This window comes from Streptomyces sp. NPDC058284 (assembly GCF_042881135.1).
Classification (GTDB): domain Bacteria; phylum Actinomycetota; class Actinomycetes; order Streptomycetales; family Streptomycetaceae; genus Streptomyces.
This window is the reverse complement of the sequence record NZ_JBHVYE010000002.1, coordinates 413,207-575,948: the sequence shown is the minus strand read 5'-3', so window position 1 is coordinate 575,948 and position 162,742 is coordinate 413,207. Positions and strand designations below refer to the sequence as shown.

General features: G+C 71.3%; 122 protein-coding genes, 3 tRNA genes and 8 pseudogenes (1 of these 133 only partly in view). 72 read left to right on the top strand and 61 right to left on the bottom strand.

The features are described from left to right. Positions 1 to 77 precede the first annotated feature (77 nt). From ACFVYR_RS05720 to meaB, 16 genes and pseudogenes are all read left to right on the top strand, one after another. Positions 78 to 1,139 (top strand): annotated as a pseudogene (locus ACFVYR_RS05720) (acyl-CoA dehydrogenase family protein); the annotation flags it as partial. Further along, on the top strand, positions 1,136 to 1,537 hold the full coding sequence (locus ACFVYR_RS05715; protein WP_384257881.1) for a RidA family protein: 402 nt from the start codon (positions 1,136 to 1,138) through the stop codon (positions 1,535 to 1,537). The pseudogene ACFVYR_RS05720 and the gene ACFVYR_RS05715, both read left to right, overlap by 4 nt. A gap of 149 nt (positions 1,538 to 1,686) precedes the next feature. Continuing rightward, on the top strand, positions 1,687 to 2,439 hold the full coding sequence (locus ACFVYR_RS05710) for a hypothetical protein (protein WP_384257880.1): 753 nt from the start codon (positions 1,687 to 1,689) through the stop codon (positions 2,437 to 2,439). 656 nt (positions 2,440 to 3,095) lie between these two features. Then, complete coding sequence (locus tag ACFVYR_RS05705; RefSeq protein ID WP_384257878.1) at positions 3,096 to 3,317, top strand: MbtH family protein; 222 nt, start codon at positions 3,096 to 3,098, stop codon at positions 3,315 to 3,317. 20 nt (positions 3,318 to 3,337) lie between these two features. Next, complete coding sequence (locus tag ACFVYR_RS05700) at positions 3,338 to 4,630, top strand: lysine N(6)-hydroxylase/L-ornithine N(5)-oxygenase family protein (protein WP_384257875.1); 1,293 nt, start codon at positions 3,338 to 3,340, stop codon at positions 4,628 to 4,630. Between the two features lie 2 nt (positions 4,631 to 4,632). Further along, a complete protein-coding gene (locus ACFVYR_RS05695; RefSeq protein WP_384257873.1) occupies positions 4,633 to 5,289 on the top strand; it encodes an FMN-binding negative transcriptional regulator in 657 nt (218 codons plus the stop codon). A 71-nt stretch (positions 5,290 to 5,360) separates the two neighbouring features. Beyond that, positions 5,361 to 6,203 (top strand): dimethylargininase, encoded by an 843-nt coding sequence (ddaH, locus tag ACFVYR_RS05690; RefSeq protein ID WP_384257871.1) that lies wholly within the window; start codon positions 5,361 to 5,363, stop codon positions 6,201 to 6,203. Then, the gene (locus ACFVYR_RS05685) at positions 6,203 to 7,387 is read left to right on the top strand and encodes an NAD(P)/FAD-dependent oxidoreductase (protein WP_384257868.1); all 1,185 of its coding nucleotides are present in this window, start codon (positions 6,203 to 6,205) and stop codon (positions 7,385 to 7,387) included. The genes ddaH and ACFVYR_RS05685 overlap by 1 nt, the downstream gene beginning before the upstream one ends. A gap of 81 nt (positions 7,388 to 7,468) precedes the next feature. Then, positions 7,469 to 22,378 (top strand): amino acid adenylation domain-containing protein, encoded by a 14,910-nt coding sequence (locus ACFVYR_RS05680; RefSeq protein WP_384257866.1) that lies wholly within the window; start codon positions 7,469 to 7,471, stop codon positions 22,376 to 22,378. Beyond that, complete coding sequence (locus ACFVYR_RS05675; protein WP_384257864.1) at positions 22,362 to 23,813, top strand: methylmalonyl-CoA mutase family protein; 1,452 nt, start codon at positions 22,362 to 22,364, stop codon at positions 23,811 to 23,813. The genes ACFVYR_RS05680 and ACFVYR_RS05675 overlap by 17 nt, the downstream gene beginning before the upstream one ends. Before the next feature lie 100 nt (positions 23,814 to 23,913). After that, on the top strand, positions 23,914 to 24,174 hold the full coding sequence (locus ACFVYR_RS05670) for an acyl carrier protein (protein WP_384257861.1): 261 nt from the start codon (positions 23,914 to 23,916) through the stop codon (positions 24,172 to 24,174). Beyond that, positions 24,171 to 25,751, top strand: a complete 1,581-nt coding sequence (locus tag ACFVYR_RS05665; RefSeq protein ID WP_384257859.1) for an amino acid adenylation domain-containing protein — start codon at positions 24,171 to 24,173, stop codon at positions 25,749 to 25,751. The genes ACFVYR_RS05670 and ACFVYR_RS05665 overlap by 4 nt, the downstream gene beginning before the upstream one ends. Then, a complete protein-coding gene (locus ACFVYR_RS05660) occupies positions 25,748 to 27,625 on the top strand; it encodes a condensation domain-containing protein (RefSeq protein ID WP_384257856.1) in 1,878 nt (625 codons plus the stop codon). Before ACFVYR_RS05665 ends, ACFVYR_RS05660 begins: the two co-directional genes overlap by 4 nt. A gap of 2 nt (positions 27,626 to 27,627) precedes the next feature. Continuing rightward, the gene (gene ccrA, locus ACFVYR_RS05655; RefSeq protein WP_384257854.1) at positions 27,628 to 28,950 is read left to right on the top strand and encodes a crotonyl-CoA carboxylase/reductase; all 1,323 of its coding nucleotides are present in this window, start codon (positions 27,628 to 27,630) and stop codon (positions 28,948 to 28,950) included. A gap of 44 nt (positions 28,951 to 28,994) precedes the next feature. Then, positions 28,995 to 29,402: a cobalamin B12-binding domain-containing protein gene (locus ACFVYR_RS05650; RefSeq protein WP_384257851.1), complete on the top strand. Its 408-nt coding sequence runs from the start codon at positions 28,995 to 28,997 to the stop codon at positions 29,400 to 29,402. 2 nt (positions 29,403 to 29,404) lie between these two features. Then, on the top strand, positions 29,405 to 30,169 hold the full coding sequence (meaB, locus tag ACFVYR_RS05645) for a methylmalonyl Co-A mutase-associated GTPase MeaB (RefSeq protein WP_384257849.1): 765 nt from the start codon (positions 29,405 to 29,407) through the stop codon (positions 30,167 to 30,169). 123 nt (positions 30,170 to 30,292) lie between these two features. Here meaB and ACFVYR_RS05640 read toward each other — a convergent pair whose 3' ends face one another. Further along, positions 30,293 to 30,907 (bottom strand): helix-turn-helix domain-containing protein, encoded by a 615-nt coding sequence (locus ACFVYR_RS05640; RefSeq protein WP_384257846.1) that lies wholly within the window; start codon positions 30,905 to 30,907, stop codon positions 30,293 to 30,295. Between the two features lie 107 nt (positions 30,908 to 31,014). Here ACFVYR_RS05640 and def point away from each other — a divergent pair, with 107 nt between their 5' ends. Then, positions 31,015 to 31,674, top strand: a complete 660-nt coding sequence (gene def, locus ACFVYR_RS05635) for a peptide deformylase (RefSeq protein WP_384257844.1) — start codon at positions 31,015 to 31,017, stop codon at positions 31,672 to 31,674. A gap of 94 nt (positions 31,675 to 31,768) precedes the next feature. Next, positions 31,769 to 32,209 (top strand): methylmalonyl-CoA epimerase, encoded by a 441-nt coding sequence (gene mce, locus ACFVYR_RS05630; RefSeq protein WP_384257842.1) that lies wholly within the window; start codon positions 31,769 to 31,771, stop codon positions 32,207 to 32,209. Between the two features lie 31 nt (positions 32,210 to 32,240). Here the strand turns inward: mce and ACFVYR_RS05625 are convergent, their stop codons facing one another. Together ACFVYR_RS05625 and ACFVYR_RS05620 are read right to left on the bottom strand one after the other, a co-directional pair. Then, entirely contained in the window at positions 32,241 to 33,770 is a 1,530-nt protein-coding gene (locus ACFVYR_RS05625) for a helix-turn-helix domain-containing protein (protein ID WP_384257839.1), read from the bottom strand. Between the two features lie 75 nt (positions 33,771 to 33,845). Next, the gene (locus ACFVYR_RS05620) at positions 33,846 to 35,759 is read right to left on the bottom strand and encodes an amidohydrolase (RefSeq protein WP_384257837.1); all 1,914 of its coding nucleotides are present in this window, start codon (positions 35,757 to 35,759) and stop codon (positions 33,846 to 33,848) included. A 92-nt stretch (positions 35,760 to 35,851) separates the two neighbouring features. On the opposite strand from ACFVYR_RS05620, the gene ACFVYR_RS05615 reads away from it, so the two are divergent. Both ACFVYR_RS05615 and ACFVYR_RS05610 read left to right on the top strand, forming a co-directional pair. After that, positions 35,852 to 36,865, top strand: a complete 1,014-nt coding sequence (locus tag ACFVYR_RS05615) for a LacI family DNA-binding transcriptional regulator (protein ID WP_384257835.1) — start codon at positions 35,852 to 35,854, stop codon at positions 36,863 to 36,865. Positions 36,866 to 36,945: 80 nt separating this feature from the next. Continuing rightward, positions 36,946 to 37,674: a formylglycine-generating enzyme family protein gene (locus ACFVYR_RS05610; protein ID WP_384257832.1), complete on the top strand. Its 729-nt coding sequence runs from the start codon at positions 36,946 to 36,948 to the stop codon at positions 37,672 to 37,674. Between the two features lie 16 nt (positions 37,675 to 37,690). Here the strand turns inward: ACFVYR_RS05610 and ACFVYR_RS05605 are convergent, their stop codons facing one another. After that, positions 37,691 to 38,569 carry a sigma-70 family RNA polymerase sigma factor gene (locus ACFVYR_RS05605; RefSeq protein ID WP_384257830.1) on the bottom strand — a complete coding sequence of 293 codons (879 nt, stop codon included), beginning with the start codon at positions 38,567 to 38,569 and terminating at the stop codon, positions 37,691 to 37,693. Between the two features lie 82 nt (positions 38,570 to 38,651). Between ACFVYR_RS05605 and ACFVYR_RS05600 the strand changes: the two genes are divergently transcribed. Both ACFVYR_RS05600 and acnA read left to right on the top strand, forming a co-directional pair. After that, positions 38,652 to 39,101: a carboxymuconolactone decarboxylase family protein gene (locus tag ACFVYR_RS05600; RefSeq protein WP_384257827.1), complete on the top strand. Its 450-nt coding sequence runs from the start codon at positions 38,652 to 38,654 to the stop codon at positions 39,099 to 39,101. A 314-nt stretch (positions 39,102 to 39,415) separates the two neighbouring features. Then, entirely contained in the window at positions 39,416 to 42,130 is a 2,715-nt protein-coding gene (gene acnA / locus ACFVYR_RS05595) for an aconitate hydratase AcnA (RefSeq protein ID WP_384257825.1), read from the top strand. A 94-nt stretch (positions 42,131 to 42,224) separates the two neighbouring features. Here acnA and ACFVYR_RS05590 read toward each other — a convergent pair whose 3' ends face one another. Next, a complete protein-coding gene (locus tag ACFVYR_RS05590; RefSeq protein ID WP_384257822.1) occupies positions 42,225 to 42,470 on the bottom strand; it encodes a hypothetical protein in 246 nt (81 codons plus the stop codon). Then, complete coding sequence (locus ACFVYR_RS05585; RefSeq protein WP_384257820.1) at positions 42,455 to 42,847, bottom strand: VOC family protein; 393 nt, start codon at positions 42,845 to 42,847, stop codon at positions 42,455 to 42,457. Before ACFVYR_RS05585 ends, ACFVYR_RS05590 begins: the two co-directional genes overlap by 16 nt. Before the next feature lie 263 nt (positions 42,848 to 43,110). Between ACFVYR_RS05585 and ACFVYR_RS05580 the strand changes: the two are divergent. Continuing rightward, positions 43,111 to 43,284, top strand: a pseudogene (locus ACFVYR_RS05580) (S1 family peptidase); the annotation flags it as partial. 300 nt (positions 43,285 to 43,584) lie between these two features. Here the strand turns inward: ACFVYR_RS05580 and ACFVYR_RS05575 are convergent. From ACFVYR_RS05575 to ACFVYR_RS05565, 3 genes and pseudogenes are all read right to left on the bottom strand, one after another. Then, positions 43,585 to 44,718, bottom strand: coding sequence for a tetratricopeptide repeat protein (locus ACFVYR_RS05575; RefSeq protein ID WP_384257817.1), 1,134 nt, complete (start codon positions 44,716 to 44,718; stop codon positions 43,585 to 43,587). Further along, on the bottom strand, positions 44,715 to 46,013 hold the full coding sequence (locus tag ACFVYR_RS05570; protein WP_384257815.1) for a tetratricopeptide repeat protein: 1,299 nt from the start codon (positions 46,011 to 46,013) through the stop codon (positions 44,715 to 44,717). Before ACFVYR_RS05570 ends, ACFVYR_RS05575 begins: the two co-directional genes overlap by 4 nt. A 105-nt stretch (positions 46,014 to 46,118) precedes the next feature. Continuing rightward, positions 46,119 to 46,220, bottom strand: a pseudogene (locus tag ACFVYR_RS05565) (DNA-binding response regulator); the annotation flags it as partial. Between the two features lie 468 nt (positions 46,221 to 46,688). Here ACFVYR_RS05565 and ACFVYR_RS05560 point away from each other — a divergent pair. Further along, a complete protein-coding gene (locus ACFVYR_RS05560) occupies positions 46,689 to 47,843 on the top strand; it encodes a S1 family peptidase (RefSeq protein WP_384257813.1) in 1,155 nt (384 codons plus the stop codon). Positions 47,844 to 47,935: 92 nt separating this feature from the next. Here the strand turns inward: ACFVYR_RS05560 and ACFVYR_RS05555 are convergent, their stop codons facing one another. The 5 genes from ACFVYR_RS05555 to ACFVYR_RS05535 all read right to left on the bottom strand — a co-directional run bounded on the left by ACFVYR_RS05555 (position 47,936) and on the right by ACFVYR_RS05535 (position 50,544). Next, complete coding sequence (locus ACFVYR_RS05555) at positions 47,936 to 48,256, bottom strand: hypothetical protein (protein ID WP_384257811.1); 321 nt, start codon at positions 48,254 to 48,256, stop codon at positions 47,936 to 47,938. Positions 48,257 to 48,278: 22 nt separating this feature from the next. Next, the gene (locus ACFVYR_RS05550) at positions 48,279 to 48,842 is read right to left on the bottom strand and encodes a hypothetical protein (protein WP_384257808.1); all 564 of its coding nucleotides are present in this window, start codon (positions 48,840 to 48,842) and stop codon (positions 48,279 to 48,281) included. A 199-nt stretch (positions 48,843 to 49,041) separates the two neighbouring features. After that, positions 49,042 to 49,425, bottom strand: a complete 384-nt coding sequence (locus ACFVYR_RS05545; protein ID WP_384257806.1) for a VOC family protein — start codon at positions 49,423 to 49,425, stop codon at positions 49,042 to 49,044. Positions 49,426 to 49,513: 88 nt separating this feature from the next. Further along, positions 49,514 to 49,762, bottom strand: coding sequence for a DUF397 domain-containing protein (locus ACFVYR_RS05540; protein WP_384257803.1), 249 nt, complete (start codon positions 49,760 to 49,762; stop codon positions 49,514 to 49,516). Further along, positions 49,759 to 50,544 (bottom strand): Scr1 family TA system antitoxin-like transcriptional regulator, encoded by a 786-nt coding sequence (locus ACFVYR_RS05535; protein ID WP_384257801.1) that lies wholly within the window; start codon positions 50,542 to 50,544, stop codon positions 49,759 to 49,761. Before ACFVYR_RS05535 ends, ACFVYR_RS05540 begins: the two co-directional genes overlap by 4 nt. A 153-nt stretch (positions 50,545 to 50,697) precedes the next feature. Between ACFVYR_RS05535 and ACFVYR_RS05530 the strand changes: the two genes are divergently transcribed. Further along, positions 50,698 to 51,213 (top strand): ATP-binding protein, encoded by a 516-nt coding sequence (locus tag ACFVYR_RS05530; protein ID WP_384257799.1) that lies wholly within the window; start codon positions 50,698 to 50,700, stop codon positions 51,211 to 51,213. A gap of 116 nt (positions 51,214 to 51,329) precedes the next feature. On the opposite strand, the gene ACFVYR_RS05525 is transcribed toward ACFVYR_RS05530, so the two are convergent. Further along, positions 51,330 to 55,226 (bottom strand): GH92 family glycosyl hydrolase, encoded by a 3,897-nt coding sequence (locus ACFVYR_RS05525; protein WP_384257796.1) that lies wholly within the window; start codon positions 55,224 to 55,226, stop codon positions 51,330 to 51,332. Between the two features lie 439 nt (positions 55,227 to 55,665). Between ACFVYR_RS05525 and ngcE the strand changes: the two genes are divergently transcribed. The 8 genes from ngcE to ACFVYR_RS05485 all read left to right on the top strand — a co-directional run bounded on the left by ngcE (position 55,666) and on the right by ACFVYR_RS05485 (position 66,350). Then, a complete protein-coding gene (gene ngcE, locus ACFVYR_RS05520) occupies positions 55,666 to 57,099 on the top strand; it encodes an N-acetylglucosamine/diacetylchitobiose ABC transporter substrate-binding protein (RefSeq protein ID WP_384257794.1) in 1,434 nt (477 codons plus the stop codon). A gap of 158 nt (positions 57,100 to 57,257) precedes the next feature. Continuing rightward, entirely contained in the window at positions 57,258 to 58,172 is a 915-nt protein-coding gene (locus ACFVYR_RS05515; RefSeq protein ID WP_384257922.1) for a carbohydrate ABC transporter permease, read from the top strand. A 20-nt stretch (positions 58,173 to 58,192) separates the two neighbouring features. Continuing rightward, positions 58,193 to 59,089, top strand: a complete 897-nt coding sequence (locus ACFVYR_RS05510) for a carbohydrate ABC transporter permease (RefSeq protein ID WP_384257792.1) — start codon at positions 58,193 to 58,195, stop codon at positions 59,087 to 59,089. Between the two features lie 149 nt (positions 59,090 to 59,238). Then, entirely contained in the window at positions 59,239 to 60,501 is a 1,263-nt protein-coding gene (locus ACFVYR_RS05505) for an extracellular solute-binding protein (RefSeq protein ID WP_384257789.1), read from the top strand. Positions 60,502 to 60,562: 61 nt separating this feature from the next. Further along, positions 60,563 to 61,510, top strand: coding sequence for a carbohydrate ABC transporter permease (locus tag ACFVYR_RS05500; protein ID WP_384257786.1), 948 nt, complete (start codon positions 60,563 to 60,565; stop codon positions 61,508 to 61,510). Beyond that, a complete protein-coding gene (locus ACFVYR_RS05495; RefSeq protein WP_384257783.1) occupies positions 61,510 to 62,391 on the top strand; it encodes a carbohydrate ABC transporter permease in 882 nt (293 codons plus the stop codon). Before ACFVYR_RS05500 ends, ACFVYR_RS05495 begins: the two co-directional genes overlap by 1 nt. Before the next feature lie 41 nt (positions 62,392 to 62,432). Continuing rightward, positions 62,433 to 62,921: a hypothetical protein gene (locus ACFVYR_RS05490; protein ID WP_384257780.1), complete on the top strand. Its 489-nt coding sequence runs from the start codon at positions 62,433 to 62,435 to the stop codon at positions 62,919 to 62,921. Positions 62,922 to 62,951: 30 nt separating this feature from the next. Continuing rightward, positions 62,952 to 66,350, top strand: coding sequence for a CHAT domain-containing protein (locus tag ACFVYR_RS05485; RefSeq protein WP_384257778.1), 3,399 nt, complete (start codon positions 62,952 to 62,954; stop codon positions 66,348 to 66,350). Positions 66,351 to 66,569: 219 nt separating this feature from the next. Here the strand turns inward: ACFVYR_RS05485 and ACFVYR_RS05480 are convergent, their stop codons facing one another. Both ACFVYR_RS05480 and ACFVYR_RS05475 read right to left on the bottom strand, forming a co-directional pair. After that, the gene (locus ACFVYR_RS05480; RefSeq protein WP_384262478.1) at positions 66,570 to 67,406 is read right to left on the bottom strand and encodes a hypothetical protein; all 837 of its coding nucleotides are present in this window, start codon (positions 67,404 to 67,406) and stop codon (positions 66,570 to 66,572) included. Positions 67,407 to 67,569: 163 nt separating this feature from the next. Next, positions 67,570 to 68,121 (bottom strand): annotated as a pseudogene (locus tag ACFVYR_RS05475) (serine/threonine-protein kinase); the annotation flags it as partial. Positions 68,122 to 68,573: 452 nt separating this feature from the next. On the opposite strand from ACFVYR_RS05475, the gene ACFVYR_RS05470 reads away from it, so the two are divergent. From ACFVYR_RS05470 to ACFVYR_RS05440, 7 genes are all read left to right on the top strand, one after another. Continuing rightward, complete coding sequence (locus tag ACFVYR_RS05470; RefSeq protein ID WP_384262473.1) at positions 68,574 to 69,773, top strand: ROK family protein; 1,200 nt, start codon at positions 68,574 to 68,576, stop codon at positions 69,771 to 69,773. A 122-nt stretch (positions 69,774 to 69,895) separates the two neighbouring features. Further along, positions 69,896 to 70,993, top strand: coding sequence for a substrate-binding domain-containing protein (locus ACFVYR_RS05465; protein WP_384262471.1), 1,098 nt, complete (start codon positions 69,896 to 69,898; stop codon positions 70,991 to 70,993). A gap of 202 nt (positions 70,994 to 71,195) precedes the next feature. Further along, complete coding sequence (locus ACFVYR_RS05460; RefSeq protein ID WP_384262469.1) at positions 71,196 to 71,996, top strand: ATP-binding cassette domain-containing protein; 801 nt, start codon at positions 71,196 to 71,198, stop codon at positions 71,994 to 71,996. Continuing rightward, on the top strand, positions 71,993 to 73,321 hold the full coding sequence (locus tag ACFVYR_RS05455; RefSeq protein ID WP_384262467.1) for a sugar ABC transporter permease: 1,329 nt from the start codon (positions 71,993 to 71,995) through the stop codon (positions 73,319 to 73,321). The genes ACFVYR_RS05460 and ACFVYR_RS05455 overlap by 4 nt, the downstream gene beginning before the upstream one ends. A gap of 223 nt (positions 73,322 to 73,544) precedes the next feature. Next, a complete protein-coding gene (dxs, locus tag ACFVYR_RS05450; RefSeq protein WP_384262465.1) occupies positions 73,545 to 75,476 on the top strand; it encodes a 1-deoxy-D-xylulose-5-phosphate synthase in 1,932 nt (643 codons plus the stop codon). A gap of 127 nt (positions 75,477 to 75,603) precedes the next feature. After that, positions 75,604 to 77,130, top strand: coding sequence for an amino acid permease (locus ACFVYR_RS05445; protein WP_384262463.1), 1,527 nt, complete (start codon positions 75,604 to 75,606; stop codon positions 77,128 to 77,130). Between the two features lie 84 nt (positions 77,131 to 77,214). Further along, a complete protein-coding gene (locus ACFVYR_RS05440; protein ID WP_384262460.1) occupies positions 77,215 to 78,735 on the top strand; it encodes an ArnT family glycosyltransferase in 1,521 nt (506 codons plus the stop codon). Here ACFVYR_RS05440 and ACFVYR_RS05435 read toward each other — a convergent pair. Further along, complete coding sequence (locus ACFVYR_RS05435; RefSeq protein WP_384262458.1) at positions 78,707 to 79,696, bottom strand: hypothetical protein; 990 nt, start codon at positions 79,694 to 79,696, stop codon at positions 78,707 to 78,709. The two genes, ACFVYR_RS05440 and ACFVYR_RS05435, sit on opposite strands and share 29 nt — an antisense overlap. Positions 79,697 to 79,719: 23 nt before the next feature. On the opposite strand from ACFVYR_RS05435, the gene ACFVYR_RS05430 reads away from it, so the two are divergent. The 5 genes from ACFVYR_RS05430 to ACFVYR_RS05410 all read left to right on the top strand — a co-directional run bounded on the left by ACFVYR_RS05430 (position 79,720) and on the right by ACFVYR_RS05410 (position 86,659). Continuing rightward, on the top strand, positions 79,720 to 80,919 hold the full coding sequence (locus ACFVYR_RS05430; RefSeq protein ID WP_384262456.1) for a CapA family protein: 1,200 nt from the start codon (positions 79,720 to 79,722) through the stop codon (positions 80,917 to 80,919). Positions 80,920 to 81,202: 283 nt separating this feature from the next. Then, the gene (locus tag ACFVYR_RS05425) at positions 81,203 to 83,440 is read left to right on the top strand and encodes a HAMP domain-containing protein (RefSeq protein WP_384262475.1); all 2,238 of its coding nucleotides are present in this window, start codon (positions 81,203 to 81,205) and stop codon (positions 83,438 to 83,440) included. 6 nt (positions 83,441 to 83,446) lie between these two features. Beyond that, on the top strand, positions 83,447 to 85,093 hold the full coding sequence (gene pgsB, locus ACFVYR_RS05420; RefSeq protein WP_384262454.1) for a poly-gamma-glutamate synthase PgsB: 1,647 nt from the start codon (positions 83,447 to 83,449) through the stop codon (positions 85,091 to 85,093). Continuing rightward, positions 85,090 to 85,572 carry a poly-gamma-glutamate biosynthesis protein PgsC/CapC gene (locus ACFVYR_RS05415; protein ID WP_055564848.1) on the top strand — a complete coding sequence of 161 codons (483 nt, stop codon included), beginning with the start codon at positions 85,090 to 85,092 and terminating at the stop codon, positions 85,570 to 85,572. The genes pgsB and ACFVYR_RS05415 overlap by 4 nt, the downstream gene beginning before the upstream one ends. A 16-nt stretch (positions 85,573 to 85,588) precedes the next feature. Next, entirely contained in the window at positions 85,589 to 86,659 is a 1,071-nt protein-coding gene (locus tag ACFVYR_RS05410; protein WP_384262451.1) for a C40 family peptidase, read from the top strand. Between the two features lie 12 nt (positions 86,660 to 86,671). Here ACFVYR_RS05410 and ACFVYR_RS05405 read toward each other — a convergent pair whose 3' ends face one another. Continuing rightward, the gene (locus tag ACFVYR_RS05405; protein ID WP_384262449.1) at positions 86,672 to 87,040 is read right to left on the bottom strand and encodes an NTP pyrophosphohydrolase; all 369 of its coding nucleotides are present in this window, start codon (positions 87,038 to 87,040) and stop codon (positions 86,672 to 86,674) included. Between the two features lie 66 nt (positions 87,041 to 87,106). Here ACFVYR_RS05405 and ACFVYR_RS05400 point away from each other — a divergent pair, with 66 nt between their 5' ends. Beyond that, entirely contained in the window at positions 87,107 to 88,177 is a 1,071-nt protein-coding gene (locus ACFVYR_RS05400; protein WP_384262447.1) for a hypothetical protein, read from the top strand. A gap of 68 nt (positions 88,178 to 88,245) precedes the next feature. Here the strand turns inward: ACFVYR_RS05400 and ACFVYR_RS05395 are convergent, their stop codons facing one another. The 5 genes from ACFVYR_RS05395 to ACFVYR_RS05375 all read right to left on the bottom strand — a co-directional run bounded on the left by ACFVYR_RS05395 (position 88,246) and on the right by ACFVYR_RS05375 (position 94,961). Then, entirely contained in the window at positions 88,246 to 90,387 is a 2,142-nt protein-coding gene (locus ACFVYR_RS05395; protein WP_384262444.1) for a 3-hydroxyacyl-CoA dehydrogenase NAD-binding domain-containing protein, read from the bottom strand. Next, a complete protein-coding gene (locus ACFVYR_RS05390; RefSeq protein ID WP_384262442.1) occupies positions 90,384 to 91,610 on the bottom strand; it encodes a thiolase family protein in 1,227 nt (408 codons plus the stop codon). Before ACFVYR_RS05390 ends, ACFVYR_RS05395 begins: the two co-directional genes overlap by 4 nt. A gap of 360 nt (positions 91,611 to 91,970) precedes the next feature. After that, on the bottom strand, positions 91,971 to 93,248 hold the full coding sequence (locus ACFVYR_RS05385) for an HRDC domain-containing protein (RefSeq protein WP_384262440.1): 1,278 nt from the start codon (positions 93,246 to 93,248) through the stop codon (positions 91,971 to 91,973). 77 nt (positions 93,249 to 93,325) lie between these two features. After that, complete coding sequence (locus ACFVYR_RS05380; protein WP_030687574.1) at positions 93,326 to 93,988, bottom strand: response regulator transcription factor; 663 nt, start codon at positions 93,986 to 93,988, stop codon at positions 93,326 to 93,328. A gap of 313 nt (positions 93,989 to 94,301) precedes the next feature. Continuing rightward, positions 94,302 to 94,961 carry a DUF3000 domain-containing protein gene (locus tag ACFVYR_RS05375; RefSeq protein WP_384262436.1) on the bottom strand — a complete coding sequence of 220 codons (660 nt, stop codon included), beginning with the start codon at positions 94,959 to 94,961 and terminating at the stop codon, positions 94,302 to 94,304. Between the two features lie 85 nt (positions 94,962 to 95,046). Between ACFVYR_RS05375 and hemE the strand changes: the two genes are divergently transcribed. Next, complete coding sequence (gene hemE / locus ACFVYR_RS05370; protein ID WP_384262434.1) at positions 95,047 to 96,120, top strand: uroporphyrinogen decarboxylase; 1,074 nt, start codon at positions 95,047 to 95,049, stop codon at positions 96,118 to 96,120. A 96-nt stretch (positions 96,121 to 96,216) separates the two neighbouring features. Here hemE and ACFVYR_RS05365 read toward each other — a convergent pair whose 3' ends face one another. Beyond that, entirely contained in the window at positions 96,217 to 97,602 is a 1,386-nt protein-coding gene (locus ACFVYR_RS05365) for an FAD-dependent oxidoreductase (RefSeq protein ID WP_384262431.1), read from the bottom strand. A 9-nt stretch (positions 97,603 to 97,611) separates the two neighbouring features. Beyond that, positions 97,612 to 98,598 carry a DUF4349 domain-containing protein gene (locus tag ACFVYR_RS05360; RefSeq protein ID WP_384262428.1) on the bottom strand — a complete coding sequence of 329 codons (987 nt, stop codon included), beginning with the start codon at positions 98,596 to 98,598 and terminating at the stop codon, positions 97,612 to 97,614. A 150-nt stretch (positions 98,599 to 98,748) separates the two neighbouring features. On the opposite strand from ACFVYR_RS05360, the gene hemG reads away from it, so the two are divergent. Both hemG and hemQ read left to right on the top strand, forming a co-directional pair. Next, positions 98,749 to 100,206: a protoporphyrinogen oxidase gene (gene hemG / locus ACFVYR_RS05355; protein WP_384262426.1), complete on the top strand. Its 1,458-nt coding sequence runs from the start codon at positions 98,749 to 98,751 to the stop codon at positions 100,204 to 100,206. Positions 100,207 to 100,210: 4 nt separating this feature from the next. Next, on the top strand, positions 100,211 to 100,930 hold the full coding sequence (gene hemQ / locus ACFVYR_RS05350; RefSeq protein ID WP_384262423.1) for a hydrogen peroxide-dependent heme synthase: 720 nt from the start codon (positions 100,211 to 100,213) through the stop codon (positions 100,928 to 100,930). Between the two features lie 76 nt (positions 100,931 to 101,006). Here hemQ and ACFVYR_RS05345 read toward each other — a convergent pair whose 3' ends face one another. From ACFVYR_RS05345 to ACFVYR_RS05310, 8 genes and pseudogenes are all read right to left on the bottom strand, one after another. Next, positions 101,007 to 102,614 (bottom strand): alpha/beta hydrolase, encoded by a 1,608-nt coding sequence (locus ACFVYR_RS05345; RefSeq protein WP_384248655.1) that lies wholly within the window; start codon positions 102,612 to 102,614, stop codon positions 101,007 to 101,009. Between the two features lie 111 nt (positions 102,615 to 102,725). Beyond that, on the bottom strand, positions 102,726 to 103,499 hold the full coding sequence (locus ACFVYR_RS05340; protein WP_384248652.1) for a TIGR04222 domain-containing membrane protein: 774 nt from the start codon (positions 103,497 to 103,499) through the stop codon (positions 102,726 to 102,728). 86 nt (positions 103,500 to 103,585) lie between these two features. Next, a pseudogene (locus ACFVYR_RS05335) lies at positions 103,586 to 104,323 on the bottom strand (DUF4142 domain-containing protein); the annotation flags it as partial. Between the two features lie 142 nt (positions 104,324 to 104,465). Continuing rightward, on the bottom strand, positions 104,466 to 105,554 hold the full coding sequence (locus tag ACFVYR_RS05330; protein ID WP_384248649.1) for a TIGR04222 domain-containing membrane protein: 1,089 nt from the start codon (positions 105,552 to 105,554) through the stop codon (positions 104,466 to 104,468). 4 nt (positions 105,555 to 105,558) lie between these two features. Then, positions 105,559 to 106,899, bottom strand: a complete 1,341-nt coding sequence (locus ACFVYR_RS05325) for a DUF692 domain-containing protein (RefSeq protein ID WP_384248646.1) — start codon at positions 106,897 to 106,899, stop codon at positions 105,559 to 105,561. Positions 106,900 to 106,995: 96 nt separating this feature from the next. Next, on the bottom strand, positions 106,996 to 107,763 hold the full coding sequence (locus tag ACFVYR_RS05320; protein WP_384248644.1) for a DUF4142 domain-containing protein: 768 nt from the start codon (positions 107,761 to 107,763) through the stop codon (positions 106,996 to 106,998). Continuing rightward, positions 107,736 to 108,416: a TIGR03086 family metal-binding protein gene (locus tag ACFVYR_RS05315; protein ID WP_384248641.1), complete on the bottom strand. Its 681-nt coding sequence runs from the start codon at positions 108,414 to 108,416 to the stop codon at positions 107,736 to 107,738. Before ACFVYR_RS05315 ends, ACFVYR_RS05320 begins: the two co-directional genes overlap by 28 nt. 148 nt (positions 108,417 to 108,564) lie before the next feature. Next, positions 108,565 to 109,227 (bottom strand): TetR/AcrR family transcriptional regulator, encoded by a 663-nt coding sequence (locus tag ACFVYR_RS05310; protein WP_384248639.1) that lies wholly within the window; start codon positions 109,225 to 109,227, stop codon positions 108,565 to 108,567. Positions 109,228 to 109,473: 246 nt separating this feature from the next. Here ACFVYR_RS05310 and ACFVYR_RS05305 point away from each other — a divergent pair, with 246 nt between their 5' ends. Next, positions 109,474 to 110,370, top strand: coding sequence for an NAD(P)H-binding protein (locus ACFVYR_RS05305; RefSeq protein WP_384248636.1), 897 nt, complete (start codon positions 109,474 to 109,476; stop codon positions 110,368 to 110,370). Positions 110,371 to 110,486: 116 nt separating this feature from the next. Further along, positions 110,487 to 110,885, top strand: a complete 399-nt coding sequence (locus tag ACFVYR_RS05300) for a darcynin family protein (protein ID WP_384248634.1) — start codon at positions 110,487 to 110,489, stop codon at positions 110,883 to 110,885. A gap of 28 nt (positions 110,886 to 110,913) precedes the next feature. Here the strand turns inward: ACFVYR_RS05300 and ACFVYR_RS05295 are convergent, their stop codons facing one another. Beyond that, positions 110,914 to 111,672, bottom strand: coding sequence for a peptidyl-tRNA hydrolase (locus ACFVYR_RS05295; protein ID WP_384248631.1), 759 nt, complete (start codon positions 111,670 to 111,672; stop codon positions 110,914 to 110,916). A 90-nt stretch (positions 111,673 to 111,762) separates the two neighbouring features. Between ACFVYR_RS05295 and ACFVYR_RS05290 the strand changes: the two genes are divergently transcribed. Both ACFVYR_RS05290 and ACFVYR_RS05285 read left to right on the top strand, forming a co-directional pair. Continuing rightward, a complete protein-coding gene (locus tag ACFVYR_RS05290) occupies positions 111,763 to 112,710 on the top strand; it encodes an ATP-binding cassette domain-containing protein (protein ID WP_384248629.1) in 948 nt (315 codons plus the stop codon). Further along, on the top strand, positions 112,710 to 113,378 hold the full coding sequence (locus ACFVYR_RS05285; RefSeq protein WP_384248627.1) for an ABC transporter: 669 nt from the start codon (positions 112,710 to 112,712) through the stop codon (positions 113,376 to 113,378). Before ACFVYR_RS05290 ends, ACFVYR_RS05285 begins: the two co-directional genes overlap by 1 nt. A 57-nt stretch (positions 113,379 to 113,435) precedes the next feature. Here ACFVYR_RS05285 and ACFVYR_RS05280 read toward each other — a convergent pair whose 3' ends face one another. The 3 genes from ACFVYR_RS05280 to ACFVYR_RS05270 all read right to left on the bottom strand — a co-directional run bounded on the left by ACFVYR_RS05280 (position 113,436) and on the right by ACFVYR_RS05270 (position 115,414). After that, on the bottom strand, positions 113,436 to 113,642 hold the full coding sequence (locus tag ACFVYR_RS05280) for a hypothetical protein (protein WP_384248625.1): 207 nt from the start codon (positions 113,640 to 113,642) through the stop codon (positions 113,436 to 113,438). A 10-nt stretch (positions 113,643 to 113,652) separates the two neighbouring features. Continuing rightward, a complete protein-coding gene (locus ACFVYR_RS05275; protein ID WP_384248622.1) occupies positions 113,653 to 114,558 on the bottom strand; it encodes a polysaccharide deacetylase family protein in 906 nt (301 codons plus the stop codon). 163 nt (positions 114,559 to 114,721) lie between these two features. Beyond that, positions 114,722 to 115,414, bottom strand: coding sequence for an alpha/beta fold hydrolase (locus ACFVYR_RS05270; RefSeq protein ID WP_384248619.1), 693 nt, complete (start codon positions 115,412 to 115,414; stop codon positions 114,722 to 114,724). 53 nt (positions 115,415 to 115,467) lie between these two features. Here ACFVYR_RS05270 and ACFVYR_RS05265 point away from each other — a divergent pair, with 53 nt between their 5' ends. The 4 genes from ACFVYR_RS05265 to ACFVYR_RS05250 all read left to right on the top strand — a co-directional run bounded on the left by ACFVYR_RS05265 (position 115,468) and on the right by ACFVYR_RS05250 (position 119,157). Then, positions 115,468 to 115,830 (top strand): tryptorubin family RiPP precursor, encoded by a 363-nt coding sequence (locus ACFVYR_RS05265; RefSeq protein ID WP_384248617.1) that lies wholly within the window; start codon positions 115,468 to 115,470, stop codon positions 115,828 to 115,830. A 190-nt stretch (positions 115,831 to 116,020) separates the two neighbouring features. Continuing rightward, on the top strand, positions 116,021 to 117,082 hold the full coding sequence (locus tag ACFVYR_RS05260) for a cytochrome P450 (RefSeq protein WP_384248615.1): 1,062 nt from the start codon (positions 116,021 to 116,023) through the stop codon (positions 117,080 to 117,082). Between the two features lie 272 nt (positions 117,083 to 117,354). Further along, entirely contained in the window at positions 117,355 to 117,534 is a 180-nt protein-coding gene (locus tag ACFVYR_RS05255; RefSeq protein WP_384248612.1) for a hypothetical protein, read from the top strand. Between the two features lie 12 nt (positions 117,535 to 117,546). After that, a complete protein-coding gene (locus tag ACFVYR_RS05250) occupies positions 117,547 to 119,157 on the top strand; it encodes a recombinase family protein (RefSeq protein ID WP_384248610.1) in 1,611 nt (536 codons plus the stop codon). A gap of 413 nt (positions 119,158 to 119,570) precedes the next feature. Here the strand turns inward: ACFVYR_RS05250 and ACFVYR_RS05245 are convergent, their stop codons facing one another. Beyond that, positions 119,571 to 120,026: a hypothetical protein gene (locus ACFVYR_RS05245; RefSeq protein ID WP_384248607.1), complete on the bottom strand. Its 456-nt coding sequence runs from the start codon at positions 120,024 to 120,026 to the stop codon at positions 119,571 to 119,573. 155 nt (positions 120,027 to 120,181) lie between these two features. Here ACFVYR_RS05245 and ACFVYR_RS05240 point away from each other — a divergent pair. The 3 genes and pseudogenes from ACFVYR_RS05240 to ACFVYR_RS05230 all read left to right on the top strand — a co-directional run. Further along, a tRNA-Arg gene (locus ACFVYR_RS05240) sits at positions 120,182 to 120,258 on the top strand. A gap of 55 nt (positions 120,259 to 120,313) precedes the next feature. Further along, positions 120,314 to 120,387: transfer RNA gene (locus tag ACFVYR_RS05235), tRNA-Ser, on the top strand. 18 nt (positions 120,388 to 120,405) lie between these two features. After that, positions 120,406 to 120,810, top strand: a pseudogene (locus ACFVYR_RS05230) (hypothetical protein); the annotation flags it as partial. A gap of 9 nt (positions 120,811 to 120,819) precedes the next feature. Here ACFVYR_RS05230 and ACFVYR_RS05225 read toward each other — a convergent pair. The 6 genes and pseudogenes from ACFVYR_RS05225 to ACFVYR_RS05200 form a co-directional block, all read right to left on the bottom strand. Further along, the gene (locus ACFVYR_RS05225; RefSeq protein ID WP_384248606.1) at positions 120,820 to 121,623 is read right to left on the bottom strand and encodes a protein kinase; all 804 of its coding nucleotides are present in this window, start codon (positions 121,621 to 121,623) and stop codon (positions 120,820 to 120,822) included. Between the two features lie 20 nt (positions 121,624 to 121,643). Continuing rightward, positions 121,644 to 122,555 carry a radical SAM/SPASM domain-containing protein gene (locus ACFVYR_RS05220; protein WP_384248604.1) on the bottom strand — a complete coding sequence of 304 codons (912 nt, stop codon included), beginning with the start codon at positions 122,553 to 122,555 and terminating at the stop codon, positions 121,644 to 121,646. Between the two features lie 63 nt (positions 122,556 to 122,618). Further along, positions 122,619 to 122,706, bottom strand: a tRNA-OTHER gene (locus ACFVYR_RS05215). 66 nt (positions 122,707 to 122,772) lie between these two features. Then, positions 122,773 to 123,033 (bottom strand): hypothetical protein, encoded by a 261-nt coding sequence (locus tag ACFVYR_RS05210; RefSeq protein ID WP_384248603.1) that lies wholly within the window; start codon positions 123,031 to 123,033, stop codon positions 122,773 to 122,775. A 373-nt stretch (positions 123,034 to 123,406) separates the two neighbouring features. Next, positions 123,407 to 123,850, bottom strand: a complete 444-nt coding sequence (locus ACFVYR_RS05205) for a hypothetical protein (protein ID WP_384248601.1) — start codon at positions 123,848 to 123,850, stop codon at positions 123,407 to 123,409. A gap of 918 nt (positions 123,851 to 124,768) precedes the next feature. Continuing rightward, a pseudogene (locus ACFVYR_RS05200) lies at positions 124,769 to 124,963 on the bottom strand (hypothetical protein); the annotation flags it as partial. Positions 124,964 to 125,069: 106 nt separating this feature from the next. Here ACFVYR_RS05200 and ACFVYR_RS05195 point away from each other — a divergent pair. The 3 genes and pseudogenes from ACFVYR_RS05195 to sph all read left to right on the top strand — a co-directional run bounded on the left by ACFVYR_RS05195 (position 125,070) and on the right by sph (position 127,375). Beyond that, the gene (locus ACFVYR_RS05195) at positions 125,070 to 125,897 is read left to right on the top strand and encodes a helix-turn-helix transcriptional regulator (protein WP_384248599.1); all 828 of its coding nucleotides are present in this window, start codon (positions 125,070 to 125,072) and stop codon (positions 125,895 to 125,897) included. Then, the gene (locus ACFVYR_RS05190) at positions 125,894 to 126,103 is read left to right on the top strand and encodes a DUF397 domain-containing protein (protein WP_384248598.1); all 210 of its coding nucleotides are present in this window, start codon (positions 125,894 to 125,896) and stop codon (positions 126,101 to 126,103) included. The genes ACFVYR_RS05195 and ACFVYR_RS05190 overlap by 4 nt, the downstream gene beginning before the upstream one ends. A gap of 311 nt (positions 126,104 to 126,414) precedes the next feature. Further along, positions 126,415 to 127,375, top strand: a pseudogene (sph, locus tag ACFVYR_RS05185) (sphingomyelin phosphodiesterase). A 19-nt stretch (positions 127,376 to 127,394) separates the two neighbouring features. Here sph and ACFVYR_RS05180 read toward each other — a convergent pair. Together ACFVYR_RS05180 and zapE are read right to left on the bottom strand one after the other, a co-directional pair. Further along, positions 127,395 to 128,756 carry a PhoX family protein gene (locus ACFVYR_RS05180; protein WP_384248597.1) on the bottom strand — a complete coding sequence of 454 codons (1,362 nt, stop codon included), beginning with the start codon at positions 128,754 to 128,756 and terminating at the stop codon, positions 127,395 to 127,397. A 136-nt stretch (positions 128,757 to 128,892) separates the two neighbouring features. Continuing rightward, a complete protein-coding gene (gene zapE / locus ACFVYR_RS05175; RefSeq protein ID WP_384248595.1) occupies positions 128,893 to 129,984 on the bottom strand; it encodes a cell division protein ZapE in 1,092 nt (363 codons plus the stop codon). A gap of 105 nt (positions 129,985 to 130,089) precedes the next feature. On the opposite strand from zapE, the gene ACFVYR_RS05170 reads away from it, so the two are divergent. The 4 genes from ACFVYR_RS05170 (at position 130,090) to msrB (ending at position 133,455) form a co-directional block, all read left to right on the top strand. Beyond that, positions 130,090 to 130,911, top strand: coding sequence for a pyrimidine reductase family protein (locus tag ACFVYR_RS05170; RefSeq protein WP_384248593.1), 822 nt, complete (start codon positions 130,090 to 130,092; stop codon positions 130,909 to 130,911). Between the two features lie 152 nt (positions 130,912 to 131,063). Next, positions 131,064 to 131,528, top strand: a complete 465-nt coding sequence (locus tag ACFVYR_RS05165; RefSeq protein ID WP_384248727.1) for an indole-3-glycerol phosphate synthase — start codon at positions 131,064 to 131,066, stop codon at positions 131,526 to 131,528. Between the two features lie 91 nt (positions 131,529 to 131,619). After that, positions 131,620 to 133,026: a UDP-N-acetylmuramate--L-alanine ligase gene (murC, locus tag ACFVYR_RS05160; protein WP_384248591.1), complete on the top strand. Its 1,407-nt coding sequence runs from the start codon at positions 131,620 to 131,622 to the stop codon at positions 133,024 to 133,026. A gap of 24 nt (positions 133,027 to 133,050) precedes the next feature. Continuing rightward, entirely contained in the window at positions 133,051 to 133,455 is a 405-nt protein-coding gene (msrB, locus tag ACFVYR_RS05155) for a peptide-methionine (R)-S-oxide reductase MsrB (protein ID WP_384248589.1), read from the top strand. 403 nt (positions 133,456 to 133,858) lie between these two features. Here the strand turns inward: msrB and ACFVYR_RS05150 are convergent, their stop codons facing one another. Then, positions 133,859 to 136,906 (bottom strand): BTAD domain-containing putative transcriptional regulator, encoded by a 3,048-nt coding sequence (locus ACFVYR_RS05150; RefSeq protein WP_384248587.1) that lies wholly within the window; start codon positions 136,904 to 136,906, stop codon positions 133,859 to 133,861. Positions 136,907 to 137,132: 226 nt separating this feature from the next. On the opposite strand from ACFVYR_RS05150, the gene ACFVYR_RS05145 reads away from it, so the two are divergent. Further along, the gene (locus tag ACFVYR_RS05145) at positions 137,133 to 139,604 is read left to right on the top strand and encodes an ATP-binding protein (protein WP_384248585.1); all 2,472 of its coding nucleotides are present in this window, start codon (positions 137,133 to 137,135) and stop codon (positions 139,602 to 139,604) included. A gap of 247 nt (positions 139,605 to 139,851) precedes the next feature. On the opposite strand, the gene ACFVYR_RS05140 is transcribed toward ACFVYR_RS05145, so the two are convergent. The 9 genes from ACFVYR_RS05140 to ACFVYR_RS05100 all read right to left on the bottom strand — a co-directional run bounded on the left by ACFVYR_RS05140 (position 139,852) and on the right by ACFVYR_RS05100 (position 151,143). Beyond that, positions 139,852 to 141,129 carry a hypothetical protein gene (locus tag ACFVYR_RS05140; protein WP_384248583.1) on the bottom strand — a complete coding sequence of 426 codons (1,278 nt, stop codon included), beginning with the start codon at positions 141,127 to 141,129 and terminating at the stop codon, positions 139,852 to 139,854. Between the two features lie 124 nt (positions 141,130 to 141,253). Continuing rightward, on the bottom strand, positions 141,254 to 142,606 hold the full coding sequence (locus ACFVYR_RS05135) for a M28 family metallopeptidase (RefSeq protein ID WP_384248581.1): 1,353 nt from the start codon (positions 142,604 to 142,606) through the stop codon (positions 141,254 to 141,256). 197 nt (positions 142,607 to 142,803) lie between these two features. Next, complete coding sequence (gene rbsD, locus ACFVYR_RS05130) at positions 142,804 to 143,193, bottom strand: D-ribose pyranase (protein ID WP_384248579.1); 390 nt, start codon at positions 143,191 to 143,193, stop codon at positions 142,804 to 142,806. Then, the gene (locus ACFVYR_RS05125) at positions 143,190 to 144,113 is read right to left on the bottom strand and encodes a ribokinase (RefSeq protein ID WP_384248577.1); all 924 of its coding nucleotides are present in this window, start codon (positions 144,111 to 144,113) and stop codon (positions 143,190 to 143,192) included. Before ACFVYR_RS05125 ends, rbsD begins: the two co-directional genes overlap by 4 nt. 64 nt (positions 144,114 to 144,177) lie before the next feature. After that, positions 144,178 to 146,124 carry a substrate-binding domain-containing protein gene (locus tag ACFVYR_RS05120; RefSeq protein WP_384248575.1) on the bottom strand — a complete coding sequence of 649 codons (1,947 nt, stop codon included), beginning with the start codon at positions 146,122 to 146,124 and terminating at the stop codon, positions 144,178 to 144,180. Further along, positions 146,114 to 147,694: a sugar ABC transporter ATP-binding protein gene (locus tag ACFVYR_RS05115; RefSeq protein ID WP_384248573.1), complete on the bottom strand. Its 1,581-nt coding sequence runs from the start codon at positions 147,692 to 147,694 to the stop codon at positions 146,114 to 146,116. Before ACFVYR_RS05115 ends, ACFVYR_RS05120 begins: the two co-directional genes overlap by 11 nt. Further along, complete coding sequence (locus ACFVYR_RS05110) at positions 147,691 to 148,755, bottom strand: LacI family DNA-binding transcriptional regulator (protein ID WP_384248571.1); 1,065 nt, start codon at positions 148,753 to 148,755, stop codon at positions 147,691 to 147,693. Before ACFVYR_RS05110 ends, ACFVYR_RS05115 begins: the two co-directional genes overlap by 4 nt. A gap of 181 nt (positions 148,756 to 148,936) precedes the next feature. Then, positions 148,937 to 150,271 (bottom strand): cytochrome P450, encoded by a 1,335-nt coding sequence (locus ACFVYR_RS05105; protein ID WP_384248569.1) that lies wholly within the window; start codon positions 150,269 to 150,271, stop codon positions 148,937 to 148,939. Beyond that, positions 150,268 to 151,143, bottom strand: a complete 876-nt coding sequence (locus ACFVYR_RS05100) for an alpha/beta fold hydrolase (protein ID WP_384248567.1) — start codon at positions 151,141 to 151,143, stop codon at positions 150,268 to 150,270. Before ACFVYR_RS05100 ends, ACFVYR_RS05105 begins: the two co-directional genes overlap by 4 nt. Before the next feature lie 202 nt (positions 151,144 to 151,345). Here ACFVYR_RS05100 and ACFVYR_RS05095 point away from each other — a divergent pair, with 202 nt between their 5' ends. From ACFVYR_RS05095 to ACFVYR_RS05080, 4 genes are all read left to right on the top strand, one after another. Then, complete coding sequence (locus ACFVYR_RS05095) at positions 151,346 to 153,730, top strand: GTPase-associated protein 1-related protein (RefSeq protein WP_384248565.1); 2,385 nt, start codon at positions 151,346 to 151,348, stop codon at positions 153,728 to 153,730. Between the two features lie 137 nt (positions 153,731 to 153,867). Then, positions 153,868 to 154,527 (top strand): tellurium resistance protein, encoded by a 660-nt coding sequence (locus tag ACFVYR_RS05090; protein WP_384248724.1) that lies wholly within the window; start codon positions 153,868 to 153,870, stop codon positions 154,525 to 154,527. After that, positions 154,524 to 155,441, top strand: a complete 918-nt coding sequence (locus tag ACFVYR_RS05085; RefSeq protein WP_384248563.1) for a protein phosphatase 2C domain-containing protein — start codon at positions 154,524 to 154,526, stop codon at positions 155,439 to 155,441. Before ACFVYR_RS05090 ends, ACFVYR_RS05085 begins: the two co-directional genes overlap by 4 nt. After that, a complete protein-coding gene (locus ACFVYR_RS05080; RefSeq protein WP_384248562.1) occupies positions 155,435 to 156,784 on the top strand; it encodes a protein kinase in 1,350 nt (449 codons plus the stop codon). Before ACFVYR_RS05085 ends, ACFVYR_RS05080 begins: the two co-directional genes overlap by 7 nt. Here ACFVYR_RS05080 and ACFVYR_RS05075 read toward each other — a convergent pair. The 4 genes in view from ACFVYR_RS05075 to ACFVYR_RS05060 are tightly spaced (at most 54 nt apart) and all read right to left on the bottom strand, a layout consistent with a single transcriptional unit that may run on beyond the window. Then, positions 156,774 to 158,888 (bottom strand): hypothetical protein, encoded by a 2,115-nt coding sequence (locus ACFVYR_RS05075; RefSeq protein WP_384248560.1) that lies wholly within the window; start codon positions 158,886 to 158,888, stop codon positions 156,774 to 156,776. The genes ACFVYR_RS05080 and ACFVYR_RS05075 overlap by 11 nt on opposite strands. Positions 158,889 to 158,891: 3 nt before the next feature. After that, positions 158,892 to 159,386: a hypothetical protein gene (locus ACFVYR_RS05070; RefSeq protein ID WP_384248559.1), complete on the bottom strand. Its 495-nt coding sequence runs from the start codon at positions 159,384 to 159,386 to the stop codon at positions 158,892 to 158,894. Beyond that, a complete protein-coding gene (locus ACFVYR_RS05065; RefSeq protein WP_384248557.1) occupies positions 159,383 to 160,762 on the bottom strand; it encodes a hypothetical protein in 1,380 nt (459 codons plus the stop codon). The genes ACFVYR_RS05070 and ACFVYR_RS05065 overlap by 4 nt, the downstream gene beginning before the upstream one ends. Positions 160,763 to 160,816: 54 nt before the next feature. Further along, a protein-coding gene (locus ACFVYR_RS05060; RefSeq protein WP_384248556.1) for an Hsp70 family protein crosses the window boundary here: on the bottom strand, positions 160,817 to 162,742 show its 3' portion. The gene runs 75 nt beyond the window's last position; only the last 1,926 of its 2,001 coding nucleotides appear in the window; its start codon lies off the right edge, out of view — the gene reads right to left on this strand; it ends in the stop codon at positions 160,817 to 160,819.

The following is a 162,742-nucleotide window of genomic DNA, read 5'->3' as shown; positions in this document are numbered from 1 at the left end:
ACGCTCCAGGGGCGCGGGGAACTGCGCGACCGGCCACATCGGACCCGCACCCGCAACACCGCCCAACCGACGGAGGATCCCGCGCCATGGACCTCTGCCTCACCCGAGAGGCCCTCGCATACGCCTGCACGGAGGCAGAAACCGCCTTCGCCCTGCAAGGCCTGGGCGCCCACCCCGTCCACACCCACGGCACGCCCGCGCAGCGAAGCCACTGGCTCCCCCTCGTCCGCACAGGCCGGGCCATCGCCGCCTTCGCCCTCTCGGAGCCCCACGCGGGCTCGGATGCCGCGGCCCTGCGCCTCGCGGCACGACCGGACGGCCCCGACGGCTGGCGCCTCACCGGCGAGAAGTGCTGGATCTCCAACGCCCCCGAGGCCGACTTCTACACCGTCTTCGCCCGTACGACACCCGGCGCCGGCGCCCGCGGCGTCACCGCGTTCCTCGTCCCCGCCGATCGTCCGGGCCTCACCGGCACCGCCTTGGACATGCTCTCCCCGCACCCGATCGGCGCACTCGCCTTCGACGGCGTGCGGGTCGGGCGCGACGACGTGCTCGGCGAGGTGGACCGCGGCTTCCGGGTCGCGATGACCACGCTCAACCGGTTCCGGCCGAGCGTCGGCGCGTTCGCGGTCGGCATGGCGCAGGCCGCCCTGGACGCCACGCTGGCCCACACGGCGGAACGGGCCGCGTTCGGCGGTGCGTTGAAGGACCTCCAGTCCGTGGCCCACCAGGTCGCCGAGATGGCGACGCGCACGGAGGCGGCCCGCCTTATGGTGTACGCGGCGGCCGAGGCGTACGACCGCGAGGGCCCCCAGGGCCCCGGCATCGCCCGGCGCGCGGCGATGGCGAAGCTCATCGCCACGGAGACCGCGCAGTACGTGGTCGACGCGGCGGTCCAGTTGCACGGCGCCCGCGCCCTGCGCCGCGGCCACCTCCTGGAACACCTCTACCGCGAGGTACGCGCACCCCGCATCTACGAGGGAGCGAGCGAGGTCCAGCGCACGGTGATCGCCAAGGAGCTCTACAAGGACCTGGACCTTGCGCCGCACGAAGAGCTGGACATGGCCCCGGACACGAACCCGAGCGACAGGCTCACCCCCACTCCCACGCCACCTCCCGCCGAGGAGCCCTCCGCATGAGCAGCCTGCACCGCGTCAACCCCGCCGAACTCTCCCCGCCCACCGGCTTCTCGCACGCCGTCACCGCCACCGGTTCCCGCCTCGTCTTCCTCGCCGGGCAGACCGCGCTGGACAGCGAGGGCAAGGTCACCGGGGCCACGCTGCCCGAGCAGTTCGAGCGGGCGTTGACCAATCTCCTCACCGCCCTGCGTCACGCGGGCGGCACACCCGCGGATCTCGCCCGCGTCACCGTCTACGCCACGGACGTCGCCGACTACCGTGCCTGCGCCGCGGCACTGGGGCGAATCTGGCGGAGGTTGGCGGGCCGCGACTATCCCGCGATGGCAGTGGTCGGCGCGGTCCGCCTGTGGGACGACGCCGCGCTGGTGGAGCTCGACGGAGTGGCCGTACTCGACTGACCGGCCCGGCGAGGGGTGAGCGCCCGTGCCGCGATGCGGAGTCTCCGCTACCGGGTGAGGCCGGAGGGTCTCGGGGTACTTGGTCACGACCGCGGCCACCGGGGTCGCGGGGAACGGGACGTTCAAACGTTCTGCAGGAGGGTGACCACGTGCGTGCGAGCAAGGTTACGGGCGTCATCACAATGGTGGGACTCACGGCCGCCCTGTTGGCCGGCTGCGGCGACAGCGACGACGACGGAGGCGGCTCCGACAAACCGTTCGCCAAGGACAGCGCCGACCAGATCGCCGCGAAGGCGGTGGCGGCCACCAAGGGCGCCGACTCGATGCGCCTCAAGGGCGACATGAAGCAGGCCGACGGGAAGTCGGTGAGCCTGGACCTCGCGGTCGACCAGGAGAAGAACTGCGAAGGAACCGTCGAGACCGCGGGCGCCAAGGCCGACCTGCGGCACACGAACGGGACGCTGTACGTGCGCGGCAACGACCAGTACTGGAAGGGCGCGCTGAAGAACCGGCCGGGTTCGCAGAAGGTCATGGACAAGATCGCCGACAAGTGGGTCAAGATGCCCGCCGACGACGCCTCCACGTCCGGCATGTGCGACAAGCAGGGCCTGGTCGCGTCGATGGACGAGGACAAGTCCAGCCGCAAGGGCCTGAAGAAGGGTGACACGACGACCGTCGACGGCAAGGAGGCCATCGCGCTGACGAAGAAGGCCTCCGGCGGCGAGACGCACACCATGTATGTGGCCACGGAGGGCAAGCCGTACGTCCTGCGCAGCTCCGTCAAGGGCGGCGACAAGCCCAACGAGGCGACGTTCAGCGACTACAACAAGCCCGTGAGCCCGAAGGCACCGGACAAGGACGAGACGGTGGACCTGAAGGAACTGGCCGCGTCGGGCCGGTGATTGGCGCCGAGAAGTAAAACTCCCGCAAAAAACATATCCTGACGCGACGTCATTTGCACTGTTTGCCGCCCCTGTTGCCGGAGCCGCCGGAAGCAGGGGCGGCTTTCGTGTGCCCGTATGCGGGACGGTGAGCGGCCGTGCGGTGAACCCGCTGTGACGGCGCGGGTGTTCGCGCGTCCGGGATCCAGCCCGCATATACGATACCGCCCAGTATGGGAAGCGGTACTTCAAGTCAAGGTTGGCTTAGTCGGAGCGCATCAGGTAGGTTCACGAAAGATCTTGGCTTTGCCGGGCGGACGACGTCCGGAGGCCATTCCGGTTGCTTATGGGCGGCCGAGCGGCACATAGTGCGCCTATCGGGGGGTGGGGACTTGAGACCTTGCAGACAGACGTCTTCTGACACATCAGCGTGTATCCCTGCGGGCCCGGTGCGTGCAGGTTGAGCAGCTTAACTCCGCGGACCTGCCGCCCTGTTCGGCAGTGCACCGCCATGCTTCCCCGCTTTCCCGGGCGACGCCTCACCACTCTCTTTTCTGTGGTCGGCCGCCGCTCCGCCCCGCGCTGCCTCCATGTGACCGCCACGGTCTGAACACGCAGCCGAATCAGCGAAGTCGGGGTCAAGTCGTCATGCAATTTTCGGGAAGTCGAGGACAACCATGAGCAACCCGTTCGACAACGAGGACGGCAGGTTCTTCGTGCTCACCAACGAAGAGGGCCAGCACTCCCTCTGGCCGGCTTTCGCCGACGTACCGGCAGGCTGGACGGTGGTCTTCGGTGAGGCCGACCGGGCAGCGTGCCTGGAGTACGTCGACACGAACTGGACCGACCTGCGGCCGAGTTCACTCGTCGAGGCGACGGCAAACAGCGGTAAGCACTGAAGGGGAAAGTGGCCCAGTTCATGACGGCACAATCAGAATCCAGCATCGCGGATGTAGTGGGGATCGGTTTCGGCCCCTCCAATCTCGCACTGGCGATCGCTCTCGAAGACATCGCCAAGGCCGGAGCGGTGGCACCGGAATTCACCATGCGGTTCTTCGATCGGCAGCCCCGATTCGGCTGGCACCGCGGCATGTTGATGGAAGACGCGACGATGCAGGTCTCCTTCCTCAAGGACCTGGCGACCATGCGTGACGCGACGAGCCGGTACACGTTCGTCTCCTATCTCCAGGAGAAGGGCAGGGTCGCCGAATTCATCAACAGCAAGACCCTGTACCCGTTGCGTGTCGAGTTCCACGACTACCTGGAATGGGCGGCGCAGCAATTGGGGCCGTACGTGTCGTACGACTCCCGGATCACCGCCGTCCGACCGGTCGTCGAGGACGGCGTGGTGGAGTACGTCGACGTGGTGGCCCGCGCCGGGTCCGGCGGTCAGGAGACCGTCGTCCAGCGCGCACGCAATGTCGTGCTCGGCATGGGGCTGACGCCGCGACTGCCCGCGGGCGTCGAGGAATCCGCGCGCATCTGGCACAGCTCTCAACTGCTGCCCCGGGCGGCCGCTTTCACCGGCACCCCGCGCAATTTCGTCGTCGTGGGCTCCGGCCAGAGCGCCGCCGAGGCCGCCGACTACCTGCACCGCACGTTTTCCGGTGCCGATGTCCACACCGTGCTCTCGCGCTACGGCTACAGCGTCGCCGACGACAGCCCGTACGCGAACGGGATCTTCGACCCGGAAGCGGTCGACCAGTTCTACGCCGCCCCGGCCGACGAGAAGCAGCGGCTCCTCGACTACCACGCGAACACCAACTACTCGGTGGTCGACCTGGAGGTCTCGCAGGACCTGTACCGCAGGAGCTACCAGGAGAAGGTCCTCGGCAAGCAGCGGCTCCACATGCTCAACACCTCGCGCGTGACATCGGTCGAGGAACATGCGGACGGCGTGCGGGTCGTGGTCGAGTCGACGTCCTCCGGGTCGGTGCGGACCATCGACGCGGACGTGATCGTCTACGCCACCGGATACCGGCCGAGCGACCCCGAGCCGCTGCTCCAGGACCTGATACGCGAGTGCAAGCGGGACGAGCAGGGCCGGCTCGGCGTGGAGCGCGACTACCGCGTGATCACCTCCGACGCGGTGCGTTGCGGGATCTACGTCCACGGTGCCAGCACCGAACACTCCCACGGCCTGTCGGCCGGCCTCCTGTCCAACACCGCGGTCCGGTCCGGCGAGATCGCCCAGTCCATCCTCACGAGGTAACCATGTACGTTCCACCGATCTATCGGGCGGAAGACCGGGTGTGGCTTCGCCGCGTCGTCGAGCAGTACCCCCTCGCCACGCTGGTCACCAATGGTCCGCGGGTGCCGTACGCCACGCATCTGCCGGTGATCTTCAGCCCCGACGCCTCCCCGGGCGACGGTGGCCCCGAGGGCGTGACGCTGCTCGGCCACATGAACCGGGCCAACTCCCACTGGGACTCGCTGACCGACGGCGCGGACGCCCAGCTGATCTTCACCGGCCCGCACGGCTACGTCACCCCCGCGGTCTACGGGACGACACCGGCGGCGCCCACCTGGAACTTCGTCTCGGTGCACCTCCAGGGAAAGCTGCGGCCGATCCCCGGTTTCGAGGAGACGCTCGAAGTCGTCCAGCGGACCGTCCTGGCGTACGAGAAGGACTTCGGCGTCGGGTGGGAGATGGACAGCTCACTGGAGTACTTCCGGGGCATCGGCCCGGCCGTGGGGGCTTTCCGTTTCGAGGTGGAGTCGGCCGACGGCATGTTCAAGCTCAGCCAGGAGCAGGAACCGGAGATCCGGAAGCGGGTCGCCGACCACTTCGGCGCGGACGTCACCGGGCGCGGCGGTGAACTCGCCGCCTTCATCCGCGAGTTCGACCACTCCGGTATCGACAGCGCCTGAGGCGACCGACGCACCCCCGCGTGCCCCATCCAGCCCCGAAAGCCCTACGTCCCCCTCGGAGGAGACTGCCCGTGCCCCCCACCGAAGTGATCCCCGCCGCGAACCGCCGCCCCAGGGTGGCGACCCCGCGTCGCCTTCTGATGTGCCGCCCCAGCCATTTCGGCGTCGTCTACTCCATCAACCCGTGGATGAACCCGGAGAAGCCCTGCGACCGTGATCTGGCGCTCGCCCAGTGGGAGCAGCTGTACGAGCTCTACACGTCGCTCGGCCACCGCGTGGACGTGATCGACCCGATACCCGGACTGCCCGACATGGTGTTCGCCGCCAACGGTGCGACGGTGGTGGACGGGAAGGTGCTCGGGGCGCGTTTCCGGCACGCGGAGCGGACGGCCGAGGGGCCCGCCTACCTCTCCTGGTTCCAGGAGCAGGGATTCGACGCGTGCCTGTGGCCGGAGTTCATCAACGAGGGCGAGGGCGACTACCTGGTCGTCGGACGGCGCATTCTGGCGGGCACCGGATTCCGTACCGACCCGCGCTCGCACGCCGAGGCGCAGGAGTTCTTCGGACTCCCGGTGACCGGTCTGACATTGGTCAACCCGCGTCACTACCACCTCGACACCGCCCTTTCGGTGCTGTCCGAAGACGAGATCATGTATTACCCCGACGCCTTCTCGCCCGGCAGCCGTGCGGTTCTCGGGGAAATGTTCCCCGACGCGATCCTGGCGTCACCCGAGGACGCCGCGGTATTCGGTCTCAACGCGTTCAGCGACGGCTACAACGTCATCCTGCCCGAGGCGGCCACCGGTCTCGCGGCCCTGCTCGCGGAGCGCGGCTTCAATCCCATCGGCGTGAACCTCTCCGAACTGCTGAAGGCCGGCGGAAGCGCCAAATGCTGCACTCTGGAACTGCGGTAATGGATTACGACGTCGTCGTGGTGGGCGCGCGCTGCGCGGGTGCGTCGACCGCTCTGCTGCTGGCAAGGCAGGGGCGGCGGGTCCTCCTTGTCGACAAGGCGTCGTTCCCGGCGGACACCATGTCCACGCTCTACATCCACCAGCCGGGCGTCACACGACTCGCGCGATGGGGAGTGCTCGACGATGTCGTGGCCTCCGGCTGCCCGCCTCTGGACACCATCAGCCATGACATCGACGGTCTCCGGCTGACCGCGGCGCTGCCGTCCGTGGACGGAGTGTCCGCCGCGTACGCGCCCAGGCGGTACGTCCTCGACGACCTGCTCGTGCGGGCCGCCGTGTCGGCGGGCGCCGAATTCCTCGACCGGGCGCGGGTGCGGGAACTGATATGGCGCGACGGCCGGGTCGCCGGCGTCCGGATCAAGGTCGGCGACACCACGACGACCGTCTCGGCGGGACTGGTCGTCGGAGCCGACGGCATGCGCTCGACGATCGCCGGTCTGGTCGACGCGCCCGTCCTGCGGTCCGCCCCCCTGGCGAGTTGCGTGTACTACACGTTCTGGCGCGGTCTGCGCACCGGATTCGGATTCCACGAACGAGTGGGCCGCTGGATCGCCCGGATCCCGACCCACGACGACCTCACGATCGTGGCCGCCTACCTGCCGCAGGCCGAATTCCCGGTCGCGCGCCGCGATCCCGGCGAGGCGTACCTGGCTGCGGTCGGATCGACCGCGCCGGAACTGTACGAACAGCTGATGTCCGCCGAACGTGCCGACCGGTGGCGGGGGACGGGGGACCAGCGGAACTACTTCCGCAAGGCCCACGGCCCTGGCTGGGCGCTCGTCGGGGACGCCGCACACCATCTCGACACGATCAGCGCCCGCGGGATCACCAATGCGTTCATTCAGGCCGATCTGATCTCCGATTCCCTCTCCGGGGTGGAGATCGAGGACACGGCTGCCGTCGACGAGACGCTGTCGGGCTTCGAGAAGACGATGGCGGACACGCTTGAGGCTCCGTACCAGAGCACGCTCGAACTGGCGAATCTCCGCCCGACGAAGGCGAGGCTCCGAATGCTGCACGCGGTCGCCGGGTCGCCCGAACTCACCTCTCGCTATTTCGCCCTGGTCTCGGGCGTCATCGGAATGCGCGAATTCATGACCGCCGACGTCGTGGACTTGTTGTAGGTCGCCGTCGACCGCGAATCGACCCGCCCCCGTAGTTCGCCGGCAGTTTTTCCGCTGCCCGCCGGAAGTAAGGTTTGAGCATTGATCCCGTTGTCCTTCGCGCAGCGTCGGTTGTGGTTCATCCACCAGCTGGAAGGGTTGTCGTCGACGTACAACATTCCCCTGGTGCTGCGTCTGACCGGTGGGCTCGACACCCGGGCGCTCGGCGCGGCCGTCGCCGGGGTCGTGGAGCGGCACGAGAGCCTGCGGACGGTGTTCCCGGCCACGGACGGCGTGGCCGAACAGCGCGTGGTGAAGGCGGCGGAGGCCGACTTCGGGTGGGAGGTCGTGGACGCCTCGCAGTGGCCGGCGGGCGCCCTGGACGACGCGGTCGCGCGGACGGCGTGGTACGAGTTCGACCTGGGAGCCGAAATCCCGTTCCGTGCGCGCCTCTTCGCGCTGTCGGACGACGATCACCTGCTGGTGCTCGTCATGCACCACATCGCGTCGGACGGGCTGTCGCTCGCACCGCTTCTGCGGGACATCGAGCTGGCGTACGGCGCGCAGCTCGCCGGCGAGGCTCCCGGCTGGGCGCCGCTGCCCCTGAGCTACAGCGACCACACGCTGCGCCAGCGCGCCGCGCTCGGCGACGAGTCGGACCCCGACAGTGCGCTCAGCCGCCACCTGCGCTACTGGGAGGAGGCGCTCGCCGGCTTCGAAGGGCGGCTGGAGCTGCCCACGGACCGGCCCTACCCGGCGGTGGCCGATCACCGGGGCGACCGCATCGCCGTCGAGTGGCCCGCGTCGTTGCAGGAGCAGGTGCGGCGGGTGGCGCGGGAGAACCGGTCGACCGGCTTCATGGTCGTCTCGGCGGCTCTGGCGCTGCTGCTCTCCGAACTGAGCGGCAGTCCCGACGTCGCCTTCGCGGTCCCGACCACGGGCCGGCGCGACGCCGACCTCGCCGACCTGGTGGGCTTCTTCGCCAACACGCTGGTGCTCCGGGCGGACGTCTCCGCCGACCTGACGTGCCGTCAACTGCTGTCGCAGGTGCGGCGCCGGGTCCTGGACGCGTCGGCGCACCAGGACGCGCCGTTCGACGCCCTGGTCGACCTGGTCAACCCCGCCCGCTCGCAGACGCACCACCCGCTGGTGCAGGTCATGCTCGGCTGGCAGAACAACATCTCCGCGGAGCTGGAGCTGCCGGGTGTACGGGCCGACATCGTGCCCACGACATCCCGCGCGGCCCGCATGGACCTGACGTTCAGCCTGCGCGAGCGGTACACCGAGTCCGGCGATCCCGCGGGCATCGCCGGGGTGGTCGAGTACCGCACCGACGTGTACGACGCCACGACGGTCGAGCTGTTGGTGGCCCGGCTGGAGCGGATCGTCGCCGCCATGGTCGCCGACATGGACAAGCCGGTCCTCGCGATCGACGTGCTCGACGACGGCGAGCGCGCACACCTCGACGCCCTGGGCAACCGGCCGGTCCTCGCGGAGCCCGGCGACAGCGCGTCGATACCCGAGCTCTTCGCGGCCCAGGCGGCGCGGACGCCGCGGGCCACGGCGCTGGTGTTCCAGGGCCGCCCGTGGACGTACCGGCAGCTGGACGAGGCATCGGCGCGCCTTGCGCACCTGCTGGCAGGCCGCGGAGTGGGCGCGTCGGACACCGTCGCCCTCCTGCTCCCGCGCTCCGCCGAGACCGTGGTCGCGATCCTGGCCGTGCTGAAGCTGGGCGCGACCTACGTGCCGGTCGACGTCAAGCACCCCGACGAGCGGGTGGCGTTCATCCTCCGCGACGCGGCTCCGGCAGCCGTCGTGACCACCGCCCGGCTGGCCCACCGGGTCGACGGCTTCGGCCTCGACGTGGTGGACGTCGACGATCCCGGCCTGCCGGCGCAGCCGGTCACACCTCTCCCCCTGCCCGAAGCCGGCCGGATCGCCTACATCATCTACACGTCGGGCACCACCGGTGTGCCCAAGGGCGTCGCGGTCACCCACGCGAACGTCACGCGCCTGTTCACCTCGACGGCCCCGGGGTTCGTGCCGGGCCCCGGCCAGGTGTGGTCGCTCTTCCACTCGTACGCGTTCGACGTGTCGGTGTGGGAGATGTGGGGCGCGCTGCTGCACGGCGGGCGCCTGGTCGTCGTCCCCGAGGACGTGGCCCGGTCCGCCGCCGACTTCCACCGGCTGCTCGTCGAGGAGAAGGTCTGCGTCCTGAGCCAGACGCCGTCGGCGTTCTACGCGTTGCAGGCCGCAGACCTGCGGCAGCGGGACGGGGCCCGGCTCGACGCGCTTGAAGCCGTGGTCTTCGCGGGCGAGGCGCTCGAACCGTCCAAGCTGCGGGCGTGGCTCGACCGGCGGGAGACCTGGCCCCACCTGATCAACATGTACGGCACTACGGAGACGACCGTGCACGCGTCGTTCCGCAGCATCGTCGCCGCCGACCTGGACAGCCACGTGAGCCCCGTGGGCGTACCCCTCGCCGACCTGGCGTTCTTCGTCCTGGACGCGGGCCTGCGCCAGGTGCCGGTGGGCGTGCTCGGCGAGTTGTACGTGGCTGGCCCCGGTGTCGGCCTGGGCTACCTGGGCCGCGCGGGCCTGACGGCGTCGCGGTTCGTGGCGTGTCCGTTCGGCCCCGCGGGCTCCCGGATGTACCGCACGGGCGACGTGGTGCGGTGGAACCGCGAGGGAGAGCTCGAGTACGTCGGGCGCTCCGACGACCAGGTGAAGATCCGTGGCTTCCGGGTGGAGCTCGGTGAGGTCGAGGCCGCCCTCGCGGGCGTCGCCGGAGTGGAGCGGGCCGCGGTGGTGGTGCGGTCCTCCGATGCCGGTCAGCAGTTGGTGGGCTATGTGGTGCCGGCCGACGCCGCGGCGGGCGTGGACGGTGCGGTGGTGCGCGGCGAGGTGGCCGCGCACCTGCCGGAGTACATGGTTCCCGCGGTGGTGATGGTCGTCGGCGATCTGCGCCTGACGGTCAACGGCAAGCTGGACAAGCGGGCCCTGCCGGAGCCGGAGTTCGCCGGTGGGGTGTACCGGGCGCCGTCGTCGCCGGTGGAGGAGATCCTGGCGGGGATCTTCGCGCGGGTGCTTGGCCTGCCGCAGGTGGGGGTGGACGACTCCTTCTTCGACCTCGGCGGGAACTCGCTTTCGGCGATGCGGGTCATCGCCGCGGTGCAGGAGTCCTGCGACTCCGGGATCGGTGTGCGGGCGCTGTGGGAGGCGCCGTCGGTGTCGGGGCTCGCCCGGCTGGTGGGCGGGGTGGGCACCGACACCGGCGCGGCCCGGGTGCCGGTGGAGCGTCCGGAGCGGCTGCCGCTGTCGTTCGCGCAGCGCCGGCTGTGGTTCATCCATCAGCTGGAGGGACCGTCGTCCACGTACAACATTCCGCTGGTCTCGCGCCTGACCGGTGAACTGGACGTCCGGGCGCTCGGCACGGCGCTCGCCGATGTCGTCGCGCGCCACGAGAGCCTGCGGACACTCTTCCCGGCCGTGGACGGGGTGCCGGAGCAGCGTGTCCTCGCCGCGGCGGAGGCGGACTTCGGCTGGGACGTCGTCGACGCCACCGCGTGGACGCGGGACCGGCTCACCGACGCCGTCGGCGCCCGGGGCCGGTACGCCTTCGACCTGGCCGCCGAGATCCCCTTCCGCGCGACGCTCTTCACCGTCTCGCCCACGGAACACCGGCTGGTCCTCGCCATGCACCACATCGCCGTCGACGGGTGGTCACTGGCACCGCTGCTGAGGGACCTCTGGAGCGCGTACGAGGCGCGCACCGCCGCTCACGCACCCGCCTGGCCGCCGCTGCCCGCCCAGTACGCCGACTACACGCTGCGCCAGCACGCGCTGCTGGGTGACGAGGCGGACGCGAGCAGCGTGCTCGGCCGGCAGACGACGTACTGGGAGCGGGCGCTGGAGGGGCTGCCCGGCAGGCTGGAACTCCCCACCGACCGGCCGTATCCGGCCGAGGCCGACCAGCGCGGGGGCCGGATCGCCGTCGAGCTGTCCGCGGACTTCCACGAACTGGTGCAGCGGATCGCCCGGGAACGGGGTGCCACGACGTTCATGGTGATGTCGGCGGCGCTCTCGGTGCTGCTGTCCCGGCTGAGCGGCAGCGCGGACGTGGCGTTCGGTGTGCCGACCGCGGGCCGGGGGTGGACCGAGTTCGACGACGTGGTCGGCTTCTTCGTCAACACGCTGGTGCTGCGCACCCGGGTCTCGGACGAGCAGACTTTCGCCGAGCTGCTCGGGCAGGTACGGGAGCGGAGCGTGGACGCGTTCGCGAACCAGGACGTGCCCTTCGACGCGCTCGTGGAGCGGCTCAACCCGGTCCGCACCCAGGCCCATCACCCGCTGGTGCAGGTGCTGTTCGGCTGGCAGACCGACACGGTCCCCGACATCGCGGTGCCGGGCCTCGACGTGGAGACGGCCTCGGTCGACATCGGCGCCGCCCGCATGGACCTGGCGTTCAGCCTCCGTGAACGGTTCACGGACGGCGGCAGGCCCGGGGGCATCAGCGGCGTCGTCGAGTACCGCACGGACCTCTTCGACGCCGGGACCGTCGAGCGCATGACGGCGCGCTGGGAGCGGCTCCTCACCGCCATGGCGGGCGCCCCGGACCGCCCGCTGGCCTCGCTCGGCGTGCTGGACGAGGCGGAGCAGGCGCACCTGGACGCGGTGGGCAACCGGTCGGCGCTCTCGGAGCGGGCCGCCGCCGTGTCGGTGCCGGAGCTGTTCGCCCGGCAGGTGGCCAAGGCCCCGGACGCCGTGGCGATGGTGTTCCGGGACCGGTCGTGGACGTACCGGGAGCTGGACGAGGCGTCGTCGCGGCTGGCGCGTCTGCTGGCCGGGCGCGGGGTGGCCGCCGGGGACACGGTGGCGCTGCTGCTGCCGCGTTCGGAGCACACCGTCACGTCGGTGCTCGCGGTGCTGAAGCTGGGCGCGGCCTACCTGCCCATCGACGTGAACCACCCGGACGAGCGCGTGGCGTTCGTGATCGAGGACGCCGCGCCGGTGGCCGTGGTCACCACCGGGGAGTTCGCGGACCGGGTCGCCGGGGACCGGCTCACGGTCGTCGACGCGGAGGACCCGGCCCTCGCCAGGCAGTCCGCCGCGGCGCTGCCGTACCCCGACGTGGACCAGGCCGCCTACGTCATCTACACCTCGGGAACGACCGGCACTCCCAAGGGCGTCGCGGTCACCCACCGCGGCATCGCGGACCTGATCGTCACGCACGTCCGGCGGCTGGCCGCGTCCGACGGACCGGGCGCCGCTGCCCCGGCGCCGCACGACCAGGTGTGGACGCTGTTCCATTCCTACGCGTTCGACTTCGCGGTGTGGGAGATGTGCGGTGCGCTCCTGCACGGCGGGCGCCTGGTCGTGGTCCCCGAGGAGGTCGTGTACTCGCCCTTCGACTTCCGTGACCTGCTCGTCGCCGAACAGGTGACGGTACTGACCCAGACGCCGTCCGCCCTGGCCCGCCTGTCGCCGGAGGGGCTGACCTCGATCGCGGTGCTGCTGGTCGGGGGCGAGGCGTGCCCGGCCGAGCTGGTCGAGCGCTGGGCCCCCGGGCGGGCCATGATCAACGCCTACGGCCCGACGGAGTGCACCGTCTACGCGTCGATGAGCGCGCCGCTCGCCCCCGGCGGGCCGGTGCCGATCGGTGCCGCCGGTTCGGGCACCGCGCTGTTCGTGCTGGACGGCGGGTTGCGCCGGGTGCCGGTGGGCGTCGCCGGTGAGCTGTACGTCGCCGGACGCGGTGTCGCGCGCGGCTATGTGCGCAGGCCGGGCCTGACGGCTTCGCGGTTCGTGGCCAATCCGTTCGGGCCCGCGGGTTCGCGGATGTACCGCACCGGTGACCTGGTGCGGTGGAACCACGACGGCGAGCTCGAGTACGTCGGGCGCGCCGATGACCAGGTGAAGATCCGCGGGTACCGGGTCGAGACCGGCGAGATCGAGTCGGTACTGCGCGCGGCCCCCGGCGTGGACCAGGCCGCCGTCGTCGTCCGCGAGGACCGGCCGGGGCACAAGCGGCTGGTGGGCTACGTCGTCCCCGACGCCGGGGGAGCGGGCGAGCTCGACGGTGCCCGGCTGCGCCGCCTGACGGGCGAATGGCTGCCCGAGTACATGGTGCCGACGGCGGTCGTGGTGGTCGACGCACTGCCCATGACGGGCAACGGCAAGCTGGACAAGAGCGCGCTGCCGGAGCCCGGGCACGGGGACGCGGAGGGCTACCGGGCGCCGGTCACCGCGGTCGAGAAGAGTCTGGCGGCCATCTACGCGCGCGTCCTCGGCGTCGAACGCGTCGGTGCCGACGACTCGTTCTTCGATCTCGGCGGCGACAGCATCTCCTCCATGCAGGTGGTGTCCCAGGCCCGGGAGGCCGGCCTGCACTGCAAGCCCCGCGACATCCTGGTCGAGCAGACCGTGGCGCGCGTGGCCCGCGCACTGCGGCTCGCGGCTCCGGACGAAACGCGCCCCGGGCCGGACGACGACACCGGCCCGCTCACGCCGACGCCGATCATCCGGTGGCTGGACTCCCTCGGCGCGCCGACGGACCGGTTCAACCAGACCATGCTGTTCCAGGCGCCGCCCGAGGCCGGGCACCACGACGTGGTCGCCCTCCTCCAGGCACTGCTCGACCGGCACGCGATGCTCCGCCTCCACGTGGCCGACGCCGCAGAGGACGGGCCGGCGAGCCTCACGGTCCCGCCCGCGGGCTCGGTCGCCGCCGCCGACTGCGTCACCGTCGTCGAGGAGTTCACCGACGCCGCGTTCACCGCCGCGCTCGGGCGGCTCGACCCGCGCGGCGGAGCCGTGGTCCACGCCCTGTGGGCCGCCCCCGCCCGCCAACTGCTACTGACCGTTCACCACTTGGCGGTGGACGCCGTCTCCTGGGGCATCATCCAGCGGGACCTCGCGGCGGGCTGGCGGCACCTCACCGAGGGCCGGGACATCGAGCTGGACACCGGCGGCACCTCGTTCCGGCGCTGGGCCGCGACCTTGGCGGACCACGCCACCACCGCGGACGTCACCGACCGGCTCGCGAGCTGGCGGCGCATCGAGTCGGCCGCCGCCCTGCTGCCCACGCCGCGTCCGGACACCGACACCTGGCAGGACGTGGAGCAGCTCTCGGTCTCGGTCGACGCCGCGCTGACGGACGTGCTGGTGACCGAGGCGACCGCGGCCCTGCGCGTCAACGTCCAGGAGCTGCTGCTCATCGCGCTCGGCGCCGCCCTGGCCCAGCAGCACCAGCACTTCGGCTCCCCCTTCCGCATCGACGTGGAGGGCCACGGGCGCCGCGACGAGCTCGGCACGGGGACCGACCTGACCGGCACCGTCGGCTGGTTCACCGCGAAGTACCCGGTCGCGCTGACCGCGGCGCCCCTTGACCGGGAGACGGTCCTGGCCGGGGGCCCCGCCCTCGGCGCATGGCTCATGGACGCCAAGGAACAGCTGCGCGCCGTCCCGGACGGGATCACCTACGGCCTGCTCAAGTACCTCAACGACGGTGCGGACCTGCCCGGCGCCGACCCCGCGGTCGGCTTCAACTACCTCGGCCGCCGCGGCCTGCCGCCCACGGGCGAGAGCCCCGGCGACTGGCGGATCCTCGGGCCGCTCGAATCGCCCGACGCCCGGCGCTTCGGTTCCAGGACGATGCTCCTTGCGCACACGGTCGACATCAACGCGGCCGTGCTCGGCAACGGCGCGCGGTCGGAACTCCACGCCACCTGGAGCTGGGCCGGCACCCGGGTCGACCGCTCCTACATCACCGAGCTGCACGCGCGCTGGCACGACGTCCTCGCCGGAATCGCCGCGTACGTGCGCAGCGGCGGCGGCGCACTCACGCCCTCCGACGTCCTGCCCGCGGCCGTCACCCAGCAGCAGCTGGCCCGGCTCGCCCAGGTCGTGGAGCCCGCTGACATCCTCCCGCTGACCCCGCTCCAGACCGGTCTGCTCTTCCACCGCCGCTCCGACGGCGCCGAGCCCACCGAGCTGTACACCGTGCAGCTGGGCATCGAGATCACCGGCGCGCTGGACGTGGCGCGGCTGCGCGAGGCCGTGGACACCGTGGTCGCGCGCCACCCCAACCTGGCGGCCCGGTTCGTCTCCGAGCGGCTCACCGAGCCGGTACAGATCATCCCGAAGCGGCCGGACGTGCCGTGGACCGTGCTCGCCGACAGCGACAACGGCAGCGACAACGGCAGCGACAACGGCAATGGCAGCGGCAGCGGCAACAGCGACGGCGGCGACCAACAAGCGCTGCTCGACGCGGAACTCGCCGCCTGCAGCAACCTCACACAAGAGTCACCGCTGCGCTTCCTGATCCGCGAGACGGGACCCGACCGCCACGAACTGGTGCTCTCCGTGCACCACATCGTGGTGGACGGCTGGTCGATCCAGATCCTGCTCCGCGAGATCTTCGCGTGCTACCGGCGCGAGTCCCTGGCGCCCGCCCCCGCCTTCCGCGGCTACGTCGAGTGGCTGTCCGCACAGGACGCGAGCGCGGCGCGGGAGCACTGGCGGCAACTCCTCGCCGGCCTCGAAACCCCCACCCTCGTCGACCCGGTCAACCGCTCGGGCCCGGCCGCGCGGGCGGTGCTGCGCGCCGACCTCCCGGCCGACGTCACCCGCGCCGTGGAGCGCCTCGCCCGCGCGCGGAACACGACCGTGAACATCGTGCTGCAGGCGGCCTGGGCGCGCCTGCTCGGCGCGCTCACCGGCGGCCAGGACATCGTCTTCGGCACCACCGTCTCGGGCCGCCCGGCGGACCTGCCCGGCAGCGAGTCGGCCGTGGGCATGTTCATCAACACGGTCCCGGTACGCGCCCGGACGACCACCGCGACGACCGCCGCCGAGCTGATCGGCACGTTGCGCGACGCCTACCACAACGGCCTCGACCACCAGTTCATGGCGCTGTCCGACATCCAGCGCGCCGCGGGCCACCAGCAGCTCTTCGACACGGTCTTCGTGTACGAGAACTACCCGCTGAAGGCGTCGGGCGGGCAGCTCGACAGCGACGAGCTGGGCATCCGGATCACCTCGAGCCGCGAGTTCACGCACTATCCGATCGCCTTGCAGGCCTGGCCCGGACGGCGGTTGAGGCTCCGCCTGGAGTACCGCACCGACGTCGTCGACGAGCGGGCTGCCGAACGGATCCTGTCCCGGCTCGAGACGCTGGTCACCGCCATGGCCGCCGACGCCGACCGCCCGCTGGCGACGATCGACGTCCTGGACGACGACGAGCGGGCCCGGCTGGACGTACTGGGGAACCGGCGGGCACTGTCGGAGCGGGCCGCCGCGGTGTCGGTGCCCGCCCTCTTCGCCGAGCAGGTGCGGCAGCGGCCGGACGACGTGGCGCTGGTGTTCGAGGGCCGGTCGTGGACGTACCGGGAACTGGACGAGGCGTCGACGGGTCTTGCGCACCTGCTGGCCGGTCGCGGCGTGCGCGCCGGTGACGTCGTCGCGCTGCTGCTGCCGCGCTCGGAGCACACCGTGACGGCCGTCCTCGCGGTACTGAAGCTGGGCGCCGCCTACCTGCCCATCGATGTGAACACCCCCGACGAACGCCTTGCGTTCGTCCTCCGGGACGCCCGGCCGACGGCGGCCGTGACGACGGCGACGCTGTCGGAGCGGCTGCGCGGACACGACGTCACGGTGGTGGACGTCGCGGAACCGGCGGACGGTGACCGGTCGGCCAGTGACCGCTCGGACCTTGAGCGCTCGGACCTTGAGCGGTGGGCCGGTGCCCTCCCCGCCCCCGACGCCGACCGCATCGCCTACCTCATCTACACCTCCGGAACCACCGGCACCCCCAAGGGCGTCGCCGTCACCCACGCCAACGTGACGCAGCTGTTCACCGCGTCCACCCGGACGTCGGAGCTCGCGCCCGGACAGGTGTGGTCCCTGTTCCACTCCTATGTGTTCGACGTGTCGGTGTGGGAGATGTGGGGCGCCCTGCTGCACGGCGGCCGATTGGTCGTCGCCTCCGAGGACGCCGTACGCTCCGCCCCCGACTTCCACGACCTGCTCGTGAAGGAGCGCGTCACGGTCCTGACCCAGACGCCCTCCGCGCTGGGCAGGCTGTCGCCCCAGGGCCTCGACACGGTGCGGACGATCTTCGTGGGCGGCGAGGCGTGCCCGGCCGATCTGGTCGACCGCTGGGCCCCCGGCCGTCACATGGTCAACGCCTACGGCCCGACCGAGGGCACCGTCTACGCCGCGATGAGCGCACCCATGCGGCCCGGCAACGGCGCCCCCATCGGTTCCCCGGTACCGGGTGACGCGCTGTTCGTCCTCGACGCGGGGCTGCGCCGGGTGCCGGTGGGCGTCGTCGGCGAGCTGTACATCGCCGGGCGGGGCGTGGCCCGCGGCTACGTGCGCCGTCCCGGCCTGACGGCGTCGCGGTTCGTGGCGTGCCCGTTCGGTCCCGCGGGTTCGCGGATGTACCGCACCGGTGACCTGGTGCGCTGGAACGCCGACGGCGAGCTGGAGTACCTCGGGCGCTCGGACGACCAGGTCAAGATCCGCGGCTTCCGGGTCGAGCTCGGCGAGATCGAGGCCGCCCTCGCCGCCGTGGCCGGGGTGGAGCACGCCGTGGTGGTGGCGCGGGAGACCGACGCGGGCAAGCAGGTGGTGGGCTATGTCGTGCCCGACGGCACCACCGCGGGCGTGGACGGCGCGACGGTGCGGGCCGAGGTGGCCGCGCGGCTGCCGGAGTACATGGTGCCGGCCGTCGTGGTGGTGATTGACGAGCTGCCGCTCACCGTCAACGGCAAGCTGGATAAGCGCGCCCTGCCCGATCCCGAGTTCTCCGGCGGCGCGCACCGGGCACCCACCTCGCCGGTCGAGGAGATCCTCTGCGGCATCTTCGCGCGGGTCCTCGACCTGCCGCGGGTCGGCGTGGACGACTCCTTCTTCGACCTGGGCGGCAACTCGCTCTCCGCGATGCGGGTCGTGGCGGCCGTACGGGAGTCCTTCGACCGCGAGATCGGCGTGCGCGCGCTGCTGGACGCGTCGTCGGTGGCGGGCCTCGCCCGATTGGTGGGCGAGGCGTCGGGCAGCGGCCGGGCCTGGGAACCGGTCGTGCGCCCGGAGCGGCTGCCGCTGTCGTTCGCGCAGCGCCGACTGTGGTTCATCCACCAGCTTGAGGGGCTGTCGGCGACCTACAACATCCCGCTGGTGCTGCGGCTCACCGGCTCGCTCGACGCCGGGGCGCTGGCCGCGGCGGTCGCCGACGTCGTGGCCAGGCACGAGAGTCTGCGCACGGTGTTCCCGGCCGTGGACGGCGTGCCCGAGCAGCGCGTCCTCGACGTGTCCCGGGCGGACTTCGCCTGTGCCGTCAGCGATGCCACGGCCTGGACCGGGGAGCGGCTGGACGACGAGGTCGGCACGGTCACCCGCCACGCCTTCGACCTGGCCGCCGAGATCCCGTTCCGCGCCCGGCTCTTCAAGGTCTCCGCCACGGAACACCGCCTCGCCCTGGTGGTGCACCACATCGCGGGCGACGGATCGTCCCTCGCGCCGCTGGTCCGTGACCTGCTCACCGCGTACCGGGCCCGGAGCGCGGGGGCGGCGCCCGCCTGGGAACCGCTGCCCGTCCAGTACGCCGACTTCACGCTGTGGCAGCACCGGCTCCTCGGCGACGAAGCCGACCCCGACACCCGTCTCGGCCGCCAGACGGCCTTCTGGGAGCGGGAACTCGCCGGGTTCGAGGGCCTCCTGGAGCTGCCGACCGACCGGCCCTACCCGGCGGTCGCCGACCACCGGGGCGGTCAGGTCGTCGTCGAGTGGCCCGCGGAACTGCAGGAACTGCTCACGCGCACGGCGCGGGAGCACAACGCGACGACGTTCATGGTGATGTCGGCGGCGCTCTCGGTGCTGCTGTCCCGGCTGAGCGGCAGCGCGGACGTGGCGTTCGGCGTGCCGACGGCGGGCCGTGGGCGGACCGAGTTCGACGACATGGTCGGCTTCTTCGTCAACACCCTGGTGCTGCGCACCCAGGTCTCGGGCGGGATGAGCTTCGCCGACCTGCTCGGGCAGGTGCGGGAACGGAGCCTGGACGCCTTCGCCAACCAGGACGTGCCCTTCGACGCGCTGGTGGACCGCCTCAACCCGGTCCGCACCCAGGCCCACCACCCGCTGATCCAGGCGCTGTTCGCCTGGCAGAACGTCACCCTGCCCGACCTGTCCCTGCCCGGCCTCGACATCTCCCCGCTGCGCGCCGACACACTGACCGCCCGCATGGACCTGACCTTCAGCCTCCGTGAGCGGCTCGACGGCTCCGGCCGCCCCGCGGGCATCGGCGGCGTGGTCGAGTACCGCACCGACGTCTACGACGCGGCGACTGTCGAACGCCTCGTGGCCCGCTGGCAGCGGCTGCTCATGACGCTGCTCGCCGACACGGACCGCCCGGTCCTCTCGGTCGACCTCCTGGACGAGCGGGAGCTGGCGCGGCTCGACGTCCTGGGCCAGCGGTCGGTGCTTGACGAACCGGCCACCGATCCCTCGATTCCCGGGCTCTTCGCCGAGCAGGTGCGCAGGCGGCCCGGTGACGTGGCGCTGGTGTTCGAGGACAGGTCGTGGACGTACCGGGAACTGGACGAGGCGTCGACGAGGCTGGCGCACCTGCTGGCCGGTCGCGGCGTGCGGACCGGCGACGCCGTCGCGCTGCTGCTGCCACGCTCGGAACAGACGGTGACGGCGATCCTGGCGCTCCTGAAGCTGGGCGCCACGTACGTGCCGATCGACGTCAAACACCCCGACGAACGCGTCCGGTTCGTGCTCGGCGACGCCTCGCCGTCCGCGGTCCTGACCACGGCCCGCCTCGCCCACCGCGTCGAGGCGTGCGGTGTCCCGGTCGTGGACGTCGAGGACCCCGCGAGGGACGCGCAGCCGACCGAGGCGCTGCCGCTGCCGGACCCCGGGCTGCTCGCCTACATCACCTACACCTCCGGAACGACCGGCGTCCCCAAGGGCGTCGGCATCACCCAGGCCAACGTCACCCAGATGTACGCCCCCTCGGAGCGGGCCTACAAACCCGCGCCGGACGAGGTGTGGACACTGTTCCACTCCTACGTCTTCGACGTGTCGGTGTGGGAGATGTGGGGCGCCCTGCTGCACGGCGGCCGGCTGGTCGTCGTCCCCGAGCGGGCCGTGCACTCCGCCGACGACTTCCACCGGCTGCTCGTCGACGAGCGGGTCACCACGGTCAACCAGACCCCGTCCGCGCTCGAGATGCTCTCGCCCGAGGGCCTCGACCGGGTGCGCACCGTCTTCGTGGGCGGCGAGGCGTGCTCGGCCTCGCTGGTCGAGCGCTGGGCCCCCGGCCGGTCCATGATCAACGGCTACGGGGAGACGGAGACGTTCTACGCCTCCATGAGCGGACCCATGAAGCCGGGCACGGGAGCGGCCCCGATCGGTACGCCGGTACCGGGCGACGCGCTGTTCGTGCTCGACGCCGGGCTGCGGCGGACACCGGTCGGAGCCGTCGGCGAGCTGTACGTGGCGGGCCGCAGCGTCGGCCGCGGCTATGTCGGCCGTCCCGGTCTGACGGCGTCGCGGTTCGTGGCGTGCCCGTTCGGTCCGGCGGGTTCGCGGATGTACCGCACCGGTGACCTGGTGCGCTGGAACGCCGACGGCGAGCTGGAGTTCGTCGGGCGCTCGGACGACCAGGTCAAGATCCGGGGCTTCCGGGTGGAGCTGGGTGAGGTCGAGGCCGCGCTCGCGGCGGTGCCCGGGGTGGAGCGTGCGGTGGTGACCGTGCGCACCACCGACGCGGGCAAGCAACTCGTGGGCTACGTGGTGCCCGCCGGCCCGGCCGCGCGGGTCGACGGCGGCGCGGTGCGCGGCGAGGTCGCCGTGCGGCTGCCCGAGTACATGGTCCCGGCCGCCGTCATGGTCATCGACGAGCTGCCCCTGACCGTCAACGGCAAGCTGGACAAGCGGGCGCTGCCGGAGCCTGAATTCACCGGAGGCGTCTTCCGGGCGCCGTCGTCGCCGGTGGAGGAGATCCTCGCGGACGTCTTCGCCCGGGTCCTCGAGTTGCCGCGGGTCGGCGTCGACGACTCCTTCTTCGACCTGGGTGGCAACTCGCTGTCCGCGATGCGGGTCGTCGCGGCCGTACGGGAGTCCTTCGACTCCGAGATCGGCGTGCGGGCCCTCATGGAAGCGCCGACGGTACGGGGCCTCAGCAGGCAGCTCTACAGCTGGTCCACGTCGGACGAGATGCCCCAGGTCGTGAAGTTGCGCCAGGGCACGGGCCGCCCGCTGTTCTGCGTCCACCCCGGCGGCGGCGTCAGCTGGGCCTACCGGGCGCTCGGCAGCGCCGTGCGGCGGCCGATCATCGGCATCCAGCAGACCGTCGACGACGGCGGACGCCCGCGCACGGTGCGCGAGATGGCCGAGCAGTACGCCGACCTCGTGCAGTCCGCCCAGCCCGAGGGGCCCTACGACCTGCTCGGCTGGTCCTTCGGCGGTGTCGTCGCGCACCAGTTGGCCACGGTCCTTGAGCGCAGGGGAGCGCGGGTGCGGCGGCTGGTGCTCCTCGACGCGGCCCTGGTGGAATCGGGCACCACCCGCTCACCGGACGAGGAATTCGACGAGACCGATGTGCTGCGGTACTTCGTCTCCAAGAACGCCGACCTGCCCGCGCCGCCCGAAATGGCCTCGCAGGAACAGCTGGTGGAATGGATCGAAAGCCATTCCTCCCTCGGCGCGGCCATTCCGCCGGCCTGGATGATCAGCCACGTCGTGCACAACCTCCGGTACAACACGGAACTCTGGCACGGCCACACTCCGGACGTGTTCGGCGGCGCCGCCGTGGTGTTCCAGGCCGCGGGGGAGGAGCTCGACCCGGGCTACTCACGTGACTGGACGCGCCACGTCGCCGGTCCGGTCACCGAGATCACGGTGGAATGCGAACACAACGACATATTGAGCCCCGACGTGTTGAACACCTATGGCGACCGGCTGCACGCAGAACTGGAAGGCGGCGACGATGACCAAGCCCGGTGAGTTTCCCTACGAGGCCGGAATCCATCCCAAGGGATATACGTCCCGGCCGTGGACGATCAGGCAGTTGGCCGGTCTCGGCGACGGAATGGACACCAACAAGCGGTTCCACTACCTCCTCGACCGCGGCGAGACGGGGCTCTCCCTCGCCTTCGACCTGCCCACGCAGCTGGGTCTCGACCCGGACGACCCGACGGCCGTGGGCGAGGTCGGCCGTGCCGGCGTCTCGGTGGCCACTGTCGACGACCTGGCCGCGGTGTTCGAAGGAATCCCGCTCGACCAGGTGTCGGTCTCGTTCACCATCAACGCGACCGCACCGATGATCCTCGCCCTGTGGATCGTGGCCGCCGAGGAATCGGGCGTCGACCCCGCGCTGCTGCGCGGCACGCTGCAGAACGAGATGCTCAAGGAACACGCCGCCCGCAAGGCGTTCGTGTTCGACCTGGACGACAGCTTCCGCTTCTCCCTGGACGTCATCGAGTACTGCGTACGCCACCTGCCCAAGGTCAACCCCGTGTCGATCTCCGGCGGGCACGCCCGCGAGGCCGGTGCGAGCCGCTCGATGGAGGTGGCGCTCGGCATCGCCGACGCGGAGACGTACCTCCAGGGCATGCTGGAGCGCGGATTCACCGTCGACGAGGTCGCGCCGCGGCTCAGCTTCATCTTCGGCACCCATATGGAGGTCCTCGCCGAGGCGGCGAAGTTCCGGGTGCTGCGCAGGATGTACGCCACCCGCATGGTGGAGATCTTCGGCGCCGCCGAGGAGAAGTCGACCCGCATGCGCATCCAGGTCAACACCTTCGGTTCCGCCCTGGCCGCCAGCGAACCGCTCAACAACATCGCGCGCACCACCGTCCAGGCCATGGCGGCCGTCCTCGGCGGCGTCCAGTCGCTGCACGTGTGCGGCTTCGACGAGGCCGCGCAGACCCCGGGGCAGCTGTCGGCGCGCGTCGCGCTGCGGGTCCAGCAGATCCTCCTGAAGGAGACCGACCTGGCCCGGTACGTCGACCCGCTCGGCGGTTCCGAGGTGATAGCCCGGATCGCCGACGAGATCGAGGCGGAGGCCAAGGGCTGGCTCGACGACATCGAGGCCCGCGGCGGACTGCTGAGCTGCCTGCGCAGCGGCTGGCTGGAGTCGCGCATCGACGACATGGCCTACGCCGGGGGCGGCCCCACGGTCGGTGTCGCCGACGCCGAGGAGTCCGAGGAAGAGGACTGGCTCACCGAGCGGCAGCTGCGCTCCGGTGTCGTCCCCGGGCGCCGCCGCCCCTTCGAGCGCGGGAACTGCGACGCGGAGCTGCGCGCCCTGACCGAGGACGTCGCGGCAGGACGCAACGTCATGGAGTCGATGATCGCGGCGGCGCGGGCGCGGGCCAGCATCGGCCAGCTGCAACGCGCCGTCGCGGCGGGACTCGACACACCGTCGCCGCACGCCTGACCGGCGCGGCGGCACAAGATTTCCCTTCGGGCCCGTACACACCGCACACACCGCACGCGGACGTACCGGCGCCCGGCACCCGAGTGGATAGCGAAGAAACATGAACAAGCAGCAGCTGACCGACACCGTCATCGCCTTCTGGGAGCGGGCCACCGGCGAAGAGGGCCTCACCCCCGAGGACAACTTCTTCGACCTGGGCGGCGAGTCCCTGGTGGCCGCGAAGATCCTCGCCCTGATCGAGCGCGAGTACGGCCTCGAAGCGGAACTGCACCTGATATTCGACAACCCCACCATCGAGGAGTTCGTGGACGCCGTCGACGAGGAGCTGTCCGCCAAGGCACAGCAAGGGGCGGGCGCATGACCACGCGCGAGATGAAGTCGCTGTGGGGCGGCCCGGCGACGCCGGACTGCTTCCTGACGGCGTTCGTCCGCCGCGTCGCCGAACACCCGGACCGCGAGGCGGTGGTCGACGCCGGCCGCTCCTACACGTACGCGGAACTGGCGGCCTGGGCGCAGGCGGTCTCGGCCGATCTGGCGGCGGCCGGCGTGGGCGTCGGCGACCGGGTCGCGGTGTCCCGGCCGCGCGGCGCGGGCGCCGTCGCCGCGCTCTTCGCGGTGATGCTGCGCGGAGCCACCTACGTCCCGCTGGACCCCGAATACCCCGTCGAACGCCTCCAGTTCATGATCGACGACTGCGCGCCGCGCGCCGTCATCACCACCGAGCACACGCGCGTGCGCTACAGCGGCCCGATGGTGGACGTCGGCCGGGCGCCCGCCGTGCCCGAAGCCCTGGACCCGCGCCCGGTCGACTGCGATCCCGCGCTGGCCGCGTACGTCATCTACACCTCGGGCTCGACCGGCTGGCCCAAGGGCGTGGCCCTGAACCACCGCTGCATCGACGCGATGGTGGAGTGGCAGGCGTCCCACTCGCCGCGCCCCGACCTGCGCACCGCACAGTTCGCCCCGCTCAACTTCGACGTCTCGTTCCAGGAGATCCTGGGCACGCTGTGCGGCGGCGGCACGCTGGTGGTCATGCCGGAGGAGCTGCGCCGCGAACCGGCGCGGCTGCTGCGCTGGCTGGCCGAGCACCGGGTCGAGCGGCTGTTCCTGCCGTTCGTCGCCCTGCAGATGCTGGCCGTGACGGCGCGGGCCGACATCCTGGCCCAGCTGTCCCTGGTCGAGGTGAACACCGCCGGGGAGCAGGTCGTCTGCTCGGAGGACATCCGGGCGATGTTCGCCGCGCTGCCCGGCTGCCGCCTGGTCAACCACTACGGGCAGAGCGAGTCCGCGATGGTGACCTCGCACATCCTGGGCCCCGACCCGTACGCGTGGCCCCACCTGCCGCCGATCGGCGTCCCCCTGCCGGGGTGCGAGCTGCTCATCGACCCGGAGACTCCGCAGACGCCCCACATCGGCGAACTCCTCGTGGCCGGGCACCCGTTGTCGGACGGGTACCTGGGCCGGCCGGAGCTGACGGCCGAGCGCTACGTCACCATCGCGCCCTCGCCGGCCGGCCACACCCGGGCCTTCCGCACCGGCGACCTGGTGGAGCTCACCGACGACGGCGTGCGCTTCCTCTCCCGGGTGGACAGCCAGACCAAGATCCGCGGCATCCGCGTGGACCTCATGGAGGTCGACGCACAGCTGCTCGCCGACCCCGACATCGCGGCCGCCGCCACGGCCATGGTGACGACCGGGTCCGGCCACGCGAGCCTGCGCGCCGCGGTCGTCCTGCGCGAAGGGTGCGCCGGGCCGGTCGAGGCCACCGCGCTTGAGCGGCTGCGCAAGGTACTGCCGGAGGCCTCGGTCCCGGTCTCGGTGACGGAACTGCCCGAGCTGCCGAGGACACCGAGCGGGAAGATCGACCGTGACGCCGTCGTCGAGCTGATCAACGAGGACCGCGGCAGGCGCCGGCGGAACCGGAGCGGTCGCGCATGACCACGATCCTGCACGACAGGCCCGCGGACGCTGGCCAGTACGCGCTGTGGGCCGAGGCGACCATCGACCCGTCGATCAGCGGCGGCGGCTACTTCGTGGCTACCTTCCACGGCGCGGTCGACGCACGCCACCTGGAGGCCGCCGCACGGGCCGTGCTGCACCGGCACGAGCCGCTGCGGTCGGTACTGCGCCTCGTCGAGGGGCAGTTGCGCCAGTGCGTGCTGCCTGCCGAGGAGGCCTGCTCCTTCGAACGCGGCGACCTCCCTTGCGAGGACGGCGCCGAGCACGCGGCCGTCCGGGCCTGGCGCGAGCTGCCCGAACAGCACCGCCACTGGGACCTGGCCACCGAGGCGCCCATCCGCTTCCGGCTCCTCACCCACGCGCCCGACCGCTGCTCGGTCGTGTTCGAGGCCCATCACGCCGGGTTCGACGGGCGCAGCAAGTTCATCGTGGCCCGCGACTTCTCCGCCTTCCTGGCGGAGCTGAGAGCGGGCGGGGCGGTGAACCCGGCGCCGCTGGCCGCGCCCGACACACCCGTGGCCCCCCGCGAGGTGACCGAGGAGGCCGTCGAGTTCTGGCGCGCGGCCGTCGACAGGGCGACGCCGGTGGCGCTGCCCGAAGGCGGACGCCTGGGGCAGCGGACGGTCATCGCATCGCCGACGGTCGAACTGGACCCGGCCGCGGTCGCCACCCTTCGTACGACGGCGCAGACGCTGAAGGTGAGCACCTTCACCATGCTCCTGGCGGCGCTCACCCGGCAACTGGCGGTCTACGACAACACCGACCCGCTGCTCGCCCTGGCCTCCGACGTGAGCGACGAGCACACCGGCCACGTCGCCGGGCTCCAGATCAACGTGGTCCCGGTGGCCCTGCGGATCACCCGGGGCGCGTCGACCGAGGAGTCGGTGGCCACCGCGCGCCAGGCGCTGGCGCAACTGGCGCGCTACCGCCGCGTCCCCTTCGTCGACCTGGTCGCCGGTGTGCCCGGCAAGCCGATGGCGCGGCTCAGCACCGAACTCGGCCTGTCCTTCCCCCGGCCGCCCGCCGGGCTGGCCCTGGACATCCCGGGCCTGCGCTCCGCCTGGGACTTCTTCACACCGAACACCAACGCGGCCCTGGCGAGGACCCTGCAGATCCGGGCGGACTGGCCGCGGTGCCGGGTGCGCCTCGACTACCGGGGGGACCTCATGGGGGCGGCGGAGGCCGAGCAGCTCCTGACCGACTTCCGCACCGCCGTCCACGACCTCGCCGCCGGCCGCACGACGTCCTCGGTCCGTCCGGCGCGCGCGGACCGCCCGGATCCCGCCACCGGCGGAACCCCGTACCTGTGCGGAGACCTCCGCGCGGGGACCGTACGCGACGACGACGCTCCCCACCCGCCCGGCCTGGCGCCCACGGACGGGGCCGCGTTCACGGTGCACGGCCCGTCGGGGCAGGCGCTGCCGCGCTCCATCGCGGGTACGGTGCGGGCCCTGCTGCCCGACGGCCGCGAGGTCCTGACCGACGACTGCGGATATGTCGCCGCCGACGGCCGGGTGCGGCTCCTCGGTCCGCGGGACGGCCGGTGGATCCGCACCCGCAGCCTGATCGACGCCTCCGCCGTGGCCCGCGTCGCCCGCACCCACCCCTGGGTCCGCCAGGCGCAGGTGCGGCTGGAGAAGGCCCGGACGGAGACCGCGGTGCTCACCGTGACCGGGCCCGCGAAGGACGCCCCGAGCGCACGCGACATCCGCGCCCATCTGCGCACCTGGCTGCACGGCAGCGACTTGCCGGGCCGCATCAGAATCACCGTTTCCGACCCCGACATCAGCACCGACCCCGACATCAGCACCGACCCCGACATCAGCACCGCCGCTGACAGTGAAGAAGGATGACCATGGACGAGCTTTCGGCAGCAGTGATCGCGGGCGCCGCGCCCGACGTACTGGAACGCCTCCCGGTCCCCGGCGAGTACAACGCGGCCTACCTGCGCGCCGAGGACACCGGCATGTTCTCCGGTGTGGCGGACAAGGACGTCCGCAAATCGATCCACCTCGGCAAGGTCCCGATGCCGGAACTGGCCCCCGACGAGGTGCTGGTCGCCGTGATGGCGGCGGCGATGAACTACAACACGATCTGGTCCGCGACCTTCGAGCCGCTGCCCACCTTCAACTTCCTGCGCCACTACGGCAAGCAGGGCGGCTGGGCCGCCCGGCACGACCAGCCCTACCACGTGCTCGGCTCGGACGCCGCCGGAGTGATCGTGCGGGTCGGTGACGGCGTGCGCAACTGGAAGGTCGGCGACCACGTCGCGGTCGCGACGGCCCACGTCGACGACCAGGAACCGCTCACCCAGCACGACGGCATGCTCGGTGACGAGCAGCGCGCCTGGGGCTTCGAGACGAACTTCGGCGGCCTCGCCGACTACGCGGTCGTCCGGGCCAGCCAGCTGCTGCCCAAGGCGGCCCACCTCACCTGGGAGGAGGCGGCCAGCAACCCGCTGTGCGCCGGCACGGCCTACCGGATGCTCGTCAGCGAGCGCGGCGCCAACATGCGCCAGGGCGATGTGGTGCTCGTGTGGGGCGCGGCGGGCGGTCTCGGCGGCTACGCGGTGCAGTTCGTCCGCAACGGCGGCGGCATACCGATCGGCATCGTCAGTTCGGACCACAAGGCCGAGCTCGCCCGCAAGCTCGGCTGCGAGCTGGTCATCGACCGGCGCGAGATCGGTGAGATCTCCGCCGATCCGGATGTCACCGTGAAGGCGGGCAAGCGGCTCGGCAAGATCATCAGGCGTGAGATCGGCGAGGACCCGAACATCGTCTTCGAGCATGTCGGCCGCGAGACCTTCGGCCTCTCGGTGTTCGTCGCCAGGCGCGGCGGCACCATCGTCACCTGCGGGTCGAGCACGGGCTACCAGCACACCTTCGACAACCGCTACCTCTGGATGCGGCTGAAGAAGATCGTCGGCAGCCACGGGGCCAACCTGTACGAGCAGTGGCAGGCGAACCGCCTCATCCAGCGCGGCCGGGTGCTGCCGATGCTGTCCGAGGTGTACCCGTTCGAGGAGACGGGCGAGGCCGCACGCATGATCCAGCTGAACGAACACCTCGGCAAGGTCGGCGTCCTCTGCCTGGCGCCGTCCGGCGGCCTCGGCGTCACCGACCCCGGGCTGCGCTCGCAGATCGGCGAGGACCGGATCGCCCCGCTGAGGACGGCATGACGCCGCCGTCCCCGACCGCAGACACAGGAAAGGCGCAGGAACAGATGCAACGTGTCCGAGTGGTGGTCGCCAAGCCGGGCCTCGACGGCCACGACCGAGGTGCCAAGGTGGTGGCGCGGGCGCTGCGCGACGCCGGCATGGAGGTCATCTACACCGGGTTGCGCCAGAGCCCCGAGCACGTCGTCCGCACCGCGCTGGAGGAGGGCGCCGACGCCGTCGGCCTGTCCCTGCTGTCGGGCGCCCATATGGAACTGGTGCCGCGCGTACTGAAGTTGCTCGCCGAGAACGATGCGGCGGACCTGCCGGTCTTCTGCGGCGGCATCATCCCGCCGGAGGACGCGCGGCTGCTCACCGACATGGGCGTACGCCGGATCTTCACCTCCCGCGACTCCCTGCCCGAGATCGTCGACTGGGCACGCGCCAACCTGCGCCCGCTGGAGGTGGCCGAGTGAGCGTGCGGCCGCTTCGAGCGACGCTGGAATCCGCACGGCGGGGTGACGTCCGGGCGCTGGCCCGGCTCATGGGGCGCGCGGAGAACCACGCCCTCACGGAGGCCGACCTCAGTGCTCCGGAGATTCCGGAACCGGCCCCGGGGGCCTGCGCGGTGATCGGCCTGACCGGTCCGCCGGGAGTCGGCAAGTCGACGTTCACCTCCTGCCTCGTCGCGGAGTACCGGCGGCGCGGGAAGCGGGTGGCGGTGCTCTGCTTCGATCCGTCGTCGCCGTTGACCGGTGGCGCGCTGCTCGGGGACCGCATCCGCATGCAGGAGCACGCGGACGACGCCGGGGTGTACATCCGGTCGGTGTCCAGCCGCGGCCATCTCGGCGGGCTCTCGGCCACCGCCCGGCCCATGATCTCGGTCCTGGCCCGGGCCGGGTTCGACGTCGTCCTGATCGAGACGGTCGGGGCCGGGCAGTCGGAGGTCGAGATCGCGTCGGTCGCGGACCGGACCGTCGTCGTCCTCGCGCCCGGAGCGGGTGACGGCATCCAGCTGGCCAAGGCCGGTGTGCTGGAGATCGCCGACCTGTACGTCGTGAACAAGGCGGACCAGGACGGAGTCCACGCGATGGTCCGCGAACTGCGGGCCATGGTCGCGCTCGGCACGCGCGACATCTCGGTCGTGACCACCACGGCGAGCCGCGGCGAGGGCGCCGCCGAGGTCATCACGGCCCTCGGCGCCGAAGGACCGGCCGCCCCGGACGGCGGGCACCACGCCTGACACCACCCGCGTCCCGCCCTCGACCCGCTCCCGCGCACCGCGTACTTCCCCCCGCGCACCGCGTACTTCCCCCCGCGCACCGCGTACTTCCCCCCGAGGACCGCGCGACTCCCGGACGGCCGGTCACCGCTCTTCGGGGCGCCCGGCCTCCGGGGGGACGTCCGCGGGCGGTGACTGCGCGGCGACCTCGTTCAGGAGCGGGAACAGCCTGGTCACCGCGGCCACGGGCATGGTTCCCGGCACGGACCCGTGATCCCGCTCGCGGTATCCGGCAAGCAGGAGGCGTACGGAGGCGGCGAGTTCGGCCATCTCCGCCGGGGTGAGGTGGACGACGGCGCTGAAGGATTCGTCATGGCGCCACTCGGCCGGTGCCCCGTCCCGGTGGCTCAGCCAGTGCTGGTAGCTCTCGTCCTCCAACCCGCGTGCGAGGTCGTCGAACCGCTCCGGCGCCTCCTGCTCCGGCCGGTCCGAGGACTCCCACCGCAGCCGCCACGGCCGCGCCCGCCCGCCCTGGTGCGGCACCTCCTCGATGAGGCCGTGCCGGGCGAGTTGGCGCAGGTGGAAGGAGCAGAGGCCGGAGCTGTGGCCGAGGCGGGCGGCGGCCTGGGTGGACGTGACGGTGCCGACCTCGGCCAGCAGGTCAAGCAGGGCCACGCGCACGGGATGGTCCGGGAGTGACTGTCGGGCACGGCTCAACGGACGCTCCCTGGAGGCTGCTTGACGGTCTTTGTCGCTCACTTTGCAAAGGCTGCTACTTTGGAAAGCATTCGGTCAAGCTGGGCAACCGCCGACCGGGGATCGACTCCCCGGTCGGCGCGCGCATGTGCGGAAGGCGTTGAAACTCCATGGCTGTTCGGAACGGTGACATCTCACAGGACCGCCGGGTGCGGGTGCAGGGGGAACCGGTCGATTCCTACCCGCGGTTGGCCCCGGAGGTCGAGCGGGGTTCGGTGCGCCGCATCACCGTCGTGGGGGAGGAGATCCTGAGCCGGCGGTGCCGGGAGGTCACCGAGTTCGGCACGCCCGAGCTCTCGCAGCTGATCGACGACATGTTCGCCACCAACCAGGTCGCGGACGGCGCGGGCCTCGCGGCCAACCAGATCGGCGTGGATCTGCAGCTGTTCATGTGGGACATCGTGGACGACTGGGGCGTGCGCCATGTCGGGCACATCGCCAATCCGGTCCTCGACGAGATCGAGACCGACGAGCGCGTCCTGGTGGAGGAGACGGAGGGGTGCCTGTCCGTCCCGGGCCCCTACCGCATGGTGCCCCGCCTCGACCGTGCCGTCGTACGCGGCCAGGACAAGGACGGCAAGCCCCTGGTGATCGAGGGCAGGGGCTACTTCGCCCGGTGCCTCCAGCACGAGACGGACCACCTGCACGGCCACCTCTACCTGGACCGGCTCAGCAAGCGGGAACGAAAGTCCGCGCTGCGCGAGATGGAGGACTCCAAGGAGAAGATGTTCGCCCGGCGGGCCGCCAACGCCGAGAAGCTGGGCAAGTGACGCCGCGGGGCGCCGGGCGCCCCGCGCCGCGCACGGAAGCGGTGTGACCGTGCGCACGTTGCACGACCGCCCCCGCATACGGTGAGGTTGAGCCATGCTGACGCGAATCGATCACATCGGGATCGCCTGTTTCGACCTCGACGAGACCATCGAGTTCTACCGTGCGACGTACGGTTTCGAGGTCCTGCACATCGAGGCCAACGAGGAACAGGGCCTGCGTGAGGCGATGTTGCGGATCAACGGAACCGATGACGGGGGCGCCTCCTACCTCCAGCTCCTGGAGTCGACCCGGGAGGACTCCGTGGTGGGCAAGTGGCTGGCCAAGAACGGCGAGGGCGTGCACCACATCGCCTTCGGCACGGCGGACGTGGACGGCGACGCCGAGGCCATCCGGGGCAAGGGCGTGCGGGTGCTCTACGACGAGCCCCGCATCGGCTCCATGGGCTCCCGGATCACCTTCCTGCACCCCAAGGACTGCCACGGCGTCCTGACCGAACTCGTCACCGCCGCGCCGCAGGACCCGGCCGGGCACTGAACCGCCCGACTCCGGCGGCGCGGCGTCGCCGTCAGATGTCCCGGAACGTCTCGATCTGCGCCCCCACCGAGTTCAGCCGCTCCGCCAGGTCCTCGTAGCCGCGATTGATCACGTACACGTTCCGCAGGACAGACGTGCCCTCGGCCGCCATCATCGCGAGCAGTACGACCACGGCGGGGCGCAGCGCGGGCGGGCACATCATCTCGGCGGCCCGCCAGCGGGTCGGGCCCTCCACAAGCACCCGGTGCGGGTCGAGGAGCTGGAGGCGGCCGCCGAGGCGGTTCAGGTCGGTCAGGTAGATCGCGCGATTGTCGTAGACCCAGTCGTGGATCAGCGTCTTGCCCTGGGCCGCCGCCGCGATGGCCGCGAAGAAGGGGACGTTGTCGATGTTCAGGCCCGGGAACGGCATCGGGTGGATCTTGTCGATCGGCGCCTCCAGCTTGGAGGGGCGAACCGTGAGGTCGATCAGGCGCGTACGGCCGTTGTCGGCCGCGTACTCCGCGGTGCGGTCGTGGTCGAGGCCCATCTCGTCGAGGACCGCGAGCTCGATCTCCAGGAACTCGATCGGCACCCGGCGGACCGTCAACTCGGACTCCGTGACGACGGCGGCGGCGAGCAGGCTCATCGCCTCGACCGGGTCCTCGGAGGGGCAGTAGTCGACGTCGACGTCGATGGTGGGGACGCCGTGCACGGTCAGCGTGGTCGTGCCGATGCCGTCGACCCGTACGCCGAGCGCCTCCAGGAAGAAGCACAGGTCCTGGACCATGTAGTTCGACGACGCGTTGCGGATGACGGTCGTGCCCGCGCTGCGCGCCGCGGCCAGCAGCGCGTTCTCGGTGACCGTGTCCCCGCGCTCGGTGAGGACGATGGGGCGGTCGGGGGAGACGTCGCGCGCCACCTCCGCGTGGTACAGCCCCTCGGTCGCCGCGATCTCCAGGCCGAACCGGCGCAGCGCGATCATGTGTGGCTCGATCGTACGGGTGCCCAGGTCGCAGCCGCCCGCGTACGGCAGCTTGAAGTGGTCGAGGCGGTGCAGCAGCGGGCCGAGGAACATGATGATCGAGCGGGTGCGGCGCGCGGCCTCCGCGTCGATGGCGTCCAGGTCGAGGCGGGCCGGCGGCACGATCTCCAGGTCGACGCCCTCGTTGATCCAACGGGTGCGTACGCCGATGGAGTTGAGCACCTCCAGAAGGCGGTAGACCTCCTCGATGCGGGCGACGCGGCGCAGCACCGTGCGGCCCTTGTTCAGCAGGGACGCGCAGAGCAGCGCCACGCACGCGTTCTTGCTCGTCTTGACGTCGATGGAGCCGGAGAGCCGGCGGCCGCCGACCACCCGCAGGTGCATCGGCCCGGCATAGCCGAGCGACACGATCTCGCTGTCGAGCGCCTCGCCGATCCGGGCGATCATCTCAAGGCTGATGTTCTGGTTGCCGCGCTCGATGCGGTTCACGGCGCTCTGGCTGGTGGCGAGCGCCTCGGCGAGCTGCGTCTGTGTCCAGCCCCGATGCTGCCGGGCATCACGGATGAGCTTGCCGATGCGTACGAGGTAGTCGTCTGCCATGTGTCGCAGGCTATCTCAGATATGAGATGAAGTGCGCGCCGGGGTAAGCCATTCGGGGAGAGGCCGTCCGAGGGATCAGCCGCAGCCGCAGGAGGCGTGCCGCCCGCCGTGCACGGAGGCGTACGCAGTGGGCCGGGGGCCCGCCGCCGCCCGCGTCACCCGGGCGGCGGCCGCGCGCCCTGCCGACGACTGCGCGTCATGCACCACTGTGCCTCCGACGAGCGTGAGGCGCACCTCGGCAGAGCTGATATCGGCCACCGGACACCGCGTCACATCGCGGTCGAGCACTACGAGATCGGCTGCTTTTCCTCTCTCCACGGTCCCCGTGAGGTGCTCCGAGCGCAGCTGACGCGCGGTGCCCAAGGTGTGCATGAGCAGGGATGATGTTCGGCTGATCCCCTCCTGCGCGCGGTAGAGGTCGCCCTCGCCCTCCCTGCCCTCGCGGTCGATCGCCGTGCGGATCTGGTTCCAGACCTGTAGGGGGTCGACCGGCCAGTCCGAGCCACCCGCGAGCGCCGCGCGCCGCTCCCGCAGACTGCGCGCCGGGTACAGCCGCCGGTGGCGTTCCGCGCCGATGTAGGGCAGCAGGGACTCCATGGTCCAGATGTTGCGCGTGGCCCACTGGAGCTGCATGCACGCGACGACGCCGAGCGCGGCGAAGCGGGGCAGGTCGGTGGGGTCGACCAGCTGGAGATGGGCCGTGGTGTTGCGCAGATCGCGGCGGCCGGTCCTGCGCAGGGCGTACGCGTACCCGTCGAGCGAGGTGCGCACGGCGCGGTCGCCGATGGCGTGGGCGTGCATCTGCCAGCCCTCGGCGTTGAAGGCGGCGCTGAGCCGGCCGTAGTCGGCGGCGCCCACGTACAGGTCGCCGCGGTGGTCCGTCGGCCTGCCGTCCTCGTCCAGGTAGGGATCGAGCAGCGCGGCGGTCTGCGCCGGGTACTCGATGACGCCGTCGAGGAAGACCTTGACCGTGCCGAAGCGCAGTCCGCGTACGTCCGCGAACTCCGCGCGCAGCCCCTTCGCGTACGCGACCGCGGCGGCCGGGTCCTTCGCCAGGTCGGCGTCGATGCGCAGGGCGGGCACGATGCGCTGGGGCAGCCGCCCGGACCCGGCGAGCCGCTGATAGAGCTTCAGCTCGTCCTGGCCCACCACGGCTTCCATGAACGTGGTGATCCCGGACGCGGCGGCCTCGGCGAGGATCTTCGCGGCGGCGTCGGCCAGCATGGCACCGTCGGGCTCGGGGATGTGCCGGGAGACGAGCGGCTGGGCGTCGTCCTTGAGCACGCCGGTCGGCTCGCCGTCGGCACCCTTGACGATCTTGCCGCCGACCGGGTCGGGGGTACTCGCGGTGATCTTCGCGATGTCCAGGGCGCGCTGATTGGCCCACAGGTTGTGGCCGTCGCCGCCGCGCAGGGCGATGGGGCGCCGGGTCGGCAGGGCGTCGAGCAGGGAGTGGTGCGGGGCGGTGCCGTGCGGGAGCAGGCCGACCGGATTCCAGTCCTCCACCACCAGCCAGCCGTCGGGCTCCTGCTCGGCGGAGTCCTCCAGGAACCCGGTCAGCGTCTCGCGCAGCTCCTCGACGCTCTGCTCGGCGCCCGCGAGCGAGGGCCGCAGCGAGCGGTTCGCGGCGTCCATCGGGTGGGCGTGGCCGTCGTGGATTCCGCTCATCAGGGTGCCGCCCCGCGCGTCCACGACATCCGTGTCGCGCCCGGCGAAGCGCCGCACGGCGGCGTCCGTGCCGACGGCGAGTATCCGCCCGTCCCGCCCGACGGCCACCGCCTCGGGTTGCCGGCCGTGGTCCGAAGTGCCGGTGAAGACACGGGCGTTGTGCACGACGAGGGCGGCGGAGCGGCGGGGCGAGGAGGCCGCGGCGGGCCCCGCGGCGGTGGCGGTGAGGCCTACGGCTCCCGCGGCCGCGAGGACGCCTCGCCGGGAGAAGGAAGGACGAGGACGAGGCGCGGGCGGCGATACGGGCGGCTGCTGGGGCATGTCCACTCCAAGGTGTAGCGGCGACGAGTGGGAGGAACCCTCGACGAGTAACGCGTTAACCAGAACCCGCCCCGAACGACGGATTCCGTACGATGAGCCGCGTGCCAGGGCCGACTCTCGCCGACATAGCCCGCGCCGCGGAGGTTTCGACGGCGACGGTCTCGCACGCCCTCAACGGCACCGGCAGGATCGGCGGGGCCACCCGGCGCCGGGTCCGCGAGACCGCGACGCGGCTCGGCTACGGCGGCCCCGGCCTCCCGCGCGCACGCACCCTGGGCATCGCCGTCACCACGTTCCCCGGCGCCTGGAACTACACCGCCATCGCCTACTTCGCCCGCGTCGTCGCGGCGGCCACATCGGCGGCCCACGCGCGCGGCTACGCCCTCACCACGTTCCCCGCCGCCCGCGCCGCCGACGACTCCTGGCACAGCCTCGCCGTCGACGGCATGCTCATCGTGGACAGCCCGCGCGGCGACCCCATGGTCCGCGCCCTGCGCGCCCGCGGCGTCCCGCTCGTCTTCGACGGCGTCCCCGGCGACGCGCGCCCCGGCGACCACTGGGTCGACAACGACCACGACGCGACCACCCGCGAGGTCCTCGACCACCTCGCCGCCTCCGGCGCCCGCCGCACCGCGCTCCAGTCCGGCAGCGGCGACGAGCACTACGCCCGCGCGGTCACGAGGGCCTACGAACAGTGGTGCGCGGAGCGCGGCGCGCCCCCGCTGGTCGTGCCCTTCGACGAGGCCGACGACCAGGGCCACGCCTTCGACGCGCTGCTGGCGTGCCGCGACCGGGTCGACGCGGTCTACGCCGCGTACGACCCCGGAGGGCGCCAACTCCTCGCCGCCGCGGCCCGCCACGGCCTGCGCGTCCCCGCCGACCTGCGCATCGTGTGCGCGAGCGAGGACCCGTCCTACGCGACGACGGCCCCGCCCGTGACGACGGTGACCCTCAACCCCGAACGCACGGCCCACGCCGCCGTCGCCGTCCTTGTGACCCTGATCGAGAACGACGGCACGCCGCCGACGGGCGGGGGCTCGGTCGTCGTACCGGCCGGGCTGGTGGTTCGCGGGTCGTGCGGCGCGGGGACGGCGCAGGACCGGTGAAGCTGCGCCGCACGGTGGCGGGCGCCGCGGAGCGTTCGCAGGACGCCTGGGAGCCTGTCTCTGAGTAGGATCACCTGCCCATGGACACGAGCGCAGAGCCCGAGATGATCTCCGTGCCGCCCGGCCGGGTCACGCTGTCGGACCGCCGTACGCGGCGCAGTTGGCAGGTCGAGGTCGCGCCGTGCGAGATGGCCGCGTTCCCCGTCACCCAGGCGCTGTACGCGCAGGTCACGGGCGAGCGGCCCGGCGCCGCCGCCGACGAGGGACTCGGTACCGCCCCCGGCGAGGGACTCGGCACAGCGCGCGGCGACCGGCTCCCCGTCGAAGGCGTCTCCTGGCTCGACGCCGTCCGCTTCTGCAACGCGCTCTCCCTGCGCGACGGGCACACGCCCGCGTACCGCCTCGACGCGGAGGGCCACGGAGACGGCGTCGCGTGGGACCCGGCGGCCGACGGCTACCGGCTGCCGACCGAGGCCGAGTGGGAACACGCCTGCCGTGCCGGTACGACGGGCCCGCACTACGGCCCGCTCGACGAGATCGCCTGGTACCGCGGCAACTCGGGGGAGCGGCTCCACCAGGTGGGCGGCAAGCGGCCCAACGCGTGGGGCCTTTACGACATGCTCGGCAACGTCTGGGACTGGTGCTGGGACGTGTACGACGCCGAGGTGTACGGCACGTACCGGGTGCTGCGCGGCGGGGGATGGTTCGACGAGCACTGGAGCTGCCGGGCGTCCGCCCGCCGTCGCAGCCACCCGAGCTACCGGGTCGACGACGTGGGCTTCCGCCTCGCCCGTTCCGGACCGCGCTGAGCGGTCCGGCGACGGCTCACTCCGGGGCCGGCAGCTCCACGGCGGCGAGCTTGGCCGGGTCGGTCACGACCGAGATGCGGACGATCCGGCCGTCCTCGACGTCGAAGGAGACGACGGAGAGCGGAGAGCCGTCCTCGCGCCACGCCATGATTCCGGCGAGGCCGTTGACGAGCACCGCACGCCCGCGCGCCGCCGCGGCGGAGGACAGCTGGGCACCGGCGGCGATCCTGGTCGCGCCGAGCGTGACGAGGACGCCGTCGGGGGTGTCGACGGTCAGCTTCACCTCGGGGTCCAGTACGCGCAGCAGCCCTTCGAAGTCGCCTTGGCGAGCCGCCGCGAGGAAGGCATGGACCACTTCGCGCTGCTCCCGTCGCAGGGCCGCGGGCCGCTCCCTGTCCCGCACCTTCCTGCGGGCCCGGCTGGCCAGCATCTTGGCGGCGCCGGTGGACTTGCCGAGGACCTGGCCGATCTCCTCGAACGGCACCGCGAACAGGTCGTGCAGCACGAACGCGAGCCGCTCGCCGGGCCCGAGGGAGTCGAGGACGACGTGCAGCGCGAGCCCGACGGAGTCCGTGTGGGCCACGTCGTCCTCCGGCGCGCGGCCGTCGTCGACGGTGACCACGAGCTCGGACAGCTGATCACCGTAGGACGCCTCGGGGCGGGACTGTCGCGAGCGCAGGACGTCGAGGCTGATGCGGCCGACCACCGTGGTCAGCCACCCGGCGAGGTTGTCGATGGTGTCCGTGTCCTGGCGGGAGAGCCGCAGCCAGGCCTCTTGGACCACGTCCTCGGCGTCGGCGTGCGATCCGAGCATGCGGTGGGCGACCGCGCGCAGCCGGTCCCGCTGGGCCTCGAACGTCTCGGCCACCTGGACCGCCCGGGTGCTCTCGGACATGTTGTTACCTTCCTCGGGACTGCTCCGTCATGGGTGATGACGGGCTCGGGAGAGCACAGGTAACCGATGAAGGAGCAGACCGATGGAAGCACGCTTGAAGAACTCCGGGAACCCCGCGGTGATCACGGCGATACAGCAGCTCAACAAGGTGGTGCACGGCGGCGGCGTCGACCCGCGGGTCCTTGGGCTGACCCACCTGCGGGCCAGCCAGATCAACGGGTGCAGCCCGTGCGTGTTCGGCGGTGTCGCGGCGGCGAAGAAGAACGGTGAGAGCGAGGAGCGGCTGCACAACGTGGTCGCGTGGCGCGAGACGCCCTTCTTCACCGAGCCGGAGCGCGCGGCCCTCGAACTGACCGAGGCCGCCACCCGCCTCCAGGACGGCGCCCCGGGCGTGACCGACGAGATCTGGGACGCCGCCGCGGCCCACTTCGACGAGAAGCAGCTGTCCGCGATCGTCCTGAACATCGCGCTGACCAACTTCTACAACCGCATCAACCGCTCGACCAAGGAACAGGCGGGCAAGACCTGGTGAACGACGTGCGCGGCGCCCCGGCGCCGCGCAGCGCCCCCAGGGCCGACGGCTTGTCCGTCGGCCCTCTTTCGTTGTGTGGTTCCGGACGCGCCGAGCGCGGCACGGCTCGGTTCGAGGTCGACGGACGGCTGGCGTGCCTCGTCGTACCCGCGGCTCATGTACTAGAGTTATCTCGACATCGAGATATCTGCCGAGGCGCACCAGAAGCCGCCACTCGGTAAGGGTTACCTAACTAAGCCTTACCTTAGCGGATCGACGAGGAGTCGTGGCGGCAGGATGTGACGAAACGCGCGAAAAATCTGAAGGAGACTGTCGTGTCGGCGAACAGCTTCGACGCCCGCAGCACGCTGCGCGTGGGCGACGAGTCGTACGAGATCTTCAAGCTGGACAAGGTCGAGGGCTCCGCCCGCCTTCCCTACAGCCTGAAGGTGCTGCTGGAGAACCTGCTCCGTACCGAGGACGGCGCGAACATCACCGCCGACCACATCCGTGCCCTCGGTGACTGGGACTCGCAGGCCCAGCCCTCGCAGGAGATCCAGTTCACGCCGGCCCGCGTGATCATGCAGGACTTCACCGGCGTCCCGTGCGTGGTGGACCTGGCCACCATGCGTGAGGCCGTGAAGGAGCTCGGCGGCGACCCGGCGAAGATCAACCCGCTGGCCCCGGCCGAGCTGGTCATCGACCACTCCGTCATCGCCGACAAGTTCGGTACGGCGGACGCCTTCGGGCAGAACGTCGAGCTGGAGTACGGCCGCAACAAGGAGCGCTACCAGTTCCTGCGCTGGGGCCAGACCGCGTTCGACGAGTTCAAGGTCGTCCCCCCGGGCACCGGCATCGTCCACCAGGTCAACATCGAGAAGCTGGCCCGCACGGTCATGGTCCGCAACGGCCAGGCCTACCCCGACACCCTGGTCGGCACGGACTCGCACACCACGATGGTCAACGGCCTTGGCGTCCTCGGCTGGGGCGTCGGCGGCATCGAGGCCGAGGCCGCGATGCTCGGCCAGCCGGTCTCCATGCTCATCCCGCGCGTCGTCGGCTTCAAGCTGACCGGCGAGCTGCCCGCCGGCACCACCGCCACCGACCTGGTCCTCACGATCACCGAGATGCTGCGCAAGCACGGCGTCGTCGGCAAGTTCGTCGAGTTCTACGGCGAGGGCGTCGCGGCCACGAGCCTCGCCAACCGCGCCACCATCGGCAACATGTCGCCCGAGTTCGGCTCCACCGCCGCGATCTTCCCGATCGACGACGAGACGCTGAAGTACCTGCGCCTGACCGGCCGCGACGAGCAGCAGGTCGCGCTCGTCGAGGCGTACGCCAAGGAGCAGGGCCTCTGGCTGGACCCGGCCGCCGAGCCGGACTTCTCCGAGAAGCTGGAGCTCGACCTCTCCACGGTCGTGCCCTCCATCGCGGGCCCGAAGCGCCCCCAGGACCGCATCGTCCTCGCCAACGCCTCCGAGCAGTTCAAGATCGACGTGCGCAACTACGTCGACAGCGTGGACGAGGCCGGCAAGGAGTCCTTCCCGGCCTCCGACGCCCCGGCCACCACCAACGGCGTCCCGTCGAACCCGGTCCTGGTGACCGCCCCCGACGGCTCGACGTACGAGCTCGACCACGGCGCCGTCACCGTCGCCGCGATCACCTCCTGCACCAACACCTCGAACCCGTACGTGATGGTCGCCGCCGCGCTCGTCGCGAAGAAGGCCGTCGAGAAGGGCCTGACCCGCAAGCCGTGGGTCAAGACCACCCTCGCGCCGGGCTCGAAGGTCGTCACCGACTACTTCGACAAGTCGGGTCTCACCCCGTACCTCGACAAGGTCGGCTTCAACCTCGTCGGCTACGGCTGCACCACCTGCATCGGCAACTCGGGCCCGCTGCCCGAGGAGGTCTCGAAGGCCGTCAACGACCACGACCTGGCCGTGACGTCCGTCCTCTCCGGCAACCGGAACTTCGAGGGCCGCATCAACCCCGACGTCAAGATGAACTACCTGGCGTCCCCGCCGCTCGTCGTCGCCTACGCCCTGGCCGGCTCGATGAAGATCGACATCACGACCGAGGCGCTCGGCGCCGACCAGGACGGCAACCCGGTCTACCTCAAGGACATCTGGCCCTCCGAGGCCGAGGTGAACGACGTCGTCGCCAACTCCATCGGCGAGGACATGTTCAACAAGTCCTACCAGGACGTCTTCGCGGGTGACGCCCAGTGGCAGGCGCTCTCGATCCCGACCGGCAACACGTTCGAGTGGGACGCCGAGTCGACGTACGTCCGCAAGCCCCCGTACTTCGAGGGCATGACGATGGAGACCACCCCGGTCTCCGACATCACGGGCGCCCGCGTCCTGGCCAAGCTGGGCGACTCGGTCACCACCGACCACATCTCCCCGGCCGGTGCGATCAAGGCCGACACCCCGGCCGGCAAGTACCTCACCGAGCACGGCGTGCAGCGCCGCGACTTCAACAGCTACGGCTCGCGCCGCGGCAACCACGAGGTCATGATCCGCGGCACGTTCGCCAACATCCGCCTGCGCAACCAGATCGCGCCGGGCACCGAGGGCGGCTTCACGCGTGACTTCACGCAGGAGGACGCGCCGGTCTCGTACATCTACGACGCCTCGCGCAACTACATCGACCAGGGCATCCCGCTGGTCGTCCTCGCGGGCAAGGAGTACGGTTCCGGCTCGTCCCGCGACTGGGCCGCCAAGGGCACCGCGCTCCTCGGCGTCAAGGCCGTCATCGCCGAGTCGTACGAGCGCATCCACCGCTCGAACCTCATCGGCATGGGCGTCCTGCCGCTCCAGTACCCGGAGGGCCAGACCGCGTCCTCCCTCGGCCTGACCGGCGAGGAGACCTTCTCCTTCACCGGCGTGACCGAGCTGAACAACGGCTCGACCCCCCGCACGGTGAAGGTCACGACCGACACCGGCGTGGAGTTCGACGCGGTCGTCCGCATCGACACCCCCGGCGAGGCGGACTACTACCGCAACGGCGGCATCATGCAGTACGTGCTGCGCAGCCTGATCCGCAAGTAGGCGCACGGTACGCAGTAGTCGAGGGCCGCACCCCGTTTCGCACGGGGTGCGGCCCTCGCCGCATGCTCACATCGTGCTGCTCACATCGTGCTGCTCACACCGTGCTGCTCACGTCGTGATCAACACACCGCGCGGCCGCCACCCGGACTCCGACCTCGTCACCGTCGCCCGCGCCGCAGGCCGCCGTGGTGTCGGCGGTGGCGGAGTGCTTCGTGCCGGTGGAGTAGCGGCCGTCGCCGCTCGGCGTCACGACGGTGTTGAAGTGGTCGTCGAAGTTGGTCGCGTGGTACGCGCACTGGTGCAGGTTCAGACAGCCGGACGTACCTACGCCTGCGGCCACCCGCCGTACGGCACCGTGATGAGCTCCATCGCGTGCCCCGCCGGGTCCAGGAAGTACACGCCCCGGCCCCCGTCGTTGCGGTTGAACGCGCCCGGCTGCTTCTGGTGCGGGTCGGCCCAGTGCTCGATGCCGCGTGCGCCGATCTTCTCGTACGCCGCCTCGAACTCCGCCTCCGATACCAGGAAGGCGTAGTGCTGCGGGGTGATCGACTCGGCGGGAACGGTGGCGAAGTCGAGGGTGACGGAGTTGCTGAGGGCGACTGCGATGAACGGTCCCCACTCTTCGCCGATGTCGAGGCCCAACAGTTCCGCGAAGAACTCGGCGGACTCCCGGTTGTCCCGGGCGTGGACGATCGTGTGATTCAACTGAACGGACAAGGAATGCCTCCAGAAGGCATCTCCCGACACCTCCATGCCTCACCCGGCCGGTGACCGACACGCGATGTCGGCGTGGATCATAGGCACGACGCCTTCATGCTGTCGATCTCAGCCTGTCGATTCGTTTCGTCGCGCGAACCGGGCGCGAGCGGCCGCGGACCTGGCAGCCGTCGTCACGTCCGACCGGGAACCGCCGAGCACCCCCTCGCCTCCGAGGGCCTCCTCCAAGTGATGCGGCGCGACCTCGGACTGAGGCCCCCGAGGCGGGCGCGGGCGTGCGTGGCTGGGACGGGTCCAACATCGGTTCGTTCCAGGGCTCTTCGTTCCCCGACAACGACTACGCGTGGGTGTCCGTCGGCAACGGCTGGTGGACCGTGCCCGTCGTGCTCGGCTGGAACACCATCCCCGACCGGCTGGTCAAGGGGTCGGCGGAGGCGCGCGGCTGCGCACCGCGTGACCCGAGGTGCGCCCGGCGCGCGAGCAACCGCCGGGCGCACCGGCCCCGTTACCGTGTGCAGTCGTACCCCTTAGGGGTGGGCCTGTGGACGGGGCGGTTTTCGGTCAGAGCAGGGCATCCCTTCGCGCAACTGCGCCTGCACGAACCGCTTGAGCAGGTCCAGAACAGGAACATCACGGTGGTGGTGTTGGCCGCGGCACCGGCCAGGGCGAGCGCCGTGTACGGACGCAGGACGGACCCCGGCAAGGAGGTGTGGTGCGAGTTCGGGGCGCCGCTCGCGTCACCCCTTCTTGTTGCGGTCGAACCAGATCGTGGCGACGGTCGGGACGAGCCCCGCCCAGAACAGGGCCTGCGGCACGGTCCGTTCGGTCCACGGGATCTCCGCGATGAGCAGCGTGCAGAGCATGGTCCAGGCGGCCTGGGCGAGGACGACGCGGGGCCACTTGCGGCGGCGGATCAGGGAGCGGATGTTGATGCGGACACCGGCGCGCAGTCGGCGGTAGCGGAGCAGGGCGCCCACCGCCCAGAGCGCGGACATGGGGACCAGGAACCAGAGGCGCTGGCCGAGCGGTATCGGTAGGTCGCGGGGGGTCTCGCCGTCGGTGGGATAGAGGTCGAGGCCGGAGGCCGCGATGACGCCGAGGCAGAGCAGGGCCATCCACCGAATGCCCCGCAGCATGCGGTACGACGCGTCGTCGAGGCCGTCCCGCATGTCACGGGAGTCCGGCGCGGCCGCCAGTGCGTCCGCGTACAGCGCGGCGGCCTCGCGCGGCTTGACGCCGGGCACGGAGGCGGCTTTGCGGGTCTGGCGGGCGAGCGCGTACGGGTGGCTGGGGTCGAGGCGGAGGATCGCGTGGTCCAGCTGGTCGGCGACCGTGCTGTTGCTCGCCAGGTCGGCGATCTGCCAGGCGACTTCGTGCGCGTAGACCTCTTCGGGGCCGAGGCGCAGCGCCTCCATGGCGAGGTCGCCCGCCTCCCGCAGGGGGCCTTCCAGCTGTTCGGCGGTGATCGTGCTGGCGCCCGCCTGCGCGATGCGGACGAGGCGGATGCGCCAGACGACGTCGGCGAGGAGGGCGTACGCGTACCAGTAGTCGGGTGCGAGGCGTATCGCCTCGCGCAGCACGCCCTCGGACTCCTGCCAGCGGGTGCCGCCGATGCCGCGCAGCGCGTGCGAGCGCATGATCAGCCCGCCCACGTCCTCGGGGTCGAGCGCGAGGGCCCGGTCCGTCGCGTCGAGCGCCTTCTCGTGCTGCTCGGCCCGTACGCGGCACAGGGCGAGCTTGGTCCAGGCGCGTACGTCGTCGGGGTCCTCGGCGAGCCGCTGACCCAGCAGCGTCTCGGCCTCCTCGTACCGCTTGAGCTCGATGAGTCCGTCGGCCCGCTCCACGGCGGGGTGCACAGTGCCAGTGCTCACAGCTTCCGCTTCTTCTTGAGGTAGGTGACCAGGTCGTCGTACATGCCGCCCTCGTTGGCGAACATCGCCACGTTGCGGGCGGAGGCGAACCACGGGTCGCTGGAGGGCGCGATCGTGGCGGCCGCGTCCATCAGGTCCTTCATGCCGATCATGCGGACGGTCCCGGTGCGCGCGGAGTCGAGCAGCGCGCGCTCGGCGGCGGACTCGCAGAGGTGCGCGAGGTCGGCGCCGGAGAGGCCGTCGGTGGCCTTCGCGAGCTTGCGCAGGTCGACGCCTGCGACGGGGCGGTCGCGGAGGTGGTAGCGGAGGATGGCCTCGCGGGCGGGGGCGTCGGGCGGCAGGACGAGGATCGTGCGGTCGAGGCGGCCGGGGCGGCGCAGGGCGTTGTCCACGTCCCAGGGGACGTTGGTGGCGGCCAGTACGAACACGCCCTCGTTGGCGACCGCGTCGATGCCGTCGAGCTCGGTGAGGAGCTGGTTGACGGTGTTGCGCATGCCGCTGTGCGCGGTGCGGCTGCGCTTGGCGCCGAGCGCGTCCAGCTCGTCGAGGAAGAGGACGCAGGGCGCTTGGCGGCGGGCCGTCTCGAAGACCTCGTGCATGTTGCGCTCGGAGTTGCCCATCCACATGTCGAGGACGTCGTTGATGGATATGGACAGGAAGTTGGCGCCGAGCTCACCGGCGACGGCGCGGGCGATGAAGGTCTTGCCGCAGCCGGGCGGGCCGTAGAGCAGGAGGCCGCCGCGCAGACTCTTGCCGTACAGCTTGCGCAGTTCGGGGTTGCGCAGGGGGGCGAGGAACGCGGCCTCCAGGCGGTCCTTGACGTCCTGCATCCCGCCGACGTCGGCGAGGCGTACGCCGTCGGGTGCCTCCACCTCCCAGGCGGCGGCGTCGCCCGGGTCGCCGCTGCCGTCGGCGGTCCGGGGGGCCTCGGGTGTCGGAGGCGTCTCGACGAACCGGGGCGGCACGACATCGCCTACCTGGTCCTCGGCGGCCTTCCAGTTGAAGCCGGTGGGGGGTGCTTCAGGGGCTTGCGGGGCTTGTGGTGCTTGTGGGCCCTGCGGGGCTTGTGAGGGAGCCTGCGGCACCGGCGGTGCGCCCATGGCGCGGCCCATCAGCTCCCGGGCCTTCGCGTCGCCCGGCGCGTGCTGCAAGGCCACCGCGACCTCGGCGACCGCCTCGTCGTGGTGCCCGCTCTCCACGAGGAGTTCCGCCAGATGCAGACGCAGGTGCACGTCGTCGGGCGCGCCCGCGACGGCTGTGCGCAGGCTCTGGATCAAGGGGGAGTGATCGGGCATGGGACGAGGATACGGGGGCGTGTGCGAGCGGTGTTCGAGCGGTCGCGTTGTCCGACTTCGCCTGCTCAACCCTCCGACTTGCGGTGGGGCCGAGGCGCGTCAGGGGGACAGTAGTTTGGCGATGACGGCCGGGTCCATGGCGGTCCCGCCGGCGGCGACGCGTTCCAGGGCGTCGATGATCTGATCGGCGTCGAAGACGCTCTCTTTACTGCGCGCCGCCTACGACGGTCAGGCACCACGCCTGTTCGTTCTGCTGCTCGGGGCTGGCGGCGGGTGACCTTGCCTTCGCGGGCGTAGCGGTTGATCTCGCCCGGCTGCCGGTCGGGCGACATCGCCCTGTCGACCTACTTCTTTCGCGCGATGAGCACGAGGGGAATGGCGATGATGAGGAGAAGGCCGATGATGATCACCAGCTCGACGCCGCCCAGGTTGCCCATGACAGGTCCTCCCCTTCTCCAGGCGTACGGGGCCTTCGGAGGGTGCGGGTGCCCGCGGTTGGGGCTTCAACACCTCCGGCAGCGACGGCAGTTGACCAACCATGAGGCGGCGGCTCCGGTGGTAGGTCTGGACTTGTTCCTCCGGCGTCCCTACGCTCGGCCGCGGCGCCTGAGAGCGCTCTCACGCGCTCGACTCCGTTCCGCCACGCCCCCGTTGGTACGACGAGAGGACCCCCCGGTGAGACGCAAGACCCGTACCCGCCTCGGCCTGTCCGCCCTGCTGATGGCCGCCGCCTGCGTCGGCACCGGCTTCACGCCGGCCGCCGCCCGCCCCGCCGTCGATCCCCACGCCCAGGCCCCCGCCTCCACCGCCCTGTTGCAGGCCATGCGGCGCGATCTCAGCCTGAGTCCCGCCGCCGCGCGCGAGCGGCTCGCCGATGAGCGGCGGGCGGTCAGGACCGAGCGCGCGGCGCGCAAGGCGGCCGGCGCTGCCTACGGCGGGTCGTGGTTCGACGCCGGGCGGGGGCGGCTCACCGTCGCCGTGACCGAGCGAGGAGCCGCCCGAGGTGTACGAGGGGTCGGCGCCGACGTCCGCCTCGTCGAGCACAGTGCCGCGGCCCTCGACGCGGCGAAGAACCGCGTCGACCGGATCAAGGCCCCCAAGAACGTCGCCAGTTGGCGCGTGGACGCGCGGGCCAACCGCGTCGTGGTGGACGTCGTCGAAGGCCACCGTGCCGACAACGATGTCAAAACCTTCCTGCGCCGCGCCCGCGCCACCGCGCCCGTGCGGGTCGCCACGGTCCCCGAGGGCCCGCGCACCTTCGCCGCCGGAACCGTCGGCGGTGACCCGTACTACACCGGCAACGTCCGCTGCTCCATCGGCTTCTCCGTGTACGGCGGCTTCGTCACGGCCGGGCACTGCGGCGGGGCGGGCGCGGCGGTGCGCGGCTGGGACGGCTCGGCCATCGGCTCGTTCCAGGGCTCCTCGTTCCCCGACAACGACTACGCGTGGGTGTCCGTCGGAAACGGCTGGTGGACCGTGCCCGTCGTACTCGGCTGGGGCACCATCCCCGACCAGCTGGTGCGCGGCTCCGCGGAGGCGCCGGTCGGCGCGTCGATCTGCCGCTCCGGCTCCACCACGAAATGGCACTGCGGCAAGCTGCTCGCCAAGAACGAGACCGTCAACTACTCGGACGGCAGGACCGTCCACCAGCTGACCAAGACCAGCGTCTGCGCCGAGGGCGGCGACTCGGGCGGCTCGTTCATCAGCGGCGACCAGGCGCAGGGCGTGACGTCCGGCGGCTGGGGCAACTGCGGCAGCGGTGGCGAGACGTGGTTCCAGCCGGTCAACGAGATCCTGTCGCGGTACGGGCTGAGGCTCCACACGGCCTGATCCCTTCCGGCCTGCCCCAACAGGTGAGGGTGCGCTGCCCCATGGCAGCGCACCCTGTCGCTCGATCCACCGGCCGTCCGTGGGCCCACCCGCTACACCAGCGTCCGCGGGTCCACCCCGCCCGGGAGCAGCTTCACCTCTGCCACCCCGCGCGTGCCGAGACCCGCCTCTTCCAGTGCCCTGCGCGTCTCCGCGACGGCCAGGTCCACGGCCTCGCCCGGGGTCCGGGACTCGATCTGGAAGGCGCCGCCCGCCGCCGCGACCGCCTCGGCGGGGCCGCGGCTCGGGGTCGTGGCCGTCGCGGTGAACTCGTGGGCCCCGTCCATGATGTCCATGAGCCGGTCACACAACTGGGCCCCGTCCGGGGCGGGAGTGGTCAGCAGCAGCTCGACATGTACTTCCCACGCTTCCACGCGCACACCTTCTTCCCTGCGGTCACGGCACCTTCACGTACCGCTGCTTGCTGTCGGCCTTCGCGCTCGTGCCCTTGTGCGGGGCGACGATCTGGGCCGTCGAGTGTCCCCAGAAGTTCGCCGAGTACTTGACCTTCTTGCCATTCTCCACGGGCGTGTAGAACGTCTCCGTGTTCCCGAGCGTCCCCATCGTGCGGGTCTGCTTGGACGTCGCCGCGGTCTGCTCGTAGTGGCCGGAGTAGTACTTCAGGCTCCCCGTCACCTTCACCTGCACCTTGGGGATGTTGCCGAAACACTGCACCCGCGTCTTGTAGATGACGCTCTTCGCGCCCTTCGACCAGTGCGGCGTGTCGGCCGTGACCTTGCAGTACGCCTGCTTCACGTCACGTGTGCCCCGCTCGCCCGCCGGCGCGGGCAGGGTGACCCTCGTGACCGACGACTGCCCCGCGCGGTCGGCGGCGTGGACCTTTTCGCCCACGCCGTGCCCGGCCTCCACCGCACCGGCGGAGGAGGCGAAGAGAAGGCCGCCCACGAGCGAGGCGGACATCCCGACGCCGTAGCAGACGCGACGCACAGACAGATTCATGTAGATAACCCCCAGTTGGTGATGTCAACACAGAACCTCTGAGGTCAGAGGCGAGAACATCCTTCCCCAGCCGCGCGGCGAGCGGTGGCGCGCGGGACATGTGGATCATCACTCTGTGCGTAAGCAACCGGGGACGGCAGCAATGCGTCTGACAGGTGTTGACCTTGTTCCGGAACGCGCCCTATCACCGGGCGCACCGTCAGACGGGCTCGATGCGGCGGCGCAGAAGGCAGAACACGTTGCCTTCCGGGTCGGACAGCACGTGCCAGCTCTCCTCGCCGGTCTGGCCCACGTCGACGGGCTTGGCGCCGAGCGCGAGCAGCCGCTCCAGCTCGGCTTCCTGGTCGCGGTCGGTCGCGTTGACGTCGATGTGCAGGGGGAGTTTCCCGGCCCGCGGGTCGCTGCTGGGGCTGAGGACGAGGGTGGGCTGCGGGCCTCCGGACCCGGTGCCGGGCGGCCCGATCTCGATGCTTCCGTCGTCCTCGCGGTCGAGCTCCACGTAACCGAGTACGTCACACCAGAACGCGGCGAGCCGCTCGGCATCGGAGCAGTCGAGGACGAGTTCGCTGATGCGGCATGCCATGGCCGCAGTGTACGTATCCGGTAGCGCGGCGGCCGCTGGGCGCGGGTCGCCAGGCAGTGTCCGCCAGCGGCTAGGGGTAGGCGGGTCGCTAGGCGCGGGCCTGGGGGAGCGTCAGGAAGGCGGTCCAGGCGGCCGGGGCGACCGTGAAGTGGGGGCCGTCCGGGTTCTTGGAGTCGCGGATGTGGATGGCGGCGGGGTGAGCGGCGACTTCGAGGCATTGTCCGCCTTCGCTGCCGCTGTAGCTGGACTTGCGCCAGGCGTACGCGGCTTCGAGGCATTCCCCGCCTTCGCTGCCGCTGTAGCTCGATTTGAACCACTCAAGTGCGGTGCCGCTCATTGCTCTCCTAGCAGACGGTCCAGCAGATCGCTGGTGTCCTCAGTGTTCAAGGCCTGCGTCCGCAGCATCGCATACTTCTGCGTGAGGATCCCCACCTCGTCGGGATTGCTGATGAGTTGGCTGCCTCGCTGGGTCTCGGTGTACGCGAGCCGCTGGTGCTCAGGGGTCTCCAAGAGTACGAACGGGCCGTCGAGACCGGCGTGGGATGTGCGGCCGAGCGGCAGAATCTGTACGGCGAGGCCGGGGAGTTCGGTGTACGCACACAACTTTCGTACCTGCTCAGCGTGTACCTCCTTTCCGCCGAGGCGATCACGCACCGCTGCTTCCCAGATGACGAAACTGGTGGTCGGCGGGACCTTGCGGTGCAGGATTTCCTGCCGCTCGATGCGCGCCGCTACCAATTGCTCGATCTCGTCCTCGTCGTATACGGGAACTCGGCTCCGGAAGACTGCCTGGGCATAGCGCTCGGTCTGCAACTGGCCGGGCACGGCGAGGACGCCGTACACGGAAATCGCAATAGCCTCCCGCTCACAGTCCAAATACTCCTCGGCCCACCGAGGAACCAGATCCACCTCCGGCATGTTCTCGACGGCCGTCTCCAACGTCCGGTTCGTGCCGAGGAGCGTGTCCAGGCGGATCGCCAGATCCAGCTTCAACGGCCGCCGACCCTGCTCGATGGACGCGATGTGCTCCTCACCGATGCTGCACCGCTCGGCCAGCGACCGCTGGGTGTATCCGGCCGCTTCGCGGTGGACGGCGAGCAGCGCGCCCACCATCTTCATCGCCGAGGCGTTCCTTCGTGACCGTCGCTTTGGGCTGCTCATGCGGTGCAACTCCCCACCATAAGCCGTGTTTTCACACGGCAAACCCGTACAGCGTCGCTGTACGGCTTCACGTACTGCTTCATCATGGGTACGGAGCGTGACCCTCGTCCCGTGAACGACGAAACTCCACCCCTGCCTCAACGCGTCCGGCGCGTCCGGCGCGACCCGCACGATCCGCGCGAACGCTTCTACCGGCGTGAACGACGGTCCGTCCCCGCCGCCCGCGCCTTCACGGCCGCCGCCCTCGCGGACTGGGGCATCCGCGGCGAACGCGCGGACGACATCACGCTCTGTGTGAGCGAGTTGACGACGAACGCGCTGCTGCACGGCGTCCCGCCCGGACGCGGTTTCCGGCTGAGCCTGCGGCTGGACCGTGGCGGCGACGTACTGCGCGTAGAGGTGCACGACAGCGGCGGCGGGCGGCCCGAGCTGGATCTGAGGGAGGGCGGTGACGCCGAGTCGGGGCGTGGGCTGCTGCTCGTGGCGGCGCTGGCCGACCGGTGGGGGGTCGTGGCGCGCCAGCCCGGCAAGGTGGTGTGGTGCGAGTTCGTGACGGAGGAGGGGGAGGCGGCGGCGGAGAAGGCGGGGAAGGGCGTGCTGGGGGTCCGCGCCGGCGCCGGAAGGTGAGAGGGCCGTGCGGCGCCGGAAGGTGAGAGGGCCGTGCGGTGCCGGACAGATCACGGCACCGCACGGCCCTGGTCAGACCGGTCGAGCCCGCGAGGGGCTCGGCCCTACCGCTCGGCTCAGCTCAGGAGTTCCACCTCCGCCAGCGTCGCCGTACCGGTCGGCACGAGTCGATAGTGCGCGTACGAGCCGGGGCGGGCGACCGTGAAAACCCTGGTCTGCTGGTCCCAGGCGAAGGATTCGCCCGAGCGGCGGTCCAGGGTCTTCCACTTCTTGCCGTCCTTCGACCCCTGCAACGTCCAGCCGCGCGGCGCCTTCGCCTTGTCGGCGGGGGAGGTCAGCGTGTACTGCACGGCCTTGGTCCTCTTGTCGACCGGCAAGGTCACGGCGGAGTCCACACCGGCCTCGGTGGCCGAGGAGTCGTCGAAGAGCGCGCCCGCACCCTTGAGGGCGTCCTCGCGAGGCGACGGAACCTTGTCGTCCTTCGTGATCGACACGGGCTGGGCGTTCTTGCCGGAGCCCCAGGCCGAGGGCTTCGGGCCCATGTCGAATTCGAGGGTGCCGCCGCGCGCGACCACCTCGTGCGGCAGGGCGGTCGACATCCACTTCTTGCCGTTGACCTTGAGCCCCTGCACGTACACGTTCTTCGCGCTGTTCTTCGGCGCCTTGACGACCAGGTCGCGGCCATTGTCGAGGTGCACGGTCATCTTCGTGAACTGCGGCGATCCGATGGCGTACTCGCCGCTGCCCATGACCAGGGGGTAGAAGCCGAGCGAGGAGAAGAGGTACCAGCCGGACTGCTCGCCGTTGTCCTCGTCGCCGTGGTAGCCCTGGCCGATCTCGCTGCCCGTGTAGAGGCGGGAGAGGACCTCGCGGACCTTCTCCTGCGTCTTGTACGGCTGCCCGGCCGCGTCGTACATGTACGCGACGTGGTGGGCGACCTGGTTGGAGTGGCCGTACATGCCCATGCGGACATCGCGCGCCTCGGTCATCTCGTGGATGACGCCTCCGTAGGAGCCCGCGAACTCGGCGGAACCGGTCTCGGGGGTCGCGAAGTACGTGTCGAGCTTGTCGGCGAGGCCCTTGCGGCCCCCGTACAGGTTCGCCAGACCGCGCGAGTCCTGCGGCGCGGTGAAGGCGTAACCCCAGGCGTTGGTCTCCGTGTAGTCGTGGCCCCACACGCGTGGGTCGAACTTCTCCGAAGGCACCCGCCAGCCGCCCTTGGCGTCCTTGCCCTGGAAGAAGCCGGGCTTCGTGCCCGCGCCCGCCGCCTTGTCGTCGAACAGGTTCACGTAGTCGCGGGCGCGGTTGAGGAAGTACTCGGACTCGTCCTTGTAGCGCTTGACGCCCGTCTTCTTGAAGAGGGCGGCGCCCATGCGGGAGATGCCGTAGTCGTTGAGGTAGCCCTCAAGCGCCCACGACAGGCCCTCGTGCGTGTCGCTGCTCGTGTAGCCGAGGAACGGCGAGGTCTTCATGCCCTTGCGGCCGACGCCGGAGCTCGGCGGCACCACCGTCGCGTTCTTCAGCGCCGCCTCGTACGCGGCCTTCGCGTCGAACTTCACGCCCTTGACGTACGCGTCGGCGAAGGCGACGTCGGAGGATGTGCCGGTCATCAGGTCGGCGTAGCCCGGCGAGGACCACCGCGAGGTCCAGCCGCCGTCCTTGTACTGCTGCACGAAGCCGTCGACCAGCTCACCCGCCTTCTCGGGAGTGAGCAGGGAGTAGGCCGGCCACGTCGTGCGGTACGTGTCCCAGAAGCCGTTGTTGACGTACGGCTTGCCGTCGACGATCTTCGCGCCGGTGTGGGTCGGGGTGTCGGGGCCGGTCTGCGGGGAGAAGGGCGAGGCGTACTTGTACGTCGCCCTGCCGCCTGCCCCGCGCACCTTCTCGAAGCCCGAGTTGGGGTAGAGGTACAGGCGGTAGAGGGACGAGTAGAGCGTCGTGCGCTGTCCCTCGCTCGCGCCCTCGACCTCCACCTTGCCGAGGATGTCGTCCCACGCCCGCTGGGCGCGGTGCTTGACGCGGTCGAAGGACGTGCCGGACGGGATCTCCTGGGCGAGGTTGGCCTTCGCCTGGTCCAGGCTGATCAGGGACGTCGCGAGGCGCAGGCCGACCGTGCGGTCCTTGCCCGGCTGGAAGCGCAGGTAGCCGGTGACGTCGCCACCGCCGCCGCCCTCCAGCTTGCCGCCCGCCGTGACGGGCGTGTCGAAGACCCCGTACACGAAGAGACGCGTGGCGCCCGTCGACAGGCCGGACTTGACGTCCGAGAAGCCGGAGACGACGCCCTTGTCCTTGTCGAGGGTCAGGCCGCCCTTCTCCGAGACGTTGTCGAAGACGACGCTCGCGTCGTCACCCGGATAGGTGAAACGCATCATCGCGGCGTGGTCGGTCGGCGCCATCTCGGCCTTCAGGCCGTTCTCGAACGTCACGCCGTAGTAGTGCGGGCGCGCCGTCTCCTTCTCGTGCCGGAAGGGCAGCGCCCGCTTGGTGCGGGACGCGTCCGGGGTGTCCTTGGCGACCGAGGGCATCAGCTGGAACGTCTGGCGGTCGCCCATCCACGGGCTCGGCTCGTGGCTCGCGCCGAACGCCTGCATCGTCGGCAGATTCTCGTCGTTGTTGCCGCGCGCGTAGTCGTACAGCCAGCTCAACGAGCCGGCGTTGGTCACCGGCGTCCAGAAGTTGAAGCCGTGCGGGACGGCCGTCGCGGGGAAGTTGTTGCCGCGCGAGAAGCCGCCGCTGGAATTGGTGCCGCGCCGCGTGTCGGCGTAGTCGGAGGGGTGCGCCTTGGGCTTCGCGGGCGCCTTCTCCTTCAGGGACACGTCGTCGAGCCAGCCGCGGAACTTCGCCGGGCCCCTGGGCGCGTCGTACGCGACGAGGATGCGGTCCACCGTCCTGCCGCGGGCGACGTCACCGATGCGCGCGTCGACGTTGTTCCACTGGTTGACGTAGAGCGCCTTGGCCGCGCCCTGGCCCCGCGGGGTCAGCGGGAAGCCGTGCTGGTCGACGGCGCTGAGGTCACTCAGATAGGTGCCGTCGGTGAAGGCCAGGTCCACGGCCACGTTCGTGGCGGCGTAGTCCAGGTCGCCCTCGGCCATCGACGGGAAGATCCGGTAGCCCAGCTCGGTGTCCCTGCCCACCTTCACGTCGACGTCGAAGACCTTGTTGTACGAATAGCCGCGGCCGTCCGCCTTGTGGCTGCCCGCGTAGCGCAGCGCCTGCGTCCCGGTGAACCCGGCACGGGACTTGGCGGTGGGGGAGCCGCTGGGACCGCGGTCCACCAGGCTCAGCATGTCCTCGGGCGCCGGGGCCTCGGTCCCGCCCACCGACAACTGCACGTCGGCCAGCTGGAGGGCGTCGCTCGCGCCGTTGTTCGCGGTGACGTCGAGGCGGTAGTGCGCGTACGCCGAGGAATTCTCGAAGTCGTACTTCCTCGTCTTGTGGCGGCCGTCGAAGCGTTCCCCCGCGCGCTCGTCGAGGACCTTCCAGTCCTTGCCGTCGGTGGAACCCTTCAAGGTCCAGTCCTTCGGGTCGCGCTCGGCGTGGTCGTTGGCCGAGGTCAGCGCGTACGTCACGACCTTGGCGGGCTCGTCGAGGTCGAACTCCGCCCAGCCGTCCTTCGCGAACGTCAGCCATTTGCTGGTCGCCTCGCCGTCGACGAGGTTCGCCGCCACCTCACCCGATCCGGTGTTCTCGCCGCTGGCCCGCACCTCGGTGACGTGGTCGTTCACGCTGCCGGGCAGCCCGGAGCTGAACTCGCCGTTGACGCCCGAGGCCTTCTTCCCGCCGTCGGGGCTCGTCTCGACGGTGTTGCGCCAGTCGGGTTGTGTCTCCCCCTTCTCGAAGGACGAGAAGAACTCCCGCTCCGCGCGGGGCGATTGCTCCGGCCCGGCGGTGGCGGCTCCCTGCGCCGCCACGACGAGCGCGAGCGCCAGCGTCCCGGCGGCGACCGCCGAACGGGGGCCGGGACCGGGTGGACGGTTGAGTATGTAACGAGGTCTGCGAGCCGAGTGCGGCATCCCCGAGACCCTCCTTGGAAGTTGGACAACGTTGTCACGATCGCTGCGCAAGCTCTAGTAGGGAGTCAAGTGCCGATGGGTGTCAAGGTTGTTGACGGGGGTGGTGAGCCGTCCGGGCGCATGTGTGTCGCGTGGGTGTGCGGGGCGCGGGCGCGTACGGGTCGCGGCGGTGCGCGCCGTCCGGACGGCGGCGCGCTGTGGGAAAGTCCATGGAAACCGGCGCGAAAGTCCAGGGGTTCCGGCGATGATCTGCGAGAGGTTCTCAGCGGGGATCACCGCAGGTCTCAACTCGGCAAACGCCGCTGACCAAAGCTGTATTCGATCTTGCTCACCCGGCCGCGAGTGGACTATACCGGTCGGCGCCCAGCTTCACACCACCGCGGTGCCGGGGAGGGTCCGGTTCACCGCCTGAGTCCTACGAGAAGGCGAGGACTTGAGCATGGGATCCACCAGCGTCAACCGTCGTGATGTCATGAAGAGGGCGGCAGCCGCCGGTCTGCTCGCGGTGCCGGCCGTCGGGGCGCTGAGCTCCTGCGCAAGCGGTGGCGGCGACGGGAACAAGGCCGAGAAGGGCGAGAAGACCAAGAAGAACCCGCTCGGCGTCAAGGACGACGCGGGCCTGACGGTCTACATCTTCAACGGCGGGTACGGCGACAAGTACGCCCAGTTCGTCACGGACATGTACGACAAGAAGTATCCCAAGGCCGATCCGGAGCAGAAGCCCACCGAGAAGATCGCCACCCAGGTCCAGCCGAAGATCGTCCGCGGCAAGCCCACGGCGGACGTCGTCAACAACTCCGGCGCCGACCAGATGAACATCGGCAAGCTCGTCCACAACAAGCAGGTCGCCGACTTCAGCGAGATGCTCGCCGCGCCCTCGTGGGACGACCCGAAGGTCACCGTGCGCGAGACCCTGGTGCCCATCGTCGAGCAGATGGGCCGCTTCGGCGGCAAGGAGTGCTACCAGCTCAACATCGCGCTGACGGTGTACGGGAACTGGTACTCCAAGAAGCTCCTTGAGGACGGGCTCGACTCCGCGTACCCGAAGACCTGGGACGAGATGCTCGCGGTCTGCAAGAAGGCCAAGGCCAAGGGCATCCACGGCTGGAGCTACCCGGGCGGCCACCCGCGCTACATGTTCTTCAGCATGTACGCGATGTTCGCCCAGCGCGGCGGCCGTCAGGTCATCGAGGCGATGGACTACCTGGAGCCGGGCGCCTGGAAGAACGACGCGGTCAAGGACGTCTTCGAGGCCTGGGAGGAACTGGTCGCCAAGAAGTACGTGCTCACCGGCTTCGACGGCACCGAGGCCCACACCGAGATGCAGACGGCGTGGACGAAGGAGGGCAAGTGCGTCTTCGTGCCCAACGGCTCCTGGGTGGAGAACGAGGCCAAGGACACCACGCCCAAGGACTTCGCGATGACGGTGGGCGCGACCCCGTCCCTCGACTCGGGCGACAAGATGCCCTTCGGCACGCTCTACGCCCCCGCGGGTGAGCCCTTCATCGTCCCCGCCAAGGCCAAGAACGTGCAGGGCGGCCTGGAGTGGATGCGGATGATGTACAGCAAGGAGGCCTCCGTGAACCTCTTCAAGGAGGTCGGCTCGATGCCCGTCGTCAAGGGTGCCATCGACGGCCTGAAGCTCCCCTCCGGCACGGCGAGCGCCCAGGCGGCGATCAAGGCGGCCGGGGACAACATCGTCATCCCTCAGTTCATGGACTGGTACAACGAGCTGTTCCGCGAGGACTTCAACAACATGATCCACAAGTTCATGCAGGGCCAGATCGGGGCCAGGCAGGCGATGGACACCATGGAGAAGGCCGCGGACCGGATCAAGAACGACCCCGACATCACCAAGATCAAGAAGGCGTGACCGGACGGGCGGGGCTGAGCAGCGTGAAGACCGACACCAGGGTGGGCGGTTCCCCACCTCCCAAGAAGCAGGCGGACCCGGGGCCCGGACCGAGGCCGGTGAGCGGACTGCTGTTCGCCCTGGCGGTGGTGCTGCCGCCCCGCTTCACCCCCGAGCGGGTGCGCTACGACCGGCGCTACCGCACGCTCGACAAGTACCGCTTCATCGTGGGCTTCCTCGCCGTGCCGCTCGCGTTCTACGCGCTGTTCGTCGTCTCGCCCTTCCTCCAGGCGATCTACTACTCGTTCACCGACTGGTCCGGCGGCCCGGTCGCGAACTTCGTCGGCTTCGACAACTACCGCAAGATGTTCAACGACGAGCGCTTCTGGGACTCCCTGGAGGTGAGCGCCCTCCTGCTGCTCATCGCCCCCGCGATCACTCTGGTCCTCGGCATGTTCTTCGCCTACATGATCACCTCGGGCGGCCGGCACCGCAGGGGCCGGGCCATCGCGGGCGTCGCGGGCTCCTCGCTCTACAAGGTCGTCTACTTCTTCCCGCAGGTGCTCTCCGTCGCCATCATCGCCGTGGTGTGGGGGCGCGTCTTCAACACCAACAGCGGCCTCATCAACGGCGGCCTCGACAAGGCCGGCATCGAGGGGCCCGCCTGGCTCGGCGGCGACGAGACCCTCGGCATCATCTCGCTGCTCACCGTGATCAGCTGGAGCTTCATCGGCTTCTACGTCGTGCTGTTCTCCGCGGCGATGGGATCGGTGCCCAAGGAGATCTACGAGGCAGCGCTCCTCGACGGCGCGGGCCGCGCCCGCACCTTCTTCAACGTCACGCTCCCGCTGATCTGGGACACCGTGCGCACCGGCTGGATCTACATGGGCATCCAGGCGCTCGACACCTTCGCGATCTGCCTGGTCATGGTGCCCCCGCACGTCCTGAAGGTGACCCCGGTCTTCCTCTACGAGCGGTTCAGGGACGGCCAGTACGGCTACGCCACCTCCATCGGCGTCGTCCTTCTCGTCCTCAGCATGGCGTTCTCCCTGATCGTCATGCGGCTCGGGAACCGCGACCGGATCGAATACTGAGACCGCGGGAGCCACGCATCATGACCACGACCACCACCTCCGCGCCGCGTCCCGAGACCGTCGCCGCGCCCCGCGGTACGAAGGAGACGGGCGGCGCCACCCTCAACGTCTTCTCGCACGCCTTCCTCGTCCTGTGGGTCGTCCTCGCCGCCGGGCCGCTGATCTGGGTCGCGCTCACCGCGTTCCGCCCCTCGGCCGAGATCCTCAGCGACCCGATGGGCTGGCCCGCCTCCTTCCACTGGGAGAACTTCTCCAACGCCTGGAGCAAGGCGAGCATCGGGCGGTACACCCTCAACTCACTGATCATCCTCGCCGGTTCGCTGACCGGCACCATGCTGCTCGGCTCGATGGCGGCCTACGTCATCGCCCGCTTCACCTTCCCCGGCAACCGCCTCGTCTTCATGCTGTTCGCGGGCGGCATGATGTTCCCGGTCATCCTCGCCCTGGTGCCGCTCTTCGCGGTCATGGAGAACTTCGGCCTCCTCGACACCCGGCCGGGGCTGATGATCGCGTACATCGCGTACTCCCTGCCGTTCACCACCTTCTTCCTGACCTCCTTCTTCCGCACGCTGCCGACCGGCGTGCAGGAGGCGGCGATGGTCGACGGGGCCTCGCACACCCGCACCTTCTTCCAGATCATGCTGCCGATGGCCAAGCCCGGCCTGGTCAGCATCGGCATCTTCAACTTCCTCGGCCAGTGGAACCAGTACCTGCTGCCGCTGCTGCTCAACAGCGAGGACGAGAAAGCCTACGTACTGCCGCAGGGGCTCGCCTCCCTGGCCGTCTCGCAGGGCTACCGGGGCGACTGGGGCGCGCTCTTCGCGGGCCTGACGATCGCGATGCTCCCGGTGCTCGTCGTCTACGCGGTCTTCCAGCGACAGGTACAGGCCGGTCTGACCGCAGGAGCCGTCAAGTGACCTGGTGAGGCAGGTGATTTCAGGTTGGCCACGAAAGTGGTCTAGGCCTGTCGAGGCGAATCGGGCCGTGAGTAGTCTCTGCGCCACGGCGCCGCGGGGGGCGACCGGACGCGCGCAAGTCGACACCGATGTCGAAGGGTTGAACCATCATGAGGAATCGAATAATCGCCACCGGTGCGGCAACGGTCGCCATGGCCCTTGGCCTCACCGCCTGCGGCGGTGACAGCGACAGCGGCGACAGCAAGACGATCAAGCTCGTCGCCGCCGACTACGGCGACAAGGCCTCCAACGCCTCCAAGGTGTACTGGGCCGAGGTCAAGAAGGAATTCGAGAAGGCCAACAAGGGCTACAAGGTCGACGTCCAGGTCATCAACTGGAACGAGATCGACAAGTCCGTCAAGAACATGATCCAGGCGGGCAACGAGCCGGACCTGCTCCAGACCGGCGGCTACGCCGACAAGGTCGCCGACGACCTGCTCTACAAGGCGGACGAGGTGATGTCCGCCAAGACGCGCGAGAACCTCATCCCCACCTTCGCCAAGGCCGGCGAGGTCGACGGCACCCAGTACGGCATCCCGTGGGTCTCCTCCAGCCGCGTGATGTTCTACAACAAGGCCGTCTTCAAGAAGGCCGGCATCAAGAGCCCGCCGAAGACGTGGGACGAACTGGCCGCCGACGCCAAGAAGATCAAGGCCAAGAAGGCCGCCGACACCCCCTACGCCCTGCCGCTCGGCCCCGAGGAGACCCAGGGCGAGTCGATGCTGTGGGAGCTCGGCAACGGCGGCGGGTACACCGACGCGGACGGCAAGTACACCATCGACAGCCCGCAGAACGTCGAGACCTTCAACTGGCTGAAGGCCAACCTGGTCAAGCCGGGCCTGACGTACGCCAACCCCGCCTCCACCGACCGCAAGACGGCCTTCGCGGACTTCGCGGCGGGCAAGGTCGGCATGCTCAACGGCCACCCGAGCCTCATCCAGATGGCCAAGGGGGGCAAGGTCGACTACGGCGTCGCCCCCGTCCCCGGCAAGCAGGGCCCGCTGGACGGCACCCTCGGCGTTGCCGACTGGATGATGGCGTTCAAGGACGGCGGCGCGAAGAAGGAGGGCGTGAAGAAGTTCCTGGACTTCACGTACTCCAAGAAGATGCTGGCGTTCGACGAGATGTACAACCTCATGCCGGTCACCCAGGACGCCCTCAAGACCATGCAGAGCAACGGCAAGCACAAGGACCTCGAGCCGTTCTTCGCGGTGCTCCCGAAGGCGAAGTTCTACCCGCTGGGCGACACCTCGTGGGACGTCGTCTCCGCCGAGATGAAGAAGACCGGCGGCAAGGCGGTCTCCGACGACCCGAAGCAGGTCCTCGGCGACCTGCAGAAGAAGGCGGAGACGGCGGCGAGCGAGGCCAAGTAGCCGCACGGGCACGGCCGTTCGCTCACCTCACCACCCCACACCCCGTTCGCTAGGAGTCCTTGTGTCCCTGAAGGCCCCTCCGTCCCCGGCCGACTCCGGCCGGGGACGGGGCGGGCGCGCACCCGGGCCGGTGAGCCGCCGCAGCGGCATCGCCCGGCTTGGCCCGCTGCCCTGGATAGCGCCCGTCATCCTGCTGATCCTCGCCGTGGTCGTCTGGCCCGTCGTCGAGCTGATCCGCACCTCGTTCCTCAACATCTCCATCGCCGGCAAGGTGCGCGGCAGCGCCGGGACCGACAAGTTCAAGAAGCTCTTCGAGGAGAGCGACCTCGGGGCCGTGCTGCTCTGGACGGTGGTGTGGACGGTCGTCGTCGTCACCGTGACGATGCTGCTCTCGCTGGCCCTCGCCCAGCTGTTCAACCAGAAGTTCCCCGGCCGCCGCGTCACCCGCTGGGCGCTCATCGCCCCCTGGGCCGCCTCCGTCCTGATGACCGCCATCGGCTTCAAGTGGATGCTCAACCAGACGGCGGGCGTGCTCAACACGCTGATGCTCGACCTCGGCCTGATCGACGACTCCAAGGACTGGCTCGGCAAGCCGGAGACCGCGTGGCCGTGGATGATGGCCGTCGCCGTCTTCGTCTCCCTCCCCTTCACCACGTACACCCTCCTGGCCGGTCTCCAGACCATCCCGCAGGAGGTCTACGAGGCGTCGAGGATCGACGGCGCGGGACCCTGGCAGACGTACCGCCACATCACCCTGCCGATGCTGCGGCCCGCCTTCCTCGTCGGCGTCGTCATCAACCTCATCAACGTCTTCAACTCCTTCCCGATCATCTGGGCCATGACCCAGGGCGGACCGGGCTACGACACCTCCACGTCGATGGTGTTCATGTACAAGCTGAAGGAGACCGACATCGGTGAGTCCGCGGCCATGTCGGTCGTCAACTTCCTGATGGTCGTGGTGCTCGTGCTGATCTTCCTGAAGGTCAGCCGGTGGAACGAGGAGGACTGATGGCCACCGCGACGGCGACCCGCCCCGCGCCCCGGAAGGACGGCGGACCGAACAGGCCCCGGCGCACCTTCCGGCCCCGCACCCTGGTCATCACGGCCTGCGCCTGGCTCCTCGCCGCGGTCTTCCTCGCGCCGTACCTGGAGATGATCGTCACCGCGCTCCGCCCCAAGGAGGAGCTGCGCGACCGCACCTACCTGCCCAAGAACCTGGAGTGGGGCAACTTCATCGACGTCTGGAAGGAGTCCGAGCTCGGCCAGAACCTCCAGGTCACGCTGCTCGTCGCGGGCGGCGCGACCCTCCTGGTCCTGCTCGTCTCGCTGCCCGCCGCCTACTACACGGCGCGCATGCGCTACCGCGGCCGGAAGATCTTCCTGCTCCTCGTCCTCGTCACCCAGATGTTCCAGCCCACCGCCCTCCTCGTCGGCCTCTACCGCGAGTTCCACGAGCTGGACATGCTCAACTCGGTCTGGACCCTGATCCTCACCAACGCGGCGTTCAACCTCGCCTTCGCGGTGTGGATCCTGACGGCCTACATCAGCTCCATCCCGCCGGAGCTGGAGGAAGCCGCCATGGTCGACGGCACCAGCCGCTTCGGGGCCATGATCAAGGTGACGCTGCCGCTCGCCCTGCCGGGCGTCGTCACAGCCGTGATCTTCACCTTCATCACGTCCTGGAACGAGTTCGTGATGGGCCTGACCCTGACGACCGAGCCGGAGAAGCAGCCGCTGACCGTCGGCATCAACAACTTCATCGGCAACTACACGGTGCAGTGGAACTACCTCTTCGCCGCCTCCGTGGTCGCGATCATCCCGGTCATCGTGCTGTTCGCCTTCATCGAGAAGCACGTCGTGAGCGGACTTACGGCGGGCTCGGTGAAGTAAACCGCCCCCGAAAGGACCGGCATGCCGCCAGAATTGGGGGCATGGCGAGTCGAGTGCAGTTGGAGCGGGAGATCCGGGCGCTCCCCGAGGAGACGGCCGTCCGGGCCCTCGCCGTCGTGGTGGAGGAGCGGGGGCTCCTCGCCGAGGCGGGCCGGTGCCCCTGGGGCGACGCCGAGCTGACGGAGGCGGCGACCGCCGGGGACCTGGCAGCGTACCTGCCGCCGGGCCGCCCGGAGGTGACCGAGGGCGAACTCGCGCGCGCCACCCTGGAGTACGTGGCGTCGCGGGACGAGGACATGGCACGCACGGTCGGCGAGGCCGTCGACTACGCGCGCTCGCCCATGGAGCGCTTCGAACCCGTGGCGCTCTCGGGCACCGTCCTGGTCGTCGTGCTCCTCCAGACCGAGGTCGCCGTGAAGCGGGACACCCGGGGCAGGTGGAGCTTCACCCTCCACAAGCGGGCCATGAAGGACGCCGCCCTGGGCCGGGTCTTCACGGCCCTGCTCACGCGGCTCACCGGCGGGAAGTAGCCGGCGGTCGGCCGGGGGAGCGGGGGCGCCGTGGCGGTGTCGAAGCGGGCGGCGTACGCCTGGCGGTGCGAGAAGTGCGGCCGGGGGTGCGAGGCCCCGGTGTGGCGCGTCGTCGACGCCCGCGAACGGGCCGACGTCCTGGCGGCGCCGGACGCGGGGCTGGCGTGGGTGGAGTGTCCCGGGTGCGGGGAGAGAGCGGAGATCGCCGCCCCGCTGCTCGTACTGCGCCCCGGGGAGACGGCGCCGATGCTGCTCGGCCTCTCCATCGAGGAGCTGCGGGGGGATCCGTCCCAGTGGTCCGGGGTCGCCCTGCTCGAAGAGGCCGGGCGGGGCGGGGCCTTCCACGGACACGTCTTCACCGGCAACGCGATCCCGCTGCCCCGCGGACTCGTCCCCGTCGTCCTGTCCCGGGACCTGGAACGCGACCTGACCGAACCCGACTCCGCCTGCGCGGAGTTGGCCCCCCAGGGGCAGCCGACCGTCGACAACTACGGGACCTTCCTGCACTACCTCGCGGAGAGCCATGAGGAGATCCGGATCGAGCGGCTGCTGTACGCCGTAGTGGCGAGCCCGCCCGACGAACTCGCCGAACTGGTGCGCACGGAACCGGAGCTGACCGAAGGCACCAAGCTGCGCGACGCCGGACGCGAGGAGCTGCGTGCGGCCACCGGCACCCCACTCGAATCGGCGCTGCGGCGGCGGCAGGACCTCCTTGACGAGCTCTGCGACGGCCGGACCCCGCCCGACGAGGCCATGCGGCGCTACTTCGACTCGCTCGGCCGGTTCGGCGGCGATCTGCGCGCCCGTCTCGACGAACTGTACGAGAGCGCCTTTCGCGGCGAGGGGCCCGAGGGCATCGCGCGGGCCCGCGAGGCCCTGCGACTCGCGGCCGACCTCGGCGAGGAGGACCTGGAGACCGAGCTGGCCGACCTGCTCGGCGAACGCCTCGTCACCACCGGGGCGACGGCCGACCTCGCCGAAGGGATCCGGCTCCTCGAACACGCCCTGTCCCGACGGCCCGAAGGCACCCTGGACTGGGTGCGGACGGCCAACAACCTCGCCAGCGCCCACTACGCACGCGACGACGGCGACCGCCTCGAGGTCTGGGAGACCGCCCGTGACCTGCTGGCCCGCGCGAGCACGCTCGACCGCCGCGAACACCCCGAGTACTGGGCCAGAATCCAGACCAACTACGGACTGCACCTCTCCGAGCGGCCCGGCGGGGGACCCTCGGACCTCGCCCTCGGCATCGAGCACATCAGGGCGGGTCTGGCGGAGCGCTCCCCGGAGCGTTCGGTGGTCAACTGGGCCTACTCCCAGGTCAATCTGGGCCTGCTCCTCGCCCGCAGGGCCGAGCCCGAAGACCTCCGGCAGGCCGAGGAGTGCTACCGCGACACACTGCGCCACCTGCGGCCCGACGACGCCCCCGCACTGTGGTCGGTGGCGCAGGGCAACCTCGCCGACCTGCTGCTCAACCGCGAGTCCCCGGACGCCCACGGAGCCCGCACCGCCGCCACCGCGGCGCTCGACCTGGCGGCGGCGCGCCCCGGCCTGATCGACGAGGCCCGCGTCACCTGGCTCCTTGCGCGGGCCACCGATCTGATCGACGGGCACGACAGCCCCGGGAGCGTCCGGCTGCGACAGGCGGCCCTGACGGCCGCGCCTCCCGCCATCGCGCCCTCCCTGCATCTCAGGATCGCCAAGGAGCTGATGGACTCCCATGCGGCCACCGGGCGTTGGACGGAAGCGGCCGACGTCGCCGAGGACATGCTCACCGCCGTCAGCGCGCTCTACGACGCCCAGGTCACCGTGGAGAGCCGCCGCGGGGTCCTCCTCCAAGTGGACCGGCTCGCCCGCTGGACCGCCTACCTGCTGGCGCGGGCGGGCCGCCCCGAGCGCGCGGTCGAGGCGCTGGAGCGCGGCCTCGCCTGCGAGCTCTCGGCGGTGGCGGGACGCGGAGCGGCGGAGCTGACGCGACTCGAACGCGTCGACCCCCTCCTGGCCGAGCGCTACACCCGGGCGCGGGCCCGGTACAGCTCCTCGGTCACGGAACCCGCGGCGGCGGCCGAAGGCCCGCTCACCCCCGGGACCCGCGGGCAGGCCGACGCCGAACGCGCCCTGCGCACGGTGGTCGAGGAGGTCCGGGCGATCCCCGGCTTCGAGGAATTCCTGCGCACCACGCAGGTGCGGGACATCGCCAGGGCCGCGGGCGGGGTGCCGCTCGCCTATCTGGTGAACGCGCCGTGGGGGAGCTACGTGCTCATCGTCTCCAGCGACGGCGACGGCGACGGCGACGGCGACGGCGACGGCGATGGCGGCCACGGTGGTGGCGGTGGTGGCAGGGCGGGCGGCGGCGGTGGGCCGACCGTACGGGCCGTGCACGTCCCCGAGATCAGCAGCGTCACCCTCCTCCACCTGCTCGTGATCGACCCGGAGGACGAGAGAGCGGGCCTGTGGCTCGTGCAGCAGGGGACGCGGCTGACGCGCCGCCGGGAACTCCCGGCGACCCTCGGCCGCCTCGGTGTCCTGGAACCACTCGTGCGCCCGCTCGCCGACCTCCTCGGACAGGACGCACGACATGAGGCCGTCGTCGTACCGACCGGCCTGCTGGGCCTCGTGCCCCTGCACGCCGTGCCGCTGGGCCCCGGTGGTGCCGACGGAGCGCTGCAAGTCCTCGACGACGTGGGGACGTTGGCCCTCGCCCCCTCCGCGGCCGTCCATGCCGCGTCCCGGGCACGGGCCGAGCGGCCCCGGGAAGCCGTGCCGCGCCTCGTGACCGTCACGGACCCGGACGGCTCGCTGCCCGGCAGCCGCGGTGAACGCGCCGAGATCGCCGCGCTGTTCGCGGCCAGGGGCGAGGTCAGCAGCGCGGTGGGGGACGAGGCGACGGTGGGCTGGGTGCTCGCTCACCTCGCCGAGGCGTCGTACCTGCACCTGAGCTGTCACGGGAGGGCCGGCCCCGAGGGGCGGGGCGGTTCGCTGGTGCTCGCCGACGGCCACCTCGACATGGACACCCTCGTACGGCACCAACTCCCTTCGTGCAGGCTGGCGGTGGCCAGCGCCTGCCAGTCCGGGCACTACGACATCATCGAGGCCCCCGACCAGTTCCTCGGGCTACCCGCCGGGTTCCTCCAGGCGGGCGCCGCCTGCGCCGTGACGAGCCTGTGGCAGGTGGACGACCTGGCGACCGCCTTCCTGATGACCCGCTTCCACGAACTCCTCGCCCTCGGCCACGCCCCCGTACCCGCGCTGCGGCGCTCGCGCGGCTGGCTGCGCAGGCTCACCCGGGACGAGCTGACGCGGTACACGCGGGCGCACCCGCATCTCGCGGAGCCGGCCGGGCGGTACGCGGGGCAGGCGAGCCCGGCGGACGAGCGACCCTTCGCTTCGGCCGTGCACTGGGGGGCGTTCACGGCGTGGGGGACATGACACAGGCGTCTGAGAGCCTGTGTCATATCCCCGGCCGGGTGGTCGTCGTCTGGCACGCACGCTCGCCGCGTTGCCGAAAAGCCCTAGTAGCTCCGCTACGAGGGCTTCCCGGCGCCTTGCGATCGCACGCACCAGACGACGCCCACTGATCCGACCGGGGATATGACACAGGCTCTGATGTTGAAAGACAAGCTGAGAGCCTGCCTGTGAGGCGGTCCGTCAGCCTCTCCTCGTCGGGCCGTACGGGCCGAGGCTGTAGTCGGCGGAGCCGCCAGGAGCCTGCGGGGCGTCGACCCGTATGACGGTGTAGCGCCCCGCGGCAAGGCCCGAGACGGTCACCGTCACCGGGTAGCGGGCCTCACGGCCCTCCGCGCAGCTCGGGGTGCAGACCCGTTCGCGCCCCTGGCCGGTGGCGCGGGCGGTGGGCGTGCCCCAGCCCGTCCACGTCAGGGCGTCGAGCCCGGACCCGCCGTCGCCGCAGGCGAGCAGCAGCGAGGCGGGCCGGTCCAGGGCCTGCCCGCCGCAGTCGGCGATCGCCGCGGGGCGGGTGCTCGGGCGCGTCCGGACCTTCGTCGGGGCCTGCCGCGAGGGCTCGGGGTCAGGTGAGGGTCCGGTCTCGGGGGTGGCCGGCGCTTCGACCGGGTCCTCCGTCGGCAGCCGAGGCGCCTCGGTGGCCCGTTCCGCTGCCGTGTCCGGGGTTTGGTCCGAGGTCGCCCGCGCCGCGGTCGGGGTGGCCCGAGGACGGGTCCCGGTGGTGTGCTCGCTCTCGCGTCCGGAGGTCGTCAGGGTGTGGACGGCCGTGGCGGTCAGCGCGCCGACGGCCACGGCCGCCACCGCGGCGACGGCGAGCGTGCGCCGGGACGGCCGCCGCGGCGGCTCCGCGGGCGGGGCCTCGATGACGACGGTCCGTTCGGCGGTCCGTTCGGTGGCCCGGTCGTCCACGCGGCTCGCCAACTCGGCCCGCAGCCGGGCGATCTCGGCCTGCTGGGCGGCGATCAGCTCGTGCACCTCGGTCGGCCAGGGGCGTGCCGACGGCGCGATCCGGCCGATGTCCACGAGGAGTTGAGCGGGCGTCGGCCGCTCCCGCGGGTCCTTGGCGAGGCAGCGGGCGACGAGGGGCCGGAGCGTCGCCGGGCAGCCCGGAGAGGTCGGGTTCGGTGTGCACGATGTTGTACAGGGTCTGGGGCACGCCGGGTCCGGTGAACGGGCCCTTGCCCGTACATGCCATGACCAGCACCGATCCCAGGGAGAACACGTCGGCGGCCGGACCCGGTGGCTGCCCCTCGGCCTGTTCCGGGGACATGAAGCCGGGGGAGCCGACCAGCAGGCCCGAGCCGGTCGGCTCGGTACCGTCCTCGCTGTCGGCCGCCCGCGCGATGCCGAAGTCGATCACCCGGGGGCCGTCGTCGGCGAGCAGGACGTTGGACGGTTTCAGGTCACGGTGCACCAGTCCCGCCCGGTGGATGTCCACCAGGGCGGAGGCCAGTCCGGCCGCCATGCGCAGCACCGCCTCCTCCGGCAGCGCGCCGACCGACGCGACCGCTTCCTGCAGTGAGGGGCCCGGCACGAACTCCGAGGTCAGCCATGGTTCGGCCGCGTCCGAGTCGGCGTCGGTCACCGCGGGGGTGTGCACGCCCGACACCTTGCGGGAGGCGGCCACTTCGCGGCGGAACCGCGCCCTGAAGCCGTCGTCCGTGACGAACTGCTCGTGCACCTGCTTCAGCGCGACCAGGCGGCCGTCCGGGGCGCTGCTCAGCAGGACCCGCCCCATGCCGCCCCGGCCGAGCTCCGCGATCGTGCGGTACCGCCCGACCTCGGTCGGATCGCCCGCCGTCAGCCGTTCCATCGCGCCCCCGTCCCACCCTGTCCGCTACATCTGACGGTCCGTCCAACAACGTAGGGAACGAAGGAAGCAGGTGTCCCCGGTATGCGCGAGGTCGGCCGATTCCGACACCTCTTACACACATCAGGGCCTCACGCGACACGGCGGACGGCGGCCGTGTCACGGTCGGCGGCGTGGCCGTGCGGAGCTGGTCCGTCCGGTGAGCGGCCCAGGAGGGAGAAGCTCACCCGGGCCGGATCCCCGTCAAGGACTTGACTGCGGCATCTCCTACAGCTGAGTTTGGAGTTCACAACTTGTACATGGCCCGGCACCCGCTCAGGGGGCCGGTGTCACGGGGGGCTCCAGAGCCGTCCGAAAGAGGGCAAAGGGTGGATGAGTCAATGGAGACTCCGGGGTCGCAGTCGTCTCTGCACCGGGCCAATCTCGAGCGGGTCGTACGCGCCGTACGCCTCGCCGGATCGCTCACGCAGGCGGAGATCGCGAGGACGACGGGCCTGTCGGCCGCGACGGTCTCCAACATCGTCCGGGAGCTGAAGGACGGCGGCACGGTCGAGGTCACGCCCACCTCCGCGGGCGGCAGGCGGGCCCGCAGCGTCTCGCTCAGCGGGGACGCGGGCATTGTCATCGGCGTCGACTTCGGCCACACCCACCTGCGCGTGGCGATCGGCAACCTCGCCCACCAGGTGCTCGCAGAGGAGTCCGAGCCGCTGGACGTGGACGCGTCCGCCGCGCAGGGCTTCGACCGGGCCGAGCAGCTGGTCAGCAGGTTGATCGCGGCCACCGGAGTGGACCGTACGAAGATCGCGGGCGTGGGGCTCGGCGTGCCGGGACCCATCGACGTGGAGTCCGGCACCCTCGGCTCGACGTCGATCCTGCCGGGCTGGACCGGCACCAAGCCCGCCGAGGAGCTGGGCGGCCGGCTCGGCGTGCCCGTGCACGTCGACAACGACGCCAACCTCGGCGCGCTCGGCGAGCTGGTCTGGGGGAGCGGCCGGGGCGTCAAGGACCTCGCCTACATCAAGGTCGCCAGCGGTGTGGGCGCCGGGCTCGTGATCAGCGGGCGGATCTACCGGGGGCCCGGCGGCACCGCGGGCGAGATCGGGCACATCACGCTCGACGAGTCGGGCCCGGTCTGCCGCTGCGGCAACCGCGGCTGCCTGGAGACCTTCACCGCCGCCCGCTACGTGCTGCCGCTGCTCCAGTCCAGCCACGGCACGGACCTGACCATGGAGCGGGTGGTCGGCCTCGCGCGCGACGGCGACCCGGGGTGCCGACGGGTGATCGCGGACGTCGGGCGGCACATCGGCAGCGGCGTCGCGAACCTCTGCAACCTCCTCAACCCCTCCAGGGTCGTGCTCGGCGGCGATCTCGCGGAGGCCGGTGAGCTGGTGCTCGGGCCCATCAGGGAGTCGGTCGGGCGGTACGCGATCCCGAGCGCGGCGCGTCAGCTGTCCGTCCTGCCCGGGGCGCTCGGCGGGCGGGCCGAAGTACTCGGCGCGCTGGCCCTCGCGCTCAGCGAGATGGGCGATTCAACCCTTTTGGATGGAACGCTGCCTGCGGGCACACCTGCCTTCACTTAGATAACGCATGGCACCGTTGTCATCTCGTTAAGGATTTACTCCTTGACGCTGGTGTGGCGGCCGAGTTGACTTCGAGCCACCTCGGCCGCAACGACGCGGCCTCGTCAGGGAGGCACCCCACCATGAACGCAATGACGCGTCGCGTCGTCATAGGCACGGCCGCGGTTTCGATGGCACTGGCCATGACCGCGTGCGGCAAGGCCGGCGACGACGACGACAAGAGCAGCGGCGGCGACGGCAAGACCATCGGCCTGCTGCTCCCCGAGAACAAGACCACGCGCTACGAGACCTTCGACCGCCCCATCATGGAGGCGAAGATCAAGGAACTCTGCTCGGACTGCAAGGTCAAGTACAACAACGCCGCTCAGGACATCGAGACGCAGAAGAAGCAGTTCGACGCCCTCGTCACGCAGGGCATCAAGGTCATCATCCTGGACGCGGTCGACTACAAGTCGACGAAGTCGTGGGTCAAGCAGGCCGAGAAGCAGGGCGTGAAGGTCGTCGCGTACGACCGGCTCGCCGAGGGCCCGATCTCCGCGTACGTGAGTTACGACAACGAGAAGATCGGCCGCCTGCAGGGCGGGGCCCTGGTCAAGGCCCTCGGCTCGAAGGCCAAGGACGCCAACGTCGTCATGATCAACGGCTCTCCGACCGACCCGAACGCCCCCTTCTTCAAGAAGGGCGCCCACTCGGTGCTCGACAAGAAGGTCAAGAAGATCGCGTACGAGCAGGACATCCCCGACTGGTCGCCGGACGAGGCGAGCCGCAAGATGTCCTCCGCGATCGACAAGCTCGGCAAGGACGGCATCCAGGGCGTCTACGCCGCCAACGACAGCATGGCGGGCGCCGCCATCACCGCCCTCAAGGGCCGCGGCATCAAGGTCCCCGTCGGCGGCCAGGACGCCGAACTCGCCGGTATCCAGCGCCTGTTGAACGGCACGCAGGACTACACGATCTACAAGCAGATCAAGCCGGAGGCCGAGACCACCGCCGAGATCGCGGTGCGTCTGCTCCAGGACAAGAAGATCGACGCCATCACCGACCGCGAGGTCGACTCGCTCAGCGGCGACGTCAAGGGCATCCCCGCCAAGCTGTACGACGCGCAGGCGATCACCAAGGACGAGGTCGCCGACACGATCGTCAAGGACAAGGTCTACAAGGTCAGCGAGATCTGCACGGCCCAGTACAAGAAGGCCTGCGACGCCGCGGGTGTCAAGTAACGCCCGCTTGCGGTAAGCCCGTTCGTACGGGATGAGCCCCGGGGGCGCGTGAGAGCGCTCCCGGGCGCCCGTACGGGACGGACTCGGGTACCGGTCCGGTGCTCCGCCCCGACACACCGCCCCGCAACCGGGGGGCGGGGCGCCGGATTCGCCTCGACTGTCCTTCTGCACCACCATCCCCGCCGGTCAGGCGGCGAAGGAGATGATTCACGTGTCCGCTACGCCCGTGCTGGCGTTGCGCGGGGTCTCCAAGCGGTTCGGCGCCGTCCAGGCGCTCACGGACGTAGACCTCGAAATCCATGCCGGTGAGGTGGTCGCCCTCGTGGGTGACAACGGCGCCGGCAAATCCACGCTCGTCAAGACGATCTCGGGCGTCCACCCGATCGACGACGGCACCATCGAGTGGGAGGGCAAGGGGGTCCGCATCGGACGCCCGCACGACGCCCAGAACCTCGGCGTCGCCACCGTCTACCAGGACCTCGCGCTCTGCGACAACCTCGACGTGGTGGCCAACCTGTTCCTGGGCAGTGAGCTGAAGACCGCCACCGTCCTCGACGAGATCAAGATGGAGAAGCGGGCCAAGCAGCTCCTCGACACCCTCTCCATCCGCATCCCCAGCGTCCGCATCCCGGTCGCCGCCCTCTCCGGCGGCCAGCGCCAGGTCGTCGCCATCGCCCGCGCGCTGGTCGGCGACCCCAAGATCGTCATCCTCGACGAGCCCACCGCGGCCCTCGGCGTCGAGCAGACCGCCCAGGTACTCGACTTGGTCGAGCGGCTGCGCGAGCGCGGCCACGGCGTGATCCTCATCAGCCACAACATGGCCGACGTGAAGGCCGTCGCGGACCGCGTCGCGGTGCTGCGGCTCGGCCGCAACAACGGCACCTTCTCCGTTGCCGACACCACCAACGAAGAGATCATCGCCGCCATCACCGGCGCCACGGACAACGCCGTGACCCGCCGCAAGGCGCGCTCGGCCCCGGTCACGAAGGAGGACGCGAAGTGAGCGACCTCGCCAAGAACCCGAAGCCCGCGCCCGAAGCCCCCGGCAAGGACACCGCCCCGGGCACCCCGGGCGCCGTGGACACGTCGGCCGCGCCGGTCCCCGCCGTCGACCCGCGCCTGCTCGTCCGCGAGGAGGGCCTGGCCGGCTACTGGACCGAGTTCAAGCGCAAGATGCGCGGCGGTGAGCTCGGCTCGCTGCCCGTCGTCGTGGGCCTGATCCTCATCGCGATCATCTTCCAGCTGAAGAACGAGCACTTCCTGGACGCGAGCAGCCTCGCGAACATCGCGGTCTTCACCTCCGGTCTCGGCATCATGGCCGTCGGCATCGTCTTCGTCCTGCTGCTCGGCGAGATCGACCTCTCGGTCGGTTCCGTGGCCGGCATGGGCGCGGCGGTGTGGGCCGTGCTGAACGTCACACATGAGATGAACGACTGGCTCTCGGTCCTCATCGCCGTACTGACCGGCATGGTCATCGGTGCTCTGCACGGCTTCTTCTTCGCCAAAATCGGCGTGCCCGCCTTCGTGGTCACCCTCGCCGGCTTCCTCGGCTGGAGCGGTGTGCAGATCTGGCTGATGGGCGGCGAGGGCAGCATCAACACGCCCGAGGGCAGCGTCGTCGAGGACCTCACCGGGCACTTCTTCGCGGAGAAGGGCGCCGCGTACGGTCTGGCGGCCGTCGCGATCATCGCGTACGCCGGTTCGCTGCTGCTCGACAGCAAGCGCCGCAGGGCCGCCGCGCTGCCGTCCCGGCCGGTCAGCGAGATCGTGCTGCGCACGGTCGTCGTCGCCGTCCTCGCGGGCGGCGCGGCGTACGAGCTGAACGAGCCCGAGGGCGCCCGCGGCCTGCCGCTGGCCCTGGTGCTCTTCCTCGCCGTCCTGGTGATCGCGGACTTCGTGGCGCGCCGCACCACCTTCGGCCGCCAGGTCTTCGCGGTCGGCGGCAACGCGGAGGCGGCGCGCCGGGCCGGTATCAACGTCGACAGGATCCGCATCACCGTCTTCGCCATCTCCGGCATGCTCGCCGCCTTCGGCGGCCTCTTCATCGCCAGCCTCTCCGGCGGCGCGACGAAGAGCCTCGGCGGCGGCAACACGCTGATGATGGTCATCGCGGCGGCGGTCATCGGCGGCACGAGCCTCTTCGGCGGGCGCGGCAAGGTGTGGTCCGCGCTGCTCGGCATGCTGGTGATCCAGTCCATCCAGCAGGGCCTGAACATGCTCGGCATGGCGAGCGAGATCCAGTTCATGATCACGGGTGCGGTGCTGCTCGCGGCGGTGGTCATCGACTCCGTTTCGCGGCGCACCCAGAAGTCGGCGGGGCGCGCGTAGCGTTCCCCCCGGGTTGATCGCTGCCGGGTCGTGGTGCGTTTTCGGCCGCGGGACGGCGCAGGCTGAGCGCGCGGTTCCCCGCGCCCCTGGTAAGGGGCGCGGGGTCTTCCGTTTGGCGGGTGATGTGGCTCCCGGACGCAAATTGTCGGTGGCGGAACATTAGACTCGACAGACCCGGCAACGCTCGAACAGCACATCTCAGCTCTACTGCAAGGAGGCACGGGTGCCGCTGCTGACCCGCATCACGGGACCGCGCGATCTTGACCGGCTCAGCCCCGAGGAGCTGAACCAGCTGGCGGAAGAGATCCGCGGCTTCCTCGTCGATGCCGTCTCCAAGACCGGTGGCCACCTCGGCCCCAACCTCGGCGTGGTAGAGCTCACGATCGCCCTGCACCGCGTCTTCGAGTCCCCCAAGGACAAGGTCCTCTTCGACACCGGCCACCAGAGCTATGTGCACAAGCTGCTCACCGGCCGCCAGGACTTCGCCAGGCTGCGCAGCAAGGGCGGCCTCTCCGGCTACCCCTCGCGCGCCGAGTCCGAGCACGACGTGATCGAGAACAGCCACGCCTCGACGGTCCTCGGCTGGGCCGACGGCCTGGCCAAGGCCAACCAGGTGCGCGCCAAGGACGACCACGTCGTCGCCGTCATCGGTGACGGCGCGCTGACCGGCGGCATGGCCTGGGAGGCGCTGAACAACATCGCGGCCGCCAAGGACCGCCCCCTCGTGATCGTGGTCAACGACAACGAGCGTTCGTACGCGCCGACCATCGGCGGCCTCGCCGACCACCTCGCCACCCTGCGCACGACCGACGGGTACGAGCGTTTCCTGGCCCGCGGGAAGGATCTCCTCGGGCGCACGCCGGTCGTCGGCAAGCCGCTCTACGAGACGCTGCACGGCGCGAAGAAGGGCCTGAAGGACTTCATCGCCCCGCAGGGCATGTTCGAGGACCTCGGTCTGAAGTACGTGGGCCCCATCGACGGCCACGACATCGAGGCCCTGGAGTCCGCCCTGCAGCGCGCCAAGCGCTTCAACGGCCCCGTCATCGTGCACTGCCTCACCGAGAAGGGCCGCGGGTACCAGCCGGCCGAGGAGGACGAGGCCGACCACTTCCACGGCATCGGCCCGATCCACCCCGACACCGGCCTGCCCGTCGCGGCGGGCGGCATGGACTGGACCTCCGTCTTCGGCGAGGAGATGGTCGAGCTCGGCCGGGAGCGCGACGACATCGTCGCGATCACCGCGGCCATGCTGCAGCCGGTCGGCCTGAAGAGGTTCGCCGAGGAGTTCCCCGACCGCGTCTACGACGTGGGCATCGCCGAGCAGCACGCCGCCGTCTCCGCGGCGGGCCTCGCCACCGGCGGCCTGCACCCCGTCTTCGCCGTCTACGCGACCTTCCTCAACCGCGCCTTCGACCAGCTCCTGATGGACGTGGCGCTGCACAAGTGCGGTGTCACCTTCGTCCTGGACCGCGCGGGCGTCACCGGCACGGACGGCGCCTCGCACAACGGCATGTGGGACATGTCGATCCTCCAGTGCGTGCCGACCCTGCGGATCGCCGCCCCGCGCGACGCCGACCAGGTCCGCCTGCAGCTGCGCGAGGCCGTCGAGGTCGACGACGCGCCGACCGTCGTGCGCTACTCCAAGGGCGCGGTCGGCCCGGCGGTCAAGGCCGTCGCCACGGTCGGCTCCATGGACGTGCTGCGCGAGGCGGGCGCCGACAAGCCGGACGTGCTGCTCGTCTCCGTCGGCGCGCTCGCGCCGATGTGCCTGGAGATCGCCGGTCTGCTCGACAAGCAGGGCATCACCACCACCGTCGTCGACCCGCGCTGGGTCAAGCCGGTCGACGAGGCCATGGCGCCGCTCGCGGAGAAGCACCGCGTCGTCGTCACCGTGGAGGACAACTCCCGTGCGGGCGGCGTCGGTTCGGCCATCGCCCAGGCCCTGCGCGACGCCGGGGTCGACGTGCCGCTGCGCGACTTCGGCATCCCGCCGCGCTTCCTCGACCACGCCTCCCGCAAGGAGATCCTCGCGGAGATCGGCCTGACGGCCCCGGACATCGCCCGGCAGGTCACGGGTCTGGTGGCGAAGCTGGACGGCCGGTTCGAGCGGAACACCGCCGCGGCCGTGGACTCGGTGGAGCCCGCCCGCGACTGAGGTTCGGACGCCACGTCAACACGCACCGCCGACGGGCCGGTTTCAGCACCCTGTACGGGTGGTGGGACCGGCCCATTCGCGTGAATAGGCCCGCGCCGGGGCTTTCGGGGTACTCGCCCTCTCGATCATGTCGGGGACGACAAGCGTGGGAGGTACGCCCGTGAGCAGCACCCTCTTCAGGACGAAGAGCGTCGAGCAGTCCATCAAGGACACCGAGGAACCGGAGCACGCGCTCAAGAAGTCGCTGTCCGCCCTCGACCTCACGGTCTTCGGCGTCGGAGTCATCATCGGCACGGGCATCTTCGTGCTGACCGGAAAGATCGCCAAGGAGACGGCGGGCCCGTCGGTGGCCCTGGCCTTCGTGGCCGCGGGACTCGTGTGCGCGCTCGCGGCGCTCTGCTACGCCGAGTTCGCCTCCACCGTGCCGGTCGCCGGGTCCGCGTACACCTTCTCGTACGCCTCGCTCGGTGAGTTCCCCGCCTGGATCATCGGCTGGGACCTGATCCTGGAGCTCGCGCTCGGCTGCGCGGTGGTCGCGGTCGGCTGGTCGGGCTACCTCCGCTCGCTCCTGGACACCGCAGGGGTGCATCTGCCGCAGGCGCTGAGCGGCACGCACGGGGGGAAGTTCGGCTTCGACCTGCTGGCCTGCGTGCTCGTGCTGATCCTGACCGCCATCCTCGTCGCGGGGATGAAGCTGTCCTCGCGGGTCACCAACGTCATCGTCGCCGTCAAGGTCACCGTGGTCGTCCTGGTCATCATCGTGGGCGCCTTCTTCATCACGGGCGCCAACTACGACCCGTTCGTGCCGCCGAGCGAGCACCCGGAGGGCGGCGGCGGCATCACCGCGCCGCTGGTCCAGCTGATCTTCGGCTTCACCCCGTCGAACTTCGGTGTGATGGGCGTCTTCACCGCGGCGGCCGTCGTCTTCTTCGCGTTCATCGGCTTCGACATCGTCGCCACCGCCGCCGAGGAGACCCGCAACCCGCAGCGCGACGTGCCCCGCGGCATCCTCGGCTCGCTCCTCATCTGCACGATCCTGTACGTCGCCGTCTCCGTGGTCGTCACCGGCATGCAGAAGTACACCGAGCTGTCCACGGACGCCCCGCTCGCGGACGCCTTCAAGGCCGTCGGACACCCCTTCTGGGCGGGCGTGATCAGCTTCGGCGCGGCCGTCGGCCTCACCTCCGTCTGCATGATCCTGCTGCTCGGCCAGACCCGGGTGTTCTTCGCGATGAGCCGCGACGGGCTGCTGCCCCTGTCGTTCTCCAAGGTCCACCCCAAGTTCGGCACGCCGTACCGCTCGACGGTCCTGCTCGGCGGCGTCGTGGCGGTCGTCGCGGGCTTCACCTCCATCGACGCGCTGGCCGAACTGGTCAACATCGGCACGCTCTTCGCGTTCGTCGTGGTGGCCCTCGGCGTCATCCTGCTCCGCAGGCAGCGCCCCGACCTGCCGCGCGCCTTCCGTACCCCGCTGGTCCCGTTCGTACCGGTCCTCTCGGTCCTCGCCTCGCTCTGGCTGATGCTGAACCTGCCTGCGGAGACCTGGCTGCGGTTCGGCGTCTGGATGGTGCTCGGCGTCGTCATCTACTTCGTGTACGGGCGTTCGCACAGCCGCCTGCACCTCCGCGACCGGCACGCTCGCGACGCACGGTAGTCACGCGCCGTTCGTCAGGCATTCCTCTCCGGCCCCGTATGTCCCGATCCGTCGGGGAGTGCGGGGCCGGATAGCGTGCACCGTATGCCCGCGCCGTCCGCCACGTCACTACGCTCCGTACCCGGCCTCCGGGTGCCGGGCCCGCGCAAGGAGCACGTCCCCGACCGGGGTGCCGGGCCGTACTGGTCCCGGCTGCTCCCGCTGCTCGCCGCCCTGGCGTGCGCGACCCGGCTGCCCTCCTTCCGGTGGCCGCTGTGGAATCCGGACGAGGGCTATCTCGCCGTCCAGGCACGGATGTTGGCGGACGGCGGCGCGCTCTACGAGACGGTCGTCGACCGCAAACCGCCGCTCGTCCCCTGGCTGTACGCGGGCGCCTTCGCGCTCTTCGGTGACGGCTCCCTGCTCCCGCTGAAGGTCATGGCGGTGGCCGCACAGCTCCTGACGGCGGTGTTCCTGGTCTCGCTGGCCCGGCGCCGCTGGGGAGGGGGCGCGGGCCGCACGGCGGGCGTCCTGTACCTGCTGATCTCCATCGGCCTGAACCCCGAGGACGCGCAGGCGGCCACCTTCGAGATCTTCATGCTGCCGTGCACGGCGGCTGCCATGTGGTGCGCGGACCGGCGCGGATGGGGTTCCGCCGGGACCGCCGTGGCCTGCGCCTTCCTCGCCAAGCAGACCGGCGGTGCGGTGCTGCTGCCGGTCTGCTGGCTGCTGTGGCGGGCCGGGACGCCCCGCGGGGGCGCCGGGCGTCTCGCGGCCGGGCTCGGCCTCCCCGTCCTGGCCGCCGCCCTGCTGACGACGCCCACGGGCTTCGTCTTCTGGACGGTGACGGGCTCGGGCGCCTACGCCTCCTTCACCGGATCCGAACTCCACGTACTCCTACGGGGTTCGGTGAACGCGACGGTCCTCGCGGCGGCCTGCGCGGGCATCCTCCCGCCGGTCGTACGCGTCCTGCGCATCGCCCGCACCGGCGCGGCCGAGCTGTGGCTCTGGCTCGCCTCATCGACCGCCGCGGTCCTGCTCGGCTTCCACTTCTTCGGCCACTACTACCTCCAACTCATGCCACCGCTCGCCCTGTTGGGGACGGCGGCGCTGCAGATCCTGCCGCGCGAACGGACGGCGCGCGCGATCGTCACCTCCGGCTGCGCGTGCGCGCTCTTCCTGGCCTGGGGGCTGCTCGCGCCACGCCCCGAACTGGTCCACGCCACCCGCATCGCCGAGGCCGTCAGGGCGCACACCGGGCCGCGGGACCGCGTGCTGCTCTGGGGGATGCACCCCGAGACGTACTGGCTGGCCGCCCGCGCCCCCGCGAGCCGGTATCTCACGGCCGGTCTCCTCACCAACTACAGCGGCGGCAGGAACGGCCCCCAGGTGGGCGAGAAGTACGCGGTCGACGGCGCCTGGCCGGTCTTCCGCGCGGAGCTGCGCAGCCACCCGCCGACGGTCGTGGTCGACGACTCCCGGGGCAAGCCGTTCGCCCCCGACCGGGTGCCGTCGCTGCGCCGCTTCCTCACGGTCGGGTACGAGCCGGTGACGCGGGTGGGGGGAGCGGTGGTGTACGTACGGGTGGGGCGGGGCCCTACGAGCGCCGCTGCCAGCCGCGCGTGACGTCCGCCAGTGCCCCGGCGACCGCTCCCCAGTGGTCGCCGCCCTCCCGGATGCGGGGGCCGAACTCGACGTGCAGGAACGGCACGTCGTGTGCGGCGGCGGCCCGCCCCTGCATGTTGGAGCGGCCCGCGAGCGGGCAGGACCTGGCCCAGGCGCGGCAGACGTCGTAGCCCCGCCCGCGCAGGGCGTCGGCGAGGGCGCGGCCCTCGGTGAGGGCCTGCCTGCCCTTGCCCGTGGAGGCGACGATGTCGTGGTCGGGGGCCGACTCGTCGGCCATGCCGTGCAGTTGCAGACCGGGCAGCCCGCGCCGGACCAGTTCGTCGCAGACGGCGTGGAACACGGTGTCCCTGCGGTGCGCGACGTCAGCCTCGTCCCCGCGCCCCGCGTCGCGGTGCGCTCCGGCGAGGACGAGGACGCCGCCGGGGGAGCGGCGCATCAGCTCAGCGCCGAGCCGCTCGGTGTTCCGGTCGGCCACCGGGTGCGGGATCTGCACGGACCAGCGGACCGGATGGTCGAGGTCGATGTAGACGCGGCCCCAGCCGCGCGGCGCCGTGCCGCCCTCGGAGCGGTCGGCGATCTCCGCGTACCGCCGCCCCGCGGACTTGTCGGTGACCGTGCGCACCGCCATGTCCACGTCGGACAGGCGCCGCTCGGCCTGCGGGCGGCGGTGGTCGAGGAGCAGGGCGACGCCCGCGGCGACGGTCTCGCGGTCGGTGCGCGAAGGACGGCGGTACCCGCTGTCCTCGTCGAATCCGGCGGTGTATCCGCTGATCAGCTCGGTGAGCGCGTCGCCGTCCGCGCCGCTCCCGCCGCCGGGTGCCGTACTGGGGCGGCTGTCGTCCGAGCCGGATCCGCCGGTCTCCCCCGAGCACTGCGCGAGGGCGAGAATGGCGGCGGCGACGAGGCCGAGCACCCCGGCCTTCCTGATGATCGTCTTCGACCGGGTGCGGAAATTCTTCATGGTTGTATAAAGATAGCCCTGTGATGACACGCCCCCTCCGCAGGCTTTCCGTGACCTGTGCAGCCTCCTCGCTCCTGCTGGCCGGCACCGCCTGCGGCCCTTTCGGCAGCGACGACAAGCCCGCCGCCGACGGCCCCTCGTTCACCGTCGCCGCAGCGGGCGACATCCTCATCCACCCGCAGCTGACCGAGCAGGCGCGCAAGGACGCCAAGGTCACGGGCAAGGGCGAGAAGGGTCTCGACTTCCGTCCGATGATGGCGGGCATCAAGCCGGTCATCAGCAAGGCCGACCTCGGCATCTGCCACTTCGAGCCGGTGGTCGGCAAGCCCGGCGGCCCCTTCCGCAGCTACCCCGACTTCCTCGTGCCGCCGCAGATCGCCACGGCGGTCAAGGACGTCGGCTACGACCAGTGCTCGTCCGTCTCCAACCACACCCTCGACCACGGCCCGGCCGGAGTCACCCGCACCCTGAACACGCTCGACAAGGCGGGCCTGCGCCACACGGGATCCGCGCGCAGCGCGGCCGAGGCGGCCAAACCGCTCATCACCGAGGTGAAGGGCGTGAAGGTCGCGCAGATAGCCTTCGCCTTCGGGTTCAACGGCCGCGAGGTTCCCAAGGACAAGCCGTGGATCGTCAACCAGAACGACTTCGACGCGATCGCCGCCGCCGAGAAGAAGGCGCGCAAGGCGGGCGCCGAGGTCGTGATCCTCAGCATCCACTGGGGCCGCGAGAACCAGCCCAACGCCAGCGGCCCGCAGCTGAACCTCGCCCGCAGGATCGCGCGGGAGACCGGGATCAACCTCGTCATCGGCCACCACGCGCACGTCGTGCAGCCGATGGAGAAGATCGACGGCACCTGGATCGCGTACGGCCTGGGCAACCAGATCGCCCGGCACGACGTGCCCAACGGGCTGACCGAGGAGGGCGTCGTCGGCTGGTTCGAGTTCGTCAAGCGGGACGGGAAGTGGGACGTCGACGCCAAGTACGTGCCCACCTTCGTGGAGATCCCGCCGGACCCGGACGGGACCGGCGCCCTGCCCAAGGGCGCGGTCAAGGATCACCGGCTCGTGGACGTCGCCGCCGCCCTGCGTGACGGCAAGAACCTCAGTGAGCAGCAGCGTTCCCGCTACCGCCTCGCCTTCGAGCGCACCCAGGGCACGCTGCTCAACCGCGGCGCGAGCAAGGACGGGCTCGAACCGCTGGAGGAGCTGCCCTCCGACTGACGCGGCGGCCGGCCGGAGGGGGACGGTTCACGGTCGGCCGGGGAGCGGCGGCGAGGTGTCCGGCAGGGGTCGACGAGGTGAACGGGATTTGGCTCAAACACCGGGTTGACGCGATCTAGCTCACATTTTATTCGCTCCGTACATCCCTCACCCGGGTACGCACGTCTGACTTCTCCGGAACGCATCACTGTGCGTTCCCGCACCCCGCGTCACTCCAGGAGAGGAGCCCCCCTTGGCCGCTTCGCGCTCGAAGCGGCGGCACAAGGTCCGCCGAAGGACCGACATGTCCCTGTTGGGCGGCATTCGTCCGCCCATCGCCGTACTGTCGGTCCTGCTCCTCGCCCTCGCGGGCATCACCGCCCTGACTCTCGGCAGGGCGGGCCAGGAAGCCGTCCCCAAAGCCGTCAAATCGTCCCAGCAGCACTTCGCCGAGGACGGCGCCATCGCGCTGCGCGCCTCCATCGACGAGTCCGTCACCGACCTCACCCGGACCGCCGAGCTCTTCAGCGCGGGCGACCCGGTGCCCGCCGACGCCGTCCTGGACAAGACCGGCAGCGTCTACCAGAAGTGGATGGGCACGGCGATCGTCGAGATCGCCTCGGGCAAGCTCCTCGCCGCCCGCGGCGAGAACCTCCCGCTGACCGCCATCGACCGCGGCGAGCTGGCCGGCAAGGACGGCCTGGCCCCGCGCATGGTGCGCTTGGAGAACGGCGAGACCCGGCTGCTCTCCTTCGCCCTGCTCACCTGGAAGGGACAGCCGCAGCAGCTCCTGATCGCCTCCAGCAGCCTGCGCTTCCCCGGCATCAGCCTCGGCAAGTTCCGCTCCATCGCCGTCGTCGACCAGGACGGCCACGTCCTGAGCACCGACGGTATCCCCGAGCCCGAGCAGGTCCTCACCGATCTGCAGCGCGACGAGGTCAAGCAGTCCAACAAGCAGCTCAAGTCGTTCGCGGAGACGGCCGCCAAGAAGGGCAAGCGGCACCCGCTCATGTCCAAGGAGCCGGGCTCCGGCGGCTTCCTCGGCGTCAGCGGCCACCTCACCGGCGAGCGCTACCTCGGCGAGCGCGCCGTCGCCGGCTACGCGACCCTCGCGGGCCCGGAGGCGGGCGAGTCGACCGTCGCCACCCGGCTCGGGCTCACCGTCGTCGCCATGGTCCCGGTCGCCGAGGACCCGACGGCCAAGAGCGACTCCGCCTTCGGCCTGATCGCCGCCGGCGCCCTGCTGCTCATCGGCGGGCTCACCATCTACCTGCTCCTGCGGACCGTGCAGCGGCCGCTGATCCAGCTCTTCCTGGAGGGCCGCCGCCTCACCCGCGGCGACGTCGACCGGCCCGTCTCCGTACCGCGGTACGGCGAGGCCGCCCGCATCGGCACCGCCCTGGAACGGCTGCGCCGCCAGCTCACCGGCGAACCCGCCGCCCGGCAGGACAAGCCCGCCCGCCGCCGCAGGTTCGGCACCCGCACCCTGATCGCCGTCTGCGCCGTCCTGCTGCTCGCCTGGTCCGCGCCGCTCATGCTGCTGCTCAACCGCGCGGGCGACACCGTCTCCGTACCGCAGCAGATGGTCAACGACCAGCGCGAGCGCACCGACACCCTCACCGACCGGGTCCGCCGCGCCCTCAACGAGGGCCACGCCGACCTCACCTCGGTCGCCTCCCTCATGGGCGACCGCACCGAGTCGTCGGACATGTCCAAGGTGCTCGAAAGCACCATGAACCAGCACGGCCGCTACCAGTCCCTGTACGTGCTCGACGCCGCGGGCAAGGTCCTCGCCAAGGCGGGCCACGACCCCCGCAGCCCGTCCGGCAAGGGACCCTCCAACAAGCCCATCCGGGTCATCGACGAGGGCGGCAAGGAGCCGGTGATCATCGGTACGGCCGAGGTGCCGGGCCGCGAGGGGGCCGCCGTCGTCGGCGAGTTCCGCATCGACTTCCTCAACTCGCTGCTCAAGCGCCCCGGCCTCGGCCAGGTCCGCGTCGTCGACGAAGAGCGCAGGGTGATCGGCGCCAACTCCGGCTACCGCGAATTCGAGGACCTGCCGGGCGGCAGGCTCAACGCGCTCGCCGAGGGCACCGGTCAGAAGGTCGGCCTCAGCCCGCGTCCCAGCGGAGTCCTCTACCGCGACGGCGACGACATCCAGATCGCGGCCGCGGCCCCGTTCGTCGGCGGCGGCGCGGCGAGCTCGCTCGGCTGGACCGTGGTCAGCTGGCAGCCCGCCTCCGCCCTCGCCATCCCCGAGTACAGCTACCAGAACCGCACGGTCCTCGCGGGCCTGCTCGGCATCACCGCGGCCGCGGCCTGCCTCGGCTGGCTGCACATCGTCGTCGTACGGCCGCTGCGGCACCTCGCGGACCAGGCCGAGGCCCTGGCCGACGGGGACCGCCGCACCGTCCTCTACCCGCGCCACCACGACGAGGTCGGCGCCGTCACCCGCAGCCTCGAACTCATCAGGCAGCAGCTGCCGACGGCCACGCAGCGCAAGCGGGACGGCGTCACGGCCGGCCTCGCCGGAAGGAACTGAACCCCCGTGCTCTTCCTCTACACCGTTCTCGTGGTGTGCTGCGCCATCCTGCTCGCGGCCGGCGTCGTCGAACAGCGGCGGCACTTCGCCAGCCTGGAGCACATACCCACCCGGGTCCTGGTCAACGGCATCCGCGGCAAGTCCTCCATCACCCGCCTGTGCGCGGGGGCGCTGCGCGGCGGCGGACTCACCACGGTCGCCAAGACCACCGGCACCGCGGCCCGGTTCATCCACCCCGACGCCACCGAGGAGCCGGTCTACCGCAAGTTCGGCATCGCCAACGTCGTCGAGCAGATCGGCATCGTGCGGCGCGCCGCCGCCTACGACCCGGACGCCCTGGTCATCGAGTGTATGGCGGTCATGCCCGCGCTCCAGGAGATCAACCAGTCCAAGCTGATCCGCTCCACCATCGGCGTGCTCTGCAACGTCCGCGAGGACCACCTCGCCGAGATGGGCCCCACCCTCGACGACGTGGCGCGCTCCCTCTCCCGCTCCATGCCGGAGGGCGGCATCTGCGTCACCGCCGAGAAGGACCGCTACGACATCCTCAAGGAGGAGGCCGACGCGCGGAACTGCGAGCTCATCTACGCCGACCCCGAGACGGTCACTGACGACGAGCTGCGCGGCTTCAGCTGGTTCACCTTCAAGGAGAACGTGGCGATCGCGCTGAAGGTCGCCGAGCTCGTCGGCGTGGGCCGCGAGGTCGCCCTCCAGGGCATGTACGACGCGCCGCCGGACCCGGGCGTCCTCTCCGTCGAGCGGTACGCCACCGAGGACGGCAAGAAGCTCCGCTTCGCCAACGTCTTCGCGGCCAACGACCCCGAGTCGACGCTGATGAACATCAACCAGCTGCTCGACCTCGGCGCCATCCACCGGCCGCTGCACGTCGTCATCAACTGCCGCCCCGACCGCGTCGAGCGCAACGGCCAGATGGGCGAGATCGTCCCCGACCTCCAGCCGGAGAAGGTCTTCGTCATCGGCCACCCCGCCAAGTCCGCCATCGACGCCATCCCGGCCGACTGGCGCTCGCGCGCCGTCGACCTCGGCGGCGACCGGCGCGACCCGGAGGAGTTCATGCGCGACATGCTCGCGCAGCTCGGCCCCGACTCCTCGCTCGTCGCCATCGGCAACATCCACGGCCAGGGCGAACTGCTCCTGGAGCACCTCGCCGAACTGCCGCCCGACGAGAGCGAGGAGCAGGCCCCCGAGGAGCCCGCGCCGTTCTACGAGCCGCACGTCGACCCGTACCAGCACTACCCGGAGGCGTACGAAACGCGGTACGCCCCGGTCCAGACCCAGCCGATCCCCGTCGTCCAGCAGATCCCGCCGGGTGTCCACGTACCCGTGCAGCGCATCCCGGACCAGCCGTACGAGAGCTACGCACCGCAAGAGCACCACCAGCAGCATCAGCAGCAGTACCACCAACCCCAGCACCCCCAGCAGCAGTACCAGCAGCCTCAGCAACACCACCAGCAGCAGTACGAGCAGCAGTACGAGCAGCACCAGAGCTACGTGCCCGAGGCCTACGCGCCCCAGGAACCCCGCCCCCAGCTGCCCCCCGCGCCCCGCGGCCTCTTCGAGCCGCGGGTGCCGCCCGCACCGCCCGCCCATGACGACGACCAGCAGTGGCACAGCCCAGGAGAGCCCCGTTGATTCCCTCCGTCCTCACCCCCGAGATCGCCGCGGTCGGCATCGCGCTCGGGCTGCTCTTCTCCCTGGTCTGCTATCTGACGACCAACCTCTCGCCCGGCGGCATGATCACCCCGGGCTGGCTCGCGCTGACCCTCGTCGAGGACCTGCAGCGCGCCGCGATGGTGGTCGGCGTCACCGTCCTGACCTACGTCTGCACGCTCCTCATGCAGCGCTTCGTGATCCTCTACGGCAAGCGCCTGTTCGCCGCGGTCGTGCTGACCGGCGTGGTGCTCCAGGCCACCGTGATGATCGTGCTCTCGCTCGAGTTCCCGCTCATGTACAGCAACCAGACCCTCGGCTTCATCGTGCCGGGCCTGATCGCCTACCAGCTGGTCCGCCAGCCCAAGGGCCCCACCCTGCTCGCCACGGGCTCGGTGACGCTCATGGCCTACGTCGTCCTCACCGCCGGGATCCTCCTCGGCTTCATGCCGTCCGCCTGATTCCCAGGAGTCATTCATGCCGCCCAAGAAGAAGCGTCCCGTCGTGCACGCGGCGACCGTGCTCGCCCTGCTGGCGGGCAGCACCTACCTGACCGTGGAACTGCGCAAGGACGAAGCGGCCAAGGCGCCGAAGGTGCAGGCCGTCACCGACACCCCCGGGCTGCACAGCAGCACCGGCCAGGAGAGCGGGAAGCTGAAGTGGGAGCGGTTGAAGGGCCCCGACCGCTCCGTCCTGCGCACCGAGAACGGCAAGGTCCTCGCCACCTTCACGGACGGCGCCCGCACCGCGACGCTGACCGGACCGAGCCGCACCTTCACCGAGCCCGCCAACACCAAGTCCCGGGTCGTGACCAACGACTGGGTGCGGCTGATGCCGGAGATCTGGCGCGAGGGCGCGGAGAAGGAGAAGTGGTTCAAGGACTGGTACAAGGAGTTCTCCGGCAGCGAGGAGGACGACATCTTCGCGATGGCCTTCCAGTACGTGGAGGGCGCCCCCGTCAAGAAGGACGACGAGGGCATCGCGTACGCCGGTGACGCCAACTTCGGGCCGCTGAACCCGGAAGGCAGCTCGGGCAACGACCTGCGCCTGGAGCAGTCCGACTTCTTCGACTACCTCGGCATCCCGTACACCTTCCGCAACGGCACCACCGAGCAGCCGGAGAAGCTGCGGGCCCGCTCCATGGACTGCTCCGGATTCGTCCGCACGGTCTTCGGCTACCGCGCCCGCTACCCCCTGATGGCCAACGACCAGGCGGGCGACGGCCTGCCCCGCACCGCCAACGGCATGGCGCGCGGCAAGGCGGGCACGGACGTGATCAAGCTCAAGGGTGTCGGCCCGGCCGACCGCCCCAAGTCGATCGACGTGGTGCAACCCGGCGACCTGGTCTTCTTCAAGCTCGACGCCCGCACCAAGCAGCGCCTGGACCACGTCGGCATCTTCCTCGGCCACGACGCCGACGGCCACAAGATCTTCATCTCCAGCCGCGAGGAGGTCAACGGCCCGACCATCGGCGACAAGGGCGGCACGTCGCGCCTCGACGGCAACGGCTACTACGCGTCCACCCTGCGCAGCGCGAAGCGGCTCTGAAGGGCCGCGGGGTCAGGGGCGCACGGTACGGGGGCCCGCGCACTCGGCCCCCACCTCGCTCACTCTGCGGCGCAGTTCGCGGTCGGCCGTGATCACCAGACACGGCCGGCCCGCCGCTTCGGCGGCCAGCTCCACGATGCGGTCGTCGCCGCTGCCGGGCGCGGACTCCACGCGTACGCCCGGCACGGACGCGACGCCCCGCGCCGCGCCCTCCACGACGAGCACGACGTCCAGCGGCCCCGGATGCCCGGGCAGGCCGTCCGCCGCGCGGCGCACCAGCGAGTCCCGCAGCCGCTCGGCGGCCCCGCGGCGGTCCTTCCACCATCCGTCGGGCACGGAACCGACGACGTTCGCGGCATCGACGACGACGAGAGTTGTCATGCGGCAAACGTAAACTAATAGGCAAAACCCTGTGCGTCCGTGATCGTGGAAAGGTGGCGCCGAGTCATGCCGTCGAGGTCCACCAGCACCGGTGCCCCGGACACTGCCCGTTGGCTGCTGCGCGGCCGGGACGGCCGGCTCACCGCGTACGCCCGTGCCGATGGCGGACTCCTGCGGTGGACCGAGACGGCGCCGGGCGGTCCCGACTGGAGCGGTCCCGACTTCTTCGAGGCGCCCGGCCTGACCTACCTCACCCTCGCCCAGGGCAGCGACGGCTACGTGCACTTCCTGGGCCGCAGGGAGCGGCGCGAGGCAGCGGGGGAGGCCGTCGTCGACATCGTGCACGCCATCCAGTACCAGTCGGGGCGCCCGCTCATGGACTGGCGCTCGCTCGGCAACCCGCACACCAAGCGCGTCGACCGCGCCCCGTCCCTGGGCGCGCCCGCCGCCGCGGTGGACGCCGCGGGCACCGTCCACGTCTTCGTGCGGGACGCGGTGGGCAGCGTTCGGATGCGCCGCGAGGGCAAGGGCGGCAAGTGGGAGGGGTGGCAGGACTTCCAGGTCCGCGACACCCTGGACGGCATCGCCGCCCTCGCCACGTCGGCCGGCCGCGTCGAGGTCTTCGCCCCCGGCACCAAGGCCACCCTGCACTGGGCCCAGGAGAAGCAGGGCGGCGAACTGCTGCGCGCCGACGACCTCGCGCCGGCCTCCGCGCCCGGCTCGGGCACGGCCCTGGAGACCGCCCCCGACCGCCTCACGTACTACGCGGCCGACGCCCTCGGCGCCGGAGTCCTCGCGCACCGCCCGGCCGACGGCACGGCCGCGGCCCCGCTCGGCGGCGCGCCGGGACCGGGCCCCACGGCGGCCGTCCGCGCCACCGTCGAGGGGCACGACTGCACCGTCCTCGCGCACCGCACGAGCGGCGGGCGCCCGGGGCTCGCCGCGTTCCCCACGGAGGACGAGGGGGCGGGCCTGTGGTGGACCGAGACCGGCGAACCGTGCCTGGGCGCCCCCTCGTTGGCTCTCGACGCGCGCGGCCGTGTGGTCATGGCGGCGATCGGTCTCGACGGCACGCTGCGGCTCGCCCGGCAGAAGGCGGAGCCTGGCCTCGCCCTCGCCGCCTGGTCCAGGGTGTGACTGTGGCGTAACGCCGGTGGGCCGTACGGGAGTTGTCCCGTACGGCCCACCGGTTCTCGCTGTGCGTGTTACGCCGGGACGCTCGCCACGCCCTGCGCGAGGAACCGCTTGCCGTTCACCCGCTCGCTGACACCCTCACGGTCCAGGTACGGCGTGATGCCGCCCAGGTGGAAGGGCCAGCCCGCGCCGGTGATCAGGCAGAGGTCGATGTCCTGCGCCTCGGCGACGACGCCCTCGTCGAGCATGAGCCCGATCTCCTGGGCCACCGCGTCGAGCACGCGGTCGCGGACCTGCTCCTCGGTCAGGACGGAGTCGCCCTGCTTCAGGAGCGCGGCGACCTCGGGGTCGAGCTCCGGCTTGAAGCCGTTCTCGGCGGAGTACACGTAGAACCCGCGCTTGCCCGCCTTGACGACGGCCGCGAGGTTCGGCGAGACGGTGAAGCGCTCCGGGAAGGCGCGGTTCAGGGTCTCGGAGACGTGCAGACCGATGGCCGGGCCGACCAGCTCGAGGAGGACCAGCGGCGACATCGGCAGGCCGAGCGGCTCGACGGCCTTCTCGGCGACGGCGACCGGGGTGCCCTCGTCGATGACGTTCTGGATCTCGCCCATGAAGCGGGTCAGGATGCGGTTCACGACGAACGCCGGGGCGTCCTTCACGAGCACCGCGGTCTTCTTCAGCTTCTTGGCGACACCGAAGGCCGTGGCCAGCGACGCGTCGTCGGTCTGCTCGCCGCGCACGATCTCCAGGAGCGGCAGGATCGCGACCGGGTTGAAGAAGTGGAAGCCGACGACCCGCTCGGGGTGCTTCAGCTTCGACGCCATCTCGGAGACCGAGAGCGAGGAGGTGTTGGTGGCGAGGATCGCGTGCGCCGGGGCGACCGCCTCGACCTCCGCGAACACCTGCTGCTTGACGCCGATCTCCTCGAAGACGGCCTCAATGACGAAGTCGGCGTCGGAGAAGCCCTCGGCCTTGTCCAGGACGCCGGAGACCAGTGCCTTGAGGCGGTTGGCCTTGTCCTGGTTGATCCGGCCCTTGAGGAGGAGCTTGTCGATCTCCTCGTGGACGTAGCCCACACCCTTGTCGACACGCGCCTGGTCGATGTCGGTCAGCACGACCGGCACCTCAAGGCGGCGCAGGAAGAGCAGCGCGAGCTGCGAGGCCATCAGACCGGCGCCGACGACGCCGACCTTGGTGACCGGGCGCGCCAGGTTCTTGTCCGGGGCGCCCGCGGGGCGCTTGGCGCGCTTCTGCACGAGGTTGAACGAGTAGATGCCCGCGCGCAGTTCACCGCCCATCATGAGGTCGGCGAGCGCGACGTCCTCGGCGTCGAAGCCCTTCTGGAGGTCGCCGTCCTTGGCGGCCTCGATGATCTCCAGGGCGCGGTAGGCGGCCGGGGCGGCGCCGTGCACCTTGGAGTCGGCGATGGCACGGCCGCGCGCGACGGCGGCGTCCCAGGCCTCGCCGCGGTCGATCTCCGGGCGGACGACCTCGACGGAGCCGGTCAGGACGGAGGCCGTCCAGATCAGCGACTGCTCCACGAAGTCCGCGCCCTCGAAGAGCGCGTCGGCGATGCCGAGCTCGAAGACCTGCTTGCCCTTGAGCTGACGGTTCTGGTTGAGCGAGTTCTCGATGATGACCGAGACGGCGTTGTCGGCGCCGATCAGGTTCGGGAGCAGCGCGCAGCCGCCCCAGCCCGGAACCAGGCCGAGGAAGACCTCGGGCAGCGAGAAGGCGGGCAGCGCCTTGGAGACGGTGCGGTAGGAGCAGTGCAGACCGACCTCGACGCCACCGCCCATCGCGGCGCCGTTGTAGTACGCGAAGGTCGGCACGGCGAGGCCGGAGAGCCGCTTGAAGACCTCGTGGCCGCCCTTGCCGATGGCCAGCGCGTCCTCGTGGCGCTTCAGCAGCTCCACGCCCTTGAGGTCGGCGCCGACGGCGAAGATGAACGGCTTGCCGGTGATGCCGACGCCGACGATGGAGCCGTCGGCCGCCTCCTTCTCGACCTGGTCGATCGCCGTGTTCAGGTTGGCGAGGGACTGCGGGCCGAAGGTGGTCGGCTTGGTGTGGTCGAAGCCGTTGTCGAGGGTGATCAGCGCGAAGCGCCCGGCACCGTGGGGGAGGTCGAGGTGGCGCACGTGCGCCTGCGTGACGACCTCGTCGGGGAACAGCTCGGCCGCGCCCTTCAGGAGCTCGGTGGTCGTGGTGCTCACTTGTCGCCTCCGGCGTCCTTGTGGTTCGGGTTCTCCCAGATGACCGTGGCGCCCATGCCGAAGCCGACGCACATGGTCGTGAGGCCGTAACGGACCTCGGGCTGCTCCTCGAACTGCCGCGCCAGCTGCGTCATCAGGCGTACGCCCGAGGAGGCGAGCGGGTGGCCGAACGCGATGGCGCCGCCGTACTGGTTGACGCGCGCGTCGTCGTCCGCGATGCCGTAGTGCTCGAGGAAGGCGAGCACCTGCACGGCGAACGCCTCGTTGATCTCGAAGAGGCCGATGTCGGAGATGGAGAGGCCCGACTTGGCGAGCGCCTTCTCCGTCGCCGGGATCGGGCCGTAGCCCATGACCTCCGGCTCGACGCCCGCGAAGGCGTACGAGACGAGGCGCATCTTCACCGGCAGGTTGTTCGCCCGCGCGAACTCCTCGGAGGCGATGAGGGAGGCGGTGGCGCCGTCGTTGAGGCCCGCGGCGTTGCCCGCCGTGACGCGGCCGTGCGTACGGAACGGCGTCTTCAGGCCCGCGAGGTTCTCCAGCGTCGTCCCCGGGCGCATCGGCTCGTCGGCGGTGGCGAGGCCCCAGCCGGTCTCACCGGCCTCCTCGTTGGTCCGCCGTACGGAGATCGGCACCAGGTCGGCCTGGATCTTGCCGTCGGCGTACGCCTTGGCGGCCTTCTCCTGCGAGCGCACCGCGTATTCGTCGGCGCGCCGCTTGGTGATGCTCGGGTAGCGGTCGTGCAGGTTCTCGGCGGTCATGCCCATGAACAGGGCGGACTCGTCGACCAGCTTCTCGCTCACGAAGCGGGGGTTCGGGTCGACGCCCTCGCCCATGGGGTGGCGGCCCATGTGCTCGACACCACCGGCGACGGCGATGTCGTACGCGCCGAAGGCGACGCTGCCCGCGACCGAGGTCACGGCGGTCAGGGCGCCGGCGCACATGCGGTCGATGGAGTAGCCGGGCACGGACTGCGGCAGCCCGGCGAGGATGCCGGCGGTGCGGCCGATCGTCAGGCCCTGGTCGCCGATCTGCGTGGTCGCGGCGATGGCGACCTCGTCGATCGTGGCGGGGTCGAGGCCGGGGTTGCGGCGCAGCAGCTCCCGGATGGCCTTCACGACGAGGTCATCGGCACGGGTCTCGTGGTAGATGCCCTTCGGGCCCGCCTTGCCGAACGGGGTGCGGACGCCATCAACGAAGACGACGTCCCTGACGGTACGAGGCACGATGGCTCTCCTCCAGGGTGCGGGGCGCCTGCGCGGCGCGTTTCCTCCTCCACCCTACTTGCCGGTAACTACGCGGCCAAGGGGCCTCTCCGGGAGGCGAACGTCACACTTGGGCGCGGGCTTCGGTGGCGGGTTCCTGTGCCACCGCTGCGCGGTGGGGCGCGTGCTTCCGGGTGGCCGTGGGGTCTTCGTCCGCGGGTGTGTCCCGGCGGGCCTGGCCCGCCGCTTCGCGGCGGATCGATCCAGCCCGCCCACCCGTTTCCCTGCACCTGCGCGTGCCGTAGGGGCGCCGCCCACGCATGGCAACGCCCACCCGTCCGGACTCGGCGGGTGGGCGTGGGAGAGGGCGGGGCCCCATGGTCAGGACAGGGCCGTCACCAGGGCCGGGGTCACCAGGGTGATCTGCCACTGGCGGGCGCCGTGCGCGGCGAGGGCCGTGGCCACGGAGTCCTCGGTCAGCGGGGCCGGCGGCTCCCAGCAGACGCGGCGGACCGTGTCCGGGGTGATCAGGTTCTCCTGCGGCATGTTCAGCTGCTCGGCGAGCGCCGAGACGGCCGCCCGGGCCGCGGAGAGCCGGGCCGCGGCGGCGGGGTCCCGGTCGGCCCAGGAGCGCGGCGGGGGCGGTCCTGTCAGGGTCTGGCCCGGCTGCGGCAGCTCCGCGTCCGGCAGCGCCTTGGCGCGGTCGACGGCCGTCTGCCACTGTTCGAGCTGGCGCCGTCCCATGCGGTGCCCGAAGCCCGCGAGGCCGGCGAGCGCGTGCACGTTGGGCGGCAGCGCGAGCGCGGCCTCGACGATCGCGCCGTCGCTGAGCACCTTGCCCGGCGAGACGTCGCGGCGCTGGGCCACCTTGTCGCGCGCGTTCCACAGCTCCCGTACGACCGCCATCTGGCGGCGCCTGCGCACCTTGTGCATGCCCGACGTGCGGCGCCAGGGCTCCTTGCGGGGCGGCGCGGGCGGCGCCGAGGCGATGGCGTCGAACTCCTCGCGGGCCCACTCCAGCTTGCCCTGGCGGTCGAGCTCCTTCTCCAGGGCGTCGCGCAGGTCGACGAGGAGCTCGACGTCGAGTGCGGCATACCGCAGCCAGGGCTCGGGCAGCGGCCGTGTCGACCAGTCGACGGCGGAGTGCCCCTTCTCCAGTACGTAGCCGAGGACGCTCTCGACCATCGCGCCGAGGCCCACCCGGGGGAACCCGGCGAGCCGGCCCGCGAGCTCCGTGTCGAAGATCCGCGCCGGAACCATGCCTATCTCCCGCAGGCACGGCAGGTCCTGGGTGGCCGCGTGCAGCACCCACTCGGTGTCGCCGATGGCCGCGTCGAGGCCGGAGAGGTCGGGGCAGGCGACGGGGTCGATCAGTGCCGTGCCCGCGCCCTCGCGGCGGAGCTGGACGAGATAGGCGCGCTGTCCGTACCGGTAGCCGGAGGCGCGCTCGGCGTCGACGGCGACGGGGCCGGAGCCGGCGGCGAAGGCGGCGACCGTCGCGGCGAGGGCCTCCTCGTCGGCGATCACCGGCGGGATGCCGTCACGCGGCTCCAGCAGGGGGATCGGCAGCCCTTCGTCAGCGAGTCCGTCGTCGTCCGGAGGGCCGCCTCCGGTGGTTCGCAGTGAGCTGTCTGCTGCGGTCTCTTGGGCGTCGGTCACCTGTCAAGGGTATCTGTGTATGTACAGCGCCCGTCGACGGAACGTTCCGTCGACGGGCGTGAAAGGGATGTAATGAGTCAGTGAATGATGCCGGTGCGCAGCGCGACCGCCACCATCCCGGCCCTGTCGCCCGTGCCGAGCTTGCGCGCGATCCGGGCGAGGTGGCTCTTCACGGTCAGGGCGGACAGGCCCATCGAGACGCCGATGGCCTTGTTGGACTGGCCCTCCGCGACCAGGCGAAGCACCTCGACCTCGCGGCCCGAGAGCTCGCGGTAGCCGCCGGGGTGGCTCGGGGCGCCCGGAGGACGGCGGTGCATACGGGCGGCGGCCGAGCCGATCGGGGCCGCGCCGGGGCGGGTGGGGAGTCCGACGTTCGTACGGGTGCCGGTGACGACGTAGCCCTTGACGCCGCCCGCGAGGGCGTTGCGCACGGCGCCGATGTCGTCGGCGGCGGAGAGGGCGAGACCGTTCGGCCAGCCCGCGGCACGGGTTTCGGAGAGGAGCGTCAGGCCGGAGCCGTCGGGGAGGTGGACGTCTGCGACGCAGATGTCCCGGGGGTTGCCGATGCGGGGACGAGCCTCCGCGATCGACGAGGCCTCGATGACGTCGCGTACACCGAGCGCCCACAGGTGGCGGGTGACGGTGGAACGGACGCGGGGGTCGGCCACGACGACCATGGCGGTCGGCTTGTTCGGGCGGTAGGCGACCAGGCTTGCGGGCTGCTCGAGGAGAACGGACACCAGGCCTCCTGGGGTGCGGGACGCGAACCGGCTCGGGGATGAAGCCGGGACGAACCGTGCTTTCAAGGTCACAAACCTCTTCGGCACCAATCGCATCCGCCTTTAGGGAATGATCACGATTTGGTGAGAGGGAATTGGGGCAATTCGGACATGCGCTCGATCATCCGAAGATCGAACCGAACATGCCCTCTTCCGGGTGACCCCGTGCGTACAAACCCCGCGACCCCCGCGACATCGCGCCGCGGGGCAGGAGGCGGCCAGTGGTTCAGCCGATGGTTCGGCCGGTGGTGCAGCCAGTGGTTCAGCCAGTGGTTCAGGGCGAGAGCGGGCCCCGCCGCTGGGGGAGCGAGACCACGGAACCGTCCCCGGGACCCGCGGGCGGCAGCCCCGCGATCTGGCAGAGCAGATCGCACCACGCGGCCAGATGCGCCCCCGTGTCCGGCACCCCGCCGGACCCCTCGCGCGGGGTCCACGAGGCCCGGATCTCGATCTGCGAGGCGGGTGGCCGTTCCGCGAGGCCGCCGAAGTAGTGCGAGCCCGCCCGGGTCACCGTGCCGCTCGCCTCACCCGCGGCGAGGCCCCGCGCCTGCAGCGCCCCGGTCAGCCACGACCAGCACACCTCCGGCAGCAGCGGATCGGCCGCCATCTCCGGTTCAAGCTCCGCCCGCACGAGCGTGACGAGGCGGAAAGTGCCCTGCCAGGCGTCGTGCCCGGACGGATCGTGGAGCAGGACGAGCCGCCCGTCCGCGAGGTCCTCCTCGCCGTCGACGACCGCCGCCTCCAACGCGTACGCGTACGGCGCGAGCCGCTGCGGCGGCCGCGTCGGATCGATCTCGATCTCCGGCCGCAGCCGTGCCCCCCGCAGCGCCTCGACCGCCGCGCGGAAGGGCACCGGAGCCGAATCCGCCACCTTCCCCTCCGAACTCTCCATCTCGCCAGCGCCGTCCGACCGTTGTCCCTGAGCCGCAGCCATGCGGGGAAGGTTAAGGGGAACGGCGCCTTCGCGCAGGGAGAGACACCCGTGAGGACGCTCCCGGTCGACGTGCGAGACTTTCCGCGTGAGTGCCAATGACAGCCGTGGCCCCGAGGGCCGGCAGAACGCAGCGACGTACGACTCCCCCTTCATGAAGGCGTGCAGGCGCGAGGCCGTGCCGCACACGCCGGTCTGGTTCATGCGGCAGGCGGGGCGCTCACTCCCGGAGTACCGCAAGGTCCGCGAGGGCACCGCCATGCTGGAGTCCTGCATGCGGCCCGACCTCGTCACGGAGATCACGCTGCAGCCGGTGCGCCGCCACAACGTCGACGCCGCGATCTACTTCAGCGACATCGTCGTCCCGCTCAAGGCGATCGGCGTCGACCTCGACATCAAGCCGGGCGTCGGACCCGTCGTCGAGAACCCGATCCGCTCGCGCGCCGACCTCGCGCAGCTGCGGGACCTCACGCCCGAGGACGTCCACTACGTCACCGAGGCGATGGGGATGCTGACCGCCGAGCTCGGTTCGACGCCGCTCATCGGCTTCGCGGGCGCGCCTTTCACCCTCGCGAGCTACCTCGTCGAGGGCGGCCCGAGCCGCAACCACGAGCACACCAAGGCCCTGATGTACGGCGACCCGCAGCTCTGGGCCGACCTGCTCGACCGGCTCGCGGAGATCACCGGCGCCTTCCTGAAGGTCCAGATCGAGGCGGGCGCGAGCGCCGTGCAGCTCTTCGACTCGTGGGTGGGCGCCCTGTCGCCCGCCGACTACCGCCGCTCGGTGATGCCCGCATCGGCCAAGGTCTTCGACGCCGTCGCCTCCTACGGCGTGCCGCGCATCCACTTCGGCGTCGGCACGGGCGAACTGCTCGGACTGATGGGCGAGGCCGGCGCCGACGTCGTGGGCGCCGACTGGCGGGTGCCGCTGGACGAGGCGGCGCGGCGCGTCGGACCCGGCAAGGCGATCCAGGGCAACCTCGACCCGGCCGTCCTCTTCTCCACCCGCGAGGCCGTCGAGACCAGGACGGACGAGGTGCTGGCCGCCGCGAAGGGCCTGGAAGGCCACATCTTCAACCTCGGGCACGGCGTCCTGCCGACCACGGACCCGGAGGCGCTGACCCGCCTCGTGGAGTACGTGCACACGCGCACGGCTGTCTGAAAAAAGTCCGAAAATGGTCCCTGCCCGGTCGGGCGGGGACCATTTTCGCTGGGTGCTCGGCTCGGCTCGGCTCAGGTCATTCCAGGTCGGCTCAGCTCAGTCCCGGTCCGCCCGCACCGCCGACCCCGCCTTGCGGGCCGCCACCAGGACCGGGTCCCACACCGGGGAGAACGGCGGCGCGTACCCCAGGTCGAGCGCCGTCATCTGCTCCACCGTCAGCCGTGCCGTGAGCGCGACCGCCGCCACGTCGACGCGCTTGCCCGCGCCCTCGCGCCCGACGATCTGCACGCCGAGGAGGCGCCCCGTGCGCCGCTCGGCGAGCATCTTCACCTTCATCGGGGCCGCGCCCGGGTAGTAACCGGCCCTGCTCGTCGACTCGATGGTGGCCGTCACGAACCGGAGCCCGGCGGCCCGCGCGTCCTTCTCCCGCAGCCCGGTACGGGCGATCTCCAGGTCGCACACCTTGCTGACGGCCGTGCCGACGACGCCCGGGAACGTCGCGTAGCCGCCGCCCGCGTTCGAGCCGATGACCTGCCCGTGCTTGTTGGCGTGGGTGCCGAGCGCGATGTGCCGCTCGCGTCCGGAGACCAGGTCGAGGACCTCCACGCAGTCGCCGCCCGCCCAGACCTCCTCGTAGCCGCGCACCCGCATCGCGAGGTCGGTCAGGAGCCCCCCGTGCTCGCCGAGCGGCAGTCCCGCCTCGCGGGCGAGCGCCGTCTCGGGACGTACGCCGATACCGAGCACCACCACGTCCGCCGGGTACTCGGCGTCCTCCGTGGCCACCGCCCGGACCCGCCCGTCGTCACCGGTGAGGATCTTGGTGACCTCGGCGCCGTTCACCATCTCGATGCCCATGCCGGTCATCGCGTCGTGGACGAGGCAGCCCATGTCCGGATCCAGCGTCGACATGGGCTCCTTGCCGCGGTTGACGACCGTCACCGCGTAGCCGCGGTTGACCAGCGCCTCCGCCATCTCGACGCCGATGTACCCGGCGCCGATCACCACGGCCCTGCGCCCCGGCGTCCGCGCCAGGGTGTCGAGCAGGGCCTGGCCGTCGTCGAGGGTCTGCACGCCGTGCACGCCGGGCGCGTCGATGCCGGGCAGCGCCGGACGGATCGGCCGGGCGCCGGTCGCGATGACGAGCTTGTCGTACGACGTCCAGTACTCCTCGCCCCCTTCGAGACCGCGGGCGAGCACCCGGCGCCCCGCGATGTCGAGCCGCACCACCTCGGTGCGCATCCGCAGATCGATCGCCCGCTCGCGGTGCTGCTCGGGCGTCCGCGCGATCAGCCGGTCCCGCTCATCGACGTCGCCGCCCACCCAGTAGGGGATCCCGCAGGCGGAGTACGAGGTGAAGTGGCCCCGCTCGAACGCCACGATCTCCAACTCGTCGGGGCCCTTCTGCCTGCGCGCCTGCGACGCGGCCGACATGCCTGCCGCGTCGCCCCCGATGACCACCAGTCGTTCTCGTGTGCTGCTCATACGGACACGCTACGCACCGCCGTCGTCGCCCCGCCCGCCCTCGGCGTTCCCGGCGTTCCCGGCGCTCCCGCGCGACAGCCGGGGCCGGATGCCGCGCAGCCAGAGCACCAGCAGCAGCGCGGCCACCGCCGCGAACGGCAGTACCGCGGCGAGGACGACCGCGATCCAGCGCAGCGCGGTGACGAAGGCATCCCAGCCGCCCGTGAGCGCGTCCACGAACGACGGGTCGTCGTCCGCCGTCCTCGCCTCCGGCTTCCCGGGACCCTCGGTGAGCGAGAGCGTGATCGTCGCCAGGCTCGTACGGTCCTTCAGCGAGGCCCGCTGGGCGAGGAGCGCCTCCAGGTCGGACTGACGGGTGCTCAACTCCCCTTCAAGGGCGACCACATCGCTCAGCTTCGTCGCCTGGTCCATCAGCTCCCGCACCCGCGCCACGCTCGCCCGCTGCGACTTGACGCGGCTCTCCACGTCGACGACCTGCTCGGTGACGTCCCGCGCCTTGGCCTCGCGCTCGATCAGCCTGCCGGTGCCTTCGAGCGAGGAGAGGACGTCCGCGTACGCGGCCTGCGGGACGCGCAGGACGATCCGGGAGCGCTCGCGCCCCTCGTCGTCGCGGGAGGTGTTCTCGTCGCCCACGAGGCCGCCGGCGTCCTGGGCGGCCGTGCGGGCCTCGTCGAGCGCCTTGGGCACGTCCTTGACGCGGACGGTCAGGCTCGCGGTGCGGATGATGTGGGCGCCGGCGGGACCCGGCGGCTTGCGTCGCGCGGTACCGCCGCCGGCCGATGTGCCGGCCTGCCCGCCGCCCGCGCCCTTCTGGTCCTTCCCGGCGGAAAGGCCCGCGGCCTTGTCGCGGTCGCCGCCGCCGTCACCGCCGGCGCCGCTGTCCTGGCTCGCGCTGCACCCCGCGAGCGCCAGCGAGGCCGCCAGGAGGACACCGGACACCGCCCGCACCGTGCGGTGGCGGGACGTGCGGTGGGTGGAGCTGCTGTACGCGCGCATCGGCGTACCCCCGAAAAGTCGTGGTGGCTGTTGCTTCTTGGACGGCGGAGCGGGGCGAAACGGTGGTTGCCGACCGGTCCCGATGCGGTCACGGTCGGGACTCGCAGGTCCGGGGGAGGGGTCGGCGGCGGGCTCTGAGAGAGTGGGGGCATGCACGAAACGGACACTTGTACGGGGATGGGCCACGTCGTCGTCATCGGGGGCGGGATCGCCGGCCTCGCCGCCGCGCACCGACTGCTCGCCGCCGGTGCCCGCGTGACCGTCCTGGAGGCCTCCGGCAGGCTCGGCGGCAAGCTGCTCCCCGGTGAGATCGAGGGCGTGACCGTCGACCTCGGCGCCGAGTCGATGCTCGCCCGCCGCCCCGAGGCCGTCGCCCTCGCCCGCGAGGTCGGCCTCGCTGAGCGACTTCAGCCGCCCGCCACGGCGACCGCGGCGATCTGGACCCGAGGCGCCCTGCGCCCCATGCCCAAGGGCCACGTCATGGGCGTACCCGGTGACGCGTCCGCGCTGGCCGGTGTCCTCTCCGAAGAAGGCCTGCGCCGCATCGCGCAGGACCCTGAACTGCCGCCCACCGAGGTCGGCGACGACATCGCGGTCGGCGAGTACGTCGCCGCGCGCCTCGGCCGCGAGGTCGTCGACCGCCTCGTGGAACCGCTGCTCGGCGGCGTGTACGCGGGTGACGCCTACCGCATCTCGATGCGCTCGGCCGTCCCGCAGCTCTTCGAGGCGGCCCGCACGCACGCCTCCCTCACCGAGGGCGTCCGCGCCATCCAGGCGCGCGCCGCGAGGAACCAGCGGACCGGCCCCGTCTTCATGGGCATCGACGGCGGTGTCGGCCTGCTGCCGCTCGCCGTCGCGGAGTCGGTACGCGCGCGTGGCGCCGAGATCATGACGGACACGCCGGTCACGGAGGTGCGGCGCCGCGGCGACGGCTGGCACGTCGGCACCGGAAGCGGCAGCCACGAAGCGGACGCCGTCGTCGTCGCGCTCCCCGCGCCCGCCGCCGCGAAGCTCCTGGACGCCGAGTCACCCGCCGCGGCAGCCGAGCTGCGCGCCGTCGAGTACGCCTCCATGGCCCTCACCACTCTCGTGTACCGCCGCGCCGAAACCGACCTCCCCGAGGGCAGCGGTTTCCTCGTGCCGCCCGTCGACGGGCACACGATCAAGGCGTCCACCTTCGCGAGCCGCAAGTGGGGCTGGATCGACCGGCAGGACCCGGACCTGCTGGTCCTGCGCACCTCGGTGGGCCGGTACCGCGATACGGAGATCCTGGAGCGCGACGACGCCGAGCTCGTCGCCCTCTCCCGGCACGACCTGCGCGAGGCCACCGGCCTGACCGCCACGCCTGTCGCGACCCGCGTCACCCGTTGGAACGACGGCCTCCCGCAGTACCCGGTGGGCCACCACGCGCGCGTGGCCCGCATCCGCGCCCATGTCGCGCGGTTGCCCGGTCTCGCGGTCTGCGGGGCGGCCTACGACGGGGTGGGCATCCCGGCGTGCATCGCGAGCGCGTACGCCGCCGTCGACCAGCTGGGCGGTGACCTGACCGGTGTGCAGGAGCTCACCGCCAACCCGGTGCAGAGCCTGCACGGCGGCGGAGGAGAATAGGGCCATGAGTGACGACGCCCCCGCCAAGAGCCCGAACGCGGGCAAGAAGGCCAAGGACCTCAACGAGGTCATCCGCTACACGCTGTGGTCCGTCTTCAAGCTGCGCGACGTGCTGCCCGAGGACCGTGCCGGATACGCCGACGAGGTCCAGGACCTGTTCGACCAGCTCGCCGCCAAGGACATCACCGTCCGCGGCACCTACGACGTCTCGGGCCTGCGTGCCGACGCCGACCTGTTGATCTGGTGGCACGCCGAGACCGCCGACGAGCTGCAGGAGGCCTACAACCTCTTCCGCCGCACCAAGCTGGGCCGCGCCCTTGAGCCGGTCTGGTCGAACATGGCGCTGCACCGCCCCGCCGAGTTCAACAAGTCGCACATCCCGGCGTTCCTCGCCGACGAGACGCCGCGCAACTACGTCAGCGTCTACCCCTTCGTGCGCTCCTACGACTGGTACCTGCTGCCCGACGAGGACCGCCGCCGCATGCTCGCCGACCACGGCAAGATGGCCCGCGGCTACCCCGACGTGCGCGCCAACACGGTCGCCTCGTTCTCCCTCGGCGACTACGAGTGGCTCCTGGCCTTCGAGGCCGACGAGCTGTACCGCATCGTCGACCTCATGCGTCACCTGCGCGCCTCCGAGGCCCGCATGCACGTACGCGAAGAGGTGCCGTTCTACACCGGCCGCCGCAAGTCCGTCGCGGAGCTGGTGGCGGGCCTGGCGTAACCGCCCCGTTCCACGCACCGGGCGGGCGCGGCGACCGGATTACGGTCGCCGCGCCCGCCCGGCGCGCTGTGACGGACTAGCGCTCTCTCGGCAGTTCCGCCGTCCGTACGCCGGACGTCGGCTCCGGCTCCTTGTGCGGTGCGCATGCCGCGCGCCGGACGGGGAGCCGGCCCTCCAGGAGGTATGCGTCCAGGTGGCCGTTGACGCACTTGTTGGGGCCGCCCGCGATGCCGTGCGTGCCCGCGGCCTGCTCGGTCACCAGGACCGAGTCCGCCAGCCTGCGGTGCAGTTCCTTCGCCCCCCGGTACGGCGTCGCCGCGTCGCGCTCGGCGGCGAGGATCAGTGTCGGGGGCAGTACGCCCTCGGCGGTGCCCACGTCGACGGGCCGCTGCCGGGGCGCCTTCCAGTAGGCGCACGGCAGGTTCATCCAGGCGTTGTCCCAGGTCTCGAAGGGTGCCAGGCGCGCGAGGTGCGTGTTGTCGCGGTCCCAGGTGGCGAAGTCGGTGGGCCAGGGCGCGTCGTTGCACTCGACCGCGGTGTAGACGGCGGTCCCGTTCTCCGACTCGGCGGCCCCCCTCGGCTCGGGAGAGGCCATCTCGATCAACGGCTTGGGGTTGCCCTTCAGGTACGCGGAGAGCGCCGCGGCGCGCGTCGGCCAGTAGTCGTCGTAGTACCCGGCCTGGAGGTAGGCGGACTGCAGCTGCCCGGGGCCGACCTTGCCGCCCGCGGGCTTGTGGGCCAGTTCGGCGCGCACCCTCTCGTAGCTGCGGAGCACCTGCTCGGGCGATTTCCCCAGGTGGTACGTGCGGTCGTGCTTGGCCACCCAGGTGCGGAAGTCCGCCCACCGCCGCTCGAAGGCCAGGGACTGTTCGAGGTTGTTGCCGTACCAGACCTGCTCGGGGTCGGGGTTGACCGCCGAGTCGAAGACCATGCGGCGCACGTGCGAGGGGAAGAGCGTCGCGTAGACGGCCCCGAAGTACGTGCCGTACGACGCTCCCATGAACGTCAGCTTCTTCTCGCCGAGCGCCGCCCGCAGCACGTCCAGGTCGCGCGCGTTGTTCAGTGACGTGTAGTGGCGCAGCCCGGGGTTGCGGGCCGCGCAGCCGCGCGCGTACGCCTTCGCCCGAGCGACGCGCTCCCGCTTGTACGCGGCGTCGGGGTGGACCGGCGACTGTGTGGGCGCCTTGATGTGCTTCGTCGGATGCTGGCAGGACAGCGGCGCCGAGCGGCCGACCCCGCGCGGGGCGTAGCCGACCAGGTCGTACGCCGCGGCGATGCGCTTCCACTCGGGGATGGCGCCGACCAGCGGGAAGTACATGCCGGATGCGCCGGGCCCGCCGGGGTTGAAGACCAGCGCGCCCTGTCGGCCGACCTTCTTGCCCGCGGCCCGCCGGGTGGCCTGGGTGCGGCTGACGGTCAGTTTGATCTGCTTGCCGTCGGGGCGGGCGTAGTCGAGGGGGACGGTGACGGTGCCGCACCGCAGCGAGGGCGGGAGGCCCTCGGCCTTGGCGCAGGCGCCCCAGCGGATGCCGGCGGCCTCGGCGCGCTGGGCCGCGACGGCGGTGCCGCGTGTCTCGGGGGCGGGGGCGGGGGTGGGGCCGCTCGCGCTTCCCGCGGGGGCGGCGACGAGGGCGGTCAGGACCAGGGATCCGGCGGTTCCATAGCGGACGGCTGCTGCTCTCATCGCGCGTGTCTTCCCCTTTTTGTTCGGCTGAGCGTTCCGGAAGGTGCTCGAACAAAAGGGATGATTCGTGTGGTAATTGGTGAAGTAAAGCACCGCCCTGCCGGTGTCGGCTCAATGCCCCCGTTGAGCCGCTTCCCGGGGCGGCCGGTGCGAGAAGGCCGCCCGCAGCCCGGGGTCGCCCGAGGCGCGGACCCCGCGCACGGCCACGGCCGTGAGCCCCTCGCCGCGCGCGGGCAGGGCGCCCAGGAGCCGCTGGCCCGCCGGTGACGCCCAGCGGGTGTACGGATGGACCTCGACGCGGGCGATGAGCAGGCAGGCCGTGCACACCAGCAGCGGCAGCGCGAACCAGGCCGCGACGGGCACCTGCCCGGCGGCGCCCCCCTCCTGCCCCGGCATCAGCACCGCGACGGCGCCGAGCGCGAGAACCGCGACTGTCGCGGCGCGCACCTGGCGGACCGCGGCCGCGACGCCCGAGCCCGCGTCGTCAGGGACGGCGAGGCCCGCCGTGACGAGCCGGTCCGCGAGGGCCCGCACCGGATCGGCGGCGGCCACGCCCCGCCGCACCCTCGCTATCGGCGACTGCCCGGCGGGCCCGATGGCACCCAGCACCGAACGCTCCATCTCGTCACGGCCCACCGGGTCGACGACGGTCGCCCAGCCGGTGTGCGCGATCAGCAGCCGCCGGGCTCCGGCCATCGCGACGAGCGTCACGTCGGCGACGCGGGCGGGGCCGCCGGACAGGAACGCCGCCTCGTAGAGGGTGAGTTCGTGCCCGCGTGCGGCGGCCTTCTCCTGTGCGGCGGCGCGGCTCGCGGCGAGGCAGAGCCGGCCGCAGGACAGGCCGGCCGCGGCCCAGGCGAGGAGGAACAGAGGGACCCAGAACATGGCGGCTTTCTATGCGACGACGCCGCGTCGCGCCATGGTCTATTCACCATGCGGACAATCGGTGACAGGTAGGTAACGTTCCGCTTTGGGCGGGAGGCCGCCGGAGGCAGCGGGAAGGTGGGCGACGGAGTGACCGGGGCGGCCGGGCCGGGGGTGTCCGTCGGGCCCGGTGGGGGCGGCGTACTGGTCGCAGGGGGCGCCGGTCCTGAGGTCGCCGCGTCCCGGGCGAGGGCGTCGAAGTCGACGAGGCCGGTGGCCTCAAGCACCTTCATGTGGTCGAGGACCGTCGTGTTCGCGTCGTCGGCCAGCGCGCGCACCAGGGAGTTACGGGTGTTCGCCCGCACCTCGGCCACCAGCGCGAAGACCTTGCCGTGGGCGCGGCGCAGGATGTTCGCGAACTTCCCGTCGTACGTCTCGTCATGGGCGGCGCTCAACTCCCCGAGCCAGCCGCGCTGTCGGGGGTTCGGCTGGCTGGGCAGTTCGAGGCCGAGCCGGGTCGCCACCTCGCGTACGCGCGCGTCGAGGAACGTGTGGCCCTCGACGAGGTGCTCGCCCGCGGCGCGCACGGCCCCGGTGGTGCCGCGCTCCTCGGCCTGCTGTCCGGCGGGCAGCTCCCACAGGCCCGCGAGCCGCACCTTGGTGATGAAGTCCCGGTCCAGGGCGGACAGCGGCCCGAAGTCGGTCGCCACGGCCTCGGCGTCGAGCCGGGCGAGACCGGTGCCCGAGCGGTCCTCGTAGGACCAGAGGGGGAAGAGCAGCGCGGCCAGGGTCGCGAGGAGCCCCGCGACGATGAGGCCGGTGCCGTTGACGGTTCGGGATCGCATGACGCCTCCTGTTGCGCCACCGCACGCTAGTGCGTGCCCGGTGGGGCGCGGCCCGATACGGCCGGGAGTACGTCAACTGCCATAGGGCGGACGCCGGTTGCCGGGCTCGGCGTGCGCCCTCAGAAGAAGTAGGGCGAGCTGCTCAACCTGACCCGCCGCCCCCGCCCCCGCCCCCGCATGAGGAGCCACCCCCGCCGCCCCCACAGGACGAGCCACCCCCTCCGCCGCACGAGGACCCGCCCCCGCAGGAGGACCCGCTCCCTCCGCCGCACGTCGAACCGCCGCCCCCGCAGGACGACCCGCCCCCGCCGGAACAGGAGGAACCGCCGCCCGCCCCGCACCACACGGCCGTCCCGCCTCCCGCGCTCCCCGCACCCGTACCCGGGCTCCGGTAGGGCGCGATGTACGGGCCCGCAGGAGCCGTTGGCTGCACGCGGGTCCTGGCGGCAGCGATCAGCTGGGACCGCAGCTCCGGGTGGGCCGCCGCGAGGCCGCGGGTCGCCACCAGGTGGGCCGCGCCCGTCAGGTGGCCCGACGAGGCGACGTACTCGCGCAGGGCGGACCGCCCGGCGACGGTGAGCTGTTTCGACGTGACCGACAGGCAGATCAGGCCGGTCGCGACGCCGAAGACGAGGGCGGGCAGCAGCGCGAGGACGGAGTCGAGCGCGGCGTCGGGCTCCCCCGACGCGGGGTACGCGTCCAGTTTGAGGAACAGGGTCAGCATGGCCGCGACCATGAATCCGAAGAGGCTCAGGAGTGCCAGCAGCCCGGCCCGTACCCGCCACTTGCGCTGCCGCCCCGGCCGCACCACGAGGCCGCGCCGCGCGAGCGCATCCCCTGTCTCCTGCACCGGCGCGCTGCGCATCACCGCCGCCCGCAGCCAGTGCAGCGCGCCGCTGGGTGCCGCGGCGTGCGCGTCGATGACCGCCTGCTCGCCGGAGTTCCGCGCGGCGGGCCGGGCGATGCCGACGACGCCGGGCCCGGCGACGACCAACCTGCCGTCCTCGTGCAGCCCCGCGATCAGCGCGTCGGCGGCGCGGGCGGGCCCGCCGGAGAGGAACGCCGCCTCAAGGGTGCCCCGGACGAAGGCGCCGTGCTCGGCGTCGGGCGGGGGGCCGGCCCGATGGGGGGACCTGGTGCGGCGGGCGGCCACCACACCCCTGATCAGCTCCGCGGCGGCGAGTGAGACGACGACCGTGTACCCGGCGCCCATCATGTCCACGGTGTTCACAAGGTCACCGCCTCAGCAGGACCCGGCGGGTGGCGTGCAGCAGTCTCGCTGCGGGCCGCCGCGACAGCGGCGCCGGGCCGGACCGTTCGAGCCACCAGTCGCTCAGCCGCCGCCCGGCCTCCGCGTCGTCCGGCCGCCCCGCGAGCAGCAGATGCTCGGCGAAGTGCAGCGCGTCGTGGCGGTAGCCGCCCGTCATGGGCCGGGAGCGCGCGTACGCGAGGAACTCCGCGCGGTACGCCGCTCCCAGGATCTCCGGCAGCTCGGGCGCGACCTTCGCCACGACGTCGGCCCGCTTGGCGGCCAGTGCGTGGCTCTGCACCCTCAGCCGCACGTGGTCGAAGCCCTCGGGCGCCGGGGTGCCCGCGACGAGAGCGGAGAGCAGGGCGGTCTGCGCGAGTGCGGTGCGCTGCCGGGCGGCGGGGGCCGCGGGCGGCACCTCGCGCCGGACGCCCGCACTCTCCGACGGCAGCTCTCCGGATGCCTTCACGGTGGCCCGAATGGCGTCCAACTCCCGCTCCAACTCCGCCGGTTCGGGGAAGTTCTCGTCCCGCTCCAGGAGGACACCCGGCGGGGAGACGCGCGACGCGAGGTCGGCGAGGATCGCGAGGACGGGCTCCGGCACCGGGTGCGCGTGACTGTCGTGCCAGACGCCGTCCCGCTCGAAGCCGCCCGCCACATGGACGTACGCGATGGCCTCGACCGGCAGTTCGTCCAGCGCCTTTGCCGGGTCCTCGCCCCGGTTGACGTGGTTGGTGTGGAGGTTGGCGACGTCGATGAGCAGCCGTACGCCCGTACGCTCCACGAGCTCGTACAGGAACTGCCCCTCCGTCATCTCCTCGCCGGGCCAGGCGATCAGCGCCGCGATGTTCTCCACGGCGAGCGGGACGGGCAGCGCGTCCTGGGCGACGCGGATGTTCTCGCAGAGCACGTCGAGCGCGTCGCGGGTGCGCGGCACCGGCAGCAGGTGCCCGGCCTCCAGGGGCTGGGTGGCGGTGAGGGCGCCACCGGCGCGTACGAACGCGATGTGCTCGGTGACGAGCGGCGAGCCGAGGGCCTCGGCCCGCTCGGCGAGCGCGGTCAGGCGCCCCTCGTCGGGGCGGTCCGCGCCGCCGAGTCCCAGCGAGACGCCGTGCGGCACGACGGTCACCCCGCGCTCGCGCAGCCGCAGCAGGGACTCGGGCAGATGCCCCGGGCAGAGGTTCTCCGCGACGGCCTCGACCCAGTCGATGCCGGGCATCGCCTCCACGGCCGCCGCGATCTCAGGCCGCCACCCGATGCCGGTCCCGAGCCGCGACGCGGAACTCCGCCCCACGCCCGGGCCCCGCCTCATCTCCGGACTGAGCATGTCGCTCCCCCTTCGTCCCCCGGACCCCCCGGTCCTCCGCTCCCAGACCATGGCCCGGGCGGGCGGCGGTGAACCCTCGGTCGGAGACGTTCAGAGCTACATTTGAGGTTCCGGCCGGGCGGTGTTGATCCGTCCGGCCGGCGCGGGTGAGGGGCGGGACGTGGTGGAGATGTCGCCGCTCGGCCCGGCGGGCGCCGGCGCCGGGGGAGTGGCACCGGACGGCGGCGGGGGCCCGGTGGGGCTGGCCGTCGCGGTCGACGCGGCGCCGTTCGCGATCCCGTCGAAGTCGACGAGCCCGGTGGCCTCCAGCATCGTGATGTGGTCGAGGACGGTCTGGTTGGCGTCGGTGGCGAGCTGCCGGACGAGCGAGTTGCGGGTGCTGTCGCGGACCTGGGCGATCATGCCGAAGACCTTACCGTGCGAGGCGCGCAGCAGGTTGGCGAACTTGCGCTGGTACGTCTCGCCGCTCGCCGCGGTCAGCTCCGCGAGCCAGCCCTGCTGCTGCTCGGTGGGCTGGTTGGGCAGCTCCACGCCGAGTTGCGCGGCGGCCGTACGGGTGCGCTGGTCGAGGTCGGTGTGGCCGACGATGAGGTGGTCCCCGGCCGCCTTGATGGCCTCGGTCGGCGCCCGTTCGACGGCCTGCTGCCCCGCGGGTATCTCCCACAGTCCCGCGAGGCGCACCTTCACCAGCAGGTCCCGGTCGGCCGCGGAGAGCGGACCCCACCGGGTGGCGACGGACCCGGCGGCCAGATTGGCGGGCCCGGTCCCGGAGCGGTCGGCGTACGACCACACCGGGAACGCGATCGCGCCCAGCGTGGCGACAAGTGCCGCGATGATCAGAGCCGTGCCGTTGACGCGCCGCAAGGTGCCTCCCGTGGTGCTCCCGTGTCGCCGGTGATACCAGGAGGTACGGAAGATGCGGGCGGGGCGTTCAACGGCGCGCGTCCCAATCGGGTGAGCATCTCGGCGAGGGGTGAGGCGTCGGCCGGTACGGGCAGCGGCGGGGCGAACGCGGCCCCGGGAACCCGCCGTTCGGGGCCCGCGGGCACGCGCCGCGCGACCGCGAGCGCCGCGGCGAGAACTTCGTCGGGGAAGGTGACGGGGACGCCGAGCGTGGCCGCGACGTCCCACGCGTGCACCACGTAGTCGAGAAGGTGGAACCCGACGGCGACCCGCCCGGGAAAGCTTCCGCCGATCTCGGGCAGCGTGAACCGCTGTTCCGTGGCTGCTGCCGCGTACTCGGCGAAGGCGGCGACGACGTGCCGCACGGATTCCTCGTAACGGGCCAACGGGTCGCTGCCGAGGTTGAGTTCGAGCCAGAACGTACGGTCGTCACCCGCCCCTCGCGCCGCTGCCGCGAAGCCGTGGTGCTGGGCGGTCATGTGCGTCACGAGGCGGCGCAGGTCCCAGCCCGCGCACGGGGTGGGGCACTCCCAGTCCGACGCGTCGCGGACGTGGGACAGGACCTGGAGCGAGGTGTGGACGGCGGTGCGGTCGAGGGTGACGAGACCGGTCATGGCGTACCTGCTTCCTCGGTGGGGGCGGGGCGCGTGATCCGTGGCGGCATGACGTCAGCATAAAACTAAACGAACGATCGTGCTGACTTTTTCCGGAGAAACTTCGGGGGCACCTCCGCTGATGCGTACCGCCCTGCGAGGCGTCAGGTCACGGGAGTCGGGGGACCAGCGCCGCATCCGTCGCCGCCGCGCGCAGCCGCGTCGTGATGCCCGTGCCCGCCCGCCGGTACGCGTCCGGCGCGCCGTGCAGGACCGAGTGCGCGTTGGCCGTCTCCATGAGGGCGACGAGTTCGAAGGCGAGCTGGGCGACATCCGTGTCCGCCCGCAGCTCGCCGGTGTCGCGCGCCTCGCCAAGGCACCGCTCCACCTGCGCGGTCCAGCCGCGGTCGGCGTCGGCCAGCGCGTCGTGCACGGCCCCTTCGCGGGCGTCGTACTCGGCGATCGCCCCGTAGAAGAAGCAGCCGCCGGGGAAGACGCGCCGCTCCGAGTACTCCAGCCAGGCCGCGCAGAGCCGCCACGCCCGTCCGATGCCGGGCGGCTCCTGGCGGGCGGGCTCGACCACCGCGTCGAGGAAGATGCGCCCCGCCGCCCTGATGGTCGCCAGCTGCAGTTCCTCCTTCGACCCGAAGAGCGCGAACACCCCGCTCTTGCTGAGGTTCAGCTCGGTGGCGATGCGCCCGAGCGACAGCGCTCCGAGCCCTTCGACGGAGGCGATGTCGACGGTGCGGCGCAGCACGAGGCGGCGGGTCTGGTTGCCGCGCTCGACCCGGCCGTCGAGCCGTCCCCCGGCCGAGGACGCCCCGCCGGTCACGGTCGACCCCGGCGTGCGCCCGGTGCCTTGCGTTCCGCTCTCACCCGCGTGTTCCCCTGTCCGATCCTGACCGATGTCCGAGTCCTGGCCGCACCCTAACGCCGTGGTGGTCGGCGGCGTAACTCCAGCTCAAGCAGCAATTCCACTTCGGGCAACAATGCCGTGCCGAAGTTCCCATTGTGGCAATGCCGGACTCCTCCGCAGGATGAGTGACGTACCGAACCACCACCACCTGCGAGGTTTCACTTGATCGTCATCACCGCCCCCACCGGCAACATCGGCAGCCACCTGCTCCCCCTCCTGCTGGACTCCGCTCCCGTCCGTGGCGAAGAGCTGCGCGTCGTGGTCCGCGATCCCGCCCGGCTGCCCGACGCGGTGCGCGAGCGGGTCGAGGTGATCACCGGTTCGCACGGTGACGCCGAGGTCGTCGACCGGGCCTTCGACGGTGCGGACGCCGTGTTCTGGCTCGTTCCGCCGGACTCCTCACTGACGCCGGACGCGGCCTACCGCGGCTTCACGGGACCCGCCGCGAAGGCCCTCGCCACGCACGGCGTCGGCCATGTGGTCGGCGTCTCCGCGCTGGGCCGCGGCACCCCGCTCGCCGACCGCGCCGGACTCGTCACGGCCTCCCTCGCCATGGACGACCTCATCGCGGGGACCGGCGTCGCCTACCGGGCCCTGGCCAATCCGTCCTTCTACGAGAACGTCCTCGAGGAGGCCGAATCGATCCGGGACAAGGGCGTCTTCACCGACAACACCGACCCCGACCGCAAGGCGCCCATGGTCGCCGTCGCCGACATCGCGGCCGTCGCCGCCCGTCTCCTCCTCGACCGCTCGTGGACCGGCACCGACGACGTCCCGGTCCTCGGACCGCGGGACCTGTCCCCGAACGACCTGGCCCGCATCATCACCGAGCAGCTGGGCCGCCCCGTCCGATACGAACGCCAGTCGCTCGGCGAGATGTACCCCACCCTCGTCGGCTACGGCCTCAACGAGGCCTTCGTCCAGGGCATTTGCGACATGAAGCGGGCCAAGGACGCGGGCCTCGACGCGGGCGTCACCCGTACCGGGGGCACCGCGACGCCCACCACTTTCGAGCAGTGGTGCGCCGACACCCTCATGCCCGCCGTCCGCGGCGACTGACTACCCGTCACCCGCGTACGGCCGCACCACCAGAGCCCACCGCACCAGAGTCCACCGCACCAGAGTCCACCGCACCAGAACCCAGAACACCGACCGCCGCTTCGGAGGCACATCCCATGACCACCCAGGAAACCGCAACCGCAACCGCACCCGCGACGCAGGCCGCACAGCCGCCCGTCACCGCGTTCATGCTCGTCAAGACCACACCCGAATGGCTCGCCATGACGCCCCAGAAGAGGGTGGACGCCTTCGTGACCGAGGTCATCCCCGCCATCAAGGCCAAGACCACCGGTGTCCGGTCGCGCTTCTACGACACGGAGTTCTACTCCACCCGCGTCACCGACGTCTGGGTCTGGGAGGCCGACGACCACAACGCCTACCAGCTCCTCATCGACGCACTGCGCGAAACCCCGTTCTGGGACCGCTACTTCGAGGTCGTCGACCTCCTCGTCGGCACCGAGAACGGCTACGCCCGCACGTACGGCGTCGAGGCCGTCACCACCATTAGCACCTGACACCAGGGCTCATGCGCGACACCAGGGCTCATGCACGCGGGAGCGATCCGACGCGGCTCACCCCTTCGACCGCGACGGTCTTCCCCGGGGCGATCTCCGTGAAGCCCGCGTCGCGGACCACCGGGTTGCCGCCCGCGGTGACCTCGCGCCAGCGGTCCGCGTCGGCGGTGCGGACGGAGAGCGGGAAACCGGCGTCGCGCCAGGCCGCGCGCTCCTCGTCCGACAGCTCCCACCAGGCCAGCTGGGCGCCGTGGCCCGCCTGGGCCATCGCCTTGCCCGCCGTCATGCCGACGTGGGGATTCATCCAGAGGACGGGGTGCGTCGGGTCGGCGCCGGGCGGCGGCTCCGGGTCGTCGAGTTCGGTGCCGGACACCTGGAGCCGGGCCAGCTCCTTGGGCCAGCCGTCAAGCGGCACCGGCGGGAAGACGCGGACCTCGGCCGACTTGCCGGTGACCGTGATGCCGGGCAGCGCCTCGGCCCTGCGCCACTCGGCGCCGCGCGCCCGCCGCACCACCTTGCGGATGCGGGCGTCCTCCCAGTCGCGCATGGCCCGCGCCCACTCGCCGTCGCCGAGCGAACGCTCGTCGCTCAGCATCACCAGGACGGCGCGGGCCGCCGTCTCCAGGGCGTCCGTGCGGGCCGGGGGCGCGGCGCGTTCGATGCGCGCGACCAGCGGCAGCACGAACTGCGGGGCCTCGTCGCGCCAGGTGCTCGCATGGCGGAACGGGGTGTCCTCGGCGGCCGCGGCGGCCGGCTCTGCGGGGGTGGTCGTCTCGTCGCTGCTCACACCCGCCAGTCTGCCAGCCTCCCGGCCGGGAGATCGGCCCTGCCCCGTGCTCCGTGCGGTGCTCGTGGGGCGTACGCGAGGATGACCCGCATGGAACGTGATCTCGCTGTGCGGCTCGACGGGGTGGGCCGCCGCTACGGCATGCGTGGCGCATGGGTGCTGCGCGGAGTCGACCTCGGCATACCGGCGGGCGCCCTGGTACGGGTCGAAGGCGGCAACGGTACAGGAAAATCGACGTTGTTGAGGCTGCTCGCCGGAATCGACGCGCCCTGTGAGGGCCGGGTGTCGGGGCGTCCGCGCACGGCGTTCGTGCCCGAACGCTTCCCGGCCGCAATGCCGTTCACGGCGCTCGGCTACCTCACGCACATGGGCCGCGTCCACGGGCTCGCGCACGGGGCCGCCCGGCGGAGCGCGGCGCAGTGGCTGGAGCGCTTCGGCGCCGGCGGGTACGCGCGCACCCCGCTGTCCGAGCTCTCCAAGGGCAGCAGTCAGAAGGTCGCCGTGGCGCAGGCCCTGCTCGCCGAACCCGAGCTGCTCATCCTCGACGAGGCGTGGACCGGCCTGGACTCCGCCGCCCGCGCCGAACTCGACCGCGCGGTGGGTGAGCGCACGGCGGCGGGCGGCTCGGTGGTCTTCGTCGACCACGACCCGCGCCGCCTCCAGGGGGTGGCGGAGGAGACGTACGTACTGGCGGGCGCGGCGCTCAACCGCCGCACTGTACAGGCGACTTCACAGTGTTGGCAGGGGCCGACGGTTCTCATCGAGACCCAGGGCCCACCGGGCGCCGGACTCCCGGCCGCGGTGACGGCGGCGGCCGTGACGGTGTCGGCCATGACGGGTTCGGCCGTGGCGGCGGGCCCGGACGCGTCCGCCGGGCCCACGCGTCTCACCGTTCCCGCACCTCACTCGGACCGGGTCCTGCGGGAACTCCTGACGGCGCGACCGCCGTGGCACGTGGCGAAGGTGATGAGGGTGACGGAAGCGGTGGAGGCGGGCGCGGTGGAGGCGATGGAAACGGCGGACGGGGAGGTGCTGTGATGCGCGCCCTGCTGCGCTATCGCACCGCCCTGCTCGTGCGGTCCCAGCGGTGGCTTCCGCCCGTCATCCTGTACGCCGTGTTCCTCGGCATCGGCGTGCAGGGCGGGCAGCCCATCCTGGACTCACTCGCGTACGCCGCCGGGGGCTTGCTCCCCGTGACCGCCTGGCTGGTCCGGATCTGCGTGACCAATGAGCCGCCCGCTGCCCGCGGTTGCGTCGCCGCGGCCGCCGGGCCGGGGCGGGCCCACCTCGCCTCGCTGCTCGCCGCGCTCCTTGCGGCGTCCGCACTCGGCGGGGCGGCCGTCCTCGTAGTGACGGCCATCAGCGACGCGTCGAGCACGAACGCGCGGGTGCCGGTGCCGCGCCTGTCCGCGGGCGCGGCCGGTCTGCTCGCGATGCTGGTCAGCGCGCTGCTCGGCACCGCGCTCGGGGCGCTCGCCAACTGGCCCCTGCTGCGTTCCGCGGGGCGCGCCGTCCCCGCGTCGCTGCTCGGCGCGCTGTTCCTGCTCGTCACCACGGGCTCCCCGGCGAAGTCGGTCCTCACCGATCTGACCACGGGGTCTAGGGACGGCGTGGTGCCGGCGTCGCCGGGCGCACTGGCGGCTGCGGCGGCCGTCGCGGCGGCGGCGATGTGGGCGGCGTGCGTGCTCAGCTCGCGGCGCGGGTGACGCTGGAGGAGGGCGTACGGAACGGGAGGGGGCGAAGTGCCGGTTCCCTGCCCTGCCTCACCCCGAGCAGGCCGAGCGCTGCGCCTCCTGCCACGTGCAGACCGGGCAGAGCGTGACGCCCTTGTGGGACTCCGGGTACTCGGTGGGCGCGCGGCACAGGACGCACTCGGCGAAGGGCTCGCCCGATGCGGCCGGGGCCGGGTCCGGGGTCGGTGCGGGTGCCGATGCCGGAGCGCAGTAGTCGTCGTCCGCCGTTTCCGCCATGTCCGCCAGCCTACGACCTGGGCCGGGAGTCCCGGCCCTCCCGGCCGCCCCGGGTGCCCGCCGCTCCCACCGACCGGATCTGCTCCGACACCCGGACGAACCGGTACCCGCGCTCGCGCAGCTCGGGGACGATCGTGCGCAGTGCGCGCTCCGTCGTGGGCGCCGCGCTGCGCGTGCAGTGCATGACGACGACCGAGCCGGGCCGCACCCCGTCGAGCACCTGCCGGGCCACCGCGCCGGAGTCGGTCGCGAAGGCGTCGCCGCTGACCACGTCCCACTGCACGGCGGTGACGCCGCCGGGCGCGAGCGCGCGCAGGGCCTGCCGGTCGTAGCAGCCGCCGGGGAAGCGGAAGTACGGCACCGGGTGCTCGACGCCCGCCCCGCGCAGGGCGGCGAAGGCGCGCTCCATGTCGGCGCGCATACCGGCGGCGGGCACGGTCGGCAGGCCGTAGCAGCTGCCGGTGAAGGCGTGGTGACTGTACGAGTGGTTGGCGACCTCGAAGAGCGGGTCGCGGCCGATGGCCTTGGCCTGCGCCGGGTACTCCTCGGCCCACCGCCCCGTCATGAAGAACGTGGCGGGCACCTTCAGCCGCCGCAACGTGGCGACCAGGGCCGGATGATCGAACCGCTCACCGGCAGCCGCGCGCGGCCCCTGGTCCGCGGTCATGTCGGCGTCGAAGGTGAGGGCGACGGTGCGGCCGTGCTTCCGCGACCCGTTCGTGAACACCGGGGTCAGGCCGGAGGGGCCTGGCGCGAGGGTGGGCGGCGCGGACGACGAGGGGGCGGCGGTGGCCCCCGCGGGCCGGTCGTGACCGGGCGTGGCGGTGTCGCCCGCGCATCCGGCGAGGGTGACGAGGGCGGCGGTCAGGGCGCCGAGGGCGCAGAGCGCGGCGGGTCTCCGTACGAGAGTGATCACCCGGTGAAGATATAGGCATTAATACGTCAAATAGGACAACATGCCGTGCCGCCTCACTCCACCGGCGCCCATCGACGCGACTGACACCCATCGACGCGACTGACACCCATCGACGCCACCGATGCCCATCGACGCCACTGACACCCTCTGGCGCCCGCCCGCCTCACACCCAGCCGTCGAGCGAGCCCATGAACGCGTCGAAGTCGTCGCGGTGGATGGTGTGCCCCGCGCCCCGCACCGTCCGCACCTCGAAGCCGCGCCGCGCCAGCTCCTCCTTGAGCGCGCCGTCCACGACGATGCTGGGGTCCGAGACCTGCACCAGTGACGGCACGACGGGGGCGGCCGGGGTGTGGTCGACGGCGTTCGTGCCGGAGATCGACAGTGCGGTGTCCGGGTCCCAGGCGGCGAGCGTGGCGGCCTCGATGTCCACGTCGGCCGCCTCCCAGCGCGGGTTGAACTTCGCTATCAGGGCGCGGGGGACCCGCTGGAACTCCACGAACACCGCCGGGTCGACCGCGCCTTCCGCGCCGAGCGCCCAGGCCGGGTCGGAGTAGACGGCGCGCGCCGGGGCGAGCCGCTCGACGGCGAGGGCCAGGGCGAGGCCGCCGAGCGAGTGCCCGAGGGCGAGTTCGGCGCCGGCCGGCAGGGTGTCGACGAGGTCGTCCGCGAAGACCTTCGCCCCGTACTCGCCGCGCCCGCTCGCCCCGTGCCCCCGCAGGTCGACGCCGATCACGCGGTAGCCCCTGTCGGCGAGAGCGGGCCCCACGCGCCGCCAGGTGCGGTGGTCCGACATGATCCCGTGGACCAGGACGGCGACGCGGTCGCCGGTTCCCCACTCGTGGGTGTGCAGCTTCATGGTGGTGCCTCTCTCGTACGCGCCCTGCTGGTCCGCCGGACCGGACGGAGGGCATGCCCGAATCCTGCCCGCAGGCCGGAACGCCCGGCCGCCCGGACCCCTCTTCCCAGGTGCTCAGCCGCACACGCCGCCGCACGGACGCCTCGCGCCGCACCCACCTCTCGCGCCGCGCTGACGTCCCGCTCACGCACTCCGTCCGCGGCACTCATCACCGCACTCCGGATATGCCCGGCATAGCACATCACCTGGCCGTTTATCGGTTGTTGATCGGCTGCGGAGATTCTCCGCAGGTCCGTGTCCGGCACGGGCGAACGGAAACGACCGGAGGTATGCACATGAAGGTTGTCCGCTCCCTCAAGAAGAAGATCACCGGCGAGAAGAGCCTCAAGGCCTACGCCTGGTACCACTGGTACTAGGCCGACGAGGCAGTCGCCGCGCGCATCCCGCGCGGATGCGCATCCCACGGGGACCGATGTGACGACCCGTCACGTGCCCTGGGGACGTGACAGGACGTCCCCGTGGGGACGTAACGCGCCGTCGAGGCTCGTGCCCGGTGTGCCGTGACCCGGCCGCCGGGCGCGGGCCTCCCGCTTCTGGAGACTCCCGATGTCCATACCCGGTACCGCCAGGATCGCGCGGGCCACCGTCTTCACGCCGCGACTCCACGCCCTGCTGCGCGACCACCGCGGCCAGGACGTGTTCCGCCTGGACCACGACACGGTCGGCGTCGCCGGCGCCGCGCTGACCGACCGGATCCTCGCCGCGCGGCCCGCCACCGAGCGCGAACGCCCCACCTTCAAACCGCTGCACGGACGCTCCATCCCGCGCACCGAGGCGTCCACCGTCATGCAGGCCATCGGACGGGACGTACGGACGGCGCTGAAGAAGCCGGTGCCGGGCGGCATCGACCTCTCCGGCGAGTGGCCCCACGTCGGCCACGTGTACCTGCGCGACCTGATCCTCGGCGCCGACCCGTACCGGCTGCGCATCCTCATGGACCGCACCCTGGAGCTGACGCCCAAACTGACCTGGACGGTCATCGCCACCGGCGCCGCCCTGCCGGGCAGGCTCCGGCCCGGCGCGCCCGTCACCAGCATCGCGGGCCTGACCGCGAACGCCACGACGTACAGCGACCGGCGCTACGCCATGGGCCTGTACCGCAGGGCCGCCGCCCCGGTCTGCTTCACCGTCTCGACGCTCGTCGCCAACGCGTACTGGCTCGGGGCGCCGTTCGACGACGAGACGCCGAACGAGCACATCCTGTACGAGTCGATGCGGCTGCTGCCACCATCCTGGAACATCCTGCGGAACGCGTCCCCCGAGTACCCCGCCCTCGACGACCGCATCGGCGCGGGCGACGACGTCCTGCTGCTCCCGCTGCTCAGCCACCGCGACCCCGCCCTCTGGGACGACCCCGACACGTTCAGGGCCGGACGCTGGGCCGACCTCGACCCCGACGACCACCCCGGCTACCTCCCCTTCGGCCACGTCTCCGAACGCTGCTGGGGCCGGCACATGGTGATGCCGCTGGCCGGGATGCTGCTCGACATCCTGCGGTCCGACGGCGTGGGCGTCGACCCTCGGCAGGCCACCGCGAAGGTGCCGCTCGCGGGCCTGCTCGGCGTGGACAAGGTGCGGCTGGTGCGGCAGGGAAGCGGCGTGCGCTAGCGAGCGGCCGGCAGGGCGGCGGAACACCGGATGCCGCGCTCGTACGCCTGGACGCGGTGGCCCCGTACCTCGGTGTCCGCGCAGCGCGTGAAGTGCGTACAGGCGCAGTTCAGCCGGAAGTCATGTGTGTGTCGGTGCGGGTGGCGGGAGTTCACGCGAAACACCCCCAGAAGTAATCGCGGCTGGTTGGATGACCGGGCGTTCGGACAACGGCCGCCGCTTCGTCAGCGGCCGGAACCGCCGCGACCAGCCCCCCACCCTCAGGAGTTTCCGTGCCGCACACCGCGCTGCGCAGGACCCACGCGGCGACCGTCACCGCCGTCCTCGCCGCCGCCACGTTCGCCGCCGTCGCCCCGTCCGCGACCGCCGCCGACGCGTCCGCCGCCGCTCCTCCCTCGCTCAAAGTGCTCACGTACAACACCTTCCTGTTCAGTAGGGTGGGTCAACTCTAGTAGGGGGTTGGGGTGGGCGAAGATATCGAGCGACCTTATGACGGCTGCGGAAAGTGCCTGGTAGGGGTACGTCGGCTGTCGCGGAAGACAGACGCCACGTGGTCGCCGGAGCGGCAACGGGAGAACGTCCTGTCGGCCGTGCGCAGCGTGGATGGCCACGTCATTGCGTGGGCTGATGACTGGGAAATCTCAGGCGCCACAAATCCTATGGCGCGCCCCAAGTTGGGACCCTGGCTGCGCAGTGAGCGCGGCCCGTATGACGGTATCGCGGGTGCTGCCGTCGACCGAATCGGACGTAGCCTCGTCGATTGTCTCAATACGGGCTACAAGATGCGTGATGAGGGGAAGCTCCTCGTCACCTATGGTCACGACGGCCCGTGGGACCTGGACGACCCAGTCGACGAGAACCGGTTCACTATGGAGGCGTGGGGCGCGCAGATGGAATTGCGCGCCACGCAGCACCGAAACCGCGACGAGACGGTGAAGGCGCGGACTCAAGGCCGTAAGCGGGGCAAGCATTCTTACGGGTACCGGTATGTCCGGCTGCATGCGAAGGCCAACATCGATCACGTGGCGTTGGATCGCGGAGAAGATATGCCGCCTGAAGTCCAGGATCGGGAGCGAGCCGTCGACATCCTCCGGGGCGTAGCTAACCGGATCCTCGCGGATGAGACGGGTGACGTAACGGAGTACAGCGAAGCTGCGCGGCTCACACGGGAGAAGGTCTATTCGCCAGCGGACCACGAACGTGTCATGGCCGGTAAGGAGCCCCGTGGGACGCCGTGGGACGGTGGCGCGTTGGCCAAGATGCTGATGTCGGAGGCCGCGCTCGGGTACCTCATGCACAAGGGACGCCCGGTGCTCGACAGTGACACCGGAAACCCCGTTCGCTTGGCGCCTCAGCTCTGGAACAGGGCTACGCACGTCGCACTCGTCGCGAAACTCGGACCGAAGAAGAGGGATTCGAAGCGGGCGCCTAGCGGCGAACATCTTCTGTCCGACCGGGCCCGTTGCGGCGTCTGCGGATACCGCCAGTACCGCACGGGAAATCCCGTCGCGATGACCTGTAAATCGCGCTCGAAGGGTCTCAGCGACTGCAAGCCGTCCCCGACTATCTACGTCAGTTACCTGGAGGAGTCCCTCACCGGTTGGTTTCTGGAGACATACGGCCACCATCAGTACATGGAGACGGTCTACGACCCTGGGAATGGTGTCGAAGAGGCCCTCAGTGAGGTTCTGAACGACAGGAACCGACTGCGAGACGACCGCGCGGCAGGGCTGTACGAAGACGAGGACGACGCCCAGTGGTACCGCGCGCGTTACACCGAACTGACTGGGGAGGCTGAACGGCTTCGTGCCGAACCCATCCGCCCGGCGGGCATGGTGACGCGGCCAACCGGAGAGACCGTCAGGTCCAGGTGGGAAGGTGCAGCCCACGACGGGGAGCGCCGGGCAATCCTGGCTGAGTTTGACGTCACTGTGAGGGTGTGGCCGTACGGGCACACGCCACGGTGGCAACCGTTCGTTGGAGACGTCGACCCTGACGCGGACATTGCCTCCTCCGTCCAGGCTCTTCGGGAGCGATCGGCAGGAGACGTGCCCCTCAAGGTCACGTCGAGGTAAGTCTGGCCAATTCGCCAACGTCGACGAGCGTCCTCATTATCCACAGGGGGCTGTGGGTAACTCCAATGGGTGACTATGGCGCCGTGAACTGTTGCGCTGTGTAGCCGACTTGGCCACTTCAGGGGCCAAAGTGCCAAACCCAACCCCTTATTTCTATCTCTCTCTAACGCGTCAAGGAGAGAAGTGAAAACAGGGGTTAGTTGGGCGGTTTGTGCGCGGGAGCTGACGGGGGAGGACGACGAGCAAGATCACTCCCGCGTCACACGCGCCCCATTACATAGGTAGGAGGGAACGCGCGGCCGTTGCGAATGGCGAGCGGTCCGACCCTCCTTCGACGGCCGGCGCCGCTCCTGCGCTCCCCGTACTCTCCTCCGGGTTGAAGCGCGGTCGTAGCGACGTCGGCCCGTCAGCCTTTACGGAGGAGGTGAGGGCGGGTTCCTCCTTGACTCATCCTCAGCGCGTAGTTGGGACACCCGGCGGGCGACCGTCAGCGCGTCTCCTGCGATACGGATGATGTAACCCGCACCGACCACACTGAGAAGCTGCCCTACGACGGATAGCGCGATGTTGACACTGTCCGCTGCTGGATCCGGGTTCACCCAGATCGCTAAGGTGCCGACGCTGAACATGATCCCAGCCAGTAGGCCGATCAGCGATCCAATCAGGGTGGTCTGGAGGATTACTTCGACGAGGTAGTCCCGCAGCGCGCCGCGATCTTGGCGCAGCTGACGGGCGAGGTTCTCCGTGCGGGTCACCGTACGGTGTTCCAGCCTGCGGTCCAGGAGCCGGTCCAGCGGACGCTTCCAGAGGTCGACGCCGACGCCAAATACAGCCCCAAGAACGAGACCTCCCCAAAAGAGCTGGTCCATCTCCGGATGGTCGTGGCGGTGCCCCTGCTTGGCAAGCCACGGTTCAGCAATAGTAGTTGAGCCACACGCAGCCCCGCGGCGGAGGAGAGATCCCGTGAGCGGGGCTGAAGCGTGGGCGGCTGTACTTCGTGGGAGTGGACGAACTCTGCTCCCAATGACTCGTAGCTCAGTTGGACAGAGCGCGCGACTACGAATCGCGAGGCCGCAGGTTCAAGCCCTGCCGAGTCAACCATGCGGGTAGCTCCCGCAGGCTCCGCGTTACGGCTGCTCCCCGGAAGCGTGTAGCGGTGTCCGTAGTTCAGCGGCCTAGAACTCTCCCGTGAAGGGGGCGACGCGGGTTCAAATCCCGCCGGACACACCAACTCACCTAGGAGCGCATATGAGCCTCGCTATCTGCTCCCTGAAGTGGGACGCCAGCGTCGCAGGGAAGCAGAAGATCCAGTACGACAAGGACGGCTATCACCTCGTCCGCTTCCCTTACACGACGGCTGGCGAGTCTTAGGACCCGTGGAAGATGCACGATGCGTCACGGGGAGGCTCCAAGGCATCGAAGTACCCCGACGCCCGCTCCGGGCTCATCTGGCCGTCACACGACGGGTGGGGCGTCCTGTCCGCCATGGTGTTCTGGGCGCCAGATGCGAAGGCGCTGGAGTACCGGGCGCGCTTCGTGCGCGACCCGCTGAACTCGTCGACGGGCTATGACGCTACGGCGACGAGTGACAGCACGCCGACGAGGGGCGGTCAGTACCGCTCCTACACGTGGCAGATGTTCGTACGGCGCGGCCGAAGAGCCCTAGGCGCGTCCCTGCCTGTAGTCGACCCATGATTGAGCAGTTGCTTCCATGGCGCCGAGCCACGCCTGATCAGGAAAACGCTTGGCTTGTGTGCGGTACATCCGAAGGTTGGCCCTGGCGAAGGCATCGATTGCGGCAGGATCGGACTTCGACCACACAGCGCACTGGGATACCCGCGACTCTGCACTCTCTACTGTGTGACCGGCCGCAATAAGTTGCAGGGCGAGGCAGGCCGGATCGATGAACGCTGCTCCTCGGGTGGGCCAAGACCAGTCCACCACCCACACATCCCGTTCCCCAATAATGATGTTGCTGGGGTTGATGTCGGTGTGCAGAAGCATGTCCCCCTGGAACAGTTCTGCCTCTTTTGCGTCCGCAGCGAAGTCGTTCCATCGCGTCTCAGGCCAGTCCCGCGCAACAGGGGGAAGCGGAACACCCGCAATGCGGTTGAGGGCGCCGACAATGATCGGGAGGTCGGGGGAGTCCGGTTCGAAGCGAGACGACCGTCCGTCAACGGCACTGAACCCGAGGATGATCCATCCGTCCTCGTCGCCGTCAATGCTCCACAGCAGTCGCGGAGACAGTGGCTGCACGTACGGGTTGATCGCCCGTTCCCGGAGGATAGAGTCCTTCCGCCCTCCGGGAACGTTGAACATGGCCTTGACGAAGAACTGGCCCTGCTCGCTGTCGATGATGGCGGCGAAGTCGGAGCTGAATCCACGATCCGGGACCCGTACGTGAGTGACCTTGCCCGTGAAGGGGTGGATCAGCTCCCTGAAGTGAGCGTCGGGCAGGTCATCCACGCTGGGTCTCCTCGGTTACATCAGTTCTTCGGCTTGCACTCACTAGGCGGCGTACCCGGCCGGCACCCCGAGGAGTTCGGTTCACAGCGGGGGTCACACGGGTTGTTCGGAACGCAGTCAGGGCGGCATGCCTTCGCCTGACCGTCGATTGCGCCATGGATGGAGGCCACGGCCTCGGACAGAGCGGGGCCGCCCAGGATAGAGGCCAACGCGTCGTCGCGGACGTCACCGACACCCATCCAGGTGGAGAAGACGCAAGGCGAAACCTTGCCCGTGGGGTCTATCGAGGCCCTGCCATCACCACATCCCCCGCACAGGTTGGCCGCTTCCGGCTCCTGCCCCTCAGAGGCCCGTCCGAACTCCCGGATGCGGTCCACGCCGATCTTGCTGACGCCCATCGCCTTCAGGTCGAGCTTCGCCGCCTCGATGCGCTGCTCATCGTCTCCGACGATGCCCACTCGGATTGGGACGCCGGCCTTCATAGCCTTGGCGATGTTGGCGCGAGTCCTGGCGTGGCTCGGGCGCCGGGTGACCCTGTTGTGTTCCTCGGCTTTGTCCGAGTAGTACGACGTGGCGAGCGACATGCCCTCGCGCTGGAGGAGGTCCCACCACACGTTGGGTACGTGCACCAAGTTGCTGTAGACCTCTACCTCGATGCCGAGATTCAGCGCGTGTTCCGCTACCTCGACTGCGTGGGGGTGCAGGGTCGGCTCTCCGCCGATGAGAGTGACGCTTCGGAGTCCCAGCTCATGCGCCTGATTCAGAGCGTTGAGCCAGTCGTCACGGGTCATTGCGCCATGGGTGCCATCAGGGCCAGACGAGTTGTAGCAGTGCGTACATGCGAGCTGGCACTTCCGCGTCAGGTCCAGCCACAGGAACTTGATGGCCTGCGGAGGGGTTGATCGGGGAGTCTCGACTACCGATGCAGTCATGCGCTCTCCTTCGAAGTGGGGGTGGAGACCTCTCCCCAGCCGCCGACGGCTGGGGAGAGGCAGATCCCTTGCCCGGACTCGAACCGGGGCCCCGCGCGCGAAGGGGAAACCCTCGCGGTGTATGCGCGCTCTGCCACTGAGCTACAAGGGAAGATCCGCCCATGGAGCCCACTGCACAGGTCCTGAGCGGCGTCTATCGAACTCTGTTATCAGTCGATCAGTATTTCTTGGGCTTCCCGTTCAGGAGCACATTATTGAACATATCGACCCACCAGAAAACCGGCCCGACAAGAGCCCATGAGGTCAGAGCGAGTGCCTTTACTGTTATGCCGGGGGTGTAAGAGTCATCTCCCGTGCTTTGGCGCACTATCCGGTAAAGTTTGTCGAGGGCACGCCGGGGAGTGTTTCCGCTGTACGAAAACCAAGCGTGGCCGAGAAAGTAGTAGATCGTGATTGCCAGCAGCGTTTCGTTGCCCACGAAGGCCTGTATCCTCGTATCGGTTGGATGGTGCACAACGCGCCTGACGGCGCGGAATTGTGGATGCGAAATGTCACGCCGCCCCGAGTGGGCAGAGGGTTCCGTTTTACAGATGGACAGAGCTCTACCTGTGCGCCACAGAGCGGGGCTGGTGAGGGCAGTTGGGATCGTCTCCGCAGATCGGGCACCTTGGTTTCAAGATCTCTCCCTAGGTATGGAGGTCAGGCGTGATGCTGGGCGCCGCTATCGGTGAGTGCCGGCCGTAGGGGGGTACCGGAACTCTCAGGGGAAGCCCCTCCCTGCCGATAGCGGCGCGTGGCCCGCCCCTGCCAGGATTACGCGCCGACAGGGACGGGAGTCTTGAGGTGAACGCTTAGGCCAGCGCGTGGCTGCTCTCGTTCAATTTCCATTCAGTCATGAAGTCGCGCACCATTGGGCGCGCTGACAGCGTGAAGTAGATGTCAACGTCGTAAAGATCAAGGATTCTGTCCGGCCCGCCAGCTTGCACGGTAAACGGCTCACCGGTCCTGAGCGCCGCCATCTGCCTTTCCTGAACCCTCAGGTCTCGCGACCACTCACGGAATACATGTCCGGGGTTCGGGTTACCTGGGTCGGTCGCCCGTAGGGCTCCCCCCGGGAACGGGCAGGTTTCGGGGATGGGGTCGAGGGCGTTGGCCAGACGGATCGCATGCATGCGAAGCCAGCGCACGGCTAAACGGGGCGAACCAGCCTGATAGCCGCCAAGGAACCATTCGCCAGCTGCTTCGGGGCAGCGCGCGACTACTTCGCACCAATAGCCGTCCACGGGTCGGTTCATGACCACTCCCCCGGCACGACGCGGTATGGGGCACTGGACATGAGCCGGTACGTGAGGTGCTCACGGTTGGCGTTCCGGTGGTCGGCAGTCCAAACGGCTGCCGTCTTCGCCGCTTCGCACTCCGCCTTCGTCTGAGCGTCCGGGCTCGCTTCCTTCTCAGCGCCCACCGTGGGCCCAGAGTCGCCGCACACGGCGCATTGCATTGCGTATGTTCGGGGCTCCGCGTCGGGTTCGGTGTCCGCCTCAACGTGGAAGCGCCGGAAGCCGTACCGCTCTCCCATTACAGCCGCCTCAGCGTCTCAAGGTGTTGTTCGATCTCTGCCCCCAACCTCGCCACCCGGTCAGCCAACAATTCATCTGTCGTCGGCGCGTGGTCCTGGTCGTTGTCGGCGTCCGGTTTGGGACCGGGCGGGAAGTGGGGCCCGCCAGACTTCACGTCCAACACTCCTCCGTACCATTCCGTGGGGCTGATCTCGTACGGGCCCAAGGTGGGCTTCTCGGGCGTTGCCGCGCCCACAACAGTCACCCCAACGAGCCGAACGTGCGCCGCCGTTCGATGCCAGCGCGAGCCTGTTCGCGTAGCTCAAGCAGAGCCTTGCTCGCCGCCCCCGCAAGGTCACGCTGCCCGGATGGCGGGTATGTCAGCTGGCAATTGGGGTCGGAGCAGGTACAGGGGCCGGGGTCTGCCGACGGTATCCGGGCCGGGTCGGCGCTCACTCGTCCGTCTCCCCTTTGCGGGGGAGGCAACTGCGGCTGTAGTCCTGACTCAACGTCGCGAGGCGCGTCGCGGGTTGGATCGACATGGCCCGTTCGCGGAGGCCATGCAGGGGCTAGTCGCCAGAATCCGCCTGCCTGCACAAGGGCGACCAGTTCCGCCACAACGCAGGCTGCGGGAGGGAGTTTTGGGGCGTGGCCCCCCTCTGCGACGTCCACCGGACGTACCTGCTCGGGGACTGCGTCCCACTCAATTCCGCCGCAGACAGGGCGCAGTGCCCAGTACGGGCCGGCGACTCCGCGGAACTCTCCAACTCGGTCTCGGCTGGTGTCCACCATGAGCGTGCCGACGTCGGGAACGCGGTCGGTCTTGTTTGTGGGAACGTTCTGCGCAGACATCGCCGCTCCTCTCCGTAGTGCTTCCGCTACTCGGATGCTTCAGCGTGGCCTACAGTCAGACGGTCTTCAACTTGCGTGATTTGAACGAAGAGTTGGGCGGGAGCCATTGAACCGAAAAGAGCTGGACGCGAGCGCGTCACCCGTAGCGGCGTTCGGAGAGCGTCTGCGCAGGTTGCGGGACGAACGGGGTTGGACGCAGGACGAGCTAGGCGCACGCATGGGCTTCTCGGGGACACACATTTCCGCCGTTGAAACTGGCCGCCGCTCCCCAACTCCGCGCTTCTCAGCAAGTGCTGACAAGGCGTTTGGCACAGGCGACCGGTTCGAGCGACAGGGGCGGGCCGTACGGGACACCGCGCTACTAGAGGGGTTCCCTGAGTACATCGGCTACGAGCGACATGCGGCAGAGATTCGGCTGTACGAAGTAGGCGTGATCCCTGGCCTGCTACAGACACCGGACTACGCCGAGACCCTTGCCACCAGCGCAGTCAAACGAGGGGCGATCACTGACGACCAGGCGCACGAGCGGGTCTCGCTCATTGCAGAGCGACAGGATGCGCTCACCAGGACACCGCCGCCGCTGATTTTGGTTGTGCTCGACGAAAGCTGTCTCCGTCGCCCCATCGGAGACTCCGCGACCATGGCCGCACAGTTGGCGGGACTGGTGGAGTTCGCCGAGCTGCCGCACACCGTGCTACAGGTCGCGCCGTTCGCCATGGGGGCACGGCGTCCATTCGATCTCCCGATCACCGTGCTGACGCTGCCTGACCGCTCCCTCATGTCCTACGCAGAGTCCGCCCAACGGGGCCACCTGGAACGGGAAAGCACATTCGTGCTGCCGACGCTTACGGCCTACCATCAGTTGCAGGCCGAAGCGCTCTCGCAGGCGGCTTCCGTGGCCATGATCGAACAGCTTCGAAAGGGCACCTCGTGACGACCGACAACCCGCAGTGGTTCACGTCCTCGTACAGCAACAACGGCGGCCAGTGCATCGAGGTCGCCACGAACCTTGTCGCTTCTCGCGGCATGGTTCCCGTCCGTGACTCCAAGAACCCGACCGGCCCGGTACTGGACTTCCCCGCCGATACGTTCGCTTCCTTCGTGATGAGCGTTAAGAGTGGAGAGTTCGGGACCATCTGAGTAGAGCGCAGAGTTCAAGGCAGCCCCATCATGCTCAGGCATGGTGGGGCTTCGCTGCGCCATCGCACGCCACGGAGGAGGCCTCCGCCACGAATAAGAGGCCCGGACACTTTCTCTGTCCGGGCCTCTCTCGCGCCTAGCCGAGGGAGAGCGCGAGTCTCTCCTCAAGGCGGCGCCGGGGGGGCTTTCTCAACCGGCTTCGGCTTGGGGCGCCTTCGTGGCCGACGCGCAGCGCTAAGACTGCCCGGGCCCTGCACAGAGGGCACGGGCCGCGGGCCCCCGGCACTGCCGGGGGCTTTGTCTTGCCGGTGATGTTCAGCGCCACCAGTAGGGGTCTTGTCGTCCCTGCGTGTGAAGCCCCGTCCGCCCTTCAAGCTCTGGGAACGGAAGAGGCTCTTGCCCGCCTGTACGTACTACACTTAACCTGTCTTCCTGTTCAGCAAGACGCTCTATCCGAACTGGGGCCAGGACCACCGCGCCCGGGCGATCCCGGCCGCCGGATTCTTCCAGGGGCAGGACGTCGTGGTGCTCCAGGAGGCGTTCGACAACTCCTCGTCCGACGCGCTGAAGGCCGCCGCGGCGGACCGCTACCCGCACCAGACGCCCGTGATGGGCCGCGGCAAGGACGGCTGGGACGCCACCGGCGGCGCGTACTCCTCGGCGACGCCCGAGGACGGCGGCGTGACGGTCCTGAGCAAGTGGCCGATCGTGCGCAAGGAGCAGTACGTCTACAAGGACGCGTGCGGCTCCGACTCGTACTCCAACAAGGGCTTCGTCTATGCCGTGTTGGACGTGAACGGCACCAGGACGCACGTCGTCGGCACGCACACCCAGTCCACCGACTCCGGGTGCGGCACCGGCGAGGCCGCGGCCACCCGCGCCCGGCAGTTCAAGGAGATGGACGCCTTCCTGGACGCCAAGAACATCCCGGCGGGCGAACAGGTCATCGTGGCGGGGGACTTCAACGTCGACTCGCACAGCTCCGAGTACGCCTCGATGCTCGCCGACGGGGGCCTCGCCCCCGCCGACGCCCGCACCGGCCACCCGTACTCCTTCGACACGAAGGACAACTCGATCGCCGCCGAGCGCTACCCGGACGACCCCCGCGAGGACCTCGACTTCGTCCTCCACCGCAAGGGCCACGCCCGCCCCGCCACCTGGCGGAACGACGTGGTCAAGGAGCGGAGCGCGCCCTGGACGGTCTCCAGCTGGGGCAAGAAGTACACGTACACGAACCTGTCGGACCACTACCCGGTGGTGGCCGGGAACTGACCGGGAGCGGCCGGGCGCGCTACTTGTGCCAGGGTCCCGTCACCGCGAACGTCGTGCCGGGCGTGTAGCAGTTCACGTACATCGTGTCGTGGTCCGGCGAGAAGGTGACGCCCGCGAACTCGCCCCACTCGGGCTGCTCCGGGGTGCCGATGTTCTGCCGGCCGCGGGCCATCGCGTAGACCTCGCCCTGGCGAGTGAGGCCGAACACGTACTGGGCGCCGCCGCCGTCCTCGCAGACCATCAGGCCGCCGGTGGGCGCGAGGCAGATGTTGTCGGGTGACTCGCCGGGCAGCTGGATGTCGGTGCTCGGGCCGAAGACGATCACGAGGGTGAGGCGGCGCCGGGACGGGTCGTACCGCCAGATCTGGCCGTAGTGATCGCCCGCGGAGCCGGCCGCGCTGTGGGCGAAGGACGACACGAAGTAGACGGACGAGCCGCCCCAGTAGCAGCCCTCCAGCTTCTGCGCGTGCGTGATGCCCTTCTTGCCGAAGTCCTGGAAGCGGATGGCGGTCCGGGCGGCGAGCGGGTCCGGCACGTCGACCCACTCGATGCCGTCGAAGTGCGCGCCCGTCTCGGTGACGGCCGACAGGTCGGGCACGCCGGGCACCCGCATCGCCTGCAGCGTGCCGCCCGCGCGCAGCGAACCGCGGCCGCCCAGGGGCTTCTTGGGCAGGAAGCGGTAGAAGAGGCCGAAGGGCTTGTCGAAGGCGTCCTCGGTCTCGTAGACGATGCCGCGCCGGGGGTCGACGGCGATCGCCTCGTGCTGGAAGCGGCCCATCGCGGTCAGCGGCACCGCGCCGGTGCGGTGCGGATCCACCGGGTCGACCTCGAAGATGAAGCCGTGGTCCTTGGTGTAGCCGTTCGTGCCTGCCTTGTCCTCGGTCTCCTCGCAGGTCAGCCAGGTGCCCCAAGGGGTGGGCCCGCCCGCGCAGTTGACGGCGGTCCCGGCGATCGCGACGCGCTCGGCGCGGACGTTGTTCCGCCGGTCGAGGGACAGCGCCGTACAGCCGCCCTTGCCCATCGGGTCGTACGTGAGCCCCTTGACGGTCGGTACGGCGATCTTGCCGGTGACGCGGTTCTCGTGGTTGCGCACGAGGTGGACGCCGCCGTCCTTGCCCGGGAAGGCGGCCATGCCGTCGTGGTTGCTCGGCACCTTGCCCTCACCCGAACGGAGGTCGTCGCCCTCCCGTGAGAGCACCCGGTAGCGGAAACCTTTCGGCAGATCGAGCAGACCCTTGGGGTCGGGTACGAGAGGGCCGTAGCCGGCCTTCCCGTGCGCGGCGGCGGTGCCCGCGAAGAGTTCCGACAGAGCGCCGGTGAAGGCGATCCCCGCGCCCAGCGCACCGGTGCGGGCGAGAACCTGACGTCGAGTGGCAGACATGATGGGCGACCTCCTGCTGGCGGACAGGAATGTGACCGGATGTGTGTACCACGCGCCTTGGTGCACGGGAACCACGCGCGTAGCTTCCGTTTCGTGCGTCGCGTCGCGGCCCCACTGAGCGGTCGGGGGCCACGGGCTACTCGCCCACGAGCCCCTTGGCGTCCCGTGCGAGCGCCGTGAGCCGCGAAATGGCGCGGAAGTACTTCTTCCGGTATCCGCCGTTCAGCATGTCCTCGCTGAAGAGCCGGTCGAAGGGCACGCCGGAGGCGAGCACCGGTACCTCTCGGTCGTACAGCCGGTCGGCGAGCACCACAAGACGCAGCGCGGTCGACTGGTCGGGCACGGGCGTCACATCGGTGAGGCAGACGGCGGTGAGCTCGTCGGTCAGCGCGCCGTACCGGCTCGGGTGGACCTTGGCCAGATGGGTGAGCAGGTGCGGGAAGTCGTCGAGCGAGGCGCCCTCGGTCGCGTACGCCGCCTTGGTGACCTGCTCCTCCGAATACGGAGCCGGAGCCTCCGGAAGACCGCGGTGGCGGTAGTCCTCGCCGTCGATCCGCAACGCCTTGAAGTGGGACGACAGGCCCTGGATCTCGCGCATGAAGTCCGTGGCCGCGAACCGGCCCTCACCGAGCTTGCCGGGCAGCGTGTTCGAGGTCGCGGCGAGCGCCACGCCCTGCTCGACGAGCTTGCTGAGCAGGGACGACACCAGCACCGTGTCGCCCGGGTCGTCCAGTTCGAATTCGTCGATGCAGAGCAGCCGGTGGTCGCCGAGGGTGCGCACGGTCTGCTGGAAGCCGAGCGCGCCGACCAGGTTCGTGAGCTCGACGAAGGTGCCGAACGCCTTCTGCCCGGGCGCGGCGGGCGCCGCGTGCCAGAGGGAGGCGAGGAGGTGGGTCTTGCCGACGCCGTAGCCGCCGTCGAGGTAGATGCCGCGCGGGCCCGCCGGGGCGGCGGCCTTCTTCTTAAACCACCGCTTCTTGCCCGACCCGGAGGCGTGCGCCCCGCCGAGCCCCGCCGCGAAGGCGCCGAGGACGCGGACGGCCTCGGTCTGGCTCGGCTGGTTCGGGTCCGGAATGTACGTGTCGAAGCGCACCGAGTCGAAGCGCGGCGGCGGCACCATCTCGGCGACCAGGCGGTCGGCGGGGACATGGGGCTCACGGGCGCACAGGGAGAGCGGGGCCACTTCGGCTATGTGGCCGTGCTGGGGCGCGGAGGTGGAGGACGACACGGTTACCCAGCTTAGAGCCTGTGTCATGTCCCCGGGCGTGCCGGGCGGCGCCCACCCGGCCGGAGATGCGACACAGGCTCTTGAGGGGCATGCGAGACTGCGGATATGCGACGCCTGTTCCCTGTGACCGACCAGACAGCCGACGTCACCGACCGGGCGGCCGACGTCACCGACCGGGCGGCCCACGGGCCGGACATCCGCGCGGCCGACCGCGAGTGGAGCCTCGACGAGCTGGCGGACGCCTACCGCTACCCCGCGGGGGAGGCCACCTGGCTGCGCGCCAACATGGTCTCCACGCTCGACGGCGCCGCCCACCACGACGGCCGCTCCCACCCGATCTCTGGCGACACCGACATGCGGATCTTCGGCACGCTGCGGGCCCTCGCCGACGCCGTGATCGTGGGCGCCGAGACGGTCCGCAAGGAGGGCTACCGCCCCGCGAAGGCGCGTACGGCGTTCGAGCGGCACAGGGCCGCGGCCGGACAGTCACCGGCGCCCGCCATCGTGGTCGTCAGCGCGGGCCTCGACCTGGACTTCTCGCTCCCGCTCTTCACCGCGCCCCTGACGCCCACGCTCCTGGTCACCGGGGCCGCCGCGCCCGCCGACCGCATCGACGCGGCGGAGAAGGCGGGCGCCGTCGTGGTGCTCGCCGGGGAGGGCGCGACGGTGGAGCCGGAGCGGGTGGCCCCGGCCCTCGCCGAGCGGGGGCTGACCCGGCTGCTCACGGAGGGCGGGCCCCGGCTCCTGGGCCAGTTCGTGGCCGCCGGGGCGCTGGACGAGCTCTGCCTGACGGTGTCGCCGATGCTCACGGCGGGGGACGCGCAGCGGATCGCGGGCGGGTCCGCGCTCGCGGTACCGGAGCGGTTCGTCCTGACATCCGTCCTGGAAGAGGCCGGGTTTCTCTTCACTCGGTACCGCCGCCCCTGACAAAAAGCGGAGTCGGCCGTTCCGTTTGTCTTCGGCCGGGCACACTAGATCTCGCAGTCCCCGTGCGGTCACGGGGCAGGATGGTTTCCGCACGGGCCTTTCAGCACGGCCCACGGATGAGAAGGGCGCCTGGCGTGTTCACAAGCGTATTGATGATCGAGAAGGCCCTGACGTCCGCCGACGTTGAATTCGTCACCACTTTGCACGGGGACGAGCCGGTCGCCTTCCACGTGCTGCTCCAGCCCAGGGGCGACCAGGCGGACCGCCTCCTGCGGGCCATCGACGACGTCGCCCTGGGCGAGCTGGACGAGGCGGCGCGCGAGGGCGAGACCCCTGAGGGGGCGGAAGCGGCGGGCCCCGGCGAGCGGGCGCTGCAGGTCTCCCTCACGGCACTGCGCGCGGCGGGCTGCGCGGCACAGGGGCGGCTCATCGAGAATCACCCACTGGACGCACTCAAGACGCTGGTCGGCGAGGCCGACGCCGACGAGGTGATCGTCCTGACCGACCCGCACTACGTGGAGGAGTTCTTCCACCGGGACTGGGCCTCGCGGGCGCGCCACAAGGTGGGCGTGCCGGTCCTGAAGCTGTTCTCGCACAGCCTGGCGGACGAGGCGTAGGCACGGCGCCGGGTGCCTCGGGCCTCGCGCGTCGCGGGAGGCAATAGGCTGGGGCCCGCTCACTCGTCGTAACACCAGGGGAGACACACGCATGGCACCCGGCCTGCCCCAGTCCATGGCCGACATGGACCGACCGCACTTCATCGGCATCGGCGGCGCCGGCATGTCGGGCATCGCGAAGATCCTGGCCCAGCGCGGTGCCAAGGTCGCGGGCAGCGACGCCCGGGAGTCCGCCACGGCCCAGGCGCTGCGCGCGCTCGGCGCCACGGTCCACATCGGCCACGACGCCGCGCACCTCGCCACCGACGCGACCTGCGTCGTCGTCTCCTCGGCGATCCGCGCCGACAACCCCGAGCTGGCCCGCGCCACCGAACTCGGCATCCCCGTCGTGCACCGCTCGGACGCCCTGGCCGCCCTGATGGAGGGGCTGCGTCCGATCGCGGTCGCGGGTACGCACGGCAAGACGACCACGACGTCGATGCTGGCCGTCACCCTCTCCACCCTCGGCCTCGGCCCGTCGTACGCGATCGGCGGCGACCTGGACGCGCCCGGCACGAACGCGCTGCACGGCGAGGGCGACATCTTCGTCGCCGAGGCCGACGAAAGCGACCGCAGCTTCCACAAGTACACGCCCGAGGTCGCCATCGTCCTCAACGTCGAGCTCGACCACCACGCCAACTACGCGTCGATGGACGAGATCTACGAATCCTTCGAGATCTTCGCGGGCAAGGTCGTGCCCGGCGGCACGCTGGTCATCTCCGCCGACCAGCCGGGCGCCGTGGAGCTGACGAGGCGCCTGCGGGACCTGGGCGAGCTGAAGATCGTCACGTACGGCGAGGCCGAAGGCGCCGACCTGCGCATCCACAAGATCACGGCACGCGGCCTGACCAGCGAGGTCACGGTCGTCCTCGACGGCAAGTTCCTCACCTTCCAGGTCTCGGTGCCCGGCCGCCACTACGCGAACAACGCGGTCGCCGCCCTCGCCGCGGGCATCGCGCTCGGCATCCCCTCCCGGAACCTGGCCGGCGCCCTGAAGTCGTACACCGGCGTCAAGCGCCGCCTCCAGCTCAAGGGCGAGGCGGCCGGTGTCCAGGTCATCGACTCCTACGCGCACCACCCGACCGAGATGACGGCCGACCTGGAGGCGATGCGCTCCGCCGCGGGCGACGCGCGCATCCTGGTCCTCTTCCAGCCGCACCTCTTCTCGCGCACCCAGGAGCTCGGCACCGAGATGGGCCAGGCGCTGGCCCTCGCCGACTCCTCCGTGGTCCTGGACATCTACCCGGCCCGCGAGGACCCGATCCCCGGCATCACCAGCACCCTGATCATCGACGCCGCCCGCGAGGCAGGCGCCGCGGTGACGGCGGCGCCCGACAAGGCGGCGGCGGTGCGCGAGATCGCGGGAATGGCCCGGACCGGTGATCTCGTTCTCACCATGGGAGCGGGCGACGTCACGGACCTCGGCCCGCAGATCCTGGCCGAGCTGTCGAAGCAGTAGACCGAAGTTGAGGGGATTCCACCCATGTCGTACGACGTCGAGAAGCCGGACGAGCAGTGGCGGGCCGAACTGACCCCTTCGGAGTACGCGGTGCTGCGCCAGGCCGGCACGGAGCCGGCCTTCGTGGGTGAGTACACGGACACCAAGACCAAGGGCGTCTACTCCTGCCGCGCCTGCGGCGCGGAGCTGTTCACCTCGCAGGAGAAGTTCGAGTCCCACTGCGGCTGGCCGAGCTTCTACGACCCCAAGGACACGGACGCGGTCGAACTGATCCAGGACACCTCGCACGGCATGGTCCGCACCGAGGTGCGCTGCGCCCGCTGCGGCTCGCACCTGGGCCACGTCTTCGAGGGCGAGGGCTACCCGACGCCAACGGACCAGCGGTACTGCATCAACAGCATTTCGTTGCGGTTGGCGGCGGAGGACTGAGCCTCCGGCGGGCGGCCTACGTGGGCACGGCGGCGGGGTCGCCGTCGCCGTGCCGAATCGCCGTCAAGCGCGGATGGTTCCCTGGTGGGGAGCCGAGGCCTGAGTGGTGTTCTTCGGGGTCATCTTCCCCGTGCCGGAGCCGACCAGGCTCGGCATGCAAATCAATATCCCCACGGCAATGGCTGCGTGCATGACGGTGGAGAGTGACGGGACGTTCTTTCTGGGTCCCGGTACCTTCTTGCTCGGCATCTGTGCTGTTTCTCCAAAAAGTGCAAGGCGGTCGGACGAAGTGGTTCCACGTCCCGTCGGGATATTGGCCCAGCGGTAAAGGGCGGCGCAAGCCCGCGGAAGAACTTCTTGATCCGCCCCCTGAGGGGCGCCTGATCTGGTAGAGCGAGAGCCTTTACGGAAGCCGTTCCCGGCCAGCATCCGGAACAGTAGATTCCGACTTGACCTCGGCGAGGCTCATCCGCGCTCGAACCGCCTCGTCCGCAGCTCCCGACCGCTCCGCCGAGGCCACCGCCGCGGTGAGGTGGGCGGCCGCGGAGGCCGATTGCCCCAACTGGTGCTCGGCCGCCCCAAGGCCGTGCAGGGCCTGGGCCTCTTCGTGCGTGGCGCCGATGCTCCTGGCCAGCTCCAGGGCGCGCGTGTGATGCTCGGCCGCTTCGCGGAAGCGGGCCGCCGTGTACAGGGCGCTCCCCATTCCGTGGAGAGTGATCGAGGCATTTCTGCGGTCGCCGAGGCGGTGGAACGAAGTGAGTGAATCCCGGTAAATGTCGAGCATGTCATCGAGTTCCGTCGACGCATTCATCGTGTTGGCCAAATTGACCTGAGCCATGGCGTGCTCCGCCGCGGTGCCGGATACCGCGAGTAACTTCCGGGCTTCCTGCAGTAGATTTCGCGCCTGTTCTCTCTCTTCGGTGTGCAGGTGAAGGTCCGCGAGATTGTTGAGCACATGCGCTTCTTCGTGAGTGTCGCCCACCGCGCGGAATCTCGTGAGTGCGGATCGAAAGTGCTCGTGGGCGACTTTGAAGTTCCCGAGATAGAGGTGCGTGATCCCCAGGTTGTTCTCGGATCGTGCGATCTGCCAGGAATCACCTGCGCGCGTGCGCAGCGCCAGGGTGTCCTCCTGGTCGGCGCGCGCCTTTGCCAGCCTGCCGAGGTTCCACCGCAGCACGCCCCGCGCGTGCAGTACTTCGGCCACCGTCGTGTCGTCGATGGTCCGGGCCGTCCGCAGTGCTTGCCCGAGTGTGGACAGGGCTTGGTCGTGGTGGCCGCTGCGGGACAGCGCGGTGCTCTGTTCGATCAGCGCGTACACCTCGGCCTCCGGGTCGCCCTGGGCCCGCCAGTGCGCCGCGGCCGCGAGGTGCATGCCCTGGGTGTGGGCCGAGTACCTCTCCTCGTGGAGGAAGCCCGCCAGCGAACCGGCGAGGAGCGCCGCCTCGTGCGGCCGCCCGTGGGTCCGGCAGTGGCGCTCCGCCGCGATGAGCCCGGAGCACTCGGCGGCCAACCAGCGCCGGGCGTCGGCCGGGCTGTTCCATGCGGGCATCCGGTGCGCGGAAAGGCGGCGGGAATGGATCGCTCTCGGGCGGCGAGGGGCGATCAACCGGTCCGCCGCGTCGGATGCCTGTACGTAGAAATCGATCAACCGGTGGAGTGCTTGATTCCGTTCGACGGATTCCAGTTCGGAGGACGCCAGCATGCGCGAATATTCACCGAGGAGATCATGAGTGGTGTACCGCTCGGGCTCCGGTTCCTGGATGAGGTGGGCGTCCAGGAGGCCTTCTAGGACACGTTCGGTACGGTCGAGCGGCAGATCCACAAGAGCGGCCGTCGTGAATGCGTCATAATCAGGGCCGAGTTGCAGGCCGAGGATGCGGAATACCGCTCTCTCCTCGACGCTGAGAGTGCGGTAGGAGACCTCGAATGCCCGGGCTATCTCCTGGGTGCCGTCCCTGATCTCCCGTAGTCTGCCGTGTCCGTGAGTGAGCCGGCGCAGGAGATGGCCGGCCGTCCAGGAGGGACGGGACCCCAGGCGCCGGGCAGCGATTTCGACCGCCAGGGGCAGTCGGCCGCAGAGCTGGACGATCGCCGTGACCTCGTGGCTCCGTGCGCGGCAGGGCTCGCCGACCAGGTCCAGGAAGAGGGCGACGGCATCTTCCTGGGGGAGCACATCGAGCAGGACCGGTCGGACACCGGGTAGCCCGGAGAGCCGACGGCGGCTGGTGACGATCATCAGGGAAGGGGAGGGGCCGGGCAGGAGCGGACGCAGGTGGTCGGGATCGGCCACATCGTCCAGGACGATGACGGCACGACGGTGGCTGAGCAGCGTGCGCCAGAGACCGACGAGGTCGTCGAGCTCGTCGGGCAGGTCCCCCGGCGGCACTCCGAGCATCCGCAGCAACGAGGTCAGGGCGGCCCGGGTGGTGAGGGGCGCCCGGCCGGGTGAGTGGGCGCGCAGGTCCAGGTGGAGCTGACCATCGGGGAAATGCGGTCCCAGGCTGCGGGCCGCGTGCAGGGCCAGCAGCGTCTTGCCGACCCCGGCCATCCCGGAGATGGCCTGCAGTGCGATCACGGTGCCGGTCGACCGGCCGGCGGCCCGCGTTATTGCGGCCAACTCGTCCTGGCGGCCCACGAGGTCGGCGTGCCGGGGCAAAGTGTGGGGAGCGGCGGCCTGCGGGGTGCGGTGGGGCAGTAGTTCCCTCAGAGGCGCACCGTTCAGAATGAGGCGGTGCAGGCGTGTGAGGGGCTCGCCCGGGTCGGTGCCGAGGTGTTCGCCGAGGTGGCGGCGGACGGTTTCGTACACGCGAAGGGCCTCGGCCTGTCGTCCGCAGCCGTACGTCGCGGTCATGAGCTGTGCGGCCAGCGTCTCGTCGCCGGGGTACTGGTCGAACAGCGCGGCCACCTCCGGCACGAGTTCGGCGAAGTGCCTTCTGCGGAGTTCGATCCGGAACCGGGTCAGGTGCGCCGCCAGCTGCTTCTGCGACAGGGTCGCCCGGATGCTTTCCACCCACAGGCCGCTCAGCCCGGCCAGTGGCTCGCCGCGCCACAGGGCGGCCGCTTCCCGCAAGAGGTCCAGGGCTGCACCGTCGTCGGAGCGGTCGGAGAGGGAGCGGGCGCGTGCGGTCAGTTGGTCGAACCGATGGCAGTCCACTTGTTCCGGACCGACGTCGAGCAGATACGTGTGGGCCCGCTGGATGAGCAGATCGCTGCTGCCGGCCGTCCGCAGGCGGCGGCGGAGCCGGGCCGCGTACGTATGCAGGCCCGCGCGCGGTTTGGCGGGCGGGGCCTCCTCCCACAGGCGGTGGATCAGGGTGTCCAGGGAGACGGGACGGCCCGCGTCGAGGGAGAGGGCCGCGAGCAGGAGGCGCTCCTTTGCGGAACCGAGGAGATCGATATGCCCGTCACGTTCCAGCGCAACGGTTCCCAGGACACGAATTCCGATCTCCACCAGTGCCCCCGTCCGCCGGTCGGCCCGTGTTGTGAATAGGCGTCAAAGAATCGCATGAGGTCAATATCGTTCAAATAGTGGCGCTAGATGGTTCATGTCATTGGCTTGTTTTGGCGTAACTGGTCTCCATGTCGAGCTATTCGGTCTGACGGGAACAGCGGGAGGGTAGGACCCAGTCACTCGCGACACGTGGCGTGAGCCGTGGGACTCGGGAAAGGACGGCGCGATGGACCAGGTGACGGCCCTGGAGCTGCAGGCCGCCCTGGTGCTGGCGGCCGCTCGCCCGAGAGCGGCACGCGCCCTCCTGGTCACCGTGCACGCCTGGGGGGACGCGGTGGCGGCCGAACTGGTCGATGCATGGGCGACGCCGCAGCCGGACGCCGACAGCGCAGAGCTGATCGGACGCCTCGCCGTCGCCCTGGCCGAACAGGCGGCAACCCGGCCGCGGCTGGCCCGGGAGCTGAGGTACTGGCTCGACGGAACACCGTCCCGTACTCCGGCCGAGGCCGCCAATTCCATCGGCGGCACCGCGCAGGTGCAGGGCTCCGTCGTCCAGGCACACGGCATCCACGGCGGGGTGCACATCCACTCCACGCCACGGGCGCGCGTCGTACCCCGCCAATTGCCGCCCGTGCCCGCCCACTTCACCAACCGCGAACGGGAGCTGGCCGCGCTCGATCACACGTTGCGGGTCTCGCCGGGAGAACCGGTGATCGCGGTCATCAGCGGCGCCGCCGGTGTCGGCAAGACCACACTGGCGCGCCGTTGGCTGCTCGGGCTGGTCGACGACTTCCCCGACGGACAGCTGTACGCCGATCTACGAGGGCACTCCGACCGTTCCCCCGCGCGTCCCGGCGAGCTGCTCGGGCAGTTCTTGCGGGCCATCGGAGAGGAACGGGTTCCCGCGGACCTCGGGGAACAGGCCGCCCTGTGGCGATCGGCCACGGCCGGCGGGCGGATCGCTCTGTTGCTGGACAACGCGCTCAGCGCGGCCCAGGTCCGCCCGCTGCTGCCCGGTAGCGCCAGGGCGCTGACAGCGGTGACGAGCCGAGGGCGCCTGAGCGGTCTGGGTATGGACGGCGCGACCTTTCACCCGCTGGGGGTCCTCGCCACTCACGACGCGGTGGAACTGATCCGCAGGCGGATCGGCCGGGACCGGGTCTCCCGTGAACCCGAGGCCGCGCTGAAGGTCGCACGGGCCTGCGCGGGGCTGCCTCTCGCGGTGTGCGTCGCCGCGGCCCATGTGGCGGCGCGGCCCCGGCAACCGCTGGCGGCGATGGCGGGAGCGCTGGGCGGCAGGGGCCGCGGTGCCCTGGACGCGCTGCGGGTGGAAGGAGAGTACGCCGTACGCGGCGCCCTCGACACGTCGTACCGCCTGCTCCCGACCGAACAGGCACGCGGCTACCGCAGGCTTGGCCTCGCCCCGGTTGCCCTGCTCGGTGCCGAGACCGCGGCGGAGGCCTGCTCGCTGCGAAGGGAGGATGCGGACCGGCTCCTCGACGAGCTGGCCGAGGTCAATCTCCTGGAGGACCTGGGTCCCGACCCACGCACCGGTACCGGACGGTTCCGCTTCCACGACCTGGTGCGGGCCCATGCGGCACAGCTCGCCGTCGAGCGGGACGGGCCCGCCGACGCCGAGGCGGCGGTACGGCGCGTGATCGACTACTACCTGTCCGCCGCGACCGAGGCCGAGACTCTGCTGACGCCGAGCCACCGCATCCTGGCCCGGCGCTACGCCCATCCCCCCACCCAGCGCCCGCCGTTCCAGGACGCACCCGGCGCGCTCCACTGGCTCGACACCGAAAGGGACCATCTGATGGCCGCGTTGCGTGCCGCGGTGGAGCACGGATGGGACGACACGGCGTGGATGCTCGCCGATGCGATGTTCCCGCTCTTCCTTCGCCTGCGCCCGTACGACCTGTGGATCGAGGCACATGAGACAGGTCTCGAAGCGGCTCGTCGCACAGGTGACAAAGAAGCCGAGGGGCAGATGCTGACCTCAGGTGGCGCCGGGCTGCGCAACGCGGGGCGGCACGACGAGGCGATCGGCTGGTTCGGCCGGGCGCTGGACGTGGCACGGGAGCGGGTGGCCTCGCTGGAGAGCGGTGGCGCCACCCCTGTGGCAGGCCCCGTGGACCGGCAGGCGCTGTCCGCCGCCCGCCGTGCCGAGGCGCAGGCCCTGCACGGCCTGGGGCAGTCACATCGGCTGGCCGGACGGCTGGCAGAGGCCACCGGCTACTTCCGGCTGGCCCTGCCGCTCCGCGAAGCGATCGGTTACCGGCGCGGCGCCGCCCTGACCAGGATCTGCCTGGGAGACGTGGCGCTGGCCGACGGGCGCCCGCACGAGGCACTGCCCCACCTGACCGCGGCCCGGGCGGACCTCCTGGCCGAGGACGACCCCTACGACGCCGCCCGCGCCCTGGCCTTCCTCGGGCAGGCCGCCCTTCGCTGCGCCGGCGACGACGCGTCCGCCGTGGTGGCCGCGGAGACCCAACTGACGGAAGCCCTGGCGGAGTTCGAGGCCACCGGCTCCCTGCACTGGCAGGCCCGCGTCCTGGAGTTCCTCGGTGAGGCGGCCGAGGAGCGGCGCGAGCCGGAGCGGGCCAGGAGCTGGTATGCCCGGTCCCTGGCCCTTTACCGGGCCGCCGGAGCACCGGACGCGCGGCGGCTCGAGGAGCGGCTGAGGGGCACGGGATGAGGCCGTGAGCGGGCGCGGTACCACCAGCCGCCCTCTGCCCGGCGCACCACGACCAAGACGCATCCCGGATAACGCTGCAGGGCCCGAACGGCCAGCGACGCCGCTGCTCGGCGCGGGCGCGGGAGGTCCGCGTACAGCACGTCGGCGCACTGCCGCCATGTCTCGCCGGTTCGCCGTCCGGTGGCCGGGCAGGGCCGCAGGCAGTCGAGGCAGACGATCACCGGTCCGTCGGAAAGAATGAGCGCGCTCATGCCGGAACCTCCTCACCGGCGGACGCCGCGCCAGGCAGGCCCACCGGAACCGGCAGCGACGGCAACGACGCTTCGTAGGCGGGCTCGCCGAGACCGAGCAACCGGTACATCAACTTTCGCGCGTTGCGAGCGAACCGGCCCGGCTCGGATGAGATGCGTCGCCCGATCCGCTCGTATTCCTCGGTGGGACACTCCGTACGCGCATAGGCGAGCTGCTCGGCCAACGGGTGCACGGGCGACAGGGAGGGCGCGGTCCTGGCCAGCTCGGCCGCGGGTGAATCGGGGTTGATGTCCGTGACCGGGAAACGGGCCAGCAAGAGGGTCGCGGGAGTGAGCGTGGCGTACAGCGTGACCGAACCGTGGTCGCCGATCACCCAGTCCGCGGCGATCAGCGGCACGCGCCAGTCGGTGTCCGGCGGCAGCACGACGATGCCCCGCCGCTGGGCGACGGCAAGCCAGGACCGCACCTGCCAGTCCCCGTGGCCGGACCAGACGTTGGGGTGCACCAGGATCGCCACCAGGTGGCGGGCGGGGTCGAGTTCGGTCAGGAGGCGGGGCAGGAGGGCGTCCAGGCCGTTGAACGACGAGCCGGGGCCCCAGGTCGAGGAGACGAGGACCAGGCGTTGCCCGGGGCGCAGGCCCAGCGCCGTGCGGTAGCGCCCGCGCAGCGGCAGGCTCGCCACGAGCCGGTCGTGACAGGCGTCCCCGACCACCTCGCTGACGGGCAGGGCCTCCGGGCAGGTGCGGGCCAGGGTGGCCAGCTCCTCGCGGTGGGCGAGTGCCAGGGCTTTCGGCACCACCTTCCCGTGCCGGGTCAGGTACTGCCGCCCCAGTTCGCCGACGGTGCGGGGTGCTCCCGGGTCACGGTGGTCCGCGAGTCGGGACAGCTTGATGTGTCCTGCGCCGTGCGGAATGCGCAGCAACGGCCCGCGCAGCCGGTGGACGCCCTGGGAGCCGGCCGCGAGGACGAGGTCGAACTCCATGCGCAGCGCGGCCTCCCACGGCAGCACCGTGTTGCCCAGTGTGCGCAGGACGCGCTCCACCCCGGCGTTGAAGGCGTGCGGGGCGACGGTGAAGTGGGTCTGGATGCGTAGGTCCGACTCCAGCAGCGGGAGCAGCTCCCGCAGCCGGCTGCCGTACACCTCGGTGTGCACGACGACGAGAACGCGCTTGCAGTGGGGCAGGGTCCGCCACTGCGAGGCGTCCCCGGATCCGGAGCCGACTCCGGATCCGGGTAACGCCGCTGTCGCGACGCTTCTGTTGTGAACCGCCATTGTTCCCCCCGGTGTTGTGGTCTCCTGTCGGGTGACGTGCTTCGGGTCGGGGGTGCCCCGGAGCACGGGCGGAAAGCTTGCGGGATCCTTGCAGGAGCGGTCTGCGCCGGACGGGTTCAGCGCGTCAGAACGTCAGCTTCCAGCTGTTGATGTAGCCCGAGTCCTGCGCCGCCACATCCTGCACTCGCAGCTGCCAGGCGCCGTTCGCCGGCTCGCTGGAGGCGTTGACCGTGTACGTCGCGACGACGTTGTCCGCCGAGTCGTTGCCGCTCGAGTTCTTCAGGCGGTACGCGGTGCCGTCGGGGGCCAGCAGGTCGATGACCACGTCGCCGCGCCAGGTGTGGCGGATGTCGACGTCGACCTTGAGGGTCGCGGGGGCGTTGCCGGTGCGGCCAGTGACGTTGACCGTCGAGGTCACCGCGGGGCCGTTGTCCGGGATGGCGACGTCCGTGGTGTTCTCGTACGTGTCGCCGGGCGGGACGGGCGTGTCCCCCGCGAGGTTCCAGATCGCGTAGGCGATGGCGTCGCTGTTGCGGTCCAGGGCCGTGTCGTTGATGTTCGACGACGTGTCGCAGGACGAGTGGTAGCAGCGGTCGAAGGCCTGGCCCGCCGTGCCGCCCCACTTCTGGGCCTGCGCACTGGACTTGGTGCGCTCGGCGCCGCTGAAGAGCCCGCCGACCGGGATGCCCGCGCTGTCGAACGGGGCGTGGTCGGAGCGCCCGTCGCCCTCGGTCTCGATCTCGGTCGGGACGTTCAGGCCCGCGTAGTAGTCCTTGAACGTCTTCTCGATCGTGGGGTCGTCGTCGTAGACGAAGTAGCCCGGGTTCGGGGAGGCGATCATGTCGAAGTTCAGATAGCCGTTGATCTTCGAACGGTCGGTGGACGGCAGGTTGTTGACGTAGTAGCGCGAGCCGACCATGCCCAGCTCCTCGGCGCCCCACCAGGCGAACCGCAGGTGCTTCGTGGGCTTCAGCTGGGCGCGGGAGACGGCGAGCGCGGTCTCCAGGATGCCTGCCGAACCCGAGCCGTTGTCGTTGATGCCGGGGCCGGCGGAGACGCTGTCGAGGTGGGCGCCCGACATCAAAACCTTGGTCTCGTCGCCGCCCGGCCAGTCCGCTATCAGGTTGTAGCCGGTGGCGCCGCTGGACGTGAACTGCTGGATGCGGGTGGTGAATCCGGCCGCGTCCAGCTTGCCCTTCACATAGTCGAGGGAGGCCTTGTAGCCGGGGCGACCGTGGGCGCGGTTGCCGCCGTTGGCCGAGGCTATGGACTGCAACTGGGAGAGGTGCGCCTTGACGTTGGCGAGGGGGATGTCGGGCGCCGCCAGGGTGGGCGAAGGGCGGGCGGCGGAGGAGGAGGCGGGGGAGGCTAGGGCCGTGGGCGCGGTCGTGGCGAGGAGGCCGGCCGCGGCGAGCACGGCCACGCCGGCGCCGGCCCGTCTGAGGGTGCGGGGCAGGGCGGGTCTGGAGAGATTCATGTGGGGCTCCGGATTCCGGACAGTGGGAGGTTCGGAACGTGCGAGGCGCCCTGCGACGCGGGTGCCGCGGGGCGCCTTTGGAGCTGTGCGTTGCCTGATGTTGAGGGCGGGACGACCCGCCGTCAAGAGGGGGAACCGGTCCCCTTGCGGTCCACCGCGTCCGGATAGCGGACGACCCGCCCGCGCCCCCGGCCGCGTCAGAAGAAGACCCCGCACCTCAGAAGCACATTCGCGTACGGCCGGGCCTCGCCGGTGCGGACCACCAGGCGGGATTCCTTCGAGCGCCGCTTGAGCTCCTCGTGCGGCACGAGGCCGAGCAGGGGCAGGCTCTCCCGCAGCAGCCGCGCCGCCGCCGGGTTGGCCTCCCGCACCTCGTGCGCCGCCGTGCCGCCCTCCACCACGAGCTCGTCGAGCAGGCCGTCGAGGACCTCCGCGAACGAGGGGACCCCGGCGCGGAACGCCAGGTCGACCACGCGCGGCCCGGCCGGTACGGGCATGCCGGCATCGCAGACGAGCACCGTGTCACCGTGCCCCAACTCGGCGAGCGCGCCCGCCAGATGACGGTTGAGGATGCCCGACTTCTTCACGGCGCCGGAACCTCGGGGACGGTCGCCGCGAGCTCCGAGGCCGTTGGGTACGAGTCCTGCGCCCCCTTACGGGTGACCGCGGCCGAACCGACCCGCACCGCGTACGCCGCCGCCGTCGCCAGGTCCTCACCGAGACCCAGGCGCCAGCCGAGCGCCGCGGTGAAGGCGTCGCCCGCCCCGGTCGTGTCCACCGCGTCGACCTTCGGGCTCGGGACCCGTACGACATCGGTGCCGTCCGCCGTGAGCGCCCCCTGCGCGCCAAGCGTGATCACCACGGAACGCGGGCCGAGCGCGAGCAGTCCGCGCGCCCACTCCTCGGGGGCGTCGCCCGCGTCCTCGCCGAGGACGACGTGCGCCTCGTGCTCGTTCACCACCAGCGGGTCGCACGAGGCGAGGACCTCGGCGGGCAGCGGGGCCGGCGGCGAGGGGTTCAGGACGAAGCGGCTTCCCGGCCGCAGCGTGCGGACGACCTCGGCGACCGTGTCCAGGGGGATCTCCAACTGGCTGGAGACCACCCGGGCCGCCGCGAGCAGGCTGCCCGCCGCCCGGATGTCCTGGGGGGTCAGGCGCGCGTTGGCGCCGGGCGAGACGACGATGCTGTTGTCGCCGGACGGGTCGACCGTGATCAGCGCGACGCCGGTGGGCGCGCCGCCCACCAGGACGCCGACGGTGTCCACACCCGCGGCGCGCTGCGCGTCCAGGAGGAGCCTGCCGTGGGCGTCGTCGCCGACCCGGGCGAGGAGCGCGGTGCGGGCGCCGAGGCGGGCGGCGGCGACGGCCTGGTTCCCGCCCTTGCCGCCGGGGTGGACGGCCAGGTCGGAGCCGAGGACCGTCTCGCCGGGCGCGGGGCGGCGCTCCACGCCGACCACCAGATCGGCGTTGGCGGAGCCCACGACCAGCAGCTCGTAGTCGTCGTTCATGGGTGCTTGTTCCTGCTTTCGTACGATGAGGTGCCGATGTGACGGTACCCGGAGCGGCCGTCGGTCAGGAGAAGTCCTGCACGTTCTTCGCCGTGACCACCTTCACCGGCACCTTCACCGTCCCCGGCACCTTCTTGCCCTGCGCCGACCGCACCGCGTTGCGGACCGCGATCTTCCCCAGCTCCGCAGGCTGCTGCGCCACGGACGCGTACAGCGTGCCCGCCCCGACCGCCTTGAGACCGTCGGGGGTGCCGTCGAAGCCGACCACCGGGACGGAGCTGCCCGCCTTGTCGCCGAGCGCCTTGACCGCGCCGAGCGCCATCTCGTCGTTCTCGGCGAAGACGCCGGTCACGCCCTTGTGCGACTGGAGGAGGTTCGTCATGACGTCCAGGCCCTTGGTGCGGTCGAAGTCCGCCGGCTGCTTGGCGACGACGTCGATGCCGGGGTACGCCTTGATGCCCTCGGCGAAGCCCTGCCCGCGCTCGCGGCTCGCGGAGGTGCCGGGCGTGCCCTGGAGGACGACGACCTTGCCCTTGCCACCGAGCTTCTCGGCGAGCGTCTTCGCCGCCAGCCTGCCGCCCGCGACGTTGTCGGAGGCGACCAGCGTCGCGGTCTCCGCCTTGTTCACCCCGCGGTCGGCGGCGACGACCGGGATGTCCTGCTTGTTGGCGCCGCGCACGGCGGGGCCCGCCGCGTCGGAGTCCACCGGGTTGACGATGATCGACTTCACGCCCTCGCCGGTGAAGTTCTGCAGTTGGTTGGACTGCTGCGAGGCGTCGTTCTGGGCGTCGGTGACGGTCAGGTCGATGCCCGACTTCTCGGCCTCGGCCTGCGCGCCCTCCTTCATCTGGACGAAGAAGGGGTTGTTGAGGGTGGAGAGCGACATGCCGATCTTCGTGCTCGTGCCGGACGAGCCCGAGTCGAAGAAGGAGACCGCGCCGATCACCGCCGCCACGACCACGGCGGCGACCGCGTACTTCAGCGCTTGCGGCCCCTTGCCCCGCACGCCGCCGGAGGTGCCCGACGAGGCGCCGGGCGTCGCGCCCGCCTTGCGCCGCAGCGTGTCCAGGAGGACCGCGAGCGCGATGACGACACCGATCACGACCTGCTGCCAGAAGGCCGACACGGAGAGGAGGTTGAGGCCGTTGCGCAGCACCGCGAGGATCAGCGCGCCGATCAGCGTGCCGGACGCCTTGCCGACGCCGCCCGCCAGGCTCGCGCCACCGATGACGACCGCGGCGATCGCGTCCAGCTCGTACCCCTGGGCGGCCTGCGGCTGCGCGGAGACCAGACGGGAGGCGAGCACGATGCCCGCGACGGCCGCGAAGAGACCGGAGAGCGCGTAGATCACGATCTTCTGGCGCTTGACGCGCAGCCCGGACAGGCGCGCCGCCTCCTCGTTGCCGCCGATCGCGTACATGGAGCGGCCGATGAACGTACGCCCGAGGACGACCGCCGTCACCAGGCCCATCGCGACCATCACGACCACCGGGACGGGCAGCCACCCGCCGAGGGTGTCCCCGAGGTGCGAGACCGAGTCGGGGAACGCGATCGGGCTGCCCTGCGAGATCACCAGGGAGAGGCCGCGGGCCACCGACAGCATCGCGAGCGTCGCGATGAACGGCGGGAGCTTCCCGTACGAGACGAGCATGCCGTTGACGAATCCACAGGCGATGCCGGTGGCGACGGAGAGGACGACCGCGAGCCATACCGGCAGCCCCTGCGAAGTCGCCGTCCAGGCCAGGACGGTGGCCGAAAGCGCGGCCACCGAGCCGACCGACAGGTCGATGCCCGCCGAGACGATCACGAAGGTGACACCGAACGCCAGGATCGCGGTCACCGCGGCCTGTACGCCGACGTTGAGCAGGTTCTGAGTGGTGAGGAAGTCGCCGGAGAGCAGCGACATCGCCACGACCAGGACTATCAGGGCGCTGAGCGCGCCGTTGTCGAGCAGGACGCGGCGGAGCGTCGGTGCGCCACCCGCGTCGCGCTTCAGGGTTTCAGTGGCCACGGGTGCCCTCCGCCTCTTCCTTGTTCCGTACCGCTTCTTCGTTCCGTACCGCCGAGGTGGTGACGGCGAGCGCCATCACCGCGTCCTGGCTCGCCTCCTCGGCCGTGAGTTCGCCCGCGATCCGGCCCTGGGCCATGACAAGGACCCGGTCGCTCATGCCGAGCACCTCGGGCAGGTCACTGGAGATCATCAGGACCGCGTGCCCGGCGGCCGTCAGCTCGTTGATCAGCTGGTAGATCTCGACCTTCGCGCCGACGTCGATGCCGCGCGTCGGTTCGTCGAGAATGAGGACCCGGACGTCGGCGAGCAGCCATTTGCCGATGACGACCTTCTGCTGGTTGCCGCCGGAGAGGGTGCGCACGTGCTGGCCGAGCCCGGCCATGCGCACCCCCAGCTGCTCGGCGATCCGGGCCGCCGCGCGCTGCTGCCCCTTCAGGTCCACGAGCCCGGCGCGCGTCGCCGAACGCAGCGTCACCAGGCCGAGGTTCTCCTCTACGGACGCGTCCAGGAGCAGCCCCTGGCCCTTGCGGTCCTCGGGCACCAGGCCGACGCCCGCGCCCATCGCCGCGTTCACGTCGTGCCGGGGCAGCCGCTCGCCGTGCACGGCCACGCTGCCCGTGTCGTAGGGATCGGCGCCGAAGACGGCGCGCGCCACCTCGGTGCGGCCCGCGCCGACCAGACCCGCGAGGCCCACGACCTCGCCGGCCCGCACCTCGAAGCTGACGTCGTGGAAGACGCCGTCGCGGGTGAGACCGTCGACGCGGAGCAACGGGGGCCCGGGGGAGGGGCGTTCGGGACCGGGGCCTTCGGGGTCCGGGCGTTCGCGCGGATACTGCTGCTCGATGCTGCGCCCCACCATCAGGCGTACGAGTTCGTCCTCGTCCGTCGAGGCGGGCACCTGGGCGACGCTGCGGCCGTCGCGCAGGACGGTGACGCGGTCGCCGAGCGCGGCGATCTCTTCGAGGTGGTGGGTGATGAACACGATGCCGACGCCGTCCTCGCGCAGCGTGCGTACGATCCGGAAGAGCTTGTCGACCTCTTCGGAGGTGAGGACGGCGGTGGGCTCGTCCATGATGAGCACGCGCGCGTCCAGGCTCAGCGCCTTGGCGATCTCGACCATCTGGAGGCGGGCGATGCCCAGTTCGCGCACCTTGGCGCGCGGCGACACGTGTACGCCGACCCGCTGGAGCAGCTCCGCCGCGTCGGCCTCCATCCTCTTCCGGTCGACGAGACCGAAGCGGCGCGGCTGGCGGCCCAGGAAGATGTTCTCGGCGACGGTCAGGTCGGGGACGAGGTTGAACTCCTGGTAGATGGTGGCGATGCCGAGCCGTTCGGCGTCCTGCGCGCCGTGGATGCGCACCTCGCGGCCCTCGGCGAGGACGCGTCCGCTGTCGGGGCGGTAGGCGCCGGAGAGCATCTTGATGAGGGTGCTCTTGCCCGCGCCGTTCTCGCCGAGCAGGACGTGCACCTCGCCGCGGCGCAGATCGAAGTCGACGGAGTCGAGCGCGACGACGCCGGGGAACGTCTTGCGGATGCCTTCGATGCGCAGCAACTCGCTCTGGCTGCTCACGGGTTGCTCCTTCGTCGGGAGGGTGTCTCGTCGGGTGCGTGCGGCGGGGGCGGGGTGTCCTCCTCGCCGCAGGAACGCCGGACGACGAGGCGGGCGGGCAGGGTCACGGACTGCGGGCGCCTGCCCTCGATCCGGTCGACGAGCGCCCGCACGGCGGCCCGGCCGAGGTCGGCGGTCGGCTGGGCGATCGCGGTGACGGGCGGATCGGTGTGCACGAACCAGGGGATGTCGTCGAAGGCCGCGAGCCCGATGTCGTGCGGGACGCGCAGGCCGTGCGCGCGGATGGCGTCAAGCGCGCCGAGCGCCATCAGGTTGTCGGCGGCGAAGACGACGTCGGGCGGCTCGGGCAGGGCGAGGAAGCGCGTCGTGGCGCGCCGCCCGCTGTCGGCCTGGAAGTCGCCCTGCCCGATGTACGCGTCGGGCAGCGCGGTGCCGTGTTCGCGCAGCGCCTCACGGAAGGCCTCGACGCGCTCGCTGCCGGTGGTGGTGGCGGCCGGGCCCGCGATGATGGCGAGCCTGCGGTGGCCGAGACCGTGCAGGTGGGCGACGAGGTCGCGGACGGCCCCGCGTCCGTCGGAGCGGACGACGGGGACGTCGACGCCGGGGATCCACCGGTCGACGAAGACCATCGGGGTGCCGGCGCGGACCGTGTCGAGCATGAGCGGTGAGCCGCCGTCGGCGGGGGAGACGAGCAGCCCGTCGATCCGCCGGTCGAGCAGGGTCCGTACGTGGTGGTCCTGCAGCTCGGGCCGCTCGTCGGCGTTGCCGATGATCACGCTGTAGCCGAGCGCGCGGGCCGCCTCCTCGACGGACCGGGCCAGCTCCGTGAAGTACGGATTGAGTACGTCGCTGATGACGAGCCCGAGGGTCCGGGTCTGGTCGGTGCGCAGGGACCGGGCGACGGCGTTGGGCCGGTAGCCGAGCGCCTCGACGGCGGCGAGCACGCGGGCGCGGGACGCCGGGCTGACGGAGGGGTGGCTGTTCAGCACGCGTGACACGGTGGCGACGGACACACCGGCCTCGGCCGCGACGTCCTTGATGCCCGCCGAACCCTGGGCCATCTCGGTCCACCTCCTCGTGGAATCGATTACACGGAGGATTGGAAACGATTACACGCGGGTGTGGCAAGGGGTGGGAGAGGCGCGGGGAGTGAGTGAGATCTGATCGTGATGTGCGGGCGGGATGCGGCGGAGCGGCGCGCGACCCCGCTCGGGGTGGGCGGACGACGCGGGCGCCGACCCCTCAGCCGCCCGCCTCCACCCGCAGCGACTTCACCCCGTTGATGAAGTGCGAGACGAGTCGGCGGGGCGGTTCCGTGATGTGCAGGGTCGGCAGCGTGCGGGCCAGCTCCTCGTAGAAGACACGTAGCTGGAGGCGGGCGAAGTGGGCGCCCAGGCAGACGTGCGGGCCGTCGCCGAACGCCACGTGGGGGTTGGGGGAGCGGGACAGGTCCAGGCGGTGCGGGTCGGTGAAGACGCGCTCGTCGTGGTGGGCCGAGGCGTGGAAGACGACGACCTTGTCACCGGCCGCGATACGCGTACCGGCCAGCTCCGTGTCGCGGGTCGCCGTGCGCCGGAAACTGAGGACCGGCGGATGCCATCGCAGGAGCTCCTCCACGGCGGAGGCGGCGGGGGCCGCCCCGGCGCGCAGCCGCTCGTACTCGCGCGGGTTCCGCGCGAGCGCGAGGAGGCCGCCGGGCGCGGCAGCGCGCACGGTGTCGTTGCCCGCGACGGTGAGCAGGAAGAAGAACATCTCCAGTTCGGGGCCGGTGAGCTCGGGGTCGGCTGCGAGTGTCGTCAGGACGTCGTCGCCCGGGTGCTCGCGCTTGTGCGCCGCCAGCGTCCGCGCGTACGCGAACATGTCGCGCAGCATCGCGGGCGAGCGCGGGTTCAGCGGCTCGCCGTCGGGGCCGGGCACGGGTGCCGCCGCCTCGTCCGGGTCCTGGTAGCCGATGACCCGGCGCGTCCAGTGCAGGAGCAGGCCGCGGTCGGCCGCCGGGACGCCGAGCAGGTCGGCGAGGTTGAGCAGGGCGTACTCGTCGGTGACGGCGCTGACGACGTCGAAGGTGCCGTCGCCCCTCCGGGCCTCCTCGACGGCGGAGTCAAGGAGCGTCCTGGCCCGTTCGCGCAGCCCCGCCTCGAGGCGCGCGGTCCGCCGGGGCGTGAAAGCGCGGCTGACCAGACGGCGCAGCCTGCCGTGGTCGGTGGCGCCCGCTCCGCCCGAGGGGCAGCGGGAGACCGCGGCAGGGTCCTGGTTGAGCATCATGCGGCGGATGAACGGCAGGTCGTCCGGCGCGGGATCGCGGATCTGGGTGGCGCCCAGGTACGAGGAGTACGTCGCCGGGTCCTTCAGGACGCGCACCACGTCCGCGTGCCGGGTGACCGCCCAGAAGCCGGGGCCCGCGGGCCAGCCGAGCACCGCCGGTTCCTCCTGCCGGGCCACGGGGTGGTGGTCGCGCAGCACGCGGTAGCGGTCGTACGGGACGCCGTCCGCGTACAGCCGGGGATCGAAGACGTCGGGGACGGGCGGTGTGCCCGTCGGTATGTCGCGGTCGCCTTCGCGGTCGCGCAGGGTCATGCGGCGCCGCCCGGGGAGGCGTCGGGAGCGCGCCCCTCGTCGAGCGAGCCCCCACCGGCCGCGTCCGAGCCCCCACCGACGGCGTCCGGGCCCCCGCCCGCACCCTCGTCGGCGCGCAGGAAGTCCTCCACCGTGCGGATCAGTTCCAGCGGTGCCTCGTCCATCGCGTAGTGGCCCGCCCCCGGCAGCTCCGCCAGCTCGCCCCGCGGGTAGTGGCGCAGCCACGTGCCGCGCATGAGGTCCGCGGAGAGCGCGGGGTCCAGCGCCCCGGTGACGGCGAGTGCCGCGACCGGCGACCCCGCGACCTCGGCGTGGAAGTCGTCGCACGCCCAGGAGTCCAGCCAGGCGCGGAACGCCTTGGCGTCGCTGACCGCGAGGGAGCGGCGCACCATCCGGTCCAGCCAGGCCCGGGGGCGTACGCCACCCGTGGTGATGTCCATGATGGTGCGGCGGTTCTCCGGGGTGTGCGCGGCGCCCGCGAACAACTCCCATTGGTCGGGCGGCAGTTGGAGGCCGGTTGCCGGTACCGGTGATACCCCGACGAGGCGGCGCACCCGCTGCGGCGCCGCGGCCAGGACGCGCTGCACGACGCCGGCGCCCATGGAGTGCCCGACGAGCGAGAACCGCTCCCAGCCGAGCCGTCCTGCCAGCCCGAGCACGTCCGCTGCGCCCTCGCTCGTCGTGTACGCGCCGGGGGCGTCCTTGGCCTCGCCGTACCCGCGCAGATCCACCACCGCGTACTGGAACGCACCGCCGTCGAGATCCGCGAGCACCGGCCCGTACGCCGTCCGGTCGGCGAACCAGCCGTGCACCGCGATCACCTTGTGCGGGCCCTCGCCGAGCAGGGTGTGGGGGAGCGGGAAGGGGGTCACTGTGGCTCCGATCGCCGACGGGGCGGGGCGGGCCCCGGCCGGGTGCGGGACCGTGACCACGGTGTCCCCAACCCCGGCGGCGCGCAAGGGTGCCCGTGGTTCGGCAGGGCGTTCGACTTCGGGGGCGACGGGTGCGCGCCGGTGCGGGGGTGAACTTGGCGGACGGCCTGCGGGCGGGTGCCGCGGGTGGTCAGAATGTGGCATGGCCATCCGTCGCCTCAGTTACCGGTTCGAGCAGGAGCCGGACGACATCGGAGCCCCCCGCCTGATCCTCGCGGATCCGGCCGGCTCCGGGCAGCAACCGTGCGAGGAAACACAGGCGTTGGGAGCGGCCGTCGAGCGTGTCATGGGCGCGGGCGGCGAACTGAGCTACAGCCTCCTCCCGGACGGCGGACGGCTCCTGTGCACCGGCCTTCCGGAACAGCGCGTGGAAGTGCTGCACCTGAGCGCCGACACCCCGGGCCCCGGGCCCGCGTGGCCGATCGACACCTGGCGCGCCGACGGCTGGGAGCGGAGCGGCGACGACACGCTGGGCGCCGGATTCGTCGAGTCCGGGCTGCCCGTGCGCCAGGCGCACTTCGACCCGGGGCTCCTCGTGGAGTTCGCCAGGGCGCGCGCCGACCGCGTCGCGCCCTTCCTCACCGATGTGCGCCGGCTCTTCGAGGACCCGGCGGGGCGGCAGATCGTCCTCGTGGAGGAGGACGCGGAGACCGTGGCCCGCTGGGTCGCGCTCGCCTGCGCCTCACTGCCCGAGGCGTACGTCCCCGCGTTGACGTTCACGACGTGGACCACCGACCCGCGCCGCGCCCCGCAGCAGATCGTCGGCATCGGCCCGGACGTGGTGTTCGACCGCTCCGACGACGCGACCGTCGAGTACCTGTACCGCGTGCACGACAGCACGGGCGGGCCGGAGAGCCCGCCGCCCGCCGAGCCCGACGCCTGGGCCCGGCTGACGGCCGAGCGGTGGCTCGCGGGGAACCCGCCGCGCCCGGTGCCCGGCGCGACGGCACGGCCCGACGACCCCTTCGCGCTCCTGCCGCTCCTCCTGGGCGCGTACGAGGGCGAGCCGGGCACCGGCGGAACGGGCGCCCCTTCCGGCGCAGAACTCGCGGGCCTGAGCGGTGCGTCCCTGGCCGCCGTCTTCGACGCCTTCGCCCGGTCCGTGCGCAGGGGCGAGAGCGACCCGCACACGCTCGACGAACTCGACCGCCTCTGCCGCGGCCTCGACGGCGACCACGCCCTCGCGGCGCGCCCCCTCGCCCTCGCCCTCGTCAGACACCGGCTCGACGCGTCCCGCGGCCGGGACGACCTGCCCGACCTGGCCGGCTTCGAAGGCCTGCCGCTCGGCCAGGAGGCGTGGCGGGAGCTGCGCGAGGAGTACGGGAGCCGTGCCGACGACGCCCTGCGCGCCCGGCTCCGCGGCCCCGTCACCACCTGGACCGAGCCGCTCCGGCTCGCCCTCGCCGTGGGGGCCGACGGCGGGCCCGGCCTCGCCGAGGCCATGGACCGGCTCGCGGACGCCCTGCTCCACCCCGAGGGGCGCGACTGCGCGCAGGCCGTCGAGGTCCTGACCGCACTCGGCCATGTCGCCTTCACCCGCCGGGTGTTCCGGCTCCTCCTGGTGGACTTCACCGAACGCAAGCTGGACCGCCTGTTCGCGCTCGCCGACTCCCCCCAGGGCGACTGGCTGCGGAGCAACATCGAGGACGCGCCGCTCACCATCCGCCTCGCCGCGGCCGCCGCGCACTGGAGCGGCCCCCCGGACCACCTGCGGGGCGCCGAACTCTTCGAACGGCTCACCGAGTTCCTCGCCGGGCACCGGGTCGAGGACGTCGCGACGCTGCGGCTGCTGTGGCGCATCGTGTGGCGCAACGGCTCGCCGGACCGCGCCGACCAGCCCTGGGTGGCCCGCACCTGCACGCCCCGCCTGATCATCGAGGCCGACCTCGGCCGCCGCGTCATGGGCTGGCTCAAGGAGCCGGACGACTGCGACGTCGAACTGGTCGAGTTCGCCCGGAAGATGCGGCACGACTCCAAGCTGGGCGCCCAGGACCGCGACACCGCCGAACTGCTCGTGACCGCCCAGGACCTCCTCGACGGCCGGCTGCCCCTGAACGGTACGTCCGCCGAACGCCTCGGAAAGCTGCGCCGCAAAGTGTCACCGCTCGGTACGGTGCTGCGCCGGGGCGTCGACGAACGGGTGGGCCGCGCCCTCGCCCGGGCCAACCCGCTCGACGCGTGCCCGCACGGACTGCCGATCCTCCTCGTCGCGGGCCCCGACCTGCTGGAGGCCTACCGCGCGGAGGCACTGGACGCCGAGCGGTGCGCGCGCATGACCCGCGAACTCCCTGGCAGACCGGCCGAATTGGCGGCGTACTACTACCTGTGGCGGCCCCGCAGGCGGCACGGCGTCACCGCGGAGTGGCGCGCGGTCGCCGAAGAGCTCCTCGACCGGGCCCTCGCACCCGTCCTCGGACACCTCGACGAGCACCACCTCGGACAGGTGGCCACCGTCCTCCAGCGGGAGGAGCAGGACGTCCAGGAGTGGACCGCGTGGCGCCACCGGGTGGCCCAGGAGCGGAACTGACCGTGCACCACCCCGCGGCGAGCGCGGACCGGCCGCCCGCGGCGGCCCCGCCGCCCCACCAATCCCTCTCACTCCACGAAAGGACCAGCGTGAGCGACACCAGCGAGACCGTCGTCGACAACTTCCCCGGCGGCAGTATGGCGAGCCGCCCCGTGCACTTCATCTGGATGCTCGACTGCTCGGGGTCCATGGGCGTCAACGGCAAGATCGGCGAACTCAACTTCGCCATCCGCGAGGCCATCCCCGAAATGCAGCAGGCCGCCCAGTCCAACCCCGCCGCCTCCCTCCTCGTGCGCGCCATCACCTTCGCCAGCGGTGCCAGCTGGCACGTCGGCGCGCCCACCCCGGTGGACCAGTTCTCCTGGGAGGACGTGCACATCTACGGCGGCACGGACATGGGCGCCGCCTTCAAGCTCGCGGCGGGCGCCCTGCAGACCCCGCCGATGCCGCAGCGCGCCCTGCCCCCGGTGCTCGCCCTCGCCTCCGACGGGCAGCCCACCGACGACTGGCGGGCGGGGCTGCGCGCCATCGACAACACGCCGTGGGGCAAGCGCGCCGTGCGCGTCGCGGTGGCCATCGGCGACGACGCGGACAAGAGCATGCTCAAGGAGTTCCTCGGCAACCCCGAACTGGAGCCCCTCCAGGCGAAGAACCCCCGCCAGCTCGCCGCCGCCATCCGCTGGATGTCCACCGCGGTCGTCACCAACGCCTCCACCCCGAAGCTCGACGACGGCACCAAGCCCACGACGCCGATCGACGTCCCGTCGCTGACCAAGGGCGAAGACGACATCTGGTGACCGGCCTTGAGGAGACGACCGGACCGGGCCCGGCGCCGGCCGCGCCGTGGGCGCTGCTCGACGGCGCGGTCAAGGGCGTGGCGAAGAGGTACAGCCAGGACCGCAGCGCGGCGCTGCCCGCCGCCGGGGGCCACGCGGTCGTCCTCGCGGTCGCCGACGGGCACGGCAGCGCCGCGCACTTCCGCAGCGACCTCGGGGCGCAGTGGGCGGTCGAGGAGTTCACGGCGTGCGCGCGGGCGTTCGCCCACGAGGCGGCGCGCGTCGGGGACGACGCCGCGGGATGGCCCGTGCTGCGCGAGGAGGCGCGCCGCCTGCCGCAGCAGGTGGGCCACAGCTGGCACGAACGCGCCCGGTGGTACGACGCCAGCTCGCCCGCGCACGGCGCCCGCGCACTGCTCCGGGCGGCACACTCCGGGGTCCCGGAACGCCCGCGGCCCGACCTCGCCGCCTACGGCAGCACCCTCATCGGCGCCGTACTCACCGAACACATGCTGTTCTGCTGGCAGTTGGGCGACGGCGACCTCGTGCTCGTGGACGGCGGCGGTACCCCGCACACCCCGCTCTCCACCGGACCCGACATGGGTGACGAGACCGACTCGCTCTGCGAGCCCGAACCCTGGCGCAAGATGCGCCTGCACTGGCAGCCCTTCACCGGCGGCGCGCCACCGTGCGTACTGCTGTCCACCGACGGCCTCTCCAAGAGCTTCGCCGACCACCAGGGCTTCCTGGACTTCGCCACCGGCCTCGGCAGCCGCGCCGCCGGACAGGGTGTGGCGGCGGTACAGGCGCAGCTCCCGGACTGGCTGCGGCGGGCCGCCAAGTTCTCCGGGGACGACACCACCCTCGTGGGCGCCATAACGGTGTCCTCAAAACGCAGCGACGAACGTCAAGGGCAGAGAGGAACAGAATGGTGAACGGCATGCTCGCCGCCGGAAAGACCCTGGTGGCCGAGTCGGGGGAGACGCTGAAGGTCGCGGAGCTCTTCGGCTCCGGCGGCCAGGGCGAGGTCTACCGGGTCCAGACCCCCACCGGCGACCGGGCGGTGAAGTGGTACTACCCCCAGCTCGCCGACGCCCGCCAGCGGGAGATCCTCGAAGGCCTCATCGCCAAGGGCTGGGACGACCCCCGCTTCCTGTGGCCCACCGCCATCGTGATGGACCCCGAGGGCGAGCAGCCCGGCTTCGGCTACCTCATGGACGTACGCCCCGCACGCTTCCGCGATCTGCCCGCGCTGTTCCGCCGCGACCCCTCCGTGGCCTCCGCGACGATGCGCACCCTGGTGACCGTGGCGCTGCACACCGTCGAGGCCTACCGCGCCCTGCACTCCCGCGGCATCGCCTACCGCGACATCAACTGGGGCAACATCTTCTTCGACCCGGGCGACGGCTCCGTCCTCGTCTGCGACAACGACAACGCGGTCGTCGAGGGTGCCGAGGCCGCCGTCGCGGGCACCATGGACTTCATGGCGCCGGAGCTGGTCCGGGGCGACAAGGGCACACAGCCCGGCACCCAGAGCGACCTGCACTCCCTGGCCGTGCTGCTCTTCCTGCTCCTGATGAACGACCACCCGTTCAACGGCGCCCTCGCGCTCAACATCCGCTGCATGGACGAGGCCGCCAAACGCCGCCTGTACGGCACCGACCCGGTCTTCGTCTACGATCCGGCCGACACCCGCAACCGTCCGGTGCCCGGCGAGCAGCCGACGGTCGAGGCGACCTGGGGCGCGCTGCCGCAGATCCTGCGCGACCTGTTCATCCGGACGTTCACGGACGGCCTGCGCAGCCCCAAGCTGCGGGTGCGCGAGTCGCAGTGGCGCGACGCGCTCAGCCAGGTCCTCGACGCCATCACCCAGTGCGCCGTGTGCGGCAAGCAGAACCTGACACAGCCCGACGGCGCGCCTCCGCCCTGCTGGAAGTGCCGCACCGTCCTGACGCTGCCGCCCCGCCTGGAACTGGTCACCGGCACCGGCACGCTCCGCACCAGGCGCGGCATCCGGCTCGCCCCGAGCGCCCGCGTCTACGCCCACCACCTGCGCGAGGACCCCGACCGGCACGACTTCTCCGCCGTGGTCGGCGAGGTGACCGAACACCCGCAGCAGCGCGGCAGGTTCGGCCTCACCAACCGCACCGGGTCCGTGTGGACGGCGCGCAAGGACGACGGGACGGTGCGCGACGTCGACCCGGGCAAGACGATCGCGCTGCGGTCGGGTCTGCTGATCGAGTTCGGCGGCGGGACGGAGGCCGTGGTCAAGGAGTAGGGGCGGGGAAGGGGCGTCGGCGGCTGCGTCGGCGCCGCCACCACGCCCGCCACCACGCCGGCGCGGGCGGCGGCGGTGGCAAAGGCGCCGCGGGCAGGACCGCGCGGGCCGGTTCCGTGCCGATCGCCACGGCGTCGGGGCGGGGCAGCGGCGTCACGGTGACGACGCACTCCCCGGCGGACACCGGGAGAACGACGACGCGTTCCGCGCGGTGCGCGCTGCGGGCCACCCGCCGTTCGCCGCCGCGCTGCCCGTCGGTCCACGCCGCGCGCACCAGGACGGCGGGCTCCGGCCAGTCGAAGTACAGCTCGGCCCGATCGTCGGCAACCCGACGTACCGTCAGACGGCCGATGGCCGCCGGGTGTTCGATGACGACGCTCGGTCCGGAGACGGCCCGCTCGCCGAGGACGCTCACCGCCGTCACCCGGACCCGCTGCCGGGGCGGCGGCAGCAGCTCGGCGCACGCTTCGGTGCCCGACGCGGTCGCCGGGATCCGGTCCGCCCGGCCGACGAGCCCGGAGACGTCCGTGCCCGGTGCGACCGGGCTCCCGGTCCACGGCAGGAGCAGGCCGTCGCCGAGCCGCGGGGGCCGCCACGCGATGGTGACCCGCCCGCCGTCCGCGTGCCGGCGCACGGTGAGCTCCTCCACCGGCGAGGGCCACCGCTCGGCGCGGGCGGCGACCGTCACCCCGCGGGACCACACCAGGTCGCCGTCCGGGTCGCGGTAGCCGCAGCGCACCTCGTACGTGTACGTTCCCGGCGCCAGCGGCACGTCGAGCAGCCGGTCGAGCTCGCAGTCCACCCGTACGAGCGAGGACCCGCCCCAGCCGTCGGTGTCCTCCCGGGTGCCCGACCGGGTCACCCGCACCTCGGCCGCCGCAGGATCGGGCCGCCAGCTCAGCCGCACCCCGCCGGGCACGACGGTGCCGCGCAGTTCCGTGACGACCGGGGTGAGCAGCACGGGGGCACTGACGCGCGGGACGCCGGCGACGCGGCCCCGGCGCAGCGGGACGACGGCGTACCGGAGGGGGCGGCCGACGGGCGCGTCCGCGTCGACGGCGCCGAGGTCGCCCCCTGCCGCGACCGTCTCGGCCGCCAGGTGCGGGGCGCCGTCGGGGAAGCGCAGGACGCGGTACGAGACGCCGTCCGCGCGGCGCGGCGGCGCGCACCAGGCCAGGCGTACGGCACGCTCCTCGGCCACGGCCGCCACCGCCGAACCCGGCGGGGCCTGGGAGCTGTCGGCGAGCAGGGTGGCCGCCCGCAGCAGGCCCGTCCGGGCGTCCGGGTCGTCCGCGGCCAGGCGGAGCGCGGCGAGCCAGGCGCCGGTGGCGGTGCGCGGCGCGCCGGTGGCCTCGGCCGCGGCGCCCTCCGCGGTGAGCCGGGTGACCTCGGCGGACCGCGCGCGGACGGCGTCGACGAGTGCGGCGAGGCGGTGGTCGTCCGGCCCGTCCGGGTACTCCGAGGCGCGCGGCAGCCGGGCCATGGTCCGCTCGGCCTCGCGCAGCCGCACCCCGGGCCAGATGTCGTTGAGGGTCTCGGCGGCGTGCCGGGCCGGGCCGTTCACGGGGAAGCCCGCGGCGACGGCGGCGGCGAGCGGGCCCGCGTCGGCGCGGTGCACGCCGAGGGCGGTGGCCTCGGCCTCGCCGGGCCGTTCGCCGCCGTCCCTGAGCAGACAGCAGAGCTCCCACAGGACCAGGCGCCGCAGCCCCATCGCGTCGTCCCGCACCAGGGTCTCCAGCGTGTCCACCAGGGCCGCCGCCGTGTCGGCGCGCGGGTCCGACGAGGACAGCCACTGACCGCGCGCCCGCCGGACGAACGCGAGGTCGACGCGGTGCCAGATGCCGCCGCGGCCCGGGAACCAGAGCCCGTCGAGGATCCGGAAGCCGTCGTCCGTGGTGGCCCTCGGCAGCGTCCCGAAGACGGAGTCGTGGGCGGGGGCGGGGGCCGGCGCGCGCAGCACGTCCGCCGCGTGTCGGAAGCGCAACTGCCGCAGCGCTTCGTGGAGTTGGGTGTACCCGCGCATGCCGGGGCAGCGGGGCAGGACGGGCGGCGGCACGTGGGCGCCGCGCGTTCCCGGGTCTTCGCCGGGGCGCAGGACCGCCATGGCTCAGTCGCCCGGGGCCGTGTAGAAGTACACACGGACCACGGCGGTCTCCGCGGGCCTGCCGAGGCTGTGGTAGTCGTCAGTGGCCGTCTTCCTGGTGAACATCTCGGGGCGGGCCCTGCCGAGCAGGCCGTTGACGCGGTGGGCGTAGGCGTTGCCGTTCGGGCTGCCACCGAAGGTGAGGACGAGCGCCGCCTCGCGGCCCGGCCACTTGCGGGTGTCCTTCGAGATCTGCTCGACGATGTCGCCCTTGTCGTCGCCCGCCACCTCGAACTCCTGCGGGTGGCGGTCCACGGAGCGCGGCCCGACCGGGGTGGGGGTGGGCGGACCGCTCTTCGACGGCGTGGGCTTGTCGTGGCGGTCGTCGGCCCTCGGGTCCGGGCGGTCGCCCATCGACACCAGTGCGAGCACGAGCAGCAGATCGGCGAAGAGCCACCCCGCGAGCACGACGATCCCGAGCCGTCCGCCGCGCCGCCGCAGACGCCGGCCTCGGCTCACGCGGCGCCCCCGCCCCTCGGAGCGGGTGGCGGCAGCCGGGTCGTCGGCGGATCGAGCGGGGTATCGAGCGGGGTGTCGGGTGCGGGATCCACCGGCGGGTCGACGGGGCGGCTCGGCCCGGGGACGGAACCCCCCTCGTTCGGGCCCCCGTTGGCGGCCCTGCCATCGGCAAGGCGGCTGCTGTACGCGTACCCGTGCGTACCGCCGTTCGTCCCGTAGGCCCCGTTCCCGTTCGGGGCGAGCGCGCCCGTCAGCGCGTCCATGCGGGCGTCGAGACGGGCCGCGGCGTCCTGCCAGTGGGCCGCGGCCGCGTCCCACCGCTCCGTGGCCTCGCGCATGCCCTCCACCGCCTCGCCGGTGCGGCCGGTGCTCGACACCAGGGCCTGCGACGCCAGTTCGGTCGCCCTCGCCACCGACTCGGACTTCACGACGAGCGACTGCTGGGCCGCGATGAGGGCCTTGAGCGAGGCCTCGACGGTGTTGCCCGCCGACTTGACGTGATCGGCGATCCCGCGGGCCGCGTCCGCGTTGGCCCGGCCCGCCTTGACGGTCTCCGTCGTGCCGACGCGCAGGGAGGTGTCGATGCGGTGCGCCGCGTCACCGAGCTTCGGCACCTCCGTCGTGAGGGCCCGCGTCGCCTGGCTGAGCGCGTTGACGGCCTGACCCACGCAGGTCGTGGCGTCGTTGAGCGCCTTGTGGCTCTGCTCCGCCTTGTGGGTCACCAGCTGCATCGTCTGCGCGGCCTTCGTGAGCTGCGCGGTGAACTGCTGCGGGGAGGCGGCGCGGTGCGGGGCGAGCAGCATCTGGGTGCGGGTGAGCACCGACGCGAGCTCCGCGAGGAGCCGGTCCTCGTCCGCGTCCTGTGTCTCCTCGTGGCGTTCGGTGCGTACCCGTACGCGCCCGTGCCACACGGACAGCGCGACGAGCAGGGCGATCAGGACGACCGCCATCAGCGCGACGTTCTCGAAGCGCCCGAACGCCGACAGATGCCCTCCGAAACCCGACTGCCACAGTTGCAGGAAGGGGCGCGTCGATTCCTTGGGATCGTCCTTGGCGAGCTCCCCGTACGCGTGCACGGCCTCCCGCAGGCCGAACCAGGTGATCAGGAGCGGCACGAAGACCAGCACCCCGAGAGCCGCCTCGAGGAGCCGGTCGTGCCGTCCCGGCGCCCGGCCGGTGGCCGCCCGGACGCTCTCGGGGCGTACGTAGGCCCGGACGAGGTCGATCTCCGCCCACCGGTCGAGCTGGTTGGACCCGGCGAGGTCCTGGTGGAGGACGGTCAGTTCGGCGGAGCGCGGTGCCAGCGCGGGCAGGCCCGCGAGGCGCCGCAGCTCCTTGACGATCAGGGCCTTGTCGAGCAGTTGTGCGGGCGTCAAGCGGTTCCCTCCCTGGCTTTGCGGGACGCGTCCCCGGGCTTTGTCGCGGGGTGCCTACGGGGGCGGATCGAGGGGCCTCTGCCCGAGGACGTCCCCCCTGCCACGGCGGTTCCTGCCGTCGCGGTTCAGTCGCCGCAACAGCGTTTGTGCGTCGGCGTGTTCAGGGTCCCATGTCAGGCACTTCCGCAAGGTCTCAATCGCCTCATCCCGCTCCCCGCGCCGGTCGAGTTCCACGGCATGCCGGAAGGTGCGCTCGGCGAGGAGGCCGCGCACTCGAACGTTCGTCGGATCGTGGTTGTACGCGCAGTTGAGCCACCGCTCGGCGTCGGCGAAGTGCTCGGGCGCCATGTCGGCCATCGCGGCCGCACAGTGCACGTCGATCATCGCGTCCAGCATGTCGGCCCCCGTCGGCCGCGTCGCCGCATCCTGCCAGGCGCGGTGCGCGGCCTGCACGGCGTGCTCGTACCGGCCGAGGGAGAGCAGGGTCTGCGCGCGGGCGAGCCGGTGCAGCGAGGCGGGGTCGAGGGCCGGTGCGGTGGCGGGACCGTCCTGCTGGGGCGGGATGGTTCCCGTCGTCAGGGGGCCGGGCGGGGCGTGGCCGGACGGTGGGTGGTCGGGCGGGGGCGCGGGGCGGTCCAGGGCGTCGAGGAGTTCCGTGGCCTCGGCGATGACCTCGCGCAGAAGCGTCGCGGCCTCCCCCTGCCGCCCCTCCCGGACGAGCCACCGCGCCCGCTCCACGTCGCGGACCCCGGCGCCGTCGTGCGCGACCCGTGGGTCCCGTACGGGACTCGTGCCGGCGTCGACACGCGGATCACGCGCGGCGCCCCCCTCCCGTACCCCCGTCTCCACCCGGTCCCCGCCCCGTACGCCCCCCGGCTCCCGCTCCTCCCCGACCACCAGCGTCGCCGTGAGCGGCGGGGCGTCGGAGAGGGTGTCGTGGGCCGACGCGTCCGGCTCCAGCGGGCCCTCCTCCAGGGCGGCGGGACCGGAGGAGGCCGCGCCGCCCGCCAGCCGCACCGCGTGTTTCAGCGCGCCGAGCGCGAGCAGCTCGGGCGGCGCCTGCACGCTCTGCCTGCCGAGCCCGGCAAGACGCGAACGGACCTGCTCCATCAGGGTGTTGCCCCCCACGAGCAGCAGCGTGTCGACGTCCGACGACGTCATGCCCGACTGGTCGAGCAGCGCCTGCGCCCGGTCCAGGGTGCGGCCCACATGGCGCTCCAGATACGTGTCGAGATCGGGCCGCGCGAACCGCACCCACAGCGCGGGTCCGCCGCCGAGCTCCAGGTCGAGCACCGCCGCCGAGGGGCCGCCCGGCGCCCCGAGCGCCTCCCGCGCCTCCTGCCCCCGCGCGCGCAAGTCCTGCCACACCGACGCGTCCACCCCGGTGACCGAGCCCGCGCCCCGGTTCCTGCGCAGCAGCCGGACCGCCGACGACAGCGTCTCCGCGTCGAACGCGCGCCCCCCCGACGTCGCCCCGCCCTCGTAGCCGAGCGAGCGGAAGTGCCCGCGCACACTGCGGATCAGGCCCAGCTCGAACCCCTCGTACCCCATGCCGTAGACCAGGCACGTGCCGCTGTCCCGCTCCGTCATGTGGCCGATCACCGCGGCCATGGAGTCGCTGATCAGCCGCGTGGGTTCGAGGCCCGCCCCGTGCGCCGCGTCCCGCAGCGCCGCCCGCTGCGCCGAACCGAAGTGCGCGGGCACGCTGATCACCGTCTGGGTCACGCGCCCCGGCGCGGCCGCCTCCACGCGCTCCCGCACCGACCGCAGCAGGCGCGCCACGATCCGGTCCGCGTCGACCGGCTTTCCGCCGAGGTGCACAGGACGCCCGCTGCCGAGACGGCTCTTGAGGCTCGGGAACGTCACCGGCAGTTCGCCCACCTCGGCCGGCTCGCACAGCAGCCACGGCCCGTCGCCCCACTCCGGCGCCAGGCGCCGCCCCGGCCGGTCCGGCAGCGCGTGGAGCGCGCGGATGCCCGT

Excerpts from the sequence above, each read along its gene's own strand:
- ACFVYR_RS05715 (WP_384257881.1), top strand. The coding sequence starts at position 1,136 with ATGAGCAGCCTGCACCGCGTCAACCCCGCCGAACTCTCCCCGCCCACC.
- ACFVYR_RS05705 (WP_384257878.1), top strand. The coding sequence starts at position 3,096 with ATGAGCAACCCGTTCGACAACGAGGACGGCAGGTTCTTCGTGCTCACC.
- ACFVYR_RS05700 (WP_384257875.1), top strand. The coding sequence starts at position 3,338 with ATGACGGCACAATCAGAATCCAGCATCGCGGATGTAGTGGGGATCGGT.
- ACFVYR_RS05695 (WP_384257873.1), top strand. The coding sequence starts at position 4,633 with ATGTACGTTCCACCGATCTATCGGGCGGAAGACCGGGTGTGGCTTCGC.
- ACFVYR_RS05685 (WP_384257868.1), top strand. The coding sequence starts at position 6,203 with ATGGATTACGACGTCGTCGTGGTGGGCGCGCGCTGCGCGGGTGCGTCG.
- ACFVYR_RS05675 (WP_384257864.1), top strand. The coding sequence starts at position 22,362 with ATGACCAAGCCCGGTGAGTTTCCCTACGAGGCCGGAATCCATCCCAAG.
- ACFVYR_RS05670 (WP_384257861.1), top strand. The coding sequence starts at position 23,914 with ATGAACAAGCAGCAGCTGACCGACACCGTCATCGCCTTCTGGGAGCGG.
- ACFVYR_RS05665 (WP_384257859.1), top strand. The coding sequence starts at position 24,171 with ATGACCACGCGCGAGATGAAGTCGCTGTGGGGCGGCCCGGCGACGCCG.
- ACFVYR_RS05660 (WP_384257856.1), top strand. The coding sequence starts at position 25,748 with ATGACCACGATCCTGCACGACAGGCCCGCGGACGCTGGCCAGTACGCG.
- ccrA (WP_384257854.1), top strand. The coding sequence starts at position 27,628 with ATGGACGAGCTTTCGGCAGCAGTGATCGCGGGCGCCGCGCCCGACGTA.
- ACFVYR_RS05650 (WP_384257851.1), top strand. The coding sequence starts at position 28,995 with ATGCAACGTGTCCGAGTGGTGGTCGCCAAGCCGGGCCTCGACGGCCAC.
- def (WP_384257844.1), top strand. The coding sequence starts at position 31,015 with ATGGCTGTTCGGAACGGTGACATCTCACAGGACCGCCGGGTGCGGGTG.
- mce (WP_384257842.1), top strand. The coding sequence starts at position 31,769 with ATGCTGACGCGAATCGATCACATCGGGATCGCCTGTTTCGACCTCGAC.
- ACFVYR_RS05625 (WP_384257839.1), bottom strand. The coding sequence starts at position 33,770 with ATGGCAGACGACTACCTCGTACGCATCGGCAAGCTCATCCGTGATGCC.
- ACFVYR_RS05620 (WP_384257837.1), bottom strand. The coding sequence starts at position 35,759 with ATGCCCCAGCAGCCGCCCGTATCGCCGCCCGCGCCTCGTCCTCGTCCT.
- ACFVYR_RS05615 (WP_384257835.1), top strand. The coding sequence starts at position 35,852 with ATGAGCCGCGTGCCAGGGCCGACTCTCGCCGACATAGCCCGCGCCGCG.
- ACFVYR_RS05610 (WP_384257832.1), top strand. The coding sequence starts at position 36,946 with ATGGACACGAGCGCAGAGCCCGAGATGATCTCCGTGCCGCCCGGCCGG.
- ACFVYR_RS05605 (WP_384257830.1), bottom strand. The coding sequence starts at position 38,569 with ATGTCCGAGAGCACCCGGGCGGTCCAGGTGGCCGAGACGTTCGAGGCC.
- ACFVYR_RS05600 (WP_384257827.1), top strand. The coding sequence starts at position 38,652 with ATGGAAGCACGCTTGAAGAACTCCGGGAACCCCGCGGTGATCACGGCG.
- ACFVYR_RS05570 (WP_384257815.1), bottom strand. The coding sequence starts at position 46,013 with ATGCCCGATCACTCCCCCTTGATCCAGAGCCTGCGCACAGCCGTCGCG.
- ACFVYR_RS05550 (WP_384257808.1), bottom strand. The coding sequence starts at position 48,842 with ATGAATCTGTCTGTGCGTCGCGTCTGCTACGGCGTCGGGATGTCCGCC.
- ACFVYR_RS05545 (WP_384257806.1), bottom strand. The coding sequence starts at position 49,425 with ATGGCATGCCGCATCAGCGAACTCGTCCTCGACTGCTCCGATGCCGAG.
- ACFVYR_RS05540 (WP_384257803.1), bottom strand. The coding sequence starts at position 49,762 with ATGAGCGGCACCGCACTTGAGTGGTTCAAATCGAGCTACAGCGGCAGC.
- ACFVYR_RS05535 (WP_384257801.1), bottom strand. The coding sequence starts at position 50,544 with ATGAAGATGGTGGGCGCGCTGCTCGCCGTCCACCGCGAAGCGGCCGGA.
- ACFVYR_RS05525 (WP_384257796.1), bottom strand. The coding sequence starts at position 55,226 with ATGCCGCACTCGGCTCGCAGACCTCGTTACATACTCAACCGTCCACCC.
- ngcE (WP_384257794.1), top strand. The coding sequence starts at position 55,666 with ATGGGATCCACCAGCGTCAACCGTCGTGATGTCATGAAGAGGGCGGCA.
- ACFVYR_RS05510 (WP_384257792.1), top strand. The coding sequence starts at position 58,193 with ATGACCACGACCACCACCTCCGCGCCGCGTCCCGAGACCGTCGCCGCG.
- ACFVYR_RS05505 (WP_384257789.1), top strand. The coding sequence starts at position 59,239 with ATGAGGAATCGAATAATCGCCACCGGTGCGGCAACGGTCGCCATGGCC.
- ACFVYR_RS05495 (WP_384257783.1), top strand. The coding sequence starts at position 61,510 with ATGGCCACCGCGACGGCGACCCGCCCCGCGCCCCGGAAGGACGGCGGA.
- ACFVYR_RS05490 (WP_384257780.1), top strand. The coding sequence starts at position 62,433 with ATGGCGAGTCGAGTGCAGTTGGAGCGGGAGATCCGGGCGCTCCCCGAG.
- ACFVYR_RS05470 (WP_384262473.1), top strand. The coding sequence starts at position 68,574 with ATGGAGACTCCGGGGTCGCAGTCGTCTCTGCACCGGGCCAATCTCGAG.
- ACFVYR_RS05465 (WP_384262471.1), top strand. The coding sequence starts at position 69,896 with ATGAACGCAATGACGCGTCGCGTCGTCATAGGCACGGCCGCGGTTTCG.
- ACFVYR_RS05460 (WP_384262469.1), top strand. The coding sequence starts at position 71,196 with ATGATTCACGTGTCCGCTACGCCCGTGCTGGCGTTGCGCGGGGTCTCC.
- ACFVYR_RS05445 (WP_384262463.1), top strand. The coding sequence starts at position 75,604 with ATGTCGGGGACGACAAGCGTGGGAGGTACGCCCGTGAGCAGCACCCTC.
- ACFVYR_RS05440 (WP_384262460.1), top strand. The coding sequence starts at position 77,215 with ATGCCCGCGCCGTCCGCCACGTCACTACGCTCCGTACCCGGCCTCCGG.
- ACFVYR_RS05435 (WP_384262458.1), bottom strand. The coding sequence starts at position 79,696 with ATGAAGAATTTCCGCACCCGGTCGAAGACGATCATCAGGAAGGCCGGG.
- ACFVYR_RS05430 (WP_384262456.1), top strand. The coding sequence starts at position 79,720 with ATGACACGCCCCCTCCGCAGGCTTTCCGTGACCTGTGCAGCCTCCTCG.
- ACFVYR_RS05425 (WP_384262475.1), top strand. The coding sequence starts at position 81,203 with ATGTCCCTGTTGGGCGGCATTCGTCCGCCCATCGCCGTACTGTCGGTC.
- ACFVYR_RS05410 (WP_384262451.1), top strand. The coding sequence starts at position 85,589 with ATGCCGCCCAAGAAGAAGCGTCCCGTCGTGCACGCGGCGACCGTGCTC.
- ACFVYR_RS05405 (WP_384262449.1), bottom strand. The coding sequence starts at position 87,040 with ATGACAACTCTCGTCGTCGTCGATGCCGCGAACGTCGTCGGTTCCGTG.
- ACFVYR_RS05400 (WP_384262447.1), top strand. The coding sequence starts at position 87,107 with ATGCCGTCGAGGTCCACCAGCACCGGTGCCCCGGACACTGCCCGTTGG.
- ACFVYR_RS05375 (WP_384262436.1), bottom strand. The coding sequence starts at position 94,961 with ATGGCTGCGGCTCAGGGACAACGGTCGGACGGCGCTGGCGAGATGGAG.
- ACFVYR_RS05365 (WP_384262431.1), bottom strand. The coding sequence starts at position 97,602 with ATGAGCAGCACACGAGAACGACTGGTGGTCATCGGGGGCGACGCGGCA.
- ACFVYR_RS05360 (WP_384262428.1), bottom strand. The coding sequence starts at position 98,598 with ATGCGCGCGTACAGCAGCTCCACCCACCGCACGTCCCGCCACCGCACG.
- hemG (WP_384262426.1), top strand. The coding sequence starts at position 98,749 with ATGCACGAAACGGACACTTGTACGGGGATGGGCCACGTCGTCGTCATC.
- hemQ (WP_384262423.1), top strand. The coding sequence starts at position 100,211 with ATGAGTGACGACGCCCCCGCCAAGAGCCCGAACGCGGGCAAGAAGGCC.
- ACFVYR_RS05345 (WP_384248655.1), bottom strand. The coding sequence starts at position 102,614 with ATGAGAGCAGCAGCCGTCCGCTATGGAACCGCCGGATCCCTGGTCCTG.
- ACFVYR_RS05340 (WP_384248652.1), bottom strand. The coding sequence starts at position 103,499 with ATGTTCTGGGTCCCTCTGTTCCTCCTCGCCTGGGCCGCGGCCGGCCTG.
- ACFVYR_RS05325 (WP_384248646.1), bottom strand. The coding sequence starts at position 106,899 with ATGCTCAGTCCGGAGATGAGGCGGGGCCCGGGCGTGGGGCGGAGTTCC.
- ACFVYR_RS05315 (WP_384248641.1), bottom strand. The coding sequence starts at position 108,416 with ATGACCGGTCTCGTCACCCTCGACCGCACCGCCGTCCACACCTCGCTC.
- ACFVYR_RS05300 (WP_384248634.1), top strand. The coding sequence starts at position 110,487 with ATGACCACCCAGGAAACCGCAACCGCAACCGCACCCGCGACGCAGGCC.
- ACFVYR_RS05290 (WP_384248629.1), top strand. The coding sequence starts at position 111,763 with ATGGAACGTGATCTCGCTGTGCGGCTCGACGGGGTGGGCCGCCGCTAC.
- ACFVYR_RS05285 (WP_384248627.1), top strand. The coding sequence starts at position 112,710 with ATGCGCGCCCTGCTGCGCTATCGCACCGCCCTGCTCGTGCGGTCCCAG.
- ACFVYR_RS05280 (WP_384248625.1), bottom strand. The coding sequence starts at position 113,642 with ATGGCGGAAACGGCGGACGACGACTACTGCGCTCCGGCATCGGCACCC.
- ACFVYR_RS05270 (WP_384248619.1), bottom strand. The coding sequence starts at position 115,414 with ATGAAGCTGCACACCCACGAGTGGGGAACCGGCGACCGCGTCGCCGTC.
- ACFVYR_RS05265 (WP_384248617.1), top strand. The coding sequence starts at position 115,468 with ATGCCCGAATCCTGCCCGCAGGCCGGAACGCCCGGCCGCCCGGACCCC.
- ACFVYR_RS05260 (WP_384248615.1), top strand. The coding sequence starts at position 116,021 with ATGTCCATACCCGGTACCGCCAGGATCGCGCGGGCCACCGTCTTCACG.
- ACFVYR_RS05245 (WP_384248607.1), bottom strand. The coding sequence starts at position 120,026 with ATGGACCAGCTCTTTTGGGGAGGTCTCGTTCTTGGGGCTGTATTTGGC.
- ACFVYR_RS05220 (WP_384248604.1), bottom strand. The coding sequence starts at position 122,555 with ATGACTGCATCGGTAGTCGAGACTCCCCGATCAACCCCTCCGCAGGCC.
- ACFVYR_RS05205 (WP_384248601.1), bottom strand. The coding sequence starts at position 123,850 with ATGAACCGACCCGTGGACGGCTATTGGTGCGAAGTAGTCGCGCGCTGC.
- ACFVYR_RS05180 (WP_384248597.1), bottom strand. The coding sequence starts at position 128,756 with ATGTCTGCCACTCGACGTCAGGTTCTCGCCCGCACCGGTGCGCTGGGC.
- ACFVYR_RS05170 (WP_384248593.1), top strand. The coding sequence starts at position 130,090 with ATGCGACGCCTGTTCCCTGTGACCGACCAGACAGCCGACGTCACCGAC.
- ACFVYR_RS05165 (WP_384248727.1), top strand. The coding sequence starts at position 131,064 with ATGATCGAGAAGGCCCTGACGTCCGCCGACGTTGAATTCGTCACCACT.
- murC (WP_384248591.1), top strand. The coding sequence starts at position 131,620 with ATGGCACCCGGCCTGCCCCAGTCCATGGCCGACATGGACCGACCGCAC.
- msrB (WP_384248589.1), top strand. The coding sequence starts at position 133,051 with ATGTCGTACGACGTCGAGAAGCCGGACGAGCAGTGGCGGGCCGAACTG.
- ACFVYR_RS05145 (WP_384248585.1), top strand. The coding sequence starts at position 137,133 with ATGGACCAGGTGACGGCCCTGGAGCTGCAGGCCGCCCTGGTGCTGGCG.
- ACFVYR_RS05140 (WP_384248583.1), bottom strand. The coding sequence starts at position 141,129 with ATGGCGGTTCACAACAGAAGCGTCGCGACAGCGGCGTTACCCGGATCC.
- ACFVYR_RS05135 (WP_384248581.1), bottom strand. The coding sequence starts at position 142,606 with ATGAATCTCTCCAGACCCGCCCTGCCCCGCACCCTCAGACGGGCCGGC.
- ACFVYR_RS05125 (WP_384248577.1), bottom strand. The coding sequence starts at position 144,113 with ATGAACGACGACTACGAGCTGCTGGTCGTGGGCTCCGCCAACGCCGAT.
- ACFVYR_RS05110 (WP_384248571.1), bottom strand. The coding sequence starts at position 148,755 with ATGGCCCAGGGTTCGGCGGGCATCAAGGACGTCGCGGCCGAGGCCGGT.
- ACFVYR_RS05105 (WP_384248569.1), bottom strand. The coding sequence starts at position 150,271 with ATGACCCTGCGCGACCGCGAAGGCGACCGCGACATACCGACGGGCACA.
- ACFVYR_RS05095 (WP_384248565.1), top strand. The coding sequence starts at position 151,346 with ATGGCCATCCGTCGCCTCAGTTACCGGTTCGAGCAGGAGCCGGACGAC.
- ACFVYR_RS05090 (WP_384248724.1), top strand. The coding sequence starts at position 153,868 with ATGGCGAGCCGCCCCGTGCACTTCATCTGGATGCTCGACTGCTCGGGG.
- ACFVYR_RS05080 (WP_384248562.1), top strand. The coding sequence starts at position 155,435 with ATGGTGAACGGCATGCTCGCCGCCGGAAAGACCCTGGTGGCCGAGTCG.
- ACFVYR_RS05075 (WP_384248560.1), bottom strand. The coding sequence starts at position 158,888 with ATGGCGGTCCTGCGCCCCGGCGAAGACCCGGGAACGCGCGGCGCCCAC.